Source organism: Amycolatopsis granulosa, assembly GCF_011758745.1.
GTDB classification, from domain to species: Bacteria; Actinomycetota; Actinomycetes; order Mycobacteriales; family Pseudonocardiaceae; genus Amycolatopsis_E; species Amycolatopsis_E granulosa.
The window spans coordinates 1517938-1739616 of sequence record NZ_JAANOV010000001.1; the positions used below are offsets into that span (position 1 = coordinate 1517938).

232 protein-coding genes, 6 tRNA genes, 2 pseudogenes and 3 riboswitches (2 of these 243 cut by a window edge) are annotated in these 221679 nt (G+C 71.0%); of the genes and pseudogenes, 95 read left to right on the forward strand and 145 right to left on the reverse strand.

What is annotated here, in order from left to right; translation table 11 throughout:
- Positions 1–12 carry the final stretch of a sensor histidine kinase gene (locus FHX45_RS07200; RefSeq protein ID WP_167097824.1) on the forward strand. 1071 nt of this gene lie to the left of the window's left edge, so only the last 12 of its 1083 coding nucleotides appear in the window; the start codon falls outside the window, past its left edge; its stop codon occupies positions 10–12.
- On the forward strand, positions 5–676 hold the full coding sequence (locus FHX45_RS07205; RefSeq protein ID WP_279588848.1) for a response regulator: 672 nt from the start codon (positions 5–7) through the stop codon (positions 674–676). Before FHX45_RS07200 ends, FHX45_RS07205 begins: the two co-directional genes overlap by 8 nt.
- 31 nt (positions 677–707) lie before the next feature.
- Here FHX45_RS07205 and FHX45_RS07210 read toward each other — a convergent pair whose 3' ends face one another.
- From FHX45_RS07210 to FHX45_RS07230, 5 genes are all read right to left on the reverse strand, one after another.
- The gene (locus FHX45_RS07210) at positions 708–1820 is read right to left on the reverse strand and encodes an alpha/beta hydrolase family protein (RefSeq protein WP_208405836.1); all 1113 of its coding nucleotides are present in this window, start codon (positions 1818–1820) and stop codon (positions 708–710) included.
- 65 nt (positions 1821–1885) lie between these two features.
- Positions 1886–2299: a tautomerase gene (locus FHX45_RS07215; RefSeq protein ID WP_167097828.1), complete on the reverse strand. Its 414-nt coding sequence runs from the start codon at positions 2297–2299 to the stop codon at positions 1886–1888.
- 39 nt (positions 2300–2338) lie between these two features.
- Positions 2339–3688 carry an amidase gene (locus tag FHX45_RS07220; RefSeq protein WP_167097830.1) on the reverse strand — a complete coding sequence of 450 codons (1350 nt, stop codon included), beginning with the start codon at positions 3686–3688 and terminating at the stop codon, positions 2339–2341.
- Complete coding sequence (locus FHX45_RS07225) at positions 3685–4869, reverse strand: hypothetical protein (protein WP_167097832.1); 1185 nt, start codon at positions 4867–4869, stop codon at positions 3685–3687. The genes FHX45_RS07220 and FHX45_RS07225 overlap by 4 nt, the downstream gene beginning before the upstream one ends.
- Positions 4870–4873: 4 nt before the next feature.
- Positions 4874–5785, reverse strand: a complete 912-nt coding sequence (locus FHX45_RS07230) for a nitrilase family protein (protein ID WP_167097834.1) — start codon at positions 5783–5785, stop codon at positions 4874–4876.
- Positions 5786–5913: 128 nt separating this feature from the next.
- On the opposite strand from FHX45_RS07230, the gene FHX45_RS07235 reads away from it, so the two are divergent.
- Positions 5914–6381 carry a winged helix-turn-helix transcriptional regulator gene (locus FHX45_RS07235; RefSeq protein WP_167097835.1) on the forward strand — a complete coding sequence of 156 codons (468 nt, stop codon included), beginning with the start codon at positions 5914–5916 and terminating at the stop codon, positions 6379–6381.
- 15 nt (positions 6382–6396) lie between these two features.
- On the opposite strand, the gene FHX45_RS07240 is transcribed toward FHX45_RS07235, so the two are convergent.
- From FHX45_RS07240 to FHX45_RS07250, 3 genes are all read right to left on the reverse strand, one after another.
- Entirely contained in the window at positions 6397–7014 is a 618-nt protein-coding gene (locus FHX45_RS07240; RefSeq protein ID WP_167097837.1) for an SDR family NAD(P)-dependent oxidoreductase, read from the reverse strand.
- Positions 7015–7090: 76 nt separating this feature from the next.
- Positions 7091–7519 carry a PPOX class F420-dependent oxidoreductase gene (locus FHX45_RS07245; RefSeq protein ID WP_167097839.1) on the reverse strand — a complete coding sequence of 143 codons (429 nt, stop codon included), beginning with the start codon at positions 7517–7519 and terminating at the stop codon, positions 7091–7093.
- Positions 7516–8376 carry an NAD(P)-dependent oxidoreductase gene (locus FHX45_RS07250; RefSeq protein ID WP_167097841.1) on the reverse strand — a complete coding sequence of 287 codons (861 nt, stop codon included), beginning with the start codon at positions 8374–8376 and terminating at the stop codon, positions 7516–7518. The genes FHX45_RS07245 and FHX45_RS07250 overlap by 4 nt, the downstream gene beginning before the upstream one ends.
- A 51-nt stretch (positions 8377–8427) precedes the next feature.
- Between FHX45_RS07250 and FHX45_RS07255 the strand changes: the two genes are divergently transcribed.
- Together FHX45_RS07255 and FHX45_RS07260 are read left to right on the forward strand one after the other, a co-directional pair.
- The gene (locus FHX45_RS07255) at positions 8428–8808 is read left to right on the forward strand and encodes a MerR family transcriptional regulator (protein ID WP_167108568.1); all 381 of its coding nucleotides are present in this window, start codon (positions 8428–8430) and stop codon (positions 8806–8808) included.
- Positions 8809–8906: 98 nt separating this feature from the next.
- Positions 8907–9149 (forward strand): antitoxin, encoded by a 243-nt coding sequence (locus FHX45_RS07260; RefSeq protein ID WP_167097843.1) that lies wholly within the window; start codon positions 8907–8909, stop codon positions 9147–9149.
- Positions 9150–9252: 103 nt separating this feature from the next.
- Here the strand turns inward: FHX45_RS07260 and FHX45_RS07265 are convergent, their stop codons facing one another.
- The 5 genes from FHX45_RS07265 to FHX45_RS27975 form a co-directional block, all read right to left on the reverse strand.
- On the reverse strand, positions 9253–9939 hold the full coding sequence (locus FHX45_RS07265; protein WP_167097845.1) for an alpha/beta fold hydrolase: 687 nt from the start codon (positions 9937–9939) through the stop codon (positions 9253–9255).
- A gap of 96 nt (positions 9940–10035) precedes the next feature.
- A complete protein-coding gene (locus FHX45_RS07270; RefSeq protein WP_167097847.1) occupies positions 10036–10443 on the reverse strand; it encodes a hypothetical protein in 408 nt (135 codons plus the stop codon).
- Between the two features lie 611 nt (positions 10444–11054).
- Complete coding sequence (locus FHX45_RS07275; RefSeq protein ID WP_167097849.1) at positions 11055–11261, reverse strand: hypothetical protein; 207 nt, start codon at positions 11259–11261, stop codon at positions 11055–11057.
- A 53-nt stretch (positions 11262–11314) separates the two neighbouring features.
- The gene (locus FHX45_RS07280) at positions 11315–11908 is read right to left on the reverse strand and encodes a TetR/AcrR family transcriptional regulator (protein ID WP_167097851.1); all 594 of its coding nucleotides are present in this window, start codon (positions 11906–11908) and stop codon (positions 11315–11317) included.
- Positions 11909–12104: 196 nt separating this feature from the next.
- Positions 12105–12317, reverse strand: coding sequence for a LuxR C-terminal-related transcriptional regulator (locus FHX45_RS27975; RefSeq protein WP_341771385.1), 213 nt, complete (start codon positions 12315–12317; stop codon positions 12105–12107).
- 85 nt (positions 12318–12402) lie between these two features.
- Between FHX45_RS27975 and FHX45_RS07290 the strand changes: the two genes are divergently transcribed.
- Positions 12403–12795 carry a hypothetical protein gene (locus FHX45_RS07290; protein WP_167097854.1) on the forward strand — a complete coding sequence of 131 codons (393 nt, stop codon included), beginning with the start codon at positions 12403–12405 and terminating at the stop codon, positions 12793–12795.
- Between the two features lie 58 nt (positions 12796–12853).
- On the opposite strand, the gene FHX45_RS07295 is transcribed toward FHX45_RS07290, so the two are convergent.
- The 5 genes from FHX45_RS07295 to FHX45_RS07315 all read right to left on the reverse strand — a co-directional run bounded on the left by FHX45_RS07295 (position 12854) and on the right by FHX45_RS07315 (position 20280).
- Positions 12854–13759: a sugar phosphate isomerase/epimerase family protein gene (locus tag FHX45_RS07295; RefSeq protein ID WP_167097856.1), complete on the reverse strand. Its 906-nt coding sequence runs from the start codon at positions 13757–13759 to the stop codon at positions 12854–12856.
- Between the two features lie 17 nt (positions 13760–13776).
- On the reverse strand, positions 13777–14715 hold the full coding sequence (locus tag FHX45_RS07300; protein WP_167097858.1) for a multicopper oxidase domain-containing protein: 939 nt from the start codon (positions 14713–14715) through the stop codon (positions 13777–13779).
- Between the two features lie 24 nt (positions 14716–14739).
- On the reverse strand, positions 14740–16362 hold the full coding sequence (locus tag FHX45_RS07305) for an OmpL47-type beta-barrel domain-containing protein (protein WP_208405838.1): 1623 nt from the start codon (positions 16360–16362) through the stop codon (positions 14740–14742).
- 71 nt (positions 16363–16433) lie between these two features.
- Positions 16434–19997: a ThuA domain-containing protein gene (locus FHX45_RS07310; protein WP_167097860.1), complete on the reverse strand. Its 3564-nt coding sequence runs from the start codon at positions 19995–19997 to the stop codon at positions 16434–16436.
- 58 nt (positions 19998–20055) lie between these two features.
- Positions 20056–20280, reverse strand: a complete 225-nt coding sequence (locus FHX45_RS07315) for a helix-turn-helix domain-containing protein (RefSeq protein WP_167097862.1) — start codon at positions 20278–20280, stop codon at positions 20056–20058.
- Positions 20281–20663: 383 nt separating this feature from the next.
- Between FHX45_RS07315 and FHX45_RS07320 the strand changes: the two genes are divergently transcribed.
- Entirely contained in the window at positions 20664–21260 is a 597-nt protein-coding gene (locus FHX45_RS07320; RefSeq protein WP_167097864.1) for a hypothetical protein, read from the forward strand.
- A 29-nt stretch (positions 21261–21289) separates the two neighbouring features.
- Here the strand turns inward: FHX45_RS07320 and FHX45_RS07325 are convergent, their stop codons facing one another.
- The gene (locus FHX45_RS07325) at positions 21290–21532 is read right to left on the reverse strand and encodes a hypothetical protein (protein WP_167097866.1); all 243 of its coding nucleotides are present in this window, start codon (positions 21530–21532) and stop codon (positions 21290–21292) included.
- A gap of 142 nt (positions 21533–21674) precedes the next feature.
- Between FHX45_RS07325 and FHX45_RS07330 the strand changes: the two genes are divergently transcribed.
- Positions 21675–21747: transfer RNA gene (locus FHX45_RS07330), tRNA-Asn, on the forward strand.
- Between the two features lie 57 nt (positions 21748–21804).
- On the opposite strand, the gene FHX45_RS07335 is transcribed toward FHX45_RS07330, so the two are convergent.
- The 7 genes from FHX45_RS07335 to FHX45_RS07365 form a co-directional block, all read right to left on the reverse strand.
- Entirely contained in the window at positions 21805–22965 is a 1161-nt protein-coding gene (locus FHX45_RS07335; RefSeq protein ID WP_167097868.1) for a tyrosine-type recombinase/integrase, read from the reverse strand.
- Positions 22965–23144, reverse strand: a complete 180-nt coding sequence (locus tag FHX45_RS07340; protein ID WP_167097870.1) for a helix-turn-helix domain-containing protein — start codon at positions 23142–23144, stop codon at positions 22965–22967. The genes FHX45_RS07335 and FHX45_RS07340 overlap by 1 nt, the downstream gene beginning before the upstream one ends.
- 11 nt (positions 23145–23155) lie before the next feature.
- On the reverse strand, positions 23156–24643 hold the full coding sequence (locus FHX45_RS07345) for a replication initiator (RefSeq protein ID WP_243868945.1): 1488 nt from the start codon (positions 24641–24643) through the stop codon (positions 23156–23158).
- 12 nt (positions 24644–24655) lie between these two features.
- Complete coding sequence (locus FHX45_RS07350) at positions 24656–24907, reverse strand: hypothetical protein (protein WP_243868948.1); 252 nt, start codon at positions 24905–24907, stop codon at positions 24656–24658.
- Positions 24908–24946: 39 nt separating this feature from the next.
- Positions 24947–25753 carry an FtsK/SpoIIIE domain-containing protein gene (locus FHX45_RS07355; RefSeq protein WP_167097872.1) on the reverse strand — a complete coding sequence of 269 codons (807 nt, stop codon included), beginning with the start codon at positions 25751–25753 and terminating at the stop codon, positions 24947–24949.
- A gap of 9 nt (positions 25754–25762) precedes the next feature.
- Entirely contained in the window at positions 25763–26488 is a 726-nt protein-coding gene (locus tag FHX45_RS07360) for a hypothetical protein (RefSeq protein ID WP_341771386.1), read from the reverse strand.
- A 166-nt stretch (positions 26489–26654) separates the two neighbouring features.
- Positions 26655–26990, reverse strand: a complete 336-nt coding sequence (locus FHX45_RS07365; RefSeq protein ID WP_167097873.1) for a hypothetical protein — start codon at positions 26988–26990, stop codon at positions 26655–26657.
- A gap of 165 nt (positions 26991–27155) precedes the next feature.
- Here FHX45_RS07365 and FHX45_RS07370 point away from each other — a divergent pair, with 165 nt between their 5' ends.
- Complete coding sequence (locus tag FHX45_RS07370; protein ID WP_167097875.1) at positions 27156–27905, forward strand: helix-turn-helix domain-containing protein; 750 nt, start codon at positions 27156–27158, stop codon at positions 27903–27905.
- 5 nt (positions 27906–27910) lie between these two features.
- Positions 27911–28381, forward strand: coding sequence for an NUDIX domain-containing protein (locus FHX45_RS07375; protein WP_167097877.1), 471 nt, complete (start codon positions 27911–27913; stop codon positions 28379–28381).
- Here the strand turns inward: FHX45_RS07375 and FHX45_RS07380 are convergent.
- Both FHX45_RS07380 and FHX45_RS07385 read right to left on the reverse strand, forming a co-directional pair.
- Complete coding sequence (locus FHX45_RS07380; protein WP_167097879.1) at positions 28350–28928, reverse strand: HD domain-containing protein; 579 nt, start codon at positions 28926–28928, stop codon at positions 28350–28352. The two genes, FHX45_RS07375 and FHX45_RS07380, sit on opposite strands and share 32 nt — an antisense overlap.
- A gap of 15 nt (positions 28929–28943) precedes the next feature.
- Positions 28944–29243 carry a winged helix-turn-helix domain-containing protein gene (locus FHX45_RS07385; RefSeq protein ID WP_208405839.1) on the reverse strand — a complete coding sequence of 100 codons (300 nt, stop codon included), beginning with the start codon at positions 29241–29243 and terminating at the stop codon, positions 28944–28946.
- Positions 29244–29373: 130 nt separating this feature from the next.
- On the opposite strand from FHX45_RS07385, the gene FHX45_RS07390 reads away from it, so the two are divergent.
- Positions 29374–29613, forward strand: coding sequence for a helix-turn-helix domain-containing protein (locus FHX45_RS07390; RefSeq protein ID WP_167097881.1), 240 nt, complete (start codon positions 29374–29376; stop codon positions 29611–29613).
- A gap of 33 nt (positions 29614–29646) precedes the next feature.
- Here the strand turns inward: FHX45_RS07390 and FHX45_RS07395 are convergent, their stop codons facing one another.
- The 7 genes from FHX45_RS07395 to dnaG all read right to left on the reverse strand — a co-directional run bounded on the left by FHX45_RS07395 (position 29647) and on the right by dnaG (position 38095).
- Positions 29647–31608: a DUF3732 domain-containing protein gene (locus tag FHX45_RS07395; protein ID WP_167097883.1), complete on the reverse strand. Its 1962-nt coding sequence runs from the start codon at positions 31606–31608 to the stop codon at positions 29647–29649.
- Positions 31609–31610: 2 nt separating this feature from the next.
- A complete protein-coding gene (locus tag FHX45_RS28705) occupies positions 31611–32093 on the reverse strand; it encodes a three component ABC system middle component (RefSeq protein WP_424923793.1) in 483 nt (160 codons plus the stop codon).
- Positions 32080–33282 carry an ABC-three component system protein gene (locus FHX45_RS07400; RefSeq protein ID WP_167097885.1) on the reverse strand — a complete coding sequence of 401 codons (1203 nt, stop codon included), beginning with the start codon at positions 33280–33282 and terminating at the stop codon, positions 32080–32082. Before FHX45_RS07400 ends, FHX45_RS28705 begins: the two co-directional genes overlap by 14 nt.
- Positions 33283–34235: 953 nt before the next feature.
- Positions 34236–34895: a transcriptional repressor LexA gene (gene lexA / locus FHX45_RS07405; protein ID WP_167108583.1), complete on the reverse strand. Its 660-nt coding sequence runs from the start codon at positions 34893–34895 to the stop codon at positions 34236–34238.
- 17 nt (positions 34896–34912) lie between these two features.
- Positions 34913–35668 (reverse strand): trans-aconitate 2-methyltransferase, encoded by a 756-nt coding sequence (locus FHX45_RS07410; RefSeq protein WP_167097887.1) that lies wholly within the window; start codon positions 35666–35668, stop codon positions 34913–34915.
- Positions 35669–35683: 15 nt separating this feature from the next.
- Positions 35684–36205 (reverse strand): hypothetical protein, encoded by a 522-nt coding sequence (locus FHX45_RS07415; protein ID WP_167097889.1) that lies wholly within the window; start codon positions 36203–36205, stop codon positions 35684–35686.
- Between the two features lie 3 nt (positions 36206–36208).
- Positions 36209–38095, reverse strand: a complete 1887-nt coding sequence (dnaG, locus tag FHX45_RS07420) for a DNA primase (protein WP_167097891.1) — start codon at positions 38093–38095, stop codon at positions 36209–36211.
- 51 nt (positions 38096–38146) lie between these two features.
- On the opposite strand from dnaG, the gene FHX45_RS07425 reads away from it, so the two are divergent.
- A complete protein-coding gene (locus FHX45_RS07425; protein WP_167097892.1) occupies positions 38147–39091 on the forward strand; it encodes an RNA polymerase sigma factor SigJ in 945 nt (314 codons plus the stop codon).
- Here the strand turns inward: FHX45_RS07425 and FHX45_RS07430 are convergent.
- A complete protein-coding gene (locus FHX45_RS07430; protein ID WP_167097894.1) occupies positions 39051–39620 on the reverse strand; it encodes a carboxymuconolactone decarboxylase family protein in 570 nt (189 codons plus the stop codon). The two genes, FHX45_RS07425 and FHX45_RS07430, sit on opposite strands and share 41 nt — an antisense overlap.
- Positions 39621–39727: 107 nt before the next feature.
- Between FHX45_RS07430 and FHX45_RS28575 the strand changes: the two genes are divergently transcribed.
- The gene (locus FHX45_RS28575; protein ID WP_341771387.1) at positions 39728–40114 is read left to right on the forward strand and encodes an imine reductase family protein; all 387 of its coding nucleotides are present in this window, start codon (positions 39728–39730) and stop codon (positions 40112–40114) included.
- On the opposite strand, the gene FHX45_RS07440 is transcribed toward FHX45_RS28575, so the two are convergent.
- The 8 genes from FHX45_RS07440 to FHX45_RS07475 all read right to left on the reverse strand — a co-directional run bounded on the left by FHX45_RS07440 (position 40111) and on the right by FHX45_RS07475 (position 48962).
- Positions 40111–41895 (reverse strand): YfhO family protein, encoded by a 1785-nt coding sequence (locus FHX45_RS07440; RefSeq protein WP_167097896.1) that lies wholly within the window; start codon positions 41893–41895, stop codon positions 40111–40113. The two genes, FHX45_RS28575 and FHX45_RS07440, sit on opposite strands and share 4 nt — an antisense overlap.
- A gap of 11 nt (positions 41896–41906) precedes the next feature.
- Entirely contained in the window at positions 41907–43022 is a 1116-nt protein-coding gene (locus FHX45_RS07445; protein WP_167097898.1) for a serpin family protein, read from the reverse strand.
- A 508-nt stretch (positions 43023–43530) separates the two neighbouring features.
- A complete protein-coding gene (locus tag FHX45_RS07450) occupies positions 43531–44781 on the reverse strand; it encodes a deoxyguanosinetriphosphate triphosphohydrolase (protein ID WP_167097900.1) in 1251 nt (416 codons plus the stop codon).
- Between the two features lie 143 nt (positions 44782–44924).
- Positions 44925–45557: a YdcF family protein gene (locus FHX45_RS07455; protein ID WP_167097902.1), complete on the reverse strand. Its 633-nt coding sequence runs from the start codon at positions 45555–45557 to the stop codon at positions 44925–44927.
- Between the two features lie 24 nt (positions 45558–45581).
- A complete protein-coding gene (locus tag FHX45_RS07460; protein ID WP_167097904.1) occupies positions 45582–46187 on the reverse strand; it encodes a response regulator in 606 nt (201 codons plus the stop codon).
- Entirely contained in the window at positions 46184–47320 is a 1137-nt protein-coding gene (locus tag FHX45_RS07465; RefSeq protein WP_167097907.1) for a sensor histidine kinase, read from the reverse strand. Before FHX45_RS07465 ends, FHX45_RS07460 begins: the two co-directional genes overlap by 4 nt.
- Complete coding sequence (locus FHX45_RS07470) at positions 47320–48048, reverse strand: ABC transporter permease (protein ID WP_167097909.1); 729 nt, start codon at positions 48046–48048, stop codon at positions 47320–47322. Before FHX45_RS07470 ends, FHX45_RS07465 begins: the two co-directional genes overlap by 1 nt.
- Positions 48048–48962: an ABC transporter ATP-binding protein gene (locus FHX45_RS07475; RefSeq protein WP_167097910.1), complete on the reverse strand. Its 915-nt coding sequence runs from the start codon at positions 48960–48962 to the stop codon at positions 48048–48050. Before FHX45_RS07475 ends, FHX45_RS07470 begins: the two co-directional genes overlap by 1 nt.
- 109 nt (positions 48963–49071) lie before the next feature.
- Between FHX45_RS07475 and FHX45_RS07480 the strand changes: the two genes are divergently transcribed.
- Both FHX45_RS07480 and FHX45_RS07485 read left to right on the forward strand, forming a co-directional pair.
- Entirely contained in the window at positions 49072–49629 is a 558-nt protein-coding gene (locus tag FHX45_RS07480) for a helix-turn-helix domain-containing protein (protein WP_243868951.1), read from the forward strand.
- Complete coding sequence (locus FHX45_RS07485) at positions 49626–50150, forward strand: GNAT family N-acetyltransferase (protein ID WP_167097912.1); 525 nt, start codon at positions 49626–49628, stop codon at positions 50148–50150. The genes FHX45_RS07480 and FHX45_RS07485 overlap by 4 nt, the downstream gene beginning before the upstream one ends.
- 23 nt (positions 50151–50173) lie before the next feature.
- On the opposite strand, the gene FHX45_RS07490 is transcribed toward FHX45_RS07485, so the two are convergent.
- Complete coding sequence (locus tag FHX45_RS07490; protein ID WP_167097914.1) at positions 50174–51559, reverse strand: glycine--tRNA ligase; 1386 nt, start codon at positions 51557–51559, stop codon at positions 50174–50176.
- 175 nt (positions 51560–51734) lie between these two features.
- Here FHX45_RS07490 and FHX45_RS07495 point away from each other — a divergent pair, with 175 nt between their 5' ends.
- Both FHX45_RS07495 and FHX45_RS07500 read left to right on the forward strand, forming a co-directional pair.
- Positions 51735–52118, forward strand: coding sequence for an ArsR/SmtB family transcription factor (locus tag FHX45_RS07495; protein ID WP_167097916.1), 384 nt, complete (start codon positions 51735–51737; stop codon positions 52116–52118).
- On the forward strand, positions 52115–52552 hold the full coding sequence (locus tag FHX45_RS07500; protein ID WP_167097918.1) for a Fur family transcriptional regulator: 438 nt from the start codon (positions 52115–52117) through the stop codon (positions 52550–52552). The genes FHX45_RS07495 and FHX45_RS07500 overlap by 4 nt, the downstream gene beginning before the upstream one ends.
- 154 nt (positions 52553–52706) lie before the next feature.
- Here the strand turns inward: FHX45_RS07500 and FHX45_RS07505 are convergent, their stop codons facing one another.
- The 19 genes from FHX45_RS07505 to FHX45_RS07595 form a co-directional block, all read right to left on the reverse strand.
- On the reverse strand, positions 52707–53426 hold the full coding sequence (locus FHX45_RS07505; RefSeq protein WP_167097920.1) for a TIGR03943 family putative permease subunit: 720 nt from the start codon (positions 53424–53426) through the stop codon (positions 52707–52709).
- Between the two features lie 9 nt (positions 53427–53435).
- Positions 53436–53798 (reverse strand): hypothetical protein, encoded by a 363-nt coding sequence (locus FHX45_RS07510; RefSeq protein ID WP_167097922.1) that lies wholly within the window; start codon positions 53796–53798, stop codon positions 53436–53438.
- Positions 53795–54805: a permease gene (locus FHX45_RS07515; protein ID WP_167097924.1), complete on the reverse strand. Its 1011-nt coding sequence runs from the start codon at positions 54803–54805 to the stop codon at positions 53795–53797. The genes FHX45_RS07510 and FHX45_RS07515 overlap by 4 nt, the downstream gene beginning before the upstream one ends.
- Before the next feature lie 243 nt (positions 54806–55048).
- Entirely contained in the window at positions 55049–55453 is a 405-nt protein-coding gene (locus tag FHX45_RS07520) for a hypothetical protein (protein ID WP_167097926.1), read from the reverse strand.
- The gene (locus FHX45_RS07525; protein WP_167097928.1) at positions 55450–56268 is read right to left on the reverse strand and encodes an isoprenyl transferase; all 819 of its coding nucleotides are present in this window, start codon (positions 56266–56268) and stop codon (positions 55450–55452) included. Before FHX45_RS07525 ends, FHX45_RS07520 begins: the two co-directional genes overlap by 4 nt.
- A 37-nt stretch (positions 56269–56305) precedes the next feature.
- Entirely contained in the window at positions 56306–57061 is a 756-nt protein-coding gene (gene recO, locus FHX45_RS07530; RefSeq protein WP_167097930.1) for a DNA repair protein RecO, read from the reverse strand.
- Positions 57062–57073: 12 nt separating this feature from the next.
- Positions 57074–57496: a DUF2752 domain-containing protein gene (locus FHX45_RS07535; protein WP_167097932.1), complete on the reverse strand. Its 423-nt coding sequence runs from the start codon at positions 57494–57496 to the stop codon at positions 57074–57076.
- 4 nt (positions 57497–57500) lie between these two features.
- Positions 57501–58244: an RDD family protein gene (locus FHX45_RS28580; RefSeq protein WP_167097933.1), complete on the reverse strand. Its 744-nt coding sequence runs from the start codon at positions 58242–58244 to the stop codon at positions 57501–57503.
- Between the two features lie 71 nt (positions 58245–58315).
- A complete protein-coding gene (gene era / locus FHX45_RS07545) occupies positions 58316–59209 on the reverse strand; it encodes a GTPase Era (RefSeq protein ID WP_167097935.1) in 894 nt (297 codons plus the stop codon).
- The gene (locus tag FHX45_RS07550; RefSeq protein WP_167097937.1) at positions 59206–59538 is read right to left on the reverse strand and encodes a cytidine deaminase; all 333 of its coding nucleotides are present in this window, start codon (positions 59536–59538) and stop codon (positions 59206–59208) included. The genes era and FHX45_RS07550 overlap by 4 nt, the downstream gene beginning before the upstream one ends.
- Positions 59531–60868, reverse strand: coding sequence for a hemolysin family protein (locus FHX45_RS07555; protein ID WP_167097939.1), 1338 nt, complete (start codon positions 60866–60868; stop codon positions 59531–59533). The genes FHX45_RS07550 and FHX45_RS07555 overlap by 8 nt, the downstream gene beginning before the upstream one ends.
- An 11-nt stretch (positions 60869–60879) precedes the next feature.
- Positions 60880–61428 carry an rRNA maturation RNase YbeY gene (ybeY, locus tag FHX45_RS07560; protein WP_167097941.1) on the reverse strand — a complete coding sequence of 183 codons (549 nt, stop codon included), beginning with the start codon at positions 61426–61428 and terminating at the stop codon, positions 60880–60882.
- A gap of 2 nt (positions 61429–61430) precedes the next feature.
- Complete coding sequence (locus FHX45_RS07565; RefSeq protein WP_167097943.1) at positions 61431–62525, reverse strand: PhoH family protein; 1095 nt, start codon at positions 62523–62525, stop codon at positions 61431–61433.
- Positions 62526–62615: 90 nt separating this feature from the next.
- Complete coding sequence (locus FHX45_RS07570; RefSeq protein ID WP_167097945.1) at positions 62616–62975, reverse strand: histidine triad nucleotide-binding protein; 360 nt, start codon at positions 62973–62975, stop codon at positions 62616–62618.
- A gap of 479 nt (positions 62976–63454) precedes the next feature.
- Entirely contained in the window at positions 63455–64207 is a 753-nt protein-coding gene (locus FHX45_RS07575; RefSeq protein WP_167097947.1) for a 16S rRNA (uracil(1498)-N(3))-methyltransferase, read from the reverse strand.
- Positions 64207–65367 carry a molecular chaperone DnaJ gene (gene dnaJ / locus FHX45_RS07580; RefSeq protein WP_167097949.1) on the reverse strand — a complete coding sequence of 387 codons (1161 nt, stop codon included), beginning with the start codon at positions 65365–65367 and terminating at the stop codon, positions 64207–64209. Before dnaJ ends, FHX45_RS07575 begins: the two co-directional genes overlap by 1 nt.
- Positions 65368–65403: 36 nt before the next feature.
- Positions 65404–66429 (reverse strand): heat-inducible transcriptional repressor HrcA, encoded by a 1026-nt coding sequence (gene hrcA / locus FHX45_RS07585; RefSeq protein ID WP_167097951.1) that lies wholly within the window; start codon positions 66427–66429, stop codon positions 65404–65406.
- Between the two features lie 115 nt (positions 66430–66544).
- Positions 66545–68035 carry a CoA-acylating methylmalonate-semialdehyde dehydrogenase gene (locus FHX45_RS07590; protein WP_167097953.1) on the reverse strand — a complete coding sequence of 497 codons (1491 nt, stop codon included), beginning with the start codon at positions 68033–68035 and terminating at the stop codon, positions 66545–66547.
- Complete coding sequence (locus tag FHX45_RS07595; protein ID WP_167097955.1) at positions 68032–69330, reverse strand: aspartate aminotransferase family protein; 1299 nt, start codon at positions 69328–69330, stop codon at positions 68032–68034. The genes FHX45_RS07590 and FHX45_RS07595 overlap by 4 nt, the downstream gene beginning before the upstream one ends.
- 102 nt (positions 69331–69432) lie before the next feature.
- Here FHX45_RS07595 and FHX45_RS07600 point away from each other — a divergent pair, with 102 nt between their 5' ends.
- From FHX45_RS07600 to FHX45_RS07625, 6 genes and pseudogenes are all read left to right on the forward strand, one after another.
- Positions 69433–71049 (forward strand): PucR family transcriptional regulator, encoded by a 1617-nt coding sequence (locus FHX45_RS07600; protein WP_167097957.1) that lies wholly within the window; start codon positions 69433–69435, stop codon positions 71047–71049.
- Positions 71050–71084: 35 nt separating this feature from the next.
- Positions 71085–71453 (forward strand): SSI family serine proteinase inhibitor, encoded by a 369-nt coding sequence (locus FHX45_RS07605; RefSeq protein WP_167097959.1) that lies wholly within the window; start codon positions 71085–71087, stop codon positions 71451–71453.
- Between the two features lie 162 nt (positions 71454–71615).
- Positions 71616–73181: an NCS1 family nucleobase:cation symporter-1 gene (locus FHX45_RS07610; RefSeq protein ID WP_167097961.1), complete on the forward strand. Its 1566-nt coding sequence runs from the start codon at positions 71616–71618 to the stop codon at positions 73179–73181.
- Positions 73132–73974, forward strand: coding sequence for a nitrilase-related carbon-nitrogen hydrolase (locus FHX45_RS07615; protein ID WP_167097963.1), 843 nt, complete (start codon positions 73132–73134; stop codon positions 73972–73974). Before FHX45_RS07610 ends, FHX45_RS07615 begins: the two co-directional genes overlap by 50 nt.
- A gap of 9 nt (positions 73975–73983) precedes the next feature.
- Positions 73984–75369, forward strand: coding sequence for a dihydropyrimidinase (hydA, locus tag FHX45_RS07620; RefSeq protein ID WP_167097965.1), 1386 nt, complete (start codon positions 73984–73986; stop codon positions 75367–75369).
- Positions 75370–75379: 10 nt separating this feature from the next.
- Positions 75380–76378: pseudogene (locus tag FHX45_RS07625) on the forward strand (TIGR03842 family LLM class F420-dependent oxidoreductase).
- Positions 76379–76404: 26 nt separating this feature from the next.
- On the opposite strand, the gene FHX45_RS07630 reads toward FHX45_RS07625, so the two are convergent.
- From FHX45_RS07630 to FHX45_RS07640, 3 genes are all read right to left on the reverse strand, one after another.
- The gene (locus FHX45_RS07630; protein WP_167097967.1) at positions 76405–77637 is read right to left on the reverse strand and encodes a serine hydrolase domain-containing protein; all 1233 of its coding nucleotides are present in this window, start codon (positions 77635–77637) and stop codon (positions 76405–76407) included.
- Positions 77638–77690: 53 nt separating this feature from the next.
- Positions 77691–77765 (reverse strand) — tRNA-Val (locus tag FHX45_RS07635).
- A 1-nt stretch (position 77766) separates the two neighbouring features.
- Positions 77767–77842: transfer RNA gene (locus FHX45_RS07640), tRNA-Gly, on the reverse strand.
- Between the two features lie 299 nt (positions 77843–78141).
- Between FHX45_RS07640 and FHX45_RS07645 the strand changes: the two genes are divergently transcribed.
- Positions 78142–78426, forward strand: coding sequence for a hypothetical protein (locus FHX45_RS07645; protein WP_167097969.1), 285 nt, complete (start codon positions 78142–78144; stop codon positions 78424–78426).
- Between the two features lie 34 nt (positions 78427–78460).
- On the opposite strand, the gene FHX45_RS07650 is transcribed toward FHX45_RS07645, so the two are convergent.
- From FHX45_RS07650 to hemW, 5 genes are all read right to left on the reverse strand, one after another.
- On the reverse strand, positions 78461–79300 hold the full coding sequence (locus tag FHX45_RS07650) for a siderophore-interacting protein (protein WP_167097971.1): 840 nt from the start codon (positions 79298–79300) through the stop codon (positions 78461–78463).
- Positions 79301–79376: 76 nt separating this feature from the next.
- Positions 79377–80240: a hypothetical protein gene (locus tag FHX45_RS07655; protein ID WP_167095803.1), complete on the reverse strand. Its 864-nt coding sequence runs from the start codon at positions 80238–80240 to the stop codon at positions 79377–79379.
- A 2-nt stretch (positions 80241–80242) separates the two neighbouring features.
- Complete coding sequence (locus FHX45_RS07660) at positions 80243–80737, reverse strand: SigE family RNA polymerase sigma factor (RefSeq protein WP_167097973.1); 495 nt, start codon at positions 80735–80737, stop codon at positions 80243–80245.
- A gap of 71 nt (positions 80738–80808) precedes the next feature.
- Positions 80809–81300 (reverse strand): GNAT family N-acetyltransferase, encoded by a 492-nt coding sequence (locus tag FHX45_RS07665; RefSeq protein ID WP_243868953.1) that lies wholly within the window; start codon positions 81298–81300, stop codon positions 80809–80811.
- Positions 81301–81430: 130 nt separating this feature from the next.
- Positions 81431–82636 carry a radical SAM family heme chaperone HemW gene (hemW, locus tag FHX45_RS07670; RefSeq protein WP_424923794.1) on the reverse strand — a complete coding sequence of 402 codons (1206 nt, stop codon included), beginning with the start codon at positions 82634–82636 and terminating at the stop codon, positions 81431–81433.
- Positions 82637–82773: 137 nt separating this feature from the next.
- Between hemW and FHX45_RS28710 the strand changes: the two genes are divergently transcribed.
- The 11 genes from FHX45_RS28710 (at position 82774) to FHX45_RS07720 (ending at position 92170) form a co-directional block, all read left to right on the forward strand.
- Positions 82774–82845 carry a putative leader peptide gene (locus FHX45_RS28710; protein WP_354708697.1) on the forward strand — a complete coding sequence of 24 codons (72 nt, stop codon included), beginning with the start codon at positions 82774–82776 and terminating at the stop codon, positions 82843–82845.
- A gap of 133 nt (positions 82846–82978) precedes the next feature.
- The gene (locus FHX45_RS07675; RefSeq protein ID WP_167097975.1) at positions 82979–84679 is read left to right on the forward strand and encodes a nitrite/sulfite reductase; all 1701 of its coding nucleotides are present in this window, start codon (positions 82979–82981) and stop codon (positions 84677–84679) included.
- Entirely contained in the window at positions 84676–84837 is a 162-nt protein-coding gene (locus FHX45_RS07680) for an Insertion element protein (RefSeq protein WP_167097977.1), read from the forward strand. The genes FHX45_RS07675 and FHX45_RS07680 overlap by 4 nt, the downstream gene beginning before the upstream one ends.
- Positions 84834–85538 carry a phosphoadenylyl-sulfate reductase gene (locus tag FHX45_RS07685; protein WP_167097979.1) on the forward strand — a complete coding sequence of 235 codons (705 nt, stop codon included), beginning with the start codon at positions 84834–84836 and terminating at the stop codon, positions 85536–85538. Before FHX45_RS07680 ends, FHX45_RS07685 begins: the two co-directional genes overlap by 4 nt.
- A gap of 10 nt (positions 85539–85548) precedes the next feature.
- Complete coding sequence (gene cysD, locus FHX45_RS07690; RefSeq protein ID WP_208405842.1) at positions 85549–86478, forward strand: sulfate adenylyltransferase subunit CysD; 930 nt, start codon at positions 85549–85551, stop codon at positions 86476–86478.
- Entirely contained in the window at positions 86478–87779 is a 1302-nt protein-coding gene (locus FHX45_RS07695; protein WP_167097981.1) for a sulfate adenylyltransferase subunit 1, read from the forward strand. Before cysD ends, FHX45_RS07695 begins: the two co-directional genes overlap by 1 nt.
- A gap of 38 nt (positions 87780–87817) precedes the next feature.
- On the forward strand, positions 87818–88879 hold the full coding sequence (locus FHX45_RS07700) for an ABC transporter substrate-binding protein (protein ID WP_208405843.1): 1062 nt from the start codon (positions 87818–87820) through the stop codon (positions 88877–88879).
- Between the two features lie 10 nt (positions 88880–88889).
- Positions 88890–89690 carry an ABC transporter ATP-binding protein gene (locus tag FHX45_RS07705; RefSeq protein WP_167097983.1) on the forward strand — a complete coding sequence of 267 codons (801 nt, stop codon included), beginning with the start codon at positions 88890–88892 and terminating at the stop codon, positions 89688–89690.
- Complete coding sequence (locus FHX45_RS07710) at positions 89677–90567, forward strand: ABC transporter permease (RefSeq protein ID WP_167097985.1); 891 nt, start codon at positions 89677–89679, stop codon at positions 90565–90567. Before FHX45_RS07705 ends, FHX45_RS07710 begins: the two co-directional genes overlap by 14 nt.
- A complete protein-coding gene (locus tag FHX45_RS07715) occupies positions 90564–91277 on the forward strand; it encodes a CbiX/SirB N-terminal domain-containing protein (protein WP_167097988.1) in 714 nt (237 codons plus the stop codon). The genes FHX45_RS07710 and FHX45_RS07715 overlap by 4 nt, the downstream gene beginning before the upstream one ends.
- 17 nt (positions 91278–91294) lie before the next feature.
- The gene (locus FHX45_RS07720; protein WP_167097990.1) at positions 91295–92170 is read left to right on the forward strand and encodes a TIGR03854 family LLM class F420-dependent oxidoreductase; all 876 of its coding nucleotides are present in this window, start codon (positions 91295–91297) and stop codon (positions 92168–92170) included.
- Positions 92171–92173: 3 nt separating this feature from the next.
- Here the strand turns inward: FHX45_RS07720 and FHX45_RS07725 are convergent, their stop codons facing one another.
- The 6 genes from FHX45_RS07725 to FHX45_RS07750 form a co-directional block, all read right to left on the reverse strand.
- Entirely contained in the window at positions 92174–92560 is a 387-nt protein-coding gene (locus tag FHX45_RS07725) for a DUF3558 domain-containing protein (RefSeq protein WP_167097992.1), read from the reverse strand.
- A 128-nt stretch (positions 92561–92688) separates the two neighbouring features.
- Entirely contained in the window at positions 92689–93129 is a 441-nt protein-coding gene (locus FHX45_RS07730; RefSeq protein WP_167097994.1) for a hypothetical protein, read from the reverse strand.
- Between the two features lie 199 nt (positions 93130–93328).
- On the reverse strand, positions 93329–93553 hold the full coding sequence (locus tag FHX45_RS27755; protein ID WP_208405844.1) for a hypothetical protein: 225 nt from the start codon (positions 93551–93553) through the stop codon (positions 93329–93331).
- 306 nt (positions 93554–93859) lie between these two features.
- Positions 93860–94378: a DUF3558 family protein gene (locus tag FHX45_RS07740; protein WP_167097996.1), complete on the reverse strand. Its 519-nt coding sequence runs from the start codon at positions 94376–94378 to the stop codon at positions 93860–93862.
- 35 nt (positions 94379–94413) lie between these two features.
- Positions 94414–94815 carry a DUF3558 domain-containing protein gene (locus tag FHX45_RS07745; RefSeq protein ID WP_341771388.1) on the reverse strand — a complete coding sequence of 134 codons (402 nt, stop codon included), beginning with the start codon at positions 94813–94815 and terminating at the stop codon, positions 94414–94416.
- A gap of 110 nt (positions 94816–94925) precedes the next feature.
- The gene (locus FHX45_RS07750) at positions 94926–95369 is read right to left on the reverse strand and encodes a hypothetical protein (RefSeq protein ID WP_167098000.1); all 444 of its coding nucleotides are present in this window, start codon (positions 95367–95369) and stop codon (positions 94926–94928) included.
- Between the two features lie 120 nt (positions 95370–95489).
- Between FHX45_RS07750 and FHX45_RS07755 the strand changes: the two genes are divergently transcribed.
- A complete protein-coding gene (locus tag FHX45_RS07755; RefSeq protein ID WP_167098001.1) occupies positions 95490–96263 on the forward strand; it encodes an enoyl-CoA hydratase-related protein in 774 nt (257 codons plus the stop codon).
- On the opposite strand, the gene FHX45_RS07760 is transcribed toward FHX45_RS07755, so the two are convergent.
- Genes FHX45_RS07760 through FHX45_RS07770 form a run of 3 tightly spaced genes read right to left on the reverse strand, consistent with a single transcriptional unit; the run spans position 96260 to position 97228 of the window.
- Positions 96260–96622 carry a barstar family protein gene (locus tag FHX45_RS07760; RefSeq protein ID WP_167098003.1) on the reverse strand — a complete coding sequence of 121 codons (363 nt, stop codon included), beginning with the start codon at positions 96620–96622 and terminating at the stop codon, positions 96260–96262. The two genes, FHX45_RS07755 and FHX45_RS07760, sit on opposite strands and share 4 nt — an antisense overlap.
- A gap of 11 nt (positions 96623–96633) precedes the next feature.
- A complete protein-coding gene (locus FHX45_RS07765) occupies positions 96634–97017 on the reverse strand; it encodes a guanyl-specific ribonuclease (RefSeq protein WP_313886207.1) in 384 nt (127 codons plus the stop codon).
- Positions 97018–97027: 10 nt separating this feature from the next.
- On the reverse strand, positions 97028–97228 hold the full coding sequence (locus tag FHX45_RS07770; protein ID WP_167098009.1) for a hypothetical protein: 201 nt from the start codon (positions 97226–97228) through the stop codon (positions 97028–97030).
- Positions 97229–97272: 44 nt separating this feature from the next.
- Here FHX45_RS07770 and FHX45_RS07775 point away from each other — a divergent pair, with 44 nt between their 5' ends.
- The 4 genes from FHX45_RS07775 to FHX45_RS07790 all read left to right on the forward strand — a co-directional run bounded on the left by FHX45_RS07775 (position 97273) and on the right by FHX45_RS07790 (position 101363).
- Positions 97273–98247, forward strand: a complete 975-nt coding sequence (locus tag FHX45_RS07775) for a quinone oxidoreductase family protein (protein ID WP_167098012.1) — start codon at positions 97273–97275, stop codon at positions 98245–98247.
- A 93-nt stretch (positions 98248–98340) separates the two neighbouring features.
- The gene (locus tag FHX45_RS07780; protein ID WP_167098015.1) at positions 98341–99309 is read left to right on the forward strand and encodes an alpha/beta fold hydrolase; all 969 of its coding nucleotides are present in this window, start codon (positions 98341–98343) and stop codon (positions 99307–99309) included.
- A gap of 65 nt (positions 99310–99374) precedes the next feature.
- The gene (locus FHX45_RS07785) at positions 99375–99848 is read left to right on the forward strand and encodes a carboxymuconolactone decarboxylase family protein (protein ID WP_167098018.1); all 474 of its coding nucleotides are present in this window, start codon (positions 99375–99377) and stop codon (positions 99846–99848) included.
- A gap of 96 nt (positions 99849–99944) precedes the next feature.
- Positions 99945–101363: an amino acid permease gene (locus FHX45_RS07790; protein ID WP_167098021.1), complete on the forward strand. Its 1419-nt coding sequence runs from the start codon at positions 99945–99947 to the stop codon at positions 101361–101363.
- Here the strand turns inward: FHX45_RS07790 and FHX45_RS07795 are convergent.
- On the reverse strand, positions 101348–101968 hold the full coding sequence (locus FHX45_RS07795; RefSeq protein WP_167098024.1) for a glycine-rich domain-containing protein: 621 nt from the start codon (positions 101966–101968) through the stop codon (positions 101348–101350). The genes FHX45_RS07790 and FHX45_RS07795 overlap by 16 nt on opposite strands.
- Before the next feature lie 96 nt (positions 101969–102064).
- Positions 102065–102640, reverse strand: a complete 576-nt coding sequence (locus tag FHX45_RS07800; RefSeq protein WP_167098027.1) for a YceI family protein — start codon at positions 102638–102640, stop codon at positions 102065–102067.
- A gap of 82 nt (positions 102641–102722) precedes the next feature.
- Between FHX45_RS07800 and FHX45_RS07805 the strand changes: the two genes are divergently transcribed.
- From FHX45_RS07805 to FHX45_RS07820, 4 genes are read left to right on the forward strand one after another with little or no spacing between them, the layout of a single operon-like run.
- Positions 102723–103214, forward strand: coding sequence for a MarR family winged helix-turn-helix transcriptional regulator (locus FHX45_RS07805; RefSeq protein WP_167098030.1), 492 nt, complete (start codon positions 102723–102725; stop codon positions 103212–103214).
- The gene (locus FHX45_RS07810; protein WP_167098033.1) at positions 103214–103936 is read left to right on the forward strand and encodes a DsbA family oxidoreductase; all 723 of its coding nucleotides are present in this window, start codon (positions 103214–103216) and stop codon (positions 103934–103936) included. The genes FHX45_RS07805 and FHX45_RS07810 overlap by 1 nt, the downstream gene beginning before the upstream one ends.
- Complete coding sequence (locus FHX45_RS07815; RefSeq protein ID WP_167098035.1) at positions 103933–104409, forward strand: TIGR03618 family F420-dependent PPOX class oxidoreductase; 477 nt, start codon at positions 103933–103935, stop codon at positions 104407–104409. Before FHX45_RS07810 ends, FHX45_RS07815 begins: the two co-directional genes overlap by 4 nt.
- Complete coding sequence (locus FHX45_RS07820; protein WP_167098038.1) at positions 104406–105107, forward strand: DsbA family oxidoreductase; 702 nt, start codon at positions 104406–104408, stop codon at positions 105105–105107. The genes FHX45_RS07815 and FHX45_RS07820 overlap by 4 nt, the downstream gene beginning before the upstream one ends.
- Positions 105108–105161: 54 nt before the next feature.
- Here FHX45_RS07820 and FHX45_RS07825 read toward each other — a convergent pair whose 3' ends face one another.
- Genes FHX45_RS07825 through gcvH form a run of 3 tightly spaced genes read right to left on the reverse strand, consistent with a single transcriptional unit; the run spans position 105162 to position 108179 of the window.
- The gene (locus tag FHX45_RS07825; protein ID WP_341771389.1) at positions 105162–106517 is read right to left on the reverse strand and encodes an L-serine ammonia-lyase; all 1356 of its coding nucleotides are present in this window, start codon (positions 106515–106517) and stop codon (positions 105162–105164) included.
- Between the two features lie 10 nt (positions 106518–106527).
- Positions 106528–107799 carry a serine hydroxymethyltransferase gene (gene glyA / locus FHX45_RS07830; RefSeq protein ID WP_167098044.1) on the reverse strand — a complete coding sequence of 424 codons (1272 nt, stop codon included), beginning with the start codon at positions 107797–107799 and terminating at the stop codon, positions 106528–106530.
- Positions 107799–108179: a glycine cleavage system protein GcvH gene (gene gcvH / locus FHX45_RS07835; RefSeq protein WP_167108600.1), complete on the reverse strand. Its 381-nt coding sequence runs from the start codon at positions 108177–108179 to the stop codon at positions 107799–107801. Before gcvH ends, glyA begins: the two co-directional genes overlap by 1 nt.
- A gap of 177 nt (positions 108180–108356) precedes the next feature.
- A riboswitch (glycine riboswitch) is annotated at positions 108357–108448 on the reverse strand.
- A gap of 1 nt (position 108449) precedes the next feature.
- Positions 108450–108541, reverse strand: a riboswitch (glycine riboswitch).
- A 160-nt stretch (positions 108542–108701) separates the two neighbouring features.
- On the opposite strand from gcvH, the gene FHX45_RS07840 reads away from it, so the two are divergent.
- From FHX45_RS07840 to FHX45_RS07870, 7 genes are read left to right on the forward strand one after another with little or no spacing between them, the layout of a single operon-like run.
- Positions 108702–110780: a hydantoinase/oxoprolinase family protein gene (locus tag FHX45_RS07840; protein WP_341771390.1), complete on the forward strand. Its 2079-nt coding sequence runs from the start codon at positions 108702–108704 to the stop codon at positions 110778–110780.
- The gene (locus FHX45_RS07845; protein ID WP_167098050.1) at positions 110777–112489 is read left to right on the forward strand and encodes a hydantoinase B/oxoprolinase family protein; all 1713 of its coding nucleotides are present in this window, start codon (positions 110777–110779) and stop codon (positions 112487–112489) included. The genes FHX45_RS07840 and FHX45_RS07845 overlap by 4 nt, the downstream gene beginning before the upstream one ends.
- 58 nt (positions 112490–112547) lie before the next feature.
- Entirely contained in the window at positions 112548–113876 is a 1329-nt protein-coding gene (locus tag FHX45_RS07850) for an MFS transporter (RefSeq protein ID WP_167098053.1), read from the forward strand.
- The gene (locus FHX45_RS07855) at positions 113873–114430 is read left to right on the forward strand and encodes an isochorismatase family protein (protein WP_167098056.1); all 558 of its coding nucleotides are present in this window, start codon (positions 113873–113875) and stop codon (positions 114428–114430) included. Before FHX45_RS07850 ends, FHX45_RS07855 begins: the two co-directional genes overlap by 4 nt.
- Positions 114427–115611 carry a glycine C-acetyltransferase gene (locus FHX45_RS07860; RefSeq protein ID WP_167098059.1) on the forward strand — a complete coding sequence of 395 codons (1185 nt, stop codon included), beginning with the start codon at positions 114427–114429 and terminating at the stop codon, positions 115609–115611. The genes FHX45_RS07855 and FHX45_RS07860 overlap by 4 nt, the downstream gene beginning before the upstream one ends.
- Entirely contained in the window at positions 115608–116402 is a 795-nt protein-coding gene (locus FHX45_RS07865; RefSeq protein WP_167098062.1) for an SDR family NAD(P)-dependent oxidoreductase, read from the forward strand. Before FHX45_RS07860 ends, FHX45_RS07865 begins: the two co-directional genes overlap by 4 nt.
- 50 nt (positions 116403–116452) lie before the next feature.
- Positions 116453–117949: a CoA-acylating methylmalonate-semialdehyde dehydrogenase gene (locus FHX45_RS07870; RefSeq protein WP_167098065.1), complete on the forward strand. Its 1497-nt coding sequence runs from the start codon at positions 116453–116455 to the stop codon at positions 117947–117949.
- Between the two features lie 23 nt (positions 117950–117972).
- Here FHX45_RS07870 and FHX45_RS07875 read toward each other — a convergent pair whose 3' ends face one another.
- Positions 117973–118746 carry a GntR family transcriptional regulator gene (locus tag FHX45_RS07875; protein ID WP_167098067.1) on the reverse strand — a complete coding sequence of 258 codons (774 nt, stop codon included), beginning with the start codon at positions 118744–118746 and terminating at the stop codon, positions 117973–117975.
- 143 nt (positions 118747–118889) lie between these two features.
- Between FHX45_RS07875 and FHX45_RS07880 the strand changes: the two genes are divergently transcribed.
- Positions 118890–119999, forward strand: a complete 1110-nt coding sequence (locus FHX45_RS07880; RefSeq protein WP_208405845.1) for a pyridoxal phosphate-dependent aminotransferase — start codon at positions 118890–118892, stop codon at positions 119997–119999.
- Positions 120000–120023: 24 nt separating this feature from the next.
- On the opposite strand, the gene FHX45_RS07885 is transcribed toward FHX45_RS07880, so the two are convergent.
- Complete coding sequence (locus tag FHX45_RS07885; RefSeq protein WP_167098073.1) at positions 120024–123470, reverse strand: indolepyruvate ferredoxin oxidoreductase family protein; 3447 nt, start codon at positions 123468–123470, stop codon at positions 120024–120026.
- Positions 123471–123644: 174 nt separating this feature from the next.
- Between FHX45_RS07885 and FHX45_RS07890 the strand changes: the two genes are divergently transcribed.
- Positions 123645–124115: an Lrp/AsnC family transcriptional regulator gene (locus FHX45_RS07890; protein ID WP_167098076.1), complete on the forward strand. Its 471-nt coding sequence runs from the start codon at positions 123645–123647 to the stop codon at positions 124113–124115.
- A 12-nt stretch (positions 124116–124127) separates the two neighbouring features.
- On the opposite strand, the gene FHX45_RS07895 is transcribed toward FHX45_RS07890, so the two are convergent.
- On the reverse strand, positions 124128–124790 hold the full coding sequence (locus FHX45_RS07895; RefSeq protein ID WP_167098078.1) for an IclR family transcriptional regulator: 663 nt from the start codon (positions 124788–124790) through the stop codon (positions 124128–124130).
- Positions 124791–124942: 152 nt separating this feature from the next.
- On the opposite strand from FHX45_RS07895, the gene FHX45_RS07900 reads away from it, so the two are divergent.
- Both FHX45_RS07900 and FHX45_RS07905 read left to right on the forward strand, forming a co-directional pair.
- Complete coding sequence (locus tag FHX45_RS07900; protein ID WP_167098081.1) at positions 124943–127255, forward strand: cytochrome P450/oxidoreductase; 2313 nt, start codon at positions 124943–124945, stop codon at positions 127253–127255.
- A gap of 38 nt (positions 127256–127293) precedes the next feature.
- The gene (locus FHX45_RS07905; protein ID WP_167098084.1) at positions 127294–128610 is read left to right on the forward strand and encodes an MFS transporter; all 1317 of its coding nucleotides are present in this window, start codon (positions 127294–127296) and stop codon (positions 128608–128610) included.
- Positions 128611–129065: 455 nt separating this feature from the next.
- On the opposite strand, the gene FHX45_RS07910 is transcribed toward FHX45_RS07905, so the two are convergent.
- Positions 129066–129830 carry a methyltransferase domain-containing protein gene (locus tag FHX45_RS07910; RefSeq protein ID WP_167098087.1) on the reverse strand — a complete coding sequence of 255 codons (765 nt, stop codon included), beginning with the start codon at positions 129828–129830 and terminating at the stop codon, positions 129066–129068.
- A 28-nt stretch (positions 129831–129858) separates the two neighbouring features.
- On the opposite strand from FHX45_RS07910, the gene FHX45_RS07915 reads away from it, so the two are divergent.
- The 3 genes from FHX45_RS07915 to FHX45_RS07930 all read left to right on the forward strand — a co-directional run bounded on the left by FHX45_RS07915 (position 129859) and on the right by FHX45_RS07930 (position 132570).
- Positions 129859–130278: a MerR family transcriptional regulator gene (locus FHX45_RS07915; RefSeq protein WP_167098090.1), complete on the forward strand. Its 420-nt coding sequence runs from the start codon at positions 129859–129861 to the stop codon at positions 130276–130278.
- 1207 nt (positions 130279–131485) lie between these two features.
- Entirely contained in the window at positions 131486–131953 is a 468-nt protein-coding gene (locus FHX45_RS07925) for a hypothetical protein (RefSeq protein ID WP_167098093.1), read from the forward strand.
- A 125-nt stretch (positions 131954–132078) separates the two neighbouring features.
- Positions 132079–132570, forward strand: coding sequence for a hypothetical protein (locus FHX45_RS07930; RefSeq protein WP_167098096.1), 492 nt, complete (start codon positions 132079–132081; stop codon positions 132568–132570).
- 560 nt (positions 132571–133130) lie between these two features.
- Here FHX45_RS07930 and FHX45_RS07935 read toward each other — a convergent pair.
- Positions 133131–134054: a hypothetical protein gene (locus FHX45_RS07935; protein WP_167098099.1), complete on the reverse strand. Its 924-nt coding sequence runs from the start codon at positions 134052–134054 to the stop codon at positions 133131–133133.
- 320 nt (positions 134055–134374) lie between these two features.
- Positions 134375–134575, reverse strand: coding sequence for a hypothetical protein (locus FHX45_RS07940; protein ID WP_167098102.1), 201 nt, complete (start codon positions 134573–134575; stop codon positions 134375–134377).
- 867 nt (positions 134576–135442) lie between these two features.
- Here FHX45_RS07940 and FHX45_RS28715 point away from each other — a divergent pair.
- The 4 genes and pseudogenes from FHX45_RS28715 to FHX45_RS28720 form a co-directional block, all read left to right on the forward strand.
- Positions 135443–135523 (forward strand): annotated as a pseudogene (locus tag FHX45_RS28715) (ATP-binding cassette domain-containing protein); the annotation flags it as partial.
- Between the two features lie 378 nt (positions 135524–135901).
- Positions 135902–136285: a hypothetical protein gene (locus FHX45_RS27980; RefSeq protein WP_243868956.1), complete on the forward strand. Its 384-nt coding sequence runs from the start codon at positions 135902–135904 to the stop codon at positions 136283–136285.
- Positions 136242–136835 (forward strand): hypothetical protein, encoded by a 594-nt coding sequence (locus FHX45_RS07950; protein ID WP_167098109.1) that lies wholly within the window; start codon positions 136242–136244, stop codon positions 136833–136835. Before FHX45_RS27980 ends, FHX45_RS07950 begins: the two co-directional genes overlap by 44 nt.
- A 700-nt stretch (positions 136836–137535) precedes the next feature.
- A complete protein-coding gene (locus tag FHX45_RS28720) occupies positions 137536–138021 on the forward strand; it encodes a tyrosine-type recombinase/integrase (protein WP_424923832.1) in 486 nt (161 codons plus the stop codon).
- A gap of 17 nt (positions 138022–138038) precedes the next feature.
- On the opposite strand, the gene FHX45_RS07960 is transcribed toward FHX45_RS28720, so the two are convergent.
- Both FHX45_RS07960 and FHX45_RS07965 read right to left on the reverse strand, forming a co-directional pair.
- A tRNA-Val gene (locus tag FHX45_RS07960) sits at positions 138039–138110 on the reverse strand.
- A 44-nt stretch (positions 138111–138154) separates the two neighbouring features.
- Positions 138155–139207: a nitronate monooxygenase gene (locus FHX45_RS07965; protein WP_167098112.1), complete on the reverse strand. Its 1053-nt coding sequence runs from the start codon at positions 139205–139207 to the stop codon at positions 138155–138157.
- Between the two features lie 57 nt (positions 139208–139264).
- Between FHX45_RS07965 and FHX45_RS07970 the strand changes: the two genes are divergently transcribed.
- Complete coding sequence (locus tag FHX45_RS07970; RefSeq protein ID WP_167098115.1) at positions 139265–139708, forward strand: pyridoxamine 5'-phosphate oxidase family protein; 444 nt, start codon at positions 139265–139267, stop codon at positions 139706–139708.
- Between the two features lie 6 nt (positions 139709–139714).
- On the opposite strand, the gene lepA is transcribed toward FHX45_RS07970, so the two are convergent.
- Positions 139715–141565 carry a translation elongation factor 4 gene (lepA, locus tag FHX45_RS07975; RefSeq protein WP_167098117.1) on the reverse strand — a complete coding sequence of 617 codons (1851 nt, stop codon included), beginning with the start codon at positions 141563–141565 and terminating at the stop codon, positions 139715–139717.
- Between the two features lie 102 nt (positions 141566–141667).
- Between lepA and FHX45_RS07980 the strand changes: the two genes are divergently transcribed.
- The gene (locus tag FHX45_RS07980) at positions 141668–142267 is read left to right on the forward strand and encodes a class I SAM-dependent methyltransferase (protein ID WP_167098120.1); all 600 of its coding nucleotides are present in this window, start codon (positions 141668–141670) and stop codon (positions 142265–142267) included.
- A gap of 239 nt (positions 142268–142506) precedes the next feature.
- Here FHX45_RS07980 and FHX45_RS07985 read toward each other — a convergent pair whose 3' ends face one another.
- Together FHX45_RS07985 and FHX45_RS07990 are read right to left on the reverse strand one after the other, a co-directional pair.
- The gene (locus FHX45_RS07985) at positions 142507–142887 is read right to left on the reverse strand and encodes a VOC family protein (protein WP_167098123.1); all 381 of its coding nucleotides are present in this window, start codon (positions 142885–142887) and stop codon (positions 142507–142509) included.
- 22 nt (positions 142888–142909) lie between these two features.
- Positions 142910–143773: an EamA family transporter gene (locus FHX45_RS07990; RefSeq protein ID WP_167098126.1), complete on the reverse strand. Its 864-nt coding sequence runs from the start codon at positions 143771–143773 to the stop codon at positions 142910–142912.
- 153 nt (positions 143774–143926) lie between these two features.
- Here FHX45_RS07990 and rpsT point away from each other — a divergent pair, with 153 nt between their 5' ends.
- On the forward strand, positions 143927–144187 hold the full coding sequence (gene rpsT, locus FHX45_RS07995; protein WP_167098129.1) for a 30S ribosomal protein S20: 261 nt from the start codon (positions 143927–143929) through the stop codon (positions 144185–144187).
- Positions 144188–144718: 531 nt separating this feature from the next.
- Here the strand turns inward: rpsT and holA are convergent.
- Positions 144719–145699: a DNA polymerase III subunit delta gene (gene holA, locus FHX45_RS08000; RefSeq protein WP_167098132.1), complete on the reverse strand. Its 981-nt coding sequence runs from the start codon at positions 145697–145699 to the stop codon at positions 144719–144721.
- Between the two features lie 136 nt (positions 145700–145835).
- Positions 145836–145968, forward strand: a riboswitch (SAM riboswitch).
- 13 nt (positions 145969–145981) lie between these two features.
- Here holA and thrC point away from each other — a divergent pair.
- Entirely contained in the window at positions 145982–147247 is a 1266-nt protein-coding gene (thrC, locus tag FHX45_RS08005; protein WP_167098135.1) for a threonine synthase, read from the forward strand.
- A gap of 12 nt (positions 147248–147259) precedes the next feature.
- Here the strand turns inward: thrC and FHX45_RS08010 are convergent, their stop codons facing one another.
- From FHX45_RS08010 to nadD, 7 genes are all read right to left on the reverse strand, one after another.
- Positions 147260–149611 (reverse strand): ComEC/Rec2 family competence protein, encoded by a 2352-nt coding sequence (locus FHX45_RS08010; protein WP_167098138.1) that lies wholly within the window; start codon positions 149609–149611, stop codon positions 147260–147262.
- Complete coding sequence (locus tag FHX45_RS08015) at positions 149608–150357, reverse strand: helix-hairpin-helix domain-containing protein (RefSeq protein WP_167098141.1); 750 nt, start codon at positions 150355–150357, stop codon at positions 149608–149610. Before FHX45_RS08015 ends, FHX45_RS08010 begins: the two co-directional genes overlap by 4 nt.
- Positions 150358–150539: 182 nt before the next feature.
- On the reverse strand, positions 150540–151394 hold the full coding sequence (locus FHX45_RS08020) for a DegV family protein (protein WP_167098144.1): 855 nt from the start codon (positions 151392–151394) through the stop codon (positions 150540–150542).
- Between the two features lie 10 nt (positions 151395–151404).
- Positions 151405–152139, reverse strand: a complete 735-nt coding sequence (octT, locus tag FHX45_RS08025) for a diglucosylglycerate octanoyltransferase (protein ID WP_167098146.1) — start codon at positions 152137–152139, stop codon at positions 151405–151407.
- Position 152140: 1 nt separating this feature from the next.
- Positions 152141–152752, reverse strand: a complete 612-nt coding sequence (locus FHX45_RS08030; protein ID WP_167098148.1) for a histidine phosphatase family protein — start codon at positions 152750–152752, stop codon at positions 152141–152143.
- Positions 152749–153138 carry a ribosome silencing factor gene (gene rsfS / locus FHX45_RS08035; protein ID WP_167098150.1) on the reverse strand — a complete coding sequence of 130 codons (390 nt, stop codon included), beginning with the start codon at positions 153136–153138 and terminating at the stop codon, positions 152749–152751. The genes FHX45_RS08030 and rsfS overlap by 4 nt, the downstream gene beginning before the upstream one ends.
- 70 nt (positions 153139–153208) lie before the next feature.
- The gene (gene nadD / locus FHX45_RS08040; protein ID WP_167098152.1) at positions 153209–153802 is read right to left on the reverse strand and encodes a nicotinate-nucleotide adenylyltransferase; all 594 of its coding nucleotides are present in this window, start codon (positions 153800–153802) and stop codon (positions 153209–153211) included.
- 264 nt (positions 153803–154066) lie between these two features.
- Between nadD and FHX45_RS08045 the strand changes: the two genes are divergently transcribed.
- Both FHX45_RS08045 and FHX45_RS08050 read left to right on the forward strand, forming a co-directional pair.
- A complete protein-coding gene (locus tag FHX45_RS08045) occupies positions 154067–156172 on the forward strand; it encodes a RecQ family ATP-dependent DNA helicase (RefSeq protein ID WP_167098154.1) in 2106 nt (701 codons plus the stop codon).
- 1033 nt (positions 156173–157205) lie between these two features.
- Positions 157206–158495 (forward strand): MFS transporter, encoded by a 1290-nt coding sequence (locus FHX45_RS08050; protein ID WP_167098156.1) that lies wholly within the window; start codon positions 157206–157208, stop codon positions 158493–158495.
- Here FHX45_RS08050 and proB read toward each other — a convergent pair.
- The 5 genes from proB to FHX45_RS08075 all read right to left on the reverse strand — a co-directional run bounded on the left by proB (position 158492) and on the right by FHX45_RS08075 (position 165236).
- Complete coding sequence (gene proB, locus FHX45_RS08055; RefSeq protein WP_167098158.1) at positions 158492–159601, reverse strand: glutamate 5-kinase; 1110 nt, start codon at positions 159599–159601, stop codon at positions 158492–158494. The two genes, FHX45_RS08050 and proB, sit on opposite strands and share 4 nt — an antisense overlap.
- Positions 159598–161049: a GTPase ObgE gene (obgE, locus tag FHX45_RS08060; RefSeq protein ID WP_167098161.1), complete on the reverse strand. Its 1452-nt coding sequence runs from the start codon at positions 161047–161049 to the stop codon at positions 159598–159600. The genes proB and obgE overlap by 4 nt, the downstream gene beginning before the upstream one ends.
- A gap of 120 nt (positions 161050–161169) precedes the next feature.
- Complete coding sequence (gene rpmA / locus FHX45_RS08065; RefSeq protein ID WP_094007727.1) at positions 161170–161427, reverse strand: 50S ribosomal protein L27; 258 nt, start codon at positions 161425–161427, stop codon at positions 161170–161172.
- A gap of 15 nt (positions 161428–161442) precedes the next feature.
- Positions 161443–161757: a 50S ribosomal protein L21 gene (gene rplU / locus FHX45_RS08070; RefSeq protein ID WP_094007728.1), complete on the reverse strand. Its 315-nt coding sequence runs from the start codon at positions 161755–161757 to the stop codon at positions 161443–161445.
- A 155-nt stretch (positions 161758–161912) separates the two neighbouring features.
- On the reverse strand, positions 161913–165236 hold the full coding sequence (locus FHX45_RS08075) for an Rne/Rng family ribonuclease (RefSeq protein WP_167098163.1): 3324 nt from the start codon (positions 165234–165236) through the stop codon (positions 161913–161915).
- A gap of 497 nt (positions 165237–165733) precedes the next feature.
- Between FHX45_RS08075 and FHX45_RS08080 the strand changes: the two genes are divergently transcribed.
- Positions 165734–167059: a S8 family serine peptidase gene (locus FHX45_RS08080; protein ID WP_167098166.1), complete on the forward strand. Its 1326-nt coding sequence runs from the start codon at positions 165734–165736 to the stop codon at positions 167057–167059.
- A 176-nt stretch (positions 167060–167235) separates the two neighbouring features.
- Here FHX45_RS08080 and ndk read toward each other — a convergent pair whose 3' ends face one another.
- From ndk to folC, 5 genes are all read right to left on the reverse strand, one after another.
- Entirely contained in the window at positions 167236–167646 is a 411-nt protein-coding gene (gene ndk, locus FHX45_RS08090; RefSeq protein ID WP_017987723.1) for a nucleoside-diphosphate kinase, read from the reverse strand.
- Between the two features lie 57 nt (positions 167647–167703).
- Complete coding sequence (locus FHX45_RS08095; protein ID WP_167098169.1) at positions 167704–169242, reverse strand: alkaline phosphatase D family protein; 1539 nt, start codon at positions 169240–169242, stop codon at positions 167704–167706.
- Between the two features lie 61 nt (positions 169243–169303).
- Positions 169304–169669 carry a DUF4260 family protein gene (locus tag FHX45_RS08100; protein WP_167098172.1) on the reverse strand — a complete coding sequence of 122 codons (366 nt, stop codon included), beginning with the start codon at positions 169667–169669 and terminating at the stop codon, positions 169304–169306.
- Positions 169670–169779: 110 nt separating this feature from the next.
- Complete coding sequence (locus FHX45_RS08105) at positions 169780–170181, reverse strand: DUF4233 domain-containing protein (RefSeq protein ID WP_167098175.1); 402 nt, start codon at positions 170179–170181, stop codon at positions 169780–169782.
- On the reverse strand, positions 170178–171650 hold the full coding sequence (gene folC, locus FHX45_RS08110; RefSeq protein WP_167098178.1) for a bifunctional tetrahydrofolate synthase/dihydrofolate synthase: 1473 nt from the start codon (positions 171648–171650) through the stop codon (positions 170178–170180). The genes FHX45_RS08105 and folC overlap by 4 nt, the downstream gene beginning before the upstream one ends.
- 72 nt (positions 171651–171722) lie before the next feature.
- On the opposite strand from folC, the gene FHX45_RS08115 reads away from it, so the two are divergent.
- Positions 171723–172319, forward strand: a complete 597-nt coding sequence (locus tag FHX45_RS08115; RefSeq protein ID WP_167098181.1) for a class I SAM-dependent methyltransferase — start codon at positions 171723–171725, stop codon at positions 172317–172319.
- Positions 172320–172321: 2 nt separating this feature from the next.
- Here the strand turns inward: FHX45_RS08115 and FHX45_RS08120 are convergent, their stop codons facing one another.
- Positions 172322–172597, reverse strand: a complete 276-nt coding sequence (locus FHX45_RS08120; protein ID WP_167098185.1) for a DUF2277 domain-containing protein — start codon at positions 172595–172597, stop codon at positions 172322–172324.
- A gap of 62 nt (positions 172598–172659) precedes the next feature.
- Between FHX45_RS08120 and FHX45_RS08125 the strand changes: the two genes are divergently transcribed.
- The 3 genes from FHX45_RS08125 (at position 172660) to FHX45_RS08135 (ending at position 176040) form a co-directional block, all read left to right on the forward strand.
- Entirely contained in the window at positions 172660–173892 is a 1233-nt protein-coding gene (locus tag FHX45_RS08125; protein WP_167098188.1) for an amidase family protein, read from the forward strand.
- Positions 173889–175055 (forward strand): acyl-CoA dehydrogenase family protein, encoded by a 1167-nt coding sequence (locus tag FHX45_RS08130; RefSeq protein ID WP_167098191.1) that lies wholly within the window; start codon positions 173889–173891, stop codon positions 175053–175055. The genes FHX45_RS08125 and FHX45_RS08130 overlap by 4 nt, the downstream gene beginning before the upstream one ends.
- A 109-nt stretch (positions 175056–175164) precedes the next feature.
- Positions 175165–176040, forward strand: coding sequence for an SGNH/GDSL hydrolase family protein (locus FHX45_RS08135; protein ID WP_167098194.1), 876 nt, complete (start codon positions 175165–175167; stop codon positions 176038–176040).
- Here FHX45_RS08135 and FHX45_RS08140 read toward each other — a convergent pair.
- Positions 176029–176511: an ATP-binding protein gene (locus FHX45_RS08140; protein WP_341771391.1), complete on the reverse strand. Its 483-nt coding sequence runs from the start codon at positions 176509–176511 to the stop codon at positions 176029–176031. The two genes, FHX45_RS08135 and FHX45_RS08140, sit on opposite strands and share 12 nt — an antisense overlap.
- A gap of 6 nt (positions 176512–176517) precedes the next feature.
- Positions 176518–178047 (reverse strand): long-chain-fatty-acid--CoA ligase, encoded by a 1530-nt coding sequence (locus tag FHX45_RS08145; protein WP_167098197.1) that lies wholly within the window; start codon positions 178045–178047, stop codon positions 176518–176520.
- A gap of 114 nt (positions 178048–178161) precedes the next feature.
- Here FHX45_RS08145 and FHX45_RS28585 point away from each other — a divergent pair, with 114 nt between their 5' ends.
- On the forward strand, positions 178162–179376 hold the full coding sequence (locus FHX45_RS28585; protein ID WP_208405846.1) for an RsbRD N-terminal domain-containing protein: 1215 nt from the start codon (positions 178162–178164) through the stop codon (positions 179374–179376).
- Positions 179360–179857, forward strand: coding sequence for a DinB family protein (locus FHX45_RS08155; protein WP_167098203.1), 498 nt, complete (start codon positions 179360–179362; stop codon positions 179855–179857). Before FHX45_RS28585 ends, FHX45_RS08155 begins: the two co-directional genes overlap by 17 nt.
- Before the next feature lie 60 nt (positions 179858–179917).
- On the opposite strand, the gene FHX45_RS08160 is transcribed toward FHX45_RS08155, so the two are convergent.
- Complete coding sequence (locus FHX45_RS08160) at positions 179918–182542, reverse strand: valine--tRNA ligase (RefSeq protein ID WP_167098206.1); 2625 nt, start codon at positions 182540–182542, stop codon at positions 179918–179920.
- 228 nt (positions 182543–182770) lie between these two features.
- Here FHX45_RS08160 and FHX45_RS08165 point away from each other — a divergent pair, with 228 nt between their 5' ends.
- Together FHX45_RS08165 and FHX45_RS08170 are read left to right on the forward strand one after the other, a co-directional pair.
- Positions 182771–183208: a MarR family winged helix-turn-helix transcriptional regulator gene (locus tag FHX45_RS08165; protein WP_167098209.1), complete on the forward strand. Its 438-nt coding sequence runs from the start codon at positions 182771–182773 to the stop codon at positions 183206–183208.
- Positions 183209–183212: 4 nt separating this feature from the next.
- A complete protein-coding gene (locus FHX45_RS08170) occupies positions 183213–184622 on the forward strand; it encodes an MFS transporter (RefSeq protein ID WP_341771392.1) in 1410 nt (469 codons plus the stop codon).
- Positions 184623–184649: 27 nt separating this feature from the next.
- Here the strand turns inward: FHX45_RS08170 and FHX45_RS08175 are convergent, their stop codons facing one another.
- Both FHX45_RS08175 and FHX45_RS08180 read right to left on the reverse strand, forming a co-directional pair.
- Positions 184650–185147, reverse strand: coding sequence for a VOC family protein (locus FHX45_RS08175; protein ID WP_167098216.1), 498 nt, complete (start codon positions 185145–185147; stop codon positions 184650–184652).
- Positions 185148–185214: 67 nt separating this feature from the next.
- Positions 185215–185772, reverse strand: coding sequence for a YceI family protein (locus FHX45_RS08180; RefSeq protein ID WP_167098219.1), 558 nt, complete (start codon positions 185770–185772; stop codon positions 185215–185217).
- 86 nt (positions 185773–185858) lie between these two features.
- Here FHX45_RS08180 and FHX45_RS08185 point away from each other — a divergent pair, with 86 nt between their 5' ends.
- Positions 185859–186332 carry a MarR family winged helix-turn-helix transcriptional regulator gene (locus FHX45_RS08185; RefSeq protein ID WP_167098222.1) on the forward strand — a complete coding sequence of 158 codons (474 nt, stop codon included), beginning with the start codon at positions 185859–185861 and terminating at the stop codon, positions 186330–186332.
- On the opposite strand, the gene FHX45_RS08190 is transcribed toward FHX45_RS08185, so the two are convergent.
- Together FHX45_RS08190 and FHX45_RS08195 are read right to left on the reverse strand one after the other, a co-directional pair.
- Positions 186317–187072, reverse strand: coding sequence for an SDR family NAD(P)-dependent oxidoreductase (locus FHX45_RS08190; protein WP_167098225.1), 756 nt, complete (start codon positions 187070–187072; stop codon positions 186317–186319). The two genes, FHX45_RS08185 and FHX45_RS08190, sit on opposite strands and share 16 nt — an antisense overlap.
- Positions 187069–187488, reverse strand: a complete 420-nt coding sequence (locus FHX45_RS08195; RefSeq protein WP_167098227.1) for a VOC family protein — start codon at positions 187486–187488, stop codon at positions 187069–187071. Before FHX45_RS08195 ends, FHX45_RS08190 begins: the two co-directional genes overlap by 4 nt.
- Positions 187489–187556: 68 nt before the next feature.
- Here FHX45_RS08195 and FHX45_RS08200 point away from each other — a divergent pair, with 68 nt between their 5' ends.
- Together FHX45_RS08200 and fdhD are read left to right on the forward strand one after the other, a co-directional pair.
- Positions 187557–188216, forward strand: a complete 660-nt coding sequence (locus tag FHX45_RS08200) for a GntR family transcriptional regulator (protein ID WP_167098230.1) — start codon at positions 187557–187559, stop codon at positions 188214–188216.
- Between the two features lie 83 nt (positions 188217–188299).
- A complete protein-coding gene (gene fdhD / locus FHX45_RS08205; RefSeq protein WP_167098233.1) occupies positions 188300–189136 on the forward strand; it encodes a formate dehydrogenase accessory sulfurtransferase FdhD in 837 nt (278 codons plus the stop codon).
- 3 nt (positions 189137–189139) lie between these two features.
- On the opposite strand, the gene FHX45_RS08210 is transcribed toward fdhD, so the two are convergent.
- Positions 189140–190042: an LLM class flavin-dependent oxidoreductase gene (locus FHX45_RS08210; protein ID WP_167098236.1), complete on the reverse strand. Its 903-nt coding sequence runs from the start codon at positions 190040–190042 to the stop codon at positions 189140–189142.
- A gap of 74 nt (positions 190043–190116) precedes the next feature.
- On the opposite strand from FHX45_RS08210, the gene FHX45_RS08215 reads away from it, so the two are divergent.
- The gene (locus tag FHX45_RS08215; protein WP_167098240.1) at positions 190117–191049 is read left to right on the forward strand and encodes an alpha/beta hydrolase-fold protein; all 933 of its coding nucleotides are present in this window, start codon (positions 190117–190119) and stop codon (positions 191047–191049) included.
- A gap of 94 nt (positions 191050–191143) precedes the next feature.
- Here FHX45_RS08215 and FHX45_RS08220 read toward each other — a convergent pair whose 3' ends face one another.
- The 5 genes from FHX45_RS08220 to tig all read right to left on the reverse strand — a co-directional run bounded on the left by FHX45_RS08220 (position 191144) and on the right by tig (position 195902).
- Positions 191144–191548, reverse strand: coding sequence for a hypothetical protein (locus FHX45_RS08220; RefSeq protein ID WP_167098243.1), 405 nt, complete (start codon positions 191546–191548; stop codon positions 191144–191146).
- 42 nt (positions 191549–191590) lie between these two features.
- Positions 191591–192886, reverse strand: a complete 1296-nt coding sequence (clpX, locus tag FHX45_RS08225) for an ATP-dependent Clp protease ATP-binding subunit ClpX (RefSeq protein WP_167098246.1) — start codon at positions 192884–192886, stop codon at positions 191591–191593.
- A gap of 217 nt (positions 192887–193103) precedes the next feature.
- Positions 193104–193733, reverse strand: coding sequence for an ATP-dependent Clp protease proteolytic subunit (locus FHX45_RS08230; protein ID WP_167098248.1), 630 nt, complete (start codon positions 193731–193733; stop codon positions 193104–193106).
- 26 nt (positions 193734–193759) lie between these two features.
- On the reverse strand, positions 193760–194374 hold the full coding sequence (locus FHX45_RS08235; protein WP_167098251.1) for an ATP-dependent Clp protease proteolytic subunit: 615 nt from the start codon (positions 194372–194374) through the stop codon (positions 193760–193762).
- A gap of 139 nt (positions 194375–194513) precedes the next feature.
- The gene (tig, locus tag FHX45_RS08240; protein ID WP_167098254.1) at positions 194514–195902 is read right to left on the reverse strand and encodes a trigger factor; all 1389 of its coding nucleotides are present in this window, start codon (positions 195900–195902) and stop codon (positions 194514–194516) included.
- 227 nt (positions 195903–196129) lie between these two features.
- On the opposite strand from tig, the gene FHX45_RS08245 reads away from it, so the two are divergent.
- Positions 196130–197671 carry an FAD-binding oxidoreductase gene (locus tag FHX45_RS08245; RefSeq protein ID WP_167098257.1) on the forward strand — a complete coding sequence of 514 codons (1542 nt, stop codon included), beginning with the start codon at positions 196130–196132 and terminating at the stop codon, positions 197669–197671.
- Between the two features lie 107 nt (positions 197672–197778).
- Here the strand turns inward: FHX45_RS08245 and FHX45_RS08250 are convergent, their stop codons facing one another.
- The gene (locus FHX45_RS08250) at positions 197779–198663 is read right to left on the reverse strand and encodes an NAD(P)/FAD-dependent oxidoreductase (RefSeq protein ID WP_167098260.1); all 885 of its coding nucleotides are present in this window, start codon (positions 198661–198663) and stop codon (positions 197779–197781) included.
- Positions 198664–198740: 77 nt separating this feature from the next.
- Between FHX45_RS08250 and FHX45_RS08255 the strand changes: the two genes are divergently transcribed.
- The 6 genes from FHX45_RS08255 to FHX45_RS08275 all read left to right on the forward strand — a co-directional run bounded on the left by FHX45_RS08255 (position 198741) and on the right by FHX45_RS08275 (position 204143).
- A complete protein-coding gene (locus tag FHX45_RS08255; protein WP_167098263.1) occupies positions 198741–199319 on the forward strand; it encodes a helix-turn-helix domain-containing protein in 579 nt (192 codons plus the stop codon).
- Between the two features lie 178 nt (positions 199320–199497).
- Positions 199498–201015: a sensor histidine kinase gene (locus tag FHX45_RS08260; protein WP_167098266.1), complete on the forward strand. Its 1518-nt coding sequence runs from the start codon at positions 199498–199500 to the stop codon at positions 201013–201015.
- A complete protein-coding gene (locus FHX45_RS08265) occupies positions 201012–202880 on the forward strand; it encodes an ArnT family glycosyltransferase (protein ID WP_167098269.1) in 1869 nt (622 codons plus the stop codon). Before FHX45_RS08260 ends, FHX45_RS08265 begins: the two co-directional genes overlap by 4 nt.
- 91 nt (positions 202881–202971) lie before the next feature.
- Complete coding sequence (locus tag FHX45_RS08270) at positions 202972–203706, forward strand: PP2C family protein-serine/threonine phosphatase (RefSeq protein ID WP_167098272.1); 735 nt, start codon at positions 202972–202974, stop codon at positions 203704–203706.
- Positions 203703–203828, forward strand: coding sequence for a hypothetical protein (locus FHX45_RS28365; protein ID WP_279588851.1), 126 nt, complete (start codon positions 203703–203705; stop codon positions 203826–203828). Before FHX45_RS08270 ends, FHX45_RS28365 begins: the two co-directional genes overlap by 4 nt.
- A 3-nt stretch (positions 203829–203831) precedes the next feature.
- A complete protein-coding gene (locus FHX45_RS08275) occupies positions 203832–204143 on the forward strand; it encodes a YbjN domain-containing protein (protein WP_208405847.1) in 312 nt (103 codons plus the stop codon).
- A gap of 5 nt (positions 204144–204148) precedes the next feature.
- Here the strand turns inward: FHX45_RS08275 and FHX45_RS08280 are convergent, their stop codons facing one another.
- Genes FHX45_RS08280 through FHX45_RS08295 form a run of 4 tightly spaced genes read right to left on the reverse strand, consistent with a single transcriptional unit; the run spans position 204149 to position 208689 of the window.
- Complete coding sequence (locus tag FHX45_RS08280; protein ID WP_424923795.1) at positions 204149–205561, reverse strand: GH1 family beta-glucosidase; 1413 nt, start codon at positions 205559–205561, stop codon at positions 204149–204151.
- On the reverse strand, positions 205558–206400 hold the full coding sequence (locus FHX45_RS08285; RefSeq protein WP_167098275.1) for a carbohydrate ABC transporter permease: 843 nt from the start codon (positions 206398–206400) through the stop codon (positions 205558–205560). Before FHX45_RS08285 ends, FHX45_RS08280 begins: the two co-directional genes overlap by 4 nt.
- Complete coding sequence (locus FHX45_RS08290) at positions 206397–207377, reverse strand: carbohydrate ABC transporter permease (protein WP_167098278.1); 981 nt, start codon at positions 207375–207377, stop codon at positions 206397–206399. The genes FHX45_RS08285 and FHX45_RS08290 overlap by 4 nt, the downstream gene beginning before the upstream one ends.
- Positions 207378–207396: 19 nt before the next feature.
- Positions 207397–208689 (reverse strand): extracellular solute-binding protein, encoded by a 1293-nt coding sequence (locus FHX45_RS08295; RefSeq protein WP_167098281.1) that lies wholly within the window; start codon positions 208687–208689, stop codon positions 207397–207399.
- A 179-nt stretch (positions 208690–208868) separates the two neighbouring features.
- Here FHX45_RS08295 and FHX45_RS08300 point away from each other — a divergent pair, with 179 nt between their 5' ends.
- Complete coding sequence (locus tag FHX45_RS08300) at positions 208869–209864, forward strand: LacI family DNA-binding transcriptional regulator (RefSeq protein WP_167108611.1); 996 nt, start codon at positions 208869–208871, stop codon at positions 209862–209864.
- A 37-nt stretch (positions 209865–209901) separates the two neighbouring features.
- Here FHX45_RS08300 and FHX45_RS08305 read toward each other — a convergent pair whose 3' ends face one another.
- Positions 209902–211290: an aldehyde dehydrogenase family protein gene (locus tag FHX45_RS08305; RefSeq protein ID WP_167098284.1), complete on the reverse strand. Its 1389-nt coding sequence runs from the start codon at positions 211288–211290 to the stop codon at positions 209902–209904.
- 56 nt (positions 211291–211346) lie between these two features.
- Complete coding sequence (locus FHX45_RS08310; protein WP_167098287.1) at positions 211347–211880, reverse strand: DUF1360 domain-containing protein; 534 nt, start codon at positions 211878–211880, stop codon at positions 211347–211349.
- A gap of 86 nt (positions 211881–211966) precedes the next feature.
- Between FHX45_RS08310 and FHX45_RS08315 the strand changes: the two genes are divergently transcribed.
- A complete protein-coding gene (locus tag FHX45_RS08315) occupies positions 211967–212425 on the forward strand; it encodes a GNAT family N-acetyltransferase (protein ID WP_167098290.1) in 459 nt (152 codons plus the stop codon).
- 3 nt (positions 212426–212428) lie between these two features.
- On the opposite strand, the gene FHX45_RS08320 is transcribed toward FHX45_RS08315, so the two are convergent.
- The gene (locus tag FHX45_RS08320) at positions 212429–213535 is read right to left on the reverse strand and encodes a protein kinase domain-containing protein (protein ID WP_167098293.1); all 1107 of its coding nucleotides are present in this window, start codon (positions 213533–213535) and stop codon (positions 212429–212431) included.
- 77 nt (positions 213536–213612) lie between these two features.
- On the opposite strand from FHX45_RS08320, the gene FHX45_RS08325 reads away from it, so the two are divergent.
- On the forward strand, positions 213613–214572 hold the full coding sequence (locus FHX45_RS08325) for a DNA polymerase domain-containing protein (protein ID WP_167098296.1): 960 nt from the start codon (positions 213613–213615) through the stop codon (positions 214570–214572).
- A gap of 79 nt (positions 214573–214651) precedes the next feature.
- Here the strand turns inward: FHX45_RS08325 and FHX45_RS08330 are convergent.
- Positions 214652–214728: transfer RNA gene (locus FHX45_RS08330), tRNA-Pro, on the reverse strand.
- 82 nt (positions 214729–214810) lie between these two features.
- Here FHX45_RS08330 and FHX45_RS08335 point away from each other — a divergent pair.
- Positions 214811–214881: transfer RNA gene (locus tag FHX45_RS08335), tRNA-Gly, on the forward strand.
- 177 nt (positions 214882–215058) lie between these two features.
- Here the strand turns inward: FHX45_RS08335 and FHX45_RS08340 are convergent.
- A complete protein-coding gene (locus FHX45_RS08340; protein WP_167098298.1) occupies positions 215059–215226 on the reverse strand; it encodes a hypothetical protein in 168 nt (55 codons plus the stop codon).
- A 103-nt stretch (positions 215227–215329) separates the two neighbouring features.
- Here FHX45_RS08340 and FHX45_RS08345 point away from each other — a divergent pair, with 103 nt between their 5' ends.
- Positions 215330–215872 (forward strand): AAA family ATPase, encoded by a 543-nt coding sequence (locus FHX45_RS08345; protein WP_167098301.1) that lies wholly within the window; start codon positions 215330–215332, stop codon positions 215870–215872.
- A 3-nt stretch (positions 215873–215875) separates the two neighbouring features.
- Here the strand turns inward: FHX45_RS08345 and FHX45_RS08350 are convergent, their stop codons facing one another.
- From FHX45_RS08350 to FHX45_RS08360, 3 genes are read right to left on the reverse strand one after another with little or no spacing between them, the layout of a single operon-like run.
- On the reverse strand, positions 215876–216322 hold the full coding sequence (locus tag FHX45_RS08350) for a nuclear transport factor 2 family protein (RefSeq protein WP_167098304.1): 447 nt from the start codon (positions 216320–216322) through the stop codon (positions 215876–215878).
- A gap of 14 nt (positions 216323–216336) precedes the next feature.
- The gene (locus tag FHX45_RS08355; protein ID WP_167098307.1) at positions 216337–217206 is read right to left on the reverse strand and encodes an LLM class F420-dependent oxidoreductase; all 870 of its coding nucleotides are present in this window, start codon (positions 217204–217206) and stop codon (positions 216337–216339) included.
- A gap of 21 nt (positions 217207–217227) precedes the next feature.
- Positions 217228–217974, reverse strand: a complete 747-nt coding sequence (locus FHX45_RS08360) for a dienelactone hydrolase family protein (RefSeq protein WP_167098310.1) — start codon at positions 217972–217974, stop codon at positions 217228–217230.
- A 125-nt stretch (positions 217975–218099) separates the two neighbouring features.
- Between FHX45_RS08360 and FHX45_RS08365 the strand changes: the two genes are divergently transcribed.
- Positions 218100–218912 (forward strand): hypothetical protein, encoded by an 813-nt coding sequence (locus FHX45_RS08365; protein ID WP_167098313.1) that lies wholly within the window; start codon positions 218100–218102, stop codon positions 218910–218912.
- Between the two features lie 45 nt (positions 218913–218957).
- On the opposite strand, the gene FHX45_RS08370 is transcribed toward FHX45_RS08365, so the two are convergent.
- Positions 218958–219767, reverse strand: coding sequence for an Fpg/Nei family DNA glycosylase (locus FHX45_RS08370; RefSeq protein WP_167098316.1), 810 nt, complete (start codon positions 219765–219767; stop codon positions 218958–218960).
- Positions 219767–220237 carry a ribose-5-phosphate isomerase gene (locus FHX45_RS08375; protein WP_341771393.1) on the reverse strand — a complete coding sequence of 157 codons (471 nt, stop codon included), beginning with the start codon at positions 220235–220237 and terminating at the stop codon, positions 219767–219769. Before FHX45_RS08375 ends, FHX45_RS08370 begins: the two co-directional genes overlap by 1 nt.
- 116 nt (positions 220238–220353) lie before the next feature.
- Here FHX45_RS08375 and FHX45_RS08380 point away from each other — a divergent pair, with 116 nt between their 5' ends.
- On the forward strand, positions 220354–221118 hold the full coding sequence (locus tag FHX45_RS08380) for an MBL fold metallo-hydrolase (protein WP_243868959.1): 765 nt from the start codon (positions 220354–220356) through the stop codon (positions 221116–221118).
- Here the strand turns inward: FHX45_RS08380 and FHX45_RS08385 are convergent.
- Positions 221105–221679 carry the 3' portion of a mycothiol-dependent nitroreductase Rv2466c family protein gene (locus FHX45_RS08385; RefSeq protein WP_167098322.1) on the reverse strand. 34 nt of this gene lie beyond the right edge of the window, so 575 of the gene's 609 nt are visible here — the last part of the coding sequence; the start codon falls outside the window, past its right edge; the stop codon is at positions 221105–221107. The two genes, FHX45_RS08380 and FHX45_RS08385, sit on opposite strands and share 14 nt — an antisense overlap.

Consider the following 221679-nt stretch of genomic DNA (forward strand, 5'->3'; position numbering starts at 1 on the left):
CCCCTTGGCTGAGCCGCTGCGCCTGGTGATCGCCGACGACCAGGCCCTGCTGCGGGGAAGTTTCCGGATGCTGGTGGACAACGAAGAGGACATGACGGTGGTCGGCGAGGCCGCGACCGGGGCGGAAGCGGTCGAAGTGGTCCAATCCACCCGCCCCGACGTCGTGCTGATGGACGTGCGGATGCCCACGATGGACGGCATCGAGGCGACCCGGCTGATCACCGAGCGGGCACCCTCGGTGCGCGTGCTGATCCTCACGATGTTCGACCTGGACTCGCACGTGTTCGGCGCGCTCCGCGCCGGCGCGGCGGGTTTCCTGCTCAAGGACACCCGCCCGGCCGACCTGTGCGCGGCCATCCGGGTGGTCGCGGACGGGGAGGCGCTGCTGGCCCCGGCCGTCACGCGCCGGCTGATCGCCGAGTTCGCCCGGACGGCCGAGCCCCGGCCGCCGCTCGGCCGGGAACTGGACGTCCTCACACCACGCGAGGCCGAGGTGCTGACGCTCATTGCGCACGGCCTGTCGAACACCGAGCTGGCCGGCCGCCTGCACCTGTCCCCGGCGACGGTGAAGACCTACATCGGGCGGCTGCTCACCAAGCTGGGGGCCCGCGACCGGGCCCAGCTGGTGATCATCGCCTACGAGTCCGGTCTGGTCACCGCATCCCGCGGGAGGTAAGCCCCGGTGTGGCGCGGTGTGGCGCGGTGCCTCAGTGGACGAACACCATCTGCGGGTACCGGGGCGACGGGCCGTCCAGCAGGTGGTCGTCCCGGCCGCGCAGCCACCGGTCGAAGAACGACGCGACGTAGGCCCGCTGCGTGCGCACCGCCGTCACCGGGTCGATCGTGCCCAGCGGCACGCCCAGCTGGGGCAGCAGTGTGGCCGCGTCGGTGAAGGTGGCGTGCTCGGAGCCGGCCAGTTCCAGCTGCCGCGCCCAGCCCCGGGTCGCGGCGAGGAAGGCGTCCCAGCCGGGCCCGGTGTCGGTCTCCCCGTCCTTGCCGACCAGCAGGAACGGCCGGTCCAGGCCGTGTGCCGCGGGCGGCGTCAGGCTGCCGTCGAACCAGGTCAGGTTCCCGTCCAGGTTTACCCCGGCGATCACGCGCGGGTCGGCGGCCATCGTCATCGCCGCGGCCGTGCCGCCCATCGAGTGGCCGATCATCCCGACCCGCCGCACGTCCAGCCGGGACGCGAGCGCGTCCAGCACGAAGCGCGTGTCCGCCACCCGCACGCCGAGTGCCTTGCGCAGGAACGGATCGGGGGCGCCCGGGTCGGTCATCGTCCGCACGGAGCCGTCCGGGAACTGCACTTCCGGCGCCTCCCAGGTGTGGTCGATGCTCACCACGACGTACCCGCGGCTCGCGAGGTCCTCGGTCGTCGCGGTCCCCCACGTGCGGGGCTCGCCCAGGCCGGGCGAGTACACGATCACCGGCCACCGCCCCGGCACCGGCACGGCGTCCCGGCGGGACCGCGTCGTCACGCCCGCCCAGTTCGTGCCGGCCGGCACGCCGAGCCCGAGTATCCCGTTGACGGTGACCGCATCGAAGTGCGCCGCCGCGCCGGGCAGCATGTACGGCGCCGGCGCTGCCGGGCCCGGCAGCGCCGGGTAGTGCACGGTCACCATCAGCTCCCGCGCGCCGCCCCGCCACGGGTCCGGCCGGGCCGGGTCGACCAGGTGCAGCTCGGTCTCCCCGACCCGGTGCGGACCCGTGAGCGCGGGCAGTGCGAGCCCCGGTACGGCCGGAGCCGGGGCGGCGGAAGCCGGGACGGCCGTCGCGGCGAGCAGGCCAGCCATGAGGGCGAGCAGGAACGATCTCCGCATCATGGCGATCAGGCTGCCCCAGCGTGCCCGCCGCGACATCCGGGAACATCCCGGACGCGACCCGGGAATCAACCCCGGTGCGCGGTGGCGCCTCGTTCGTCCCCGGTCCAGTCGGTGTTGAAGCCGTCCAGGTGCGGGTGGTACATCTCGTCGCCGGAGTGCTGCGTGAATTCCACCTTCACCCACAACGCGTCCAGGCCGAACATCTCCACGCAGGCGTCGATCAGCGCCTGGGCGAGACGAGCCCGGGTCTGCACCGGACGGCCGCTCCGGACGTCGCACATGATGAGCGCCGACGGGGTCGGGGGGCCGTCGTCGTGGCACCGCCACACCCCGCCTTCACCGAGGTCGTGCACGGACACGGTGAGGAGGTCCTTGCCCACTTGCATGATCTCGCCGTAGATCTCGCCGAACCGTTGCGCAAGCGCTTGCTTCGCGGCGACCGGGGTGGTCAGGGGCAGATCGATCTGGATGGATGGCACGGGTTGTCCCTTTCTGCGTGGATGGGCGCGGCGGTCGCGTCAGCGGCCGTCACGCGCGGCCGCCTCCACTGCCCGCGCGGCAGCGAAGAGGAGGTGCTCGTGGCCCGGCGCGGCGACGAGCTGCACGGCGGCCGGCAGCCCGTCGTGCAGCCCCGCCGGGACGCTGATCGCCGGCGTGCCGGTCATGTTCCACGGGCTGGTGAGGGAAAGCAGGGCCGAGCGCACTTCGAGTTCGGTTCCGTCGACGAGCGTGCTGCGGGCCCCGATCGGGGGCGCCACGAACGGGACCGTGGGGAGCGCGAGGAGGTCGTGGGTCCGCAGCAGCTCCTGGACGAGGCTGCCCAGTTCCCGGCGCGCCGCGTCCGCCCGCTCGTAGTCCGCGGCAGAGATGTTCCGGCCCTTGTCGAGCCGCGCGAAGACCTCGGCGTCGATCCGGTCGCGATCGGCGTCCAGGTGGTGCCGGTGCACCTCGAAGGCTTCGCGGCTCTGGAGCGCGGTGAACACGTCGAACAGGTCGTCGGCGCGGTCCCAGCCGGGGAACCCGGGGACCTTCTCGCAGGCCAGTCCGGCACGCGTCACCAGCTCGTGGGTCAGTTCCTCGATGCCCGGGTCGCACCGGGCGATGTCACCGGCCCGGATCCAGCCGACCGCGATCGACCGCGCGTCGTCGGGAAGGGGCCGCACGGGCTGGTCGGTGAGTGCCTGGTAGCCGAGCAGGGCGTCGTCGACGGAATCGGTGAACAGGCCGACGTGATCGAGGGTGGGCGCCAGCGGGTGCACGCCCGTGCTGGGAATGGCGTCGTAGGCCGGCTTGAACCCAACGGTCCCGCACAGCGCCGCCGGCACCCGGACCGAGCCCGCGGTGTCGGTGCCCAGTGAGAGGGGAACCATGCCCGCGGCCACGGCCACCGCGCTGCCTCCGCTGCTGCCACCCGAGATCCGGCCCGGATCGCGGGGGTTGCGCGAGGGGCCGTGCACGGAGCGGTCGCCGGTCGCGCCGTAGGCGAACTCGTGCAGGGTGGTCTTGCCGACGATGACCGCACCGCGCTCCCGCAGCCGGGTCACGACCGCCGCGTCACTCGTCGCCGGGGCGCCGGACGACGTCGCCGAACCGCAGGTGGTGGGCAGCCCGGCCATGTCGATGAGGTCCTTGACGGCGACCGGGATGCCGTGCAGGGGGCCGCGGTCGAGACCCGAAGCCAGTTCCTGATCCGCCCGCCGCGCCGCCTCAGCGGCCCCGGCCTCGTCCACCAGGACGAAGGCGTTGACGGTCGCGTTGCGGTCCCGCACCGCCCGCACCGCGTCGGCGGCCAGCTGCGCGGCGGAGATCTCCCCGCGGCGCAGCGCCCGCCCGAGGTCGGTGATGGAGGTTCCCGGTGTCTGTGTCATGAGGAAATCCCTGGTACGAGGTGGAGGAGCGGCACGATCGCCGCGGTGGAGAAGCTCATCGAGGCCACGTTCCCGATGAACGGGTGGAAGCTGCCCGGCAAGCGGCGTGAGATCGCCGCCGCGAGCGGGGGCCCGACGAGTGCCCCCGCGAGGGCGCCCGCGACGACGGACCCGACGGTGCCGCCCAGAGCCAGCACGGTCGCCGGTGCCACGGACACCACCGGCACGAACGTCGGGTAGAAACCCAGCGCCCGCCACTTCTTCCGCCACATCAGGACGCCGGCGAGCGCGGTGAGGGCCTGGCTCGCCAGCACGGCCAGGAACAGCCCGGTGCTGTAGGCGAGCGCCGACGGGCTGACCAGGTAGGCGAGGACGGCGGCGGCCAGCATGGCGCCGCTGGCCCACTCGTTGCCGAAGAACTGCGCCTCGCTGAAGTCGGCGAGCGCCCGGCGGAGGACCCACCACGGTGACGTCGACGGAGCGGACGGGGTCACCGCCGCCGCCGGCACGGACCGCCACTGTCCGGGCGGCGGCATCCAGGGCAGGAACCGGCACGCCCCGAACGCCACGAGGGCCCCGAGCCACATCCCCGCCGTGGCCCCGACGACCGGGGGCAGGTGCGCCGGCCCGCAGACGTACTCGACCACGAGGATCGACGCCGGCGGGGTCACCAGCGCCCCGGACACGGCGGCCGTCACGCAGACCCGGAGCGCGGGCCCGTAGAGGACGACCATGGCCGGTGCGGTGGCGACCAGCGGCACGAAGAGGGGCTGCCACAGTCCCGGTCGCAGCGTCCACCCCCAGGCCAGGAGGCCCAGGGCCAGGCTGACCACGGCGGTGCCGACCACCGGGGGCCAGATCCCGGTGCCGCAGGCCTGCACGAACCCCGCCCACCGCCGGGAGGTCCGCTGCGCGAGGTGCGCGAACAGACCGCCGAGGAACAACCCGAGGCCGGCGGCGGCCACGGCGTAGAACTGCGGTTCGCTCATCGCGGTGACCAGCCAGGAGGCCAGACCCCGGACATCGGTGTAGTCGCCGGCCCATTGCCGGCCGTCGGAGCGACTGGTCGTGGCGGCTACCACGACCACGAAGACCACGAAAATGGCACAACCGGCCGCAGCGGTGACGCGCGCGGCGCTGCGCGAGACGGGAACGCCCCCGTTGGCGTTCGAGGCCGTCATGTCGTCACCGGGGCAGCGGCGCGCTGCCGCGGTAGCCGAGCATCTGGTCGTAGAGATCCGTGCGGCGATCGCGGTGCAGGTCGTTCAGCTGGTTCCAGATCGGGGCGGTGCGGGCCGCCGTGAGGTCGACGTCGGCGTAGATGATGGTGTCCTCGTCGGGCCCGGCGATGCGGTCGATGGGCCAGCCGTTCGTGCCCGCGATGAGCGAGTTGCCCATGAAGCCGGCGCCGCGTTCCTGGCCGATCCGGTCGGCGGTGGCGATGAAGACGTTGTTCGCGTGCGCGGCCGTCATCGTGAGGTACGCGGCCATGCACACGCCGCTCGCGTCGTACAGCGGCGGTGGCGTCCAGACCCAGCCGGTGGGGATGCAGATGATGTCGGCGCCCATCTGCGACACGATCCGGGCCGTCTCCGGGAACCAGATGTCCCAGCACACCAGCAGCCCGATCCGGCCGATGCGGGTGTCGAAGACCTGGAAGCCTTCGTTGCCGGGGGTGAACCACAGCTTCTCGGTGTTCCACAGATGGGTCTTGCGGTAGCGCCCGACGTACCCGTCGGGGCCGACCAGGACCGCGGTGTCGAACAGCTGGTGGCCGTCCTGCTCGACCACGCACCCCACGATGTACACGTCCCGCTCGGCCGCGATGCGGGCGAACGACTGCACGCTGGGGCCGTCCGGGACCGCCTCGGCGTGTGCGAAGGCCTCATCGCGGGTCTCGAAGACGTAACCGGTGGTGGCCAGCTCGGGCAGGACGATGAGGTCGGCGCCGCCGTCCGCGGCGGCGATCAGGCGCTCCTCGACCGCCGCCGCGTTGGCCTTCAGGTTCTCCACGCCCACCCGGGGCTCGAACTGTGCGACCGCGACCCGGACCGGGCTGACCCGGGTGTCCTGGCCGGCCTGCGTCTCTTCCGTCATGGCGTCTCCTCGGCTGCCCAAAGTGGTTTCACTTTGAAACCATGAGTGGCAACCCTAGAGCACTGTGGTTTAAACTTGCAACCACTCCGGAGCAGATTTCCGGCGCACGACGAACAAGGGGGACACCGATGGGAGCGCGGGGCGTGAGCCACCGGCAGGCGGAATGCCCGGTCGCCAGGACCGTGGACGTGATCGGCGACCGGTGGTCGCTGCTCATCATCCGCGACGCCTTCGACGGCATCCGCCGGTTCAGCGAGCTGCAGCGGAACCTCGGGCTCGCCAAGAACATCCTCGCGACCCGCCTGCGCGAACTCGTGGCCCAGGGCATCCTGGAGGTCGTCCCGGCGGCCGACGGGTCCGCCTACCACGAGTACGCGCTGACCGACCGGGGCCGCGAGCTGTTCGGCGTCATCGTGGCGCTCCGCAAGTGGGGCGAGGCGCACCTGTTCGACGAGGACGAGCCGCGCTCGGCGCTGCTGGACGTCGAGACCGGGCGTCCCGTCGAACTCCAGGTCACGAACGCGGCCGGTCAGCCCATCAGCGCCGGCGACGCGTTCGTGCGCAAGGTGGCCGCGACCCCGGCCCGAGCCGGCTGACCACGCCGCCGCCGGCTACTGCCCGGTGTGCACGACCTCGGCCGCCCAGGGGCGCTCCTGCGTGTGCAGGGCCCAGTAGTGCTCGGCGATGTCGTCGGGATCGAAGGGGGTGCCGGGCGCGACCGGGCCGTCCACCGTCACCGACGCGACATGCACGCCGGACGGCCCGTACTGCGCGTCCAGGAGCGACACGAGCGTGCGCACGCCGGCCTTGCCCAGCGAGAGGCTGACGTAGCGCGGGTCCGGCTCCGGCATGCCGCCGGTGATCAGGATCGTGCCACTCCCCCGCTCCGCCATGGCCGGGGCGACGTGCGCCGCCGCGGTCAGCGCGCCCACCACGTTCACCGCCCACGCGTCCAGGTGCCCCCGGGCGGACAGGTCACCCGGCCCGTCCGGCTGGATGATCGCCGCGTTGTACACCAGCACGTCGGGCGTGCCGAGCTCGCCGGCCGCGACGTTCAGGGCACCCCGCAGCGCGTCCTCGTCCGTCGCGTCGGCGACCAGCGCACGGGCGCCCGGCACCGCCCGCTCCGATCGCGCGATGGTCACCACCGGCAGCCCTTCCCGCACGAATCGCCGTGCCACGGCCTGTCCGATGCCCGGTCCCGCTCCGATGATCACTACTCCGCTCATGGCACCGACGGTAGAACCCTGACACGGTGACAGGGTCAAGACCGCGGCTGGGCCGGCCGGCCGCGTGCGCCGCGCGTCAGCGGATCTTTTCGCCGTAGACGCGGTCGACCTTCAGCGTCATCAGCACCCGGCGGTCGGCGACCATCACCTGCCGGTACTCGTCCCAGTCCGGGTGCTCGCCCGCGGCGCGGCGGTAGTAGTCGACCAGCGCGCCGACCTCCGGGCCGTGCGGATCGGTGCCCGGTCCGGTGAGCGTCACCGTGCCCTCGGCGGTCGCCCACGCCCACCCGTCGGAGCTGGTGACCTCCAGCGCGGCCCGCGGGTCGCGGCGCAGGTTGCGCGTCTTGGCCCGGCCCTCGGTCATCGACACCAGCACCACCCCGGCCTCGCGGTCGTAGTAGGGCGTGACCGGCGAGAGGTGGGGCAGGCCGTTCGCCTTGATCGTGGCGAGGACGGCGATCCTGCTCTCGGCGAGCAACTGGTGCGGGTCGAAGGACGTACTCATGATCGCTCCTTGTCGGGTGCCTGGAACTGCTCGATCACCGAAACGTAGCTGTCGCCGCCGTGTCCCGCCGCCACCGCGCGCCGCGCCAGCTCACGGGCGAACGCCGGTGGCCCGGAATCAACCCCGGCGGCCACGCTCTCCTGGACGACCTGGTCGATGGCGGCCAGGTGGGTGTCGAGGGTGGCGTCGACGGGCGGGTACCGGCCCTCGTCGATCTGGCGCGCATATCCGGGCAACCATGCGGCGACCGTCTCGATTCCCGCACCGGCGAACGGGACGAACGACTCCGCCGGCACCCCCGCGGCCCGCAGCAGGGCGGCGCTGTGCAGGAACCCGTTCAGGATGCCGTACATCAGGCCCAGCACGGCGGTCTCGTGCAGTGCGGCCAGGCCGGGGTCGTCGCCGAGGAAGGTCGCGGCGCCGAGGTCGCGCAGGAGGTGCTCGTGCTCGTCGAAGGCCGCGCGGTTTCCACTGTAGACGATCGCGGATGCGGGGGTGCCGATGTCGGACGGGGCCGCCATGATGGCGCCGTCCAGGTAGCGGCTGTGGCGCGCGGCCGTCTCCCGCGCCTCCCGCGAAGCACCCGAGCTCAGGTTCACCACGACCCGGCCGTCCAGGTCCCCGGCGGCGTCGAGGACCTCCCGCACAGCCGCGGAGCCGGTGACGCACACGATCACGACCGGGCTCGCCGCAACCGCCTCCCGCACGGATCCGGCCACGACTGCCCCGGGGAGCGCGTCCGCCTTGCCGGGCGAACGGTTCCACACGGTGGTGGTGTGCCCGGCGCGCAGCAGCGCACCGGCGAGGGCCCGGCCCATCAGTCCCAGACCGAGAACGGTCACGGCGTGTTTGGTCATGGCACGATGGTGGACGTTCAGACCGGTGTGAAGGTCAAGGGAGGAACCAGGGTGCTGATCGGCGAACTCGGCAGGCGGACGGGTGTCAACGCCCACCAGCTGCGCTACTACGAGGCCCAGGGCCTGCTGAAACCCACCCGGGGCGGCAACGGTTACCGCGAGTACGACGAGGACGCGGTGGTGACCGTCACCCAGATCCGGCACCTGCTCGATGCGGGCCTGTCCACCGAGGAGATCGCGGTGCTGCTGCCGTGCGCCAGCGGAGCGGAACCGGAGCTGGAGCCGTGCGACGAGCTGGTGACCGTGCTGCGCGGACGGCTCGACGGGCTCGACGGGCACATCAGCGCGCTGCTGCGCGCCCGCCAGACCCTGCACGGTTACCTGGAGGCCACGGAACGCCGGTGGGACGCGCGGCGGACCGCGGCGGTCTAGCCGTGCCGGCACCCGGACGCGCGGGATCCCGCGTCCGGGGGACCCCACCGTTTCCGCCCGGGCGTCCCGGGTACGCGAACGGTGAGGAGGTAAGCGCCATGAACATGTTCGACAAGGCCAAGGACGCACTGAGCAAGAACCCGGACAAGGCCGACCAGGGCATCGACAAGGCCGCCGAGGCCGCGAAGGGCCGGTTCGGCGAGCACGGGGACCAGATCGACCAGGCGTCGGAGAAGGCCAAGGAGTACGTGCGCGGACAGGGGCAGGAGCAACCGCCGGGGCAGGAGCAACCACCGCAACCGCCGGGGCAGGAGCAACCGCCGCAACCGCCGCCGCAGTGACGCACGACCCCACCCGGCCGTCGAACGGGCCGGCCCCGCCTTCCCGGCGGAGCCGGCCCGTCGCCGTACCGCGCCCGATGTGTGCGAAGCACCGCGGCCCTGGTCAGGCCGCGTCGGCCACCGCCGCGATAAGCCTGGCGAGTTCGGCCGGCTTGGTCTGCATGGGCCAGTGGCCCGAGTCGATGTCCACGAAGCCCAGGTGCTTGACGTTCGCGAGCTCGGCCACGTCACCGGCCTTGATCCACTCCCGCGCCTGGGCCGGGGTGAACTCGGGGCACACCACCACGACCGGCACGTCGAAGCGCCGCTCGTCGGTCAGCCGCACCACGCCCCTGGCGACCCCCTCGGGAACGGGGATCGCGGCGGCGGCGAAGGCGCGCCTGGCCTCCTCGTCCAGGTCGGCCGAGTCCGGCCCCTCGAACGCGGCCCAGCCGGGGAACGGCAGGACGCCGTCCCGCAGCTCGAAGAATCTCGCGTAGCGCTGTCCGTCGGCGGCTGGGAACCCGCCGACGAAGACGGCCCCGGAGATCTGGTCCGGCCGTGCGTCGGTGGCCAGCCACGCCAGGCTGCAGGCGGCCGAGTGCCCGACCACCAGCGGCTTGCCCGCGGCGGAGTCCACGGCGGCGAGCACGACCGCCACCTGGTCGTCGAGCGTGGCGGAAGCGGATCCGTCGCCCTGGCCGGGCAGGGTGACCGGCACGGGACGATGGCCGAGCAACCGGAGTTCGGAGGCGACCACGTCCCACGCCGATCCGTCGAGCCACAGACCGGCGATGAGCACGATGTCCATGCGCCGCACCCTAGAGCCGACCCCCGACAATCTGTGTCAGGCTGAGGATGCACCTGGATTCTTCGCCGGGTCGAGCTGGGGCTCGGAGCGCGCAGATCAGTGATCGTTCGTGAACGGCCACGCGCCGCAGCCCCAGGCGCAACCCGTGACGGTGTACCGCTTCCCCTCGGTCAGGTTGTACTTGGCGCCGTCCGAGGCGCGCTTCGTGTTACACGCGAACTTTCCACCCGGCGCCGTGAACGTGTACTGCGTGGTTTTCCCGTTTCCGAGGCCCACCCAAACTCGCGGGGTCTTACCGTCCGCTTTCGTGTCGCAGATCGAGACGACGTCGCCGTATTCCTTCACGTAGATGGTGAAGTCTCCGGACGAACCCTTCCAGACGTGGTCCCAGCTGCCCCCATCCGGCGGCGCCGGCGCGGCTGAGGCGGTGCCGTCGAAGGCCAGAACCCCTAGAGCAGCAGCTGCCAAGGCCACTGCGGCACGCGCGCCCTTGCGAGACTTCATCGGTTTTCCTTTCCGGTTGGAAGCGATGGCATACGGTAGCGCCTGATGATCAAGACAACAAGGGGATCGTTCAACAATCCACTCGTGCGGCGAGGGCGTCATCCCAGGGGCCGGAGGGCGGTCCGCGTGAACACATGCTTCGGCCGGGGCGGTCACCCGTCACCTGAGTCGTGCCGGCAACGCGGGTGAGCAGGGTGTTCAGGTCAATCAGGCCGCGGTGCGAGGTAGCGGATTCGCCGGGGCGCGCGGCGACCGCGACGGTGCCGTCGTGGCCACGCTCACGCGAGGCGATGTGGATGAACGGCCGATGGCCTGTTCACCTGGCCCGCTGCACCCGCCGGACGATCCGCTCGCCCCTGAGGTGGGGCCGGGCTCGTCCGGGCGAGCGCCGGCGGCGTGCTGACAAGCACGCAGGATGCCGGAATCGGCCGGCAGCTCACGGTCTCGCTGTCACCGTGCGGGCCCGGCCGGCGGCGAGACCCATGACGCGGTCCGGGCCGGCCGGGCCGGACTCGCGAGACCGCGGATCAGCGATCGTTCTTGAACTTCCACTTACCGCAGACCATGTTGGCGCAGGCGTCGATCGTGATCATCTTCCCCTCGGGAAGGTTTCATTCTCCGCCCTGCGAAGCAGACCTGGAATCGCAGGTACCGTTGCCGTATTTCGCCCAGAACTCGTACCTCTGGATCTTCGAGTCCTCGGTGAACACCCGCAGGTGCGGCTTGAAGCCGTCCGCCTTCGTGTCGCAGATCGAGATGATGTCCTCGTGCACCTTCACGTAGACCTTGAAGTCGCCGGCCTTGCCCAAGACGGTCAAGTCACGCCGGAGGTGGGCGCCGGCGGAACCGGGCCCGGCCTCGGCGACAGCGATCACGAGGTCGGGTAGAGGCGCCCCATCAGTTCCAGCACCTCGTCGATCATCGCGCGGGCCTTCGCCTTCGACGGCGCCGCCGCCACCTCACGCCCGGCTTCGGTGGCCATCGCCGTCAGGCTCAGCACCAGCATGTCGCTCAGCGGCCGGGTGTGGCCGTTGACCAGCGTCGAGTTCGCGTGCAGCCATTCCCGGAACCGCTGCCGGGTGAGCAGCCCGAACCCGGCGGGCCCGCTGCCGGACAGGAAGACCCGCGCCAGTTGCCGTTCCTCCCAGCACCCGTCGAGGTAGGCCCGGGTGCCCGCGATGAACAGCCGCAGCGCGTCCTCCTCCCCTGCCGCCAGCGCGGTCCGGAACGCCCGCGCCGACCGGTGCTGCTGCCGCCGCGTGTACTCGTCGTACAGCGTGATCCACAGGTCCGCCTTGGCGGTGAAGTGGTGGTAGAGGCTGCCGATGCTCGCGCCCGCCCGCTCGGCGATGTCGACCAGCTTGGCGTCCTCGTAACCGGAGGCGACGAACACCTCGCGGGCGGCGTCGAGCAGCGCGGCCCGCGTGATCTGGGCTCGCGTGCTGCCGGTGGTGGCCTCGGTCATACCCCGATTGTGCCGGACGGCGCGCTGCGCGCCGGTCCCGGCGTGGGATCAGCCCCGCCCGGACACCGGCGGGCCTGCCCGGCTGGGTGCCGGTGGATGGCGGGCTCCGACCGACGCAACCGGCTCCACCCGGTCTACTGTGGACAATCCGGGAGGCGGTATGGCGCGCCGCCGCGCGGGACTCGGCCCGGCCGGGCTAGATCATCTCCTGCCGGACGGCCCACACCACGGCCTGGATGGGGGTCGCCACGCCGAGGCGGTCGCAGATCCCCCGCACGCGGCGCCGCACCGTGCGCCCGGACAACCCCATCCGGCAGGCCACCTCGTCGGGCGACAGCCCCTCGGCCAGCAGGCGCAGCAGGAGCAGGTCACGGCGTGGCAGCTCGATCACCTCCGGCTCCTCTCCCACACCGGAATCGTGATCGCCGGGCCACGGCCGGTCAAGGACGGAACGGGGTTGACCTTCGAGCAGGTCGAGGTCCCAGGCTGGCGTCATGAGCCGAGAAGAACTGACCCGGGCGTTGCAGGCGGACCCGGCGGAGGCGCGGCGGATCCTGGCGCGGGTGTGGGAGACGGGTTCCCCGGTGGACCGGTGCGCGGCGGCACACTGGCTCGCCGACCGGCAGGACTGCGCGCGGGACGAGCTGGCGTGGGATCTGCGCGCACTGGAGGCGGCCCGGGCCGCGGAGCCGGCGGAGGTGCGCGGGTTCTTCCCGTCGCTGCACCTCAACCTCGGTGACGTGTACCGCAGGCTGGGCGATCTGCCCCGCGCACGCGAGCACCTGGCCGCGGCGCAGGCCGTGCTGGACACCCTCGCCGACGACGACTACGGGCGGATGATCCGTGGCGGCGTGGCCCGGCTGGCGGACCGGCTCGGACAGGGGTGACGGGCGCGAAGCCACGTGGAGGTCCGGCCCGGCGTGCCCGCCGGGCCGGACCCGTCCCTCACCCCAGCCGGAGCGCCGCCAGGTAGTCGTGCATCCGGCCGGCCCGGGAATCGGTCAGCGGGTTGCTCTGGTCGTCGTTTTCGATGATGAACTCCCGCACGCCCAGCCGCGTCGCCGCACCGAGGATCGTGCGGTAGTCGATCACGCCGGTGCCGAGGTCGGCGAGGTTGCCGTGCGCGTCCAGGTCCTTCACGTGGGCCAGCAGCATCCGGTCCCGGTTCGCCCGCATCAGCTCGACGTTGTCCTGCGCGCTCAGGCCCGCCGCGGACGACCAGCCCATGTCCAGCTCCAGGTACAGCAGCGACGGATCGGAACCGTCGAGCAGGATCTGGTAGAACGTGCGGCCGTCCGGACCGCGCCCGAGGAACTCGCCGGTGTGGTTGTGGTACCCCAGCTTCATCCCCGCGCGCCGGATCTTCTCCCCCGCCCGGTTGAACGCCGGACCGGCCGCGGCGAACCCCTCGGCGGTGTCCGGCACGCCGCCCGGGCACACGAGGTAGCGCTGGCCGAGGATCCGCCCCATCTCGATCAGCTGGTCCAGCCGCTCCGGGTCGGTGAACTCGGCATACCCGTGGTGGCTGGACACCGCGCGCAGCCCGTAGGAGTCCAGCAGGGGCCGGATCTGCCGCGCGTGCGCGGGGTCGGTGCCGCCGGGGAAACCGGCGAACTCCAGGTTGCGGTACCCGGCCCGCGCCAGCGCCCGCAGCACCGCCTCCGGCTGGGCCATGAACGCGTCCCGCACCGAGTACATCTGCAGCCCGATCTTGGTGTTCGGGATGCGACCTCCACCGGCGGCGGCCGCGGACCCGGCCCCGATCCCGGCCGCCGCGACCCCGGCCGCCGTCGCCGCCACCCCGCGCAGGAACCGCCGCCGGTCCACGACGACGGGCGTTCCACCACACATCTCGCTCCTCCTCCCGCTCAGTGCTCGTGCACGCCGTCCGGCATGGTGCCGTCGGCGTTGCGGACCAGGAACATGCCGGCCATGCCCATGTCCGAGTGGTTCTGGACGTGGCAGTGGTACATCCACATGCCCGGTCCGACGCCCTCCCCGGCGATCACCTGGAACCCGAACGACACACCGGGGTTGAGGTCCTTGATGTCGATCAGCGGGCTGTTGTCGTACTCGGAGAGCCGCGTGCCGGTCCGGTTGTCCAGCCAGCGGTGCCCGTGCAGGTGGAAGGTGTGGAAGTTGCTGCCGTGCCCGATCGCGATCCACTCGACCCGTTCGCCGAGGTTCGCCTCGAACGTCGGCACGGCGTCGCGGGAGCGGTTGTTGATCATCATGTCGTTGAACACCACGACGAACTGGCGCCTGGGCAGCAGATCACCCCGCCGCCGCACCACCAGCGCACCGTAGAGTCCTTTGAGGATGCCCTCGGTGCCGTGCTCGGTGCCCATCGCGTGGTCGTGGTAGTGCCAGTACCCGGCGCTGCCCTCGGCCCACGACCCGTCCGCCCGCCGGTAGGAGGTGTGGCTGCGCCAGGTGTAGTGGCGGGTCTGGCCGGGCATCACCGCGGAGTCGTTCATCAGGGTGCCGTCGGAGTGGACGTCGTAGTCGACGCCGTGCGGGTGCAGCGACAGCACCCGGTCGGTGGTGTTGACCAGATCGATCTCGAGGGTGTCGCCCTCCCACATCTCCAGCACCGGACCGGGCACGGTCGCCGCGCCCGGCGCCAGCCCGTACCCGTACAGCTGGTCGGAGATCTTCTCGGCGTACACCGTCAGGCGCCGGGTCTCACCCTGCGGGCGGGCCGGCGCGGCGGTCGCCACCCCGGGCACGGACACGGACACGGCCAGCCCGGCGGCCGCGCTGCCGAGCACGGCGCGGCGGGACAAACCGCGGGACTTGGGAAACATGAAGAATCCTTTCGCCGGAGGAAGTCACGCCATGCGCCGGTCGGCCGGCTGCTGCTCCTGCCGGGACGGACCGGTGGAGGACACGACGGTGAAGGTGACGGTGCCGGTCGCGCTGGTGTTGCCGGCCAGGTCGGTGGCCCGGTAGCGGACGGTGTGGGTGCCGAGGTGGTCGATGACGAACGGTTTGTGGTAGCGGGTGAACACGGAACCGTCCACAGAGTACTGGACGCGTGCCACTCCGGACGCCTCGTCGGTCGCCATCAGGGTGACTGTCACCGGACCGAGGTAGTCCCACGACCAGTTCTGCGCACCGGACAACTGCGCGGTGACGACCGGCGGGGTCACGTCGCCGGCGGCGGCGATCGTGAACGAGGCCGTCTGCGCCGCGCTGGTGTTGCCGGCCCGGTCGGTCGCCCGGTAGTGCACCGTGTGCGGGCCGACCGCGGTGATGGTCACCGGCTGGCCGTAGCGGACGTATCCGGCGCCGTCGAGGTCGTACTCGACCGACGCGATGCCCGATTCGGTGTCGGTGGCCGTCAGCACGAGGGTGGCCGTGCCGAGGTAGCCGCCCTCGGTGTTCTGCTCGCCGTCCAGCCGGGCGGTGACGAAGGGCGCGACCACGTCGCCGAGCGGGTCCACCCGGACCGTCAGCGTCTTCGGCTCACTGGTGTTGCCCGCCTTGTCGGCGGCCCGGTAGATCAGCGTGTGCGTGCCGGCCTGCAGGACGATCGGCTGGCGGTAGGTGAGGTACGCGCCACCGTCCACAGTGTACTCTACCGCCGCCACACCGGATCCGGTGTCGGTGGCGATGAGGGTCACCGTGGCACTGCCGGCGTAGTTCCCGGCGTCGTTGCGCTGACCCGCGACGCTCGCGGTCACCTGGGGCGGCGTGGTGTCCTCCGCGGGCTGCACGACATTGATCACCACGGTCTTCGGCTCGCTCGCGTTGCCCGCCTCGTCCGTGGCCCGGTAGTGCACGGTGTGCGCGCCGGGGGTGGTGATGGTGACCGGCGCGGTGTAGGGGCGGTAGGTGTCGTCGTCGAGTGTGTACTCGACGGTGGCGACGCCGGAACGGTCGTCGGTCGCGGTCAGGGTGACGGTGGCGCTGCCGACGTAGTTGCCGTCGCCGTCGGTCCTGCCCGCGACGGTCGCGGTCACCTCGGGCGGTGTGGTGTCCTGCTGGCCGCCACCGGTGGTGACGACCAGCTCGCCGCTCATCGTGTGCCCGGGCATCGCGCAGTAGTAGCGGTACTTTCCCGGAGTCAGGGTGACCGGCACCTGGTGCAGCCCGTGTTCGGCGTCCAGCGGGCTCGCGGTGATGTTGACGGCGACGTCGTGGTTGTAGCCGGGAGTCGACGTGTCGAACGTCAGCGTGTGGGTCATGCCGGTCGTGTTGCCGGTGGCGGTGCTGTTTTCGAACACGATGGTCGCCGCGCCCGCCACGGCACTCGCCGGTGCCGAGGCGTAGGCGGTCATGCTGTCGTTCGCGGTCCAGGTGAGGACCTGCTCGGCGGCGGGGGTGACGTCGCCGGCCGTGACGGGCGCCGGACCGGCGATCGCGGTGGCCGCCGTTGTCGCCGTGGCACCGGTGAGCAGGCACAGTCCCGCGATCCCGGTCACGAGCAGGCGGCGTGGGAAGACACGCATGGTTTTCCTTCTCCTCGCAGGGTGGGATCCGGTGGCGCCACCACGGCGGCGCCACCGGAAAGCGGGTGTCGCTACAGCTGCCGCACCCGGATGTTGCGGAACTCGATCACGTCGCGGTCGCTGTGGTTCTGCAACCCGATGAACCCGCTGAAGAACTGCCGCAGGTCCGTCGGCGGGTCACCGGCGCGCGAGGACTGCTTGCCGGGCGTGTTGTCGAACTCGTTGATCACCACGCCGTTGCGGATGATGGTGTAGTGCTGGCCGGTCACCCGCACCTCGTAGTCGTTCCACACACCCTTCGGCGTCGGCATCGCCCGGTCCAGGCCCAGCTGGGAGAAGTTGTAGACCGAGCCGGTCTTCTGCGCGTCGCCCGCCGGGTTGTCGTTGATCTGGATTTCCTGTCCACAGTAGATCGCGACCCACGCCTGCGAGGTCCGCGCGGAGCCGACCGTGCCGCAACTGCCCGGCGGACGCTGCTCCAGCGGCGTGCGCGGATCGGGGAACCGGGTGAACACCCCGCTGTTCGCGCGGTCACCGGCCGGTGCGACATCCCGGAACTGGAGCCGCACCGAGAAGTCGGCGAACGACTTGCCCGAGTACCACAGCATTCCCATGCCGCCGGCGCTGTGCAGGGTGCCGTCGGATTGCAGGTCGAACCGGCCGGCCGGCGCCTGGCTCCAGCCCGCCGTGGAGGTGCCGTCGAAGATCCACTCGTAGCCCGTCGCGCCGGCCTTGCCCACCGCCGACGACGCCGCCGCCCGGTTCAGCTGGTTGACCTCCTTGTCCGACAACAGGTTCACGCCGCGCAGCTGCGTGGCCAGCCCGGACACGTACGCGGTGAACGCGTCGTGACCCGGCCAGGGCCGCTCGTCGTCGAGCAGGTCGTTGATGGTGCAGCCGAGTCCGAGGTTGCGGTTGGGCACCGCGGTCTCGCCGTCCAGGATCCACACCCGCTGGCGGGCGTCCGGGGCCGGGCAGCTCACGGTCACCGGCAGGTGCCCGGTGGCCTTCGCACCGTCGGCGTAGGTGACCTCCAGCGTGGCGTAGTAGGTGCCGCCACGCAGGTAGGTGTGCTTCGGGTTGGCCTCGGTGGACGTGGCGCCGTCACCGAAGTCCCACCGCCACGCGACACCGCCCGCCCGGGTGCCGGTGAACGCCATGGTCATCGGGCCGGCCTGCGTGGTGGCCCCCACCGTCGCCGCGTCCGGCGCCGGGGTGGCCGCCCCGCCGTGGTAGGTGATGCGCAGCAGCTTCTGGTTGGGGTCGAGGCTGAAGAACCCGCCGGCGTAGTCCAGCAGGTACAGCGCGCCGTCCGGGCCGAACTTGGCGTCCATCCAGCTCTGCAGGCCGGTGTCACCACCGCCGCCCTTGATGATCTGCCGCAGGTCCTCGGCGAACGCCGGTGCGCCCTGCGCGGGCACCCGGGCCGGGTCCAGTGTCACCGCGATCCGGTTGTTGCCGTTGGACTCGTCACCGATGAACCACTTGTCCTCCCAGTACGCCGGCCACGCGACACCACTGCCGGTGTTCGCCTCGGCGCGGTGGAAGGTCGGGCCGGACATCACGGCCTGGCCGCCGCCCTTGAGGTAGGGCTCGGTGTAGGTCGCGTCGGACTGGACGTAGGTCGGCACGCCGCTGCCGTCGGCGCGCGCCGGGTAGACCGGGCCACCGCCCTGCGGCGAGTACCAGATGGCGTTGTCCCGGGCCGGCGGGATGTCCACCAGGCCGGTGTTGCGTGGCGAGGTGTTCTTCAGGCCGGTGCAGTCGTACCAGCCGGTGAGGACGCTCGCGTCGGTGTCGCTCCGGTCCCGGTAGGGCTGCCGGTTGCCCATGCAGTAGGGCCAGCCCTGGTTGCCCGCCGACGTGATGACCGTGGCCGTCTCGTACTTCGCGGGCCCCAGGTCGGGGTTGGGGGCGCCGGCGTCCGGGCCGACCCAGCCCGCGGTCAGCCAGTCGTGCTGCTTGTCGATGGCCAGCCGGGCGATGTTGCGCACGCCCATCACGTAGATCTCCGGCCGGGTCTTGCCGCCGCCCTGCTCGGCTCCGGTGAACAAGTTGCCCGGCGGGATCGTGTAGGTGCCGTCCGACTCCGGGTGGATGCGCAGGATCTTGCCGTTGAGGTCGTTGGTGTTGCCCGACGTGCGGCGCGCGTCCTGGAACGAGGTGCCCTGGTACTCGGCCGTCCAGTTGTTGCCGGAGTAGCCGCCGGAACCGCCGGAGGAGTTGTTGTCGCCGACGCCGACGTAGAGGTTCCCGGCCCGGTCGAACGCCATGCCGCCACCGGCGTGGCAGCAGCTGTGGATCTGGGCGTTCCAGTGCAGCAGGTCCTTGCGGGTGGACTGGTCGATGGTCTGCCGCGCGGCGTCGTAGGTGAACCGGGACACCGTGCGCTGGCCGATCCGCTTCTCCCGGTCGATCGAGTCGTGCGGCATCCAGTAGACGTAGATCCAGCCGGTGCGGGCGAAGTCCGGGTCGAGGGTGATCCCGACCAGGCCCTCCTCGTTCTTGACCAGCTCGTCACCACTGCCGCGGTTGCCCATCACCGCGAGCGTGGTGAGGAGCTTGACCTGCTTGGTCCTCGGATCCCACTGGTGGATCGTGCCGCAGCCCAGCCCCACGTTCGGGTCGGCCCAGTCCACGACCGGGCCGGACGGGCAGGCGGCCTTGCCGATGTAGAACACCGTGCCGTCGGGGGCGATGGTCAAGCCGTGCGGCTCGCCGATCTGGTCCAGCTGGCCGGGCTGGTTCTTCCCGGTGAGCCGTTCCACGGTGTAGTTCGAGGCGATCGTGGCCTTGCAGTCGCCGCGCACCATGCCGGTGGTCCACCGGATCGCACCCAGCAGGTGGCCGCGGAAGAGCTGGTCGGTGGTGTAGCTCTCGGTGGTGCGGCCCATGCCGGTGTAGAAGGAGCGTCCGCCGGAGTAGTCCCGGCACCACGACACCGGGTGGAAGGCGCCGTTGGCACCCTGTCCCGCCTGGTACTTCCACTCCTCCACCTGCGCGATGGTGTGCACCTGGCCGAGCGGGTTCGGGCTCCAGTTCAGCCACTGGTCGGAGCGGGTCCAGTTCAGCGGCAGCCCGGCGTTGGCGGGATGCTGCCGGTCGGTGACATCGACCACGGCCTGCTGGACGGTGTCCGGGCCGGCGGCCGGCCGGGTGCCGATCAGCCCCGTGAACCAGTCCGATGTGGACTGTGCGCGGGCCGCGTCGTGGACGCCGACGAACCCGTTGCCCGCGGCGACGAACGCCTTGAGCGCGTCCTCCTGCGCGGCGCTGAGCGTCACCGAGTCGGCGGACAGGAACACCACACCCCGGTAGCGGGCCAGGTTGGCGGGGGTGAACGCGGCGGGATCCGCCGACACGTCGGCCTGGAACCCGCCGGTGCGGCCGAGGTCCTGGATCGCCGCGGCGGCCGTGTTCACCGGGTCGGCCTGCCGGTCGGACGGGCCGTGGAAGACCAGGACCCGCACCGGTTCCGGAGTCTGCGCGGCCGGTTGCGGTGCGGGCCCGGGTGCCGGAGCCGCGAGCGCGGGCGCCACGGGCACGGCGGTCAGCAGGACCAGTCCGCACAACTGGGCCAGTACCCGCCGGAGTCTCGAAGTTCTGGATCGGTTCGGTTCACGTCTGTGCCGCATACCATCCCTCGCCTGGAGTTCGGTGTTTCCTGGGCTCGCGGGGGTTCTCCCGCTCGGATCAGATGAGCCTGCGCCGCGCGGCCCAGACCACGGCCTGGATCGGGGCGTGCACGGCCAGCCGGTCGCAGATCCGCCGGATCCGGCGCTGCACCGTGCGGTTGGACAGGTTGAGCCGCCGGGCGACCGCGTCGATCGGCAGGCCGTCGGCGAGCAGGGCGAGCACCGCGAGTTCCTCGGCCGCGAGATCGGGCGCTCTGAGGGGTTGGTCGAGCGTGGCGGTCACTTCCCGCCTGCCCTAAGGCCGGCCGGCAGCGTGATTCGGGATCGGATCAGCATTGATCTCTGCCCTCCCAGCAGCGGGCGATTGATGCTCTGGGGAAACTAACCACTTCTGCGCACGGTAGGAAGATGTTTGTCGCGAACTGGCCACTGGAACGCCGCGTGCAGGAAGAAGTGACTCCGTTCGGACCACAACGTTCGGCGGATGCCGCTGACTCACCCGGCGAGGGCCAGCTCCAGCCGGGCAAGCCGGCCGGGATCCGCGATCAGCCGGTAGCCGGTGATCCGCGGAAACGGTCACCTTCGTCGAACGGGCGCCGCGGCTCGTGGTGGGCGACAGGGAGGACCGGTAACCTGACGGCGAGCCCGGCGATCTGGGGGGAAGCCATGGGGGCGCGGCACTACTTGCGGAACGAGCGCCGCACCTTCGCCGCGATCGGACTCGCACTGCGCGGCCGGAAAGCGCTCGACGACGACGCCGTCGCGCTGCCGTACTCGGCCGCGCAGCGGTCGTTCCTGGTCGTGTTCGCGGTGGTGACGGTGGTCGAGGGGCTGCTGTTCGCGCTGGTGAGGTTCGGTCCGGCGGTGCACGTCGTGCTCGCCGTCCTCGAGGTGTACTCGCTGCTACTGGTGGTCGGCCTGCTGTGCTCGGCGACGGTGTACCCGCACTCCGCGTCCCCGCGCGAGGTGCGCGTGCGGCACGGCGCGCACCTCGACGTACCGGTCCCGGTGACGGCCATCGCCGCGGTCCGCGCCCGCAGCGAGGACCACTCCGGGAAGCGGGCACTCACTCTCCAGGACGGCACGTTCACCGTGGCGCAGTCCTGGCAGACGAACGTCGTCCTCGAACTGCGGCACCCCGTCACCGTCACCCGCCCGCTCGGCCGCACCGGCGAGGCCCGGGTGATCAAGTTCTACGCCACCGATCCGCGGGCCGCCGTGGCCGCGATCGAGGAGGTCGCGCAGCGCCGGCGGGCGCGGTGAGCGATCCCCGCCGGCGCCTTCCGGGTCCGCTACGCCTGGGTCACCTTCGGTTCGCGGGCCCGGTACCCGTCCGGCCCGCTGTGCGAGCGCGTGAACGGCAGACGTCCGCCCACCTTCTCGCCGACCTTGGCGCGGACGAACCCGGCCGCGCCCTGGACGGCCGGGTGGTCGGCGACCGCGCGGTAGGTCCGCACGATCTGCTCGTACCGCGCACGACCGGCCCGAGCGCCGAGCACGTACCCGACGCCCGCGCCGAGCAGGAAAGTCTTCATGCGCGCCTCCTGGTGTCTCCGCCTCGATCACCATTGTCCCCCAATCCCCGGACCGGTGCCGGGGGGTGCTTGCAGAGCGCGATCGCCGATGAGCTAAAGTTCTGTCCCGTCAGCCCGGAGCGATCCGGGCGCGGCAGAGCATTCCCCTGTAGCTCAATTGGCAGAGCATTCGGCTGTTAACCGAAGGGTTGTTGGTTCGAGTCCAACCGGGGGAGCTGCACAAACAGGGCCTCGGAGATCATCCGGGGCCTGTGTTGCATCCAGGGGTGACATCAGTTCCCCGAGGCCAGCTGGTTCATCCGCTCGGCCATCTGCCGCTTCGCCTGGTCCAGCACGTGACCGTAGATGTTGGCTGTGGTCGTGATCGAGGCGTGGCCCAGCTGCTCCATCACCTCGCGGATGGTGGCCCCGTCTTCGAGGAGAAGCGTCGCGCCAGTGTGTCTTAGGTCATGCACTCGGCTGCGATCGATGCTCGCTCTCCGTAGCACCCGGTCGAGCATGGTGTTGACGTTCCGCGGCTCGACCACCCTCCCCGTTCGGGTGATGAACACGAGGTCGTCCGGCTGCCCCGGTGCCGGGTTGAGGGGCTCGGTCAGCCGCTCGGCGGTGTCCCGGCGGTGCGTCTTGAGGGCCGCGAGGCAGACGGGCGGCAGGTAGAGCACGCGCCGGGACTTCTTGGTCTTGGGCTCCCCGAACATCAACTGGCCGCGCACCCGCTGGACCGTCCGCCGGACGTGGAACTCCCCCGTCGTCAGGTTGATGTCCGACCAGGCCAGCCCCAGAACTTCGCCTTTCCGGAGTCCGGTGGTGATCAGCACGAGCCACAGCGCCTGCAACCAGTGCTCCGAGGCGTGCCGGATGAACCGCCGCGCGTCGGCCGCCGACACGGGCTCGACCTCGAAGTGATCCCGCGACGGCGCCTTGACCAGGGTGGTCACGTTGCGTCCGATCAGCTCTTCCCGCACGGCGTTGTTAAGCGCACTCCGCAACACCTCGAACACGTTCTGCACGTAGCGCGCAGACAGCGTCCGGCCGTGGATCGTCTCCATCTTCCGGAGCTTCGCGAGCATCTTCCGGACATCGGCCGGCGTCAGAGCGTTCAGCTTCCGCGACCCGAGCAGCGGCTTGAGGTACCGCCGGACGACGACCTCGTACCCCGAGTAGGTCGACGCCCCACGCTCGACCCGCACGATTTCGTCCAGCCAGTAGTCGAGGTAGTCCCCCAGCTTCATGGACGAGGAGATCGACGGCACGCCCTTGCGGTTGTTGTCGAGCAGCTCGATGCGCTTGTTGTTCACCTCCTCCCAGGTCTTGCCGTAGACGTACTTCCGCTGCCGGGTTCCGTGCACCGTGAGCACGTAGACCGCCGCCTGGTAGCGCCCGTCCTTGCGCTGCACGATGGTGCCCATCCCGTTCGCCGCGCGCTTCGCCATCACGCCGCCTGTGCCGTCAAGGATCGGACGTACTCCTCGATCGCGTCCCGGGGAATCCGGCGCGAGCCGAACACCTTGACGGACCGCAACTGTCCTAACCGGATCAAGTCGTAGACCCGCGTCCGGCCGATGCCGAGCAGGTGCGCGGCTTCGTCGACGCGGAGCAGGATCGGTTCCATTGCTTCTCCCTTCAGTGGCTTTCGATCTCTTCTCGCGCAACATGTTTGCGCTCCCGCGCCTTGGCCGCGGCCGTGTTCGCCAAGGCGGCGTCGCCGATGGTCAACCACCCGACGCCATCGAAGATCCAGTTGAGAGTGACCGCCGACTGTTCGCCGTCTTCATCCGCATCGACCGGTAGTGCTTCTTCGGGGTGTTCGCCGCGCTGGAATGCCTTACGGACAGCCCTCAGCGCTGTGAGGGTGGTGGAGTAACGGCGGCTCTTGGTGGAGAAGTGCCCGCCGAAGCCGAGCATGTGCGCCCACTTCTGGAGCTTGCCCCAGCCTTCAGCCCAGTCGGTGCGTTGTTGTGTGCTGGTGTAGTAGAAGGGCCGCTGTCCGAGTCGCCAGCAGGCGACGAGCTGCCGTGATTGGTGGTTGTCGCGGTCCGCGTGCATGTTCGCGTCGAGCTGTGTCAGGCGTCGGGAGACGTGCCCGGCCTCTTCAGTGGCTTTGGTGGCGTATTTGGCGAGGTAGGCCGCCACTGCCGTAGTCGTCAGCGCCCCGCGGTCGTCCTGGTCGCTCACGTTGAGGTGGACGGGGCGAATGTCGCGCTGCTTGCCCCAGGTCAAAGTCCAGCCAGTGCGTTGCCGGGGGTGGGGTGCCGTGGTGAAGCGCGTGACGGTCGCAGCGGTGTCGATGAGGCTGCTCAGCAGCTCCGGCGTGATACTCGGGTCCGGCGTCACGATGGTATCCGGATCAGCCGGGTTGAGCCCGTCGAGCCTGATCAGGGCGTGGAAGTGCACAACGCCGCGCCGCTGGTACTCGGCCACTTTGACGTAGGAGAGCCGGACCTTGACGCCCCGGTCCTTGGCGGCGGTTTTGAGGTAGCGGCTCAGGGTGATCGTGGTGCGCCGCCACAACTCCCCGGCGTGGAAGTTCCAGACCGCCTGGGCTTCGTAGTCGTAGCAGTCCCGGCAGATCGGCTCCCCCACGCACGAGTCGTCCTCGCCATGCCGGACCCGGCACTCAGTCGAGCGACCATGCGGGCAGAGCGGGGCGTACCGCCGGGGTCGACAGGGCTTGACCTGCCCGTTGCTGACCACGCGAGTGTGCACGGCCCCGAAGGCCGGCGCGGTGAGCGTGACGAAGAAACACGGGTGCTCGGTGACGCTCTCCGGCACGCCCTTGCCGCCGACGAGCCCGGCCTTCACGAGTTGGTAGGTGTCGGCCCGGTAGGTCTCGGCGCAGGCGGGACAGACCGAGGCGCGGCGGTTCTTGCAGGCGACGTAGAGCAGGCCGTCGGGCATGTCGTCGGTGACCCGTTCGACCTCACCGCCGCCCCAGTCGGCTTCGACTCGGAGGCGTACTGGTCGGGAGCAGGGGGCCGCGGGCATGACGTGGGCGAGCCACCAGCGGTAGTCGGGGCTGGTCGCGCGGCGGAGGATGTCCGGCTCGGCGACGGCTCCCAGCCCCACCACGGTCTTGGTGGTGGGGCTGAGGGTCATGGTCGAGACGGTCAAGGGTGCTCCGGGTCAGGCGAACAGATGCGCGTAGGTCTCCACGTCCCGGGTGGTGGCCCAGCGCCAGCCCTCCAGGAGTTCGCCGGTTGGCGAGTAGGCGGGCAGCAGCGCGTAAGGGTCGAACGCGGAAATCGGCAAGGCGACGAAGCCGCCGATTTCGGGGGCGTGGGCCAGGCGGGCGACGTCGACGGCGTTGTTGTCGCCGGTGACGAAGACCCATAGCTGCTCGGGGGTGAGGGCCATGGGTTTGGTTGCGGTCAGCATGAGGGCAGTCCTCTCCTGCGAGTCGAATTGCGAATGGGATTAAGCGGTCTTGCGAGTGCGGAGTTGGCGCGCGTATTCGACGAGGGAATGGATGTGCTCGTCGGTGAGATAGGCGGTCTTCATCCGCCGTGGGGTGCCACCTTCGGCGAGCAGCAGGGCGACGCCGCGTTCCTCCGGCGCGATGTTGGAGGCGTCGAATCCCTGCGCGGCCCAGCCCCGGCCGAGAATGATGTCCGAGCTGGAATCAGTAGTGCAGCGATAAGCCATGCGATACCCGAACAGGTCCCGCAGCGAAGTGGGGATGATGTCGGCCGAGGGCCGTTGAGTGGCAGCGACGACGATGATCCCGGCAGCCCGGCCCCGGGCCACGAGGTCGCGCAGCAGGCGGACGAACTGTTCTTGCTGGTCCTTGGTGCCCATCGTGGCCGAGAACAGGGCCAGTTCATCGATCACAAGCATGATCACGTCGAACGGGTCGTGACGATCGATCTTGCGCCGCCGCACCCGGTCCAGCTCGACATACCGGCGGTCCATCTCCGCCTGCAACCGCTCCAGCGCGGTCAGAGCGCGTTCGATATCGGGGCCGACGAACAGGTCGGCCACCTCGCGCCACAGGCCCAACTCGACCTGCTTGCCGTCGAACAGCCACAACGACAGGTCCGGGCACAGTGCCCCATGAGCAACGATGTTGTTCAGCCCGACCGACTTTCCGGCACCGGGCTCACCAGCGAGCAGAATGTTGCGCCAGATCAGCTCGATGTCGACGCCGTAGCCGTCTTCGTAGATACCGAGGTGGACAGGGTCATAGATCGAAAGCCCAGCCACCGGAATCGTGTTCTTCCGCATGACCAGCCCTCAGTCGATGTAGTCGGACAGGTCGTCAGCGACCACCGCAGCCGGCCGCGGCGCGGGCTTGTCCTGCACCGGCAGCGACGTGACCGTGGCGGCCGCGATGGGCTCGGTCCCCTCACCACGGGTCTTGCGAACAAGAGACGCCACCTTCGCCAGGGGCGAGTCGATCGGCGTCGAGCGGTCCAGCGGGTCACGACGGATGACCTCGACCGCGAACAGAGTGGACAGCTTGCGCACCCGGTGCACCCGCGCGTCACGGGCGTAGCAGGCAGGCGCGATGTACTCGAGGACCGCTTCCAGGTCCCCGGCGGAGGAGCCCGCGCGGCTCCACAGCCAGATGCGCTCCCCGGTCTTCGTCGGCCGCGCCCACAGCATGAACGGCAGCGCGCCGTCCAGGTTCATCGTCCGAGCGCGCGCCTGCCGCAGGCAGGTCCGCAGCCGATGCCGGTCGACCAGGCACCAGAACCGGGAGGACACGAACCAGCGGGTCTGCGGCACCAGCACCACAACGACCACGGTCCCGGTGAAGATCAGCCAGGCGTAACCCTCGCCGACCTGGTGGTACAGCCACGCCATGCTCACGAGGAACACGGCGGTCAGAAAGATCTCCGCGCGCCAGCGCAGCAGCACGCCCAGGCCGACCACGAACCAGTGCCGCTTCGGGGCGTGCCAGAACTCCATGACATCGATGCGGCGCGCGCCACGCGCCCGGCGGATAGACTTCGCCACGACTCCTCCAAGGTGGAGACGAAAGAGGCACGGGTCCGGACAGGAACCGCCAAGAACCAGGCCGGTCCCGTGCTTCTCTTCGAGGGAATGACTAGCGGCCGGCGGTGTTCCGCTCAGCCAGATTCCGGCTGTTGTGCCGGGTGAGCACTTCAGACGTTCGTCACGGTCAGGAAGCGGAGTTCGCCGACGTCTTCGAACCGGAGACAGCCTTGATGTCGATCGCACGGAAAGCCACGCCGTTGCGGCCGTTCTGTGCCCACGGAATCGCCTGCAGCTCAACGGGCGTCACGACGGTGCCAGTGGTGACCTTGGGGGCCTGCGCGGCCGCGACAGTCACACTGATCACCTCCGCACCCGAGCGGTCCATGGCAACCAGCTGCACAGTCCACATCGGAACATTCGTGCTGCGCTCGACCCGCTGAATCCCGTTCTGATCAGTCTTCGGCTGAGCCTCCCGGCCCACCGTGAACGTCACCTGCGAAGTGTCGATGACCAGACGCATAACCTGTCCTCCAAGGGTGATCAGTTCCGCACCGCTCCATAGCGCTCTTCGGTGCGTCCCTGACGATGCCGCCGAGGACGGGGACGGCTTCACCTCACGGAAGGACATCTAGGGACGTCTCTGGTAGCGTGAAGACGTCCCTAGGCGTACTTGGGGGGAGGGTCGATGGCCAATGAGCGTTTGCGTGACGCCCTGCTGTCGCGGGGCCTCACCCCGGACGAGCTCGCCGAGCGTATCGCAGTGGACCCGAAGACGGTCGAGCGCTGGATCACCAAGGGCCGCACGCCCTACGCGAAGTCGCGACACAAGATCGCCGCAATCTTGCAGGAGAGCGAGAGCTACCTGTGGCCGGACGCGCTGTCCGAGGTCAAGGCCAGCGAGGTCAGCAACTCCGAAATCGTGAAGGTCTACGCCCACCGCAACTCGGTGCCGGCCGACCTGTGGGACAAGCTGCTGGCGCAAGCCACGACGTACGTGGACATGCTGGTCTACGTCGGCATGTTCATGACCGAGAAACCCGGCCTGCTGGAGCTGCTGCGAAGCAAGGCCAAGGCAGGGGCGCGAATCCGGCTGCTGTTCGGCGACCGGGACGCCCCGGCTGTGATCCAGCGCAGCACCGACGAGGGCATCGGACCGCACACGATCTCGGCGAAGATCGACCACGCGCTGGCCTACTTCCGCAAGCTCGACGGCGTGTCCGGGATCGAGATCCGCACCCACGGAACGGTGCTCTACAACAGCATCTTCCGGTTCGACGACGAGATGATCGTCAACCCGCACGTCTACGGCAAGATGGCCGCCCACGCCCCCGCGCTGCACCTGCGGCGGTTGTCGGCGGGCGACCTGTTCACCACCTACGCGGACAGCTTCACCGCCGTGTGGGAGCACGCTCAACCGCACAAGTGGGAGGACTGAGGCTCGTGCCGAAGAAGGACTACTACGACGACCCCGACGCCCCGGCCGCCAACAGCATCGTGACCGCGGTCGCCGCGATCGTGCGCAACGAGGCTGGCGAAATCCTGATGATCGAGCGCACCGACAACGGCCTGTGGGCGCTCCCCGGCGGGGCCCAGGACCTCGGCGAGTCGGTGGTGGACGCGGTGCGGCGCGAGGTCGAGGAGGAAACCGGGCTGACGGTCGAGGTCACCGGGATCAGTGGCATCTACTCCGACCCTAAGCACGTGATCGCCTACGACGATGGCGAGGTCCGGCAGGAGTTCTCGATCTGCTTCCATGCTCGGCCGTTGGCGGGTTCGTTGCGGCCCAGCTCGGAGTCACGGCAGGTGTATTGGGTCGCGCCGGAGCGCCTGGACGAGCTGGACATTCACCCGTCCATGCGGCTGCGCATCGACCACGCGGTCAAGAACCCCGCGGACGTCCATTTGGGTTAGCCGCCGAGACGGCGGAGAGACGGCCCTTCGTGCGCTCGACGGCTGCCAGCAGTTCAGGAGTGGCACCGGTAATGAACCGAGTCACGAGGTGGTCATGGCCGTAGCGCCGCTTGATCTCCGCGATGCGATCTTCGGCGTCGACGGTCTCGCCGTCCGGCGAGGTGGTGAGGTCGCAGTACCAGAGCGCGTCGCGGATCGAGCCGCGCTCATCGTGGAAGTCGGCCAGCTCGTCGGTCAGCCCCCGCAGTTCGGCTTCATAGACGGCGTAGGAGTGGTGTGCGACGAGGTGCACGAGCCGTTCGGGGGCATCGACCTTGGCGAGGTAGGTAGCGCCGTCGATGGGATGGAAGCCGGTGTCGACCAGATCGGGGGCATACCCGATGTCGTGAAGGATGGCCGCGGCTTCGAGGAGTTCGGCGTCCGATCCGGCGACCGGCGCGAGGGTGCGCGCCTGCCGGGCTACGCCCTGGACGTGGGCCCATCGTCGAGGCAGCGCGTCACGCAGCTTCGCCTCGGAGAGGTCGTATGCCCACGAGATCAGCGACATCCGCCCACCGTAACGTCAAGATTCAGCGGACGCACGAGGCCCGCGAACGAAGGTGCCCTTAGAGCGGACGGTCACGACCAGGCCCAATTCGCGGAGGATGCTGGTCGCATGTCGGGCCGTGCCCAGCGAGACGCCGTACTCGGCGGCCAGCCGACGCTCGGCCGGCAACGGGGTGTTGGGGGCAAGCTTGCCCGCGGCAATGAGCCTGGCCAGGTGATCGGCCAGCTGCTCGTAGATGTACTTGTCCGGATTGCTGTCCGGATCAAAGACGATGCGTTCGTCGACGGCATGGCTGCCGTCGAGGTCACCGCTCATGCTCCCTCCTGCCTGTCGGCAATACCGGTTCCGCACCCCGCCGCACGACGGCGCCGCTCGTCGCGACAGGGCACGACCGCCAGGATATCCGATTTTGGGATATCCGTCGGCTCTCCGGTCGCCTTGACAGGTGGAGAAGTCGATCTACTCGGCCGAGTACCAGCAACTCTGCCGCCTCCTGCGCGAGCTACGCCAGGAGGCTGGCCTCACGCAGGTACAGGTAGCAGAGCGGCTGGGTGTCCCACAGTCGTTCGTCAGCAAGTACGAAACCGGCGAGAGGCGGCTCGACGTGGTCGAATTGCGTCATATCTCAGCGGCACTCAATGTCAAGTTCACAGATTTACTATCACAATTGGACCTAGATTTGTAGGATATCGCGACCGAAGCGCCGCTTCTCATCGATTCATTCCGCGGCGATCCAATCGACCGGAATCAAGGCGACACCTCGTCGCCAGTTATCCACGACGGCGTTCTGAAACCAGTCGTCTGTCAGATTTGCATGGTCGCACACAATCACCTGTAATTCACCTTCAAGCTCATTAACCACATCGTTCATCAACTTGAACTGACGTCGTACAGCTTGCCAGTCGGCGTCCTCGATTTCCGCTGCATCGGCAACCTCCTCGGGAAAGAACGCCTGAGTAGGTTGGTCAAACATGACGAAGCGCGGAACCGGCCTACCATTAGATACGAACCATTTATGAAGCGCAAGATGGACCGCCAGATGATATCCGATCCAGTTTTCGGCGCTGCCTACGCGCGTAAGAGGGCGAACACCACCCGGAGTTACGGCCGAGACGGTGAGACGATCAGGATCAAGACGAATGTAATGTTCCGAGTTCTCCAGTTGCAGGTATCGGGAATAGTTCGTCAGGTCCGCCCCAATCTGACGCAAGATCTCGTCCATACGCGCATCGACACTATCGTCATCGATCAACGCTTGAAGCGATTCCACTCGCAGTCGGGCAGCCTCCTCAGCTTGAGTTAGCGTCGCAATTCGATCGTCGCCAAAAATCCCCCTATCTAGCTCCTGTGCGATTCGTCCTTGCAGAAACGCTCGCCTCACCGAAATATCATCAGCGTCAGAAGCTGCATTACCAGCGGAAACTAATGCGTTTAACTGCGCCAAGTTCACACGAATCTCGTCGCGTAATTGATCACGACGTTCATAGAGGCTTCTAAGCTCAGCCTCCCGTCGCGGACGAATATTACCCGAGGTTGCTAAACTACGACCGATCTCCTCACGCAAGGAATTGAGGAGATCTATGCTCGGGTCCGGATTCTCGATCTCTTGTAGACACAGCGGACAAATATCTTCCCGATGTGCTCCCTCGGATTTCGTTCTAGGCATGAGTTCCAATGCCTGTAAGCGGTCGGATTGGTACCGCAACTCATCGTCGAAATCTTCTTGCTCCGAGCGAAGACCTCGCAGAAGGTCGATACTATCAGACAGATCGCGATACTCCGCGCGTAGACGACGACGCTCGTCGAGCAATGCTCGCCGCCTACTAACACTTCCATCAACTCCAGGAAGTCTTTCACCTTGACGATTGTCAACTTGAGACTGAGGCGAATTCAATGCAAGTTCTAGTAAACCCCGGACATTCTCAAGGGGGCCCTGGGAGTAGTTGGCAGGTATCAGACCGAGGTCTGCCGCATCTCGAATCAAAGCGACGTGTCTTGAATCCTGCTCATCCATCAAAGCGCGAGCGTCTTCTAATTCTCTCCTAGTTCGACGAAGAATTCGGCGCGCCTGCAAAAATTGCTGACGCAGTACCACGCGTTCTGGATCGATAGCGCCAAGAAAATACGGAAGGGTTTCTCGGATGGTTGCCGCGATTCCCTCTTCGCCTTGCCTATGGAACAAGAACTGTTGACTCGCGATCTCTGTCTGCTTCTGGAAACTGTAGAAAAGTGCCTGACGAACCGAAACGTCGAAGCTGCTTCTTAGGGAAGTTCTTTGCTCTACTCGGAACGATTCAATTCCAAGTCGCTCGCTCAGTTGTTCGCGGAGCACAGTGGTGTCTGCGTTGACTCTCAATGCAGAGTAATCCGGTAGATCCAGCCTACTGTCCCCAATCAACATCATGGCGCGACTTGTTGTGGCGGTCTCAGGATTGGGACGAGCTAAAAGCAAACGAGCAGAGCCGATCTGCACAAGCGTGGCATACCAACTCACCGCCTCCGAAATAATTCCCAGAGGGAGCGTAACTTCGTCACGACCAAGGCAAAACTCAACAAGGTCGAGGACGGCCGATTTACCAGTTTTCGAACGTCCTGTCAGGATGTTTAGACGTCCCGGCATCAGGCGAAGATCGCGTCTTTTCCCCTCATGACTGTAAACAGAAACTGCCAGTATCTGCATCGTTAAGGTCTAACCCCTAGGAGTGAAAATGCCGTGGTGACGTCAGTTGCTGCAAACCATTTGCCACAGGTGCGCGCTCCCGCCACAACCGCCCGAAGTTCTTGAGAGTGACTCCGACGCACTCTCTTGGGCCGTCGGCGGACATAGAGAATCCCGTTTCGCATCTCTAAAAGCTCACACCTCAGGCTATGACGGACAGCATGTCTGGTTGTAGGTACAAGAATCCTAGCAATCTGGGGAAACTGCGCATGCAGCGTTGGATTTGATACACACCAGGAGGCTAGCGTCTTGCGTCTACTTTGAGTGACCGAAGCACGCAGCTGCGGATTCAACGTCAGAGGCATCACGAGGAATGAACAATAAAACGGAAAACCTTCAGAGTTCTCCTCAGAATAGGACTCGACGGCAAAGGTTAGCGCTACGGATGTAATCGCAGGATTGAACAGAGCCAGAGCTTCGGGAGAATGGGCTTCAGACACTGACATCAACAAGAAGACTCTCGAGTTTCAACTGAAAATCAGGGTGCCATCCGATCCTGTAACCAGCATATCCGTCAGCGATAGCGTGGATCATTCCTCTTGTAAACCATGGCTGATCGAAGCGGTCGCGCAGGCGTGCGCGTGCGTCGCGCGCTAAGAGAGAAAGAACCTCCCGGCCAGCATGCTTCTCCTCAATTTCTCCCCTTGCTACTTGCTCGACCTTCTCGTCAAAAATTTGCTCCCATTCATCGTGCAGAGCACAGGCGAACCGATCCAACTCCACTTCGGCAACCAAATTATTCCTCAGCCACTCAGAGCGCTGGGCATACGATCTGTGATAGTCACGTATCGCTTTCCAGAGTCTTCTGTTATCGAGGGCTATCCAGAAGAGTTGCTGCACGAATTCGCGGTCGTGGAATGCCCGCGAATCCTCTTCAACGAAGGGAGAGTTTTGAATCGCTAAAGAAACTGGAAGCGTATCCGATCTGAATTGATCCACAAGGTCTTCCACGTAGCTTTGCAGATCGTGGCCCGTTATCGCTGGCAGGGAACCGTCCAGTAGGCGGACCGCGATACCCGCCCACCACCCCTTAATCTGCTGCAGAAAGCTGTCCTCATTGCCTCGTGCGATAGCGTATCGAAGAATACTAAGCAGTGGTGCGTCGATCTCACGCGCAATTGTTGAACCGTCTTCTACTACAATGCATTCGACTAGACTCAAACGGTCATGTACTTGGAGGTCGAGAAATTTTTTACGCCAGTCAGCTGTTTTCTTGCTCTTGGATTCCTCTGCAGCCGTAACGAGAGCCTGTAGTGCAGCCTGTACGTCTCGTCCCGAATCTGAGCGAAGGCACGCAAGCGGGCTGCCCACCGGCGCAGTTGCTGTGGTGACTAGCCGGAGGATCGGACTACTACCTTCCCAGCTTCTCCTCATGTCCATCCAGACATTCAGACTTCGCCACACGTCCGCGTTGTAGGCTGTGAGGTCGGATGCAGGTTGTACCTGATGTTTCGTTTGCAGCAACTCGGAAGGAGTGCCGTCGATCCCGAACTCGATATCGTCCAGCGCTTCCAGCCTAAGCTGACACGCCGGATCATCACTCGCTCGCTTCGCCAACTCGACTAGCGCCCACATGCACTGATGAAAGTAGCCGAGCGCGTTGCCTGCTGCACCGTGCGAGCTATCGGGCGACATGGCAATAGAACTTACGGTGATCGATGTTCAACGGCAAGACGGCAATCGGGCGGCGCCTCAGCACCCTCACTCACCTCCGCGTAGGTTTCCTGTAGTTGAGAAGTTTCTGTACGTCTTCAAGCCGCCCTGCCGGGCGGGCGCGCGGGCCGAACTGGCGCGCGGCCGAGCTGTCCCGCTCCGCTCTGCACGGCCGCGCTCAACGCCGTCGGCCGGCGCGCGCAGGGCGGGGGAAGGCGCACGAGAAAGACACGGAGCACCCGAGACAGGCGGCTGACGGTAGGCGCCACCTTTCCGCGATCGCCGGATGGTCAAAGCCGGGCCGGGTGCCGTCAACCCCGCTTCGCGCCGATCACGCCTCCGGTGGTCGGCTCGTGCACGCACAGTCACGTCTCGTAGTTCGGCTGTGCGGCGTGATCGGTTACAAGGGTTGACGGCACCCGGCCCGGCTGTAGACGGCTTTGGATCGCGGAAAGGTGACGAGCGGCCAGTCAGCAGCCCGTTGAACAGCGTTGTTGCGCCCGCGCGGCCCGCCGTGGCTGACATCCAATTGTGACATCAACAGGGGCGGTGGGGAAATCCGAAGGACGAGGACGAGCCGAAGCAGCGAAAGCCCAGGTCGCCAGCAGCCACCATGTAGCTGTTAACCGAAGGGTTGTTGGTTCGAGTCCAACCGGGGGAGCTTCCACCCCAGGTCAGCGACCTGGGGTTTTGTCATTCCAGGAACTCGGCGGGCCCGACCCGCCAGAAACCCGCCACTTTCACTCGGCGAACACAACCCAAAGGGCCGCCTGGACGAGCTGGACACTCGCGCTGCGCATCGACGGGATCGAGAACCCTGGGAACGTCCGGTTGGCGGCCGGGCGGCGGAAACGGGATTCCCGTCCACGCAGGGTCAAATGCGGTTCGGTCGCCAGCACGGCGAAGGAGTGACCGGCGCCGTCGACCGGCAGAGCTCACACGCTGCGCAGCACCGACACCACGGCACCCAGGATCACGGCCCGGTCCCCGTCGATGACCTCGTAGGCCGGGTTGCGGGGTTCGAGGTAGACGTGCCCGTTGCGGCGCCGGTAGACCTTCACGGTGGCCTCGTCGTCGATCATCGCGGCGACGATCTGTCCCGAGTGGGCCTCCGACTGCTGGCGCACCACCACGATGTCGCCGTCACAGATCGCGGCGTCGATCATCGAGTCGCCGCGCACTCGCAGGCCGAAGACCGTGCCGCGGCCGGTCAGCTCGCGCGGCAGGGTCAGGGTGTCGTCCTGGTGCTCGATCGCCGAGATCGGCGTGCCGGCCGCGATGTCGCCCACCACGGGCACCGGCACCGAATCTCCCGGCGTGGAACGACCGGGCGACGCCAGGAAGGCCCGCACGTCGATCGGGCGGGACATCGTCGCGCTGCGGCGCAGGAAACCCTTGTCCTCCAAGGCCGCCAGGTGCTTCGACACCGACGACGAGGACCGCAGCCCCACCGCCTCCCCGATCTCCCGCGTGTTCGGCGCGTACCCGTAACGGTTCACCCAATCGCGGATCGCGACGAGGATGCGCTGCTGCCGCTCCGGCAGCGCCGACGGGTCCAGGTGCTCGAACAGGTCAAGATCGTCGTAGGAGGCCACCCGCAGAGGGTAGAGGCTCACACCCGCGCCACCGCGAACACCCGCCGGAACGGGAACCACGTCGTCCCGTCCGCACGCGGCGGGTACGCCTCGGTCAGCAGCGGCGCCAGCTGCGCCCGGAACCGCTGCCACTCGTCGTCGTCCAGCACGGCCCGCACCGGGCGCAACGCCGTCCCGGTGATCCACTCCAGCACCGCGTCCGGCCCGCTCAGCCGCTGGAGGTAGGTCGTCTCCCAGACATCCACCGCGCACCCCGCGTCGGCGAGCAGGTTCGCGTACTCGGCGGGCGAGGAGACCGCATCCTCGCCGCGCAGCACCCCGTGCAACGCCGGCCACTCCGGACGGGAAGCCAGCTCACGGGTCAGCACGTGCGACGGCGACCCCATGTTGCCCGGCACCTGCATCGCGAACCAAGCGCCGGACGGCAGCGCCGCCACCCACCGGCGCAGCAGAGCGCGGTGCTCCGACACCCACTGCAGCACCGCGTTCGTCACCACGACATCGGTGTCCGGCGCCGGCATCCACTCACGCACGTCCGCCACCCGGGCGTCGATCCCCGCCGCGCGAGCCTGCGCCACCATCTCGGGCGAGCTGTCCAGCGCCTCCAACACCGCGTCCGGCCACCGCTTCGCCAGCGACACGGTGAGGTTGCCGGGCCCGCAGCCCAGATCGACCACGCGGCGCGGCGCGGCGGCGTCGATCCGCCCGATCAGGTCGTAGAACGGGCGTCCCCGCAGGTCCGCGTAGTCGAGGTACTTCGCCGGATCCCACACAGTACGATCGTACTGCTATGCCGGGGGTGGCGCCAGCTTCTCCACGGCCTCCCGCGCGATCGCGGCGACCACCTCGAGATCCACCCCGGGATCCGGCCGCGCCTGCAGCACCACGCCGTCCCGCCCGGGCAGCTTCCGCTGGACGAACCACACCCCGCCGCTGGCCAGCTCAGCGCGGTGCCGTGCCCGGATCGACCCGTCCACGCGCTGCCGGACCAGCCACGGCACCTTGCCCGGCCGAGGCAGCTCGAACCGCACCGCCACCCGGTCGCGCAGCACCACGGCCGGCCCGGCGGTGCCGGTCTCGTCGGCTTCGGTGACCGCCAGCGTCCCGTCGCCCCAGATCGCCTTGCTGATCAGGTGCCAGCCGATCCGCCGCGCGCCCGCCCCGTCCGGGACCCACAACCCCAGCTCGGTGACCACGAGATACCCGCCGCCGCGCACCGGCGCCGAACCGATCGCGTTCTCCGACTCCACCAGCCGGCCGGGGAAGTCCTCCGGCAGCGGGTCGCCGATGAGCCGCCGCAGCCACCGCACGCGCTAGTCCATCCCGCCGATCGCCTGGACCTTGAGCGCCTTGCGGTACTCCTCCAGCGCGACGAGGTCCCCGAACAGGGCCCGGTAGTCGTCCGCGGCCTCGATCGGCGACAGCCGCTGCAGCCGTGACTTGATCTCCGCGATCTGCCGTCCCACCAGGTTCTCCTGCACCGCCGCGATCATGCTGCCGATGTAGCGCCCATCGGCCTCGCCCTTGGCGCGCAACGGTTCCACCGCCAGCTCCGACAGCAGCGACCGCACCGGGCCCTCCGGCGTGTACGGGCTCGCGGCGTCGATCAGTCCCGGGCCGGCCAGCCCGCTGCTCGTGCCCCCCGCCTTGAGCACCGCCCGGTGCACGGCCACATACGCCGGATGGGTGAACGCCTCCTCGGGCAGCGCGTCGTACTCCGGGCCCGCATACGCCGGTTCCTGCAGCGCCGCCTTGAGCACCTCGCGCTGCGCCATCAGCCGCGGGTCGTGCGGATCCGGCCGCGGCACGTCCGCCACCGCGGTGCCGTTGACCCGCTGCGCGGGCCTGCGCCCGTTGCCGCGCACCGCCCCGCCCGCGCTCTCCCGCACCCGGCGCACCACCATGGCTTCGTCCTGCCAGCCCACCCACCAGGACAGCTTGGTGGCGTAGCCGTCCCGCTTCGCGCGGTCCTTGATCTGCGCGACCAGCGGCACGGTGCGCTGCAACGCGGCGACCTGACCGTCGACGGAGTCCAGGTCGTACTCCTTGAGGATGCTGCGGATCGCGAACTCGAACAGCGGCGTCCGGCGGGCCACCAGGTCCCGCACCGACGCCTCGCCCTTGGCCAGCCGCAGGTCGCACGGGTCCATGTCGTCCGGGGCGACCGCGATGTAGGTCTGCCCGGCGAAGGTCTGCTCCCCCTCGAACGCCTTCAGGGCCGCCTTCTGGCCCGCCTCGTCGCCGTCGAACGTGAAGATGATCTCGCCGCGGAACGCGTCGTCGTCCATCAGCAGCCGGCGCAGCACCTTCATGTGCTCCTCGCCGAACGCCGTGCCGCAGGACGCGACCGCCGTGGGAACCCCGGAGGCGTGCATGGCCATCACGTCCGTGTAGCCCTCGACGACGACCACCTGATGCCGCTTGGCGATCTCCCGCTTGGCCAGGTCGAGCCCGAACAGCACCTGGGACTTCTTGTAGATCGGGCTCTCGCTGGTGTTGAGGTACTTGGCCTGGATCGGGTCGTCGTCGAACAGCCGCCGCGCGCCGAACCCGACGACGTCGCCGCCGAGGTCGCGGATCGGCCACACCAGCCGCCGGTGGAACCGGTCGATGGGGCCCTGACGGCCCTCCTTGACCAGCTGGGCCTTGAGCAGCTCGGTGAGCTCGAAGCCGCGGTTGAGCAGGTACTTCGTCAGCTTGTCCCAGCCGGCCGGGGCGTAGCCGCAGCTGAACGTGCGGGCGGCGGTCTCGTCGAAGCCACGCTCGGCGAGGAACTCGCGGGCCTTCTGCGCTTCCGGGGTGCGCAGCTGCTCGGCGTAGAACTCGGCGGCCGCCTTGTGCGCCTCGACCATGCGGGTGCGGGTGCCGCGGTCACGCTGGACGCTGCCCCCGCCACCTTCGTAGGTGAGGCGGAACCCGACGCGGTCGGCCAGCCGCTCGACCGACTCGACGAAACCGAGGTGGTCGATCTTCATCAGGAACTTGATGACGTCGCCGCCCTCGCCGCAGCCGAAGCAGTGGAAGGTGCCGTGCGTGGGGCGGACGTTGAACGACGGGGTCTTCTCGTCGTGGAACGGGCACAACCCCTTGAGCGCTCCCCCGCCCGCGTTGCGCAGGGCCACGTAGTCGCCCACGACCTCGTCGATCCGGTTGCGCTGGCGAACCTCCGCGATGTCACTGTCCCGGATCCGGCCTGCCACGACGACCAGTCTAGTGACCACGGGCCGCGCCTCGTGCGGCACACTCGATCCGTGAGCACGCTCGACGGGGTGGCCGAGGAGTTCGCGGCGCTGCGCCCCCACCTGACGGCCGTGGCCTACCGGCTGACCGGCTCGGTGAGCGACGCCGAGGACGCGGTCCAGGAGTCGTGGCTGCGGCTGTCCGCGCTGGACGAGGCGAAGCGCACCCGGATCGTGGACCTGGGCGCCTGGCTGACGACGGTCGTCGGGCGGATCTGCCTCGACCGGTTGCGGTCGGCCGCGGTGCGGCGCGAGAAGTACGTCGGGCAGTGGCTGCCCGAGCCGATCGTCACCCCGCTGGGCGCGCCGGCCGGGGACGACCCGCTGGAGGCCGCCGTCCGTGACGAAGGGGTGCGGATGGCGGCGATGGTCGTGCTGGACCGGCTCACCCCGGAGCAGCGGGTGGCGTTCGTGCTGCACGACGCCTTCGCGGTGCCGTTCGACGAGATCGCGGACATCCTGGGTGTCACCACCGCGACGGCGCGTCAGCACGCCTCCCGGGGGCGCCGCGCGCTGGAGGACGCGCAGCCGCCACCGCGGGCGGACCTGGCCGAGCAGCAGGAGGTGCTCGACCGGTTCATGCGGGCACTCGCCAGCGGGGACGTGCGGGCGGTGGCGGAGGTGCTGCACCCCGAGGTGGTGCTCATCGGCGACAGCGGCGGCAAGGCCAAGACCGCCGTGCAGGTCGTCGCCGGCGCGGACAAGGTCGCCCGCTTCTTCTTCGGGCTGCTGCGGCTCTACCGCCCCAGCGCGCTCACCGCGGGCCGTCCGGTGCTGGTCAACGGCGACCTGGGCGCGTACACCCCGCCCGATCCCGGCGGCGACGGCTACCGGCGGCTGGACGCGCGCCTGCAAACGTTCACCGTGCGGGACGGGCGGATCGCCGCGATCTACGACCAGGCCAACCCGGACAAGCTCACCCGGGTAGCGGAACCCGGCACGCCTCCCCGGACGTGAACCCCTGGTCGGTGATGCCGAGCGCGCTGTTGGTGCGGCCGCGCTGGTTCTCCAGGGCGATCAGGTAGGTGAGCTCGACCAGGCCCGCACGGCCGAACTCGCGTTCGAGCTCGGCGACCTGCTCGTCGGTGACCGCGACCGGGGTCTCCGACATCGCGTCGGCGTAGGCCAGGGCGAGGCGTTCCGGGCGGGTGTAGAGGTCGGAGGTGGCGTAGTCGTCGATGTGCTTCAGGCGCTCGATGTCCAGGCCCGCGTGCTTCTGCAGCATGGTGCCGAAGTCGACGCACCACGAGCAGCCCAGCCGCACGGCCGTCCGGTACTGGGCGAGCTCGCGCACGCTCACCGGCAGGTGCTTGACCGCCCGCTCGACGAGCAGCTCGTGGATCCCGCTCGCGCGCATCAGGGCCGGCTGGTGCGCCGAGACGGCGAACGGCTCGGGCACGGCGCCGAACCGCCTCTTCGCGTAGCGGTACAGGAGCTTGGTGAGCGGTCCGGCGTCCTTCGCGGACACCGCGGGAATGCGGGGCATGGCGTCCTCCTTCGTGGTCCTACCGAGGGGACGAGACGGTGTGGCGAGACGTGACACGTCGGCTCAGGACACCTGCCGCACCCGCCGGTCGCGGACCGCCGAGGCCGATGAGCTCCGCGCCGGGCTACGCCGCGCCGGCAGTCTATTCGCATGACGAACGACCAATCAGCAAGCGCGCGACAGGCGCCCGTCACCGTCGTCGGCCTCGGTCCCATGGGCCTCGCCCTCGCCGGAACGCTGCTGGACCACGGCGCTGGGCCCGATGCTCGCCCAGGCGGCTCCCGTCCTGGACAGGGTGCTACCCAGGCGATCTCGGCACCTTGGAGATGAACCTGAACGCACTGGACCACATCACCCGCACCGCCCAGGAGCAGGGCGTGCACACGGGCCAGCCGCGCCTGATGCGGGAGATCGCGGCACGGGCGATCGCGGACGGCCACGGCGGCAAGAGCTACCTGGCCGTGTCCGAGGTTTTCAAGAACACGGCACGCTAGCCACGCAGGGCGCGGACGTCCCAGACCCAGACGCCGTCGACGTAGCGGGCCGAGGCGCCGATGAGCTGGTCCACCGCCTGGTGCAGCGCGTTGCCGTTGGCGATCGGCGCGAGCACCACCGCATCGGCCTTCCAGTACTTCAGGTCCTCGATCGCCTGGGCGCGCTGCGCACCCGTCACGTCCGGGACGTCGCCGCTGGACCGGACCTGGGCCAGCAGCTCCGCGGTCGGCCGGTTCGCCGCGCCGTACCGGCCGCGCCGGTCGTCCGGTCCGATCGGCCCGACGAAGTACCCGCCGGGCACCGGGAAACCGAGCCCCGCCTGCACCTGCCAGTTCAGCGCCCTGGCGTCACCATCGCTGGGCAGCGGCACCGTGACCAGCGAACCGGACCCGACGTACTGCCGCCACGCCCCGTCGGTGAAGAACGCGGGCGTGTCCGGCCGGAGCTCGGTCTTCAGCGGCGTCGGCGCGACCGGGATCAGCACCGCGGCGAGGGCTCCCAGCCACAGGAACCGCACCGGCAGGTCCCGGTCGCGGAAGTTCGGGGCCGCCCGGAAGACGCGCTCGGTGGCGATCGCCAGCAGCGCGGCGATCGCCGGGATGCAGCCGATCGCCAGCCGTGACTCGAGCAGCGAGTCGAACAGCGGCTGCTCGAACAGCAGCTTCCACGGGCCCGGGATACCGGTCTCCCGGTGGTTGACGATGATCTGGACACCCAGCGACAGCCACGCCATCAGGAACATCGAGATCGCTGCGGCGCGCGCCAGGACGTTGCGCCACAACCACACGGTCAGCACCACCATCAGGATGATGAGCGGCCAGCCGAAGAACGCGTTCTCCTCGGTGCGGTTCATCGACACGTCCGCGGCGGCCTGCGGCGCGCCCGCGATCGACTCCGTCGCGAACCGGGTGAGGGCCGCGGTGTCGTTGCCGACCGGGCCGTGCTCGATCGTGCGGTAGCTCTGCGACCCGAAGAACTGCCACCACAGCGGGTAGATCGTGATCGCGACGGCGATGATCGCGGCGATGGCCAGTCCCCCGGCCATCGGCTTGACCATGCGCAGCGCCTCGCGTGGCCGCGACACCGCGTAACCCGCGGCGAACAGCACGAACGCCATCATCATGATCAGCAACGGTTCCTCGCCCAGGAACACCTGGTAGGCGAGCATCAGACCGAGGATGATGCCGTCGCGCACCGGCCGCCGGCCCTGCGCGAGCCGGATCAGCCGCAGCACGATGAACGGGATCAGGAACAGCACCACGAAGTTCGGGTGCGCGTTGCCGTGCGAGACCATCGCCGGCGCGTACCCGCAGAAGGCGCCACCGATCGCGGCGGCCGTGCGGGAACCGACCAGGTGCCGGGAGAACACCCAGTACCAGGCGGTCGCGGTGCCGGCGAGGCCACCGGTGAGCGCGATCGCCCAGGTGACGGTGGGGCCGAACAGCTGGGTGACCGGCGACAGCGGGATACCGAGGCCGAACATCGCCGTGTTGGCCATCAGGTTGACGCCGACCGGGTAGTTCTGCAGGTCGCTGAAGAGCGGGTTCTCCCAGTGGAAGACCGCGTGCGCGGTGACCGCGAAGAACCACTCCCACATGTTCTGGTCCTGGAAGCTGTTGGCCATGTAGCCGCCGCGGCCCAGGTTGGTCCACAAACCCGCGTAGAGCACGAACGCGGCGACGACGTAGCAGCCGATCACCAGCGCATCCGCGCGGGTGAACCGGCGACGTTCTCCTCCGGCCTCGGGCACGTTTTCGGGCGCCTCCAGCAAAGCGGTCACTTTCTCAACCCTCAAGGTTCGACAACGCGGGCGAAAAAGTAGAACACACCTGTCGCGGCATGCCGTACGAGGAGCAGGAAAGGCCGGTCCACACGCACCTCGACCGGGTCGGCCGGTTTCACCAGCGACAGGGTGCGGATCATGACCGCGGTGGCCGCGGCGCCCTCCAGGCCCTGCTCGTCGAGCCTGAGCACGGACTGGTGCTGCACGGCCGAGACGTGCGCGCGCGGGTCCGCGGTGAGACGGCTCAGCGGGGCTGCACCCGCCGCGAAGAGCGCGCGCACACCGAGCTGCCGAAGCGCTCCGGTGAGGTCCGACGGGCGGTTCAGGTCGATCTTCGGCAGGCGCAGGTCGACCTGGACCGGCCGGGGCGCGGCGAGCAGGGTGGTGAGCTGGTCGGTGCCCAGGCCGGGCTCCTGGTCCGCGAGGTCGCCGTCGGGCAGCAGGACGGTCGCGGTGACGCCGCCGGCGCCGGGCAGCTCGACGACCTGCCAGCCGTCCCGGTGCGCGTAGCCGAGGCGCTCGGACTGGCGCATCATGCGTACCCGGCGAGGGCCGCCCGGGCTGTGGAACTGCTCGTCGCGGGTGGTCGCGGCGCGGAACGGGTGCTGCCAGGCGACCTTGAGGTAGAGGGCGTTGACCAGGCTGGCGACGGTGTCCGCGTCGACCGATCCCGGCGGCAGCAGCTCCGGGATGAGACCGCGAGTGGTCTCGGCGACGTCGGCGTTGATGGCGCGGCGGGCGGCGTCGGGGTCGGCGACGAACGGTGCGGTGCGGGTGGCCGCCCCCGGCCACCCGGCGAGGTCGGTGCGGAAGCCGTCGTGGACGGGCAGCCGGTCCCAGACCCAGAGCGTGTTCGCGACGGCGAGGAGCGGGTCCTCCTGGCGCGTGCGGTTGTGGAGGACGGCGGCGGCGCGGAGCAGGTCGGCCTGCTTGGCGATGTCCGGGTCGCCGCCGGTGAGCAGCTGGAGCAGCTCGTCGGCGGCCGGTCCCCCGGCGGCCTGCGTGGCCAGCCCCAGCGCGCTGGCGATCGAGTAGGGCGAGACGACCGAGTCGCCCCCGCCTCCGGCGACGACCCGGTGCACCGCGAGGCTGAAGCGCAGATGCTCACGTTCCGGCGTGGTCACGTCCCCGACGCTACCCGACCGGTGGTGAGCTTTTCGTGGAGCGCCGCCCGGCCCCACCGGGTGGGGGCGGGCGGAAGTGGCACCAGCGGGCAGCACTCGCGCCGCAACCACGGACGTGACCGGGCAGCCGGTGCTGCCGGTTCCGGTCCGCCGGCACCCCGCCGCACCGTCTGCTGTGGACCGTCCACGTCGGTCACCTGAACCGGATCGCCGACCATGCAGGCCCTTGCCGGTCCACAGCTCGCACGGCGCATCGAGGCACGCGTGGTGCGCTGAGCGCCACCGGCACGAGGGCCGCGCAGCCACCACGGGATCAGCGGCACCATCGCGCCATCACCACCCCGCACCGGCCGCCGGCGTCGAACCCGGGCCTCCCGTCCCCGTCACAGCCGGCACCGCACACCGAGGCACGCGTGGCACGCGTGGCACGCCGGAGCTCACCAGGCACGCGCGGCCCGTGCCGGGGTAACCACGCGAACGGGCCGGGCGGCGCCCCGAGGCCGCCAGTTCAGGGGCGGCCGGTGTGCCAGCGGTGCCACGCGTGCGCCTGCGCATCCGTGAGCGAGGCGACCTGGTCGATCACCACCCGCAACCGCGCGGCGTCGTCGGGGGCGGCGTGCCACGCCGGGTGGAAGGCGGCCTCCAGCGGGTCCGGTGCGCGGGCCGCCAGGACCGTGACCAGCTCGGCCAGCAACTCCCGCTGGCCCTCCAGCACGGCCAGCCGCTGTGGGTCGCTCATCACGTAACGCAGCGCCAGCGCCTTGAGCAGCGCGACCTCGGCCGCCACGCGGTCCGGCACCACCAGGGCCGCGTCGTAGCGGGTGAGCGGGCCCTCGCCGTACTCGGCGCGGGTGCCGGTGACCGCCGCGGAGGCGAACCGGCCGACCAGCTCGCTCGTCATCCGTTTCACCGCGATCTGCGCCCGCGGCGTCGCGTCGAACCCAGCGCGCGCCAGACCGGCGACGACCGGCAGGTCGAGCAGGTCACGGGCGGCGCCCTCCAGCGCGGACACCGACAGGTGCGAGAAGTGCTTGGCCGCCAGCTCCGCGACCGCGGCGCGCTCCCCCGGATCGGCGAGCACGGCCAGCGACAACCGGCCGGCCAGCACGCCGTCCTCGACGTCGTGCACCGAGTACGCCACGTCGTCGGCCCAGTCCATGATCTGCGCCTCCAGGCAGGTGCGATCCTCCGGCGCACCCGCCCGCATCCAGTCGAACACCTCCCGGTCGTCGTCGTACACGCCGAACTTCACCGTGCCGGCCCGCCGCGGCCACGGGTACTTCGTGGCCGCGTCCAGGCACGCGCGGGTCAGGTTCAACCCCGCGTGCTCGACCTTGGGCTCGAGCCGGGTCAGGATGCGCAACGTCTGCGCGTTGGCCTCGAACCCGCCGCACGCCTGCCCCACCTCGTCGAGCGCCCGCTCACCGTTGTGGCCGAACGGCGGGTGCCCGATGTCGTGCGCCAGCCCCGCCGTGTCCGCCAGGTCCGGATCGGCCCCCAGCTCCTCGGCGATTCCGCGCCCGATCTGCGCGACCTCCAGCGAATGCGTCAACCGCGTGCGGGGCACACCGCTGATCTCGGTGCCCTCCCCCGGCCCGACCACCTGGGTCTTGCCCGCCAGCCGGCGCAGCGCGGCGGAGTGCAGCACGCGGGCGCGGTCCCGCGCGAAGGCGCTCCGGCCGTCCGGCCGCGACCCGGGAAGCGCCGCCCGCTTCGGCGCCTCGCCGAGCCACCGTTGTCGATCGTGCTCGCTGTACACCCCGCAACTCTACGGGCGGGAACCGACGGTTTCGGTGCCCGCACGCCCGGATCGCACGAGATGCCCGGTCGTGCGGGTGCGGGATGCGGCAGGCGGAGCGGTCGCGCCGTCGCACACCTGGATCGAGAGGCGCCGGAGGAGGGTCAGCGGAGCCCCGTGCCCCCGATGTCGTCGGCCGGGGTCTTGGTCAGGCGGTAGAACAACAGGGCGCCCGTTTCGCGGTAGATGTAGGCGAACTGGGTCTGCCGGGTCATCACGATGGGTCCGCTGTGGGTCGGCGAGGTCCAGGTGCTCAGGCCCGAGTCGTCGGCCATCGTGCGCGCCCGCAGCGAGTGCCACGGGTCGCTGACCAGCACCGCCGTCCGCAACCCCCGTGAGGTGAGGGCAGTGGCCACCGCACGCAGGCTGCCGAGCGTGTCGCTCCCCTCGCCGACCGCCAGCGTTGCGGTGCGCGGCACCCCGTTCTCGACCAGCCAGTTCGCCCCGGCCGAGGCCTCGGTGTAGGCGTCGCCCGCCCGGTTGCCCCCCGCGGTGACGATCCGGTCGGCCACCCCGGCCTCGTACAACTGGATCGCGTGCCGCAGCCGTGCCTGGAAGATCGGCGACGGCTTGCCGTTGTACTGCGCCGCGCCGAGGACCACGATCGCGTCGGCATGGCTGCGATCGTCGTCCCGCGCGACCTGCCACACGCGGAACGCCGTCCCGCCCACCACCATCGCCAGCACCAGCACCGTGCCCAGCACGGCCCGGCGCACCCAGCTCACCCGATCACCCATCCCGGTCATCCTCCCAGATGGGTTTCACAGCCAGCCGCGCTCCTCCGCCAACCGGATCGCCTCGGCACGCGTGCGGGCACCCGTCTTGCCGATCGCGGCCGACAGGTGGTTGCGCACGGTCCCGTCGGACAGTTGCAGCCGCCGCGCCACATCGGACACCGTGCCGCCGTCGCTGGCCGCCCGCAGCACCTCGTGCTCGCGCGGCGTGAGCGGGCTCGCCCCCGTCACCAGCGACTCGGCGGCCAGCGCCGGATCCACCACCCGGAGTCCGCTGTGGACCCGTCGCACGGCGTCGACCAGCTGTTCCGGCGGCGAGTCCTTCACCACGAACCCGGCCGCGCCCGCCGCCATCGCCCGCGCCAGGTACCCGGGCCTGCCGAAGGTCGTGCACACGATGATCCGGCACGACGGCAGCGCCACGTGCAGCTCGGCCGCCGCGGTCAGGCCGTCCTTGCCCGGCATCTGCACGTCGAGCAGCGCGACGTCCGGCGCGCTCCGCGTCGCCGCGGCCACCACCTCGTCCCCTGCCCCGACCTGGCCGACCACCTCGATGTCCGGCTCCAGTCCGAGCACGGTCGCCAGCGCGCCCCGCACCATCGCCTGGTCGTCGGCCAGCAGCACCCGGATCACGGCGCCTCCACCTGATCGCGCACGGGCACCTCGGCCCGCAACCCGAACCCCTCCCCGGGCCGCGCCCGGACCTGCAACGTCCCGCCGAGCTCGGCCAGCCGCTCCCGCAGCCCGCGCAACCCGTTGCCCGCCCGGCCCGGTTCCGTCCCCCGGCCGTTGTCGGAGATCTCCATCCAGGTGCGGCCCAGCCGCACCTTGACGCGGCTCGCCCCGGAATGCCGCAGCACGTTGGTCACCGCCTCCCGCAGCACGTACCCGAAGGCGCTCTGCAGCTCCGGCCGCACGTTGTCGACCGCGCTCGGCAGGTCCGCGTCGACCTCCGCGGCCCGCAGCGCCGCCCGCGCCCCCGCCAGCTCCGCCGACAGCGACACCTCGCGGTACTCCGACACGGTGGCCCGCACGTCGGTCAGCGCGCTGCGCGCCAGGCCCTCCACCTCACGGATCTCGGCGATCGCCCGTTCCGGGTCCGCGGCGGTCTCGATCAGGCGTCGCGCCAGCCCGGCCTTGACGGCGATGGTGGTGAGGCTGTGGCCGAGGATGTCGTGCAGGTCCCGCGCCAGCCGCTCGCGTTCGGCGCTCACCGCGAGGGCGGCGATCTCCTCGTTCGCCCGGCGCAGCCGCCGCACCGTCTGCGCGAGCCGGCCCATGAAGAACATCGCGGTGGTGATGCCTACGACCGTGCCGATGTCGGAGGCGTTCCCGTGCACGTCGTTGTGGACGAGCAGGAGCACGCCGCACCCGGACGTCGCGATGCCGTCGAGCACCAGCACCCAGCCGGGCGGCAGGCTCATCGCGATCGCGATCGTGGCGTAGAGGAGCATGTAGACGCTGGTGCCCTGCAGCAGTACCGCCCAGCCGAGCACCAGCATCACCAGAGCGAACGGCAGGCGGACCCGCATCCGCCGGTGCGAGAGCAGGAAGAACGGGAAGGTCACGTAGCACAGGCCGTAGGCGGCGAGCAGCAGCACGAGCAGCGGGTCCAGGTGCCGGCCGACCGGCACCGCGGTGACGAGGTAGAAGACCGCCCCGAAGAACGGCCAGCGCAGCACGAACGTCGGACGGGGCCGTCCGGCCGCGTGCTCGTCCCACCAGTGCGCCCTGTCGTCGGCGTCGGCCACCGTGCTGCTCCCCATCACACCCGTGCGGAGTCCTTACGGTAACGGCGGATCACCACGAATCCGACCGCGACCGTCCACCCCGCGAGCCACAGCACGTCCTGTCCCAGGCCGGCGCTCAGGTCGGCGGTCACCGCACCACGCCCGACCTGCGCCATCCAGTAGCTGGGCAGCACGTGCGACACCTGCAGCAGCCAGTGCGGCATCGCGTCGATGGGGATGAAGATGCCGCCCAGCAGGGCCATCGGCAGCATCACCAGCTGGGTCATCGGCTGCACCGAGTCGGCCGTGGCGACCTGCCCGATGAGCAACCCGATCAGGGCGAACGGGATGGCGGCGAGCCACACCCCCAGCGTGACTCGCAGCCAGCTCCCCGCGTCGAGGGACACGCCCTCGGCGACCGCGCCGACCAGCGGCACGAGGACCACCGGTGCCAGCGCGAGCGTCAGTCCCGTCGCGGCTTTCGCGGTGAGGTAACCGGCGCCGGAGAGCGGGGTCAGCCGCAGCTGGCGCTGCCAGCCGGCTTTCCGGTCCATCGCCACCCGCGCCCCGACGAACAGCGCCGACGCCATCGCCCCGAACGAGGTCATGCTGACCATGAGCGCGGCGACCACGCCGTTGTCCCCCTTGGCGAAAATCCCCACGTACAGCAGGAACAGCAGCACCGGGAAGGCCACGGTGAAGATCAGGAACCGCGGCGAGCGCAGCACCCGGCGGATCTCCAGCAGCACGTACTTCAGGCTCATCAATCGTTCTCCTCGTCGGCGGTGAGGGTCAGGAAGGCACCTTCCAGCCTGATTGCGGTGATTTCGATGTCGTGCGCGTCCGGGAACCGGGCCAGCAGCGCGCGCAGGGTCGCGTCGGAGTCCGAACTGGACACCGCGACCCGGCCGCCGCGCACCTCGTACTCGGTGACGCCGGGCAGCTCGACGACGGCCGTGACGGTGGCTCCCGGGACCGCGGCACGCAGGGTGCGGCCGCCGGCCAGCGCCCGGACCTGGGCGACGGAACCGTCCGCGGCGATCCGCCCGGCGCGCATCAGCACGACCCGGTCGGCGAACTCCTCGGCTTCCTCCAGGTAGTGCGTCGCGAACAGCACGGTGCGGCCGGTGTTGGTGAACGCGTGCATCGACTTCCAGAACTCCCGGCGGCTGCTGACGTCCATCGCGGCCGTGGGCTCGTCAAGCACCAGCAGGTCCGGGTCGCTCACCAGGGCGATCGCGAACCGCACCCGCTGCTTCTGGCCGCCGGAGAGCTTGGTGCCCCGCCGGTTCGCCAGGTCCTCGATGCCCGCGCGCCGCAGGGCCGCGGTGACCGGCATCGGGTTGCGGTGCAGCGAGGCGACCATGCCGACCATCTCCCCGACGGTCGCGTCGTCCAGGAGCGCCGCGCCCTGGAGCATCGCGCCGATCGCGCCCCGCGCCACGGCCTCGGCCGGCGTCGCACCGAAGATCGATACCTCGCCGGAATCGGGCCTGGTCAGGCCCAGCATCATGTCGACCGTCGTGGACTTGCCCGCGCCGTTGGGGCCGAGCAGCGCGACCACCTCGCCGGGCGCGATCGTGAGGTCGACGCCATCGACAGCACGCACGTCGCCGTAGTGTTTGCGCAACCCGGTCAGCCGCACCGCGGCCCGGGTCATCGTCTCTGTTCCCGCCATGCCTTCAGCGTGCCGCCGCGGGGGCAGGGGGCCACAGGCCGAGCGTCACGACCTGACCATGACAAGTGTCAGGGTTCGATTTTCCCACATATGAGATAGTGTCCCTGATATGAGAACCATGGAGGATCGCCTGGCGGCCCGCCTCGCCCAACTGCGGGCGGACCGGGGGTGGTCGCTGGACGACCTCGCGGACCGGGCCGGCGTGAGCCGGTCGACGCTGTCGCGGGTGGAACGGGGCGAAATCAGCCCCACCGCGACACTGCTGGGCAAGCTGTGCACCGTCTACGAACGACCGATGTCCCGGCTGCTGACCGAGGTCGAAGCGGACGGGCCGCAGCTGGTCCGCGCACCGGAGCAGACCGTGTGGACGGACGACGACAGCGGCTTCACCCGGCGGTCGGTGTCGCCACCGCACCCGGCGTTCCGGGCGGAGGTGGTCGAGGGCACGCTCCGGCCCGGCGCCGACATCCACTACGACGCACCGTCCGTGCCCGGGCTCGAGCAGCACCTGTGGGTGCTGGCGGGCAGCGTCGAGGTGACGGCCGACGGCGAAACCCACCTGCTCGGGCAGGGCGACTGCCTGCGGTTCCGGCTGTGGGGACCGACGCGGTTCCGCTGCCCGGGGCCGACGGCGGCGCGGTACCTGCTGGTCCTGGTGATGCCGTGATCACGCGACTGTCCGCAGCCGGGTTCGCGGCCGCCGTGCCCGCCCTGGGCGAGGTGCTCGCCGACTGCACGAACGGCGGTGCGTCCGTGGGCTTCCTGGCGCCGCTCGACCCGGCCGAGTCCGCCGCCTGGTGGGCGGGACTGGCCGGCGACGTGGCCGAAGGCCGGGTGCTGGTGTGGGCGGCCTGGGACGGTGCCCGGCTGGTCGGAACCGTCCAGCTCCGGCCCGCGCCGCTGCCCAACGCACCGCACCGGGCCGAACTGGCGAAACTCCTGGTCCACCGGGACGCGCGGGGGCACGGACTGGGGCGCGCGCTGCTCGCGGAAGCCGAACACGCGGCCCGCGCGGCGGGCATCACGCTGCTGGTGCTCGACACCGAAACCGGCAGCCCGGCCGAACGCCTGTACCGGTCGGCGGGCTGGACCGAGGCCGGAACCGTGCCGGGTTACGCCGCCGATCCGGGCGGCACGCTGAAGCCGACAACGTTCTTCTACAAGAACGCCCTGCTCACCGCGCGGTGAGCAGGGCGTTCTCGGGTGTCCCGTCAGCAGCCGGGCAGGCGGGCGGCGAGGTAGGACTCGACCTTGTCGAGCGCCACGCGCTCCTGCTGCATGCTGTCGCGCTCCCGCACCGTCACGGCCTGGTCCTCGAGGGTGTCGAAGTCGACCGTGACGCAGAACGGGGTGCCGACCTCCTCCTGCCGGCGGTAGCGCTTGCCGATCGAGCCGGCGTCGTCGAAGTCGACGTTCCAGTTGCGGCGCAGCTGGGCCGCCAGGTCCTTCGCCTTCGGCGTCAGGTCGGCGTTGCGGGACAGCGGCAGCACCGCGGCCTTGAACGGCGCCAGCCGCGGGTCGAGCCGGAGCACGGTCCGCTTGTCGACCCCGCCCTTGGCGTTGGGCACCTCGTCCTCGTGGTAGGCGTCCAGCAGGAACGCCATCATCGGGCGGCCGACACCGGCCGCCGGCTCGATGACGAACGGCCGGTAGCGCTGCTTCGTGGTCTGGTCGAAGTACGCCAGGTCCACACCGGAGTGGTTGGAGTGCGTGGTGAGGTCGAAGTCGGTGCGGTTCGCGATGCCCTCGAGCTCACCCCATTCCTGGCCGGCGGAGAAACCGAAGCGGTACTCGATGTCGACGGTGCGCTTCGAGTAGTGCGACAGCTTCTCCTTCGGGTGCTCGTAGTGCCGCAGGTTCTCGCGGTTGATGCCGAGGTCGGTGTACCAGTCGGTGCGCAGGTCGATCCAGTACTGGTGCCAGCGCTCGTCCTCACCCGGCTCGACGAAGAACTCCATCTCCATCTGCTCGAACTCGCGGGTGCGGAAGATGAAGTTGCCCGGGGTGATCTCGTTGCGGAACGACTTGCCGATCTGGCCGATGCCGAACGGCGGCTTCTTCCGCGACGTGGTGAGCACGTTGAGGAAGTTCACGAAGATGCCCTGCGCGGTCTCGGGGCGCAGGTAGTGCAGCCCTTCCTCGGTCTCCACCGGGCCGAGGTGGGTCTTGAGCATCATGTTGAACTCGCGCGGCGCCGTGTACTGCCCCCGTGTGCCGCAGTTCGGGCAGGGGACGTCGGACAGGTCGTCCTCCGAGGTCTCCTTGCCGGTGCGCGCGCTGTACTCCTCGGCCAGCTGGTCGGACCGGAAGCGGCGGTGGCACGAAGTGCACTCGACCAGCGGGTCGTTGAAAGCGTTGACGTGGCCGGAGGCCACCCACACCTGGCGCGGCAGGATCACGGAGGAGTCGAGGCCGACGACGTCGTCACGGCTCTGCACCATCGTGCGCCACCACTGGCGCTTGATGTTCTCCTTGAGCTCGACGCCGAGCGGTCCGTAGTCCCACGCCGACCGGGTTCCGCCGTAGATCTCCCCGCTCGGGAAGACGAAGCCACGACGCTTGCACAAGCTGACGACGGTCTCAATGTTGGCGGGCACTCCACGCTCTCCATCAGATGCGGGGACGGTTAACAGTTGTTGACAAGCGTATCCGGCGGTGCTGCCGAGGCCCGGCGCGGGGCTTGACACGGTCCGGGCGAGGCGATAACGGCAACCACTACCGGAAGAACACTAGGATGGAGGGACACCGACCGACGCGAGGCTGGAGATGGCTATGCCGATGGTTCGCCCGGACGCCGCGTTGCCCGGACTGCCCGACGAGGCCGAGCAGGTGCACGCCGCCGACGAGCTGAACCCGCGGACGCCACCGCAGCCGGCCACGACGCTGTCCGAGGCCGGTGAGCTGCTGCGGGCCTTGTCGGCGCCGGTGCGCATCGCGATCGTGCTCCAGCTGCGCGACGCCGACCGGTGCGTGCACGAACTGGTGGATGCGCTGGACGTCGCGCAGCCGTTGATCAGCCAGCACCTGCGGGTGCTCAAGGCGGCCGGGGTGGTGCGGGGTGAGCGCCGGGGCCGCGAAGTGGTCTACCGGCTCGTCGACGATCATCTTGCGCACATCGTGATGGACGCGGTGGCCCACGTCCAGGAGGGTTCATGACGAGTAGCGAGGTCCGCCGCGCACCGGTACCCGGTCGCCGGTCCACCAAGCAGCGGGCGGCCGTGGTCGACCTGCTGGCCGAGGTCGACGACTTCCGGTCCGCGCAGGAGCTGCACGACGAGCTGCGCAAGCGCGGCGACGGCATCGGGCTGACCACCGTGTACCGGACGCTGCAATCGCTGTCCGAGGCCGGCGAGATCGACGTGCTGCGCACCGAGTCCGGCGAGGCGGTTTACCGCCGCTGCTCGACGCACCACCATCACCACCTCGTGTGCCGGCACTGCGGGTTCACCGTCGAGGTCGAGGGCCCCGCGGTGGAGCGCTGGGCCGAGAAGGTGGCGACCGGCAACGGGTTCTCCGAGATCCGCCACACGGTGGAGATCGTCGGCACCTGCGCCGAGTGCACCCAGCGCCGGGAGAGCCGGGTGTCCTGACGCTGTCGTCGTGCCCGGCGTGCGGCCGAGCGGCGACCCACCGCCGGGCTTGTGCCTGTCGGCGTGCGTGCCGAAGGCGAGCGGGTACCCGTCCTGGCTTCCGCGGCGATCCCGGTTGGTGTGCTGGTGACGCCCTCACGCGAGGAAACAGAACCTAGTACTCGTACGGATCGTGCGGCGCCGGGATCGGCCGCAGCGAGTCGACCGTGAGGTCCGGCGTGTAGCCGTTCCCGGCGACGGCCGTGCCGGGGACGACCTGGCCGGTGACCACGAGCCAGCTGTCGTCGCGGAAGCGGGCCGCCGCGGGGCCGGTGAGGCGGACGGTCACCGGCGCGGCGTCGGCCGCGCAGCAGCGGATCACCATCCGTGCCAGCAGCACCCCGTCCCTGCCGTGCACGACGAACCCCGTGAGCTCGACGGTGCGACCGGTGAGGGAGCCGCGCGCGTCCCAGCCCGCGCGGGTGACGAACTCGGTCAGGGTCAGCGGCACCACGCTCCCGCCCGGCAGCGGCGGGAACGCGGCCGCGTCCTGCGTGGCGGCCCGGGGTGCGGCCGGGGCGCGCAGCACCGAGTCGGAGCCGAGCGCGGGCGGGGCCACGAGGAACACCGCGAGGACGGGCACGGCCAGCAGCCACGCCGAGCGCGCCGCGTGGTGGTGGCCGTGCACGGCCGGGACAGCGGCCCGGGCCTGCCGCGCGGCCAGCACGTCCCGCACGATCGCCACCACGCCGAGCAGCAGGATCACCGCTCCCCCGGCGATCACCCACGGGTGCTGCGCCGGCTTGACGTAGCGCAGGTAGTCGCCGTTGATCCCGATCTTGAGCAGCGCCCCGCCCAGGAGCACCAGCAGGACGTTCTGCGTTTCGCGCCGCATCGGGCTCCCCTACCGTTGCCGTGGGACGACGACGAGCCAGTCGGTGGCGGTGACCAGGAACGCGACGGCCCCGGCCAGCGCGAGCAACGCGGCGACCGCGCCGAACGCCGCTCCGGCCCGGGCCGGTCCCACCGCAGCGCGCCGGCCGAGGACGCCGAACAGCACGGCCAGCACCGCCATCACCAGGATCAGCACCCACAGCGCGCCGAGCACCAGCATCAGCACCACGGCGGCCGGTGACGGCAGCGCGTCCCCGGCCCGCGGGTGCACGAACGCCCAGGTCACCCACGTCGACACGGCCATCACGACCGCGACGGCACCCAGTGCGGCCGACGCCACGGCCAGCCCGGCTCGCGGCTGCTGCGCGCTCATCCCGCACCGCCGAGGACGAGGATCCCGGTGATCACCGCGCACGCCGCGGCGACGACGAACGTCACCGGCGCGAACCGCAGCGCGAACGACCGGCCGAAGGTGCCGGCCTGGAGGGCGAACAGCTTGACGTCGATGGCCGGGCCGACCACCAGGAACACGAGCCGTGGCAGAAGCGGGAGGCCGGTGAGGGAGGCAGCCACGAACGCATCGGCCTCGCTGCACAGGGCGAGCACCACCGCCAGCACGGCCATGACCGCGACACCGAGCGCGATCTGGTGACCGAGGACCTCGAACCAGGCGGCCGGCACGAGGATGTTCATCGCGGCGGCGATGAGCGCGCCGAGCACCAGGAACCCGGCCGACTCGACCAGATCGGCGCGTGCGGTCTCGGTGAAGGTGCGCCACCGGTCACCGCCCTCGGGCAGCCGCTCCAGCGCGCGCCGCACGATCCAGTCGAGCTTGCCCCACCGCGCCCAGAGCAGGCCCATCACCACGGCGGTGGCGAAGGAGCCGAGGAACCGGGCGAGCACCATCTCGGGCCGCCCCGGGAACGCGACCGCGGTGGCGACGAGCACCACCGGGTTCACCGCCGGGGCTGCCAGCAGGAAGGTCAGCGCCGCGGCCGGCGCCACCCCCTGCCCGATCAGCCGGCGCGCCACCGGCACCGACGCGCATTCACAGCCCGGCAGGGCGACCCCGGCGAGCCCCGCGACGCCCACCGCGCCCACCCGGTTGCGCGGGATCACGCGGCGCAGCGCTCGCGCCGGGACGAACGCCGCGATCGCGCCGCTGATCAGCACGCCGAGCACCAGGAACGGCAGGGCCTGCACGCACACCGCGACGAACACCGTGGAGCCGGTGCGCAGAGCCGGCACCCCGAGCACCTCACGCAGCCAGCCCTGCCCCAGCACGGCGACGATCAGCAGCGCGCAGAGCACCTCGAGGGAGGTGATCCGGCCACGCCGCCGCGTGCGCCCGGGCTCGGTCCGGTCCAGTGCTTCGCTCACCGGGCCGATACTGCCAGGCAGGACCGACAGGAGTCGCGGAACGGGTGCACGAGTGGACCCCTCGTGCACTTTCCGGCACGAGATGACCATCTCGTGCGCGGCCCGCGGCACTGCGGCCGAGGCGAACCCGCGCGCGCTCGCAGCAAGCCGGGGCAGCCCGGTTCGGTTTCACCAGCGGCGCGCCGCCTGCGGTGGGGGGCCAACCGGCACCGCCGCAGGATCCGCCACCCGCACCACCGCGCCCTACGTCAGCTCCGACCGCAGTTGCGACGCCGTCGACACCACGAGCATCAACAGCGTCCCCAGGGCGGGGATCTCCAGCCCCTGCGCCGGGAACGCGTAGCGCAGCGTCAGGTCCAGCCCGCGCTCCGCGTGCTGCACCCCGAGCGTCCCGAACAGGCCCTGCCCCGCCCGCTCGGCCGCCTTCGCCGCGAAGGCCGGGTCGTCGGGCAGGTCCCACCCCACCACGCAGGTCAGGCTGAGTACCGTCAGCCCCTCCGCGAGCTGCGTCGACTGCACCACGCACGGCACCCCGTTGTGCGAGAACGTGAGCGCACCGTCGTCGTCGACGTGGACCTCGAGGTAGGTCTCCAGCGCCGACCGCGCCCGGTTCAGCAGCTCCGCCGTGTCGGCCGCCTCCGTGTTCACGATGCCCCCTTCGCCGCGTCCACCGCGGCACCGAACCGGCGATCCCGGCGCGCGTACTCCTCGCACGCCGCCCACAGCTGACGCCGGTCGAAGTCCGGGAACAGCGTGTCCTGGAAGACGAACTCCGCGTAGGCCGACTGCCAGAGCAGGAAGTTCGAGGTGCGCAGCTCCCCGGACGGGCGCAGGAACAGGTCCACGTCCGGCATGTCCGGCTGGTACAGGTACTTCGCGAGCATCCGCTCGTCCACCTTGTCCGGGTTGATCTTGCCCTCGGCGGCCAGCTGCGCCACGCGGCGGGCGGCGTCGGCGATCTCCGCGCGGCCACCGTAGTTCACGCACATCGTCATGTTCAGCAGCGTGTTGTGCCGGGTCTTCTCCTCCGCGGCCTGCAGCTCCTTGATCACGCTGCGCCACAGCCGCGGCGCCCGCCCGGCCCACCGGATCCGCACACCGATCGAGCCCAGGTAGTCGACCTGCCGCCGGATGGTGTCGCGGTTGAAGCCCATCAGGAACCGCACCTCGTCCGGGCTGCGCTTCCAGTTCTCCGTGGAGAACGCGTACACCGACAGCCACTTGACACCCAGCTCGACCGCGCCGCTGGCGACGTCGATCATCACCGCCTCACCGCGCTTGTGCCCCTCGATCCGCGGCAGGCCGCGCTGGTTCGCCCAGCGGCCGTTGCCGTCCATCACCAGGGCGACGTGCTTCGGCACCAGTTCGGCGGGGATCACCGGCGGGCGCGCGCCGGAGGGGTGCGGGTCCGGTGCCCGCAGTTCCACCGCCGCCGACCGCGCCGCACGTGCCTTGAGCCGCACCAGATCCTCCCACTGCTTCGGGTTGCGGCCTCCGACCCTACTTGCCCGCCTGGAGCTCCCTGGCACGCCTCTCGACGAGCGGCAGCGACTTCAGCTGCCGCTCGAGGTGCCACTGCAGGTGGGCTGCGACGATTCCGCTCGCGTCCCGGCGGATCGGCGGTACCGAAGCCTCCGCCACGTCCCAGTCGCCGTGCAGCAGCGACTCCAGCAGCACCAGCACCTCGGGCGCGGGATGCACCGAACCGGGCGCCCGGCAGTCGCCGCACAGCGAACCGCCGGCCTGCACGTTGAACGCCGCGTGCGGACCGGGCAGGCCGCACCGCGCGCACTCGGTGATCGCCGGCGCCCAGCCGGCGAACACCATCGCCCGCAGCAGGAACGCGTCCAGCACCAGGGAGGCGTCCCGCCGGCCGTCGGCCAGCGCCCGCAGCGCCCCGACCACCAGCAGGTACAGCCGCATCGCCGGCTCACCCTCTTCGGCGGTGAGCCGGTCGGCGGTCTCGGCGATCGCGCTGGCCGCGGTGTACCGCTGGTAGTCGCCCACCAGGGGCAGCGCGAACGCGTCGACCGTCTGGACCTGGGTGATCACGTCCAGCGAGCGCCCGGTGTAGAACTGCACGTCGACGTGCCCGAACGGCTCCAGCCGCGCCCCGAACCGCGACGTCGTGCGGCGCACGCCCTTCGCGACGGCCCGGACCTTGCCGTACCGCCGCGTCAGGAACGTGATGATGCGGTCCGCCTCACCCAGCTTGTGGACCCGCAGCACCACGCCGGTGTCGCGATAAAGACTCACGTCCCCATCGTCTCACGCGTACGCGGACAGGTCCGTGAACGGCGCGAACGGCAGGTTCCGCACCAGCCACCAGATGATCGCGAGCCCGGCGAGGGCCACGGTCAGCCGCGTCCCCCCGGCGCCCTCGGGCCACCACCGGCGGGCCCGGCCGGCCTCCCAGCGCACCGCCGCGACCAGGGTCACCACCGTGAGCGGCAGCAGCACCACCAGCGCGAACGCGTTGTACGACAGTGCGGCGGGCAGGTCGCCGTGCAGGAGCGCACCCAGCATCCGGCTGCCGCCGCAGAACGGGCAGTCCAGGCCGGTCAGCGCGTGGAACCAGCACGGGATGCGGAGCGTGCCGGTAGCCAGCGCCGCGCCCGCGCCGAGCACACCGGCGGCCACGGCGGGCGTCACCCGCACGCTCCGCCAGGACCGCTCAGCCCGCGTCGTCACGGGTTCAGTACAGCGCCTTCGTGGAAATCGCGTAAGTCTTCGCGGCCTTGTCGTGCCAGCCCTGCCGTGCCTGCTCGTCGAAGAACGGCGAGAGGACGACCAGCAGCTCGACCAGGCCGCCGAGGCACGGGATCAGGCCGGGCAGGACCATCGTGGCCAGGCGGGTGAACGCGGGGCCGCCACCGATACCGGCTCCCGGCACTCCCGCCGACTGCTCGGTGACCAGCCGGACACCGGCGACGTCCTTGCCGACCGTCGCGCCCCGGGTGGCGAGCATCGTGCCTTCGTAGACCAGCATCGAGATCGACGCGAGCGGCATGATCAGGAAGAGCAGCCACCACGAGTCCGGATCGCCCGCGACCACCGCGACCTGCAGGATCACGAACAGGATGCCCAGCGGCACGCCGATGATGAGCCCGTCCACGATCCGGGCCAGGAACCGGCTGCCCATGGTGGCCAGCACCAGCGGCGGGGTGTGCGGGAACTGGATCTGCGAGCCCGGCACCACGATGTGCGCCTGCCCCGGCATCGGCGGGCGGAAGCCCGGACCGCCGTACCCCGGCTGCCCCGGGTAGCCCTGCGGCACGCCGTACCCCGGGCTCTGCGGATACCCGGGCTGGCCGTACGGCTGCTGCGCCGGGAACCCGCCGGACGGCTGCCCGTAAGGCTGGCCGTACTGCCCCGGCTGTCCGTACGGGACCTGCCCGTAGGGCTGCTGACCCGGCTGCTGGCCGTAGGGATTGGTCACTGAACTCCCCCTCCGATGGATCATCGTCGGGCGGCAGCGTAACCGGTGGTGCCGACAGGGGCGCGCGGAGCCTAGAAACCGAGACGGCGCAACTGCTTCGGGTCGCGCTGCCAGTCCTTGGCGACCTTCACGTGCAGGCTCAGGTACACCTTCGTGCCCAGCAGCTTCTGGATCTGCTGCCGCGCCTGCGCGCCGACCGCCTTCATCCGCTCGCCCTGGTGCCCCAGGATGATCCCCTTCTGACTGGGCCGCTCCACGTAGACCGTCGCGTAGATGTCGAGCAGGTCTCGCTTGTCCTCGCGGGGCAGCATCTCCTCGACCGTCACCGCGATCGAGTGCGGCAGCTCGTCGCGCACGCCCTCCAGCGCCGCCTCCCGGATCAGCTCCGCCACCAGCGTCTGCTCGGGCTCGTCGGTCAGGTCACCGTCCGGGTAGAGCTGCGGTCCCTCCGGCAGCCGCGCGACCAGCAGGTCCTCCAGCTGCCTGACCTGGAACCCGTCCACGGCGGAGACCGGGATCAGCTCCTCGAAGTCCAGCACGTCCTGCAGCGCCACCAGCTGCTCGGCGATCTGCTCCGGCTTGGCCAGGTCGGTCTTGGTCACGATGCCGATCACCGGGGTGCGCTGCGCGACCTTGCGCAGCTCGCTCGCGATGTAGCGGTCACCGGGGCCGACCTTCTCGTTCGCCGGCACACAGAATCCGACGACGTCCACTTCGGACCAGGTTTCGCGCACCACGTCGTTGAGCCGCTGCCCGAGCAGCGTGCGCGGCTTGTGCACGCCGGGGGTGTCCACGATGACCAGCTGCGCGTCCTCGCGGTGCACGATGCCGCGGATGGCGTGCCGGGTGGTCTGCGGCTTGCTCGAGGTGATCGCGACCTTGGTGCCGACCAGCGCGTTGGTCAGGGTCGACTTGCCGGCGTTGGGACGGCCGACGAAGCAGGCGAAACCGGACCGGTGGCTCACAGGACTTCCTGGACCGCGCCGGACGGGTCGGCCCGCAGGATCGGCGCCGTCTCCGCCAGGTCCCGCACGGCCTGCACGGACGCCTCCGCGACGAACGGCTCGGCGGTGACGACCGCGGCCGCCTCCAGCCCCTCCGCACCGCTGGAGACCGCGGCGGCGATGGCCGCCTGCAACGCGGTGATCTGGAACGAGGGCAGGTCGACCGTGGTGGCCGCGTACGTGCGGCCGTCGGTGTCGCGCACCGCGGCGCCCTCGGCGGCCTGGGTGCGCGCCCGTGCGGTTCGGGCGAGGATGACGATCTTCTCGTCCTCCGGGTCCAGCTCAGGCATGGTCCACACTCCTGTCGGCCTCGTCGTGGTCACCGTTTCCGGTACGCACCCTACGTCCGGCCAGCTCGTCGCTCTCCGCCTGCACCACCACCGTCGTGATGCGCATCCGGCCGCGACGGTCCTTGCCGCCCTCGGCGTGCAGCCGCAGGCCGTCCACCTCGGCTTCCGCGCCGGGCAGCGGTACGCGGCCGAGCCGCTGCGCGAGCAGGCCGCCGACCGTCTCCACGTCGTGGCCGGTCAGGTCCAGGCCGAACAGCTCGCCCAGGTCACCGACGCCCAGTCGGGCGGACACCCGCACCGTGCGCTCGTCCACGTGCTCGACCGGCGGACGTTCCTCCAGATCGGACTCGTCGGTGATCTCGCCGACGATCTCCTCGAGGATGTCCTCGATGGTCAGCAGGCCCGCGGTGCCGCCGTACTCGTCGACGGCGATCGCCAGGTGGTTGTGCGACACCTGCATCTCGCGCAGCAGGTCGTCCAGCCGCTTGGAGTCCGGCACGAAGCTCGCCGGGTACATCAGCTCCGACACCGGCCGGGCCTCACCACCGTCGAGCTGCGCGCGCACCAGGTCCTTGATGTTCACCACGCCGACGACGTCGTCCACGGACTCGCCGATCGCCGGCAGCCGGGTGTAGCCCGTGCGCAGCGACAGGGCCAGCGCCTGGCGGACGCTCTTGGTCTGCTCGATCCAGATGATCTCGGTGCGCGGCACCATCACCTCCCGCGCGACCGTGTCGCCCAGCTCGAACACCGAGTGGATCATCTCCCGCTCGCCGGGCTCCACCACCCCGCGCTCCTCGGCCAGGTCGACCAGCTCGCGCAGTTCGATTTCGGTGGTGAACGGGCCTTCCCGGAAGCCCTGGCCGGGGGTGATCGCGTTACCGATGATGATCAGCAGCCGGGACAGCGGCCCCAGGACCGACCCGAGCACGCGGACGGGCCAGGCCACGACCGTGCCGACCCGGTACGGGTGCTGCCGGCCGATGGTGCGCGGCCCGACACCGATGAGGACGTAGCTGACCAGCAGCATCACCAGTGCCGCCACCAGCAGCGCGAGCCCCTCGGGGCGGATCCAGCGCAGGAACACGACGGTGACCAGCACCGTCGCGGTCAGCTCACACCCGAGTCGCAGCAGCACCAGCAGGTTGATGTGCCGCCGCCGCTCGTCGATCACCGCGGCCAGCTGGCGCGCGCCCGGCCGGCCCATCCGGACCAGCCCGTCGGCGCGGGCCTTGGACACGCTGCTGACCGCCGCGTCGGCGGCCGCGAGCACGCCGCCCAGCAGGACCAGCGCCACGGCGATCACCAGCAGAGCGGCCGAACTCGCCATCTCCGGCGGCCTCAGCTCTCGGCGTCGGCGGGGCCGTCCAGGCCCGCGGCACCCAGCAGCCGGTCGTCGGTGGTGCGCTGCGCGTCCTGCCGCTTCGCCTCGGCCACCGCGGCCTTGAAGTCGGCGAGGATCCGCTTCTGCAGCCCGAACATCTCGCGCTCCTCGGCGGGTTCGGCGTGGTCGTAGCCGAGCAGGTGCAGCACGCCGTGCACGGTCAGCAGGTGCAGTTCGTCGAGCAGCGAGTGGCCGGCCGTCCGGGCCTGGTCCCTGGCGAACGCCGGGCACAGCACGATGTCGCCCAGCAGCGCCGGTGACGGGTCGCCCGCGTCGGGGCGGCGGGCGGCGTCCAGCTCGTCCATCGGGAAGGCCATGACGTCCGTGGGACCGGGCAGGTCCATCCACCGTTCGTGCAGGTCCGACATGACGTCCAGGGTCACCAGCACCACCGACAGCTCGGCGAGCGGGCTGACCTCCATGCGGTCCAGCGCGAAGCGGGCGGCGGAGACGATCGACGTCTCGTCCACCGCGACACCGGACTCGTTCGCGATTTCGATGGTCATGCTCAGTGACGGCCCCGCCAGCCCGAACCGACACCGCCCGGGCCTCGTTCCGCGTCCTGCTCGGCCTGCCACCGCTCGTAGGCGTCCACGATGTCCCCGACCAGCCGGTGGCGGACCACGTCGGAGCTGGTCAGCGTGGCGAAGTGCAAATCTTCCACGCCTTCCAGGATCTCACGCACCACCCGCAGGCCGGACTTCTGCCCGCTCGGCAGGTCCACCTGCGTGATGTCCCCGGTCACCACGATCTTCGAGCCGAAGCCGAGCCGGGTGAGGAACATCTTCATCTGCTCGGGCGTGGTGTTCTGGGCCTCGTCGAGGATGATGAACGCGTCGTTGAGGGTGCGGCCGCGCATGTAGGCCAGCGGCGCGATCTCGATCGTGCCCGCCTGGATCAGGCGGGGGATCGAGTCCGGGTCGACCATGTCGTGCAGCGCGTCGTAGAGCGGCCGCAGGTACGGGTCGATCTTCTCGGACAACGTGCCCGGCAGGAACCCCAGCCGCTCCCCCGCCTCGACCGCGGGGCGGGTGAGGATGATCCGGGTGATCTGCTTGGCCTGCAGCGCCTGCACGGCCTTGGCCATCGCCAGGTACGTCTTGCCGGTGCCGGCCGGGCCGACACCGAAGACGATCGTGTGCTTGTCGATGGCGTCGACGTAGCGCTTCTGGTTCAGCGTCTTGGGTCGGATGGTGCGGCCGCGCCGGGACAGGATGTCCATGCTCAGCACGTCGGCGGGCGACTCCGCGCCACCCGCCGAGAGCATGCCGACGGTGCGGCGCACGGTGTCCGGGCCGACCTGCTGGCCGCGCCCGGCCAGGGCGACCAGCTCGGCGAACACGCGCTCGCCGAACGCGACGTCCGCGGGCTCCCCGGTGAGGGTGACCTCGTTGCCCCGGACGTGCACGTCCGCCGTCAGCAGTTCCTCGGCGACCCGCAGGTTCTCGTCGCGGGATCCGAGCAGCGTCAGCACGGCGCCGTCCGGGATGGGGAACCTCGACTGCGCGCTGCGCGTGCTCCGTGCGGTTCCGGTGGTCTCAGCGACGCCCCCGGTGTCGGGGACGTCCGATCGGGCGGCTCCACCCTGTGCGGTTCCGGCCAAGTGTCCTCGGGCCTGCCTTCTGCGTGTCCGCTGCTCGCTTCCTGCCTACCCCGTCGATGCTAGCGGGCCGGGCACGGGAGGCGCAGGCGGTTACTTGGCGAGTCGCCCGAAGAACCCGAGCTGTTCCCCGCCGAGGACGTGCGCGTGCACGTGGAAGACGGTCTGCCCGGCGTCACTGTCCGTGTTGAAGACCACGCGGTAGCCGGACTCGGCGATGCCCTCCAGTTCCGCGACCTTGGCGGCCGTGGTCAGCATGTCGGCGAGCAGTTGCGGATCGCCCGCGGCCAGCTCGGCGACATTGCGGTAGCGCTTCTTCGGAACCACGAGTACGTGTACGCGCGCCTGCGGCTGGATATCGCGAAATGCGAAAGTCGTTTCAGTTTCGTACACCTTGTCGCTGGGAATCTCGCCCGCGATGATCCGCTCGAACAAGGTCTCGGCATCACTCATGCGGCGAACCCTATCGCGCGGCGGGATACCCGGCGCCACAACGGAAGCAATGAGTCACGGGAGACGCCGCGGGGCGGTGGAGCCTGGGGGTCGCTCCACCGCCTCCGCGGCTCCGCCGGACCGAGGGGGGAGGTGTCCGGCGGGGCTTCGGGGCACCCGGGGACGGCCCCAGGTGGTGTGGTGGTCAGGGTAATGGCTGGGTCGCCGCGCGCGCCACAGTCGACACCCAATTTTTTCCAGTTTCGAAGACGATGGGTATGCGAGGGCATGCGAATGGTCCGGACGGCTGCTTGCGATTCCGTTTCGGATGTGCTGTGGCAGGCCGGTTCCGTCCCGTTGCGGTGACGACAGCGCGTGACGGAACCACCGGCGGCCGGGGTCCCCCGCACGAAAGAGCCAACACGCTGCCCAGGACGGCGAACACGGCGGCCGTGACGGCGAACACGATGCCCGGAGCGGCGAACACGACGACGGGGGTGTCAGGTCCAGCGGGACGTGAGCGCGCCCAGGGCGCCCAGCGCGACCGCCGCCGCGGTCGAGGTGCGCAGCACGGTGGTGCCCAGCCGGACTCCCGTGGCGCCCGCGTCGGTCAGGGCGGTCAGCTCGCCGTCGGTGATGCCGCCCTCCGGGCCCACCACCAGCAGCAGGTCGCCGGACGCGGGCAGCCGCAGATCGGTCAGCCGGGAACCCGCACCGCCCTCCAGCACGAGCGCGCAGGCGGCCCGGGTGGCGAGGGCCGCGAGCTGCTTCGTGCTCACCGGTTCCCGCACCGGCGGCACCCACGCGCGGCGGGCCTGCTTGGCCGCCGCCCGCACGGTGCTCTGCCACCGGGCCAGCGCCTTCGCCCCGCGCGGGCCCTCCTCCCAGCGAACCACACTGCGCTCGGCCCGCCACGGCACGATCTCGTCGGCGCCGGCCTCGGTCGCCAGTTCGACCGCCAGCTCGCCGCGGTCGCCCTTGGCCAGCGCCTGCGCCACCACGACGCGCAGCGCGGGCGCCTCCTCGGCCCAGCGGCGCGCCACCGCCAGCTCCAGCACGGGATCCCGGCCCGGGCGGACCTGCGTGATCACGCACTCCGCGGCCGAGCCACGCCCGTCCGAGACGACCAGCCGCTCCCCCGCGCGCATGCGCCGCACGGTCGCCGCGTGCCGGGCCTCCTCGCCGTCCAGCACCAGATCATCCGATGCGGGCAGCGCCTCGACGAGGAAGACCGGCGGGGTGGTGGCCGGCATTACTTGTGGCTCTTGGCACGCAGCTTCGAGAACAGCCCGCCCTGGTGCCGCCCGTTCGCCGTCACACCGGACTCCTCGCCGCGCAGCTGAGCCAGCTGCTGCAGCAGCTCCCGCTGGGCCTCGTCCAGCTTCGTGGGCACCGTGACGTCCACGTGGACGTGCAGGTCACCCCGCCCGTCGACACGCCCGGACGACCGCAACCGCGGCATGCCCATCCCGGCCAGCACCAGTTCGGTGCCCGCCTGCGTGCCGGGGTCGACGGTCAGCTCGTACTCGCCGTCGACCAGTGTCTCCAGCGGCACGGTGGCGCCGAGCGCGGCCGCGGTCATCGGGATGCGCAGGTTGCAGTGCAGGTCGTGACCCTCGCGGACGAACACCTCGTGCGGTTCCTCGTCGACCTCGATGTAGAGGTCGCCGGCCGGGCCGCCGCCGGGACCGACCTCGCCCTGCGCGGACAGCCGGATCCGCATCCCGTCCCCGACGCCGGCCGGGATCTTGGCCGTCACGGCGCGCCGGGCACGCACGCGGCCGTCACCACCGCACTGGCGGCACGGGTCGGTGATGACCTCGCCGAAGCCACGGCACACCGGGCACGGCCGGGACGTGACGACCTGGCCGAGGAACGACCGCTGCACCGACTGGATCTCGCCCTGTCCGTGACAGGTGTCGCAGGTCTTGACCGTGCCACCGGGCGCGGTGCCGTTGCCGTGGCACTGGTCGCACAGCACCGCGGTGTCGACCGTGATCTCCTTGTCGACCCCGGTCGCGCACTCCTCGAGGCTCAGGCTGATGCGGATCAGCGCGTCCGAGCCCGGCTGGACACGGCTGCGCGGGCCACGCCCGCGGCCACCGCCGGTGGCCGCCCCGAAGAAGGCGTCCATGATGTCGCCGAGACCACCGAAGCCGCCGAACGGGTCGCCGGCACCGGCACCGCGGGCGCCGTTGTCCAGCGGGTCGCCGCCGAGGTCCACGATCTTGCGCTTCTGCGGATCCGACAGGACCTCGTAGGCCGTGGTGACCTCGCCGAACCTGTGCTGGGCGTCCTCGGACGGGTTGACGTCGGGGTGCAGCTCGCGGGCGAGCTTGCGGTAGGCGCGCTTGATCTCCTGATCACTCGCGTTCTTGGGCACCCCGAGGATGCCGTAGTAGTCCCTGGCCACCTTCTGAACCGTCCTCCTAGACAAGCATCGTCCTGGCTAGCCGCCGGCCAGGATCTGCCCCACGTAGTTGGCCACCGCGCGCACCGCGGCGATCGTGCCGGGGTAGTCCATCCGGGTCGGGCCGACCACCCCCATGCCGCCCAGCAGCATGTCGTTGCGGCCGTAGCCGATCGACACCACCGAGGTGCTGCGCATCTGCTCGTCCTCATTCTCTTCACCGATGCGAACGGTGACCGCACCGGGGTTGCGCGCCGCGGCGAGCAGCTTGAGCACCACGACCTGCTCCTCCAGCGCCTCCAGCACCTGGCGCAGCGATCCGGGGAAGTCCGCGACGCTGCGGGTGAGGTTCGCGGTGCCGCCCAGGACCAGGCGTTCCTCCGGGTGCTCGACCAGGTGCTCGACCAGCGTCGTGCAGATCCGCACGAGCGCGTCGCGCAGCTCGGCCGGCGCCTGGTCGGGCAGCTCGGTGACCCGGGAGGCGGCGTCGGTGAGACGGCGGCCGGCCAGCGCGGAGTTGAGCATGTCGCGGATGCGGGCGACGTTCTCCGCTGTCATCACGTCGCCGAGGTCGACGGTGCGCTGGTCGACCCGGCCGGCGTCGGTGATGATCACCAGCATCAGGCGCGCCGGTGTGAGCGGAACCACTTCCAGGTGCCGCAGCGTGGAGTTCGACATCGTCGGGTACTGGATGACCGCGACCTGGCGGGTCAGCTGGGCGAGCAGCCGCACCGAGCGGCGCAGTACGTCGTCCAGGTCGAGCGCCCCGTCCAGGAAACTGGTGATGGCCCGCCGCTCCGCCGTGCTCAGTGGTTTGACCTCGGACAACTTGTCGACGAAGAGCCGGTACCCCTTGTCCGTCGGGATGCGGCCCGCGCTGGTGTGCGGCTGGGTGATGTACCCCTCCTCCTCCAGCACGGCCATGTCGTTGCGCACCGTCGCGCTGGACACGCCGAGACTGTGCCGGTCCACGAGGGCCTTGGAGCCGACCGGTTCGTGGGTCGACACGTAGTCCGCGACGATGGCGCGCAGGACCTCGAAGCGACGCTCCTCCGAGCTGGGCACGCCTCACCTCCGAACTCCTCCGGGTATCTCACCCCGAGTTTACGGAAAGCGAACGCGCGGCGCCCTGGCCTGTGACCGGGCCGCCGCTGGTGACGGCCCGGTCACGAGCGGGAGTTCAGGAGTTGCGCGGGAAGCCCAGGTTGACCCCGCCCTGGGAGGGGTCGGGCCAGCGCGAGGTGACGACCTTGGTCCGGGTGAAGAAGTGGAAGCCCTCCGGCCCGTAGGCGTGGCTGTCGCCGAACAGCGAGTCCTTCCAGCCGCCGAACGAGTAGTACCCGACGGGCACCGGGATGGGCACGTTGAGCCCGACCATCCCGACCTCGACCTCGTTCTGGAACCGCCGGGCCGCCCGGCCGTCGTTGGTGAACAGGGCCGTGCCGTTGCCGTAGGGGCTCGCGTTCACCAGCGCGAGCGCGTCGTCGTAGCCGGCCGCCCGGACCACCGACAGCACCGGGCCGAAGATCTCGTCGGTGTAGATCGACATGTCGGCGCGGACGTGGTCGAACAGCGTCGGCCCGAGCCAGAACCCGCCGCCGTCCACCGCCAGCGACCGGCCGTCCACCACCAGCGACGCCCCTGCGGACACGCCGTCCTCCACATAGGACCGCACGCGGTCCCGGTGGGCCGCGGTGACCAGCGGACCCATCTCCGAGTCCGGGGAGCGCCCGTCGCCGACCCGGAGGCCGCCCATCCGGGCGGCGATCTTGTCCACCAGCTCGTCGCCGACCGGGTCGACGGCGACCACCACGGACACCGCCATGCACCGCTCCCCCGCCGACCCGAACCCGGCGGACACCGCCGCGTCGGCGGCCAGGTCGAGGTCGGCGTCCGGCAGCACGACCATGTGGTTCTTCGCCCCGCCGAGCGCCTGCACCCGCTTGCCGTGCGCCGTGCCCGTCTCGTACACGTACCGCGCGACGGGCGTCGACCCGACGAACGAGATCGCCTTGACCACCGGGTGCGCGAGCAACCCGTCGACCGCGACCTTGTCCCCGTGCAGCACGTTCAGCGCGCCGTCGGGCAGCCCGGCCTCGGCGAACAGCTCGGCGATGAACAGCGACGCCGACGGGTCCTTCTCGCTCGGCTTGAGCACGACCGTGTTGCCGCAGGCGAGCGCGTTGGGCACGAACCACAGCGGCACCATGGCGGGGAAGTTGAACGGCGAGATCACGCCGACCACGCCCAGCGGCTGGGCGATCGAGTACACGTCCACGTTGGTGGAGGCGTTCTCGGAGAACCCGCCCTTGAGCATCTGCGGCGCGCCGCAGGCGTACTCGACGTTCTCGATGGCGCGGGCGATTTCGCCCGCCGCGTCGGAGAGCACCTTGCCGTGCTCGGCGGTGATGATCGCGACCAGCTCGTCCTTGCGCTGGGCCAGCAGGTCGCGGAAGCGGAACAGCACCCGCGACCGCGCCGCGAGGGAGGTGTCCCGCCAGCCGGGGAACGCGCGTGCGGCCGCCGCGACGGCCTCGTCCACCTGCCCGTCACCGGCGAAGTCCACGCGGGCGCGGACCTCGCCGGTGGCGGGGTCGAACACCTCCCCGGTCCGCTCCGGCACCCCGGCCCACGTCTTGCCGTCGATCCAGTGGCTGATCCGCTGTGTCATGCCCGGGCCTCCTGTGCCGCGGCGACCGATGCGCGCAGGATCTCCAGCGCCTCACCGGTCTCGTCGTCCGTGAGAGTCATCGGCGGCGCGAGCCGGATGACGTTGCCGTGCAGCCCGCCCTTGCCGACCAGCAGCCCGCGGGCGCGCGTCTCCTCCAGCACCCGCCGCGCGGCGTCCGGGCTGGGCTCGCCGCCGGGCCCGACCAGTTCGACACCGATCATCAGGCCCTTGCCGCGCACGTCGCCGACGACGTCGTGGTGCTCGGCGATGTCGCGCAGCCCGGTCAGCAGCCGGGCGCCCTGCTTCGCCGCGTTGCCCTGCAGGTCGTGGCTGAGCAGGTAGTCCAGCGTCGCCTTGGCGCCCGCGGTGGACACCGGGTTGCCGCCGAAGGTCGAGATCGAGTTGGCCGTGATCGAGTCCATCAGCTCACCGCGCGCCACCACACCCCCGATCGCCAGGCCGTTGCCCAGGCCCTTGGCGAACGTCATCGCGTCCGGCGTCACGCCGTGTGCCTGGATGCCCCAGAAGTGCTCGCCGGTGCGGCCCCAGCCGGTCTGCACCTCGTCCGAGATCAGCAGGATCCCGTACTCGCCGAGGACCTCCTGGAACGCGGCGAACAACCCGTCCGGCGGGACGTTGAACCCGCCGACGCCCTGGATCGGCTCGGCGATCAGCGCGGCGACGTCCCCGGAGGTGGTCGTCTCCAGGACGTCGCGGAGGTCGTCGGTGCACGCCTTGACGTAGTCCGCGTCCGACAGGCCCCGGAACGCGTCCCGGTAGCGGTAGCCGCCGTGGACGTAGCTGACCTTGACCGGGGACAGCGAGCTGGCCGACCAGCCGCGGTTGCCGGTGATGCCGACGGTGGCGAACGCCCGGCCGTGGTAGCTGTTGCGCAGCGCGAGCACCTGGTTGGACCGGCGGTACTGGGTCGCGAGCATCAGCGCGGTCTCGTTGGCCTCGGTGCCGGAGTTGGTGAAGAACACCTTGGCGCCGGGGATCCCGGACAGCTCGGCGATCTGCTCGGCCAGCTCGACCTGCTTGCGGATCAGGTACAGCGTCGAGGTGTGCAGCACCCCGGAGTCGACCTGGGCGCGGATCGCGTCGGAGATCTCGGCGATGTCGTAGCCGATGGCGTTGGTGAGGATGCCGGCGAAGAAGTCCAGGTAGGTGGTGCCGGCGGAATCGGTGACCCGTCTCCCCTGCGCCCGCACGATCTCGATCGGTTCGTCGTAGTAGAGGGCCAGCCAGTTCGGCAGGACCGCCCGGTGCCGGGCCAGCAGCTCCGATTCGCTCATGCCCGCCAGTCTCGGTGCCCGTCTCCCCCGCCCACCACACACAACATGTACCCAATGGCCGGATCGGCCGTACAGTCTGCTTTCTGCGGGAGGTGGTGGCGCTTGTACCCGACGGTCGCGGACGTCCTGGCACTGCCGGTGCTGCGGCACGGCCGTCCGAAGGTGGTCGCCGGCGGGAGCGGACTGGACACCCGGGTGCGGTGGGCGCACGTCGCCGAGCTCGCCGACATCGGGCACCTGCTCAAGGGCGGCGAACTGGTCCTGACTACCGGGATCGCGCTGCCGGACGACGCCGAGCAGCTGTCGAAGTACGTGGACGGGCTCGCCGAGGCCGGGGCCGCCGGGCTGGTGGTGGAGCTGGTCCGGCACTGGAACGACGTGCTGCCGCGGGCGCTGGTGGACGCCGCGGCGCGGCACGAACTGCCGCTGATCACCCTGTCCCGGGAGACGCGCTACGTCGCGGTCACCGAGGCGGTGAACGGGCTGATCGTGGACGCCCAGGTCGCCGAGCTCCGGGCGGCCGAGCACGTGCACCAGGTGTTCACCCGGCTCACCGTCGCCGGTGCGGAACCGGCGGAGGTGCTGCGCGAGGTCGCGCGCATGACCGAGCAGCCGGTCGTGCTGGAGACCCTGGCGCACGAGGTGCTCGCCTACGACGCCGCCGGCACCGATCCGGCCGAACTGCTCACCGGCTGGCCGGCCCGCTCCCGCACCGTGCACCTCGGCGAGCGCACCGGCTACCACGCCGAGGCCGGCTGGCTCGTCACGGTCGTCGGGGCGCGCGGGCACGACTGGGGGCGCCTGGTGATCGTGTGCGACGAGCCGCCGCCGGACCGGCACGTCGTGGTCGCCGAGCGGGCCGCGTCGGCACTGGCGGTGCACCGCCTGGTGGCCCGGGAGGCCGACAGCCTGGAGCGGCAGGCCCACCGCGCGGTGCTCGCCGAGCTGATGACCTCACCCGCGCCGTCGCGGGAACTCCTGGCCAGGGCGGCCGCCCTGGGCGCGGCGTTGTCCGGGCGGCTGATCGGCGTCGCCGTCCGGCCGCGGATGACCGCGTCGCCGCGGCAGGCCGCCTCCGCGCCGGTCGTGCTGCGCGACCTGGCGGACACGGTCTCCCTCGCCACGCGCCGGGCCAAGGTGTCCGCGCTGGTGGCGGTCGTCGACGACGTGAGTGTGCGGGCGCTGCTGTCGGTGTCGCGGCAGGCGAACGTGGACGCGGTGCTGCACCGCCTGTCCGCCGAGCTGCGGGCGCGGCCCACGTCGGTGCCGGTCGTGCTGGCGGCCGGCACGGTCGTGGAGAGCGCGGCCGAGGCACGCCGCAGCCTGGTCGAGGCCGCACACGTCGCCGCGGCGGCGCTGCGGTCGGGCGCGGACCGGGAGGTGCACCACCTGCGGGACGTGCGCCTGCGCGGGCTGCTGCACCTGCTCGCCGACGACGAACGGATCCGGGCCTTCGCCGAGCGCGAGCTGGGCCCGCTGTTGTCCCGCGACGCGGCGTCGGGCACCCGCCTGCTCCAGGCCCTGCGGCACTACTGCGAGCACGGGGGCAACAAATCGGCGGCCGCCGCGGCGGCGCACACCTCGCGCACCGCCTACTACCAGCAACTGGCGCGCATCGAAGGAGTACTCGGGGTGCCGCTGGAGGACCCTGAATCGATGCTGTCGCTCTACCTCGCGCTGCTGGCCCACGATCTCACCGAGGATCACCCGGACCGGTAGCACAGTTCCGGTGCCGGAGGGCCGATAACTCCGGTATGCCCTTGTCCGCTCTGGTCCCGGTGGCGGTGTCGGTCCTGGCACTGGCCGCGCCGCCGGCGCACCCGCCCGCCGCCGGCCTGGTGCTCTCCCTCACCGACGCCGGGGGCCGGGTCAGCACCGTCCGCCTCGAGTGCCACCCGGACGGCGGGGACCATCCGGACCCGGCCGGGGCGTGCGCCACCCTGACCACTGTGGACGGCGACTTCGACCGCATCCGGGATGCGGGCGCCGTGTGCCCGATGATCTACAGCCCGGTCACGGCCCGCGCCGGCGGCCACTGGCGCGGCAGGCCGGTGGTCTACGCCCGCACCTACGACAACAAGTGCGCGGCGGGCGCCCGATCCGGTGGGGTCTTCCAATTCTGATTCCGTGTTTCCGCGTTATTGACACGCGGTCACCGGCGGATTGCCCGGGTGCCTGATGCACCGGCCCGCGCCGGGCGCAATCGACACACTGCGTTTCGACGCGGGCAACGGTGAACACTCTGACAGTGCCTCCGCCGCACCGGGGGCGCGCAGGATTCCGCAATGGAACCCACCTCGCAGATCACGCGACCCGACGGCCGGGTGGATCTCCGCGACACCGCGCCGATCCGGGGCAGCCGGTTCTTCAACGACGAGCTGGCTCCGGTACCGGTGGAAAAACGCACCTGGAGCACCTACAACTATTTCGCCCTGTGGATGGGAATGGCGCACAACATTCCCAGCTACGCGCTCGCCGCGTCGTTGATCGCACTGGGGATGAACTGGCTCCAGGCGCTGATCACGATCACCCTGGGCAACCTGATCGTGCTGGTGCCGATGCTGCTCAACAGCCACGCCGGCACCAAGTACGGAATCCCGTTCCCGGTGTTCGCCCGCGCGTTCTACGGCATCCGGGGCGCCAACCTGGCGGCGCTGCTGCGCGCGTTCATCGCGTGCGGGTGGTTCGGCATCCAGACCTGGGTCGGCGGCGAGGCGATCTACATCCTGGTGGGCAAGCTGGCCGGCAACGGCTGGCGGCACGCGGCTGAGGTGGGCGGCCAGCCGTGGACGCTGTGGCTGTCGTTCGGCGTGTTCTGGGTGGTCCAGATGCTGATCATCTGGCGCGGGATGGAGGCCGTGCGGCGGTTCGAGAACTGGACCGCGCCGCTGGTGTCGGCCGGGTTCCTGATCCTGCTCGCCTACGTGCTGATCAAGGCGGGCGGGCTGGGCCCGATCCTCGCCGAGCCGGCGAAGCTGGGCTGGGGCAGCGGGTTCTGGAAGATCTTCGCGCCGTCGCTGATGGCGATGATCGCGTTCTGGTCGACGCTGTCGCTGAACATGCCGGACTTCACCCGGTTCGGCGGCAGCCAGCGCAAGCAGGCCCGCGGCCAGGTGCTCGGCCTGCCGACGACGATGACGTTCATCGCGGTCGTGGCGATCCTGACCACCTCGGGCGGGCAGGTGCTCTACGGCGAGGCGATCTGGGACCCGGCGAGGCTCGCCGACCGGTTCTCCAGCCCGGCGCTGGTCGTGGTGGCGCTGGTCGCGCTGGTGCTCGCGACGATCTCGGCGAACCTGGCCGCGAACGTGGTGAGCCCGTCCTACGACTTCTCCAACGCCTTCCCCAAGCGCATCACCTTCGCCATCGGCGGGCTGCTCACCGGCGTGATCGGCGTGGTGATCATGCCGTGGAAGCTGTACTCCGACCCGAGCATCTACATCTTCGCCTGGCTCGGCTTCTACGGCGGCATCCTCGGCGCGGTCGCCGGGGTGCTGGCGGCCGGCTACTGGGCGATCAAACGCACCAGGCTGGACCTGGCCGCGCTCTACACCGAACACGGGCGGTACTGGTTCCGTGCGGGATGGAACTGGCGGGCGCTGGTGGCCAGCGTCGCGGGTGGGCTGCTGGCGGTCGGCGGCGCCTACACCGCACCGGGTTCGCAGGGCCCGTTCCCCGCCGACGGGCTGATCCCCGTGCTCAAGCCCCTCTACGACTACAGCTGGGTGGCCGGCCTGGCCGGTGCTTTCGTCGTCTACACCGCGCTGTCGTGGGCGCAGCGTCAACCGAAGGAGGAAATCCGTGAGCAATCTGGTCCGAGCCGCGTTGGTACAGCAGCGGTGGACGGGTGACAAGGACTCGATGACCGCGGCCGCCGTCGAGGCGATCGCGTCGGCGGCGTCGCAGGGCGCGCAGGTGGTGTGCCTGCAGGAGCTGTTCTACGGCCCGTACTTCTGCCAGGTGCAGGACGCCGACTACTACTCCTACACCGAGGGCATCCCGGACGGTCCGACGACGAAGCTGCTGCAGGAGGTCGCGGAGCGGCACGGCATCGTGATCGTCGCGCCGATGTACGAGGAGGAGCAGGCCGGCGTCTACTACAACACCGCCGCGGTGATCGACGCCGACGGCCGGTACCTGGGCAAGTACCGGAAGAACCACATCCCGCAGGTCAAGGGGTTCTGGGAGAAGTTCTACTTCCGGCCCGGCAACACCGGCTACCCGGTGTTCGACAGCGCGGTCGGCCGCATCGGTGTCTACATCTGCTACGACCGGCACTTCCCGGAGGGCTGGCGCGCGCTCGGCCTGGCCGGCGCGAAGATCGTGTTCAACCCGTCGGCGACCAGCCGTGGCCTGTCGCAGTACCTGTGGCGGCTGGAGCAGCCGGCGGCGGCCGTGGCCAACGAGTACTACGTCGGCGCGATCAACCGCGTCGGGGTAGAGCCGTTGGGCGACAACGACTTCTACGGCCAGAGCTACTTCGCCGACCCGCGCGGCGAACTCGTCGGCGACGCGGCCGCCGACGACAAGGACGAGGTCGTCGTGCGCGACCTGGACATGGACAAGCTGAGCGAGGTCCGCGACCTCTGGCAGTTCTACCGCGACCGCCGGCCGGACTCCTACGACCCGATCGTGGCACCGTAAGGGGGATCGATGCGCACGCTGATCCAGGGCGGCACCGTGCTGTCCACCACCGGGGCGAGCCGCGCGGACGTGCTCGTCGAGGGCGAGACGATCGCCGCGGTCGCCGCGCCCGGGCTGTTCGGCACCGCCGACGAGGTGATCGACGCGACCGGGAAGTACGTGCTGCCCGGCGGGATCGACGCCCACACGCACATGGAGATGCCGTTCGGCGGCACGTTCTCCCACGACACGTTCGAGACCGGGACGATCGCCGCGGCGTGGGGCGGCACCACCACGATCATCGATTTCGCGGTGCAGCCCAAGGGATCGACGCTGCAACCGACGCTGGACAAGTGGCACGAGAAGGCCGACGGCAACTGCGCCGTGGACTACGGGTTCCACATGATCCTGTCCGATGTCAACGACACGACCCTGAAGGAGATGCAGGCCTGCATCGACGCCGGGGTGTCCAGCTTCAAGATGTTCATGGCCTATCCGGGCGTGTTCTACTCCACCGACGGCGAGATCCTGCGCGCGATGCAGCAGGCGAGGCAGACCGGCGCCACGATCATGATGCACGCGGAGAACGGCATCGCGATCGACCAGCTGGTGGCGCAGGCGCTGGCCGCCGGCAAGGGCGATCCGGTGCAGCACGGGCTGACCCGGCCGCCGGAGCTGGAGGGCGAGGCGACCTCGCGCGCGATCCGGCTCGCGGAGGTCACCGGCGCACCGCTGTACATCGTGCACCTGTCGGCGTCGCAGGCGCTGGCCGCGGTCGCCCAGGCGCGCGACAGCGGGCAGAACGTGTTCGCCGAGACGTGCCCGCAGTACCTGTACCTGTCCATCGAGGACCTGGCGAAGCCGGGCTTCGAGGGCGCGAAGTACGTCGCTTCCCCGCCGCTGCGGGAGAAGTGGCACCAGGGCGACCTGTGGCGCGGGCTGCGCACCAACGACCTGTCGGTGGTGTCGACCGACCACTGCCCGTTCTGCTTCAAGGACCAGAAGGAGCTCGGCCGCGGGGACTTCAGCAAGATCCCCAACGGCATGCCGGGTGTGGAGCACCGGATGGACCTGTTGCACCAGGGCGTGGTGGCGGGCGAGATCTCGCTCGGCCGCTGGGTCGAGGCGTGCTCCACGACGCCGGCGCGCATGTTCGGGCTGTACCCGCGCAAGGGCGTGATCGCCCCGGGTTCGGACGCCGACATCGTGGTCTACGACCCGGCGGCGAAGCAGACCCTCTCGGCGCGGACGCACCACATGAACGTGGACTACTCGGCGTACGAGGGGTTCGAGATCACCGGCAAGGTGGAGACGGTGCTCTCGCGCGGCAGGGTGGTCGTGTCGCCGTCCGGGTTCAGCGGCAGCACCGGGCACGGGAAGTTCCTGTCCCGCGATCTGTGCCAGTACCTGAACTAGGGAGCGCGTGATGGACTTCGGTGTGGTGCTGCAGACCGACCCGCCCGCACGGGAGGTGGTCCGGCTGATGAAGGCCGCGGAGGACTGCGGGTTCGGCTACGGCTGGACCTTCGACTCCGTGGTGCTGTGGCAGGAGCCGTTCGTCATCTACTCCCAGATCCTCGCCGCCACCTCGGCGATGACGGTCGGGCCGATGGTCACCAGCCCCGGCACGCGGGACTGGTCGGTGCTCGCGTCGCTGTTCGCCACGCTCAACGACATGTTCGGCAACCGCACGGTGTGCGGGATCGGGCGCGGTGACTCGGCGCACCGGGTGATCGGCAAACGTCCGTCCACTTTGGCCACCGTGCGGGACGCGATGCACGTGGTCAAGGAGCTGGCCGAGGGCCGGGAGGTCGTGCTCGGCGACGCGCCGGTGCGCATCCCGTGGGTGCGGGGCGGGCGGCTGGAGATGTGGATGGCGGGCTACGGGCCGAAGGCGCTGCAGCTGGCCGGTGAGCACGCCGACGGGTTCATCCTGCAGTGCGCCGACCCGGCGATCGCCGAGTAGACCATCGGGTCGGTACGGGAGGCGGCGCGGGCGGCCGGGCGGGACCCCGCGGGCATCACGATCTGCGTCGCCGCACCCGCCTACGTCGGCGACGACCTGCCGCACCAGCGCGACCAGCTGCGGTGGTTCGGCGGGATGGTCGGCAACCACGTCGCCGACCTGGTGGCGCGCTACGGCGAGTCCGGCCCGGTGCCGCACGAGCTGACCGATTACATCCGTGAGCGGCACGGCTACGACTACAGCCACCACGGCAAGGCGGGCAACCCGTCGACGGAGTTCGTCCCGGACGAGATCGTCGACCGGTTCTGCCTGACCGGGCCGGCGGGGGCGCACCTCACCCGGTTACAGGAACTGGCCGCGCTGGGGGTCGACCAGTTCGCCGTGTACCTGATGCACGACCAGCGGGAACGGACCCTGCACGCCTACGGCGCGGACATCATCGGCGAGCTCGCCCGGTGACCGGGCGCCGCGGTCGCGGCGCCCGGTCAGTCCACGACCGCCTGGTACACGAGCTGCCGCAGGTACTGCCGGATCGGGTGGGTGCTGGAGGGCAGCAGCTGGGTGAAGAACAGTGCGGTGATCCCCTGCGCCGGGTCGACCCAGAACGCCGTGCTCGCCGCGCCACCCCAGGCGTACTCCCCCTTGCTGGACAGGGTTTTCGCCGCGACCGGGTCCGTCAGCACGGAGAACCCGAGGCCGAAGCCGAAGCCGTGGAAGGGCATTTCGGCGAACAAGGGCCGCCCGTAGGCCTCCAGGTCGGCACCGCCCGGCAGGTGGTTGCTCGCCATCAGGTCGACGGTGCGCGGCCCGAGCAGGCGGACACCGTCGAGCTCGCCGCGGCCGAGCAGGAACTGGGTGAACCGGTGGTAGTCGGCGGCGGTGGAGACCAGGCCGCCGCCGCCGGACAGGCAGGCCGGTTTCTCCTGCCCGGTCCGGCCGAACGCGTCGTTGCGGACGGCCTTGCCGGTGGACGGGTCGGGCACGTACAGCGCGGCGAGCTTGTCCACCGAGTCGGTGGCGAACCCGGTGCCGTTCATGCCCAGCGGCTCGAAGATGCGCCGGGCGAAGAACTCGTCGAGCGGCCGGCCGGACACGACCTCGACGAGCCGGCCGAGCACGTCGGTGGCGACGGAGTAGTTCCACTCCGCGCCCGGCTGGAAGACCAGCGGCAGCCCGGCCCACCGCCGGGTGCACTCGGCGAGATCGGCGCCGGGCGGCGTGCCCCATTCGAAACCGTGCGCGCGGTAGATCGCATCGACCGGGTGGGCGTGGTGGAAGCCGTAGGTGAGCCCGGCGGTGTGGGTGAGCAGGTGCCACACGCGGATCGGCTCGGTGGCCGGTTCGGTCACCGGTTTGAGGGCCGAGCCCTTGACGAACACGCGCGGTTCGGCGAACTCCGGGAGCCAGCGCGCGATCGGGTCGGTGAGCTCGAAGGCGCCCTCCTCGTACAACATCATCGCCGCGACGGAGGTGATCGGCTTGGTCATGGAGAAGATGCGCCAGCGGGTGTCCACCTCGACGGGGAGACCCGCCTCGACGTCCCGGTGGCCCCGCTGTGCGACGTAGGCGATCTTCCCGTGCCGCGCGACCACGGCGAGCCAGCCGGGCAGCAGCCCGTCATCGACGTAGCGGGCGAAATGCCGCTCGATCCGCTCCAGCCGCCGCGCGTCGAATCCCGCTTCCGCGGGATCGGTGTCCACCTTCAGCTCCGTCGCCATGCAGCCGTTGTACCCGAGTAGGGGTGACCGGGACCAGCCGCGAAGCCGGTGAATGGTGCGCGATACTGGGATTGAACCAGTGACCTCTACCGTGTCAAGGTAGCGCTCTCCCGCTGAGCTAATCGCGCGTGGAGCGGACGACGGGATTCGAACCCGCGACCCTCACCTTGGCAAGGTGATGCGCTACCAGCTGCGCTACGTCCGCGTGACGGGCCGGAACCCGCCGGGGAAGACAATAGCCGATGCCCGGGACGGCCCGCGCAACCACCCGGGGTGATCAACCGAGTCCGCGCGTGGGATCCCCACGAGGTGGATCAGCAGCTTGGGCGGGTCCGGCCGAATGGGTGACGTGGACCGGATCGATCGAAGTAACTGTTTCCCGGCAAGCCGCCGCAAACCCGGCAATGCGGTAGTGATGGGACAGGCCGCGCCGCGGCAGGCAGTGCGGGGACACGACCGAGGGGATGAGCACTCGTGGGCAGAACCGGCAGGACCTTGTTCGCCGTGGCTTCGGTCGCGGTGGCCGTCGCGACCGGCACCACCACCGCGCACGCCGACCCCGCCTCGACGATGCCGCTGGGGCCGGCACCGAACTGCGTGGAAACCGATCTGACGGACGGCAAGCTCGATGACTACGTGTGGGTGACCAACAAGTGCCCGTACCGGTTGCGGCTCAAGGTCGTCCTCGCGTTCGCGACCGACAAGCCGTGCGACAGTTACGAGCCGAACACCGGCAGGCTCTACTACTGGCCCTACCCGGGCCGTTTCGACGGCGTGGTCACCTGCTAGCCGCTCACCATCTGGGGCGGAAGCCGGGCCGTCCCTACGCCTGGGACCGCGGGAGGGATCCAGCCGTCCCCGCGGCGGCCTCGGCGGCACGCTCCGCCGCCTTCTCCGCGCGCCACTCCTCGTCGGTCCGGCCGCGCCGCCAGTAGCCCGAGATCGACAGCAGGTCCTTGCGCACCCCGCGCTCGTTGAGCAGGTACCGGCGCAGCTCCCGCACGAACCCGGCCTCGCCGTGGACGAACGCCTGCACCGTGCCCGCGGGGAAGTCCAGGGCGCGCACCGCGGCCACCAGGTCATCCCCTGCGGAGCGGTGCAGCCACCGGATCTGCGCGTCACCCTTGGTGGCCAGCGGCTGCTCCTCGGCCGGATCGGCCACCTCGACGAACACCCGGACCGGAACCCCGGCCGGCATCATCTCCAGCGCGACCGCGATCGCCGGCAGGGCGCTCTCGTCGCCGGCCAGCAGGTGCCAGTCCGCCTCGTCGCCCGGCGCGTACGCCCCGCCCGGACCGGTCAGCAGCAACTCGTCGCCCGGCTGGGCGGCCGCGGCCCACGGCCCGCCCAGCCCCTGGTCGCCGTGGTGCACGAAGTCCAGCGCCAGCTCACCGGCATCGGGGTCGAAGTAACGCACGGTGTAGGTCCGCATGACCGGCCACTGCTCGCGCGGCAGCTCGGCGCGGACGGCCTCCAGGTCGAACGGTTCCGGGTACGCCACGCCCGGGCGCGGGAACAGCACCTTCACGTACGCGTCGGCGAACCCGTTCGGCTGGAAGCCGGCCAGCCCCGGCCCGCCGGCGACGATGCGGATCATGTGCGGGGTCAGCCGCTGGGTGCGCAGCACCCGCAACCGGACCGCCGGCCGGGACCTGCCTGCCATACCGCGCTCCTCACTCGCCTTCGGGATCTGGGTGGTTAGGCTACCCTAATCCGGACGAGAGAAACCCGGGCGCCCGCTAACGCGCGGCGGCGGAGGCGGCGATCGCGTCCACCACCGCCTGGCTGCCGCTTTCCGTCTCCACGGTGAGCTCCGTGTCCTGGTCGAGCTGGCGACGCACCGATTTGACCGGCACGGGAGGCAGCGACGTGAACGTCGGCGCCGGAACGCTCGCCGGCTCAGCTGCCGTCACGAAGTAGCACCGGCCGTCCCCATGTCCTGATGAAGGGGCGGGAACCTCGGCCGGGCACAGCGTCAGTGACTCCCTGTGACTGCTTCCCAATCGTTCCCGGACGGTGAACCCCGCAGGCACGCGCAGGGCGCGCAGCGGCGTCGGCAAGATCGACGGCACCCACCGGACGGAATCGGCTATCGCCTGCCTCTGCTCGGGCGGTAACCCACTCGTGGACCACACGCTGACCACCTGACCAGACTCCAGCCGCCGCTCCACCTTGCCTCTGCTATTGCCCTCCAGTTGAGCGTCCGGTCCCGCGGCGACGACCCTGACCTCCACTTGCTCGAGCTCCCGTCCACCGCGCCACTCGTAATACGCGGTCGCCCAGGCACCGAAGGTAGACCAGTTGGTCAACGTGAACCCCGGTGGCACGTCGACGGTGAACGGCAGCACCGGCGCCGGGAGCGGCACGTCGGCCGTCCCGGCGGCGGCCTCGATCGACTCCGGCTCGGCACCGGGGCGCAGCAGGCTCATCCCGGCGCCCACGCCGGCGATCACGACCGCCACCGCGGCCACCGCCCCGGCCACGCGCCGCCGGGTGCGGCGCCGCCGGATGCGGCCGTGTGCCCCGGCGAGCATCGCGTCGGGGTCGGGCGCGAGCGCTTCCCGCGTCCGCAGCGCTTCCCGCAGTCCCCGCAGGTCGGACATGATCAGGCCACCTCCATCTCGGCGCCGAGGCGAACCCGCAGCACGGACAGGCCGCGAGAGATGTGACTGCGCACGGTGCCCACCGCGCAGCCGAGGACCGAGGCGATCTCGTGATCGTCCCGGTCCTCGTAGAACCGCAGCACGATGGCGGCCTGCTGGGAGCGGCTCAGCCCCGCCAGCAGCTCCTTCAACTGCGCGCCGTCGGCGATGCGCCCGGCCGGGTCGGCGGTGCGCGGTTCGCGGAACCAGGTCGGGTCGGCCACCGACCGCACGGCCCGCTGGTACCAGCGGCGCCGCCACGACAGGTGCCCGTTGACGACCATCTTCCGCAGGTACAGGTCCGGGCGATCGGCGCCGGTGATGCGGGCCCACTGGGTGTGGGCCCGCACCAGCGCCTCCTGCACCAGGTCCTGGGCCAGCTCCGGGTCCCCGGTCAGGACCGCCGCGAACCGCACCAGCCCCGGCAGCTGCTCGCGGGCGAAGTCGTCGAAGTGCACGCTCAGCAGATGCCGGCACCCGGGCCACCGGTTGCAGTCGGTCAGCCGTTCGGGCCGAGATGAGACCTAGATCACTCCAGGGCGGCTGCGTGGTTCGCGGGACTGGTGAAGCGCAGCACGTCGCCGTCGTCGGCGACGCACGTGAAGCCGGCCGCTTCGAGCACCCGCACCGAGGCCGGGTTGCTCCGCTCGACCTGCGCGGACACGCTGCGCACCTGCGGCGAGCCGAGCGCGAACCGGGTCAGGGCGACGGTGGCCTCGGCGGCGTAGCGGCGGCCGCGGCGGCTCGGCACGATGCCGTAGCCGATCTCCACGGTGCCGTCCTCGGGCGGCCAGAACAGGCCGATCGAACCGACCACCTCACCGGTGGCCCGCTCGACCACGAGGTGGTGCCCGAATTCGGTGAGCCAGTCCGGCCGCTCGGCGAGCAACCCGGCGATCACGACATCCCCTTCCGCGGGGAAGTCGGGCGCCCAGCCCTGGTGGCGCTCACCGGCGCGGACGGCGGCGGCCTCCGCCTCGGTCCACGGACGCAGCAGCAGACGATCAGTAATCAGGGACAAGGAGAACTCCTGGTGAGAGAAAATGGGCAGGCGAAAGACGGCCGCTGACAGGCATATTCCCGACCTCCCGAAGTCACCAGGTTGTCCCGGGAAGGTAGCAGGGCCGGCAGCGGCCGGGCGACCGAATTGATCAGGCCGCCAGCCGCCGCACCAGGCCGTCGGCCAGCAGGCGCCCGCGGAAGGTCAGCACGCACCGCCCGTTGTCCGCGAACGCGGCCGCGTCCAGCAGACCTTCGGCCACCGCCGCCTCGGCCTCGCGCAACCCCGGCGCGTCCAGCGCCGACACCGGCAGCCCCTCGGCCAGCCGCAGCTCCAGCATGATCCGCTCGAACGCCTGTTCCCCGGCGGTCAGCACCTCGCGGCCGGCCTCGGGTGCCGCACCGTCCGCCAGCACGGACGCGTACCGCGCCGGGTGCTTCACGTTCCACCAGCGCACGCCGCCGACGTGGCTGTGCGCGCCCGGCCCCGCACCCCACCAGTCGCCGCCCCGCCAGTAGCCCAGGTTGTGCCGGCAGGCGGCGGCTTCCGACGCCGCCCAGTTCGACACCTCGTACCAGCTCAGCCCGGCTCCGGACAGCACCGAGTCGATCAGTTCGTAGTCCGCGGCCAGCACGTCCTCGTCCGGCGCGGGCAGCTCGCCCCGCCGCACCCGCCGGGCCAGCGCGGTGCCGTCCTCGACGATCAGCGAGTACGCCGACACGTGGTCGACCCCGGCTTCGAGCACCGCGTCGAGCGAGGCACGCAGGTCCGAAGCCCGCTCCCCCGGCGTGCCGTAGATCAGGTCGAGGTTCACGTGCTCGAACCCGGCCGCCGTGGCCTCCTTGGCGGCGGCGACCGCCCGGCCGGGCGTGTGCGTGCGGTCCAGCACCCGCAGCACGTGCGGCGCGGCCGACTGCATGCCCAGCGAGACGCGGGTGTACCCGGCCGCGCGGATCGCCGTGAAGAACTCCGGCGACGTCGACTCCGGGTTCGACTCCGTGGTCACCTCGGCGCCGGGCGCCAGGCCGAACGCATCCCGCACCGCGTCCAGCACGGCCGCCAGCCCGTGGGCCCCCAGCAGTGACGGGGTGCCGCCGCCGACGAACACGGTCTCGGCGGCCGGGGCGGTGCCCAGCGCCCGCGCGCCCAGGTCCAGCTCGCGCCGCAGCCCCTCCAGCCACGACTCCGGCGAGGCGCTCGTGCCCAGCTCACCCGCGGTGTAGGTGTTGAAGTCGCAGTACCCGCAGCGGGTCGCGCAGAAGGGTACGTGCACGTACACGCCGAAGGGTCGCGTCCCCAGTCCGGCCAGCGCGTGCTCCGGCAGCGTGAACGCCGCCGGCGCGGAAGTCTCACTCACGTCGTCCAGTGTCCCTGATCCGGTCCGCCGACCGGCTGGGCGGAGATATTTTCAGCGTGACGCGTATCCCAGCATGCGGTGCGGGCTGGACCACATCCTCAGCAGCGTGGCACGCTGAGGCGGTGACTTCTGCCGGAGTGCTCCTCGTGGTGCGTCGCCACGTCGACTTCCGGCGTGTCGCGAGCGCCCTGTGCCGCGAGACGAACTGACGCCGCCACCCGCCACCCCAGCTAGGACGAGCGGGCGCCGTCACGCCGCGGACTGCCGACTCCCCACCACGGGTTCGACCAGGGCTTTTCCGTGCGCACGGCGCCTTCGCGAGAGCCCCGGAAGGACTCGAACATGGCTTCGCCGACGCGCGACAACCCGGCCGCCGCCCGGACCCCGCGAGCCCGGCAGCGTCGTGGTGAGGGCCAGTGGGCCCTCGGCTACCGCGAACCGCTGAACCCGAACGAGCGCTCCAAGAAGGACGACCATCCGCTCAACGTTCGATCGCGGATCGAAAACATCTACGCCAACGGCGGCTTCGCCTCGATCGACCCGGGCGACCTGCGTGGCCGCTTCCGCTGGTACGGCCTCTACACCCAGCGCAAGCCCGGGATCGACGGTGGCCGCACCGCGACGCTGGAGCCGGAGGAGCTGGACGACGAGTACTTCATGCTCCGCGTCCGCATCGACGGCGGTGTCCTGACCACCGAGCAGCTCGCGGTGATCGGCGAGGTCTCGCAGACCTACGCCCGCGACACCGCCGACATCACCGACCGGCAGAACATCCAGTACCACTGGATCCGGATCGAGGACATGCCCACGATCTGGGAGAAGCTCGAGGGCGTCGGCCTCACCACGATGACGGCCTGTGGCGACAGCCCGCGCGTCATGCTCGGCTCCCCGGTGGCCGGGATCGCCGAGGACGAGATCGTCGACGGCACCCCGGCATTGGACGAGATCAAGCGCCGCTACCTGGGCAAGCCCGAATACGCGAACCTGCCGCGCAAGTTCAAGACCGCGGTGTCCGGTTTGCCGGACGTGGCCCACGAGATCCACGACGTCGCGTTCGTCGGCGTGCGCCACCCCGAGCACGGCCCCGGCTTCGACGTGTGGGTCGGCGGCGGCCTGTCCACCAACCCGATGATCGGCCAGCGGCTCGGCGCGTGGGTGCCCTCCGACGAGGTGCCCGAGGTGTGGGAAGGCGTCATCGGCATCTTCCGCGACTACGGCTACCGCCGCCTGCGGTCCCGCGCCCGGTTGAAGTTCCTGGTCAAGGACTGGGGCGCCGCGAAGTTCCGTGAGGTTCTCGAATCCGAGTACCTCAAGCGGAAGCTGATCGACGGCCCGGCGCCCGAGGTGCCCGCGGTGCAGCGCGACCACGTCGGTGTGCACAAGCAGAAGGACGGCAAGTTCTACGTCGGCGCCGCCCCCATCGCCGGCCGGGTGTCCGGCTCGACCCTGATCAACGTCGCCAAGGCGGCCGAGCGCGCCGGCTCCAGCCGGGTGCGGCTGACGCCGCTGCAGAAACTGCTCGTCCTCGACGTCGCCGCCGAGGACGTCGCGGGGCTGCGGTCCGAGCTCGCCGAGCTGGGCCTGCCGACCGACGCGAGCCCGTGGCGGCGGGGTGTGATGGCCTGCACCGGGATCGAGTTCTGCAAGCTCGCGATCGTGGAGACCAAGGTCCGCGCCAAGGAGCTGGTGGCCGCGCTGGAGGAACGCCTGGCCGGCATCCAGGACCAGGTGGACAACCCGGTCAGCGTGCACATCAACGGCTGCCCGAACTCGTGCGCCCGCATCCAGACCGCGGACATCGGCCTCAAGGGCCAGATCGTGACCGACGACGACGGCAACCAGGTCGAGGGCTTCCAGGTGCACCTGGGCGGCGGGCTCGGGCTGGACGCCGGGTTCGGCCGGAAGCTGCGCGGCCACAAGGTGACCGGCGACGAGCTGATCGACTACGTCGAGCGGGTCGTGCGCAACTACCTGAGCCAGCGCGACGAGGGCGAGCGCTTCCCGCAGTGGGTGGCCCGCGCCGACGAGGCCGACCTGCGATGACGGCACCGTCCGAACGGGCGACGCCGTTCCACTGCCCGTACTGCGGGGACGAGGACCTGCGTCCGGAGGAAGGCGGGGCCTGGCTGTGCGGCGCGTGCCGCCGCGTGTTCACCGTCAAGTTCATCGGGCTGCGCTTGGGAGAAGGAGCGAACGAGTGACCACCGCGACGAGGACCGGGGAACTGAAAGCACTGGCGGAGAAGGCGTCCGCCGAGCTGGCCGGCGCGACCGCCCTGGAGGCGCTGCGCTGGACCGCGGAGACCTTCGGCGACGACTTCATCGTCGCCTCCAACATGCAGGACGCGGTGCTCATCGACCTCGCCACCCAGGTGAAGTCCGATGTGGACATCCTGTTCCTGGAGACCGGCTACCACTTCGCCGAGACGATCGGCACCCGGGACGCGGTGGCGACCGTCTACCCGGACGTGCGGATCGTCAACGCCGCCGCCGAGCAGACCGTGGCGCAGCAGGACGCCGAGCACGGCCCGAAACTGCACGAGCGGGACCCGAACCTGTGCTGTCACCTGCGCAAGGTGGTGCCGCTGCGCACGACACTGGCGAACTACTCGGCGTGGGTCACCGGGGTGCGCCGGGTGGACGCGCCGACCCGGGCGAACACCCCGATCGTGACCTGGGACGAGCGCAACGGCCTGGTCAAGGTGAACCCGATCGCGCCGTGGACCGACGAGGAGTTCAACGCCTACATCGACGAGCACGGCATCCTGCAGAACCCACTGGTGGGTGAGGGATACCTGTCGATCGGCTGCGCGCCGTGCACCGCCAAGGTGGCGCCGGGGGCCGATCCCCGCAGCGGCCGGTGGGCCGGCAAGTCCAAGACCGAGTGCGGCCTGCACGCGTAGGGAGAGGGAATTGACGACTACGGCGCACGTGAACTCGGCGGCGGTGCCCGACCTGGACAACCTGGCCGCGCTGGAATCCGAAGCCATCCACATCTTCCGTGAAGTGGCGGGTGAGTTCGACCGGCCGGTGATCCTGTTCTCCGGCGGCAAGGACTCGACGTTGCTGCTGCACCTGGCGATCAAGGCGTTCTGGCCGGCACCGGTGCCGTTCCCGCTGCTGCACGTCGACACCGGGCACAATTTCGACGAGGTCATCGCGTTCCGCGACCACGTCGTGGAGAAGCACGGCCTGCGGCTGATCGTCGCGAAGGTCCAGGACTGGATCGACGACGGGCGCCTGGCGGAACGGCCCGACGGCACCCGGAACCCGTTGCAGACGCAGCCATTGCTGGACACGATCGCGGAGCACAAGTTCGACGCGGTGTTCGGCGGCGGGCGCCGCGACGAGGAGCGGGCGCGCGCCAAGGAGCGGATCTTCAGCCTGCGCAACGCCTTCGGGCAGTGGGACCCGCGCCGCCAGCGTCCCGAATTGTGGAACCTCTACAACGGCAGGCACCGTCCGGGGGAACATGTGCGGGTGTTCCCGCTCTCCAACTGGACCGAAGCCGATGTGTGGAACTACATCGCCCGTGAACAGGTGGAGCTGCCCTCGATCTACTACGCGCACCGGCGCAGGGTCTTCAAGCGCGACGGCATGTGGCTGACCGAGGGGCCGTGGGGCGGTCCGCGCGACGGTGAGGAGGTGACGGAGCTGACGGTGCGCTACCGCACGGTCGGTGACGGCTCCTGCACCGGCGCGGTCGAGTCGACGGCGTCCACCGTCGACGAGGTGATCGCCGAGGTGCTGGCGAGCCGGCTCACCGAGCGCGGCGCCACCCGGGCCGACGACCGCCTGTCGGAGGCCGCCATGGAGGACCGCAAGCGGGAGGGTTACTTCTGATGAGCTCGTTGCTGCGCCTGGCCACGGCCGGGAGCGTGGACGACGGCAAGTCCACTCTGGTCGGCCGTCTGCTCTACGACACCAAGTCGGTCCTGGCCGACCAGCTGGACGCGGTCACCCGCGCCAGCGTCGACCGTGGTCTGTCCACTCCGGACCTCTCGCTGCTCGTCGACGGGCTGCGCTCGGAACGCGAGCAGGGCATCACGATCGACGTCGCCTACCGCTACTTCGCCACCCCGAAGCGCTCGTTCGTGCTCGCCGACACCCCGGGGCACGTGCAGTACACCCGCAACACGGTCACCGGGGCTTCCACGGCGCAGCTGGCGGTACTGCTGGTCGACGCGCGCAAGGGCGTGATCGAGCAGACCCGCCGGCACGCCGCGGTGCTCGCGCTGCTCGGCGTGCCGCGCCTGGTACTGGCGGTGAACAAGATCGACCTGGTCGACCACGACGAGGAGACCTTCCGGGTCATCGCGAAGGAGTTCACCGACCACGCCACGTCCCTGGGTTACGCCGACGGATCGGTGCTGACGATCCCGGTGTCCGCCCTGGCGGGGGACAACGTGGTCGAGCGCTCGGCGCGCACCCCCTGGTACAGCGGCCCCACCCTGCTGGAGCACCTGGAGACCGTGCCGGTCGCGCCGGACCCGCACGACGCGCCGTTCCGCTTCCCGGTGCAGTACGTGATCCGGCCGCGCACGCCCGAGTACCCGGACTACCGCGGCTACGCCGGTCAGGTCGCGGCGGGCACCGTGCGGCCCGGGGACGAGGTGGTCGTGCTGCCCGCGGGCCTGCGCACCACGGTCGAGCGGATCGACACGCCGGACGGCGAGCTGGCCGAGGCCGGCGCCGGCCGGTCGGTGACGCTGGTGCTGGCCGACGACCTGGACATCGCGCGTGGTGACGTGATCGCGGTGGCGGGTTCGGCCCCGGTGCCCGCCGACGAGCTGGACGCGACGCTCGCCTGGCTGTCGGAGAAGCCGCTGCGCCCGGGCGCGCGCGTGCTGGTCAAGCACGGTGCGCGCACGGTGCAGGCGTTCGTGGAGGAGTTGTCCTCCCGCTTCGACGAGCAGAAGCTGTCCACTGTGGAGTCCCCGGAGACGTTGCAGCTCAACGAGATCGGCCGCGCCAGGGTCCGCCTCGCGGAGCCGTTGCCGGTCGACGAGTACGAGGTGAGCCGGCGCACCGGCGCCTTCCTGGTGATCGACCCGGCCGACGGCACCACGCTGGCGGCCGGGATGGTCGGTGCGCCGCTTCCCGTGCTGCGCAGCGACCGGGACGTGGTTTCCCCCGGCCCGTGACTCCCCATCCCCAACCGAAAGGTCCGCCCGTGAAAACCATGCGACGCAGCATTCGTGTCGTGGCTCTGGCAGCAGCAGCGTTGTCCACGCTGGCCGTGGTCACCGGATGTTCGCGGGCGGACCGTTCGGAGGGGACCGCGGCGGCGGCCGATCAGGGCCCCGCCGGTGAGGTCCGGCTGGGGTACTTCCCCAACGTCACCCACGCCTCCGCGCTGATCGGGCTGGACCAGAACCTGTTCGCCCAGCACCTCGGGAACACCAAGCTGGTGCCGACCAAGTTCAACGCCGGCCCGGAAGAGGTGAACGCGCTGCTCGGCGGCTCGCTGGACATCGGCTTCATCGGCTCCGGCCCGGCCATCAACGCCTACGCCCAGTCCGGCGGCGAGGCGGTGCGGCTCATCGCGGGCGCCACCTCCGGCGGCGCGCAGCTGGTGGTGAAGCCGGAGATCAACACCCCGCAGGACCTGCAGGGCAAGACCGTGGCCTCACCGCAGCTGGGCAACACGCAGGACGTCTCGCTCAAGAAGTGGGTTGCCGACCAGAAACTGACCGGCGTGAACGTGCAGAACATCGACAACGCGCTGACGCTGGACCAGTTCAAATCCGGCGCCATCCAGGGCGCGTGGCTGCCCGAGCCGTGGGCGTCCCGCCTGGTGCTCGAGGCCGGTGCGAAGGTCCTGGTCGACGAGAAGAGCCTGTGGCCGGGCGGGCAGTTCCCCACCACGGTGCTGATCGTGCGCACCCAGTTCCTGCAGCAGCACCCCGCCACCGTCACCGCGGTCCTGCAGGGCCTGCTGGACGCGAACACGCTGGCAGGGACCGATCCGGCAAAGGCGAAGGCCGCGGTGAACACCCAGTTGCAGCAGCTCACCGGCAAGGCGCTCACCGCACCGGTGCTCGACCGCGCCTGGCAGGGCATCCAGCTCACCACCGACCCGCTGGCGGCGCAGTTCCCGCAGCTGGCCCAGGACCAGGTGACCGCCGGGGTGAAGAACAAGGCGCCCGCACTCGGCGGGTTCGCCGACCTGGCCCTGCTCGACGCCGTGCTCGCCCAGGCCGGCAAGCCGCCCGTCAGCGCCGCCGGCCTGGACAAGAAGTAGGAGGTTGCTCATGACCGCCACGCTGGGGCGTCCACCGGTGGAACCCGCCACCGGGCACGCCGTGCGGCTGTCCGGGGTGCACAAGAGCTTCGGGCAGGGACGCGACGCGGTGACCGCGCTCGCCGGCGTCGACCTCGACGTGGCGCCGGGCGAGTTCGTCTGCCTGCTCGGCGCGTCCGGTTGCGGCAAGACCACCCTGCTGAACCTGATCGCGAACCTCGACCGGCCGACCGCCGGTGCGATCGAGCTGACCACGTCCCGGCCGGCGGTCATGTTCCAGGAGGCGGCGCTCATGCCGTGGCTGACCGCCGCGGCGAACGTCGAGCTGCCGCTGAAACTGGCCGGGATGGGCCGCGCCGAGCGCCGGACCCGCACCGGCGAACTGCTGGAACTGGTGCGGTTGTCCGGTGTCGGCGGCAAGCGACCGCACGAGCTGTCCGGCGGCATGCGGCAGCGGGTGGCGCTGGCGCGCGCGCTCGCCTCGGCCACCCACACCGACGACGGTGAGCAGCGCCCGTCGCTGCTGCTGATGGACGAACCGTTCTCCGCGCTGGACGCCATCACCCGGGACGTGCTGCAGGCCGAGCTGGTGCGCATCTGGGAGGCGACCGGCACCGCGGTGGTGTTCGTGACGCACGACGTGCGCGAGGCGGTCCGGCTGGGTCAACGGGTCGTGCTGCTGTCGTCGCGACCGGGCAAGGTCGTGCAGCAGTGGCGGGTCGACGGGCTGACCGGGCAGGACGAGGTCACCGCCGTGGACGTGATCAACCGCCGCTTGCGTGAGGTGATCAGCAGCCATGCCGCCGCTTGAGGGTCCGGCCGCGGAACCGGACGCCGCGGCGGTCGAAGCCGGCCTCGACGCGCTGGACACCCCGGCCCGGCCGGTGGAGAAGGCGGGTGGCTGGCGCCGGTTCGCCCGCTCCGTGCTGCCGCCGGTGGCGTTCCTGGTGCTGGTGATCGTGCTCTGGCAGGCGTTGTGGGCCGCCGCGTTCTGGCCGGAGTACCAGCTGCCCGCGCCGCTCGCGGTGTGGGACGAGCTGTGGTCGCAGTTCAGCAGCGCCCGCGCGTTCGGGTTCGTGTGGACCTCGGTGCACCGCGCGGTGCTGGGGTTCCTCATCGCGATCGTGATCGCCACCCCGCTCGGGCTGCTGGTCGCCAAGGTGCGGCTGGTGCGCGCCGGGATCGGCCCGTTCCTGTCCGGCCTGCAGAGCCTGCCGTCGGTGGCGTGGGTGCCGGCCGCGGTGCTGTGGTTCGGGGTCGAGCCGGCCGCGATGTACGTCGTGCTGCTGCTGGGCAGCGTGCCCTCGATCGCGAACGGCCTGGTGGCCGGCATCGACCAGATCCCGCCGATCCTGCCGCGGGTGGGCAAGGTGCTCGGCGCGGGGCGGCTGGCGTCGGCGCGGCACATCCTGCTGCCCGCGGCCCTGCCGGGCTATCTGGCCGGGTTGAAGCAGGGGTGGGCGTTCTCCTGGCGGTCGCTGATGGCGGCGGAGATCATCGCCACGTCCCCGTTGCTGGGCAAGGGGCTGGGCGCCTACCTCGACGACGGCCGGTTCCTCAACGACATGTCGACGGTGATCGCCGCGATCGTGTTGATCCTGCTCGTCGGTGTCGGCATCGAGCTGCTCGTGTTCCGGCCGGTGGAGCGGTCCGTGCTGCGGGCCCGCGGACTGAACGGGTCGTTGTGATCCCGCTCGTCGCCGTCGCGCACGGCAGCCGGGATCCACGGTCGGCGGCGACCGTGCGGGCGCTCGTGCGCCGGGTCGCGGCGCCCGGGCTCGACGTGCGGGTGTCGTTCCTCGACCTGTCCGCCCCGTTGGTGACCGACGTGCTGCGGGACCTCGTGCGCGCGGGGCACCGCGAGGCCGTGGTGGTGCCGTTGCTGCTCGGCAGCGCCTTCCACGCGCGGGTCGACCTGCCCGCGCTGGTGGCCGAGGTGCCCGAGCTGCGCGTGACGATCGCCGACGTGCTCGGCGCGGACCTGGAGGCGGTCGCGTTCGACCGGCTCGCCGCGGTGGCGGACGTGTCGGATCCGGAGCTGGGTGTGGTGCTGGCCGCGGTCGGTTCGTCCCGGCCGGCGGCGAACGAGGCGGTCGCCGCGCTGGCCCGCCGGTGGCAGTCGCGGCACGGGTTCCCCGCGGTGGCGGCGTTCGCCAGCGCCGCGAAGCCGGACGTGCCGGCGGCGATCGCGAAGCTGCGCGCCCGCGGTGCGCGACGGATCGCCGTCGCGTCCTGGTTCCTCGCGCCCGGGTTGCTGCCCGACCGTATCGCGGAGCAGGCACGCGCCGCCGACCCGTCCGTCGTCCTCGCCGGCCCGCTGGCGGATGATCGCCGCGTGGCGGAGCTGGTGCTCGCGCGGTACACCACCGGCTTGGCCGCTGCGCGGTGGTCGGCCTGAGCCGTACGGTGGGTGGGGTGAAGATCCGGATCGGGGTCGGGCTGGGCGCGGAGACGCCGCCCGCGGAGCTCCCGGGACTCGTGGACCGTCTGGAGGCCGCCGGGGTGGACTCGGTGTGGTTCTCCGAGCAGGTGTACTCCGACGCGGTCGACCCGTTCATCGGGATGGCGCATGCGCTTGCGCGGACGTCGCGGCTGAAGGCGGGCACGTCGGTGGCGGTCCTGCCCGGGCGCCACCCGGTGCTGGTGGCCAAGCAGATCGCCGCGCTGGCGGCGCTGGCGCCCAAGCGCGTGCTGCCGGTGTTCGGCCTGCGCCCGGCGCGGCGCGGCGAGCGGGACCTGTTCGAGGTTCCGGCCGGTTCACGAGCCGCGGTGTTCGACGAGTCGCTGCGGTTGCTGCGCGCGGCGTTGTCGGGTGCCGGGGACTTCGCCGGCGAGTTCTGGAAGCTGGACGGAATTTCCGTCGGGCCGCTGCCGCCCCGGCCGGTGGACATCTGGCTCGGCGGCAGTGCGCCCGCGGCGTTCCGGCGGATCGGCCGGTACGGCGACGGATGGCTGGGCAGTTTCCTCTCCCCCGCCGAAGCGCGGCGGGGGCGCGCGGAGATCGAGGCCGCCGCGGCCGCGGCGGGCCGCGAGATCGAACCGGACCACTACGGGATGAGCCTGCTGCTCAGCGAGGACGGCATCCCACCCGAACTGGCCGCCGCGACGCGGCAACGCCGCCCGGACACCGACCCGGCCGACGTGATCGCCACGAGCTGGCCCGCGCTCCACCGTCTCCTCGACGCCCACCTCGAAGCCGGCCTGACGAAGTTCGTGATCTACCACCGGGGCGGGTCGTCCGAGGAGTTCCTGGACCGCTTCGCCGAGGAACTGCTGCCCCGGCAGAACTGACGCCTACCGCACCTTCGGCAGCAGCGGCTCCAGCCGCTCCGCCAGCGCCTGGGCGTCCACGCACGCCTGCGGATCGCGTGGGCCGGTGGCGAGTGTCATCAGCACGAGAGCGCGCGCATGCTCACCCACCTCGACCGCAATGGCACAGCCGCCCAGCGGCATGGCAGCCTGCATGGCGCGACGTCCGTTGATCGAGGTCTGCACAGCCGCGACGTTCCGTTGCGCGAACTCATTGAGTCCCTGAACAGGATCAAGGGCCAGACTGTCGGTAGCGGCACCCGGTTTCGTCGCCGTGCATTCGTTTCGCCTGGTCTTGTTCTCCCCTGGAGCGTAACCCTGACCGGCGTTGAGCCGGTCCAGAACCTGACAAGCATTCAAGGTCGCGAACACGTTCGCGGTCGGAGTGGCATTCGCCCCAGACGCTGGCGATGGCGTCCCCGCCACTGTGGCAGTGCAAGCGGCTGTAGTAAGCCCCAGGGCAATGACCGCCACCGCCTGGAGGATACGCAAGCTGATGGTCACTGGGATTCCCGTTTGAATGTCGTTAAGGCCTGGGTCGCCGCCTCGTCCGAGGTGTCGTATTTGCTGATCGCGATCTCGATCGCCTGACGCAGGGTCTCGAGCATTTCCTGTGCGGCTCGGAAAACCGGAACCAGCGATCGATCATCGGCGGTCATCGCTGCCAAGAAGTGCTTTGCAGCTTGCTTCGCGTACTGGTCGTCGCCGAACTTGGGCGCCTGCTCGAGCCGGAAGACCCTCTGACCAACGTCCCTCAGGCGGTCCTGCATCTGCGTCACCGCGCGCAGCAAGTGTGATCCGGTCTCCTCGTTCACCGCCCAGCTGCCGGCCTTCGCCTCCGCCAGCATGCGCTTCGCGTCCGCGTTCATCGTGTTCAGGTTGTCCTCACCGCCGAACACGGCCGCGATCCGACCCGCAGCCGTCGTGCTGTCCTCGGTCACAGCCCACCCCCTCCGGCCTGCACCGTATCGCGAGCCTGACCCACTGTCACCAACTCGCCCCGGTACGCGAACACAGCGGAGCACCCCGCGCTCGATGTCGGTGCCGGTGCCGCTGTACCCGCCACCGTGGCTGTACAGCCGGCTGTGGCGAACGCGAGGGCAGTAAGCGCGATGCCTTCGCGGACACTCCTGTTGATGTTCACCTGATTTCACGGTCGTTGACGGACAGAGCGAGGGGCGTGGTATCGGTTAGCAACCGGGTCGTTACCTGGACCATGGCACGTGCGTGTTCGCCCACCTCGATCACGACGGCACACCCGCCCAGGCGGATCGGCGCCTGCAACGCGTCGCGACCGTTCACCGAGGTCTCCACGACGCTATCGTTCGCTGCTGCGTACTCTCGAAGCCCCTGCAGGGGATCCAACGCCAAACCATAGGGAATTCGTGCTTGATCGCACCGCACTCGTTCCGACGGCTCTTGTTCTCTCCCGGATAGAACCCTTGGCCCGCGAGAAGCTGGTCGAGAATCTGACATGCATTCAGACCGGCGAACACATCCGCGTTCGCAGTGGCCGAGGTCGGTACCGGCCACGCCGTCCCGGGCACCATGCTGTTGCATCCAGACGTGGCGAATCCGATGGCTGCAATTGCCACAGCCTGGCAGACTGGACTGTTGATGATCACCTGTCTCCCGAGCGCGACGCCTGGCCAGTGAAGGCCAACGGCAAGTTCACTGCGCCTTGGGCAACAGCGGCTCGAGTCGTTCCGCCAGGGCCTTGGCGTCCACACAAGCCTGCGGATCGTCCGGCCCAGTGGACAGTGTCATCAGCACCAGTGCCCGCGCATGGTCCGTGACCTCAACCGCGATCGCGCAACCACCTGTGGGGATGGGCGCTTGCATGGCGGCGCGTCCGTTGATGGAAATGCTCACCACGTCCTTGTTCCTGCTCGCGAACTCGTCGAGCCCTTGCACAGGGTCGAGTGCGAGGCTGTTCCCCGAGACGCCCGATTTCGTGGCATTGCACTGATTCCGCCTGCTCTTGTTCTCCCCGGGCTCATAGCCCTGTCCAGCGTTGAGCTGGTCGAGCACCCGGCAAGCGTCGAGGCCTGCGAACACATCAGGGCGCTGCTGGGAACTCGTTTCGGACGCCCGTGATGCTGTTCCCGCCACCGTGGCGGTACACCCAGCCGCAGCGAAGACGACGGCAGTAAGAGCAACAGCCTCGCGGACTCTACTGTTGATGGTCACCTGAATTCCCGGTCCCCTTGAGTGCCTTAGCCGGGTCACTGCACCTTGGGCAGCAGCGGCTCGAGCTTCTCGGCAAGAGAGTGCGCGTCCACGCACGCCTGCGGATCACGGGGGCCGGTAACCAGGGTAGCCAGCACCAGCGCACGAGCGTGCTCACCCACCTCCACTGCGATCGCGCACCCACCGGTGGGGATGTCGGCCTGCAGCGCGTCGCGCCCGTTAACCGAGGTGCTCCTCACGGCCGCGTTCGCCTGGGCGAACTCACTCAGGCCCTGCTTGGGATCCAACGCGACACCGAGGGTTCCGAAGTCGTGCTTGGTCGCACCGCACTGGTTGCGGTGGCTCTTGTTCTCCCCGGGATCGAACCCTTGCCCCGCGACAAGTCGATCGAGTATCTGACATGCATTCAGACCGGCGAACACATCGGACTCAACCACACCTGAATTTGGTGCCGGCGATGCCGTGCCCGGCACCGTAGTGGTACAGGCCGCACTCGCCAACACCAGGCACGCCCAACCTATGATAGGCGTAATCCGAAACTTGATTCTCAACGAAATTCCTGGTCCTTGAAGATGGTGAGAGCTCGAGTGGAAGCCTCTTCGGAGGCGTCATACTTGCTGATCGCGATCTCGATAGCCTGTCTGAGGCTGGCAAGCATCTCCTGAGTCGCATAGAACACGCGGACGAGAGAGCGGTCATCCGAGTCCATAGCCACGAGGAAATGTACCGCTGCTCTCTTTGCATATTCATCGATACCAAACTTCGGCACCTGCTGGAGCAGATAGATCCTCTGGCTCACAGCGGACATCCGCTCCTGCATCTGCGTCACCGCGCGCAGCAGGTGTGATCCGGTCTCCTCGTCCACCGCCCAGTGACCGGCCTTCGCTTCCGCCAGCATCCGCTTCGCGTCGGCGTTCATCGTGTTCAGGTTGCCCTCCCCGCCGAACACGGCCGCGATCCGACCCGCGGCCGTCGTGCTGTCCTCCGCCACAGCCCACCCCCTCCGGCCTGCACCGTATCGCGAGCCTGACTCACTGTCACCAACTCGCCCCGGTGCGCAGCCGCTCACCACGCACCGCCCGGGGCGGCCCCGCCCAACTATGGTGAGGCCGTGACTGATGAACTGGTGCATTACTCGGTGCGGAGTGGTGTCGCGACGATCACCCTGGACTCGCCGCACAACCGGAACGCCCTGTCCGCTCAGCTGCGCCGTGAGCTGTCCGGCGCGCTCACCCAGGCCGTGGGCGACGACGCCGTCCGCGTGATCGTGCTCACCCACACCGGCACGGTGTTCTGCGCCGGCATGGACCTGAAGGAGGCGCGCGGGGCCGGGGCCGGGGACCAGGGCGTCAACGAGTTCCCGCGCATCCTCGAGCAGATCTGGACCAGCCCCAAACCGGTCGTCGCGAAGCTGTCCGGGGTCGCCCGGGCCGGTGGGGTGGGCATGATCGCCGCCGCGGACATCGTGGTCGCCACCACGGCGGTCACCTTCGCGTTCTCCGAGGTCCGCATCGGCGTCGTGCCGGCGGTGATCTCGCTGACCGTGCTGCCGCGCGTCCACCCGCGCGCCGCCCAGGAGCTGTTCCTCACCGGCGAGGTGTTCGACGCCGAGCGGGCCGCCGAGATCGGGCTGATCACCAAGGCCGTCGACGCCGACCGGCTGGACGCCGAAACCGAGCGCTACGTCAAGTCCCTCGCGCTCGGCGGCCCGGCCGCGCTGGCCGCGACCAAGGAGCTGCTGGCGAGCCCGCGCCCGGCCACCCCGGCGGAGGGCTTCCCGGAGATGCTCAAGCTGTCCGCGCAGTTCTTCGCCAGCGAGGAAGGTCAGGAGGGCATCCGCGCGTTCGCCGAGAAGCGCAAGCCGAACTGGGTCCCGCAGGACTAGCCGTCGGTGAGGGCGACCGTGAGCCGGCGGCTGTCGGCGCGGTCGCCGCCCGGTGCGAGGGCCCGCTCGGCGTCCGAGAGCACGCCGCGGATCGCCAGGTACGCCTTCGGGTCGGCCTGCTTCAGCAGGTCCGACCCCTCCCACACCAGCACGTGTTCGCCGTAGGGCAGCCACGACAGGTCGGTGAGGCAGTCGTAGAGCGCGTCCAGGTTGCGGCCGAACCAGTCCGGAAAGGACAGGGCGGACGCGATGGCGTCGAGCGCGGACATCTTGTCGGTGGGCCGGCTGCCGATGAGGTGCGAGTAGGCACCGCGTGCGCGGGCCTGCTCGACGATCTTCTGCGAAGACGTCTGGGACATGGGAGTTCTCATTACTTCGACGGGTCGACCTGGACGAAGGAAGCGTAGTGATCGCCGGTGTAGTACAGCTCCGCCGGCGATCCGGTGATCAACCGGCGGGCCCCGCGGTCCGGGCTTCCGGGCGTGGGCACGGTGTACTCGTGGTAGTAACCGCTCGCCTTGACGGGGAGCCGCTTCTCCCGGTTGTCGAACACCGTTCCGTCGCTGCGGTACGGGAACGGCCCGCCCGCCTGGATGAGGCGCCAGGTCTGGGCGGCTTCCGGGGGCAGGCTGGACAGCGCCGTCAGCCCGGGCGCCGGGTCCGTCGACGTGGTGGTCTCGCGCACGATCCACCCACCGAACACGAGCACGATGAGCCCGACCAGCGCGACGGTGATCCGCCTCCTGCTTGACACCAGCGACACCTTAGGACCGACTCGAAACGTCCTCGCCGCGGCCCGGTCGCAACCACGCGGCCACCCGGTCGACGATCCGGTCGATCAGCCACGCCGCACCGACGCACAGGGGCGCCAGCACCACGATGACCAGCAGGAACTGCAACGGGAACCATCGCTGCGCGAGCCACAGCTCCGCGTTGTCCCACCAGGTGGCCAGGCCGTCGAACACCTGACCAGGGTACGCCAGCGGCCACGGCGAGGTACGTTGCAGGCATGTTCGCCGTCTACGCCCGAGAACCGAACCCCGAAAACCCGCTCGACGCGCTCACCGTCGGCGAGCGGCCGGACCCGGAGGTGCCGTCCGGCTGGGTGAAGGTCGCCGTCAAGGCCGCCAGCCTGAACATGCACGACATCTGGACCCTGCGCGGGGTCGGGATCAAGCCGGACCAGTTCCCGATGATCCTCGGCTGCGACGGGGCCGGTGTGCTGGAGGACGGCACGGAGGTCGTGCTGCATTCGGTGATCAACGCCCCGGGCTGGCAGGGTGACGACACCCTCGACCCGAAACGCACCCTGCTCACCGAGAAGTACCAGGGCACGTTCGCCGACTACGTGGTCGTGCCGGCCCGCAACGCGGTGCCGAAGCCGGCCGGGTTGTCCTTCGCCGAGGCCGCGACGATGGGGACCGCGTGGCTGACGGCCTACCGGATGCTGTTCGTCAAGTCCGGGCTGCGCCCCGGGCAGACGATGCTGGTGCAGGGCGCCTCCGGTGGCGTCTCCACCGCGCTGGTCCAGCTCGGCCGCGCCGCCGGCCTGCGGGTCTGGGTGACCGGCCGGTCGGAGGAGAAGCGCGCGCTGGCCGAGCAGCTGGGTGCGCACCAGACGTTCGAGACCGGCGCGCGGCTGCCGGAGCAGGTGGACGGTGTGTTCGAGACCGTCGGGAAGGCGACCTGGGCTCACTCGCTCAAGTCGCTCAAGCCCGGCGGTGTCCTCGTGGTGTCCGGTTCGACCAGCGGCCCGGACCCGAGCGCGGACCTGCAGCGGGTGTTCTTCCTGCAGCTGCGCGTGGTGGGCTCCACCATGGGCACCCGCGACGAGCTGGAGGACATGCTGCGCTACCTCGACCTCAGCGGCATCCGGCCGCAGATCGGCAAGGAGCTGCCGCTGTCGGAGGCCGCCGAGGGCTTCCGGCTGATGCAGGAGGGCGCGACCGCGGGCAAGATCGTGTTCACCACGGAAGCGCGTTGAGCTGCGCAGACGCCTTGTTGACATCACGCCGACACCAGTTTGTGATCAACCTTTCCTGAGCGGAACCCGAGATTTCCTCGCTAATCTGGGTATATGACCGCAGTGCAGCGGGAAATCGAGGCGGCGCCGGGCTCCCGGACCGCCGGCCCGGAGGACATCCGGGCCGGCCACCGGAGTTTCGCGGGCGTGCGCACCAGGGTGCTCGAGGTCGGTCCGAAGCCGAAGCGGGGCACCGGAAGACTCGTCCTGCTGCACGGCTACTGCGACAGCGCCGACACCTGGCGCCCGGCGCTGGCCGAACTGGCCGCCGCCGGCATGCCCGCGGTCGCGGTCGACCTGCCCGGCTTCGGTGCGGCTGATCCCCTGCGACCGGGCGCGATCCTCGCCCAGCTCGACGCGTTCGTCGCCGAGGTCACCCGCTGCTACGCCGACCGCGGCAAGGTCGTGCTGGGTGGTAACTCCCTGGGCGGCACGATGAGCCTCCGCGCGGCCTGCCGCGAGCAGCTGCCGATCGCCGGCGTGGTGTCGATCGCCGCTCCCGGGTTCGTGGACTCCTGGCTGGTCCGGACCGTCGGGAAGTACCCGCTGCCGCTGCGGCTGGCCGCGTCGCTGCCGGTGCCGGTGCCCGGGTTCGTCGTGCGGACCATCGCCGGTCTCGTGGTGCCGTGGCTGCTCTACGCCGACCGCTCGGCCGCCGACATCGCGCACGTCTCCCGGTTCACCGGGCTGTTCCCCGACTTCCGGTCGACCACCACTCGCCTGGACCAGGCGCGCCGGCTGGTCGCCGAGCTGGCCGGCGCCTACGACGGGCTGGAGTCGATCAAGGTCCCGCTGCTGGTCGTCGCGTGCGGCAAGGACCGGCTGGTGACCGCGGCCGCCGGGCGGCGCTTGCACACCCTGGTGCCGCACAGCCAGCTGATGCTGCGCGAGGAGTGGGGCCACTGCCCGCAGCTGGACGACCCGGTCGCGATCGCCGAGCTGCTGAGCTACTTCCGGGCCGGCGCCCTGCACAAGAAGCCGCGGCGGCGGGCGCCCGGCCTCGCCCAGCAAGCCGCCGGCTGATCCCGTCACATCCGGCCGCGCTGTTCCGTCAGGGAGGTGTAACCCCAACGGAACAGGAGTTCATCGTGGACGCTCGTCTGAACCTCTTCGCCAGCCCGACCGCGGGAAAGTTCGTGAAGTACATCCTGTCGGCAGGAAAGGTGCTCGAGAACTCGACGCTGCCGATGACCACACAGGCGCTGGTGACGCTGCGCGCCAGCCAGATCAACGGCTGCGGCTACTGCACGGACATGCACTTCAAGGACGCGCTGGCGGCCGGTGAGGACCCGCTGCGGCTCAACCTGGTCGCGGCCTGGCGCGAGGCGACCGTGTTCACCGAGGCCGAGCGCGCGGCCCTGGAGCTGACCGAGGAGGGCACCCGGATCGCCGACGCGGCCGGCGGGGTCAGCGACGAGGTGTGGGCCAACGCGGCCAAGCACTACGACGAGGATCAGCTCGCCGCCCTGGTCGGCGCCATCGCGCTCATCAACACGTGGAACCGGCTCAACGTGATCACCCGTAACCCGGCCGGGGACTACCAGCCGGGCCAGTTCGGCTGACCGGGTGAGCTCCGGGACCGTCAACCGGTCCCGGAGCGCCACCGTCCCTAGTAACGTAGTCCGGTCTTTACCCGGACGAGTGATTGGGGACGATCAGTGGCCGTACGCGAGCTGTTCCGGCGCAAACCCGTCGAGCAGATCGAGGCCGAGGACGGCGGCGGGCTCCAGCGAACCCTGGGCCTGTGGCAGCTGACCGCGATCGGCGTGGGCGGGATCATCGGGGCGGGCATCTTCTCGCTCGCCGGCGCGGTGGCGAACGAGACCGCGGGACCCGCGGTGCTCATCTCGTTCCTGGTGGCCGGCGTCGCCAGTGCAGCCGCAGCCTTCTCCTACGCCGAGTTCGCCGGCCTGATCCCGCGGGCCGGCTCCGCCTACACCTACGGATACGCGGTGCTCGGCGAGCTGGTCGGCTGGTTCATCGGCTGGGACCTGCTGCTGGAGTACACCGCGATCGTCGCCGTGGTGGCGATCGGCATCTCGGGCTACTTCAACGATTTGCTGGGTTTCCTGCACATCCACCTGCCGCTGTGGATGTCCGGCGCGCCGGGCACCGAACCGGCGGGCGTGGCATCGGGTTCGTACAAGGTGAACCTGTTTGCCGCACTGCTGTGCCTGCTGATCGCGTTCATCCTCAACCAGGGCATGCGGTCGGCCGCGCGGTTCGAGACGCTGCTGGTGTACCTCAAGGTCGCGGTCGTGGTCCTGGTGATCGTTGTCGGCGCGTTCCACGTCAAGACCGGCAACTGGTCGAACTTCTTCCCGTTCGGGATCAGCGGGGCGTTCACCGGCGCGGCGACGGTGTTCTTCGCGGTGTTCGGCTACGACGCGATGTCCACCGCCGCCGAGGAGTCGACCGATTCGCAGAAACACATGCCCAAGGCGATCCTGTACTCGCTCGGGATCTCCATGGTGCTGTACGTGCTGGCCTGCCTCGTGCTGACGGGCATGGTGCCCTTCACCGACATCAACCCGGAAGCGGCGTTCTCCAGCGCCTTCGAGTCCGTCGGGTTGCGGTGGCTGGGCGCGGTCATCGCGGTCGGCGCGATCGTCGGCATCCTGACGGTGTTGTTCACGTTCCTGCTCGGTGCGACGCGCGTCGGGTACGCGATGAGCCGCGACGGTCTGCTGCCCAGGTGGTTCTCCGGCACGCACCCGGTGCGGAAGGTGCCCAGCCGGATGACGTGGATCCTGGGCGTGGCGGCGGCGGTGATCGCCGGGTTGCTGCCGATCGGCGAGGCAGCCGAGCTGACCAACATCGGGATCCTGCTGGCGTTCGTGGTGGTGTGCGTCGCCGTCGTGGTGCTGCGGTACCGCCGGCCGGACCTGCCGCGCACGTTCCGCTGTCCCGGGGTGCCGGTGGTGCCGGCGATCGGGGTCGCGTTCTCGCTCTGGCTGATCACGTTCCTCAAGCCGGAGACGTGGCTGCGGTTCGTGATCTGGTTCGTGATCGGGATGGTGGTGTACTTCTCTTACGGGCGGCGGCATTCGCTCCTGGCGCGTCACCACCAGAGGTAGACGTACCCGGGTGCGCCGGGCGCGCCGGCGGCGCCGCCGGAGCCGATCCCGCCGGGCGGCTCGCCCGGGATCACTCCCGCTGTCCCGGGCTGGTCGGCGGTGCCGTCGCTGCCGGCGGCCACCAGCCCGGGCGAGGTTCCGCAGTCCGCGGTGCCGCCGCGCCCGTACGCCCCGGGCGTCCCGGCTTGCCCGCCGTGGGCCACGACGAGCGGTGGGCTGCCGGTGACGCCCAGGCTCGAGTCGCCGCCCGGTGCCCCGGGGACGCCGCCCACGCCGACGGTCACGATGTACTCGGTGGCCGGCGTGACCGCGACCGAACACCAGGCGGCACCCCCGCCACCACCGGTCGTGCCCGGCGCGTTGGGCGGCTGTTGTGCCGGGGTTTCCGGGGGTTTGGGCGCGGCGGCCGGCGGCGCCGTCACCCCGCCCCCGCCGCCGGCGCCCCACAGCGCGATGAACACCGAGCTGACACCCTCGGGCGCGGTGAAGGTTCCGCCCGTGGTGAAGGCCCGGTCCCCGTGGGCGGGTTCGGCCCCGGCCACCGGCGCGGTGGCCGTGATCAGGACGGCCACCGCGCCGGTGGCCACGGCCTTTCCGAACACCATGCTCGACAGGGTGCGCCGTCCGGCGGGCTCACGCACTTCTTTCAGCCGATGGGGTGAGCCCGCCGGCCGGGACCGGCGGGCTTCCCCGGCCGCCGGTCAGCCGGCGTGGATCAGCTCGACCTCGAGCTCCAGGTCGATCTCCCGCGACACCAGCAGGCCGCCCTTGGCCAGCGGCATGTTCCAGGTCAGCCCCCAGTCTTCGCGGTTGATCCGGCCGCGGGCGGAGAACACCGCGCGGTGGTTGTCCCACGGGTCCTGCGCGTAGCCGAGGTAGTCGACCGTCAGGGTGACCGGCTTCGTCACGCCCTTGATCGTCAGGTCGCCGGTCATCGAGCCGCCGTTGCCCTCCCAGTGGACGCCGGTGGACACGAAGGTGGCGACCGGGTTGCTCTCCACGTCGAAGAAGTCGGCCGAGCGCAGGTGGTCGTCCCGGGCCTGGTCGCCGCTGTTCACCGACGCCATCTCGATGGTCACGGAGATTCTGCTGTCCGCGGGGTCTTCCGCGACCTCCACCGCGCCGTCCACGGCGGTGAACCGGCCGCGGACCTTGGTGAGCATGAAGTGCCGGCCGACGAAGGCGACCTCGGCGTGCCCCGGGTCGATCCGCCACGTGCCGGCGGCCGGCAGCTCCACGCCGTCCACGACACGGGTGGGGATCAGTGATTCGGTCATTGGGAACTCGCCCCTTTCTGGGTGTCTCGTACTCCTCGACCATATATGTGCGTGCGCACGCACGCAATGCTATGCTCCGGTCATGGGCACGAAAGACGAGAGCGGCCTGCAAGCCTGGCGGGCCATGCTGCTGGCGTCCAATGCCGCGCTGCGCGCCATCGACGCGGACCTGACCAGGAGCGGCACCATCCCGCTCACCTGGTACGACGTGTTGCTGGAGCTGAACGCGGGCCCCGAGCGACGGCTGCGGATGAACGACCTGGCCGAACGGGTCGTGCTCAGCCGGACCCGGGTGAGCCGGCTGGTGGACGAGATGGTGCTGGCCGGGCTGGTGACCAAGGTCCGCGACGAGGCGGACCGCCGGGTCGTGCGGGCGGCCATGACCGATGAGGGCGTGCGGGCCTTCCGCGCCACCGCCCCGCAGTACCTGCGCGGCATCGAACAGCACTTCTCGCAGTACCTCACCGACGAGGAGAAGAAGGTCATGGCAACCGCGCTGCAGCGGGTCCGGGAGGCACACGGGTGCGTGATCGCCACGCCGGATTCCCTGCGGCGCAACGGAAGGAACAACTGATGATCCAGTCGGTCGACGTCGCCCCGGGTGATCCCCGGCTACCCGCAGCGCCGAACGTGATCGTGGTCTATTCGGACCTCAACTGCTCGTTCGCCCACGTCGCCGTGCACCGGCTGCACGAGACGCGGGCACGGCTCGGGCTCACCCGCACGGTGCACTTCGACCACCGCGCCTTCCCGCTCGAACTGTTCAACCTCGGGGTCAACGAGCGGCCCGGGGTCGACTCCGAGGTCGCCGTGCTCGGTGCGCTGGAGCCGGACGCCGGATGGCAGCTGTGGCAGGAGAAGGACTGGCGGTATCCGGTGACCATGCTCCCGGCGCTGGAGGCCGTGCAGGCCGCCAAGCACCAGGGCCTGCCCGTCGCGGAACGGCTCGACCGCGCGCTGCGGAAGGCGTTCTGGGCGCAGAGCCGGTGCATCTCGCTGCGCAACGTGATCCTGGACGTGGCGGCCGAGACCGGCGTGGTGGACGTGACCGACCTCGCCCGGCGGCTCGACCGCGGCGAGGCCCGCGCGGCGGTGCTCGATCAGTTCGAGTCGGCACGCGACGACCGGGTCGTCTGCAGCCCCCACCTGTTCCTGGCCGACGGCACGAACGTGGCCAATCCCGGTGTCACGGCGCGCTGGGTGAACGGTGAGTTCGGCGTCGGCTTCCCGGTGATCGACTCGGACGAGCCGGACATCTACCCGACGCTGCTGGAGAAGGCGGCGAGCCTGGCATGACCACGACCGCTGACGGCCTCCGGCTGGTGGCCGAACTCGCCGCGCCGGAGCGGTGGCTCGCCGTGCTGGTGACCGCCCGGCCCAGCGGCCGGCCGGCCGTCTCCGTGGTGAACGCGGGAATCCTGCCCCACCCGGTGACCGGTGAGACCGTGGTCGCGTTCGTCTCGCGCGGCCGCACCAGAAAGCTCGCCAACCTGCGCGAGCGTCCACACGCGACGCTCGTGTTCCGGTCCGGCTGGGAGTGGGTATCGGTGTCCGGCCCGGTGGAGCTGGCCGGACCCGACGACGACCTGCCCGGCCTGCCGGACCTGCGCACCCTGCTCCGCGACATCTACGCCGCCGCCGGCGGGGTGCACCCGGACCTGGACGAATACGACCGGGCGATGGCCGAGGACCGCCGCACCGCGGTGCTCCTGCGGCCGGAGCGCTTCACCACCAACCCACCTGGCACCGAACACAAGGAACCGGAATGACCAACGCACCGTCCACCGTCCACCGTCCCGCGGCCGCCCCGGGCACCATCCAGGTCTGGTCGGACCTGCTCTGCCCGTTCGCGCACGTCGCCCTGCACCGCCTCCGGGTGGCCCGCGACCGGCTGGGCCTGCAGGACCAGGTCCGGATCGACCACCACGCGTTCCCGCTGGAGCTGTTCAACGGTCCGCACCCGCGGCCGGGTACCGACAGCGAGGCCGTGGGTCTCGGCGCGATCGAACCGGCGGCCGGGTTCCGCCTGTGGACCGCGGCGGACTGGCTGTACCCGAACACCGTGCTGCTCGCCAACGAGGCGGTGGCCGCGGCCAAGGCGCAGGGCCTGGGCCCGGCCGAGGACCTGGACCGCGCGCTGCGCCGGGCGTTCTGGGTGGACAACCGCACGATCGGCCACCGCACGGTGATCCTGGAGATCGCCGCCGAGACCGGCACGGTCGACGTCGGCGCGCTCACCGAGGCGCTCGACACGGGCCGGCACCGCGCGGACGTGATGGCGGACTACGCGGTCGCGCAGACCGACGAGGTGAACGGCAGTCCGCACCTGTTCACCGCGGACGGCACCGGGGTGCACAACCCGGGCATCGCGGTGCACTGGGAAGGCCCGTGGGCCTCCGGTTTCCCGGTGGTGGACGCCCACGACGCGGACTGGGCCGACGCCCTGCTGAAGAAGGCGGCGGAGTAGCCCTGATGGCCGCGCGGCCTGCCGGCGAACACGGCAGGCAGGCCGCCGGTCCGGTCAGCACTCGATCACGTTCACCGCCAGTCCGCCGCGCGCGGTTTCCTTGTACTTGACGTGCATGTCGCGCCCGGTGTCGCGCATGGTCTTGATCGCCTTGTCCAGGCTCACCACGTGGCTGCCGGTGCCGCGCAGCGCGATCCGGGCGGCGCTGATCGCCTTCACCGAGGCGATCGCGTTGCGCTCGATGCACGGGATCTGCACGAGACCACCCACCGGATCGCAGGTGAGGCCCAGGTTGTGCTCGATGCCGATCTCGGCCGCGTTCTCCACCTGCCGGGGGCTGCCGCCGAGGACTTCGCACAGGCCCGCCGCGGCCATCGCGCACGCGGATCCGACCTCGCCCTGGCAGCCGACCTCCGCGCCGGAGATCGACGCGTTCTGCTTGACCAGGATGCCGACCGCCGCCGCGGTGAGCAGGAACCGCACGATGCCGTCGTCGCCGGCGCCCGCCACGAAACGCGTGTAGTAGTGCAGGACCGCGGGGATGATGCCCGCCGCACCGTTCGTCGGCGCGGTGACGACGCGGCCGCCCGCGGCGTTCTCCTCGTTGACGGCGAGGGCGAACAGGGTGACCCAGTCCATCACGTCCAGCGGATCCCGCGCGCCCTGCCCGGAGGTGAGTTCGCGGAACAGTCCGGGCGCCCGGCGCGGCACCCGCAGACCTCCCGGCAGCACCCCTTCCCCATGACAGCCCGCCCGCACACAGCCGGCCATGACACGCCAGATGTGCAGCAGCCCGTCCCGCACCTGGCGTTCGGTCCGCCACGCCAGTTCGTTGGCGAGCATGACGTCGCTGATCCGCAGCCCGCGCTCGGCGCAGATCCGGAGCAGGTCGGCGGCCGTGGCGAACGGGTACCGCACGGGCGTGGTGTCGGCCACGATGCGATCCGCCCCGGCCGCGTGCTCGTCCACCACGAAACCGCCGCCCACCGAGTAGTAGGTGCGCTCCCGCAGGACCTCGCCGCCGGCTCCGCGGGCGGTGAACGTCATGCCGTTGGGGTGGACGGGCAGGGACTTCCGGCGGTGCAGCACCACCTCGACACCGGCGTCGTGCACCCCGTTGAGCGTCACGGCGCCCCGCTCCCGCACACGCGCGGCCCGGGCTTCCGCGGTGCGCGTGTCCACGGTGGCGGGATCTTCGCCCAGCAGACCGAGCAGGACCGCTTTCTCCGACCCGTGGCCGTGCCCGGTCGCCCCCAGCGACCCGAACAGTTCCACCCGCACCAGCTCGGGCAGCAGCCCCTCCCCCGTCAGACCGTCCGCGAACCGCTTGGCCGCCCGCATCGGTCCCACCGTGTGCGAGGACGACGGGCCGATTCCGCGGGTGTAGAGGTCGAACGCACTCAGTGCCACCGCGCGGCCCTCACATCTCCGGGTAGAGCGGGAACTTCGCCGCCAGCGCCGCCACCCGGGCACGCAACCCGGGCAGCACATCCTCCGGCGCGGACGTGACGAGCGCCGTCGCGATGACGTCGGCGACCTCGGCGAACTCCGGCGCGCCGAAGCCGCGCGTGGCGAGCGCGGGCGTGCCGATCCGCACTCCCGACGACACCATCGGCGGACGCGGGTCGAAGGGCACCGCGTTGCGGTTCACGGTGATGCCGGCCGCGTGCAGCCGGTCCTCGGCCTGGCGCCCGTCGAGCGCCGAGTGCCGCAGGTCCACCACCACGAGGTGGACCTGTGTGCCGCCGGTGAGGACCGAGATCCCGGCCTGCCGGACGTCGTCGGCGAGCAGCCGGCGGGCGATGAGGCGGGCACCCTCGAGGGTGCGGCGCTGCCGGTCGCGGAACTCTTCGGTCCCGGCCAGTCTGAACGCCACCGCCTTCGCCGCGATCACGTGCTCGAGCGGACCGCCCTGCTGCCCCGGGAAGACCGCCGAGTCGATGCGTTTGGCCAGCGCCGCGTCGTCGGTGAGGATCACGCCGCCGCGCGGGCCGCCGAGGGTCTTGTGGGTCGTGGTGGTGACGACGTCGGCGTGCGGCACCGGGCTGGGGTGCAGGCCGGCCGCCACGAGCCCGGCGAAGTGCGCCATGTCCACCATCAGGCGGGCGCCGACGTCGTCGGCGATGCGGCGGAACGCGGCGAAGTCCAGGTGCAGCGGGTAGGCCGACCAGCCGGCCACGATGAGCTTCGGGCGGTGCTCGGCCGCCAGCCGCTCGACCTCGGCCAGGTCCAGCCGGAAATCGGTGTCGCGAACGTGGTAGGCCACGACCCGGTAGAGCCGGCCGCTGAAGTTCGCCCGCATCCCGTGCGTCAGGTGCCCGCCGTGCGCCAGGTCGAGGCCGAGCACGGTGTCACCGGGTTCGAGCATCGCGAACATGGCCGCCGCGTTGGCCTGTGCCCCGGAATGCGGCTGGACGTTGGCGAAACGGGATCCGAACAGTTGCTTCACCCGGTCGATGGCCAGGCGTTCCACGGTGTCGACGTGCTCGCAGCCGCCGTAGTAGCGACGGCCGGGATAACCCTCGGCGTACTTGTTGGTCAGGACCGAGCCCTGCGCCTGCATCACCGCCACCGGCGCGAAGTTCTCGCTCGCGATCAGCTCGAGGGTGTGCCGCTGACGGTCGAGCTCGGACGTCACCGCGGCGTGCACCTCGGGGTCCACTTCGGACAGCGGGAGGTCGTGTGTGCCCATCAGGCACCGCCGGTGCGCGCCAGGTAGGCGGCCGCATCGAGCAGGTCGCCCACCGCGGTGACCTTCATCCGGAACAGCCAGCCCTCGCCGAACGGGTCGGTGTTGAGCAGACCGGGGTCGGCGGTGACCTTCGCGTTGACCTCGACGACCTCGCCGTCCACCGGCGCGTAGAGCTCGCTGACCGATTTGGTGCTCTCGATCTCACCGCACGGACGGCCCGCCGTGACGGTGCTGCCGGCGGCGGGGAGATCCAGGTACACCACGTCGCCGAGGGCGTCCGCGGCGAACGCGGTGATCCCGACGGTGGCGGTGTCCCCGTCGAGGTCGAGCCACTCGTGCTCGGCGGTGTACTTCAGCTCGGCCGGAACGGACACGGGCATCTCCTCGGCTGATCGGGCCCGCACGGCGGCGGGCGGCATCGGGTCCGGAGTGGACCGTGTGGTGAGCGGGCCGGCGGATCGCGCGGCGGTCCCGGCACGGGACGTGGAAACGGAGTTCACGGCCAAGAGGCTCCCGGTGTCCGGCACCGCACCGACGCGGCACCACGGCTGGGTGGGCCTCCCCGCTCTGTCATCGATACCTGAGAGCTTCACCGCCGGAGCGGTTTGCACCGTGGGCGCAGGACCGGGTCCTGGCTTTCCAGAGTTCGCCTCGCCGGAGCGGTGGGGGTGCCTGAGAGATTCTGGGGAGTGTTGCTCCTTCGGCGTCCCGCCCGCGGCGGGAGCTCTCCCGCTCCGGTTCGAATGGCGCGATATGCAGTTTGACGGATGCCGAACCTAACGGGACCGGTCCGGGCCGGTCAAGAGGCCGGGCCCGTGGATCAAAAACACCAATTGACCCTTGCTGATATCTCAACCCGAGATTACTGTGATCCCACTTACTCGTTCAGAGAAGGAGATCCCGTGGCTTCCCGTCCCGATCCCCGACCGGCCGGCTGGCGAGTCGGCGCCGACATCGGCGGCACCTTCACCGACGTCATCGCGCTGGGTCCGGCCGGTGACGTCGTCCCGATGAAGGTCCCCTCCACCCCGCCGGACTACGGCGCGGGGGTGGTGTCGGCGACCACCGGCGTGCTGGCCGCGGCCGGGGCGCAACCGGAAGCCGTCACCGCCATGCTGCACGGCACCACCGTGGCCACCAACGCGATCCTGGAGATGACCGGTGTCCGCACCGCGGTCGTCACCACCCGCGGCTTCCGTGACGTGCTGGAGCTCGGCCGGCTGCGGCGGCCGGTGCTCTACGACCTGTCCTGGTCCAAGCCGGTGCCCCTCGCCCGGCGCCGGCACCGGTACGAACTCGACCAGCGCATCACCGCCGACGGGCGGCTCGATCCGCCGGCCGACGACGACGAGGTCCGCGCCCTGGCCGCGCGCCTGCGGGCGGCGGAGATCCGGGCGGTGGCCGTGTGCCTGATCAACTCCTACGTCCGGCCCGACGAGGAACGCCGGGTCGCAGAGCTGCTGCGGGCCGAGCTGCCCGGCGTCTACGTCACCGCGTCGGTCGACGTGTCGCCTCAGCCGCACGAATTCGAGCGCACGAGCACCGCGACCGTCAACGCCTACGTCGGCCCGGCCGTGCACGGCTACCTCACCCGGCTGGAGGCCGGGCTGCGGGCGGCCGAGGTGACCGCACCGCTGCTGGTCATGCAGTCCAGCGGCGGGCTGCTGGACGCGGCCTCCGTCGCACAGCGGCCGGTGCAGATCATCGAATCCGGTCCCGCGGCCGGGGTGACCGCGGTGCAGAAGCTGGCCCAGCTGATCGGACTGTCCACAGTGGTCGCCTTCGACATGGGCGGGACCACGGCGAAGGCCTCCCTGATCGAGGACGGCGAACCGTTCGTCTCCGCCGACTACGAGGTCGGCGGCGGGATGAACGTCGCCCGCGGCCTCAGCTCCGGCGCCGGGTACCCGGTGCGCGCGCCCTCGATCGACATCGCCGAGGTCGGATCCGGTGGTGGCAGCATCATCTCCGTCGACCCGGCCGGCGCGCTGCACGTGGGTCCCGCCAGCGCCGGTTCGCGGCCCGGCCCGGCCTGCTACGGGCAGGGCGGTGAGCTGCCGACGCTGACCGACGCCAACGTGACGCTCGGGTACCTCAGCCCGCACGCCCTGGCCGGTGGCCGCGTGCCGGTCCACCCCGACCTGGCCGTGAAGGCGCTGAGCCCGGTCGCCGAGCAGCTCGGCGACGACGTGGCGGGCACCGCGCGGGGTGCCTACCAGGTGGCGGTGTCGAGTATGACGACCGCGGTCAAGGCGGTGACCAGCGAACGCGGCCGCGACCCGCGCGAGGCCACCATGGTCGCCTTCGGCGGCGCCGGTCCGCTCTACGCCGCCGCGCTGGCCCGCGAACTGGGCATCTCCACCGTGATCGTGCCCGTGTACCCGGGCCTGTTCAGCAGCCTGGGCCTGCTCGTCGCCGACACCGAACGGCACGAGCTCACCCCCTACCGGGACGAGTTCGCGCAGACCAGCGCGCTCGCCGCGGAGTTCGGCCGCCTCGCCGCGAAGGTGACCGACGAGCTGGGGCCGGACGCCGTGGTGGACCGGCTGCTGGACATGCGCTACCGCGGGCAGCGGTTCGAACTGCGCATCCGGGTGCCCGACGGTGACCTCACCGGCGACCTGCTCGCCGAGGTGCGGTCGCGGTTCCACGCCGAGCACAAGCGCACCTACGGCCGGGCCGGCACCGACGAACTGGTCGAGCTGGTCAACCTCCGGGTCCGCGGCCGGGTGCCCACCCCGGTGTCCATCGCCGACGTGCTGAGCCTGCCCGCCGCCGCCGACCGCGAACCCACCACCCGCGACTGCCGGTTCGCCGAGACCGTGCCGACCCCGGTCGTGGGACGGTCCGCCCTCGGCACCGAACCGGTGGCGGGACCGATGGTCATCGAGGACATGGACGCCACCACCCTCGTCCCGCCCGGTGCGCGGGTGCACCGCGACCGGTTCAACAACATCGTGATCACCTGGAGTGCCGCATGATCCGCGACGCCGTGACCTTCGAGGTCTTCCGCAACGCCGTCACCGGGATCGCCGACGAAATGGCGATCACGATCCTGCGCACCGCGCACTCGCAGCTCGTCGCGTCCAGCATGGACTTCTCCGCGGCGCTGTGCGACGCCCACGGCCGCGTCATCGCCCAGGCCAACACCCTGCCGGTGCACCTGGGGTCCATTCCGGACGCGATGGAGGAGATCTTCGCCGAGTTCGGCGACCGGATCCAGCCCGGTGACGTCTACCTGCTCAACGACCCGTCCCGCGGCGGCATGCACCTGCCCGACATCTTCGCGGTTGCCCCGGTGTTCGCCGGCACCGCGCTCCTGGGGTTCGCGGTCACCGTCGTCAACCACACCGACGTGGGCGGCTGGGCCGCCGGTTCTATGGCCGTGCAGTCGACGAGCATCTTCGCCGAAGGCATCCAGATCCCGCCGTCGCGCCTGATCGAGGCCGGCACCACGAACGAGACCTTCCTGCAGCTCATCCTGCGCAACGTCCGCGAACCCGACCTGCTGCGCGGCGACCTCGAATCCCAGCTGGCGGCCTGCCACACCGGGGCCGAGGGGCTGCGTGCCCTCGCGGCGCGGCACGGTGTCGAACGGCTCGCCACCCTCAACGACGAACTGCTCGACTACTCCGAGACCCTGCTGCGCGCCGCGCTGGCCGAAGCGGTGCCGGGAACCTACGAGTTCACCGACCACATCGACGACGACGGGCTCGGCTCCGGGCCGATCCCGATCGCGGTGAAGGCGACGCTGTCCGGGTCCGGGATCGAGCTCGACTTCACCGGTTCGGCACCGCAGGTCGACTCCGCGCTCAACGCGACCGCATCGTTCACCCGCTCCGCCTCCTACGCGGCCCTGCAGGGTGTCCTCGCCGCCGACATCCCGGCCAACAGCGGCTTCTACCGGCCGTTCACCTTCGTCATCCCGGAGGCGTCGATCCTCAACGGACAACGCCCCGCCGCGCGCGGTGCCCGTGGCCTGGTGGGTTTCCGGATCATCGACGCGGTGCTCGGCGCGCTCGCCCCGGTGTTCCCCGCCCGGGTGCCCGCGGCCGGGGACGGCGGACCCGACGGGATCGCGATCGGCGTCGTCGGCGCGGACGGTGAATCCGCCGTGCTGTGGGATCCGCTGGCCGGCGCGTGGGGCGCCCGGCCGGACCGGGACGGGGTGGACGGGATCAGCTCGCTGGGCGCCAACCTGACCAACACCCCGGTCGAGGAACTGGAACGCTCCGGCCAGCTCCGCATCGACGGGTACGGCTACCTCCCGGACAGCGGCGGCGCGGGCCGGTGGCGCGGTGGTCTCGCGACCTTCCGCGACATGACGCTCCTGGCGCCCGAGGCCGCCGTGCAGATCAGGTCCGACCGGCGGAAGTTCCTGCCCTACGGACTGGCCGGCGGCGCGCCGGGAACACCCTCGCTCAACGTGCTCGACCCCGGTGGCCCCGGCGAACGGGTACTGGAGTCCAAACCGCACTTCGTCATGACCGCGGGCACCCGCCACCGCCACGTCACCGCCGGCGGCGGCGGCCACGGCCACCCGTTCGAACGTGCGCCGGAACGCGTCCTCGACGACGTCCTCGACGGCAAAGTGACCCGCGAGGGAGCCGAGCGGGACTACGGCGTCGTGATCACCGCGGATGGTGTGATCGACGCGGACGCCACCGCCCGGTTGCGCGGGCAGCGCTGAAATCCATGTCCACCAACACCACGGAGACACCAGCCCTTCTCACCGATTGGACCTCCCGATGGACTCCACCGCCGCTACCACCCAGGCCGTCGTCGCGCCACGCACGTGGCGCAAGGCCGGCTTCCGGATCATCCCGCTGGTCGGCCTGGCCTACGTGGCGAGCTACATCGACCGCGCCAACGTCGGCTACATCGCCGCGCCCATGTCCCGGGACCTGCACCTGACGAGCGGCCAGATCGGCCTCGCCGCGGGTCTGTTCTTCATCGGCTACATCCTCGTGGAAGTGCCGAGCAACATGATGCTCAGGCGGTTCGGCGCGCGGAAGTGGATCGCCCGCATCATGATCACCTGGGGTCTGGTCACGGCGGCGACCGCGGCGGTGAACTCGGCGGCGACGTTGTTCCTCGCGCGGTTGCTGCTCGGGCTCGCCGAAGCCGGCCTGGCCGCCGGGATCCTGCTCTACCTGACGTTGTGGTTCCCGCGCCGCCATCGCTCCTGGGCGTTGTCCGCCTTCTTCCTGATGACCCCGGTGTCCTCGGTCATCGGCTCCCCGCTGGCCGCCGCGCTGCTGGAGTGGGGTCAGAACCTGTTCGGCATCGCGGGCTGGCGGTCGCTGTTCCTCGTCGAGGGCGTCCTGACGATCGTGGTCAGCATCCTGATTTTCGCCTTCCTGCCGGACCGCCCGGGGAAAGCGCGCTGGCTCGACGACCGGGAGAAGGCCGCCATCGAGGCCACGCTGGCCGCCGAAGCCGACGAGCACCGCGCCCGCGGGGCGCTCACCGGGCTGCGCCAGGCGCTGACCAGCGGCCGGGTCTGGCTGATGGCCGTGACGTGGTTCGCGATCGCGTTCGGCCTGTACCCGCTGCAGTTCTTCCTGCCCACGATGATCCGGTCCATCACGCACAGCATCGGCAAGTCCGGTGACGTCAGCAGTGTGCTGCTGTCCGCCATCCCGTACGCGGTGGCCGTGCTCGCCCTGCTTCTCTGGGCCCGCTTCGCCGCCCGCCGCACGGCGGTCACCGCGACGGCCGTCCCGATGACCGTCGGGGTGGCCGGGCTGCTGCTGGCCACCTTCACCAGCAGCGGCACCCTGTTCGTGGTCGCGGTCTGCGTGAGCGTCGCCGGGATCATGACCGCGATGCCGCAGTTCTGGCGGATCCCGGCGATCGGCCTGACCGGCGCGGCGGCCGCGTCCGGGATCGCGCTGATCAACTCGGTCAGCAACGTCAGCGGGTTCGTCGGCCCCTACTTCACCGGGGCCATCGCGTCCGCGACCGGCAGCTTCACCTGGGCGTTGCTGGCCATCGCGATCATCATGACGGCCGGGCTGGCCGTCCTGCTCAGCGTGGGCCGCCGGATGGAACGGCTGGACGGGAGCCTGTCGTGAGCACCGCACTGATCATCGGCGACATCCAGCGGGGCATCACCGACGGCTACCCGTTCGCCAGGCAGGTCGTGCCCCCGCTGACCGAACTGCTCCCCCGCGCCCGCGCGGCCGGTGTCCTCGTGGTGTTCGTCCACTTCGGATTCCGCGCCAACGGGGCGGACGTGCCGCCGGACAACGCGATGTTCCGGACGTTCTTCGAGGCCGGGGACGCCTTCCACGAGGGTTCGGACGGCACGCAGATCGCGCTGCCGGTGTCCGGCGAGGACGTGGTCGTGCTCAAACGCCGCGCCAGCGCCTTCGCCGGCACCGACCTCGACCTCGTGCTGCGCGCCCGCGGTGTCCGCACGCTCGCGGTCGCCGGGGTCGCCACGAGCGCGATGGTGGCCGCGACCTGCTACGACGCCGCCGACCGGGGCTACGGGGTGACCGTGCTGCGGGACGGGTGCGCCGACGGGGACCCGGCGATGCACGACTTCTTCATGGACGCCGTCTTCCCCAGCCGGGGATTCGGCGTGGTGCCCTGCGCGGGCTGGACCCCGGGACGGGACGCGTGAACGCCGCATTGCTGCACCGGCTCCGGACGGAGCTGGACGATCGCCGCGCGAGGACCGGGTTGCGCCGCGACCTGGTGGTGTCCGGTCCGCAGGGGCCGGTGCTCGGCGTGGACGGCGAGACGCTGGTGAACCTCGCCGCCAACGACTACCTCGGGCTCGCCGGTGACCCCGAGGTCCTCGACGCGGCCCAGCGGGCGGTGCGGGAGCTGGGACTCGGGGTCACCGCGGGACGGGTGCTGTGCGGCACGCGGGAGGTCCACGGCCGGCTCGAGGCCGCCATCGCCGAGCTGGTCGGCACCGAGGACGCCGCGCTCCACGGCTCGTGCTTCGACGCGAACCTGGGCGTGTTCGACGCCCTGCTCGGCCGGGACGACGTCGTCTTCAGCGACGCGCTCAACCACGCCAGCCTGATCGACGGCATCCGGCTGGCACCGGCCCGGCGGCACGTGTTCCCGCACGCCGACCTCGACGAGCTCGAACGCGGCCTCGCCGGGGCCGCGGACGCGCGCCACCGGGTGATCGTCACCGACGGCGTGTTCAGCATGGACGGCGACATCGCCCCGCTGCCCCGGCTGTGTGAACTGGCGGAGCGCTACGACGCGGTGCTCGTGGTCGACGATTCGCACGCCACGGGCGTGCTGGGCGTGACCGGCGCGGGCACCGCCGAGCACTTCGGGCTCGCCGGTCGCGTCGACGTGCTGACCGGGACGCTGGGCAAGGCGCTGGGCGGTGGCGCCGGCGGTTTCGTCGCCGGTTCCCGTGCGGTCGTGGAGACCGTGCGCCAGGTCTCGCGTCCCTACGTCTTCACCAACGCGATGGCTCCGGCGCTGGCCGTCGCGGCGCTGACCGCGATCGGCATCGCGCGGCGGCGTCCCGATCTGCGGGAGCGGCTGGCCGCCAACACCGCGTGGCTGCGCGGGGCGTTGCGCGACCTCGGGTACGAGGTGCTGCCGGGCGAGCACCCGATCATCCCGGTGATGCTGCGGGGCGGTTCGCTGGCCCGTGACGTGTCGGCGGCGCTGCGGCGCGAAGGTGTCCTCGCCTTCGCGCTGGCCCACCCGGTCGTCCCGGCCGGTGCGGAACGGATCCGGGTGCAGGTCTCGGCGGCGCACACGCCGGCCCAGCTCGAACTCGCCGCTGCCGCCTTCGCCCGCGCTCGTGCCGTCCTGGCGGCCGCATGAGCACCGGACCGGGGCTCGGCGCCCCCACCAGCGCCGACAGCAGCGAACTCGCGGGCCGGGTCGCGGTCGTCACCGGCGGCGCGAGCGGCATGGGGCTGGCCACCGCGCACGCCCTCGCCCGCCGCGGGGCGACCGTCGCCGTGTTCGACCTCGCCGCACCCGGCCGCGCCGATCTGGCGGCCACGCTGGAGGTGGCACCCGGCAGGGTCTGTTCGACGGCGGTGGACATCACCGACGCCGACGCGGTCCACGACGCGTTCGACGCGCTGCTGGCCGGCCACTCGCGGCTCGACATCCTCGTCAACGCCGCGGGGATCGCGCCGCCGACCCCGTTCGACGACATCACCGAGAACGAGTGGAACCGGGTGCTCGCGGTGAACGTGCACGGCACGTTCCTGTGCTGCCGGCAAGCGCTGCCCGCGATGCGCGCCGGCCGGTGGGGGCGGATCGTCAACTTCTCCTCCACCGCGGGCAAGACGATCAGCACCGCGGGCGGGGCGCACTACACCACGGCCAAGCACGGGGTCCTCGGCCTGACCCGGCACCTGGCCAAGACCTGCGGACCCGACGGCGTCACCGTGAACGCCGTCTGCCCCGGCCTCATCGACACGCCGATGGCCCGCGCCCTGCTGCCCGACGAGACGCTGGAGCGCGTCACCCGGTCGTTCCCGGTGCCCCGCGTCGGGCAGGCGTGGGAAGTCGCGGAACTCGTGGCGTTCCTCGCCTCCGACCGGGCGGCCTACATCACCGGCGCGGCCGTGGACATCAACGGCGGCGACCTCATCATCTGACGCCGTCCGGCGCGACCGCGCGCGGACGACCCCACCAGAAAGCGAGCACCATGACAGTCCGGACCATCCTCCACCACATCGACGGCCGGGAGACCGCGGGCGCATCGAGCCGCACCGCACCGGTCTGGGACCCCGCGTCGGGCGAGCACCAGGCCGATGTGCTCCTGGCCGAAGCCGCCGACGTCGACGCCGCCGTGCAGGCCGCCCGGGCCGCACTGCCCGGCTGGGCCGACACGTCCGTGATGCGCCGGTCGCGGTTGATGTTCGCCTTCCGCAACCTCGTCGAGAAGCACCTGGACGAGATCGCCCGGCTGGTGTCCGCCGAGCACGGCAAGGTCCTCGACGACGCCAGGGGCGAGGTCGTGCGCGGCCTGGAGGTGATCGACTTCGCCTGCGGGATCCCGCAGCTGCTCAAGGGCGACTACTCCGACCAGGTTTCGACCGGTGTCGACCTCTTCTCGTTCCGCCAGCCGCTCGGCGTGTGCGCGGGAATCTCGCCGTTCAACTTCCCCGCCATGGTTCCGATGTGGATGCACCCGATCGCGATCGCGACCGGCAACACGTTCGTGCTCAAGCCCTCCGAGCGCGACCCGTCGGTGTCGAACTTCGTCGCCGGGCTGTACGCCGACGCCGGCCTGCCCGGCGGTGTGTTCAACGTGGTGCACGGCGACAAGGTCGCGGTCGACGCGATCCTGGACCACCCGGACGTCGCGGCGGTGTCGTTCGTCGGCTCGACCCCGATCGCGAAGTACGTGCACGACCGCGCGAGTTCGAACGGCAAGCGCGTGCAGGCGCTGGGCGGAGCCAAGAACCACGCCGTGGTGCTGCCCGACGCCGACCTCGACCAGGCCGCCGACCACCTGGTCTCGGCCGCGTACGGGTCGGCGGGCCAGCGCTGCATGGCGATCTCGGTCGCCGTCGCGGTCGGTGACGTGGCCGGACCGCTCGTCGATCTGCTGCGGAAGAAGGCAGAGGCGATCAAGGTCGGGCCGGGGCTGGCGGCCGGGTCCGAAATGGGCCCGGTCGTGTCGCGGGAAGCGCTTTCACGGGTCACCGGTGCCATCCGGTCCGGCGTCGACGCGGGCGCCGAGCTGGTGCTGGACGGGCGCGAGATCGACGTCCAGGGCGACGGGTTCTTCGTCGGCCCCACGTTGTTCGACCGTGTCACGCCGGAGATGGACGTCTACCGCGAGGAGATCTTCGGCCCGGTGCTCGTCGTCGTACGCGCCGGCTCGCTGGCGGAGGCCATCGACCTCGTCAACGCCAGCGACTGGGCCAACGGCACGGCGATCTTCACCTCCAGCGGCCAGGCGGCGCGCACCTTCCAGCGTTCGGTACAGGTCGGGATGATCGGGATCAACGTCCCGATCCCGGTGCCGATGGCGTTCTACTCCTTCGGCGGGTGGAAGCAGTCTCTGTTCGGCGCCCACCACATGCACGGGCCCGAGGGGGTGGCCTTCTACACCCGCGCGAAGGCGGTCACCAGCCGCTGGCCGGAGGACGGCGCGCACCAGCGCAGCGACCTGCACTTCCCGACCGCGGTCTGAGCGGACCCCGCAGCTCCCGCCGGCTAGGCCGGCGGGAGCGAGGGGGCCGGCATCTCGATGTGCGCCCTGCTCACGGAGGCGCTCCCGGCGAGGACCTGGATGACGTCGTGCCGCACGCGCTCGCACCGGTTGCGCATCGCCGCCTCGGCGCCGTCCGCGTCGCGTTCCCGCAGCCGCTCGAAGATGGCTTTCAGCTCGCCGGGCGGGCTCGCGGCGCTGGGCGCGATCAGCGCCGCCATCCGCAGGACCCGTTCCAGCTCGTCGACCACGTCGACGATCGCCTTCGCCAGGCGGTTGTTGCCGGCGCTGTTGGCGATGACGGCCTCGAACTCGACCGCGCCCCGCAGCGCCTCCTCCTGTTCCACCTCACCCGCCGCGAGTGCGAAATGGACCTCGGACAGCGCTTCCAGCCGCGCGAGCGCCGGCGCGGGCACACCGCGGCGCGCGGCCTGGGCGGCGGCCTCGCCGGACAGCAGTGTCCGCAAGGCGCAGAGGTCGTCGGTGTCCTGCAGCGTGATCGGGCTGACGACGTACCCCGCGCGCGGCAGTGCCGTCACGAGGCCGTCGCGCCGCAGCCGCGCGAGCGCCTCGCGCACCGGTGTCTTGCTGATGCCCCACTGCTGCGCCAGCGAGGCCTCGGTGAAGCTGCTGCCTGGCGGCAGCGTGAGGTCGATGATCTGGCGCCTGATCGCCCGGTACGCCTGGCCGGTGCGGTCGAGTCCGGCGTCCGCCCGGCCGACCAGCAGCAGGGCGGGGACGTGGGGCGTTCCCGTGATCACGGAATGGATGTCAGGCACTTGCTGAGTGTATCACCAGCGCAAAGCAAGATATTTTCTAGTAGATTCTAATATCTCACGATAGATAGGGTGATCCCATGCTGCGTTCCGCCTCGGAGTCCTGGTCCCTCCCCGCCGCGACGCTTCTCCCCACGATGGGGGCGATGGCCACGCGTGACCGGGCAGCCCGTGCCGCGCGCGACGGGGCAGCGGTCCTCCCGCTCGTGGGCGCCCCGGTCCTGCCGATGCCGGAGCACGTGCGGCAAGCGGTCCGGCGGGCGATGGACCAGCCCGACCCGCGCGACAGCCGCGGCCTGCCCGAGCTCCGCGCCGCGATCGCCGCCGAACTCGCGCGCGAGCACGGCCTGCACGTCGATCCCGAGCGCCGCCTGCTGATCACGCACGGGGCGATGCAGGGCCTGTCCCTCGTGCTGCGCACGGTGCTCGCCCCGGGCGAGGAGGTGATCGTGCCGTCCCCCACCTTCTTCTTCGACGGCCCGATCCGCGAGGCCGGCGCGACCGCCGTGCACGTCCCCGCGCACGAGCGCGACGGCTGGGCGCTCGACCTCGAAGCCCTGGAGGCCGCCGTGACACCCCGCAGCCGGGTTCTGCTCCTGTGCAACCCCAACAACCCGACCGGCTACCTCCCCGATGCCGCGACCGTCGCGGCGGTGGCCGACCTCGCCGCCCGCCACGGGCTCCTCGTCGTCTCCGACGACTCGTGGCAGCACTTCACCTTCGACGGCCGCCGCTACCAGCCGGTCGAGGCGTTCGCCGATCGCTGGCCGCACCTGGTCACCGTCACCAGCCTCAGCAAGTACTACGCGCTCGCGAGCTGGCGGGTCGGCTACGTCCTGGCACCACCGCCGCTCATCGAGGCGATCGAGTGCCGGTTCCAGTGGGAGGCGGTCTGTTGCGGCGCGGTACCGCAGCACGCCGCGATCGCCACCCTCACCGGGCCGCGCGACTGGCTCGACCAGGCGCTGTCCACCTACCAGGCCAAGCGCGACCGCGTGTGCGACGGCATCGCCGCGAGCGGCCTCCCCGAACCCGTGCGGCCCGCGGCGGGCGCGTTCCTCCTCGTCGACTGCGCGAGCCTCGGTGACACCCCGGACGACATCGACCGCGTGCTCCTCCGGCACGGCATCGCGAGCATCCGCGGCGGCGACCTGCACGCCCCCGGCACGCACGTCCGCCTCACGTTCGGCTCGCCGGAACCCGTGCTCGACGAGCTGGTCCACCGCCTCGCCGCGGCGCGCCGCGAAGCCCGCTGACCGCACCGCCTGGAGGTGCGCGGGTCAGGCGCTGGGCTGCCGCGGGCGGTCGTTCTCCGTCCGGGTGACCGCCGCGGTGAGCTCGGCCTGCCGCCGCCGGTAGCCGGCGACGGCGGCGAGCTTGATGTCCTCGTAGCCGCGCACCACGTCGGGCAGTCCGGCGAGCTCGAGCAGCGCCGCCTCGTCCATCCCCGCCGCCAGCGCGCTCGTGATCGCCTCGCGGTACTCGCCGATCAACTGCCGCTCGACACGCCGCACCCCGGCGTAGCCGAAGACGTCCCAGCGGGTGCCCCGCAGTCGTCGCCCCGCGCGCAGCAGCCGCAGCACCGGCCGGGCCCAGCGGCCGAGCGCGATCTTGCGGTCGAGACCGAGCGCGCGCAGCACGGGCGGGTGGAACTGGTGGGCGTAGCGCGCGCCGGCCCCGAACTGGGCCTCGATCTCCGCCTGGAGCGCAGGGTCGAGGGAGAGCCGGGCAACCTCGTACTCGTCCTTGTAGGCCATCAGCTTGTGCAGGCTGCGGGCGACGGCCTGGGTGACGGGACCGTCCCCGGCCCGCGCACGCACCTGCTCGACGAACTCGGCGTAGCCGCGTGCGTAGGCCTCGTCCTGGTAGGCGACGAGGTCGGGCACCCGCACGTCGAGCAACCGCGCCAGCTCACCACCCTCGGTGCGCACCAGTGACCGCACCCGGCGGACCGCGTCGGGGTCTGTGACGGGTCCGGGCGCCGGGCGGGGCGGGGCGAGCTCGGCGGCCAGTGCGTCCGGATCGGCGACGAGCTGACGGCCCCGGCGGAACGCCTGCAGGTTCGCCGGCACGGCGGTGCCGTTGACCTCGATGGCCCGCTCGATCGCGGCGGCGCTCACGTTCAGCGCGCCGGTCTGGCAGGCGGCGCCGAGCTGGAGGATGTTGGCGAACTGGTCGTCGCCGAACAGTGCCTCGGCCGCGGCCCGCGCGTCCAGGTAGTGACCGCGGGCGGTCGCACCGTCCAGGACGGACCGGATGCTCGTCTCGCCGGGGAAGGACACCGCGGGGTCGGCGATCATCCGCCCGGTGGGCACCTCCGATGTGGACACCACGGCGACCGTGCGGTCCGGGTCGGCCACGCCCAGGTGCACCGGATCGGCCGCCACCAGCGGGTCGCAGGCCAGGTACAGGTCGCACTCCCCCGCGGCGAGCTTGGCCGCCTGCTCCACCGGAGCGCGGGTGATCTTGACATCGGAAACCACGGCGCCGCCCTTCTGTGCGAGCCCGGTCTGGTCGAGGGTGCGCACGTGACGCCCGTCGAGCACGGCGGCGGTGGCGAGGATCTGCGCGACGGTCACCACGCCGGTGCCGCCGATGCCGGTGATCCGCACGGCGACATCTCCGGCCGCCACCGGCGGTTCCGGCAGCGCGGTCGCCGAAAGCGGCGGGACCGCCTTGCGCTGCCTGGCTTTCCCGGGCACCACGGTGAGGAAGGACGGGCAGTCGCCCTTCAGGCACGAGTAGTCCACATTGCACGACGCCTGGTGGATGCGGGTCTTGCGGCCGAACTCGGTCTCCACCGGCTGCACGGACAGGCAGTTGGACTTCACCCCGCAGTCACCACAGCCCTCGCAGACCCGTTCGTTGATGAACACCTTGGTGGCCGGGGTCTCCAGCTTGCCGCGCCGCCGCTTGCGCCGCTTCTCGGCGGCGCACTCCTGGTCGTGGATGATCACGGTGACCCCGGGGACCGCGGCCAGCTCCTCCTGCACCCGCAGCAGGTCCTCGCGCGAGCGGACCGCCACGCCGCGCGGGAACCGCAGGCGGCGCAGCCGGCGCGGCTGGTCGGAGGTGACCACCACCTTGGCGGCTCCCTCGGTGAGCAGCAGTGCGGCGAGCTTGTCCACCGGCAGGGCACCGACGGCGTCCTGACCGCCGGTCATCGCCACCGCCGAGTTGTGCAGCAGCTTGTAGGTGACGTTCACGCCCGCCGCGACCGCGGCCCGCACGGCGAGGCTGCCGGAGTGGGTGAAGGTGCCGTCGCCGATGTTCTGCACGAGGTGCCGGGCTTCGACGAACGGGGCCATCCCGATCCACTGGGCACCCTCGCCGCCCATCTGCGTGATGCCGATGACGTCCCCGACCTGACCGGGTTCCATGAACAACGCCATGGTGTGGCAGCCGATCCCGGCGCCCACCAGCGTGCCGTCGGGCACCTTGGTGGAGGAGTTGTGCGGGCAGCCCGAGCAGAAGTAGGGCGTGCGGGCCAGCAGCGGCACCGCGATCCGCTCCCGGCGTCGCCGTCCCCGCCACGCCTGCACCGGCTCGATGTCACCGAGCCGTGCGGCAAGGCCCCTGGCGATGACGTCCGGATCGAGCTCGCCCAGTTCGGTGAACAGCACCCGGCCGTCCGGGCCGGTCTTGCCGTGCACCCGCGGCGCGGCGCTGCGGCCGTAGAGGATCTCCTTGACCGCCGGTTCCACGAGCGCGCGTTTCTCCTCGACCACCACGATCTCGTCGAGCCCGTCGGCGAACTCGGTGACGATCGACGGTTCGACGGGGTGGATCACGCCCAGTTTGAGGATGCGGATGCCGTATCGGGCGAGCGCGGCCTCGTCGAGCCCGAGCGTCCGCAGCGCCTGCCGCAGGTCCAGATAGGACTTTCCGGCGGTGATGATCCCGATCCGGTCGGCCGGCCCGGACCGCACGATCCGGTTGACCCCGCTGACGCGGAGGTACTCCAGCGCGAGCGGCATCCGCACCCGGTGCAGGCTGTGCTCCACGGCGGCCAGCTCCGGGCCGACGAGACGGCTGCTCGGACGGTGGCCGTAAGCACCTTCGGACAGCACCGGCGCGGCCCACGACGGCTCGACCACGGCGGTACCGGCCGCGTCGGCGACATTGGCGACGATCTTCATCGCCGTCCACAGCCCGCTCGCCCGCGACAGCTCCACCGCGTGCCGTCCGTGCTCCAGGATGTCCTGCGAGTCCGCGGGGAAGAACACCGGAATCGCCAGATCGGCCAGCGCGTGCTCCGAGGCGCACGGCACCGTCGACGACTTGGCGTTCGGGTCGTCCCCGACCAGCGCGACGGCACCGCCGCGGGGATGCGTACCGGCCAGATTGGCGTGCCGCAGCGCGTCGGTGGCCCGGTCCAGGCCCGGCGCCTTGCCGTACCACCAGCCGGTCACCCCGTCCGCGCGCAACGAGCCCAGGCCCGCGGCCAGCTGGCTGCCCATCACCGAGGTCGCGGCGAGCTCCTCGTTCAGGCCCGGCCGGTGCACGATCGCGTGCTCGTCCAGCAGCGCCGCGCGCCGCGCCAGCTCGAGGTCGAACCCGGCCAGCGGGGAACCCTCGTAGCCGGACACGAAGGTGGCCGTGTCGCCGCCGCCGCGGCGGTCGTGACGGACGCGGTCGAGCATCACGCGGACCAGGGCCTGCACACCCGTGAGGTAGACCGTTCCCGCTTCGCGCACGTACCGCTCGTCCAGGGTGAAGGTGGTCATCGGCGACCCTTCCTGCGTCACTGCTGCGTCACTGCATCGCCTCGGTGAGACGTGGACCACTTCACCGGCGGCAGCGGGACCGCACAACAATGCCGGGACAACTACCACTGACTCCGCAAAGATCAGCAGCGAACCGGCGGTTTCACTGAGATCTGTTGCGTAGGATCCCGTGCCATGACCGCGGAGCCGCTCGACGCGACCGACCACGAGATCCTGGCCCTGCTGCGCGAGGACGGGCGCCGGACGCTGTCCGACATCGCCGGCCGGGTCACCCTGTCCACCGCCGCGGTGAAACGGCGCATCGACCGTCTGCAGGAGACCGGCGTCATCACCGGCTTCACCGTGCAGCTCGACCACGCCAAGCTCGGCTGGGGCGTCGAGGCGTTCGCGCAGTTGCGGTTCTTCGGCACCACCAACGTCGACGAGATCGTGCAGAGCACCACCCGGATGCCCGAGGCGCAGGCGGTGTTCACCATCGCCGGCGACCCGGACGCCCTGGTCTGGTTGCGGGTGCGCGACCTGCAGCACCTGCAGCGCACGATCGACGAGCTCCGCCGCAGCCACCGCATCACCAGCACGAAGACCCTGATCGTGCTCGACTCCTGGACGCGGGGTCAGCAATGGCCGTCCGCCGCGGCACCCTGACCGTCCGCGGCGTCAGGCGGTGATCAGGTGCTCGATCCGCCGCGCGGCGGCCATCACCTCGGTAGCCGCGAGGCCGGTGTCCAGCCCGTCGATGGCGACCACCCCGATGCTGCGCTCCAGGGTGCCCGCCCGGATCCCGGAGGCGAGACCGACCGCGCCGCGCTCCAGTTGTCCCCGGGTCAGGCTGTAGCCGTCCCGCCGCGCCTGCCGTACCGCCTCCGGCTCACCGGGTTCTTCCGGCCGCGCGGCCAGGATCGCGATCCCGGCCGCCCCGCGGGTCAGGGGGTGCCTGCTGCCGACCCGGTAGCCGACGGTCAGCACGGTGCCTTCGGGTTCGGCGACCATCGCCACCACGCACTCGTTGCCTTCCACCGCCGACAGGTACGCCGTCGCGCTGGTGCGGTTGGCCAGGTCCTGCAGCAACGGCAGCACGTCCTGGTTGAAGTGCGGCTCGAACTTCGCCGCGAGGTTCGCCAGACCGGACGCCAGCCGGACCCGTCCGTCGCCGGTGCGCGCCACGAGGCGGTGGCCTTCGAGGGTGGCCACGATGCGGTAGCAGATGGCCCGGTGCACGTCGAGTTCGCGCGCCAGGTCGGCCACCGAGATCCCCGCGGGTGATTCCGCGACCGCTTCCAACGCCCGCAGACCGCGGTCGAGCGTCTGCAAGGTGCTCATGCCACCCCTCCGCTCTCGATCTCGGCCGGACCCCGACTCTACCGACGGGCCTTGACGGCCCCCGCTACCCCACTTACGCTCACCCCGGTTCGCTCAACGCTACACATTGTGCGTTATCAGTAAAAGAGCCGGTCACTGGGAGGCGGAACAGCATGAGCACAGGGGCGTGCCCGATCGACCACGGAGCCGCGGCGGCCGGAAGGTGCCCGGTTTCGGCCCGGGCGAGCGCGTTCGACCCGTTCGGCGCCGAGTACCAGGCCGACCCGCCGGCCGCGGTGCGCTGGTCCCGGGACGAGGAGCCGGTGTTCTACAGCCCGTCGCTGGGCTACTGGGTCGTCACCCGGTACGACGACGTCAAGGCCGTTTTCCGCGACAACATCACGTTCTCGCCCTCGATCGCGCTCGAGAAGATCACGCCCGTCTCCGCGGAAGCCACCGCCACCCTCGCGAAGTACGGCTACGCGATGAACCGGACCCTGGTGAACGAGGACGAGCCCGAGCACATGCCGCGCCGCCGGGTCCTCATGGATCCGTTCACCCCGGAACAGCTCGTCCACCACGAGCCGGTGGTCCGGCGCCTCACACGGGAATACGTCGACCGCTTCATCGACGCCGGCAAGGCCGACCTCGTCGACGAGATGCTGTGGGAGGTCCCGCTCACCGTGGCGCTGCACTTCCTCGGCGTGCCCGAGGAGGACATGGCGACCCTGCGCAAGTACTCCATCGCGCACACCGTCAACACCTGGGGCAGGCCCTCACCGGAGGAGCAGGTCGCCGTCGCGGAGAACGTCGGCAAGTTCTGGCAGTACGCCGGTACGGTGCTGGACAAGCTGCGCAAGGACCCCTCCGGTCACGGCTGGATCCCGTACAGCATCCGCGCCCAGCGCGAGCACCCCGACGTCATCACCGACTCCTACCTGCACTCGATCATGATGGCCGGCATCGTCGCCGCCCACGAGACGACGGCGAACGCCGCCGCCAACGCCATCAAGCTCCTCCTGGAGAACCGCGAGGTGTGGGAGGAGATCTGCGCCGACCCGAGCCTGATCCCCAACGCCGTCGAGGAGTGCCTGCGGCACTCGGGTTCGGTCGCCGCGTGGCGCAGGCTGGTCACCCGGGACACCGTGGTCGGCGGGGTCCCGATCCCGCGCGGCGCCAAGCTGCTCATCGTGAACTCGTCGGCGAACCGCGACGAGCGGCACTTCGACAACGCCGACGAGGTCGACATCCGCCGGGACAACGCCACCGACCACCTGACCTTCGGCTACGGCAGCCACCAGTGCATGGGCAAGAACCTGGCGCGCATGGAACTCCAGGTGTTCCTCGAAGAGCTGACCCGCCGGCTCCCCCACCTGGACCTGGTGCCCGACCAGGAGTTCACCTACGTCCCCAACACCTCCTTCCGCGGCCCGGAACACCTGTGGGTGCAATGGGATCCGGCGGCCAACCCGGAGCGGGCCGACCCCTCGATCCGCGGGGCGCAGCGGCCGGTGCGCATCGGCGAGCCGTCGAAGCGGGGCGCCGGCCGTGCCGTGACCGTCGTGTCGGTCGGCCGCGCCGCCGACGAGGTCGTCGAGGTGACGTTGGCCGCGGCCAACGGCAAGCCCTTGCCGAAGTGGACACCGGGCGCGCACGTGGACCTCGAACTCGGCGACGTGTCCCGGCAGTACTCGCTGTGCGGCGACCCGGCCGACCTGAGCACCTACCGCATCGCGGTGCTGAAGGACCCGGACAGCCGCGGCGGTTCCCGATACGTGCACGAGAACCTGCGGCCGGGCAGCACCCTGCGGCTGCGTGGCCCGCGCAACCACTTCCGGCTCGACCCCGCCGCCCGCCACTACGTGTTCGTGGCCGGCGGGATCGGCATCACGCCGATCATCGCCATGGCCGACCACGTCAAGGCGTCCGGCGGCAGCTACGAACTGCACTACTGCGGCCGGAGCACCTCCGCGATGGCCCTGCTGGACCGGTGCCGGCGCGACCACGGCGACCGGCTGCACATCCACTGCACCGCGGCGGGGACCCGGCTCGACCTCGCGGCACTGCTCGCGAACCCGGCCGGGGACACCCAGATCTACGCCTGCGGCCCGGAACGGCTGCTCGACGCCCTCGCCGCGGCGAGCGCGCACTGGCCGGAGGACGCGCTGCACGTCGAACACTTCAGCACCACGCAGCAGGCCCTCGATCCCGCCGTCGAGCACTCCTTCGACGTCGACCTCGCCGACTCCGGCCTCACCGTGCGGGTCGCCGCGGACCAGACGGTGCTCGCCGCGTTGCGCGCCGCGGGCATCGACGTCCCCAGCGACTGCGAGGAGGGCTTGTGCGGCACGTGCGAGGCCGCGGTCCTCGACGGCGAGATCGACCACCGCGACGTGGTGCTGACCAGGTCCGAGCGGGCGGCGAACAGCAAGATGATGACCTGCTGCTCACGCGCCCGCGGCGACCGGATCAGCCTCCGGCTCTGACTCAACTCTCCCTTGTGGACATTCGAAAGGAACTGACAATGACGTCGACGGTGGATCACCGGGTCCGGTCCGCCACCAGCTTCCGGCGCGTGCTCGCCGGCGGCATGGCCGGGTCGGTGCTGGAGTGGTACGACTTCGCCATCTACGGCGTGCTCGCCGCGACGGTGCTCGGCCCGCTGTTCTTCCCCGGCAACAGCGGGGTCGTCCAGCTGCTCCTCGCCCTGGCCACCCAGGGTCTGGGCTTCGTCGCTCGCCCCCTCGGCGGTGTGGTGTTCGGGCACCTGGGCGACAAGTTCGGCCGCAAACCCATGCTGGTGGTGACGTTCCTCCTGCTCGGCACCTCGACCGCGGCGATCGGCGTGCTGCCGACCTACCACCAGGCCGGGCTCTGGGCGACCGTGCTGCTGGTGGTGCTGCGGATGACGCAGGGTTTCGCGCTGGGCGGCGAGTTCGGTGCGGCCGTGCTGATGGTGAGCGAGTACGGCGAACCGAAGCGGCGCGGTTTCTGGGCTTCCTGGCCGCAAGCCGGCGCGCCGCTGGGCACGGTGCTGGCGACCGTCGTGGTCACCGTCATCGGGCTGGCCTTCCCGGGTGACGCCTTCGACAGGTGGGGCTGGCGGGTGGCGTTCCTCGTCGCGATCCCGCTGCTGATCATCGGGTTCTGGATCCGGCGCAGCGTCGAGGAGTCGCCGGTGTTCCAGGCCGCCAAGGCCGGCGCGGAGCAGAAGGCCGCGGGGAAGAAGAAGTCCAGCGTGCTCGAAGCGCTGGCCCGGCCCCGTGCGGTCCTGCAGGGCCTGGGCATGCGGCTCGGCGAGAACATCGCGTTCTACATCTACACCGTTTTCGTCATCGCCTACGCCACGAGGTACTTCGGCTACGCGCGCGGCGACGTGGTGCTGGCCGTGACGTTCGCGTCGGTGTGCCAGTTCGCCGGGATGATCGGCGGCGGCGCCTGGTCCGACCGCGTCGGCCGCAAGATCGCGATGCTCGTGCCCGCCGTCGCGCTCGTGATCTGGGCGCCGGTGTTCTTCTGGATGGTGGGCACCTCCAGCGTGCCGATGCTGTGGCTCGGCGTGTGCGTGGGCGCGTTCTTCCACGGCATGCTCGCCGGTCCGGAGGCAGCGTGGATCACCGAGCTGTTCCCCACCCGCTACCGCTACGCGGGCTCGTCGCTGGTGTTCCAGGGTTCGTCGATCATCGCCGGTGCGCCCGCGCCGCTCATCGCGGTGTGGCTCATCGACAGCTTCGGCGTCGGCGCGGTGGTCGGCTACCTCGTGATCACGATGGCGATCACCGTGATCGCCCTGGTGACCAGCCGGGAAACCAAGGGCGTCGACCTCGACCGCGTCGGCTGAGCGGACCGGTGATGCCCGCGCCCGTGCTCACGGGGCGGGCATCACCGCAGGCTTCGAGGAGCAGTACCGGAACCGTACTGAATTCAGGTCCTCCTGATAGAGCGGGCCCATCGACGCGCGCTCCTCGCCAGCAGGCTGTGCCAGCCTGGGCACTCTCGCCCGTCACCCGGGGCGAAACCCACCCGAGGAACGTTGAGCGCGCTGTACGGCTACCGCGACCTGCGCACGGATGACAAGTGGTCCTTCTCGAACAACTGACATCGGGTCCCGATGAACAAGACCCCTGAGTCGCCTGCGCGACTCAGGGGTTTCCGTCCAGGCGATGGTGACATCGAGGTGGAGTACCGCTTCGCAAGTACTCTGGAGGCAGCAGGCCCGATCGAACTCGTTCCGGAGAACGAGCTCGGCGAGCGCCACGCTATTTCCCGCTCTCCGAACCCAAGCCCTGAGCGCGGTCAGGGGCGGGTTCCGGCGGCGAGGAACAAGGGAAGGGCCAGGAAGAGCCGCCCGCCCGCCGCGCGTCGCTGTTGTTCATCCAGCCACGCCGTGATCTCCTCCGGCGGGGCTGCCTCCGCCTGCAGTCCATGCTCAGCGAGGCCGGTCAGCACGGGGAGCATCGGTGCGTCGGTGAACACCGCGGTGTGGACTTCGACGGTGATCTGGGTGAACCCCTGGTCGAGCAGCAGGTTGCGGTAGCGCCGGGCCACTCTCGGGTTGGCGACGGACCGGGCACGGGACTGCACCAGGGTCCGGGTGAGATCAGGGTGGTCGGAGTCGATCACGAACGCTTCCCAGTCCTGGCCCAGCAAGACGATGCGCCCGCCGGGCGCGAGCACGCGCATCGCCTCGCGGAGTGCGGCGTCGGCGTCGGGCAGCTCGTGGAAGACCTTGTCGGCCCGGTACCCGGCGAACACGCCGTCGGGGAATGGCAACTCCCCGGCGGTCCCGGACACGAACTCCAGTCCCGGCCGGCGGTGCCGGGCCGCGGTCAGCATCGTCTCGCTGGGATCGACGCCAACGCACTCGGCGCCTCGCTCGGTCAGCTCGGCGACGGCGCGACCCGAGCCGCACCCGACGTCGACCATCCGGGCGCCGGGCGCGATGTGCAGCAGTTCGTAGGTGCGAGCCCGGAGTTCGGCTGCGCCGGGCAGGGCATCGGCCGCGTCGAGCACGGAGATCAGGCCGGCGATCGAGTCGGGATCGCTGGTGTGGGTGGACATGGCACCCAGGGTGCGACTAAATGCCGACATGAAGTCAAGCGCGACGACGATGAGCATCGGGGAGATCGCGGCCCGGTTCGGGTTGGCGGCACACGTGCTGCGCCACTGGGAGTCGATGGGCCTGGTCACGCCGGCCCGGCTGGGCGGTCGGCGTCGCTACGGCGCGAACGACCTCTACCGTGTCGCCGTGATCCTGCGCGCCAAGGAGGCCGGGCTCGGCCTGGACGAGATCCGGGAGATGATCACGACGTCCGATCCGGCGCAGCGCCGGGCCGTACTGCGGCGCCGGCGCGACGAACTCGCCGAACGCATCGCCCGCGCCCAGGCCTCGCTCGATCTGGTCGAGTGTGCCCTGGACTGCGAGCACGACGACTTCACCAGCTGCCGGCATTTCCAGGCCGTCGTGGCCGAACGCGGCACCCTGACGGCGACGACCGCCTCGGGCTAGACCTGGATCGCACATGATCAAACGGGGTTGCGCCGAGCTGGCCGAGGAGCATCCAGGATTCCGCACGACTCGGTTCACACCCCACGACTTCCGCCGGGTCTTCGCAACCGAGCGTGGTCAACAGCGGTCCGCCCATCCACATTGGTGCAGCCCTGCTCGGCCAGCTCAACATCCAAACCACCCGCGGCTACGTCCCCGTCTTCGACGAGGACATCGTCCGCGCCACATGGAGCTGGGATGGACCCCAGGCCAGGGGATGGAAGCGGCGTGACCTCTTCGGATTCGCGAGAGTGGTCAGGACGCCGTGCCCCCCATCTGCTCCCCGCAAATGCCGACGGCCCGCCGGCGAAGATCGTCGACAGGCCGTCTGAACAGCGAAAACAACCGGTGGGCGATACTGGGGTCGAACCAGTGACCTCTTCGGTGTGAACTATGTACGCCATACCGCGCTGACCTGCGGAAACATGGCTCCTGCAGGTCAGCGCGGCTCGTTCAGGTCCGTTGGGCCTCGTTCCGGCCGGTTCAGCGTGCAGTCCTGCTCCCATATTGCTCCCCATGGCGCTCCCCACTTGAGCATCTGACGCCACAACAACGTCGCCGGGACCGAAAAAGGCTTTCGACAGGGTCTCGCCGGCATCTCGACCCTCGGTGAGCAAGTTTCGAAAGCAGAACCGCTGCGCCACCACCCGCAACGCCTCGGGTCCCCTACCCATTGCCGCCCCACGGAGACAGCCGCAACGGTCCCAACCCAACCCCGCCCGGCTACCAATGCCTCAACCTGAACGGAGCACAAGAAGGCCCGCCACCGCATGCTTCAGCTACAGCCGATCCACCAGCGTGCCCGACGAGCTGGACAGAAATCAACCCAGTGCACTTGAGGTGCTGTGACTGGGGCCCGCCGCTACTCGAGCTCCTACGGGCTCACAGGACCGCACAACCCCATGGTGCGCTACCCCTTCTGACCTGCAGGTACGAAGGCATCCGGCTCCGGGCAGGTTCCCGTAATTGGGAATCAGGCGTCATGACGCAGGGGTAAGTCCTAGCGTGGATTGTCGACGCGGCAGAGAGCGCGCACGGGAGCGCAACAGCTTACGGCTTGAGAACCAGAGGGTGCATGTAACGCGAAGCTGTGTTCTGGAGACACACTTGATCAAGGCCCCATCAGTGATGGGAGCGCAACGCCACGGTTGAAGGAGCCTTCGCCTCGATGACCAACGAGCAAGGGCGCTGGAGGGTCGTGTCCAAAAAGACGGGGCACGTCCACTACGCCGACCTGTACCTGTCGCCGGAGCTCGACGGGTCCCCCATGGTTGACGACCACCATGAGCTCTCCGGTGCGGAGCAGCTCGACGAGTACGTGCGCTATGTCAAGGAGCGACACCTGGAGCAGTGGGAAGCCGATGCGGTGCCGATCTTCTGGGCGGTGCAGAGCAGGCAGAACAACGTCTTCGAGGCTGCGCCCAACCAGTCCTCGCGATACGGCACAAACAATCTGCTGACCTACTTCGAGTGGCCACATGACGATGAGGCCAACAAGGTTGACTGGTACAGCCTTCCCGTCGTCTTCGGGCGATTCCCTCGGTTCGCCGAGGAACTCGGCTGGGTTCCTGGCGCACTGCAGCCGACCGCACCTCTGCGCAGCATCATGGCCAGCAAACGAGGCGCGACCTCCTGAACGACCTAGTTCCATCAGGCGGACCCTCCTCCCACGCAGTCGTCAGCGGAGGGACGGGCCCCTGGCATCGTCATGTCCATCCGGACAAATCAACTGATCAGCACATCCGAAGGGTTAGAACCAAGATGCTCTACAGACTCAGACCTGCAGCAACGCTCGAGTGGGCCGACATACCGGCTCGCACGACGCTGGACCACGCTGCGGAGTTCAACAGTGACCTCGACGCTCTCACATGGGCACCAGCAGAAACGCGGGTCTTCAGTAACGATCTCCTTCGGATCGCAGTCCGTCATGGCGTCGCGACTGCCGCCGGCATCGTGCTCGACGCAGTGCACGCGGTCGACCTCGGACGAGGCGACGAGGTCCGGGTCACTCAACTGGCACTCGACGAGGCGAAAGAAAGGTTGCGGGAAACCACCGGGCCCCTGTTGGAGCGCGTCATGCCCGGATGGACCGAGAACGACAAGGCGCTCGACGATCGTCACCGAGAAAGCATGGAGAGCAGCATCGAAGAGTTTGAAGAGGACCTAGCCGAGGTCCTCGCCGCTCCCGTGCAGGAAGAGCTGCTCGACCATTGGCTTCAGCTAGGTGGGCGTCCGCCTGCTGAACCCCAGTAGTTAGACGTCGTTACTGAGATCACTTGGGGGCAGCGATGCCAACTCCTGCTGTCCCTGAGTAACGCTCGATAGAAGTCGCCGCCGACGACGCACAGGCCAGGCTTCCGCACCGCCGAGGCCAACCGCGAGGAGTAACGTCGGCTGGGTGCCTGCTGGCCGTGCTCTGCTCCGACGCTGAGTACCCGTGACACGACCGTCCGGGCGCGTCACGGCCTGACTTCTCGCCCCTACGGGCCCTACACCAGCCACGGTAGCGGGCGCTGCCGTTCCTCTGCACGGGGAGACCAGTCAGCCCTCGGGTGACGTTTCCGCGTCTGCGAGCAGTGCGCGCAGCACCTCCACCGACACGGGACCCTCCCACATGCCGATCCGGCCGTTGTGGTGGAGCAGCACGGGCGGGTGGTCGGGAGGTAGCTCGCAGACGACCCCGTTGTGGCGCTCGTTCAGCTCCGGAAACCGTGGGCGCCCGCGCAGGACGCGCCGCCGCAACGACAGTCGCAGCTGGCGCGATGTCGAACCACCGCCGCAACTAGTGATGTCGACACTTTGCCGCCTGTCGCCTACAACACCAGCTGCTGCCCAGCAGGATCGCCCTTGACCGCACGGTGGGCCTGCACCGCGATTTCCTTGACGAACCAGGACTCAAGTCGCAGTCCGTCGCTGTGCGCGAGCAGCCATTCGTCGGCGAAACGCTGACGCGCCAAGGCGGTGGACACCTGACGGAAGGCCGGGTCCGCCGCGAGCAGGGCGGCCAGCTCAGCCGTGCGCGGCTTGAGTGCCCCGATACAGGTGACGAGCTCGGTGCGCAGAAGTTCCTCGGCACGGCGCACGACGCTGCCTGCTTGCCAACCGGACTTCACGCTGAGCTCGGCCATCTCCGGCAGTTGCTCCGCGGCGGTGTTCCGGTCCGCCCTCCGGCCGGCGCGACGAAACTCGGGCAACGCCGCGACGCGCTGCGCCAGCGCCTCGCTGTCCTCCGGGCTGAGCCGGTCGGGATCCTGGTAGGACACGGGCGGCAGGTACCTGCCCGCGCCCTGCCCGGCGGTGGTGATGGCGTCCAGGAGGAAGTGCCACGGCGCGGCCGTTTCCCACACGTGCAGTACACCTTGGTGCGCGAAGCCGAGCTCGACCAGACTCGTCCAGCCCTCCGCACGCCGTAAGGCCTGCAGAAACTGGTCTCGCTCGGGGCACGTGTCCGGCAGGCCCGCCCCCTCTACCGCCGTCTCGACGGACTCGCGGTCAACCAGGTCCCGGTTCAGGTAAAGCAGTCCGGCCTTGACCGCGCCAGCAGCGGCGACCACGTCCTGTGCCGTCATCGCCTCGGCGTCGAAGGTCACCACGATGTCGCTGTCGACCCTGGCCGGCAGCGTACGCAGGCCAAGCTGGCTTGCGTTCTCCATGACCTGCGAGACCAACGTCTTCAGCGCGTCACCGTCAGACTTCCGCAGCGCCGCGGCCGCATCGGCAAGATCTTCAAGGTTCATGGCTGATGCATATAGCAGGCCCCACCGACAGAAATGTCGTCATCGTGCGACTGGCCCGGCCGACGTTCATCACATCGGGTCTAACAGGACGTGGCGGATGGGCTCAGCGGCGCGCCGCTGCCCCTATATCGCACCATCTGTCCCGGTGACGTACCCCGACCGATGGCCCAAAGCCCAGGGCCGACTTGACCGCGTTCTCAACAGCGCAGGAACGGCAGCCAGAACTCCTCGGACCTGAACGCGGGCAACACCACGAGCCTCCTTTCACCAAGCGGAGCCGGGGCCGGGAAAGGCCGTCGGCCTCGCTCCGACACGATCCACTAGTCAACGGTCACCTGGACCGGCTGCGGCCGCCGGCCGACCAGGGCCGTCGGGAACGCGATGACGGCGCACGCGACCAGCAGCACGACGACCCAGACCACCGAATCGGTCCCGGCCACGATGGACGCCGCAATCAGCGGAGTCAGGCCGGCCAGCACCTCGGCCAGGATGTAAGACAGGGGCGCCCGTGTAGCTAACATCGGCCGGGAAGAGGGTGGTCAGCACGTCCCCTCGGGAGGCCTCCATGCCGCCCGTGAAGATCAAGACGACTGTGAACCCGATCGGCGCGCCCACCCGGTGCCGGTGCCCAGCGGGGAACAGCGGGATGATGATCGGAACCTGCGTCAGCGCCAAACCGATCAGCACCCACCGCCGGCTCCGGTCGGTGAACCGCGCGACGAGCAGTTGCGCACAAACGGCGAGCACGTAGGCGATGTTGAGTGCGATCAATGCAGTCGTGCGCTTCATCCCGTCGGTGTTGATCGCTTAGTTAACGCCATAGAGCGAGCGGACGTAGTCCGTCGCGGCGGTGGTGAGCACGCACATCACCTCTGGACGATGCTGAGCGGGTGTTTGGTCCGGACCCGACCAGCGGCACCTTGACCGGCCGATGCTGATCACGAAGCGAATCCGCACCCCACGAGTCGAAGTGGTCAACAGTCAGGGTCGACAAGAGCGCGAAGGCGGGGCTGCCCAGACTTCGGTTGACACCGGGGTTGGCTGGTTTCAGGTCGCCGTTGTGAACGTGTAGCTGGTCTCAACTCGACGGGGGTGACGTCTTCACGTGCTCAGGCTCTAACGGCGGCACGAATCAGGCGAATGAACTACTATCATCTCGAAGGACAACCGTAATCGCCTGATAGTCAAGCTCGACACACCAGCCTTCTGTGACGTGAAATTGGTGACGCGAGGTGGCACAATATTGCGATGTGTATGAGTTGACGCGGGTCCGGTTGCGCTCAGTGGGACCATCGGGAGCACGATTCGACGACGTGATCATGGACCTATCCAAGCGTTGGGACGACGGGGCCGAGCCTGAGGGGCAGGTATCTGAGTCTGACGACGAGATGCGGACCGGCCCTGCCCGCTCAACGGTGATCTTAGGTGAGAACGGAGCGGGGAAGTCGACTCTGTTGCGCTTGATTTCAGCGGTCCTCGCACGGTCGCATCCCGAACGGGACACACCTGCGGTGCGGTCCGTCGCGACTCAGGATATAGGTCATATTGCACTGGAATGGCGACACGTCCAGACAGGGATCCCGCTCATTACGGGACGTGTAGTGCGTTCACATTCCGACGCAGCCCCAGGGATCTCCATTGGCTGGTACTCGTTTCAGCCGAGCGAAACGGTGGGGCTCGACACCTTGCCCTTCGATCACGGAGACTTGCCAGAAAAGGCCTTGTCGTTCCGTCAACGGCTACACGCCACACTTCAGTCATACACCGGCTTGACTTGGGCCCGTTCCCACACGGAGTGGGAGGAGCACCTACGCGGTCTCGGGTTCAACGTGCGTTGGTTGCAGTGGATGGCCGACCATCTGGTCCAGCAGCGCACACCACGAGATTGGACTGACGAACGGTTCTTCGCCTTTGTCCTTCGCGAGGCGGTCCCCGACGAACTCTTGGCGCGCCTGGACGTGCTCAGGGAAGACTACATGTACCTGCGAAACTCGCCGGAGGCCACAGACGCATTACTACAGTCTAGGAAGCAGCCAATGGTCGAGTTGCTCAACAGCATAATTGACGATGCATTGGCGGCCATAGGCGAGATGCAACGGTTATCTCGTTTGCCGGACACTATTCAGTACGGGCTCGGCGGACATGAGTTCCTCCAGATCACCTGTCGACGCCGCGACGGGGAGCAACATGCCGATCGACTGGCCACCGTCCTCGATGACGACCGTCCATGATGTCGCGAGTGACTCGCCGCTGGCACAGTTCCGCTGCTTCGCTGATGCCGACGTGAGGAACGTCATGCGGTCGTTGCACGAACGTCGCAACCAGAAGTCCCACCGGCGAGGCCCGGCCGCCCACGAAATGGACGACGCTGTCATGGAGACGCGAAAGCAACTAGAGGAGGTCCTCAGCCGCGTCGAATGGCTCGTCGACTATCCCCTCCGTCACATTGACTTCTGCCATTGGGACAGCTTCACCAAGACCTCGCAAATCGCCTACCGCGAGCTCATGGGGGACCACAACATTGTCTCTCCGACTGAGGAGCACGTTCCGAACATGTTGGAAACCGGAAGTGCGTACATCACGGATTCCTACGGTCACTACAGTCTTCTTCGCCCGTTCCTCCTCACCGAGCCCTGCCCGCAGTGCGGTCAACTGACCGTCTTCGTCATCGACCAGTGGAATGCAACAACACAGGAAGCCGACTACCTGGCTCTAGACCACACACACAAGATAACGGTCACCGGCGTGCAAGCCTCTTTGCGGCAGGTCGGGCTCTTGTAAACCGGTGGGCGGGCAAGTGTGTCGCAGGGAGTAACGGAGGGGCGGGCTGCGGACCTCAGGGCGTGAAGTCGGACCGACCTGATAATTACCCGTTGGGCCCCATCGACGGACTCTGCTCAATTGGCTGAGCCCCACGGCTGGCTCGTCTGTTTGCGCCCGAAGCACTAAGTGCTCGTGCTCTCTACGCACCTCCATCGCTCGGTTCACGGCTTCTGACCTGCGGTTTGCCGCCGTTGAGGTGCGTTGAGCACACTTGGAGGAACCCTTATGTGTGAAGAATGTACGCAATACCGCGTTGACCTGCAGATTTGTGACTTCTGCAGGTCAACGCGGGTTCTTTCAAGCTGGTTGGGGTCCGTTCAGCGCCGTTCAGCATGCAGTGCTGCTCCCACCATGCTCCCCATGGTGCTCCCCATTCGACGTTGGACGATGCGCCGCGTCCAGAACGGTCGCCCGGTCCGACTCTGCCAACCGGGTGGTTGATCATCGTTCTGGCCTCGGCAAGGGACTGATGAGCCAAACTGTGGCCCATGGTCGACCCCCGAGTCCAGGTAGTGCCCCTCGCACCCGACGACGAAGACGGCTACCAGGAGGTAGTCGATCTCGGTGACCGTTTCAGTGACCGCGGCTGGAACTCGGGCCGCCGAAGACCCCTGCCAGCGTCCGCACCATTCACCTGCCGCCATTCCTGGCCGGCCTGCTGAGGGACCACCGGGAACGCAACCCCGACGCACGGTTCGTGTTCACCGGAGCCAACGGCGGCCTCCACCGCCGGTCCAACTTCCGCCGACGCGTCTGGATGCCCGCCCTGGCCGGCGACGAGAGCCGCGGGTGGACGCCACTCAATCAGGGAATACACTTCCATGACCTACGTCACACCCACGAGACGTGGTTGATCGAAGACGGTGTCCCGCGCATCCTCCGGCTGGTGCGCCTGGGACACAAGCGCAAGGACACCGACGACCTGTACTCCCACGTGACTGACGTCATGGTCGAGTCGATGCTGGCCGCCTGCAGCGACGCTGGGAGCAGGACGGTGGATGGCGCTGGGACGAAAACCCAGCTCAGGAGCAGGCTGCGGCGTGACCTCTTCGGATTCGCGAAGGTGGTCGGGACGCCGTGCCCCCCATCTGCTCCCCGCAAATGCCGACGGCCTGCCGGCGAAGATCGTCGACAGGCCGTCTGAACAGCGAAAACAACCGGTGGGCGATACTGGGATCGAACCAGTGACCTCTTCGGTGTGAACGAAGCGCTCTCCCCCTGAGCTAATCGCCCGGTGTAGCCGCAATCGTACCGGATGCTCGCCGGGCGAGGTGCAGCTACCCCAGCCGCCGGTGCACGCGGTCGTGCGCGGCCTTCGCCTCCATCGCGAGCCGGGCCACGATCTCGGCCGCCGGGCCGGCTGTGGTGACCGAGTAGGTCTGCCCGCCCCACAGGTTCACGCCCTCCGGGTCGCCAGCCCGGTGCGCGGCCGCCCGCACCGGTTTCGTCAGGTGGTGCACCTCCGGGTAGGCCGACGGCGCATACGGCGAATGCTCGGTGAGGAACCGGTTGACCAGGCCCCGCGCGGGGCGGCCGCTGAAGGCGCGGGTGATCGCCGTGACGCGCCCGCCCTCAGCCAGGGCGCGGCGGTGCGCGGGCTGCGTGCCGGCTTCGTCGGCGCGCAGGAAGGCGGTGCCCAGCTGTGCCGCGTCGGCCCCGGCGGCCAGCACCGCGGCCACATCCGCCCCGTGCACGATCCCGCCTGCCGCGATCAGCGGCAGGTCCACCGCGGAACCGACGAGCCGCAGCAGCGCCAGCAGGCCGTAGACCTCTCCCCCGGCCGGGTTCGCCGGGTCGTCCGCGAACAGACCCCGGTGCGCGCCCGCCTCGAAACCCTGCACGCACAGCGCGTCGGCGCCGATCTCGGCCGCTCGCACGGCCTCCTCCGGGGTGGTCACGGTCGCGATCACCCGTGACCCGGCCTCGTGCAGGCGCTGGACGTCCGCTGTGGACGGCAGCCCGAAGGTGAACGACACGAACGGGATGTCCAGCCCCGCCACCAGATCGACCTTCGCCGGGTAGTCGTCGTCCTCCCAGCGCGGTTCACCCGGCTCGGACTCGTAGTGCCGGGCCTCCTCCTCGATCCGCCGCACGTAGGGCGCGAGATCCGCCTCGGATTCCCGCCCGGGCACGAACAGGTTGACCCCGAACGGCCGGCCGGTCAGCTCCCGGGTCTTCGCGATCCGGTCACCGAGCGCCTCCGCGCTCAAGTACCCGGCGGCGAGGAAGCCGGACCCGCCGGCGTCGGCCACCGCGGCGACGAGTTCGGGCGTGGTGGGACCTCCGGCCATAGGCGCTACGAGGACGGGGACGCGCAGCTCTTCGAACATGACCCCACTCTAGGTTTTCCGGCGGCACGTGACCTGGAGGGCGGCTAGGTTGACCTCATGACGAACCTCGACGCCGCCCGCTCGCTCGCCGCCCAGGAGACCGGCCTGGCCACGGTGGCGGTCGCACGCCCGGACGGCACGGTGCACGCCTCGGTGGTCAACGCCGGCTTCCTCGACGATCCGGTGTCCGGGCGTCCCGCCGTCGCCTTCGTGACCCCGGGCGGGACGAAGAAGCTGGAGCTGCTGCGTGCTCGCGGCACCGCGACGGTGCTGTTCCGGCGCGGCTGGAGCTGGGCGGCGGTGCAGGGCCCGGCCCGGCTCCTCGGCCCGGACGATGCGGACCCGGACTTCGATCCGGCCGGGCTGCCGAAGCTGCTGCGCGACATCTTCACCGCGGCCGGCGGCACCCACGACGACTGGGACACCTACGACCGCGTCATGGCGCGGGAACGGCGGTGCGCGGTGCTCGTCGAGGCGAAGCGGATCACCGGCAGCGCCTGAGCGCCGCTACTTCTTCTTGCCCTTGTCCCCCGACGGCTCGTCGGTGGACAACGCGGCCACGAAGGCTTCCTGCGGAACCTCGACCCGGCCGATGTTCTTCATCCGCTTCTTGCCTTCCTTCTGCTTCTCCAGCAGCTTCCGCTTGCGCGAGATGTCCCCGCCGTAGCACTTGGACAGCACGTCCTTGCGCATCGCGCGGATCGTTTCGCGGGCGATGATCCGCGAGCCGACGGCCGCCTGGATCGGCACCTCGAACTGCTGCCGCGGGATCAGCTCACGCAGCCGCCCGGCCATTTTGTTGCCGTAGGTGTAGGCCGCGTCCTTGTGCACGATCGCGGAGAAGGCGTCCACCGGCTCGCCCTGCAGGAGGATGTCGACCTTCACCAGGTCGGAGACCTGCGTGCCGGCCTCCTCGTAGTCCAGCGAGGCGTATCCGCGGGTGCGGGACTTCAGCGAGTCGAAGAAGTCGAAGATGATCTCCGCGAGCGGGATGTGGTAACGCAGCTCGACGCGCTCCTCGGACAGGTAGTCCATGCCGAGCAGGTTGCCCCGCTTGCTCTGGCACAGCTCCATGATCGCGCCGATGAACTCCGACGGCGCGATCACCGTGACCTTCGACAGCGGCTCGTGCACCTCGGCGATCTTCACGCCGGTCGGCCAGTCGGACGGGTTGGTGACGTGCACCTCGGTGCCGTCGTCCTGCACCACCCGGTACTCCACGTTCGGCGCGGTCGCGATCAGGTCCAGACCGAACTCGCGCTCGAGCCGGTCGCGGGTGATCTCCAGGTGCAGCAGGCCGAGGAAGCCGCAGCGGAACCCGAAGCCGAGCGCGACCGACGTCTCCGGCTCGAAAGTCAGGGCGGCGTCGTTGAGCTGAAGCTTCTCCAGTGCCTCGCGCAGCTCCGGGTAGTCCGAGCCGTCGACCGGGTAGAGACCGGAGAAGACCATCGGCTTCGGGTCGCGGTAACCGGCCAGCGGCTCGGTGGCGCCCTTGCGCTCGGAGGTGACGGTGTCCCCGACCCTGGACTGGCGGACGTCCTTCACACCGGTGATCAGGTAGCCCACCTCGCCCACGCCGAGGCCGGCGCTCGGCTTGGGCTCGGGCGAGATGATGCCGACCTCGAGCAGCTCGTGCGTCGCGCCGGTGGACATCATCCGGATCCGCTCGCGCGGGGTGATCCGGCCGTCCACGACGCGGATGTAGGTGACGACGCCGCGGTAGGTGTCGTAGACCGAGTCGAAGATCATCGCGCGGGCCGGTGCGTCCGCGGCACCCACCGGCGGCGGCACCTGCCGGACGACCTCGTCGAGCAGCTCGGTCACGCCGGCGCCCGTCTTCGCGGAGACGCGCAGCACCTCCGACGGGTCGCAGCCGATGATGTGCGCCAGCTCGGCGGCGTACTTGTCGGGGTCGGCCGCGGGCAGGTCGATCTTGTTCAGGACCGGGATGATGTGCAGGTCCTTCTCGAGCGCCAGGTACAGGTTGGCCAGGGTCTGGGCCTCGATGCCCTGGGCCGCGTCGACCAGCAGGATCGCGCCCTCGCACGCCTCCAGGGCCCGGGAGACCTCGTAGGTGAAGTCCACGTGGCCGGGCGTGTCGATGAGGTGCAGGACGTGGTCGCGGCCGTCGAGGCGCCACGGCAGCCGCACGTTCTGGGCCTTGATCGTGATGCCGCGCTCGCGCTCGATGTCCATCCGGTCGAGGTACTGCGCGCGCATGGCCCGCTCCTCGACCACGCCGGTGAGCTGCAGCATCCGGTCGGCCAGGGTCGACTTGCCGTGGTCGATGTGCGCGATGATGCAGAAGTTCCGGATCTGCTCCGGCGGCGTGAAGGTCTGGTCGGCGAACGTGCTCACTCGGGTCCTCGGCTCGTCGTGGGGTACGCCTCCATGTTCCCATGCCCGATTTCCGGGTCATCCCCGATGCCGGTGAGCGGTGCCGAGTGCTGACCTGGAGGTATGAGCACAACGATCGAAGAGATCCGCGACCGGGCCTTCGGCCACCCGCGGGGGCTGCTGGGCCGCCTGGGCGGGATGGTGATGGCGTACGGCAACGGCGCGACGGAACGCCACGTGGTGGATGTGGCCAGGCTCACGGCGGCGGAGACGGTGCTGGTGGTGGGGCCGGGACCGGGGGTCGGGCTGCAGCTGGCCGGTCAGCGTGCCCGCGTCGCGATCGGGGTGGACCCGTCGCCGGAGATGCGAGCGCTCGCCGAGGCCCGATGCGCGGCGGAGGTGTCCGCGGGGCGCGTGCGGCTGGCGGCCGGGTCGGCCGGGCGGACCGGCCTGGACCCGGCCGCCGTGGACGTCGTGCTGAGCGTGAACAACGTCGAGTTGTGGCCCGACCGCGCCGACGGGTTCGCCGAGCTGCTGCGGGTGCTGCGCCCCGGTGGCCGGCTGGTGCTCTCCGCGCACGAGAAGTGGCTGCCCGTGCCGCGGCACGCGCTCGCGGCGGAACTCACCGAGGCGGGCTTCACGGACCTGCAGACCTGGGTGTGGCAGCCCCCCGGCCTCACCGCGCCACTGGCAGCGCAGTTCCGCGCCCGCCGCCCGGAGTAGCGCCAACGCCCCCGCCCCGGCCTGACAACCACTTCCACACCGCACACGTCCTGCGACCTCGGATCCCGCGGTCACCGCCGCACATGCGACGCTCCGCGGCACGAGCCCGCGCCGCTCGTCCCCCAGCCGGCGGCCCGAGCCCCACGCCCCGCACGGAGGGACATCCACCCCCGCCGAGAACGAGGTTCCGGCCTCCGTGCCCATGTCCTCAGCGCCGCTTGCGCGGTGGGCGGCGAGGGTCACTGCGGGCGGATGTCCGTCCGCAGTGGATGATCCGGCGGGATCTCCACCAGCACGATCGTCGTCCCGTCCGGGTCGGAGATGTGAGCCTCGTCCAGGCCCCACGGCTCGCGGCGAGCCTCGCGGTCGGGCCGCACGCCCCGCTCGGCCAGCTCGGCCAGCGTGGCCTGGAGGTCGCGAACCTGGAACCACAGCTCGACGTCGGGACTGGTGCCCTTCTCGCCGCGGCCGACGACCTCCAGGTACCCCTGACCGGTGAAGAAGACGGTGCCTCCGGGGAACGTGCGGTAGATCGCCAGGCCGAGCACATCGCGATAGAACGCCGTGGTCTTCTCCGGGTCGCGGGGGTGGATCAGCACCCGGCTGCTCAGCACGTCCATGTCTCCTGCCTACCCCAGCCGCTCAGGACGCCGCAATCGCGGCGATCCCGGCCAGGACGACCACGGAGCCGATCAGCCGGCGCGCCGGGTGCGGCTCGCGCAGCACGAGCCAGCCGGCCAGGCCGCCCAGGACGATGCTGACCTCCCGGGCCGGCGCGACCAGGCTGACCGGGGCCAGGCGCATGGCGTAGAGCACGAGCACGTAGGCGACCGGCGACAGCACCCCGACGAGCACGACCTCCCGCCGGTGCGCCCGCCACAGCACGCCGGTCTCGCCGCGGGAACGCAGGGCGGTGGGTGCGAGCAGCACGCTCTGCAGCACCGCGCCGGACGCGAAGTAGATCAGTGGCGGGACGGCGAGGGCGGTGACGGCGTGGTCGTCCCAGAGCGTGTAGGCGGCGATGGTGACGCCGGTGAGCAGCCCGTAGAGGACGCCGGCACGCCGGGCCCGCGCATCCGCCGCCGAACGTGACCCCAGCCCGATCACCAGCACCCCGGCCACGACCAGGAACGCCCCGGCGAGCCCGAGCCACCCCGGCCGCTCCCCGAGCAGGATGACGGCGGCGAGCACCGACAGCAGCGGCCCGCTCCCCCGGGCCAGCGGGTAGACGACGGACAGGTCACCGACGCGGTAACCGCGCTGCAGCACCACACCGTAGGCGATGTGGAAGATCGCGGTGAGCAGCGCAGCCGGCAACCATGTCCACTGTGGACGTGTGCCTCCCACCACGAGCGCGAGGACGGCGAGCGGGGCGCACACGACCGCGGAGACCGTGTAGTAGAGGAAGACGAACGGGGCGCCGGCGTCGACCCGCTTGGCCGCGAGGTTCCACCCGGCGTGCACGACGGCGGCGGTGAGGACGAACCCCAGCGCGGTGCCGTTCACGTGCCTCCTGTCCGACCGGTGCGAATGCCACCCTAGCGCCCTGCTAACCTTGACGGTCGTTGCCGTGTGGCATTCCGCCAGGGAGGAAACCCGCACGCCGGGGCCGGTACAGCGCGGCAGCGAAGCCCACCGACAGATCGAAGGAGCGCCTTCATGGCCAACATCAAGTCCCAGATCAAGCGCATCAAGACCAACGAGAAGGCGCGCCAGCGCAACCAGTCGGTCAAGTCCTCGGTGAAGACCGCGATCCGGAAGTTCCGCGAGGCCGCCGAGTCGGGCGACAAGGCCAAGGCCGTCGAGCTGCAGCAGGTCGCTGCTCGCGCCCTGGACAAGGCCGCCGGCAAGGGCGTCATCCACGCGAACCAGGCCGCGAACAAGAAGTCGGCCATGGCCAAGCGCGTCAACGAGCTCTGAGCTTGATCTCCTCGTGACGGGGCGGGCATCCGGCAGGGTGCCCGCCCCGTTCACGTTTCGCCCGCGCACCGGCGCACCGCCCGCCCAGCTCCGGGAGCCCGCCGTGGCCCACGCTCGCCCGGCCGGCGATCCGCCGGCCGGCCCGACTTGCCTGCATCAGCAGCGCCCCGCCCTCCGGCGCCCGTGCGGGCGGCGCCAAGACCAACCACAGCGACCACCCGGCGCCGGTCCCAGCGGCTCCCCGGGAAGGACGCCGGCAGGCCTCCCTGGACACGACACGAGCAGCGCCCACCGGGGCGCACGTCAGCGCCAGCCCCCAGCGCTCGTCGCGAGCGGATCCCGGCAAGGCCCGCCCCTGCTACCTGCCCCAGCACACGACACCAGCGGCTCCCGCACGCCCGGCCACAGTGCCCGGCGCAAGCGCCGCCCTCGATGCGCACCGCAGCACCCCCAGCGCACGTCGCGAGCAACCTGCCCCGCAGGCCGGTCATGGGGTTGATTCCCCAGCGCCCGGCGCCACTGATCGTCTGATCAGCGCTTGTCGCGGGCCGAGGCGAGTTCCAGGACGGCCCGTTCGAGGGCGTACGAGGGGTCCGCGGCCTGGCCCTTGACCTCGGCGTTCACTCGCGCCACCACGGCCATCGCCTCAGCGAGGCCGGCCTGCGTCCAGCCGCGGGACTGCCCCTGGGCCTTGCGGATCTTCCACGGCGGCATGCCCAGCTCGCCGGCCATCTGGTTCGGGTTGCCGCGGCCTGCCGCGGACACTCGCGCGATGGTGCGCACCGCGTCGGCGAGGGCGTCGGCGATCAGGACGTGCGCGACGCCGATCTGCAGCGCCCACCGCATCGCCTCCAGGGCCGCGCCACGCTCCCCCGCGACGGCCTTCTCGGCAACGGCGAAGCCGGTCACGTCCGCCCGGCCCCGGTGGTACCGGCGCACCGCTTCCTCGTCGACCCGGCCCCCGGAGTCCGCCACCAGCTGCGACGCGGCCGCGGCCAGCTCGCGCAGGTCCGACCCCACGGCATCGATCAGGGCCGCGACACCCGCGGGGTCGATCTTGCCCCCGGCCTGCCGGACCTCGTTGCGGACGAACGACTCCCGGTCCGCCGGCCGGGTGATTTTCGGGCACTCGGTGACCTCGGCTCCCGCCTTGCGCAGGGCCGCCGGCAGGGCCTTGGCGGCCTTGCTGCGGCCGCCGCCGGTGTGGACGACGACGAGGACGACCCCGTCGGCCGGCATTTTCGCGTACGCGAGCACCGCGTCGGCCAGTTCCTGACCGATGTCCTGCGCACCGTCGAGCACGATCACCCGGCCTTCGCTGAACAGCGACGGGCTGACCAGCTCGGCCAGGGCGGGTGGCGTCACGTCGGGCGCGCGGACCTTCGTCAGCTCGGCCGTCGGGTCGTCCCGGCGGGCCTGCTCCAGCACGTTCCGGACGGCTCGCTCGACGAGCAGCTCCTCCTCGCCGAGGACGAGCTGCAGGGGGGCGGACGTGGTTGCCGACGCGGTCACGTCCCGAATCCTGCCACGAGCCACCGACAGCTCCGGAGCGTGATGAAACCCGCAGGGGCATGGCGTGGCCGGAGCGGCGTGCCGTATGTTGTGATCCAGGCATCGCCCGAGGGCGACAGCCACCACAACCGAATACCGCTCATCCAGAGGGGCAGAGGGAACGGCCCGACGAAGCCCCGGCAACCGGCGTCAGCCTGTCATCTCGATTCCGCGAGGTAGCTGGCGATCACGGTGCCAATTCCGGCCCGCGTCAGCGGGACAGATGAGGAAAGGAACCTCGCGATGACCGCAGCCCTCGATTCGACCACCACCCGCCGCACCGTCGACCTCGGCCCGGCCGTGGAACTGGTCTCCAAGGAAGAGGGCCACCGCCAGCCGCTCGCCCCGGAGTTCGTCTCCGCCGAGGACTTCTCGCCGCTCGAGGTTGCCTACGACTTCGGCCGTGTGCGCCGCGAGGACATCCAGGCCGGCCCGCGCAACATCTGGCGCTACAAGAAGCTGCTCCCGGTGCCCTCGAACGTCGAGGAGATCCCGAACACCGAGCCGGGCTGTACCAGGCTGGTGAAGGCCGACCGGCTCGCGAAGGCTCTCGGCGTGAAGAGCCTCTGGGTCAAGGACGACACCGGCAACCCCACCCACTCGTTCAAGGACCGGGTCGTCGCCGTCGCCCTCGCCGCCGCCCGCGAGTTCGGGTTCGACACCCTGGCCTGCCCGTCCACCGGCAACCTGGCCAACGCTGTCGCCGCGGCCGCGGCCCGCGCCGGATGGCAGTCCGTCGTGCTGATCCCGTCCTCGCTCGAGCGCGCGAAGGTCCTGACCACCGCGGTTTACGACGGCAACCTCGTCGCGGTCGACGGCAACTACGACGACGTCAACCGCCTGGCCACCGAGCTCGCTGCCGAGCACGAGAACTGGGCGTTCGTGAACGTCAACGTGCGCCCCTACTACTCCGAGGGCTCGAAGACGCTGGCCTACGAGGTCGCCGAGCAGCTCGGCTGGCGGATCCCGCAGCAGATCGTCGTGCCGATCGCCTCGGGCTCGCAGCTGACCAAGGTGGACAAGGGTTTCCGCGAGTTCGCCAAGCTCGGCCTGGTCGACGACACCCCGTACAAGGTTTTCGGTGCCCAGGCGGCCGGCTGCTCGCCGGTCTCCACGGCCTTCCGCAACGGTCACGACGTGGTCCAGCCGGTGAAGCCGGACACCATCGCCCGCTCCCTGGCGATCGGCAACCCGGCCGACGGCCCCTACGTGCTCGACACGGTCCGCCGCACCGGCGGCGCGATCGAGGACGTGACCGACGCCGAGGTCGTCGAGGGCATCCGCCTGCTGGCCCGCACCGAGGGCATCTTCACCGAGACCGCCGGTGGGGTCACCGTCGCGACGGCGAAGAAGCTCATCGAGGCCGGCAAGATCGACCCGGACGCCGAGACCGTCCTCCTGATTACCGGCGATGGCCTGAAGACCCTGGACGCGATCGAGAACGAGGTCGGGCCGAAGGCGACGGTCCCGCCGTCGGCGGCGGCCGTGCACGAGGCTCTCGGTCTCTGATCACGGTTCACCTCACTTTCCCCGGCGCACCACGGCGGGGCCGGACTGATCGGGGATCACCGCGGTGTCGCCGTCGGTGTCCGTACGGGCGACGAGCGCGCCGTCCGCGGTCAGGGTGTCGAGTGTCGTGCGGTTCGGGTGGCCGTAGCGGTTGCCCGAACCCACGCTGACCAGCGCCAGCCGCGCGGACACCGCGGCGAGGAACTGCGGCAGTGAAAACCTGCTGCCGTGGTGCGGGACCTTGATGACGTCGGCGCGCAAGTCCGCGCCCGAGGCGAGCAGGTCGGCCTGTGCGGCCAATTCCACGTCACCTGTCAGCAGCACACGGCCCGCCGGTGTGCCCGCGCGCAGTACGACCGAGCCGTTGTTGATCTGTGTTCCGTCGTCGTCCTCCTCTTCGGACACGTATCCGGGCCCCAGTACCTCCAGGGTCAGCGCGGGCCACTCCAGCCGCCGTCCCGGTTCCAGTTCGAGCAGGGGGACACGGTGGCGCATCGCGATCTGGCCGACTTGCCGCCACGCCCAGTCCGGCTGCCGGCCGGGCCCGACCGCGACCGCCCCCACCGTTCGGCCCTCGAACACCGAGTCCAGCCCGCCGATGTGGTCGGCGTGCAGGTGGCTCAACATCACCAGCGGCACCCGCTCGATCCCGAGCCGGTCCAGGCACCGGTCCACCGGGCCCGGTTCCGGACCGGCGTCCACCACGACCGCTCGTCCCGGTTCCCCGGTAGCCAGCACGAGCGCGTCCCCCTGACCGACGTCACACGCGACGACCGTCCAGCGCGCCGGCGGCCACCCGGGTGCGATGACCTTGCCCGGCACGACGATGAGCAGCGCGCCGACCAGGATCAACGCCAGCAGCACCCGCAGGCCCCGCCTACGCAGGGCCAGCACCACAGCGGTCGCGACCACCAAGGCCAGCAAGCCGCCCCACCAGCCGCCGGGCCACGGCAATACCGCTCCGGGCACCTCCGACGCCCGACGCGCGACGACGATCAGCCATCCCGCCTCCGGACCCGCCAGACGCGCAACCACCTCACCGCCGGAGGGCCACACGACGGCGGCGACCGTCGCGAGCACCCCGAACACGGTCGCGGGAGCGACCACGGGCGCGGCGAGCACGTTCGCCGCCACACTGACCACGCTCAGCTGCCCGGCCATGCCGGCCACCACCGGCGCGGTCACCACGAACGCCGCCGCCGGGATCGCGAGCCCTTCGGCGACGCCCGGCGGAACTCCCCGGCGCTGGAGGACTTCCGCCCACCACGGCGCCAGCAGCACGAGCCCGGCCGTCGCGATCACCGACAACGCGAAGCCGAAACTCACGGCCATCGCCGGATCCCAGGCCACGAGCGCCCCCGTGGCCGCGGCCAGCGCCGGCACGACCGACCGCTCCCGACCCAGCGCCAGTGCCAGGAGCGCGATCGCGCCCATTACCGCGGCACGCAGGACGCTCGGCTCCCCACCCGCCAGGACGACGAACCCGGCAAGAGCCACTCCGGCCAATCCGGCCGACAGCCGTGGCCCGGCCCGCAGCAGCCGCAACAGCAGCAGGACAGCGCCGCAGACGATCGCGACATTCGACCCGCTGACCGCCATCAGGTGGGTCAGCCCGGCGTCGGTGAACTCCCGGTCGAGTCGTTCGGACAACCCGCTCGTGTCGCCGACGACCAGCCCCGGCACCAACCCCGCCTGCTCCTCCGGCAGCACGTGGCAGGCTCGCCGGAGAGCTTCCCGCATCGCCTCCGCGCCCCGCTGCCACCACGGTGCCTCCGTCGGACCGGAAGGCGGCCCGCGGACGTAGACCGCGGCGACCGTCAGGTCCGCGTCGCGTGGAGGAGCGAGTTCCCCACGTGCGGTGATCTCCTGGCCGGGGAGGACCTGACGCCAGGAGTCGAAAGGCGCGAGGAGCGCCACCCGGCCCACCGACACCACCGGTTGAGCACCACGTTCCGCGTGCAGAACTTCGGCCGCGACGACCGCTGACCGTGGTCCCGCCTGCTGGTCGGCGTATCCGGCCGAGCGGATCGGCGCGGGACGTTCCCTGATCAGCACTCGCAGGGTCACCTCGGTGCCGTGCTCCGCGAGCCCGCGCAACGGATCGTGCTCCGCCCGGTTCAGGCGCAAGCTCAGCGGCCCCACCAGCAGGAGACCGGCCACGAGCAACGCCACGCCGCCCGACCACCAGGGTGACGCGGCCGGGCGCAGCTTGGCCAGGAGCGCCCCGGAGACCAGCACGGCCGCGACACCGCAAGCGAGGGCGGCCCACCACGTCCACAACAGCCCGAGCAACGCTCCGAGCCACAGCGCCACGGCCGCCGGGACCAGCCGGAAGTCGTGCCGGACCGCGGATTCGGCGATCACGAGACCGTCACCTGGTCCCGGAGGCGGGACAGCCGTGTCTCGCCGATGCCTTCGACCTCACGCAACTGGTCGACCGACCGGAACGCCCCGTGCTTGGTACGCCAGTCGACGATGCGTTGGGCGGTGACCTCGCCGACGCCGGGCAGCGCGTCGAGTTGCTCCGCGGTCGCCGTGTTCAGGTCGACGAGAGCCGGCGTGCCTCCCGCCGCGGCCGGCTGCTGCGCGCCGGGCGGCGGCGGGACTCCGACGTAGATCTGCTCGCCGTCGGTGAGCTTGCGGGCGAGGTTCAGCGCCGAGACGTCGGCACCCTCGGTCGCACCACCGGCGGCCCGAACCGCGTCCGCGACGCGTGCACCGCCGGGCACGGTGACCAGACCGGGAGTGCGCACCTTGCCGACCACGCTGATCACCAACGAGCTGTCGGCCACCCGGCTGGCGGACGCCGAGACCGGTGCGGGCCGGTCCGGCGCCGCGGGCAACACCGGCGCGCGTTCGACGGACGGGCTGCCGCCGAGGAGCACGATCGAGGTGCCGACGAGGACCAGGACCGCGACCACGGCGAGGAGGACCGTGGTGAGGCGACGGCGATGCGGGCTGCCGGTCAGCGCGGCCGGCACCCAGCGCTCGACCAGCCGCCCGACCGCGCCTGGTGGCCCGGTGTCACGGTCGGCGGCCTGACCGGCGAGCTGCTCGAGCCGGCGGTTGACGGGAACGCCCGGCGATTCCGGGCCTGATCGTTCGAACACGCATTCGACGCTAGGGGGAGCGGGGAGACGGGAGAAGCGGGAATCGTGGGGGCTGTGGACAAGTGGGGGTCTGTGGACAAGTGCCGCGTTCTGCCGCGGTGGCACCGCATCCTGTCGGCGCGATGTGGCAGGGTGAAAGGTTTCGGGCGCGGCTGCGGGAACCCTCGCGCTGCAAGGGAAATTCAGCGACCGAGCGGGTTCCGTTGCACCACGACACCGAGCACGCCGGGGCCGGTGTGCGCACCGACAACCGCGCCGAGTTCGGACACCACGCAGCCGTCCACGACGTTCAGCCGTTCCTCCAGGCGGTTGGCCAGTTCCACCGCGCGCTGCGGGGAGGCGAGGTGGTGCACAGCCACCTCCACCGGCTCCCCGCCGGCCGCCTGTTCGGCCAGTTCCACCAGGCGCGCCATGGCGCGGTTCATCGTCCGCACCTTCTCCAGCGGCTTGATCCGCCCGTCGTCCAGGTGCAGCACCGGTTTCATGGCCAGTGCGGTACCCAGCAGGGCGGCCGCGGCGCCGATGCGCCCCCCGCGACGCAGGTACTCCAGCGTCTCGACCACGAAGAGCGTCTCCGAGCAGTGCACCGCCGCCGTCGCCGCCGCTTCGACCTCCGCCGCTGACGCCCCGGCCGACGCCGCCCGCGCCGCGTGCAGCGCCGCGAACCCCAGGCCCATCGCCGTCCCGCGGGAGTCGACCACGCGGACCAGGTCCGGCCCCACCTCCTGCGCTGCCAGGACAGCCGACTCCCAGGTGCCCGAGATTTCGCTCGACAGGTGGATCGACACCACCGAATCAGCGCCCGCCTCCAGCGCTTCCCGGAACACCGCGGCGAACGCGCTCGGGGTCGGCCGGGACGTCGTGACGATCCGGCGCTGGCTGAGCGCCTCCGCGAGCGCCGCCGGCCCCACCTCCACGCCGTCCAGGGCCGCGACACCGTCGATCAGGACGTGCAGCGGGACGACGCGCAGCGCGTAGCGGTCGGCGAAGCCCTCGGGCAGATGGGCGGTGGAATCCGTGATGACGGCGACCGGCACGACCGTCAGCCTACGTGCCGGCCGGCGGCTCGACGGGAGCCAGGAGCGGCGCGACCAACGCGGCCATCGCCTTGCCCACCAGTGCGTGCCCCTCCCAGCCCCAGTGCATGCCGTCGGGGTTCCCGCGACCGCTCAGGACGTGCTCCCCCACCACTTCGGCGAGGTTCAGCACCGGCACCTCCACCCGCCGTGACCAGGACGCGATGGCCGCAGCGGTCTCCGCGCGCCCGGTGTGCACGTTGCCGTAGGACGACGCCCGGTGCACGCTCGGCAGGACGGCGACGATCGGCAGCTCCGGCCGCAGGATCCGCAACGCGTACACCGCCCGATCGAGGTAGTGCACCGTCAGCTTGGCCGGCAGCACCCGCGGCCGTCCGCGCAACGCGACCGCCAGCCGCGGCTGAGCCGCCAGATACGCGCTCCGGACCCTGCGACGGAGACCGGCCGGCCGCAGGTACCGCAGCCCGCCCCGCAGATAGGTCGGCAGCGGCGACGGCAGCGTGTCCATGCTCCCGACGGCCAGCACCACGACGTCGGCGTGTTTCAGGTCGGCCCACACCCGCGGGTCGCCGATCATCGCCCACCACGCGTCGCGCGCGGTCCAGCCCGCGGACGCGACGAGGTCCGCGGTGCCGCCGAGCGCCGCGGCAGCGACGTTCGGCCACAACCGCGGCTCGTCGGCCGCGCACGGACTCTCCGGGCCCTGGAAACTCAGCGAGTCCCCGAAGACCAGCAGCCTCGGCATCTCAGCCGAGCATTCCGGCGTTGTAGGCGTACAGCCGCCAGCGCCCGTCACGCAGGCCCAGCTCGACCCAGTGGCAGTTGCCGATGCCACCCAGCTGGGGCCACGCCTCCACGGGCAGTGCCAGCAGTTTGCCGGTCAGGGCCGTGATCAGCCCGCCGTGCGCGGCCAGCAGCACCGTCTCACCCGCAGCCGCATCGGCCAGCAGGTCGCCGACCACCTCCGCCGCGCGCTCCGCCACGTCCACCCGGGACTCCCCGCCGGGCGGGGCCCAGGTCGCATCGAGGCGCCAGAGCGCGCGGTCGCCGGGCCACCCCTGGTCGACCTCATCGCCGGTCAGCCCCTGCCAGTCACCCAGATGGGTTTCCCGCAGTCGCTTGTCGATCCGCAACGGCACCCCGATCGCCTCGGTGAGCACGGTCGCGGTGTCCATGGCGCGGTGCAGGTCCGACGAGATGACGAGGTCGGGCTCGAACCGCGCCAGCGCGGGCGCGGCGAACCGGGCTTGGTTCCAGCCCACCTCGGTCAGCGCCGAGTCCAGGTGGCCCTGCATGCGGCCCGCCGCGTTGTAGTCGGTCTCCCCGTGGCGCCACAGCACGAGGCGACGCAAACTCACGAGGCGTCCCCCGCCTCGACGGCCTCGGCCAGTCCGTCGATCTCGATCCGCGGGCAGTCCTTCCAGAGCCGCTCGATGCCGTAGAAGGAGCGCTCCTCGTCGTGCTGGACGTGCACCACGACGTCCACGAAGTCGAGCAGCACCCAGCGGCCCTCGCGGGCGCCCTCACGGCGGACCGGCTTGTACCCCGCCTCGCGCAGCTTCTCCTCGACGTTGTCGACGATGGCGCCCACCTGGCGCTCGTTGGGCGCCGAGGCGATGACGAACACGTCGGTGATCACCAGCTGTTCGGAGACGTCCAGCACCACCACGTCGGTGGCCTTCTTGTCCGCGGCGGCGTAAGCCGCCACGGTCGCGATGTCTCGTGCCTGGGACGTCGCTGCCACTCCTGTGCTCCCTCATCCTGTGACCAGTCGGTTCACCGAGGGTACCTGCCGCCACCGACGGCCCGGTGGCTCAGGCGGGCTTGCGGTACAGCCCGCGCTTGTCGATGTACCGGACCACGCCGTCGGGCACCAGGTACCAGATCGGTTCGTCGCGCTCGACCCGCTCCCGGCAGGTCGTCGACGAGATGGCCATCGCGGTCACCTCCACGAGGCTCACCTTGCCGCTGGGGAGGTGGTGGTCGTTGAGCCGGTAGCCGGGGCGGGTGACGCCGATGAAGTGCGCCAGGGTGAACAGCTCGTCGGCGTTGTGCCAGGTCAGGATCTGTTCCAGGGCGTCCGCGCCGGTGATGAAGAACAGCTCGTCCTCGGGGTACTCGGCTTTGAGGTCCCGCAGGGTGTCGACGGTGTAGGTCTCGCCGCCGCGGTCGATGTCCACCCTGCTCACCGAGAAGACCGGGTTGGAGGCGGTGGCGATGACCGTCATGAGGTAGCGGTCCTCGGCACGGGTGACTTCCCTGCTGGACTTCTGCCACGGCTGGCCCGTCGGCACGAAGATCACTTCGTCGAGGTCGAACCGGGACTGCACCTCACTGGCCGCGACGAGGTGGCCGTGGTGGACGGGGTCGAAAGTACCGCCCATGACCCCGATTCGGCGTGGTGACATGACTGGATCGTAGAAGCGCGAGTGCGCGGGTACTGCCCCGCTCCCCGGTAACAGCACCCGCGCGCCTCGCTCCGCCGGGGGTTCGAGGGGAACCTCCGGAGGCGCCGGCGAACCCGCAAGTGAACCCCGACGCGGGGGAAACCTCGCCGTCGAGCCGTCCTGATGCGACCATTTGCTGTGTCGTGCATCACATTACTCGACGACTGGTCCACTCGTGCGGCGCTCGGCTCGGTTTCGTCGGCGCCATCGGGTAGACGTGGACCCGTGGACCTTCACCTCCTGCGCGAACGAGCCGAAACGCTGCTCCAGGCATTGGCCGGCAGCGGCGCGACCCTGCGCGACGACCAGTGGACCGCGATCGAGGCGCTGGTCGCCCACCACAGGCGCGCCCTCGTCGTGCAGCGCACCGGGTGGGGCAAGTCGGCCGTGTACTTCCTCGCCACCGCACTGCTGCGCGAGCGCGGAGCCGGCCCGACGGTCATCATCTCGCCGCTGCTGGCCTTGATGCGCAACCAGATCGCGGCCGCCGGGCGCGCCGGCATCCACGCGGCGACGATGAACTCGGCGAACCCGCAGGAGTGGGACGACGTGCAGGCGCGCATCACCGCCGGTGAGATCGACGTGCTGCTGGTCAGCCCGGAGCGGCTGAACAACCCGGACTTTCGCGACAGCGTGCTGCCCAAGCTGACCGCCACGGCCGGCCTGCTGGTGGTCGACGAGGCGCACTGCATCTCCGACTGGGGGCACGACTTCCGGCCGGACTACCGGCGCCTGCGGACACTGCTCACCGGGTTGCCCGAAGGTGTCCCGGTGCTGGCGACCACCGCGACGGCCAACGACCGGGTGGTCACCGACGTCGCCGAGCAGCTCGGGCTCGGCCGGGGTGGCGACACGCTGGTCCTGCGCGGGCCGCTGGACCGGGAAAGCCTGCACCTGTCGGTGGCCGAACTGCCCACGCCACAGGCCCGGCTCGCCTGGCTCGCGGACCGCCTCGGCGAGCTGCCCGGGTCCGGCATCATCTACACGTTGACCGTCGCCGCGGCACACGACATCGCGGAGATGCTGCGGGAGCGCGGGTTTCCGGTCACGGCCTACACGGGCAAGACCGAGCCGGCCGAGCGGGAGGCGGCCGAGGACGATCTGCTCGCCAACCGGGTCAAGGCGCTGGTGGCGACCTCGGCCCTGGGAATGGGGTTCGACAAGCCCGACCTCGGGTTCGTCGTGCACGTCGGCGCGCCGTCCTCGCCGATCGCCTACTACCAGCAGGTCGGACGCGCCGGCCGCGGTGTGCGCAGGGCGGAGGTGATCCTCCTGCCCGGCGCGGAGGACGCCGAGATCTGGCGGTACTTCGGATCGCTGGCCTTCCCCGACGAGCAGCGCGTCACGCAGGTGCTCAACGCCCTCGCCTACGCCGACCGTCCATTGTCGACGGCGGCGCTCGAACCGATGGTCGAGCTGTCCCGGTCGCGACTGGAGATGGTGCTGAAGGTGCTGGATGTGGACGGTGCGGTGCGCCGCGTCAAGGGCGGCTGGGAGGCGACCGGGCAGGACTGGCACTACGAGCGCGAGCGCTACGAGCGCGTTGCCCAGGCACGGCAGGCCGAGCAGCGGGCGATGCTGGAGTACCAGTCCACCACCTCGTGCCGCATGGAGTTCCTGCGCCGACAGCTCGACGACCCCTACGCGGAGCCGTGCGGCCGATGCGACAACTGCACGGGTCTCCACCAGGACATCACCGTGTCGGCGGAAGCGGTCGAGAAGACCGACGAGCGACTCCGACGGCCCGGGGTCGAGGTGAGTCCACGCCGGCAGTGGCCAACCGGCATGGCCTCGCTCGACGTACCGCTGTCCGGGCGGATCGGGAAGGGCGAGCTCGCCGAGCCGGGCCGCACGCTCGGGCGGCTGACCGACGTCGGCTGGGGCAGCCGGCTGCGTGAGCTGGTCGGCGAGCGCGCCGCCGACGGTGAGGTACCCGAAGCGGTGTTCCAGGCATGCGTGCAGGTCCTGGCGGCCTGGGACTGGCAGCAGCGCCCGACGGCCGTGGTGGCACTGCCGTCGGCGACACGACCGCGACTGGTGCACGACCTCGCCACCAAGCTGGCCCGGGTCGGGCGGCTGCACTTCCTCGGAGCGATGGAGAGCCGTGGCGGGCGGCCCCGCCGCGCCAACAGCGCTCAGCGGGTGGCCGACCTGTGGCAATCGCTTGCCATACCGGGTGATCTCATCGCGACGCTTTCCGGCGTGGACGGTCCGGTGTTGCTTGTGGACGATCTCGTGGACACGGGCTGGACCATGACGCTGGCTGCCCGGCTGCTGCGTCAGGCCGGTGCACCAGCGGTGCTGCCCTTCGCCCTGGCGAGTACGAACTAAGGGGATCTATCGGCTGATGATGACGTTCGGCGCTGCGCAAGGTGGGAGGAACGGGGTGATGGATCGGTAGGAGGGATGCGGGCGGCGTGGCTTGCACCTGACAGACGGCGGTGATGGCCGCAGCGGACCGCGGACGGGCAGGCATGGCCCCGGCGCGCCACGGCGACCCGGCAGCTCAGCGGTCTCAGCAGTCTCAGCGGGTGCTGCGCCTCAGCGGCGCGACGGCCCAGCGGCCCGGCGGCTCAGCGGCCCGGCGGCTCAGCGGGTGCTGCGCCTCAGCGGCGCGGCGGCGCGACGGCTCAACGCCCGGCGGCTCAACGCCCGGCGGCTCAGCGGCGCGGCGGCTCAGCGGCGCAGCGGCGCGGCGGCGCGGCGGCTCCGGGCGTGGCGGCTCAGGGCCCAGCGGCTCAGGGCCCGGCGCTGGCGGCCTGGCGAACCAAAGACCTGACGGTCCAACGGCGCGACGGTCCAGCGGCACGGCGGGTCAGCGCACGGCTGCCCAGCGGCACGGCAGGCCAACGTCCCGCCCGCCGGCAGCTCGGCGATCCAAAGGCCCGACGGTCCAACTGCCCGACGGTCCAACTGCCCGACGGTCCAACTGCCCGACGGTCCGGCAGGCAGCGGCACGGCAGGCCAGCAGCACGGCGGCGGCCGGCACTTCTGGACGGGTGGGGGCTCGGGCTTCGGGCCGCTCGCCGGGAGTATCGGGCTCATGTCCGGGATCACGTGCTCGGTCGGGGCCGCCGAGCACGGGAGCAGGGCGGAAGCAGCACCTGCTCACCGTCGGGATCAGGCCGACCGGTCCGGACCCGCTCGTGGGCTCCGCGACGGGAGGCACGAGTGGCGCCTCAGCAGGTGGACGAGCGCGAAGCAGCGCCGACACCCGGCTGCCCAACATCCCCCCGGAGTCCCGGGCAGCACCCAGGAGCCCGGGAAGACGGCCGAGCGCACCCGGTTCAGGCGAAAAGTCACCTTTCCCTTCCCGCCGCGGTATGGCATTGTCCCACTCGATCGGGTGAACGTGGAGGCGTGCATGGTGGAGTCGCAGATCGGTGGCGGGGTTCGGCATCGGCTGCCGGTCCGGAAGTTGTTCGCGGCCAGCGTCGGCAACGCGCTGGAGTGGTTCGACTGGACGATCTACGCCACCTTCAGCATCTACTTCGCCACGGCGTTCTTCCCCGCGGGCAACGACCTGCTGGCCCAGATCAACACGTTCGCGACCTACGCGCTCGCCTTCTTCTTCCGGCCCCTGGGCGGGCTGCTCCTCGGCCGGTTCGCCGACGTCCGCGGCCGCAAACCCGCCATGCTCCTCACCATCAGCCTGATGGCAGGTGGCTCCGTGGTGATCGCCATCCTGCCGACCTTCCACCAAGTCGGATGGCTCGCCCCGGTCCTGCTGCTCCTCGCCCGCGTCGCGCAGGGATTGTCCCTCGGAGGCGAGGTGTCCAACGCCTCCGCCTACCTCGGTGAGATCGCCCCGCCCAGGTGGCGCGGCCGCTACTCCTCGTTCTTCTACATCTCCACCGGCTCCGCGGTCCTGCTCGCCTCGGTGCTCGGGTTCGTGCTCGCCCGCACCATGGACAAGCCCGACCTGAGCTCCTACGGCTGGCGCATCCCGTTCCTGCTCGGCGGCGTCCTCGGCATGATCGGGCTGTGGCTGCGGCGCAGCCTCTCCGAGACCGAGCAGTTCGAGCAGAACAAAAGCCGCGCCCAGCGCGTGCGCCGCCCGCTGCTGACGACCCTGCGCGAACACCCCAAGGCCGTCGTCCAGCTCGTCGGCATCACCATGCTGTCGACGCTGTGCTACTACACGTTCTTCAGCGCCCTCACGCCGTTCGCGGTCAAAACCCGCCACGCGAACGACGTCGACGTCTTCCTCGCCCTGTCCATCGGCACCGCGCTGTTCGTCGCGCTGCAATACCCCTACGGTGCGCTCTCCGACCGCATCGGCCGTAAACCCCAGCTGTTCGCCTGGTCCGCGGCCACGGCGATCCTCATCGTGCCGCTGTCCACGCTCGTCAAACCCGGACTGGGCAACCTGATCGTCGTCTTCTGCGTCGGCCTCGGGCTCTACGCGGCCCTGTCCAGCCTCGCCCCCGCGATCATGAGCGAGCTGTTCCCCACCGAACTGCGCGGGCTGGGCATCGGCGCCTGGTACAACCTCACCGTCGCCCTGTTCGGCGGCACCGCACCGCTCGTCATCAGCGCACTGTCCGCCGCCGGGGCCTCGATCCTGTTCTTCTGGTACGTCGCCGCCGGCGCGGCCATCGCGTTCCTGGTGCTGCTCACCCTGCCCGAAACCAAGGGCAGCGAACTGCGCTAACGGCGGAACGGCACCAGATCGTCGGCGTGCACGACCTCCCGGCGATGCTCCTCCGGCAGCTCATGGCTCGACCGGCCGATCAGCTCCGGCAACTCCCCCGCGTCGAACGCCACCACCCCGCGCGCCACCACGCGCTGCGCCGCGTCGACCAGCTCGACGACGTCGCCGGCCTCGAAATCACCGTCCACACCGGTGATCCCGGCCGCCAGCAGGGACCGGCGCCGGCGCACCACGGCGGCCACCGCGCCGTCGTCGAGGTGCAGCCGGCCCCGCGTGCCGGCCGCGTAACCGAGCCAGAACCGGCGCGCGGACAAGCGGGACTCGGCGGCGTGGAAGGCGGTGCCGACCTCCGCGGTGGACAACGCTCGGGCAGCCTCGGACGCCGCAGCCAGCAGCACCGGGATCCCCGCCGAGGCGGCAGTGCGCGCCGCGGCCAGTTTGGACACCATGCCGCCGGTACCGAGCCCGGAGCTGGACATGCCCACCGCAATGCCCTCGACGTCCGCGGGCCCGGTCACCTCGGCGATCCGCCGCGTCGAGCCCGAGCGCGGGTCCCCGTCGTACAGGCCGTCCACATCGGACAACAGAACCAGCGCATCCGCGCCGATCAGGTGCGCCACCAGCGCCGCCAGCCGGTCGTTGTCGCCGAACTTGATCTCCTCCGTGGCCACGGTGTCGTTCTCGTTGACCACCGGCACCGCGCCCAGCGTGAGCAACCGGGAGAACGTTCGCTGCGCGTTGCGGTAATGCGCGCGCCGCACCACGTCGTCGGAGGTCAGCAGCACCTGGCCGACGGTCAGCGAATACCGCCCGAACGACTCGGCGTAGGCGTGCGCGAGCTGCAACTGACCGACGCTCGCCGCGGCCTGCTGGGTCGCGAGGTCGCGTGGCCGCTTGCCCAGGGCCAGCGGCGCCAGCCCGGCGCCGATCGCGCCCGAGGAAACCAGCACGATCTGGCTGCCCCGCGCGATCCGCGACGCGATGGCGTCGACCAGCGCGTTCAGCCGCGTCACATCGAGCCCGTCGCCGGCGGTGGTCAGTGCCGAGGAACCGACCTTGACGACCAGTCGATCCGCCGCCGCGACGGCTTCGCGGGCCACGCTCATTGTCCTGCCGAGTCCTCGGGCTCGTCCGGGCCGTCGCGCCGGATGCGCCGGGCCTCCTTGCGTTCCGCGGCCGAGACGCGGTTGTTCTTCTCCAGCCGCGGGTCGGTGCCCCGGCCGGTCAGGTGCGCCGCCACACCCGGCGTCGACGGCTCCCACTCGAACGTGATGTCGCCGATCGTCACCGGGCAGCCGGGCTCGGCCCCGCGCTTGGCCAGAGCGTCCTCCACACCGAGCCGGTTGAGCCGGTCGGCGAGGTAGCCCACGGCCTCGTCGTTGCCGAAGTCGGTCTGCCGGATCCACCGCTCGGGACGGGCGCCCCGCACGATGAAGCCGCCCGGCTCCTCGGGGTCCTCCTCGATGGTGAAGCCCGAATCGTCCACCGCGGCCGGACGCAGCACGATCCGCGTCGGCTCCGCCTCGGGCTGCGCCGCCCGGTACTTCTCGACCTCCCGGGCCAGCGCGTAGGTCAGCTCCCGCAGACCCTGCCGCGTCACGGTGGAAACCTCGAACACCGGCAGGCCGCGCGCCTCGAACTCGGGCCGCACCATCTCGGCCAGCTCGGCCGCGTCCGGCACGTCGGTCTTGTTGAGCACCACCACCCGCGGCCGCTCGTCCAGGTCGCCACCGAGCGCAGGCGTGTAGCGGGCCAGCTCGGATTCCAGGGCGTCCACGTCGGACACCGGGTCGCGGCCCGGCTCGAAGGTGGCGCAGTCGACGACGTGCACCAGCACGGCGCAGCGCTCGATGTGGCGGAGGAAGTCCAGGCCGAGCCCCTTGCCCTCGCTGGCGCCCGGGATCAGGCCGGGCACGTCGGCCATCGTGAACACGGTGTCGCCCGCGTTGACCACGCCGAGGTTCGGCACCAGCGTGGTGAAGGGGTAGTCGGCGATCTTCGGCTTCGCCGCGGACAGCACCGAGATCAGCGACGACTTGCCGGCCGACGGGAACCCGAGCAGGCCCGCGTCGGCGACCGAACGCAGCTCCAGCACCAGGCTGCGCTGCTCACCGGGCTCGCCGAGCAGCGCGAACCCGGGCGCCTTGCGCGCCTTGGACGCCAGCGCCGCGTTGCCGAGGCCCCCGCGCCCGCCCTGCGCGGCGACGAACGTCGTGCCCGGGCCGACCAGGTCCGCCAGGACCTCACCGTCCTCGGACAGCACGACGGTGCCGTCGGGCACCTTCAGCTCCAGGGTCTCGCCCGCCGCGCCGGCGCGGTTGCTGCCCTGGCCCTGGCGGCCGTTGGTGGCCTTGGCGTGCGGGTGGAAGTGGAAGTCGAGCAGCGTGTGCACGTTCGGGTCGACGACCAGGAGCACATCGCCGCCGTTGCCGCCGTTGCCCCCGTCGGGACCGCCGAGCGGCTTGAACTTCTCGCGGTGGATCGAGGCACAGCCGTGCCCGCCGTCGCCCGCGGCGACGTGGATCACCGCGCGGTCAACGAACCGGGACGCCATCGTGAAGCCTCTTCTCGTTCTTCGAATGGGATGTTCAGCCACCCTCAGCAACAAGGGGCGGGACCGGATCTGTTCCGGGCCCGCCCCTCGCTGAAGGTGCTGGGTTGTCTAGCCGGACCCTCAGGCCTCGGCCGGGACGATGTTGACCGTCTTGCGGCCACGCTTCGAGCCGAACTCCACGGTGCCCGCCGACAGGGCGAACAGCGTGTCGTCGCCGCCGCGGCCGACGTTCAGGCCGGGGTGGAACTTGGTGCCGCGCTGGCGGACCAGGATCTCACCGGCGTTCACGAGCTGACCACCGTAGCGCTTGACGCCGAGGTACTGGGGGTTGGAGTCGCGCCCGTTGCGGGAGCTGGACGCACCCTTCTTGTGTGCCATGGCTCCTGCAGCTCCTTACTTCGTGATTCCGGTGACCTCGACGCGGGTCAGCTGCTGACGGTGACCCTGCCGCTTGTGGTACCCGGTCTTGTTCTTGAACTTGTGGATGCGGATCTTGGGACCCTTGGTCTGCTCGACGACCTTGCCGGTGACCGAGATCTTCGCGAGCGCTTCGGCATCCGCCGTGACATCGCTGCCGTCGACGTACAGCACGGCGGGGAAAGAGTGCTCGGTGCCCGGCTTGCCCTCGAGCTTCTCGACCTCGACGACGTCGCCGACGGCCACCTTGTACTGCTTGCCGCCGGTCTTGACGATCGCGTACGCCGACACGGAAGTCTCCTGCTAACTCGACAATGGGTGAGGGCTTGCGCCACGTCCCGCGGGATGCGGTCCAGTGATCGCGCCATAGCCCGTCCGGGGACGGGCCGTCTTACAGGTTACGTGACGCCCCGGCGCCTGCCGACACCGGGGCTCACGAAGGTGGATCAGCTCTGCTCCGAGGCGTGCACCGGCGGACCGGCCGGGCGGGACGCCGCGCGACGCGGGCGCCGGCGGGCCGTCCGGGTGGCCGGCGTGGGCACGCTGACGTCCGCAGCGGACTGTTCCTGGGCCGCCTCGGCGGGGGTCTCCGCGGCTTCCGCCGGCTCGTCCGTCACGGGCTTCTGCGGTGCGTCCGCCCGGCCGGCCGGACCGGCCGTCACGGGCACCTGCGCAGCCGGCGACGGCTCGCTGGGCTCCGGCGGCGCGGCCGGCCTGCGGGCCACGCGGCGGGCCCGGGAGCTCACCGGGCGCTCCGAACGCTCCGGCCCGGCCTGCTCCGGTTCGGCCTGCTCCGGTTCGGCTGCCGCCGCGGACCGGGCAGTGGCGGGCGTCTCCGCCGCCGCGGAGGGACCGGAAGCGTCAGCTGACGCATCGGCCTCGCCGGTGGCGGCCTCGACCGCCGCGCCGGGCCTGGCCGGGGCATCGGCAGACGGAATCCGGCGAGCGGACGCCGGAGCCTCGGTGGCCTTCTCGTCCGGGGCCGGGGTGTCCACGGACCGCGCCGTCCCGGAGTGGTCCACGGCGACGTCCCCGGACCCTGCCTCGTCGGGACCCGCCGAGATCGTCCCGGCCCTGCCGCGCCGGGCAGCGGACCGCTCACCGGCCTTCGCCCCGCCCCGGGTCCGGCCGGGCTTCTCCCCGCGCTCCGCGCCGTGCGCGGCACCGCCGTCGGCCGGCTTGTCACCCTCGGTTTTCGTCGAGGCGATCTTCGCGGCCTTCGCCATCGCCTCGACCGCCGACAACGTGCTCTCACGCTGCACCGGCGAGGGCTCCGGGCTCTTCGGCTCCGCCTGCGGCTCCTCGGCCTTGCCCCGGCCGCGGGACCGGCGCGAACCACCACCGCCGCCACCGCCGCCGTGCTGGTGCCCGCCGTTGCCGCCGTTACCCGACTTGACCGGTTCGGTCGACACGACGACCCCGCGGCCCTTGCAGTGCTCGCACGTGGTGGAGAACGCCTCGAGCAGACCGGTGCCGATCTTCTTGCGGGTCATCTGCACCAGGCCCAGCGAGGTGACCTCGGCGACCTGGTGCCGGGTGCGGTCCCGGCCGAGGCACTCCGTCAGCCGCTTGAGCACCAGTTCGCGGTTGGACTCCAGCACCATGTCGATGAAGTCGATCACGATGATGCCGCCGATGTCGCGCAGCCGCAGCTGGCGCACGATCTCCTCGGCCGACTCCAGGTTGTTGCGGGTGACCGTCTCCTCGAGGTTGCCACCCGACCCGGTGAACTTGCCGGTGTTGACGTCGATCACCGTCATCGCCTCGGTGCGGTCGATGACGAGGTAACCGCCGGAGGGCAGCCAGACCTTGCGGTCCAGCGCCTTGGTCAGCTGCTCGTCGATGCGGTGGTCGGCGAGGACGTCACCGGTGCCGACGTAGCGCTTGACCCGCGACGTGAGGTCGGGAGCGACGTGGTCTACGTAGGCGCGGATGGTCTCCCAGGCCGTGTCGCCCTGGACCTCGAGCGAGACGAAGTCCTCGGTGAACAGGTCGCGAACGACCTTGACCAGCAGGTCCGGCTCCTCGTAGAGCATGACCGGGGCGGACGACTTCTTGCTGCCGGACGCCGCGTCGGCCTTCTCCTTGACGACCTCCCACTGCGCCTTCAGCCGGCGGACGTCGCGTTCCAGCTCCTCCTCGCTGATGCCCTCCGAGGCAGTGCGGATGATCACGCCGGCGTCCTCGGGGACGATCCGCTTGAGGATGTCCTTGAGCCGCCGCCGCTCGTTCTCCGGCAGCTTGCGGGAGATGCCGGTGGCGCCACCGGAGGGCATGTAGACCAGGAAGCGGCCGGGCAGCGAGATCTGGGTGGTCAGCCGGGCGCCCTTGTGCCCGACCGGGTCCTTGGTGACCTGGACCAGCACGTTGTCGCCGGTCGACAGGGCCTGCTCGATCTTGCGGGACTTGCCCTCCAGGCCGGCGGCGTCCCAGTCGACCTCGCCGGCGTAGAGCACGGCGTTGCGGCCGCGGCCGATGTCGACGAACGCGGCCTCCATCGAGGGCAGCACGTTCTGCACGCGCCCGAGGTAGACGTTGCCGACGATCGAGCCGCTGCCCTGCGAGGTCACGAAGTGCTCGACCAGGACACCGTCCTCGAGCACCGCGATCTGGGTGTGCTCGCCGCGCTCGGCGACCACCATGGTGCGCTCCACCGACTCGCGGCGGGCGAGGAACTCGGCCTCGGACAGGATCGGCGCGCGGCGGCGGCCGGCCTCGCGGCCGTCCCGGCGGCGCTGGCGCTTGGCCTCGAGGCGGGTCGAACCGCGCACGCTGCGCACGCCGTCCGAGCTGCTGGTGCTCTTGTCCTCGGCCTTGGTCTCCCGGACGTGGACGACGGTGTTCGGCGGGTCGTCGCCGGTGGACTCGGCGGCGTCGGAGTCGGTGCCCTTGCGGCGGCGGCGGCGACGGCGGCGACGGCTCGAGCCGTCGGCCTCGTCGGTGTCGTCCGTGGACTCGCCCTCGTCCGCGGTGTCCTCGTCGTCGGCCTTGCCGGCGTCCTCGGCCGGCCGGGTCTCGCCGGATGGCCGGGAATCGGCGTCCGCAGCCTCACCGGTGTCGGTGCTGTCGGTGGCGTTCTCGTCGCCGCCCTTGCCGCGGCCACGGCCACGGCGGCCGCGGCGGCGCCGACGGCGGCCGGCGCCGTCCTCACCGTCGTCGCCGTCCTCGTCCGGACCGGCTTCCTCGACCGGGGCCGGCCGGGCGGCCGTCGCCTCGGCGGCGGTGGCCTCCGGCGGGAGGAACACCGGCGACGGCGCGGCGAACACCGGCATGTGCGGCGCGCGCTTCGGCTCCCGCACGCGCTTCGGCTCCGGGGTGGGCTCCGGCTCGGCCGTGACCTCGGGAGTGGTCTCACGCTTGCGAGCGGTTGCCGGCGCGGCCGCGGCCGGGGCGGCCTGGGCGGCCGGCTCCGGGGCAGGCGTCTCGGCGACCGGCTCCGGCGCGCTCTCCGCAACCGGGCCGGGCGCGGCCGCCGTGTTCTCGGCGGGGACGACCGCCTCGGGGGCGGACGCCTCCTCGGCGGCCTGCTCGTCGGCCGGGGCGAGCGCCTCGGCAACCCGCACCGCGACCTCCCGCGGCACGCTCGACTGGGCGCTACGTGCGGTCTCCCCCAGTTCGCTGAGCTTCGCCAGCACGACCCGGCTGTTGGAGCCGAGCAGCTTCGCCAGGGCGTGCACCCGGACGCGGGGCGGCAGTTCGCCCAGCGGGCCGGTTGCGGGTACGGCGGTGTTCCCGCCGGTGTTCTCGGCGGGTGTGTCCGCGTTCGACATACATCTCCTCCGCCCCCGGGCGCGTCCCAGCCGCTCGGGCTGGCGGACGCGGCCGCACAGGGGCCCTTCCTGTCTGGTCCGCCGGGGTGGTCACCGCCGGCGGGAATCCTGTGCCTCGTCTCACCCCGACGGCGCCGGGGTCCGGCTCCCGCCGATGGCAGGTCCACTCGGTGACGAGCCGTCCAAGCCGGCGGTTCCCGTCCGCCTGCCGCTCGTCGAGCCACCCAGGTGGGTCCTGGCGGCGACGACCTGGCGCTCTTCCAGCCTGTCTCCGGGCCACCACCCCCGACGGACCGCAGGTCGCGGGCGTATCGGCGGAAGCAGCCAACCCGAGTATCCCACACGGTGCCTCCGGTGCGGTGTAGTCGGTGCCGACAGTGGCCTGACCACGGCCGGGCGAACTTGCGCGTCGCGCTTGTCGCTGCCGGGCGGGGTGGCTTAGCGTGCGGCAGAACGATCTCGGCTTCCGCCGCTGTTCGCCCTGTTGGAGGTCCCCGGTGCGCGCCCTCGGACGATCACTCGTCGCGGTGGCGTGCGCCACCCTGGTGATCACGCCGGCCCGCGCCACGGCGGCGGAACCGGAGCGAACGTGCGATGACGGCGCGCCGACCGTGCCCTACCTGGTGGTCTTCGACGGCGACACGCCGCGGGCGGCGGCCCGGGACCAGGTACGGGACGCGTGCGGGGAACTGACCGGGTACTACCCGCAGATCGGCGTGGGCGTCGCGGACGCCGACGCCGGCTTCGCGACTCGGCTGGGAGCGGGCCGCGCCTACAGCGCGCAGAACGAACGGCGTGCCGCGCAGCGGCCGGTGCGGCGCGCGGTGGAGGCGACCGTTCCGGCGCAGGTGCCCACGGCCGACCGGTCCGCCGAGCAGTGGAACCTCACCGCGGTGGGCGGGCCCGGCACGGGCAGCCCGGACGTCGTGGTCGGCGTGCTGGACTCCGGCATCGACCCCGACCACCCCGACCTGGCCGCGGCGCTGGACCGCGACGACTCGGCGAGCTGCGTCGGCGGCACCGCCGATCCCGCCGAGGACGCGTGGCGCGCCACCACCTCCGGGCACGGCACCCACGTGGCCGGCATCATCGCCGCGGCCGACGACGGCCGCGGCACTACCGGGGTCGCACCCGGGACGCGTGTGGCCTCGGTGAAGGTCGTCGACGACCGCGGGATCGTCACACCCGAGGCCGTGGTGTGCGGGCTGATGTGGGCGGCCGAACACCGGATGGCGGTCACCAACAGCAGCGTCGCGATCAACACGTGGGGCGCGTTCTGCACCTGGTCGCCCGGGCGCGAGGTGGTTCGCGAAGCCATCGGGCGGGCCGCGGCCTACTCGGCCGCGCGGGGGACCCTGAACGTGGCCGCCGCGACGAACGAAGCCACCGACCTGAGCCGGCCCGCCGGCGCGTGCGCGGCGCTGCCCGCAACCGCGCGGGACGTGCTGGCGGTGTCCGCGGTGGGGCGGGACGGGACGAAGACGCGCTACAGCTCGTACGGACTCGGCATGGTGGACCTGACCGCGCCGGGTGGCGACGGTGACGACTGCGTGCTCTCGACCGTGCCGGGCGGCTACGGGAAGCTGTGCGGCACGTCGATGGCGGCACCGCACGTGGCGGGAGCCGCGGCGGTGGAGGCCGCGGCCCGGCCGGGAGCGACATCCGCGGACCTGAAGCAGGCGCTGGAAGCGCGTGCGCGGCCGGTGCCGTGCCCGGCGAAGTCCGACCTCACCGGCGACGGACGGCCGGCGGCGTTCTGCGCCGGGTACACCCGGTACAACAGCTTCTACGGGCACGGGCTGGTGCAGACCGGGGCGGGCTGATCGGACGGGTCAGCGGAGGAGCGGCCCGCCGCGCCGGCGGGCCGCGCCCCGGACGCCGAGCACCGTGAGTGCCACCAGGCAGGCGATGCGACCGATCATGCCGGGGTGCGGCGAGCCGACGGCCGACATGGCAGAGGGGGCTCCCGCGGCCCCGGAAGCCCCCTCCACCAGTTCCGTCACAGGTCGGGGAACCAGAGCTTCAGCTCGCGCTCGGCCGACTCGGGCGAGTCCGAGCCGTGCACCAGGTTGAACTGCGTCTCCAGGCCGTAGTCCCCGCGCAGGGTGCCGGGGGTGGCCTTCTCCACCGGGTCGGTGCCGCCGGCGAGCTGCCGGAAGGCCGCGATCGCCCGCACGCCCTCGACCGCGATCGCCACGACCGGGCCGGAGGTGATGAACTCCAGCAGGTCGCCGAAGAACGGCTTGTCCTTGTGCTCGGCGTAGTGCTCCTCGGCAACCGAACGCTCGACGGTGCGCAGCTCGAGCGCGGCCAGCTTCAGCCCCTTGCGTTCGATGCGCGAAATGACCTCGCCGACGAGGCCGCGCTGTACGCCGTCGGGCTTGACCAGGACCAGCGTGCGTTCACTCACGACTGCGTTTCTCCTTCAGAACACGTGCATGGAATGACCGGAAGCCTACTGGCCTGGTCAGCGCTGCGGTTCCAGGGTCGTCGACCACAGCGCGGCACCCGCGCCGTCGCGGAGATCGACCCGCAGTTCACCGGTGCGCCCGTCGATGTTGATTTCGCCGAAATGCTGGAAACCGACCATCGGCGACGCGTTCGCCGTGGGCGGGGCGTGCACGAAAACCGCCTCCGGGCCGAACGTCGGGTCGAGTGTGTTCGGGCCGAACGCCCCGGCGTGCAGCGGGCCGGAAACGAATTCCCAGAACGGGTCGAAATCGCCCACCGCGGCCCGGTCGGGCGAATAGTGGTGGGCCGCGGTGTAGTGCACGTCCGCGGTCAGCCACACCACGTTGCGCACCTTCCGCTTCGCCAGTTCCCGCAGCACCCACGCGATTTCGCTTTCCCGGCCGGCCGGGGCGCCGGGCCGGTTGTTCGCCACGCCCTCGATGCCGGAGCCGTCGAGCACCGCGAGGCCGATCGGCAGGTCGGCCTGCACGATCTTCCACGTGGCGCGGCTGCGGCTGAGCCCGTCCACCAGCCACTGCGCCTGCTTCTCGCCGAGGATGTGCCCGGGCTCGGTCTGGTCGGCGGTGTTGGCGTCCTTGTAACTGCGCATGTCGAGGACGAACACCTCGAGCCGCGAGCCGTAGGGGAAGCTGCGGTACACCCGGCCGTCGACCGCGCGCCGCGGGTCGATCGGCTGCCACTCGTGGAACGCCTGGAACGCCCGGGCGGCGAGAACGTCGACGCGCTTCTCGGTGTACTGCGGCAGGTCCAGGATTTCGCCGGGATACCAGTTGTTGGTCACCTCGTGGTCGTCCCATTGCACGTAGCTGGGCACGGCGGCGGTGAAGGCGCGGACGTTGGCGTCCAGCATGTTGTAGGCGAACTGCCCGCGGTACTCGTCGAGGGTCTCCGCGACCTTGCTCTTCTCCGGGGTGACGACGTTGCGCCACACCCGGCCGTCGGGCAGCGTGACCTTCTCGCTGAGCGGGCCGTCGGCGTACACGGTGTCCCCGCTGTGCAGGAACAAGTCGGGGCGGCGGGCGAGCATCGCGGAGTAGGCGGTCATCCCGCCGATGTCGGGGTTGATGCCCCAGCCCTGCCCGGCGACGTCACCGGACCAGGTGAGCCGCACGTCGCTGCGGCCGGCGGGGGCGGTCTTGAAGGTGCCGGTCAACGGCTCGCTGGCCGCGCGGCCGTCGAGCGATTCGGCGGTAACCCGGTAGTGCACCTCGGTGCCCGGCGCGAGCGCGGGGATCCGCAGCTTGCCGGTGCCGCCGGTGTCCGGGGTGAGCAGCGGGCCCCGGACGGTGCGCGCGTGCCGGAACGACGGGTCGCGCGAGACCTCCACGATCATCCGGGACGGCCGGTCGGCGCGCGTCCACACCAGCGCCGAGTTCGTGGTCACGTCACCGGACTGGATGCCGTGGCTGAGGACCGGGCGGTCCGGGCGGACGAGGGCGGCGCCCGCGGCGGGGCTGCCGAGGGCACCGGCGGCGAGGACACCGGCACCGACGAGGCCGGTTCTGAGGGCGGAACGGCGGGTCTGTTCGGTCATGCCGGAGTTCTATGCGGGCTCGGGGGCGACCGGGCCAACTCCGGCTGTCCGGGCGGTGAAATCACGCGGCCGTCCGCGGACGGCCGTCGGCCGTGCGCATGCCGAAGCCGAAGACCCGGTCCACCGCGATGTGCGCGAGCCACGCGAGACCGAGGGTGAACGCGGCCGGGCTGGTGACGATGGTGAAGACCAGGAGCAGGACCGCGGGGCCCGCCCAGTGGTGGGCGGCGTTGTAGAAGGGCACGGCCCGCCGCGGCAGGACTCCGCGTTCGACGGCTGGTGCGCCGATCCCGGCCAGGAACGTCAGGTCCGGCCCCGCGAGTCCGAGCAGCAGCGCGCCGGCGGTCCAGCCGCCGTGCTCGACCACCTCGAACACGGCGAACGCGAGCAGGAAGACGGCAGCCACGGCCCACCAGATACGGTTCACGGGATCCTCCGAGATCGGTTCTCCATTTCGAGAGCACTGCTCTCATCAACGGAAAGTTAGCCTCCCGCGAGTGCTCTTGTCAAGAGCACTGCTCTCGGTTCGGATCGACGCTACTCGCTGGGTTGCTGCTGGCTCGGCAGCCGTCCCTCGGCCATGCGGCGGGCGACGTCGTTGCGCAGCCACAGCGCCCACAGCCAGAAGGCCAGGAACAGCAGGCCGATGATGCCGATCGCGACCTGCTCGACGAAGTACACGACCAGCGCGACCTGCAGCACCAGGATCACCGGCACCGCCCAGCGCCGCTTGAGGACGCCGCACAGCAGCACGTGCAACACCGCGATCACGATGATCCCCCAGCCGGCGAGGGTGCCGATCCCGCCACCCAGGTTGGCGATCACCGGCAGCGCGAGGCCGACCGTGATCGCCTCGCAGATCAGCGTGCCAGCCATCACGCCGCGGAAGGACTTCATCGGGTCCTTCGCCGGCGGCCGCACCGTCTTCTCCTCGCTCACGCCGGCTCCCTCCCGAACAACGTCCGCGCGTCCCCCACCGTGACCACCGAACCGGTGATCAGCACACCACCCCCGGCCAGCGGCTCGTCCGGGTCGTCGCTCTCCTCGACCAGCGTCACCGCGGTCTCCACCGCCGCGTCCAAACTGGACTCGGCGACCACGCGGTCCTCGCCGAAGACCGCCAGTGCCAGCTCGTTCAGCTCGTCCAGCGGCATCGCCCGCGGCGAGCTGTTCTTGGTGACCACGACGTCGGAGACCACCGGCTCGAGCGCCTCCAGGACACCACGCACGTCCTTGTCCGCCAGCACGCCGATCACCGCGGTGAGCTTGCGGAACGCGAACTCCTCCTCGATCGCGGCGGCCAGCGCCCGCGCGCCGTGCGGGTTGTGCGCCGCGTCGAGCAGCACCGTCGGCGCGGCACGCACGCGCTCCAGACGGCCCGGGAGCTCCACCGCGGCGAACGCCTCACGCACCGCGTCGATGTCGAGCCGGCGGTCCTTGCCCGCGCCGAAGAACGCCTCGACCGCGGCCAGCGCCAGCAGTGCGTTGTTCGCCTGGTGCGCGCCGTGCAGGGGCAGGAAGATCTCGTCGTAGACCCCGCCGAGGCCCTGCAGGGTCAGCATCTGCCCGCCGACCGCGATCTCCCGCCGCAGCACGCCGAACTCGCTGCCCGCGCGGGCGACGGTGGCGTCCACCTCGACCGCCCGCTCCAGCAGCACGCGCTGCGCCTCGGGCTCCTGCTCCGCCAGGATCGCGACGCTGCCCGGCTTGATGATCCCGGCCTTCTCCCCCGCGATCTGGCCGAGCTCGCTGCCCAGGTACTCGGTGTGGTCGAGGCCGACCGGGGTGACGACGGCGACCTGCCCGTCGGCGACGTTCGTGGCGTCCCAGGTGCCGCCCATGCCCGTCTCGATCACCGCCGCGTCGACCGGGGCGTCCGCGAACGCGGCGAAGGCCATGCCGGTGAGCACCTCGAACTTGCTCATCCTCGGGCCACCGGCGGTGTCCACCATGCCGATGTAGGGCTCGATGTCGCGGTAGATGTCGACGTACTTCGACGCGGGAATCGGGGCACCGTCCACGGCGATGCGCTCGGTGACCAGTTGCAGGTGCGGGCTGGTGTAGCGGCCAACCCGCAGCCCGAGCCGGGACAGCAACGCGTCGATCATGCGGGTGACCGAGCCCTTGCCGTTCGTGCCGGCCACGTGCAGCACCGGGTAGGTCTTCTGCGGATCGCCCAGCACGGTCATCAGCGCGGCGATCCGGTCGAGCGACGGCTCGATCTTCGTCTCCGGCCACCGCTGGTTCAGCTCCGCCTCCACCCGCATCAGCTCGCGGCGGGCCTGGCGCTCGATCTCCTCGAGGTCGACCGGGTCGGCCTCGGCCGGGTCGTCGGGGAGGGGACCGGCCACGAAGTTGCCCCCGCTGGACAGCTCCGCCGGGTACTCCTCGTCCTCGCCCGATGTCACGCGTTCTCCCTACTCGGCCCGGCCTGGGTACCCCGCCGAGTCTACTTTCGCGGGTACTGACAGGCTGACCGCATGCCGTTCGACCACAACCACGCCTACCACCGGCTGCTGCTGCGGCAGGTGCCCACCGGGGCCCGCACCGCGCTGGACGTCGGCTGCGGCGGCGGCCGGTTCGCCCGCCGCCTCGCCGCGGCCGGCCTGGAAGTGGACGGCCTCGACCCGTCCGGGGAGATGATCCGGATCGCGCGGGCGCTCGGGCCGGCCACCATCACCTACCGGCACGGCGACGTCACCACCGCCGAGCTGGGGCGGTACGACTTCATCTCGTGTCTGGCGTCGCTGCACCACGTCCCGTTCGAGACGGTGACGAAGCTGCGCGCGGCGCTCAACCCGGGCGGGGTGCTGGCGGTGCTGGGACTGGCGAAGCCGCGCTCGATCGCGGACTGGGTGAAGTGGGGCCTGCTGGCGCCGCCGGTCAACCTCGCGGCCCGGCTCGTCGTGGCGGCCGGGGACCAGCTCAACGGCGGCCCCGATCCGGTAGCGACCGCCCCGGTGCGGGACTGGGACACGACGATGACCCAGGTGCGGCGCGAGTCCGCGCGACTGCTGCCCGGGAGCACCGTGCGGTCGTTGTTGTTCTTCCGCTACCTGCTGCTCTACCGGGCCTGACTCTACCGGGCCTGACGCGCCGCGATCCGCGCCTGGACCTCGGGGCGGCGCAGCGGCGGGACGGTCGCCGGGGGCTGCCGGCGCGGGGGGAGCTCGGCGAGCAGCCGGGTGGTGATCGCGGCGACCTCGGCCACCGCTTGCTCGAACGGGCCGCGCGTCGCCTCGGAGAGGGTCTGCACGCCGGTCACCTTGCGGACGTACTGGCGCGCGGCGGCCTCGATCTCCTCGGCCGTCGCCGACGGTTCCAGGCCCCGCAGCACCGTGATGTTTCGGCACATGTGCGGAAGACTACGCGTGCCCCGCCCCCGGCGGGGTCACACTGATCGGGCAAGCTGCCCCCGTGCACGAGGAGGTGTACGCGCTGACTTCCGACTTCGGCGCCTACGTCGAGCGCTTCCCCCATCCGGAGACCGGAACTCCCTTGGCCGTCAAGGACTTCCTCGACGTGGCCGGCCAGACGACGCGCAACGGCACGCCCGGCCTGGGTCACCACGTCGCGGCCGAGGACTCCGACGCCGTCGCCCGGCTGCGTGCGGCGGGTTACGTGCCCGTCGCGCGGACCACCGTGCCCGAGCTGGCATGGTCGTCGCGGACGCCGGGGTGCCGCAACCCGTGGGCCCCCGACCGCGACGCCGGCGGGTCCAGCGGCGGCTCGGCCGTCGCCGTCGCCCTCGGGGACGTGCCGGTCGCGCTGGGCACCGACACCGGCGGCTCGATCCGCATCCCGGCCGCGCTCTGCGGCGTCGCCGGGCTGCGGCCGACGCACGGCACCGTGCCGATGCGCGGGGTCACGCCGCTGACGCCGTCGATGGACACGGTCGGCCCGATCGCCGCCACCGCCGCGGACTGCCTGGCGGTGCACCGCATCCTGACGGGGACCGCGGAACCCGCGGCGGACACCGTGGCGAACACCGTCGCCGGCCTGCGGCTCGGCTGGCCCGAGCACCTGTGGGGCACCAAGATCGATCCCGAGGTGCTGCGGATCGTCGAGTCGGCGGCGGGCACGCTGCGCGCGGCCGGCGCCGAGATCGTGCCGGTCGAACTGCCGCTGGGCCACCGGTACGCCCGCTCCGCGGGGTTCACGACCATGCTGTTCGAGTCCGCGCGGCAGTGGTGGCCGGCCTACAACGAGGACCCGTCTGGCCTGCGCGGACGGGCGATCGGGCAGCTCAAGGCCGGTACCGAGGTCACCCAGGAGGACTACGACGCCGCCCGCGCCCGCGCCGGTGAGATCGCTGCCGAGGTGGACGCGGCCTTCACCGAGGTCGACGCCCTGCTCATGCCCACACTGCCCGTTACCGCCGCGCCCGCGGACACCGAGACGGTCGACGTGGGCGGGCGGGAGGAGCCGCTGGAAAACGCCTACTACCGGCTCACCGCACTAGCCTCGGTGAGCGGGCATCCCGCACTGACGGTTCCGGCGGGGCTGACCGAAGCCGGTCTCCCGGTCGGCGCCCAGCTCGTCGGGCCACGACGGCGGGAGGCCCTGCTCTGCCTGCTCGGCGGAGTGATCGAAGCCGGTCCACCCGCCCGTGCCCTGGCCCGGGCCCGCACAGGAAGAACGCGCCCATGACGAAGCCCGACCCCCGCGACCTGCTCGGCATCCGCGACCTGCTGACCGACGAGGAGCGCGAGATCGCGGACACGGTGCGGTCCTTCGTGCGCAAGGAGGTCACCGACCACGCCGGCCAGTGGTTCGAGGACGCGACCTTCCCGAAGCACCTGGTCCCCCAGCTCGGCGAGATGGGGCTGCTCGGCATGCACCTGACCGGCTACGGCTGCGCCGGTACCAGCGCCACCGCCTACGGCCTGGCCTGCCTGGAGCTGGAGGCCGGTGACAGCGGGCTGCGCAGCTTCGTGTCGGTGCAGGGATCGCTCGCGATGTTCCCGATCTGGAAGTACGGCTCGGACGAGCAGAAGGACCGCTGGCTGCCGCCGATGGCGCGCGGTGAGGCCATCGGCTGCTTCGGCCTGACCGAGCCCGACCGCGGCTCCGACCCGGGCGACATGCGCACCTTCGCCAAGCGGGACGGCGGCGACTGGATCCTCAACGGCGCCAAGATGTGGATCACCAACGGCACGCTCGCCGACGTCGCGGTGGTGTGGGCGCGCACGGACGAGGGTGTACGCGGGTTCGTGGTGCCCACGGACACGCCGGGCTTCACCGCTCGCGAGATCAAGCACAAGCTGTCCCTGCGGATGTCGGCCACGGCCGAGCTGTCCTTCGACGACCTGCGGCTGCCCGGCGACGCCGTGCTGCCCGGCGTGACGGGTCTGAAGGGGCCGCTGTCCTGCCTGTCCGAGGCCCGGTTCGGCATCCTGTTCGGTGCGCTGGGCGCGGCCCGGGCCTGCTACGAGAGCGCGCTCGACTACGCGACGACGCGGGAGCAGTTCGGGCGCCCGATCGGCGGGTTCCAGCTCACCCAGCAGAAGCTCGTCGGGATGGCACTGGAGCTGAACAAGGGCCTGCTGCTCGCGGTGCACCTGGGCCGGCGCAAGGACGGCGGCGAGCTGCCGCCCGAGCTGGTCAGCTTCGGCAAGCTGAACAACGTCCGCACCGCGATCGACATCGCCCGCACCGCGCGCACCATCCTCGCGGCGAACGGGATCAGCCTCGAGTACCCGGTGCTGCGGCACGCGAACAACCTGGAGAGCGTGCTGACCTACGAGGGCACCGAAGAGATCCACACGCTGGTGCTCGGCCAGCTGCTGACCGGGCAGAGCGCCTACCGCTGACCCACCCGGGTGGCGGCCACACCGGTGCCCGCCACCCGGGCGGTGAGGAACGGGCCGACCCACCCGAATGGCGGCGGCGGAGGCGGGCCGCAGGGATTAAGAAGAAGTCATGCGCCGCACGCTGCTCGTCCTCGTGGTCGCCGTCTGCACGGTGCTCGCCACCACGGTCACCGCCTCCGCCGCGCCCCAGGTCCGGCACTACCAGCACTACACAGCCCTCGGCGACTCCTACACGGCCGGTCCGCTGATCCCGTTGCAGCGCGTGGACCCGGTCGGCTGCCTGCGCTCCACCAGCAACTACCCGTCGCTGCTGGCGATCGCGCTGCGCGTCGGCTCGTTCACCGACGTGTCGTGCAGCGGCGCGGACACCCACGACATGCTCGCTCCGCAGGACGTGGTCCTCGGCCCGAACCCGCCCCAGCTCGACGCCCTGCGGCCGGACACCGACCTGGTCACGCTCGGCATCGGCGGCAACGACTACAGCGTGTTCGGCACGATCGTCGGCACCTGCCCCGGCCTGCGGGACTCGGACCCGGCCGGCAACCCGTGCGAGCGGCATTTCACGGTGGACGGCGTGGACACCATCAAGGCCCGGCTGCCGCGGACGCGGGCGAACGTCACCGCCGTGCTCGGCGAGATCCACGACCGGGCGCCGGATGCCGACGTGCTGGTGATCGGGTACCCGCGCATCGCGCCCCCGTCGGGCACCTGCCCGGCCGTCCTGCCCTTCGCCGACGGCGACTACGCGTGGCTCAACAGCGTGGAGGAGGAGCTGAACGCGGCACTGGCGAAGGCGGCCGCCGACGACGGGCGCGCGTCCTATGTGGACACGTTCACCCCGTCACTCGGTCACGACGCGTGCGCCCCGCCGGGGCGGGCGTGGATCAACGGCAAGGACCTCAAGCCGTGGGCGGCGAACTACCACCCGTTCTTCACCGGGATGCAGGGCGTCGCCGCGGTGACCTACGCGCACCTACGCGATTGACCGCGCGTCTCCGCCGTCGTGCGGCAGCTGCCAGGTCATCGACACCGTGGTGCCCTCGTCGGTCGCCGTGACCTCGACGTGCCCGGCCAGCCCGCGAATGAGCCGCAGGCCGTGCCCGTCGAACATCGAGCGGCCCGGCGGGGGTGGCTGCCAGCGGCCGCGGTCGAGGACGGTGACCGCGATCAGGTCGTGGTCGCGGCTGGCGTGCAGCTCCACCGGGCCGTCCGTGCCCTCGGGGTAGGCGTGGGTGGCCGAGTTCGTCAGCGCCTCGTAGCCGGCGAGGCCGATCGCGTGCGCGAGGTGACCCGGGAGGTCGAGGTCCTGCGCCCACCGCACCAGCTCGTCCCGCAGCGCGGTGACGGTCCGCCGCGAGGCGGGCCAGCGGCAGTGCAGGCTGGTTTCGGTGCACCCTGATGGACTGCGCGTCGTGTCCATCGACGGCCCCCACTCGAACACGGACAGGTGGTCCACCCATGGTCACACCCGTGGTGGACGGGCTGAAGGGTCCTTCGGCCCCTTCTCCGGCCGTGTGGCGATCTCCCGCTTGAGGATCTTGCCGGTCGGCCCCTTCGGCAGCTCCGGCACCAGCCACACCTGGCGCGGGTACTTGTAGGCGGCGACCCGTTCCTTGACGTGGTCGCGCAGGTCGTCCGCGGTGGCGGTGGCCCCGGGCTTGAGCGCGACCGCGGCCGCGACCTCCTGACCGTGCGTGGGGTGCGGCACGCCGATCACCGCGGCTTCGGCCACGTCCGGGTGCTCGTAGAGGACCTCTTCGACCTCTCGCGGGTACACGTTGTAGCCACCGCGGATGATCAGGTCCTTCTTCCGGTCGACGATGTAGTAGTAGCCGTCCTCGTCCTGCCGGGCCAGGTCGCCGGTGCGCAGCCAGCCGTCCGGGATCGCCTCGGCCGTGGCCTCCGGCAGGTTCCAGTAGCCGCGCATCACGTTCGGCCCGCGCACCGCGATCTCCCCGACCTCGCCCGGCTCGACCTCGGCACCGTCGGGATCGAGCAGGCGCACCTCGACCCCGTCGATCGGCGTGCCGATCGAGCCGGCCTTGCGCGGCCGGTCCGGATGGTTGAACGTGACGAGGGGCGAGGTCTCGGACAGGCCGTAGCCCTCCAGGATCGGGCACCCGAAGGTGTCCTCGAACCCGCGCAGGACCTCGACGGGCAGGGCCGCACCGCCAGAGGTGCACATCCGCAGGGCACTCGCGTCGATCCCGGCCGCCCGGGGGTGCTGGAGCAAGGCGCCGTACATGGTGGGCACGCCCTGGAAGACGGTGACCCCGAACCGGTCAATCGCGTCCAGTACGGCCTCCGGCTCGAACCGTGGCACCAGGACCAGGCAGGCGCCGCGGTGGACCGACGCGTTCAGCGCGCACGCCTGGCCGAACGTGTGGAACAGCGGCAGGCACCCCATGACGACATCGGAGGGCCGCAGGTCGAACATCCGCTCGGCGATGGTGGTGACGTTGCTGCGGAGGTTGGCGTGGGTGAGGACGGCGCCCTTGGGGCGGCCGGTGGTTCCCGAGGTGTAGAGGATGACTGCCGGGTCGCCGTCGTCGCGGGCAGCGATGTCGTGCTCCGCCGCCGCGGTGAGGCCGGTCAGGAAGGTGGCCGGGTCGACGACCGTGCAAGGCACCCCGGCCGCGGCGGCGGCGTTGCCCACCTCGTCGGCGGCTCCGGCGAACACGAACAGCCGCGCCGCTCCGGAGTCGGTCAGGTGGTGCTTCACCTCGCGCGCCTTGAGCAGCGGGTTCATCGGCACGACGACACCGCCGGCACGCAGGATGCCGTAGTAGAGGGCGGCGAACGGCAGGACGTTCGGCAGCATCAGGCAGACCCGGTCGCCGGCCTCCAGCCCCTCGGCGTGCAACCGGGCGGCGACGCGGGCGCTGGCCTCGTCGAGGGCGGCGTAACTCAGCACGGCGTCGCCCAGGCGCAGAGCGGGCGCGTCCGGCTGCCGCCGCGCGGTGCCGGTCAGGATGTGCGCGAGATTCGTCATTGAATGTCCTCCGCTTGCTCGTGCGGACCATGGTGCGGGCCGACGGGCGCGGCAGCCCATGTTCCGGCGGACAACCGCCACCCGGTCCTGGTTGTCGTGGGGAACAATGGCGTCGTGTCGCACACCGCTCCCGGGTTGCCGGCCGTGGCGGAAACGCTGCTGGCCCGGCTGGATCCGCTCACCGCCGGAGTGACCGCCCGGATCCGCGCCGAGGTCGGCTTCTACGTCGTCAGCGACGACGTCCCGGACGCCTCGCTGGCGGAGTCGGTGCGGGACAACCTGAGGCTGATCCTGCGCGCCCTGATCGCCGGCGAGCCGCCGGACCTGGCCGCGGCGCACGCCACCGGGCGCGAACGGGCCGTCCAGTCCGCACCGCTGCCCGAGGTGCTGGCGGCGTTCCGGATCGGCTTCGGCGGCCTGTGGGCCGCGATCGCCGCCGAAGCCCGTGCGACGGGAGCCATCGGCGATGCCACCCTGGTGGACATGGTGGCCGGTGTGTGGCAGCTGGCCGGGGACGTGGCGGATGCGATGACCGCGGCCTACCGGGACGCCGTCGCGGAGATGATGCTGCGCGACGAACACCGGCGGTCGGTGCTCGTCGAGGCGCTGCTGTCCGGGGAGATCGACCAGCGGTCCCTGTGGGAGACGGCGCACGCACTGCGGCTGCCGGTCGAGGGCCGCTTCGTCGTGGTGGCCGCGGCGACCCCGGAGCCCGGCGGGGAGGCGCTGCCGGGGATCGCCTCCCGGCTCGCCGCGTCCGACATCCGGTCGGCGTGGCGGTTGCAGCCGCACCAGCAGGTCGGGGTGCTGGCCCTGCCCGCACCGGCCACTGTGGACGGTGTGCTCACCGTGCTGCGACGGGCGAACGCGCGGGCCGGTGTCAGCCCGGTGTACCGCACGTTGCGGGAGACGCCGCAGGCGCTCCAGTTCGCCCGGCTGGCGCTGCGGAGTCTCGGGGACGGCGAGGTCGCGCAGTTCGCCGACACCCCGCTCGCGGTGCTGCTGGCCGCGGCGCCCGCCGAGGCCGGGCAGGTCGCCGCGCGCGTGCTCGGGCCGGTGCTGGCGCTGGAAGACCGGGCACGCTTGCTGGACACGCTGGAGTGCTGGTTCGGCGCGGGCGGTTCGGCGGCGGAGGCGGCACGGCGGCTGTTCTGCCATCCCAACACGGTGCGGTACCGGCTGCGGCGGGTCGAGGAGCTGACCGGCCGGAAGCTGACGGACCCGGCCGCGGTCGCGGAACTGTCGGCGGCCCTCCAGGCACTCCGGATGCTCCCCGGGCCGCTGCCGGACCGCGACCGCATAAGGTGGCGGCATGACGAGCCGCGGTGACGTGCGTCCGCCCAGCGGGAACGCGGACGAGAAGACCACGCTGGTGACCTTCCTGGACTACCTCAGGGAGGCGATCATCGCGAAGGTCGCCGGCGTGCCGGACACTGCCGCACGCACGGCGGGAGTGCCGTCGGGCACCAGCCTGCTGTGGCTGCTCAAGCACCTGATCGCGGTCGAGCACAACTGGTTCGTCTGGGCCTACCGAGGCGAGGACTCGCTCTTGGACCACGGCGCCCTGCCCGCGGACGGCGACACCAACGACACGCTGATCGCCGAATACCGCGAGACCGTGCGGCGCGGCAACGAGATCATCGCCGCGTGCGACGACCTCGACCGGCCCGGGGCGCGATCGCTGCGGGAAACGGACTCCTGCCCGCCGTCGATGCGCTGGCTGCTCGTCCACATGATCGAGGAGACCGCCCGGCACGCCGGGCACGCCGACATCCTGCGCGAGCAGATCGACGGCTCCACCGGCCGCTGACCCCTCCGCCGCCGGGAACGGGGGCCGTCCGCGGGAAACCCCGCGAACGGCCCACCCACCTCACGCCGTGGGCAGGGAACCCAGCCGCGCGGTCAGGCGCTCGATGTCCGCCGCCGCCGCATCGCGCCGCACCTTGATCTTGTCCACGACCTCCGCCGGAGCCTTGTCCAGGAACGCCTGGTTCCCGAGCTTGCCCTCGGTCTGCTTCAGCTCCTTCTGAGCCGCCGCCAGGTCCTTCTCCAGCCGCTTGCGCTCGGCCGCCACATCGACCGCGCCCGACAGGTCCAGCTCGACGTGCACGTTTCCACCGGACAGGCTCACCTCGACCGACGCCGAGGCGGTGAACCCGTCCCCGGGTTCGGTCAGGCGCGCGAGCGCGCGGACCGCTTCCTCGTGCCGGGCGACGTCGGCGAAGCCCGCACCGTCGACCCGCGCCGCGACGCGCTGCCCCGGCTTGAGGCCCTGGTCGGAGCGGAACCGGCGGATCTCGGTGATCAGCTTCTGCAGGTCGGCGATCCGCGCCTCGGCCGCGGCATCCGCGTAGGAGTCGTCGGCCGCGGGCCAGGAGGCGATCACGATCGACTCGCCGCCGGTCAGCGCCTGCCACAGCTTCTCGGTGATGAACGGGATCACCGGGTGCAGCAGCCGCAGCACCGTGTCGAACACGTGCCCCAGCACCGCACGGGTGCCCTCGGCGTGCGCACCGGCGATCTGGACCTTCGCCAGTTCCAGGTACCAGTCGCACAGCTCGTCCCAGGTGAAGTGGTAGAGCCGGTCGACGGCCTTGGCGAACTGGAAGTCCTCCAGCAGGCTATCCACTTCGGACACCGTGGTGGCGAGCCTGCCGAGGATCCAGCGGTCGGCCTCGGTCAGGTCCGCCGCGGCGGGCAGCGGCCGCGCCACGGTCGCGCCGTTCATCAACGCGAACTTCGTTGCGTTCCACAGCTTCGTGCAGAAGTTGCGCGAGCCGGCCGCCCACTCCTCCGCCAGCGCCATGTCCGTGCCGGGATTGGCGCCGCGGGCGAGGGTGAAGCGGGTGGCGTCGGCGCCGTAGCTGTCCATCCAGTCCAGCGGGTCGATGACGTTGCCGCGGGACTTCGACATCTTCTTGCCCTGCGCGTCCCGGATGAGTCCGTGCAGGTAGACGTGGTCGAACGGCTGGACACCGTCACCGGCGTAGAGGCCGAACATCATCATCCGGGCGACCCAGAAGAACAGGATGTCGTAGCCGGTGGACAGCACGGTGGTCGGGTAGAACTTGGCCAGGTCCGCCGTCCGCTCCGGCCAGCCCAGCGTGGACAGCGGCCACAGGCCCGAGGAGAACCAGGTGTCCAGGACGTCCGGGTCCTGGGTCCAGCCGTCACCCGACGGCGGCTGCTCGTCCGGCCCGACGCACACCGTCTCACCGTCCGGCCCGTACCAGACCGGGATGCGGTGGCCCCACCACAACTGGCGCGAAATGGTCCAGTCGTGCATGTTGTCGACCCAGTCGAAGTAGCGCTTCGCCAGCTCCGGCGGGTGGATCTGGGTGCGCCCGTCGCGCACCGCGTCCCCGGCCGCGCGAGCCAGCGGCTCCACGTTGACCCACCACTGCAGCGACAGCCGCGGCTCCACCACCGTGTCGCACCGCGAGCAGTGGCCGACCGCGTGCAGGTACGGCCGCTTCTCGGCGACGATCCGGCCCTGCTCGCGCAGCACGGCGACGATCGCCGGACGGGCCTCGAACCGGTCGAGCCCCTGGAACGGGCCGGCCACGGTGATGGTGGCGCGCTCGTCCATGATCGTCGGCATCGGCAGGTCGTGCCTGCGCCCGATCTCGAAGTCGTTCGGGTCGTGCGCCGGGGTGACCTTGACCGCGCCGGTGCCGAACTCCGGGTCGACGTGCTCGTCGGCGATGATCGGGATGCGGCGGCCGGTCAGCGGCAGCTCCACCTCGGTGCCGACCAGGTGCCGGTACCGTTCGTCGTCCGGGTGCACGGCCACCGCGGTGTCGCCCAGCATGGTCTCGGCGCGGGTGGTGGCCACCACGATCGCGTTGTCACCGTCGCCGTAGCGGATCGAGACGAGCTCGCCCTCGTCCTCGGAGTGCTCGACCTCGATGTCGGACAGCGCGGTGAGGCACCGCGGGCACCAGTTGATGATGCGTTCGGCGCGGTAGATCAGGCCGTCGTCGAACAGCCGCTTGAACATGGTCTGCACGGCGCGGGACAGGCCCTCGTCCATGGTGAACCGCTCGCGCGACCAGTCGACACCGTCACCGAGGCGCCGCATCTGGCCGAGGATCTTGCCGCCGTACTCGGCCTTCCACTCCCAGACCCGCTCGACGAACTTCTCGCGGCCCAGGTCGTGGCGGGACTTGCCCTGCTGGGCCAGCTCGCGCTCGACGACGTTCTGGGTGGCGATCCCGGCGTGGTCCATGCCCGGCAGCCACAGGACCTCGTAGCCCTGCATGCGGCGGCGGCGCGTCATCACGTCCATCAGGGTGTGGTTGAGCGCGTGCCCCATGTGCAGGCTGCCGGTCACGTTCGGCGGCGGCAGCACGATGGTGAACGGAGGCTTGTCCGACCCGGCATCGGCCGTGAAGTAGCCCGCGTCTACCCACCGCTGGTAGAGGGCGGCTTCTTCATCGGCCGGGTTCCATGCGGCCGGGAGGGCGGGCTGCTGGTCAGGGGCGTTCTCCGTCACAACCGGTAAGTGTACGAACCGGGTAATCCGCGCTGCATCCGCATCGCCTCCGCGACCGGTGATGATCTCCACCCGCTCGACGTCCGGCTCCGCGGGTCCGAAGTGGACGGCCAGCCCGACGTCCGGCTTCGACGAGACCGCGGCGAACGACGTCACCGAGCCGCTGCCCGAGGTCACCGGTGGCGGCCGCAGTTCGACAGTTCAGGCTCATCAGTCTAGCCTGTGGATATGACCCGGGTGCCGAACGACGTCGCGCGACTGGCGGGATCCGTGCGGGCGGTGGTCGGGCAGTTGCACCGCAGGTTGCGGCAGGTCGACAACGCGGGGGTGCTCACGCCGTCCCAGTCGGCGGTGCTCGCCCGGCTGGACCGGGACGGCCCGGCCACCCAGGCTCAGCTCGCGGCGGCCGAGCACGTCCGGCAGCAGTCCATGGCGGCCACGCTCGCCGTGCTGGACGAGCTCGGTTACCTCACCCGCACGCCCGACCCGCGGGACGGCCGCCGCATCGTGATCAGCCTGTCGGACCTGGGCGAGAAAACCGTGCGGGGCGTCCACCAGCACCGCGAGGAGTGGCTGGCCCGCGCCCTGGTCGACGAGCTCACCCCCGGCGAACGCCGCACGATCGACGACGCACTGCCGCTGCTGCGGCGGCTGGCGCAACGATGAGGAAGTGGTGACGACGGCTCAGCCCACGACGAGGCGATCCTCCACCGCCTATCCCCCGCGCCTGGTCCTCCCACTGGTGGCCAGCGCGGTCCTCAACCCCATCAACTCCACCCTGATCGCCGTCGCGCTGGTGCCGATCGGCCGGGCGTTCGGCGCCGGGCCGGAGCAGACCGCGTGGCTGATCACCTCGCTGTACCTGGCCACGGCCGTGGGGCAGCCGGTGGTCGGGCTGTTCGTCGACCGGTTCGGGGCACGGCGCGTGCTGCTGGCCGGTGCGGTCACCGTGATGCTCGCGGGCATCGGCGGGCTGCTCGCCTTCTCGCTGGGCTGGCTCGTCGCCGTGCGGGTCGTGCTCGGAGTCGGCACCTGCGCCGGGTTCCCGGCCGCGATGGCGGTGCTGCGCCGCCGCGCGGACACCACCGGCGGCGGCGTACCGAGCCGGATCCTGTCGGTCCTCGCGATGTCGGCGCAGACCGTCATGGTGATCGGGCCGACGCTCGGCGGCGCGCTGATCGGCCTGGCCGGGTGGCCGGCGATCTTCGCGGTCAACATCCCGCTGGCCGCCGTCGCGATCGTGCTCGCCCTCCTCTGGGTGCCCAAGGACCCGGTGCCCAGCGGCCCCCGGGAGCCGATCGACGTCGCCGGCATCGCGTTGTTCTCGGCGACCCTGCTCGCGGTGCTCCTCTACGTGATGGAGCCCGCGGTGTCCGACCTGTACCTGCTCGGCGTCGCGGTGCTGCTGGGCGCGCTGTTCACCCGTGTCGAGCTGCGTGCCCACCGACCGTTCCTCGACCTGCGCATGCTCGCCGGCAACGGCCCGCTGCTGCGCACCTACCTGCGCCAGGCGCTGGCGTTCCTCATCGTGTACGCGGTCATGTTCGGTTACGTCCAGTGGCTGGAGTCGGCGCGCGAGCTGTCCGAGTCGGCGGCCGGCGCGCTGCTGATGCCGATGTCGGTCGCCGCCGTGGTCGCCGCGGCTTCGGCGGGCAAACCGACGCGGCTCAAGGGCCGGCTGATCGTCAACTCGGTGGCCCTGCTCGCCGGGGCGGTGCTGCTGCTGTTCGTGGGCGACGGGACGTGGCTCGGCACGCTGGTGGTGCTGGCCGCGATCTTCGGGCTGGGCCAGGGGCTGACGAGCGTGACCAACCAGACCGTCCTGTACGGACAGGCGCCGCCGGAGGTGATCGGCACCGCGAGCGGGCTGTTCCGCACCGCCCAGTACCTCGGCGCGATCGCGGCGTCGACGCTGATCGCGTTGTGCTTCGGCGACCGGGCCAGCTCGGGCGGCCTGCACGGGCTGGCGGTCGCGCTCATCGCGATCGGCGTCGTGCTGTTCGTCGTGACGGCCGCCGACCGGGCACTGCGGAACTCCGGTACTCGTGCCGACGCGACCGCGCCCGGCCACCGGCCGTGACCGGCGGCCGGGCGCGTCCGCCGGCTTCTAGAGCACCTGGTGGCCGTACATCTCACCCAGCGGGTCGGCGATGAGCTCGATGCGGGCGCCGTCCGGATCGCGGAAGTAGATCGAGACGTCGCTGTGCACCGCGTGCTCGACACCGGCGTCGGCCAGCTTGCCCGCGAGCCGCTGCCACCGCTGCGGGTCGACCGAGATGGCGACGTGGTGCAGCCCGCCGAGCACCTCGGCGTAGGGGCCGACGTCCAGGCCGGGGAAGTCGAAGAAGGCCAGCAGGTTGCCGTTGCCGATGTCGAAGAAGAAGTGCGACGAGCCGGGGTAGTCGCGGTTCTCGATCAGCTCGGTGAGCGGGAACTCCAGCAGGTCCTGGTAGAAGCGGATGGTCCGCTCGACGTCACTGCTGATCAGCGCCGTGTGGTGCAGGCCGCGGGCGGACGAGGCCGGCCGTTGCCCGGCGGGCTCGAGGTGGGCGTCGCGGATGCGGTCGCGCTCCGCGCGCACCGCGTCGAGGTCGACGGAGCTCATGGCGTTCCTTTCTCCGGTGCGGAGGTGGTGTGCCCGGCTTACCCGCCGGGCACCACCGGCATCCGCGTCAGGCGGACTTGATCGCGGAGACCTCGAACTCCAGGGTGACCTTGTCGCTGACCAGGACACCGCCGGTCTCGAGCGCGGCGTTCCAGGTGACGCCGAAGTCCTTGCGGTTGATGGTGGTCGAGCCCTCGAAGCCGATCCGGGCGTTGCCGAACGGGTCCTGCGCGGTGCCCTCGAACTCGAACGGGATCGTGACCGGCTTGGTGATGCCCCGGATCGTCAGGTCGCCGGTCACGTCGAAGCTCGCCTCACCGGTCTGCTCGATGGCGGTGGAGACGAAGGTGATCTCCGGGTACTCGTCCATCGACAGGAAGTCGTTGCTGCGCAGGTGCGCGTCGCGGTCGGCGTTGCGGGTGTCGATGCTGTCGGCCTTGATGGCGACGGTGACCGACGACTTCGCCGGGTTCTCGCCGTCGATCCGCGCGGTGCCGCTGAACTCGTTGAACGAACCGCGCACCTTGGTCACCATCGCGTGGCGGGCGACGAAACCGATGCGGGTGTGGGTCGGGTCCAGGGTGTATTCGCCGGTCAGGGTCGCGTAGCTGGTCTGGGCGGTCATTCCGGGTTCCTCCATTGGTTGATGCGTCATCCTCACCGTGCCACAACTTGGATGACACGTCAACTATTCCCGCTATACTCGGGAACATGACCCGATGGCTCGACGAGTCCGAACAGCAGGCGTGGCGCGCGTACGTGACCATGCAGGGCCACCTGAACGCCGCACTGGGCCGGCGGATGCAGGCCGACTCGAAGCTGTCGCTGCCCGATTTCGAGGTCCTGGTGCAGCTCACCGAGACCCGCGAGGGACGGGTCCGGGTGTTCGAGCTGGCACGGGCGCTCGACTGGGAGAAGAGCCGGCTGTCCCACCACCTGCGCCGCATGCAGAAGCGCGGCCTGGTGGCGCGCGAGGAATGCCCGGACGACGCGCGCGGCGCCTTCATCGCGGTGACGCGCGAGGGCCGGGAGGCGATCGAGCAGGCCGCCCCGCACCACGTGGACACCGTGCGCGAGCTGGTGTTCGACGCGCTGACCCCGGATCAGGTGGACGCCCTGCGGGCGATCTCCGAGCGTATCCTCGCCGCGGTCCGCCCGCAGGACTGGCCTCAGGACCGCAAGTAGGAGGCGCCGTTGAGGTCGAGGATGGCACCGGCGGCCCACTCGGCCCCGGCCGAGGCGAGGTAGACGACCGCGGCGGCGATCTCACCCGGTTCGGCGACCCGGCCGAACGGGGACTGCGCCCGCAACGCCGCGCCCCGCTCCCCCGTCAGCCAGTCCGCGACCCGCTCGGTGGCGATGAACCCCGGCGCCACGGCGCTGACCGCGATGCCGTGCGGCGCGAGGTGCACCGCGAGCGACTGGCCCAGCGAGTGCAACGCGGCCTTGGTCGCCCCGTACGCCGGGTGGTCCGGTTCGCCGCGGAAGGCGCCACGCGAACCGACGTTGACCACCCGCCCGCCGGCGCCCCGGGCGATCATGTGCCGGGCGACGCAGAACGTGAGGTCGGCCGCGCCGAGCAGGTTGACCTCGACCGACTGCCGCCACACCGCGCGCCAGTGCTCGAACGTGGTCTCCGCCAGCGGATGCGCCGTCTCGGTGGTGGTCACCACGGCGGCGTTGTTGACCAGCACGTCGACGCCGCCGAGCGCCTCCTCGGCGGCGTCGGCGATGGTCCGCGCGTCCCGGACGTCGCCCTGGACGAGCGCGTGGCCGTCGCCGGGCAGGGCGGTGAGCGTGGCCTGCGCGGCCGCCCGGTTGGCGTTGAAGTGCACCGCGACGCGGTCACCGCGCTCGGCGAACGCCGTCGCGATCGCGCGGCCCAGGCCGGCCGAGGCGCCGGTGACGAGGACCCCGCGGCTCATCGGGCGAACAACTGGGACTCGTCGCGGAACGCCTTGAACTCCAGGGCGTTACCGGCCGGATCGTGCAGGAACATCGTCCACTGCTCCCCCTTCTCCCCCGCGAAGCGCTGGTAGGGCTCGATGACGAACCGCGTGCCGGCGGCCCGGAGCCGGTCGGCCAGCTCGTGGAACGCGTCCACGGTCAGCACCAGCCCGAAGTGCGGCACCGGGACGTCGTGGCCGTCCACCGGGTTGCGCCCGGCCTCCGCCCGCGCGCCGTCGACGACGTGGGTGACCACCTGGTGGCCGTGGAAGTTCCAGTCGACCCACTTCGTGTCGGAGCGGCCCTCGGGCAGGCCGAGCACCCCGCCGTAGAACTCCCGGGCTCGGCCGAGGTCGTCGACCGGGATCGCGAGGTGGAATGCGGGACGGGTCATCGAGCGGTCCTCCTTGTCGTCGGTGGACCCAGCTTGACCGAGTCGGGAAACAATGTCAACATTCGAACATGCAGCCCGCCCGGCGGCGCGGCCTGGCCGAGGAGGCCGCCGACCGCATCCGTGACGAGATCCTCACCGGCCGGTTCGCGCCCGGCAGTGCCCTGCGGGAGGTCGAGCTGGCCGCGTCCCTGCGGGTCAGCCGCGGGTCGGTACGGGAGGGCCTGGCGATCCTGGAGCGGGAGGGCCTGGTGCACAGCGAGTGGCACCGGGGCACGCGGATCATCGGGCTGACCGAGACCGACATCGTCGAGGTGTACGCGGTCCGCGCGGCGCTCGACCGGCTCGCGACGCTGACCGCGGCGCGGCGCGGACGGCCGGAGCAGTTCGACGAGCTGGACCGGCTGGTCGCGGCGATGGACCGGGAGGCCCGGGGCGCCGCCGACGGCGGCCGGCTGGTGGCGCTCGACATCGAGTTCCACGACTGCGTGTACGCGATCGCCGGCAACGCCCGGCTGATCAGCGCGTGGGAGGCCGTGCGGTCGCAGGTGCACCTCTTCCAGGCCAACCGGGTACGGCTGTCGCACGAGCACTACCGGACCCGGGTGGTCGGCGAGCACCGGGAACTGGCGGCCCTGTTGCGCGCCGGGCGCGTCGAGGGGCTCGGCGACCTGGCGGAGGAGCACGTGCAGTCGGCGTGCCGCGGACTGCTCGACAGCCTCCACGCCTGACGGCCCCGGCCCGCTCGCCTACGCTGGTCCTCGCGGCCGCACTACCCAGCCGTGGTCGCCGAGACGGGGAACGAGGGGTCGCCATGGGCCGCGTGACGGTGCGACGTCCGGTGCGGAAGCTGACCGGCGACGGGCAGCGGCGCCGGGCCGATCTGCTGGCCGCCGAAGAGCCGCTGGAGCTGCGGGTCGGCGGTGCGGCGCTGGCCGTCACCATGCGCACCCCCGGGCACGACGTGGAGCTGGCGCACGGGTTCCTGCTGTCCGAGGGCGTCATCGGCGCGCGCGACGACGTGTTCGCCGCCCGCTACTGCGACGGCGTGGACGACCAGGGGCGCAACACCTACAACGTCCTCGACCTGACCCTGGCCGACGGTGTCGCGCCGCCGGAGACCGGCGTGGAACGCAACTTCTACACCACGTCCTCGTGCGGGGTGTGCGGCAAGGCGGCACTCGACGCGGTGAAGCTCAAGACCCGGTTCCCGCCCGGCGAGTCGGCGTTCGCCGTGTCCACCGAGGTGCTCGCCGGGCTGCCGGACGCGCTGCGGGCCCAGCAGCGCGTGTTCGCCAGCACCGGCGGCCTGCACGCCGCCGGGTTGTTCCGCGCCGACGGATCGCTGCTCGCCGTGCGGGAGGACGTGGGACGGCACAACGCGGTCGACAAGGTGCTCGGCTGGGCGTTGCTGGAGGGCCGGGTACCGCTGACCGACTGCGGGCTGCTCGTGTCCGGACGGGCGTCGTTCGAACTCGTGCAGAAGGCCGCGATGGCGGGCATCCCGTTCCTCGCCGCGGTGTCCGCGCCGTCCTCGCTGGCGGTCGAGCTGGCCGAGGAGAACGGCATGACCCTGGTCGGGTTCCTGCGCGGGGCGAGCATGAACCTCTACACCGGCGACCAGCGCGTGCTGGAGCCGGCGCGGGCGTGACGGTCAGATCCGGGGCATGACCTCGGCGGCGAGACGTTCCATCTGCTCGAACTGATCGGCGAACGGGGTGAACAGGATCAGCCCGGCACCCGCCTCGGCCACCTCGCGCACCCCGGCCACGCACTCCTCCGGCGTGCCGGCCACCGCTACCGCCTCGAGCCCGCGCTTGCCGTAGATGGAGGCGAGCCCATCGGCCGCGTGGCGGCGCGCGGCGTCGCCGTCGTCGTCGATCGCGATGTAGACCCGCTTGGCGACCTGGAAGTCGTCGCGCCCGGCCTCGGCGAGCAGCTCGCGCAACGTCCGGACCTGGCCGGCGAAAGCCGCCGTGGTCGAGGAGCCCGCGCCGAAGAAGCCGTGACCGAACCGGACGGCACGCTTGAGGGCATTGGGGTGGCTGCCGCCGAACCACAACGGCGGCCCTGGTTTCTGGAACGGTTTGGGTTCCATCGCCGCGCCCTCCAGCTGCCAGAAGCGCCCGCCGAAGTCGACCGTCTCCTCCGCCCACAGGGCTTTGACCAGGCGGATGCCCTCGGTGAACCGGGCGACGTGGGCGTCGCCGTCGAGGCCGAACGCCCCGAAAGGCCGGTTGCGGCCGCCGCTGCCGACACCGACCTCCAGGCGGCCGCGGCTGAGCTGGTCCAGCGTCGCGAGGCTCTTGGCCAGGTGCACCGGGCTGTGCAGCGGGGTGACGTAGACGGCGCAGCCCAGGCGCAGCCGCTCCGTGCAGGCGAACGCGTAGGCCATCGTCTCGTTGGGCGCGAGGTGCGGGAACCGGCCGAGCGTCTGCTCCTGGGTCCAGCCGCTGTCGAACCCCAGTTCCTCGGCCCGGCGGACGTAGGCGCGGAAGGCGCCGGGGTCGAACGTGCCGTCGGCGACGAACTGTGGAATGGAAATCGCGAACCGCATGACAACGACACTAGCGGTGCCGGGTGTATCACCGAGGGCATTTCGCACGACAAGAGAGTCGAGACTGATGTTGAATGGCCCGGGAGGCCCAGGTGACCGAGGACGAAGCGACCGAGCCGCGCAGGCGGCCCAGCCGCCGTTCGGTGCTGATCGCAGGGGCCTCGGGCCTGGGTATCGCCGCGTTCGCCACCGGTACCGCCACCGGGGTGCTACCGGTGAGCGAGGCCGTGCAGCGGGTGCTGGGTGTGACGTCGTCCTCGCCCGCGACGCAGATCGGCGTGGCGAAGGTCGAACGGGTGTGGTCGCGCTACCGCAACCGGATGGTCGACCTGGTGATGCTGCTGCCGTCGAAGTCGCCACCGCCGAACCTGCCGATGTCGCTGCTGCTCCACGGCCTGCACGGGCGGGCACGGACGGCGGCGCCGACCGGGACGCTCGCCGAGCTGGCCAGCCAGGTCGCGCGCAAGCGGATTCCGCCGTACGGGTTCGTCGCCGTGGACGGCGGTGACAGCTACTGGCACGAGAACGTCCCTGGCGACGATCCGATGGGGATGCTGCTCGAAGAGGTCCCGCAGTGGCTTCGGGAACGCGGCCTGGGTGGCGCCGACGGTCTGCCGTTCGCCTGCACCGGCATGTCGATGGGCGGTTTCGGCACGCTGCTGTACGCGCGCCGGCGCGCGGAGCGCCGGGAACCGGCCGGGGCGCTGGCATTGCTGGCGCCGGCGCTCATCCTGTCGTGGCCGGAGATGAGCAAGCGGAACGCCTTCCACGACGAGACCGACTGGGCGTCGATGGACCCGCTGAAACACCTCGACGCGACGGCCGGCACGCCGACCGCCGTCTGGTGCGGCACGGAGGACTCGTTCGTCGCCGGCGCCCGGCGCTTCATCGCCGCCACGAAGCCGGAGATCGGCTACACCGCGAAGGGCAAACACGGCGACTCCTTCAACCGCACCGTGGTTCCCAGCATGATCAGCTTCCTGGGCAGGCACCACCCCATGGCATGACAGGCAGTGAGCTGGCTGGTCATCCCGGAGCCCACCAGTCCGGTGCGGACTCTGGTGATTTCGGGCTCCGGCCCGCGTCGCCGGCTGGTGCTCGTCAGCCGAGCGAGCGGCCCAGCACCGAGATCAGCCACAGGCCGAAGAGCGTCGCCGTGAAGAGCAGGCTGGTCCAGGTCAGCAGGGGGCGGAACTCGGTGCCCGCCCGGCGCACGCGGCGCAACGCGTAGAACCCGAAGCCGAGCACCGGGAGCGGGATCGCGGGCAGCACCGACAACCGCACGGGGGCGGCGACCACGCACGCGAGTGTCATCAGGCTCAGCAGCCCCAGCATGACGCGGTACAGCGCCACACTGCTGAGATACGGCGCGATGATCCGGAAAGTGAGATCACTGATGCCGCGCACATCGTCCCGCCCCTCCGGAACGACGTTGTCCCCGGCCGTCAGGACCGGAGCGGCGCCGTCACCGGCACCCGAACGGGGACCAGCCCCCTCCACGCTCATTCGGCTAGCTTAGCGAGCGCGGAGCGGGCTGTTGCACACAGATCAGGCAGTTTTCTCGCCGCGTTCGCTGCTGCGACGCCGGGACGGCTGACGCGACACGATCGTGGGATTGACGTTCTCCCGCACCGTCTGCTCGGTGATCACGACCTTGGCGACATCCGTGCGGCTCGGGATGTCGTACATCACCGGCTGCAGCACCTCTTCCATAATCGCGCGCAAGCCACGTGCACCGGTGCCGCGCAGCACGGCCTGGTCGGCGATGGCCTCGAGCGCGGTCTTGGTGAACTCGAGTTCGACGTTGTCCATCTCGAACAACTTCTTGTACTGCTTCACCAGGGCGTTGCGCGGCTCGGTCAGGATCTGCACCAGCGAGTGCTTGTCCAGGTGCGTCACGTTCGCGACCACCGGCAGACGGCCGATGAACTCCGGGATCAGACCGAACTTGATCAAGTCCTCGGGCATGGTCTCGGAGAACACGTCGCTCTCCTCGATCTCGGACTTCGTGCGGATCTCGGCACCGAAACCCAGCCCGCGCTTGCCGACCCGCTCGTTGATGATCTTCTCCAGGCCCGCGAACGCGCCCGCCACGATGAACAACACGTTCGTGGTGTCGATCTGGATGAACTCCTGGTGCGGGTGCTTGCGCCCGCCCTGCGGCGGCACCGAGGCCGTCGTGCCCTCCAGGATCTTCAGCAGCGCCTGCTGCACACCCTCACCGGACACGTCCCGTGTGATCGACGGGTTCTCCGACTTGCGGGCGATCTTGTCGACCTCGTCGATGTAGATGATGCCCGTCTCAGCGCGCTTGACGTCGTAGTCGGCCGCCTGGATCAGCTTGAGGAGGATGTTCTCGACGTCCTCGCCGACGTACCCGGCCTCGGTGAGCGCCGTGGCGTCCGCGATCGCGAACGGCACGTTCAGCATCTTCGCCAGGGTCTGCGCCAGGTAGGTCTTGCCGCACCCGGTGGGCCCGAGCAGCAGGATGTTCGACTTGGCGAGCTCGACCGGCTCGTCCTTGGCGTCCTTCGGACCGGACTTGTCCTCGGACTGGATGCGCTTGTAGTGGTTGTACACCGCCACGGCGAGCGTCCGCTTCGCGTCGCTCTGGCCGATGATGTACTGGTCGAGGAACTCGTGGATGTCGAGCGGCTTCGGCAGCTCGTCGAGCTTGACGTCGCCGGCCTCGGCCAGCTCCTCCTCGATGATCTCGTTGCACAGGTCGATGCACTCATCGCAGATGTAGACGCCAGGTCCGGCGATGAGCTTCTTCACCTGTTTCTGGCTCTTCCCGCAGAAAGAACACTTCAGCAGGTCCCCGCCGTCGCCGATCCGTGCCATGACCGTTGACCTGTTCCCCTCCGGTGCGCCTGCCGGCACACCTGATCGTGTTCCTGCCCTCGCCGCCGAGCCAGCGGGAAAAACGTGGCCGCTGCCCTTAGACGGTACCCGCCCGGAGCGCCCCGCGGGAGGACCTGCGGGCGCCGGGCGCCCCGAGACCCTAAACCGGGGGCCGGGGCGCACCGGGTAGGACACGCACCGGCCCCGCGGGCAGGATTCAGCCGATCTGCGACGCCTTGCGGTACGGCAGCACCTCGTCGATAATGCCGTACTCCTTGGCCTGCTCGGCAGTCAGGATCTTGTCGCGCTCGATGTCCGCGCGGACCTCTTCGGCGCTCTTGTTCGTGTGCTTGGCCAGCGTGGTCTCCATCAGACGGCGGACCCGCTGGATCTCGTTGGCCTGGATCTCCAGGTCCGAGACCTGCCCGTAGGTGCCCTCGGTGGCCGGCTGGTGGATCAGCACGCGGGCGTTGGGCAGCGCGAGCCGCTTGCCCTTCGTGCCGGCCGCCAGCAGGACCGCGGCCGCCGAGGCGGCCTGGCCCAGTGCGACGGTCTGGATGTCCGGCCGCACGAACTGCATCGTGTCGTAGATCGCCATCAGCGAGGTGAACGAGCCGCCCGGCGAGTTGATGTAGATCGTGATGTCGCGGTCCGGGTCCTCGTGCTCGAGGTGCAGCAGCTGGGCCATCACGTCGTTGGCCGACGCGTCGTCCACCTGCACGCCGAGGAAGATGACCCGCTCCTCGTACAGCTTGTTGTACGGGTTGGACTCCTTGACGCCGTAGCTGGTGCGCTCCACGTACGACGGCAGGATGTACCGGGACTGCGGAAGCTGGAAGTTGTTCATGAGAGCTTTCTCCTCGTCAGGCCCGGTCAGCGGCTGCCGTTGCTGGACGGGAGCTGGTTCTCCCGGGTGAGGACGTGGTCGACGAAGCCGTACTCCCGCGCCTCCTCGGCGGTGAACCAGCGGTCCCGGTCGCCGTCGGCGATGATCTGCTCGACCGTCTGGCCGGTCTGCTCGGCGGTGATCCGCGCCAGCTCCTGCTTCCACTTGCCGAAGACCTCGGCCTGGATCGCGATGTCGGACGCGGTACCGCCGACACCGGCCGACGGCTGGTGCATCAGGATGCGCGCGTGCGGGAGCGAGTAGCGCTTGCCGGGAGCACCCGAGGACAGCAGGAACTGCCCCATCGAGGCGGCCAGGCCCATCGCGTAGGTCGCCACGTCCGGCTCGATGAGCTGCATCGTGTCGTAGATGGCGAAACCGGCCGTCACCGAGCCGCCGGGCGAGTTGATGTAGAAGCGGATGTCGGACTCGGAGTCCTCCGCGGACAGCAGCAGGAGCTGCGCGGTGATCCGGTTCGCCACCTCGTCGTTGACCTCGGAGCCGAGGACGACGATGCGCTCCTGGAGCAGCCGCTCGTACACCGAGTCGGTCAGATTGAGGCCCGCGGTCGAGCTGCGTGCCTCTGCCTTGTGCTGCGTCACGTCTGCCTGCCTTTTCACCGCTGTGGCTCTCCGCCAGGAGATCCACTGTGCACTGTCGAAGATGCTGAGATCTTGTAATCGACCCTAACGAACTCGGGCGGCCCGGCATGCCCGGTACCGCCCAAGTTCGCTGACAGCTTTATTTCTCGGAAGCAGCCGCGGGTTCCTCGGTGACCTCGGTCTCAGTGGCGGCCGCGGTGGCCTCCTCCTCCTCGCCGAAGAGGTCGCTCAGGTCGAGCTCGGCGCCGGAGGCGTCGGTGACCGTCGCCTTGCGCACGACCGAGGCCAGCGCCTTGCCGCGGCGCACGTCGGCGAAGATCGCGGACAGCTGGCCGGACTGCTGGGCGCGCTGCACGTACTCGTCCGGGCTGATGCCGAAGCGCTGGGCCTGGTAGATGATCCGCTCGGTCAGCTCGGCGTCACCCACCTGGACCTGCTCGGCGTCGGCGACGCTGTCCAGCAGCAGCTGGGTGCGCACCGCCTTCTCGGCCTCGGTCCGCAGCTCGGCGTGGAACTCCTCGAGGGTCTTGCCCTGGGTCTCCAGCACCTTCGCGAGGTTCTCCTCGCTGTGGTCCAGGTCGTGGATCGCGTCGTGCTTGCGGTTCTCGACCTCGGCCTCGAGGACCTTCTCCGGCAGCGGGACCTCGACCGACTCCAGCAGCTCGTCCAGGATCTTGTCCCGGGCCTGCACGCCCTGCTGGACCTTCTTCATCTTGGCCAGGCGCTCGCGCAGGTCGGCCTTGAGCTCGTCGATGGTGTCGAACTCGCTCGCCAGCTGGGCGAACTCGTCGTCGGCCTCGGGGAGCTCGCGCTCCTTGACGCTCTGCACCGTCACCGACACCTCGGCGTCGCGGCCCGCGTGCTCACCGGCCACCAGCTTGGTGGTGAAGGTCTTCGTCTCGCCCTCGCTGGCACCGATGATGGCCTCGTCGATGCCGTCCACCAGCTGGCCCGAGCCGATCTCGTAGGACAGGCCGGTGGTGGCGGCCTCCTCGACCTCCTTGCCGTCGACCGTCGCGGACAGGTCGATCGACACGAAGTCGCCGTCCTGGGCGGGACGCTCGGCGCTCTTGAGGGTGCCGAAGCGGGCGCGCAGGTTGTCCAGCTCGGCGTCCACCTCCTCGTCGGTCACCTCGACGTCGTCGACGCTGACCGACAGCCCGTCGAAGTCCGGCAGGGTGATCTCCGGGCGGATGTCGACCTCCGCGGTGAACTCCAGCACCTCACGGTCCTCGAGCTTGGTCACCTCGAAGTCGGGCTGGCCGAGGGTGCGCACCTCGCCGGCGCGGACGGCCTCCAGGTACTTCGCCGGGATGGCCTCGTTGACGACCTCATCGAGCACCGGCGCGCGGCCGATCCGGCTCTCCAGGACGCGAGCGGGCACCTTGCCGGGGCGGAAGCCCGGGATGCGCACCTGCTGGGCGATCTTGGAGTAGGCGCGGTCGAAGTTCGGTTTGAGTTCGTCGAACGGCACCTCGACATTGATCTTGACTCGCGTCGGGCTGAGCTGCTCGACGGTGCTCTTCAACGTGTTCTCCTCGAGCCGTGAAAACCTGGTTTTCGGGTGGTAGCCGACAAGCGGGCACGGCGGTGCCCAAAGGCCGAGTCTAGGCCAGCGACTTGACAGCACCGGCCCGGCCCTGCTTGCCACGCGGCGCGGCCGCGGCGGGGACTCTCCGTTTACATTCTCCCACGCATTGTCTACCGTCGTGATCCGCAGTCCCGCAGTCCCGCCGTCCCCAGGAGCGCCGGTCCGTGACAGCCGATGCCCAGGTCCAGGGTCGTTCCCCGGAACTGGCGGAGACCCCGACGCGGCTGCCGGCGATCGTCGTGCCGACCATCGCACTGCTGGTGGGCGGGCTCGGCGTGTGGGGGTGCGCGCTCTGGCTCGCGCTGGTCGTGCACGCACCGGCCGCGGTGACGATCCCCCTGCACACGGTGGCGGTGCTCGCCCTGTTCACCGTCCTGCACGAGGCCGCGCACCACGCGGCGGGCGGTCTGACCTGGGTGAACGGGGCGCTGGGGCGGGTGGCGCTGCCGTTCGTGTCGCCCTTCGGCGGCTTCCCCGCGGCCCGCTACGTGCACCTGGCCCAGCACCGCTCCGGCTCACCGGCGCACCTCACGCCGTGGAACACGCGCGGGCCGGCGTGGACGCTGCCGCTGCGCTGGGCCAGCGTCGACCTCTGGCACGTGTGGCGCTACCTCAGCACAGCCCGGCGGCCGACCGCGGAGAGCGCCGAGATGCTCGGCATGCTAGTGTTCCTGCCGTGCGTGCTCGCCGCGGTGATCGGGACCGGGCACGGGCAGGAACTGGCCGTGGTGTACCTGGTGCCGCAGCGGCTCGCGCTCGCGCTGGCTTCGTGGTGCCACGACTGGCGGCCCCGCCGGCGGCCGAGCGGCTACCACCGGGTGCACGCGGAGCGGCCCGGACGGCCGTTGTTCCACCACGCCCCCACGATCCCGTCGCCGCGCGCGCCCGAGCCGGACCCGCCCGCGCCGCCGACATTCCACCCGCTGACCGTCACCGGGGTGCAGTGGCTCACCGGCGAGGCGATCGCGGTGACGCTCGCGGTGCCGCCCGGGCTGCGCGAGGTGTTCCGGTTCACGCCCGGACAGCACCTGGTGCTGCGGGCCGAGATCGACGGTGAACCGGTGGACCGCGGTTACGCGATCTGCGCCTGTCCCGCCGAACCGGAGCTGCGGGTGGCGATCAAGCGGGTGCCCGGCGGCCGGTTCTCCGAGCGGGCGATGGGGTTGCGGCCCGGCGAGAAGATCCTGGCCCGGCCGCCGTCGGGGACCTTCACCCTGCGGGCCGCGCCACGGCACCTGGTGGCCGTCGCCGCCGGGTCCGGCATCGCGCCGGTGCTGCCGGTCGTGGTGCACCTGCTCGGAACCTCGCCACGCAGCCGGGTGACGTTGCTGTACGTGAACCGATCGGGGGACGACACCCTGTTCGCCGCGGAGCTGTCCGAGTACGCGCGCCGCTTCGAGGGGCGGCTGCGGGTGACGCACTACCGCACCGACGAGCGCGACCCGTGGCTGCGGCACTCGCGCGGCGCCCGACCGTTCGAGAGCATCGGGCAGGCGCTGGCGATCTCCTACGAACGGTACGTGCGGGGCGGTCTGGACGCCGGGCGCATCCGCGACCTGCTGGAGGCCCGGTTGCACCCGGCGAAGGTGGACGAGTGGCTGGTGTGCGCGCCGCCCACGGTCTCCGGTCCGGTGCGCGAGGCGCTGGCGGCGCACGGGGTGCCCGCCGCCGCCGTCCACGTCGAACACTTCCACCGGCCGGCCTAGCCGCGCGGCACGGACCCGATCAGCACCGGGTGGTGCCGGTGCGCGGCTGGAACACCGGCTCCCGGCCACCGCGATCGGCCTGGTGACCCCGGCGGGGGTCACCGTCCCTAGTGGCCGGCTCCGGCCAGCTCGTGCTCCAGCAGCCACGCACACAGGCCGATGCCGGCGGTGCAGCCCGCACCCGCCGCGGCGACGACCTGGGCGCGCGGGCTGACGACGTTCCCGGCCGCCCAGAGCCCGGGGACGGACGTGGCGCCGCGGGCGTCCACGGCGACGAGCCCGGTACCCGGGTCCCGGGTCGCGCCCAGTGCGGTCAGGATCGCGTCGCGCGGCACCGGGGTGGGCGCCACGAAGATCGCGTCACACGGGATGGTCTCGCCGTTGTCGAGTTCGACGTCCCCCGTCGCGCGGGTGACGCGGGCGTCGACCACGCGCACGCCGTACGCGGTGAGCCGCTGCCGCTCGGCGTCACCGAGTTCGGCGCCGCAGAGCGTCACCGAGGAGCTCTGCCGGCGCAGCAGCCCGGCGACGTGCGCGTTGCCGATCACCACGATGGCCTGGTCGCGCACCTCGTAGCCGTGGCAGTGCGGGCAGTGGTGCACGTCGCGCCCCCACCGCTGCGCCAGCCCCGGGATGTCCGGCAGCTCGTCGGTCAGGCCGGTCGCGACCAGCACCGACCGGGCACGCAGCACCCGGTCGTCGCCCAGGCGGAGCTCGAACGTGCCGTCCGCGGCCCGGTGCGCCCGCACCACCGAGGCGTGCTCGAGGAAGCCGCCGTAGCGGGCGAACTCCTCCTGCCCGGTCGCGAGGAACTCCTTGGGCGCCATGCCGTCCCGGGTGAGGTAGCCGTGCATGTGCGCGGCCGGCCCGTTGCGCGGGTCGCCCGAGTCCACCACAAGGGTGGCGAACCGCGCCCGCGCGAGTGCCACACCCGCCGACAGGCCGGCGGCCCCACCGCCCACGATCACGCTGTCCCACAGTGTTGTCTCCATACCCGCACCATCCGCGCGCCGGCACGGTTCTGACAAACAACGTTGCCGAAACCGGGACGAATTGCTTTCCTGTGCGGGTGGACGCAGAACCAACGGTGGGTGCCGTGATCGAGCAGATCGGCCCCCGGCTGCGGCGCGCGCGGGAACGGAAGAGCGTCAGCCTGGCCGAGCTGGCGCGCCGCACCGGCATTTCGACCAGCACGTTGTCGCGGCTGGAGTCCGGTCAGCGGAAGCCGGGACTGGAACTGCTGCTGCCGATCACCGCCGCGCTGGGCATCCCGCTCGACGAGATCGTGGCCGCGCCGCGCATCGTCGACCCGCGAGTACCGCAGGAACCGACGCGCAAGGACGGGCGGGTGGTGGTCCCGCTGTCCCGGCACCAGGGCGAGCCGCGTGCGTACAAGCTGATCATCCCCGCGCACGACGAGGAGCCGCACCTGCGGGCCCACGCCGGTTACGAGTGGGTCTACGTGCTGCGCGGGCGGCTGCGCGTCCGGCTCGGCGAGCACGACTTCGTGATGGGCGCGGGCGAGGCCGCCGAGTTCGACTGCCAGATCCCGCACTGGTTCGGCGCGGCGGGCCGGGGCGCGGTCGAGGTGCTCAGCCTGTTCGGCAAACAGGGTGAACGCATCCACCTCCGCACCGCGCGGCGCTGAGCCGGCGCACCTCCGGTCAGCGGCGCGGCCGCCCGCGTCGCGCGGGTCGCGGAGGTCCGATGTGGACCGTGCCGGCCCGGAACCGGACGCGGCGGACCGGGTGCCGTGCCACGGTGGACACAGCTCGTGCACAGCGGCCGCACAACGACCGCACACGATCCGGACGGATCGTCGTGACATGACCCCGCGCCACCCTGCCCACCGGCGGGGACCACGGCGCGCCCGGCCGCTGCGCACGAGGCTGATCGCGGCGCTCGTCGCGCTGCCGGCCGTGGTGTGCCTGGTGGTCGGGGTGATCAGCGAGTTCGCGCTGAGCAGGTTCCTCACCCAGCAGGTCGACGCGCAGGTGCGCGACGCGGTCGAGCGGACCCGGCACCTCGACGATCCCCGGGACGGTGACCCGCTGCGCCTCCCGGGTACCGCCACCGGCACGCTCTACGCGCGGCTGTCCGGCGGCCAGGTCCGCGAAGCCGCCACGCTCGGCCAGGTACCGGGCTCCCCGGAGAACGAGGCCCGGGCGCTGCCGGCCGCCGACGCGGCGGTGCTGCCGACCGTCCCGGTGGACGGGCACCCGCACACGATCTCGCTGTCCGGCGGCGACTACCGGGTGAGCGCCACCGTCGACGGCGGCACGGTGCTGATCGTCGGCCTGCCGATGCACCAGGCCGAGGAGACGCTGGTGACCGTCGGCGTCAGCCTCGGCGCGGTGGCCGCGGTCGCCGTGCTCGGCGCGGGGTTGCTGGGCGCGGTGGTGGTGCGCCGCACCCTGCGCCCGCTCGACCGCGTGGCCGCCGCGGCGGCGCAGGTCACCGAGCTGCCGCTGGACCGCCGGGACGTCGCCCTGCCGGTGCGGGTCCCGCTGACCGGCACCGACCCGGCCACCGAGGTCGGCCAGGTCGGGCACGCGCTCAACCAGATGCTCGTGCACATCGACCACGCGCTGGACGCGCGCGCCAACAGCGAGCGGCGGGTGCGCCAGTTCGTCGCCGACGCCAGCCACGAGCTACGGACGCCACTGGCCGCGATCCGCGGCTACGCCGAGCTGACGCGGCGGAGCAACGGCCGGGTGCCGCCGGAGATCGCGCACGCGATGCGCCAGGTCGAGTCCGCGGCGGACCGGATGACAGCACTGGTCGACGACCTGCTGCTGCTCGCCCGCCTGGACGCCGGCCGGCCGCTGGAGACCGCCGAGGTCGACCTGACCCGGCTGGCGGCGGACGCGGTGGGCGACGCCCAGATCGCCGGGCCGCGGCACCGGTGGCGGCTCGACCTGCCGCCGGACCCGGTCGTGGTCACCGGCGACGCCCAGCGGCTGCGCCAGGTGCTGGCCAACCTGCTCGCGGGCGGCCGCACCCACACCCCGCCCGGCACGACCGTGACCACCCGGCTGGTGGCGCTCGCCGGTGACGCCGTGGCCGTGCTGACCGTCACCGACGACGGTCCCGGCATCCCGGCCGACCTGCTGCCGCACGTGTTCGAACGCTTCGCGCGTGGGGAGGCGTCCCGGTCCAACCCGGGCGGGAGCACCGGTCTCGGCATGGCGATCGTCGCCGCCGTCGTGCACGCCCACCACGGCACGGTCGAGGTGCGCAGCAGGCCCGGCCGCACCGAGTTCGAGGTGCGCCTGCCGCGCACAGGGTCCGCACAGCACCACCACAACGACGGCCAAGCTCGCCCGGTCAAGGTGAGCTCATGACGGCCCTCGCCGAGCGTGACTCCGCGCCTTCGACCCCCGAACCCGCCGATCCGCGCCCGTCCCGGCCGGTGTGGGTGCGCGCGGCGCCGGCCGGGCTGCTGATCGCCACCGCGGTGCTCTACCTGTGGGGGCTGGGTGCGTCCGGCTGGGCCAACGCGTTCTACTCGGCCGCCGCGCAGGCCGGTGGCGCCAGCTGGAGGGCGTGGTTCTTCGGCGCCAGCGACGCCGCCGGCTCGATCACGGTCGACAAGACGCCCGCGGCGCTGTGGGTGATGGGCCTGTCGGTGCGGTTGTTCGGGCTCGGCTCGTGGAGCGTCCTGGTGCCGCAGGCGCTGATGGGTGTCGGCTCGGTGGGTGCGCTGTTCGCGACCGTCCGGCGCGTGTCCGGCGCGGGCGCCGGGCTGATCGCGGGCGGCGTGCTCGCGCTGACACCGGTGGCCGCGCTGATGTTCCGGTTCAACAACCCGGACGCGTTGCTGGTCCTGCTGCTCATAGCCGGCGCGTACTGCACGGTGCGCGCGATCGAGACGGCGAGCCCGCGGTGGCTGGCCCTGGCCGGTGCCGCCGGATTCGGGTTCCTGGCCAAGATGCTGCAGGCGTTCCTGGTGCTGCCGGCGTTCGCGCTCGCCTACCTGGTCGCCGCGCCCACCTCACCCGGCCGGCGCCTGCTGCACCTGCTCGGTGCCCTGGGCGCCCTCGTCGTCTCCGCCGGGTGGTACCTCGCGGTGGTCGAGCTGTGGCCGGCGTCCGCCCGGCCGTACGTGGGCGGGTCGCAGACCAACAGCATCCTCGAACTGACCCTCGGCTACAACGGGTTCGGCCGGATCACCGGGGACGAGGTCGGCAGCCTCGGCGGCGCCCAGAGCGGCGGCAGCTGGGCGCGGCTGCTCGGCGGTGAGATGGCCGGCGGGATCGCCTGGCTGCTGCCGGCCGCCGTGATCGCGATCGGCGCGCTGGCCTGGCTGACCTGGCGCGCGCCGCGGACCGACCGCACCCGCGCCGCGACCGTCCTGTGGGGCGGCTGGCTCGTCGTGAGCGGCGGCGTGTTCAGCCTCATGAGCGGGATCATCCACCCCTACTACACGGTCGCGCTGGCCCCCGCGGTCGCGGCGCTGGTGGGCACCGCGGCGGTCCGGTTGTGGCGGGCGCGGGCACACCCGATCGCGGCCGGGCTGCTCTCCGGTGGCGTCGCACTCAGCGCGCTGACCGCGTACCTGGTGCTGACGGGTGACCCGGAGTGGTTGCCGTGGCTGAAGTACGTGGTGTTGCTGCTCGGGCTCGCCGCCGCAGTGCTGGTGCTGGTGTCCGACCGGCTGCCACGGGCCGGTGCCCGCGGGGTGGCGGTGCTGGCCCTGGTCGCCGCGCTCGCCGGGTCCGGCGCCTACGCCCTGGCGACGGCGGCCACCCCGCACACCGGTGCCCTCCCCTCGGCCGGACCGGTCGGCGGCGGGTTCGGCGGCCGGGGCGGGGCCCGTGGCGGGATGCCGGGCGGGACCGGCAGCCTGCTCGGCACCACCACGCCCGGCGCGGAGGTCACCGCGCTGCTCCAGGCCGGCACCGGGAACTACACCTGGGTCGCGGCGACCGTCGGGTCCAGCCCCGCCGCGGCGTACCAGCTCGCGTCCGGCTACCCGGTGATGGCGGTCGGCGGTTTCAACGGCACCGACCCGGCACCGACGCTGGAGCAGTTCCAGCAGGACGTGGCCGCCGGGCGCATCCACTACTTCATCGGCGAGCCCACGCCGATCCGCAGCACCGGCGGCAGCGACACCGCGGAACGGATCGCGCAGTGGGTCGCCGCCGGCCACCCGGCGACCACAGTGGACGGTGTGACGGTGTACGACCTGACGGCAAAGTCGTCGTAGGGGCGTTCACAGGCGGGCTTCACCGCGGTCTCAGGCCGCCCACAGGCGCGGCGCGGACAGTGGAAGGCAGGACAGCAGGAAGGAGGCCGCCATGCACCGCCTCGCCACCGGCCCCCGGTGGGGCGCCGCCACCGCCCGCGGACCCCGCTCGGTGAACGCCGACGCCACTGCCGCATACACCGACCCCAGCACCGGCGAAGTCGTGTTCGCGCTGGCCGACGGCGTCGGCGACGACAGGACCGCGGCCCGGGCCGCGCGGATCGCCGTGTCGACCGCCGTCCGGGTGCCCGCCTCACAGGGGCCGGCCGCCGCGCTGGCGGCCGCGCAACGGGCGGTCCGGGCCGAGCCGGGTGGTGACTGCGTGCTGGTGGTCGCGATGCCGGTGGACGGTGGCTACCGGGCCGGGTGGGTCGGGGACGTGCGGGCCTACGCCTGGGACGGCGACTCGCTGCGGCAGCTCACCCGGGACCACACGCTGGCGCAGTACTTCCGCGAGCGCGGCCAGGTCACCACCCCCAGGATGGAGCACCTGGTCACCACCAGCGTGCGGACGGCACGCCCGGCCGAGTTCGGTGCCGCGGAGGCGCTCGTCCCCGCCGGTTTGCTGCTGACCAGCGACGGCGTGCACAAGACCCTGACCCGCGCCGCGATGGCCGAGCTGCTGCGCCTGCCGGAGAACGGTGCGCACGACCTCGTGACCGCCGCACTGGCCGCGGGGAGCCAGGACAACGCGACCGCCCTGATGGCCGATCTGGCGCCGCGCCTGCCCGGGGCGGCCACCCCGCTGCCCACTGTCGCCCCCGGCCTGACAGGATTTGCGGGATGACCACGGAGATCGTCGTTCCCGATCAGGCCCTCGTCGAGAAGCTGCTGAACAACCTGGAGCTGGAGTACGCCCTCGACGAGGACGGTGATCTCGGCGTCCCGTTCGAGCACTTCCGGATGTAGTTCATGCTCCGCGGTCCGGACGAGGGACATTCGTTCGCCGTCCGCACCTTCTACGACCGCCGCCACGCGATCGAGGCCAAGCCGCACCTGCTGGAACTCGTCGACGACTGGAACCGCCGGAGCCTGTGGCCGAAGGTCTACAGCTACACCGGCGACGACGGCGCGGTCACGCTGATCGGTGAGGCGGTGATGCTGATCGGCGCCGGCGTCACCCTCGAGCACTTCGTCACCAGCACCGCGGCCTGGATCCGCGCGTCCGTCGCGTTCGACGGGTGGCTCGTCGAACAGCACCGCCTGCTGGCCGACGACACGTAGCACCGTCACCCGCGCACCGGCGGCACCGCGTTGTCCCGGATCACCTGCGCGTAGAAGCGGGCGCTCCGCTTCGGGGTGCGGACCTGTGTGCGGTAGTCGACGTGCACCAGCCCGAACCGCTTCGCGTAGCCCTCGGCCCATTCGAAGTTGTCCAGCAGCGACCAGTACGAGAACCCGCGCAGGTCCACGCCCTGGGCGAGCGCCGCGTGCGCGGCCCGCAGGTGGGCGGCCAGGAACTCGACCCGGTCGGTGTCGTCGATCCACCCGTCCGGCCGCACCGCATCGTCGTACGCCGCGCCGTTCTCGGTGACGTACAACGGAACCGCCGGGTACTCCCGGTGCACCCGCACCAGCGTCTCGGTCAGCCCGTCCGGCTGCACGGACCATCCCGAGTGGGTCACCGAGGCAGCGGCGTCGGGCACGAACCCGATCCCGTCCGCGCCGACCCACTCCAGCCCGCCCGGCTCCACCCCCGGCCGCAGCGAGCCGGTGACCTCGTAGCCGCGGTAGTAGTTGACGCCCATCTGGTCGATGGGCGCACCGATCAGCGCCAGGTCGCCGTCGCGGATGGACGAGCCGAGGCCGAACGGCTCCAGGTCCGCCAGCAGGTCCGCCGGGTACCGCCCGCGCAGCACCGGGTCCAGGAACAGCCGGTTCTGCAGCCCGTCCACCCGCCGCGCGGCGTCGGCGTCCGCGGCCGAGCCGGAAGCCGCCCGCACCGGGTACAGGTTCAGGGTGATCCCGGCCTGGACGTCCGCCGCGCGCCGGATCTCGGCGAGCCCGAGGCCGTGCGCGAGCAGCAGGTGGTGCGCCGCGGCAACGGCGGCCCGCGGCTCCTGCCGTCCGGGCGCGTGCAGACCGCGGGCGTACCCGAGAAACGCCGAGCACCACGGCTCGTTCAGGGTGGACCAGAACGGAACCCGGTCGCCGAGCCGGCCGGCGGCGGTCGCCGCGAACTCGGCGAAGCGGTACGCGGTGTCCCGCGACGCCCAGCCGCCGCGCTCCTCCAGCGCCTGCGGCAGGTCGAAGTGGTACAGCGTCGCCCACGGGGTGATCCCCCGCTCGAGCAACGCGTCCACCAGCCGCTCGTAGAAGTCCAGCCCCTTCGGGTTCGGCGCTCCCCCGTCCGGCCGGACCCGGGACCAGGCCAGTGAGAACCGGTACACCCCGAGGCCCAGCTCGGCCATCAGCGCGACGTCCGCGCGGAACCGGTGGTAGTGGTCGGCCGCCGGTTCCCCGGTGTCGCCTCCCGCGACCGCGCCGGGACGGCGGCAGAACGCGTCCCAGATCGAGTCGGTGCGACCGTCCACAGTGGTCGCTCCCTCGATCTGGAAGGCCGCGGTGCTGGCTCCCCACGCGAACCCGGGCGGGAACTGCAGCCCCGCGGTGACCTCTTCGCCCACAACCGACATGCTCACCCTTTCACCGCGCCCTGCATGATCCCGGCCACGATATGGCGGCCGAGCAGCAGGAAGACGATCAGAACCGGAATGGTCGCCAGCGTGGTCCCGGCCAGCACCAGCGAATAGTCGACGTAGTGGCCGCTCTGCAGCTTCTCCAGCGCCACCTGCACGGTGGGGTTGCCGGCGTCGAGCACGATCAGCGGCCACAGGAAGTCGTTCCACGACATCATGAACGTGAACATCGCGAGGACCGCGGCCGCCGGGCGGATCGCGGGCAGGCAGACGTGCACGAAGGTACCGAACACGCTGCACCCGTCCACGCGCGCGGCCTCGATCAGCTCGTACGGCACGGCGTCCACGATGTACTGGCGCATCCAGAACACCCCGAACGCGGTGACCAGGTTCGGCACGATCACCGCCTGGACGTGCCCGGCCCAGCCCAGCTCGGACATCATGATGAACAGCGGGATCACCCCGAGCTGCGTGGGCACGGCGAGCGTCACCACGATGAACGCGAACAACCCGTTCGAGCCGCGGAAGCGCATCTTGGCGAACGCGAACCCGGCCAGTGCCGAGAACAGCACCGTCGTCACCGTGACCGTGCCGGAGACGATGACGCTGTTGCCCAGCGCCTTCCAGAACGGCACCGAGTCGAACACCCGGCTCGCGTTGGACCAGAAGTTCCCGCCCGGCAGCACCGGTGGCAGGTGGTCCGACAGCATCCCGGTGTCGCGGCTGGCCACCAGGAACGACCAGTAGAACGGGAACAGCGAGCCGAGGACGAACGCGACCAGCGTGGCGTAGACGAACAAGCGCGAACCGCCGCGACGCGAGCGCAGTCCCAGTGCGGTCATCGTTTGGGTCCCGTCGTCGTGGCGATCCGCCGGGTGATCAGGAAGTTGGCCAGCGCGATGAGCACGATCAGCAGGAACAGCAGCCACGCGATGGCCGACGCGTACCCGAGGTCGAAGCCCTCGAACGCGGACTGGTACAGGTAGAGCGTCAGGGTCTGGAACTGGTGCTGCGAACCGCCGTTGTTCGACCCCGGCATGGCGTCGAACAGCTTGGGCTCGGTGAAGATCTGCAGCCCGCCGATCGTCGAGGTGACCACCACGAAGATCAGCGTGGGCCGCAGCATCGGCAGGGTGATCGAGAAGAACCGGCGGACCGCGCCGGCGCCGTCGACCACCGCCGCCTCGTACACGTCCCGCGGCAGCGCCTGCATCGCCGCGAGCACGATCAGGGCGTTGTAACCGGTCCAGCGCCAGTTCACCATCGTGGCGATGGCCAGGTGGCTGGCGAACCGGTTGGCCTGCCATTCCACGCGGTCGAGCCCCACCGCCTCCAGCATCGCGTTCACCAGGCCGTAGCGGGGGCCGAACAGGTTGGCGAAGATGATGCCGAGCGCGACCAGGCTGGCCGAGTACGGCAGCAGGATCCCGACCCGCCAGCCGGCCGGGAACCGCAGTCGCAGCGACAGCAGTGCCGCCAGCAGGACCGCGATGATCACCTGCGGCACGCTGGAGAGCAGGAAGATCGAGACCGTGTTGACGACCGCGTTCCAGAACTGCGGGTCGCCGAGCAGGGCCGTGAAGTTCGCCAGCCCGATGAACTTCGGGTCGTCGTCGCCGACCTCCCAGTCGAACAACGACACGTAGCCGGTGTAGAGCAGGGGGAACAGGCCGGTGAGGCCGAACACCACGAAGAACGGCGCGATGTAGAGGTACGGCGAGAACGTCACGTCCCAGCGCGACAACCGGTGCCGCAGCGACGGTTTCGCCGGTTCCCGCGGCGAATCCTGCCGCGGGAGCTGGTCGGCCACGGTGGTCATCGGCCCGCTCCCCCTCGGCTCATTTCACGATCCGCTTGGCGCCGTCGACCACCTGCTGCCACGCCTGGTCCGGCGGCGTCCCCTGCTCCACCGCCTGCAACGCCGGGCTGGTGACGTTCTCCTGGATATGGCCGTCCCCGGGTCCCTTGTACTGCGCCCGCGTCACCTTCTTGGCCTGATCGGCGTAGAGCTGGCCGACCTTGACGTCGCCGAAGTAGGGCTCGGTCCGCTGCAGCAGTTGCGGTGAGGTCAGCGCCTGCACCTGGCTGGGGAAGTTGCCGCGTGCCTGGAACGCCTTGAGCTGCTGCTCCGGCGCGGTCAGCCACGCCGCCAGCTCCGCCGCCTCCTTCGGGTGCTTGCTCTGCTTGGGCACGGTCAGGTACGAACCGCCCCAGTTGCCGCCGCCGTTGGGGAAGGCATCGGTCACCGCCCACTTGCCGGCGTTGCCCGGTCCGGCGTTCTCCTCGACCACCCCGAGCATCCACGATGGACAGACGGTGGTGGCGAAGGTGCCCTGCTGGAACCCGGTCTTCCACTCGTTGCCGAACGCGATGAGCTTCGCGGACTGCCCGCGCCGGATGGCGCCGGTGATGCGGTCCCAGGCCGCCTTGATGCCCGGGTTGGTCTCGATCGTCAGCTTGTCGCCGCGGTCGAGGTATCCCGTGTCGAGCTGGTTGACCATGGAGTTGTACAGCTGTGAGGACGCGTCGAACCACGCCTTGCCGCCGGTGCGCGCCACGTACTCATCACCCGCCGCGAAGTAGGAGTCCCAGCTGGCGAACAGCGTCTTGACGCCCTCGGGGTCCGCGGGCAGCCCGGCCGCCTGCAGCAGGTCCTTGCGGTAGCACAGGGCGAGCGGGCCGATGTCGGTTCCGTAGCCGATGAGCCGGCCGTCGCGGTCCTTGCCGGCCTCGTACTTCCAGGTCAGCCACCGGTCCGGGGTCACGTTCCCGGGCCCGATCTCGGTGAGGTCGTTGAACTTGGACGACTTGTCGATGATGTCGGAGAAGTGGCCCTCCTCGACCGCGACCACGTCCTCCAGCCCGTTGCCCGCGGCCAGCTTGGTGATCAGGTTCTGGTGGTAGGGCCCGCCCTCGCCGGTCTTGTGGTGGGTGATCTTGATGCCGGGGTGGAGGCGTTCGTACTCCGGGATCAGGTCCTCGTAGCCGAACTCGGTGAAGGTGCCGATGGACAGCTCGATCGGGCCGTTGCCGGCGGATCCGGCGGTCCCGCCGCCACCGCAGGCGGCCAGGCTCGCGCCCAGCACCGCGAGTCCGATCGCGAGGCTCACGCCCTTGTGAAGGTGTCGCACGTCGATTCCCTTGCTCGTGGGGTTCGAGGGAGAAGGGTTTTGGGAGCGCTCCCAGAACGAGCTTGAGTGTGTCCCCAGTCACGAGCCCATGTCAAGATGCGCTATTCTTGGAAGCGCTCCCAGGTTTGGCGGAAGGTGACCCGGTGACCGCACACGGCAACCACGACGGCCGTCCGACGCTGGAGGACGTGGCCGCCTTCGCCGGGGTCTCCCGATCCACGGCCTCGCGGGTCCTCAACGACGACCCGAACGTGAGCGCCCGCGCGCGCGAGGCGGTGCGCGCGGCGGTCCGCGACCTGGGCTACTCGCCGAACCAGGCGGCGCGGTCACTGGTGACGCGCCGCACCGGCGCGGTGGCGGTGGTGCTGTCGGAACCGGAAGAGGTCCTGCTCGGCGACCCGTACCGGACGGCGGTCATGCGCTCCGCGTACCGGGAACTGGCCGCGTCGGGGATCCAGATGGTGCTGATGTTCTGCGACGGGCGCGAGGACCTGACGCGGACGTTGCGGTTCCTGGAGGGCGGCCACGTCGACGGCGCGCTGGTGTTCGCCCCGCACCAGTCGGACCCGCTCCCCCGCGCGCTGCGGCTGCTGCGGCTGCCGGTGGTGTTCGGCGGTCCCGCGGGCGGGGTGGCGCGCGGGGTCCACGTGATCGACTTCGACAACGAGTCCGGCGCCCGGCTCGCGGTGGAGCACCTGGTGAGCCTGGGCCGCCGCCGGATCGCGACGGTCGCCGGGCCGCAGGACCAGACGGCGGCGGTGCACCGGCTGGCCGGCTGGCGCCGGACGCTCGCCGACGCCGGCCTGGACACCTCCGGCCTGGCCGAGGAGGCGGACTTCACCCTCGACGGCGGCCGGGAGGCGATGGACCGGCTGCTGGCCCGGCAGCCCGGCCTGGACGCGGTGTTCGTGGCGAGCGACGTGATGGCGGCCGGGGTGCTGCGCTCGCTGGGCGCGGCCGGGCGGCGGGTCCCCGGGGACGTGGCCGTGGTGGGGTTCGACGACCACCCGGCGCTGGCCGCGGCGATGAACCCGCCCCTGACCACGGTCCACCAGGACCCGGCCGCCCAGGTTCGCCGGATGGTGGCGACCCTGACGGCCCTGCTGGCCGGGGAGACGCTGCGGCCGCGCCGCCAGGTGCTCCCGGTGTCGCTGACCCGCCGGGAGTCCGCGTAGGCGTGCGGGGGGCGCGACGGCTCCCCGCACACCGCCATCATCCGCCGGCCAGTCCGATGTGGACGACCTTCGTCACGGTCATCTCGTCCAGCAGCTCGGGCCCGTACCCGAAACCCTCGCCGCTGGCGTTGCGCGGCTGGGCCGCTCCCGCGGGCGCGCCACCGAAGACGTCGTTCACCTTCACCGTCCCGACCGGCAGCTCGCGCCACGCGCGCTGGGCGTGCGCCATCGAGTTCGTCAGCACGGTCGCGGTCAGGCCGTAGCGGTCGTCGGCCGCCTCCGTCAGCGCTTCGTCGAAGTCACCGACCACCTGCACCGGCGCGACCGGCCCGAACGTCTCCTCCGTCATGACCCGCATCTGCCGGGTGCAGCCGGCCAGCACGGTCGCCGGGTAGTACGCGCCGGGTCCGTCCGGCATCGTGCCGCCGGCCAGCGCCTCCGCGCCCCGCTCGACGGCATCGCGGACGTGGTCGTGCACGTGCGCGCGCTGGCGCTCGTCCACCAGCGGGCCCATCGGGACCTCGGTGGGCCGCTTGCGGGCCTCCTCGGCCAGCGCGGCCAGGAACTCGCGCGCGATCTCGCGGTGCACGTAGATCCGTTCGACCGACACGCAGATCTGCCCGGCGTTGGCGAAGGCCCCGAGCGCGGCCTGCGACGCCGCCCACCGCGGATCGACGTCGGCGTCCACGATCAACGCGTCGTTCCCGCCGTTCTCCAGCAGCACCTTCGCCCCGGTCCGCGCCGCCGCGGTCGCCACCGACCGCCCGGTCGCGGTGCTGCCCACGTGGGCTATCACGTCCACGCCGTCACACTCCGCGAGCCACGCACCCACGGAACCGTCACCGTCCAGGCACTGCAGGACGTCGGGCGGCAGGTGGCGGGCGATCAGCTCGCTGAGCATCCGCCCGACGTGCGGGCACCGCTCGCTCGGCTTGTGCACGACGACGTTCCCGGTTGCCAGCGCCGCACCCAGCAGCCCGCAGGCGACCGCGACCGGATCGTTCCACGGGGTCAGGGCCACCACCACGCCGCGCGGTCCGGGCACCATCAGGTCCGTCGCGCCCCAGCCGCCCTGCAGGCTGCGCCCGCGGTGGGCCGGCCCGAGCTCCGCGTACTGCTCCAGCGTGCCGGCCCCGGCGAGCACTCCGCCGCGCGCGTCGTCCGGCAGTTTGCCGGTCTCCCGCGTGTTCATCTCCGCCAGCTCGTCCGCTCGCTCGCGCAGCTCCTTCGCCGCGGCCTTGAGCGCCTCCGCGCGCTCCGCCGCCGGCGTGCGCGCCCACGCCGCGAACGCCTCACGGGCCGCGCGCACCGCACCGGCCACCTCCTGCTCGGTGGCGGCGGTGACACGTCCCACCAGCTCACCGCTGGCCGGGTCGTGCACCTCGAGGGTGCCCGGGGCGTCCGCACGGCTCATCAGCTCAGTCATCGCACCTCCTGTCCGCGGTGCGAGTACCCCTGCTGCTGCGCCCCGACACCCGGGACTCAGCCCTCCGCGATCTGCTGCGCCTTCGCGTACGCCAGCTGCAGGAAGTCGGCACCGGTCAGGGCGGACAGTGCGGCCGTGACCAGCCGGGTGAGCCGGGGCACGAAGACGTGGCCGATCGTGAACGCGGTCACCACCCACATGTCCAGGCAGAACGGGCAGGTCAGCAGTTCGCCGATGCTGTGCCGGAGGCCGGAGGGCTTGCGCACCTCTTCCATCACCTCGGCCGGGCCGCCGGTGTCAGCGTATCGGGTGAACGGGGCGCGCAGGGGGCTGGTGACGGCGTCCTTGCTGAGGGTGCGGGCCAGCTTGTGGGTAGCCATCGCGGTCAGGACGATGTCGGAAACACGCAGGTCCCGCGGCAGTCTGCGGCCGGTGACGGCCGCCGCGACCGCCGCCGCCGCGACGAGCGAGGTGTAGACGAGCATGACGGCCAGATAGCCGCCCAGCGGGCGGTCGTTGGATCCCCGGTAGGTATCCGCCTCGGCACGCCCCGCGGCCGCGAGGTTCCGGATCCCGGCGTGCTGCGCCATTCGTTCTCCCGATGCTCGGCTGTTCGTGCGAGCACCGGGTACCCCCCGAGGTCGGCGGGCAACCACCAGGCCGCGAAGGAGGAGAAATGCCGGGCCACAAGTACCTCTTCCGCCGCGCGACACCCGATGACGCCGACGCGATCCGCGATCTGGTCCACGCCGCCTATGCCAAGTGGGTGGACCTGATCCGGCGGGAACCCCTCCCGATGCGGGCCGACTACCGGCAGGCCGTGACCGCCCACCAGATCGACCTGCTCTACGACGACGACGAACTGGTCGCGTTGATCGAGATGATCCCCGCGGTGGACCACCTGCTCATCGAGAACGTGGCGGTGCGGCCGTCGGCGCAGGGGACGGGCTACGGGCGGCTGCTGATGCGGCACGCCGACCTGGTGGCGCAAACGATGGGCCTGCCCGGCGTGCAGCTCTACACCAACGCCCTGTTCACCGAGAACATCCGCTTCTACCGTCGGCTGGGCTATCGGGTGGACCGCCAGGAGCCGTTCCACGACGGCGCTCTCGTGCACATGACCAAGACGCTGTGAGCCTCACTTGTCCTTGCGCGGCTTCTTGTGCAGCCCCTTCGCCTTGCCATTGCCGTTGCCGTTGCCGTTGCCCGGGTTGTCCTTGACCTGGGTGTCCTGCGGCGCCACGTGCGCCGCCTCGGTGCGCGCCGGTGCGGTGTCCACGACCGGCGCCGGGGCGTCGCTCGTCATCGGCGGCGCGACCACCGGCGCGGCCACGGCCGGGGCCGGTGCGGAGGCCGGAGCTTCGGCGGTGGCGCCGCCGAGGAGGACCAGCGAGCACGCGGCCGCCGCGGCCGTCGACGCGAACCCGGCCGCCGCCCGCAGGCGCCTCCGGGGCCGGATACGGGGCAGCGGGCGCGTCACCCCGCTCAGCACGGCCGCGACCTCGTGCGCCTGCGGCCGCGCCTGCGGATCGCGATCTCCCATGCGGCGCAGCAGATCCGCGACGTGCGCGGGCAGCCCGTCCGGCACGACCGGTGGCCGGAGCAGCCGCGCCACCGCGGACTCGGTCAGCGACCCGGGGTACTCGCGCCGCCCGGACAGGCATTCGAGCAGGACCAGCGCGAGCGAATAGACGTCCGCGGCGGGACCGACCGGTTCCCCCCGCACCTGCTCGGGCGCCATGTACGCGGCGGTACCCACCACCGTTCCCGTCGTGGTGAAGCGCGTGCTGTCGTGGCCCTGCGCGATGCCGAAGTCACCGAGCACCGCGCCGTCCGGGGAGAGCAGCACGTTCGCGGGCTTGACGTCCCGGTGCGTGATGCCGGCCCGGTGCACGTAGGCGAGCGCGTCCGCGAGCCGCGCCCCCAGCTCGATCGTCTCGTCCACGGTCAGGGGGCCCTCGGCGATCCGTTCCGCCAGGGTCGGGCCGTCGACGAGCCGCATCACGAAAAACGGGCGCCCGTCCCGCACGCCGGAGTCGTACAACGGCACCAGAGCGGGGTGCCGCAGCCGGTCCAGGATGCGGAACTCCTGCGCCTGCCGCTTCTGCTGGGTGCGGGTGGCGCCGGCGGGGAAGAGCTTGATCGCGACCTCGCGCCCGGCCACGCTGTCCCAGGCGCGGTGCACATCGGCACTGCCTCCGCCGCCGATCCGCTCCTCCAGCCGGTACCGCTCTCCCGTTTCCACACCGGAGCGCTACCCCGGTGCGGGTTCCGGCAAACCAGGAGTGGCCCCAGCGCCGTGCTTCCGCGAGAGTGGTGGCCATGAGCAGCGCTGAGGTGCGGGACGGGGTGTCGTTGACCAACCTCGATCAGTCACTGTTCGCCGATGCGGGCGCCACGAAACGCGACCTGGTCGACTACCTGGACGCGGTCGCCGGGCGGATCCTGCCGGCGCTGCGGGACCGGCCGCTGTCGGTGATCCGGTTGCTGCGCGGCCAGGACGCGTTCATGCAGAAGAACCTGCCGAAGTACACGCCGGAGTGGGTGCCGCGGGTGGGCCTGTGGGCGGAGAGCTCCCACCGGCAGGTCACCTACGGGTTGTGCAACGACCGCCGCACGCTGCTGTGGTTCGCCAACCAGCGGGCGATCGAGTACCACCCCACGCTGGCCGTCGCGGGGCAGCTGGACCGGCCCACACACCTGGTACTGGACCTCGACCCGCCCGAGGGTTCGGCGGCGTTCGGCCTGGCCGTGCGGGCGGCGTTGCTGGTCCGCCAGGCGCTGGCCGACTGCGGTCTGGCGGGCGCGGTGAAGACGAGCGGTGCGAAGGGGGTGCACGTCGTGGTGCCGGTGCGCGGTGCGGACGCCGAGCAAGCCGCGGCGGCGACCCGGGCGCTGGCGGCGCGGGCCGAGAAGCTGGACCCCGACCTGGCGACGACGGCGTTCATCCGGGAGGACCGCGGCGGGAAGGTGTTCCTCGACTCGACGCGTGCCGGCGGGGCGACGGTCGTCGCGGTCTACAGCCCGCGGGTGCGGCCGGGCCTGCCGGTGTCGTTCCCGGTGCCGTGGAGCGACCTGACGAACGTCACCCCGGGCGATTTCGTGCTGCGCGAGGCGTTGCGGTTGCTGGACGGGCAGGACCCGTGGGCCGCGTCGCTGCCCGCGCCGCAGGAGCTGCCCGCGAACCTGATCGAGCACGGCCGCACGATCCCCGTCGCCCGCGTGCAGGCCATGCACGAGGGCAAACGACGAGCCCGAGCCCGTCGCGAACACGGCGGCTGACACCCGGCGCGTGAGCACGTTGCTCAGGGTGTGCCACACGCCGGGTGCGAACCGCTTCGGCCCGGACGGCAATCCGTACTGGTCGGGATGACAGGATTTGAACCTGCGACCCTCCGCTCCCAAAGCGGATGCGCTACCAAGCTGCGCCACATCCCGGTCGCCCCAGAGGCCGGGGCGGTGCGATCACTCTAGCGCGGGCCGCTAGACTCGCAGACGCGCCCGTGCGATGCGGGTGCATGCGGGCGTAGCTCAATGGTAGAGCCCCAGTCTTCCAAACTGGTGGTGCGGGTTCGATTCCCGTCGCCCGCTCTCACTGTCTCCGCAGGTCAAAGCACACAACGAGCGGCGGTCCCCGGTTCTGAGGGCCGCCGCTCGTCGCTGTCGTGCCATTACCGTGCCACTAGCTCCCCATGCTCTGCCGGTAGCGCTCCACACGCGTTCAGCTCGTCGGCGATCTGCCGGTCGCGGGCGCTCGTCGCTGGTAGATCAGCGTCGCGCGGTGCTCTGCCCCATCCGCGGCATCAGCTCCCGCGTGGTCGCGCCGGCGGGTGTGGCGGAGATCATGGAAGTGGGAGCCCTCGAGTCCACAAAGGACTTGCCCCGCATGTCCCAGACCAGCAGGCGGCCCCCGCCGTAGCGCGACGCCGCGGGCATGGTCCCCCCAAGCTACGCGGGTTCGATTCCCGTCGCCCGCTCTCTTCTGCCCCGCGCGTGTCGGTGCCCGCCCGGCATCGAGCAAGGTTGGTACGGTCGGGACGTGCCGGCGTTGATCCTGCTCAACGGCCCGCCCGCGTGTGGTAAGTCGACCCTCGCCCGGCGGTACGTCGACGATCACCCGCTGGCGCTGAACCTGGATGTCGACCGGGTGCGGAGCTTGATCGGGGGGTGGCGCGACGAGCCGCACGCCGCCGGCCGGCTCGCGCGCGGGATCGCGCTCGCCGCGGCACGCGCTCACCTGACCTCCGGGCACGATGTGGTGATCCCGCAGTTCCTGGGCCGCACGACGTTCATCGAACAACTCGAGCGCCTCGTTGCCGAGGTGGGCGCCACGTTCCACGAGGTCGTGCTGCTCGACAGCAAGGAGAACACGGTGCGCCGCTTCGCCGACCGCGCCCGCGCCGCCGCCGATCCACTGCACGTCGAAGCCCAGGAGATGATCGGGCGCGGGTTCGACGACGTGCCGGCGATGTACGACCGGCTGCTGGACGTGATATCGGCGCGGCCCGGAGCGCGGATCGTCCACGTCGAGGACGGCCACGTGGAGCGGACCTACCAAGCCCTGCTGCGCCACCTGACCTGACGGCTACCCGCTCACCTGCCGTGCCGTCGCCATGGCGCGGTCGGTCTCCCAGAACGCGCGCATCGACAACACCAGCCCCTCGCCGTTCACGCGGTAGACGAACACGCCGTCGGTGTCGACGCGGTACCCGCCGGGCAGGTACGTCGTGATCGTGCCGACGTTCGCCACCTCGTCGCCCGCCGCGAAGGAGTCCTTGATCACGAACTCGAACCGCTCGACCTTCGCGATCGTCAGGTCCCAGAACGCCGAGATCCCGTCGTGGCCGTGGTGCCCGCGGCCCTCCTCGTCGAACATCGACGGCCCCACCGGGTCCTCGACCACCGCGTCCGGCGCGAACAACGCCAGCCACTCGTCCTTCGCGCCGCGGCAGGTCGCGTTCATCGATCGCCACGACGCGGCCCGCGCCGGCGGCTGCTCCGCCTCGACATCCCAGCAGACCGAAACACCCATGATCGCGAACCCCCTCAGAACCGGGAAATGATCTCGTCGGCGAACCTGCGGATGGCGTCCTTCTTGGGTCCGGCCGGATCGCCGAACCCGATGCCCTCGAAGACCCACGGCTGCGTGATGATGTCGGTGACCCCGATCTCGCCCTGCTCGCGGTACCCGTCCAGCCCGAACCTGTCGACGCACACCGCCTGGATCTCGAACGGTTCCCGCTCCCGCCCGTACTCCGCGCGCAACTCCGACAGCCGCGCGATCGTGGTGCGCAGGTCGTCGAACTTCATCATCGCCGAGGACCAGCCGTCACCGGCGCGCGCCGCACGCTGCAACGCCACCTCGGTGTGGCCGCCGATGTAGAACGGGACGCGCTTCGACGGCGCGGGGCTCATCTGCAGCTTGTCGAAGTCGAAGAACTTCCCGTGGTATTCGACCATCCCGCCGCCGAGGATGAGCCGCAGCACCTCGATGGCCTCGTCCACGCGCTTGCCCCGGTTCGCGTACGGCGCACCGCACCATTCGAACTCCTCGGGTGACCAGCCGACACCCAGCCCCAGCCCGAACCGGTTGCCGGACAGCACCGCGACCGACCCGACCTGCCGCGCGAGCAGCACCGGGTTGCGGGACCCGAGCTTGAGCACCGACGTGTAGAACTCGATCCGCTCGGTCACCGCGGCCATCGTCGCCACCGCCACGAGCGGGTCCGCCCACGGCGTGTCCGCGGTCCAGAACCGGCTGCCGTCCGGGGTATACGGATACTCCGCGGACACGTGTTCGGAGTAGAACAACGAGTCCGGCAGCGCGATCGCGGAGAAGCCGCATTCCTCCGCGGTGCGCGCGAGCTCGGTGAACTGGTCGAGGGGGTTCATCGCGACCGAGAGCGTGAACTTCATCCCCCGAGACTATAACGTGTTCTAGTTTTCGTCGAGTTCGGTGGATCGCTCCGTGACCGGCAGGCACTCGGCGAGCACGTCCAGGACGTCGCGCCAGGCTCGCTGCGCGTGCCGCGGGTGGTGGCCGACGCCGGGGACCACCGGCTGGTCGACGGGCGGGTGGTGGAAGGCGTGCAGAGCGCCGCCATAGGTGACCAGACGCCAGTCGACGCCGGCGTCCTGCATCTCGGCGGCGAACGCCTCGCGCTGCGCCGGCGCCATGATCGGGTCTTCCGAGCCGACCCCGGCCCACACCGGGCAGCGAATGCGCGCCGCCTCGCCCGGCCGCCCCGTGGTCGTCGCGTTGACCGTCGCGATCGCCCGCAGGTCGACGCCGTCGCGCCCGAGTTCCAGCCCGATGGCGCCGCCGGTGCCGTAGCCGATGGCGGCGACCCGGCCGGGGTCGGTCCGTGGTTCGGCGCACAGCACCTTCAGCGCCGCATGACCGATGTCGCGCATCCGCTCCGGGTCCGCGAGCAGCGGCATGCACCGGGCCAGCATCTCCTCCGGGTCGGCCAGATAGCGCCCGCCGTGGATGTCGAAGGCCAGCGCCACGTATCCCAGCTCGGCGAGCGCATCGGCGCGGCGGCGCTCGACGTCGCTGAGCCCCGGTCCCTCCGGCCCGACCAGGACCGCGGGCCTGCGACCGGTACCGGCCGGGAGCGCGAGGTGCCCGATCATCGTCAGGCCGTCGGCCGGGTACTCGACCGTGCGGGTGGCAATCGTCATGAGTCCCGACGGTAGTGATCGCCGGGCACGGCAGGGCGGGTGTTCGCCGCGGGCGGAACGCCGGGAACCATCGCGACGGCGTCCGCGTTGTCCGGTTCAAGGAACCGAACTACCAGGAGTGAGCCATGGGCACCGCGATCACCGTGATCGTGCTCCTCGTCCTCGTCGTCGGCGGCATCGCCTACTTCGCCAAGGGCCAGGCCAAGACGCGGCAGCGTCAGCTCGACGACGCCAAGGCCGACGCCCGGCGCCTGGTGGAGCGCCTGGGCGGCCAGGTGCTCAACCTCGTGGGGTCGAACGAGCCGGCGAAGCAGGCGCTGGCGGACGCGTCCGAGCGGTACAACGCGGCGGGCTCACAGCTGGAGCAGGCGCGGACGGCCGAGCAGGCCAAACTGGTCAAGGAGACCGCGCTGGAGGGCCTCTACTACGTGCGCGCGGCGCGTGAGGCGATGGGCATGGACCCGGGGCCCAAGCTGCCCGAGGAGGTCGAGCGCGAGCGCGCCGGCAAGGTCACCGAGGAACGCAGCGTCGACGTCGAAGGGCGCCGCCTGCACGCCTCGCCCCAGCCGGGCGACGAGACGCCCTACTACTACCCGGGCGGACGCGTGGCCGGGCGGCCGGTGCCACAGGGGTGGTACAGCGAGCCGTGGTGGAAGCCGGCGCTGGTCGCGGGCGCCTGGGGGCTGGGCTCGGCGCTGCTGTTCAGCGCGATGTTCAGTGGCATGTCGGGTATCGCGAGCGCCGCGGCCTGGGAGTCCGGTTACGACGCCGGCCAGGAGGACGCGGGCGGCGACTTCGGCGACGGCGGTGACCCGGGTGATCAGGGCTTCGACGGCGGCGGGGACTTCGCCGGGTACGACGGCGGCGGCTTCGACGGAGGCGGGGACTTCGGCGGGTTCGACGGCGGCGGGGATTTCGGCGGCGGCTTCGACATCTGACGCGTCAGCGAACAGCGGGCCGGGCACCCCGCCCGGCCCGCCGCGTCACGCCGCCTGGCAGACGGGGCACCAGTAGAGGTTCCGCCCGGCCAGCTCGCTGTGGGCGATCGGCGTGCCGCACACCAGGCAGGGCTGTCCGGTGCGCCGGTAGACGTAGACCTCGCCGCCGTGCCGGTCCTGCCGCGGCGCACGGCCGGTGACCTCGGGCAGGTGCTCGTCGTCGACGGTGTCGATGCGGCCGATCCGCACGCCCTTGCGCATCAGGGCGACGAGATCCGCCCACATCGCCTTCCACTGCACGGAGTCCACCGCACGGCCGGGCACCATCGGGTGGATCCGGTGCCGGAACAGGACTTCCGCGCGGTACACGTTGCCCACCCCCGAGATCACCGACTGGTTCATCAGCAGCGCGGCGATCGAGGTGCGGGACGCGGAGATCCGTTGCCACGCCTCGTCCGGGCGGGCGTCGCGGCGCAGCGGGTCCGGCCCGAGCCGCGCCGCGATGGCCTCGACCTCGCCCGGGGTCAGCAGCTCGCAGCGGGTGGGGCCGCGCAGGTCCGTCCAATGTGTCCGGCCGGAGAACCGCAGCCGGACCTGCCCGACCGGCGGCGTTTCCGGCAGCTTCGCCTCGGTGAACGTGCCGTACAGTCCCAAGTGGACGTGTACGGATCCGATCGCGCCGAAGTCGTGGAACAGGTGCTTGCCGTACGCCTCGGCGCGGAGCATGACCTGACCGTCCAGAAGGGCCGCTTCGCGTGCGAAGCGGCCCTGCGGACTCGATACGCCGACCGGCGCGCCCGCGTAGCGCCGCTGGTGCAGGCGGGCGAGCCGGTGGAGGGTATGCCCTTCGGGCATCAGCGGGGCAGCGGCGGCGGGGTGCCGGTGCGCTCGTAGTCGAGCATCTGCTGGATCCGGCGGACGTGCCGCTCGTCCTCGGACGGCGGGGTCGACAGGAACGCGTCGACGATCGCGGTGGCCTCGTCGACGGTGTGCATGCGGGCGCCGATGCCGATCAGCTGCGCGTGGTTGTGCTGGCGGGCCAGCTCGGCGATCTCCGGCTTCCAGGCCAGCGCGGCCCGGGCGCCCGCCACCTTGTTCGCGGCGATCTGTTCACCGTTGCCCGAACCGCCGATGACGATGCCCAGGCTGCCCTCGTCGGCCACCACGCGGCGGGCGGTCTCGATGCAGAAGGCCGGGTAGTCGTCGGCGGCGTCGTAGACGGCCGGGCCGATGTCGGTGACCTCGTGGCCCTGGCCCTTCAAGTACTCGACCAGGTGGTTCTTCAGCTCGAAACCGGCGTGGTCTGATCCCAAGTAGACGCGCACGGGTTGGAGTCTCGCATCCGGGCCGGGCCCCGGCATGCTGGGGGTGGACACACCTTCGCCCACGCCGGTGTCGCCATCACTGACGCCGGCGCGGACATGCGGGCGGCACTGCGAGAATGTCCGTCGGTCGCGCACTGACCGCCAACGGCCACGAGCGCGACGTGGAACTGGTCGGCGACCTGCTGGAGGGCGGCATGACCTGGCTCGAACTCGCCGACGGGGTGCACGCCCGCCGCTACGAGCACCTCGACCAGACGCTCGGCCTGGTCGTCGGCGCGCAGCGGTGCCTGGTGATCGACACCGGGGGCGACGAGGTGCAGGGCGCGGAATTCGCGGCGGAGGTCCGGGAGATCACCCCGCTGCCGTGGACCGTCGTGATCACCCACGCCCACTTCGACCACTACTTCGGCAACGCGGCCTTCCTGCCCTGCCCGATCTGGGCGCACGAGCGTTGCCGGGACGCGCTGGTGCGCGAGGGTGCGGCCGACCGGGAGGCGTGGAAGCGCCGCTTCCACGACGAAGGTCAACCGGAACTCGCCCGACGGCTGGCCGCCGCGCGCCTGGTCCTGCCGGACCACCTGCTCACCGATCGTGCCGAACTCGACCTCGGTGGCCGGACGGTCGAGCTGATCCACCCCGGTCCCGCGCACACCGACCACGACGTGGCCGTGCACGTACCGGATGCCGGGGTGCTCTTCGCCGGTGACCTCGTCGAGCAGGGCGCGCCGCCGTCGATCGGGCCCGACGCCCATCCGCGGGGCTGGCCCGCCGCGCTGGACCGCCTGCTCGCCCTGGGCCCCGGCACGGTCGTGCCGGGGCACGGGGACCCGGTCGGACGCGAGTTCGTCGCGGCCCAGCGGGACGAGCTCAGTCGAAGTTGAGCTCGCCGCTGCGGGTGCGCTTGAGCTCGTAGAAGTCGGAATAGCCGGCGAGCAGGCGGGCGCCGTCGAACACCTTGACGGCGTCCTCGCCACGCGGGATCGAGCTCAGCACCGGGCCGAAGAACGCCACACCGTCGATGTGGATGGTCGGGGTGCCGACGTCCATGCCGACCGGGTCCATGCCCTCGTGGTGGCTCTTCTTCAGGGCCTCGTCGTACTCGGTCGAACCGGCCGCCGCGGCCAGGTCGGCGGACGCGCCGACGGCCTCCAGCGCCTGCTTGGTGACCGACGGGATGTCCTTGTCGCCCTGCTTGTGATAGCGGGTGCCGAACTCGGTGTAGAAGTCCCGCAGGATCGCCTCGCCCTTCTCCTGCGCGAGCGCGGTCGCCACGCGCACCGGGCCCCAAGCCTTCTCCAGCAGCTCCCGGTAGTCCGCCGGCAGGTCGCGGCCCTCGTTGAGGACGGCGAGGCTCATGACGCGGAAGTTGAGGTCGAGGTCGCGCTGCTTCTCGACCTCGAGGATCCAGCGCGAGCTGATCCAGGCGAACGGGCAGACCGGGT

Bases quoted from the DNA above. Each gene is read 5' to 3' on its own strand.
- FHX45_RS08350 (WP_167098304.1), bottom strand. From the start codon at position 216,322: ATGGGTGTTTCGGTCTGCTGGGATGTCGAGGCGGAGCAGCCGCCGGCG.
- FHX45_RS08050 (WP_167098156.1), top strand. From the start codon at position 157,206: ATGGTGGAGTCGCAGATCGGTGGCGGGGTTCGGCATCGGCTGCCGGTC.
- FHX45_RS07905 (WP_167098084.1), top strand. From the start codon at position 127,294: ATGACGTCGACGGTGGATCACCGGGTCCGGTCCGCCACCAGCTTCCGG.
- FHX45_RS07675 (WP_167097975.1), top strand. From the start codon at position 82,979: ATGGCTTCGCCGACGCGCGACAACCCGGCCGCCGCCCGGACCCCGCGA.
- FHX45_RS08210 (WP_167098236.1), bottom strand. From the start codon at position 190,042: ATGCGGTTCGCGATTTCCATTCCACAGTTCGTCGCCGACGGCACGTTC.
- FHX45_RS07865 (WP_167098062.1), top strand. From the start codon at position 115,608: ATGAGCACCGGACCGGGGCTCGGCGCCCCCACCAGCGCCGACAGCAGC.
- FHX45_RS07705 (WP_167097983.1), top strand. From the start codon at position 88,890: ATGACCGCCACGCTGGGGCGTCCACCGGTGGAACCCGCCACCGGGCAC.
- FHX45_RS08285 (WP_167098275.1), bottom strand. From the start codon at position 206,400: ATGACCGCACTGGGACTGCGCTCGCGTCGCGGCGGTTCGCGCTTGTTC.
- FHX45_RS08130 (WP_167098191.1), top strand. From the start codon at position 173,889: ATGACGAAGCCCGACCCCCGCGACCTGCTCGGCATCCGCGACCTGCTG.
- FHX45_RS08215 (WP_167098240.1), top strand. From the start codon at position 190,117: ATGGCCCGGGAGGCCCAGGTGACCGAGGACGAAGCGACCGAGCCGCGC.
- hydA (WP_167097965.1), top strand. From the start codon at position 73,984: ATGCGCACGCTGATCCAGGGCGGCACCGTGCTGTCCACCACCGGGGCG.
- FHX45_RS07655 (WP_167095803.1), bottom strand. From the start codon at position 80,240: ATGTCCGACCTGCGGGGACTGCGGGAAGCGCTGCGGACGCGGGAAGCG.
- FHX45_RS28705 (WP_424923793.1), bottom strand. From the start codon at position 32,093: ATGTCAGTGTCTGAAGCCCATTCTCCCGAAGCTCTGGCTCTGTTCAAT.
- FHX45_RS07850 (WP_167098053.1), top strand. From the start codon at position 112,548: ATGGACTCCACCGCCGCTACCACCCAGGCCGTCGTCGCGCCACGCACG.
- FHX45_RS07815 (WP_167098035.1), top strand. From the start codon at position 103,933: ATGACCACGACCGCTGACGGCCTCCGGCTGGTGGCCGAACTCGCCGCG.
- FHX45_RS07495 (WP_167097916.1), top strand. From the start codon at position 51,735: ATGCCGATGGTTCGCCCGGACGCCGCGTTGCCCGGACTGCCCGACGAG.
- FHX45_RS07505 (WP_167097920.1), bottom strand. From the start codon at position 53,426: ATGCGGCGCGAAACGCAGAACGTCCTGCTGGTGCTCCTGGGCGGGGCG.
- FHX45_RS07230 (WP_167097834.1), bottom strand. From the start codon at position 5,785: ATGACGGAAGAGACGCAGGCCGGCCAGGACACCCGGGTCAGCCCGGTC.
- FHX45_RS28365 (WP_279588851.1), top strand. From the start codon at position 203,703: ATGACCACGGAGATCGTCGTTCCCGATCAGGCCCTCGTCGAGAAGCTG.
- FHX45_RS08290 (WP_167098278.1), bottom strand. From the start codon at position 207,377: ATGACCACCGTGGCCGACCAGCTCCCGCGGCAGGATTCGCCGCGGGAA.
- FHX45_RS07400 (WP_167097885.1), bottom strand. From the start codon at position 33,282: ATGTCGCCCGATAGCTCGCACGGTGCAGCAGGCAACGCGCTCGGCTAC.
- FHX45_RS07805 (WP_167098030.1), top strand. From the start codon at position 102,723: ATGGGCACGAAAGACGAGAGCGGCCTGCAAGCCTGGCGGGCCATGCTG.
- fdhD (WP_167098233.1), top strand. From the start codon at position 188,300: ATGGGCCGCGTGACGGTGCGACGTCCGGTGCGGAAGCTGACCGGCGAC.
- FHX45_RS07870 (WP_167098065.1), top strand. From the start codon at position 116,453: ATGACAGTCCGGACCATCCTCCACCACATCGACGGCCGGGAGACCGCG.
- FHX45_RS07380 (WP_167097879.1), bottom strand. From the start codon at position 28,928: ATGTCGCTGATCTCGTGGGCATACGACCTCTCCGAGGCGAAGCTGCGT.
- FHX45_RS07305 (WP_208405838.1), bottom strand. From the start codon at position 16,362: ATGCGTGTCTTCCCACGCCGCCTGCTCGTGACCGGGATCGCGGGACTG.
- FHX45_RS08115 (WP_167098181.1), top strand. From the start codon at position 171,723: ATGCCGTTCGACCACAACCACGCCTACCACCGGCTGCTGCTGCGGCAG.
- FHX45_RS08380 (WP_243868959.1), top strand. From the start codon at position 220,354: ATGTCCGTCGGTCGCGCACTGACCGCCAACGGCCACGAGCGCGACGTG.
- FHX45_RS07235 (WP_167097835.1), top strand. From the start codon at position 5,914: ATGGGAGCGCGGGGCGTGAGCCACCGGCAGGCGGAATGCCCGGTCGCC.
- FHX45_RS07350 (WP_243868948.1), bottom strand. From the start codon at position 24,907: ATGCTGACCGCAACCAAACCCATGGCCCTCACCCCCGAGCAGCTATGG.
- FHX45_RS08270 (WP_167098272.1), top strand. From the start codon at position 202,972: ATGCACCGCCTCGCCACCGGCCCCCGGTGGGGCGCCGCCACCGCCCGC.
- FHX45_RS08220 (WP_167098243.1), bottom strand. From the start codon at position 191,548: ATGAGCGTGGAGGGGGCTGGTCCCCGTTCGGGTGCCGGTGACGGCGCC.
- FHX45_RS07630 (WP_167097967.1), bottom strand. From the start codon at position 77,637: ATGGCGACGGAGCTGAAGGTGGACACCGATCCCGCGGAAGCGGGATTC.
- FHX45_RS07885 (WP_167098073.1), bottom strand. From the start codon at position 123,470: ATGACCACCTTCACCCTGGACGAGCGGTACGTGCGCGAAGCGGGAACG.
- FHX45_RS07795 (WP_167098024.1), bottom strand. From the start codon at position 101,968: ATGGTGTTCGGAAAGGCCGTGGCCACCGGCGCGGTGGCCGTCCTGATC.
- FHX45_RS08190 (WP_167098225.1), bottom strand. From the start codon at position 187,072: ATGAGCCGCGGGGTCCTCGTCACCGGCGCCTCGGCCGGCCTGGGCCGC.
- rpmA (WP_094007727.1), bottom strand. From the start codon at position 161,427: ATGGCACACAAGAAGGGTGCGTCCAGCTCCCGCAACGGGCGCGACTCC.
- FHX45_RS07935 (WP_167098099.1), bottom strand. From the start codon at position 134,054: ATGAACCTTGAAGATCTTGCCGATGCGGCCGCGGCGCTGCGGAAGTCT.
- FHX45_RS08365 (WP_167098313.1), top strand. From the start codon at position 218,100: ATGGGCACCGCGATCACCGTGATCGTGCTCCTCGTCCTCGTCGTCGGC.
- FHX45_RS07295 (WP_167097856.1), bottom strand. From the start codon at position 13,759: ATGTGTGGTGGAACGCCCGTCGTCGTGGACCGGCGGCGGTTCCTGCGC.
- FHX45_RS07650 (WP_167097971.1), bottom strand. From the start codon at position 79,300: ATGGCAGGCAGGTCCCGGCCGGCGGTCCGGTTGCGGGTGCTGCGCACC.
- FHX45_RS08265 (WP_167098269.1), top strand. From the start codon at position 201,012: ATGACGGCCCTCGCCGAGCGTGACTCCGCGCCTTCGACCCCCGAACCC.
- FHX45_RS08370 (WP_167098316.1), bottom strand. From the start codon at position 219,767: ATGCCCGAAGGGCATACCCTCCACCGGCTCGCCCGCCTGCACCAGCGG.
- FHX45_RS07265 (WP_167097845.1), bottom strand. From the start codon at position 9,939: ATGGACATCGTGCTCATCGCCGGTCTGTGGCTCGACGGATCGGCGTGG.
- FHX45_RS08305 (WP_167098284.1), bottom strand. From the start codon at position 211,290: ATGACTGAGCTGATGAGCCGTGCGGACGCCCCGGGCACCCTCGAGGTG.
- FHX45_RS07940 (WP_167098102.1), bottom strand. From the start codon at position 134,575: ATGTTAGCTACACGGGCGCCCCTGTCTTACATCCTGGCCGAGGTGCTG.
- FHX45_RS07810 (WP_167098033.1), top strand. From the start codon at position 103,214: ATGATCCAGTCGGTCGACGTCGCCCCGGGTGATCCCCGGCTACCCGCA.
- FHX45_RS07780 (WP_167098015.1), top strand. From the start codon at position 98,341: ATGACCGCAGTGCAGCGGGAAATCGAGGCGGCGCCGGGCTCCCGGACC.
- nadD (WP_167098152.1), bottom strand. From the start codon at position 153,802: ATGTCACCACGCCGAATCGGGGTCATGGGCGGTACTTTCGACCCCGTC.
- FHX45_RS08355 (WP_167098307.1), bottom strand. From the start codon at position 217,206: ATGAAGTTCACGCTCTCGGTCGCGATGAACCCCCTCGACCAGTTCACC.
- FHX45_RS07280 (WP_167097851.1), bottom strand. From the start codon at position 11,908: ATGACCGAGGCCACCACCGGCAGCACGCGAGCCCAGATCACGCGGGCC.
- thrC (WP_167098135.1), top strand. From the start codon at position 145,982: ATGACCGCAGCCCTCGATTCGACCACCACCCGCCGCACCGTCGACCTC.
- FHX45_RS07900 (WP_167098081.1), top strand. From the start codon at position 124,943: ATGAGCACAGGGGCGTGCCCGATCGACCACGGAGCCGCGGCGGCCGGA.
- FHX45_RS07570 (WP_167097945.1), bottom strand. From the start codon at position 62,975: ATGAGTGATGCCGAGACCTTGTTCGAGCGGATCATCGCGGGCGAGATT.
- FHX45_RS08340 (WP_167098298.1), bottom strand. From the start codon at position 215,226: ATGCCCGCGGCGTCGCGCTACGGCGGGGGCCGCCTGCTGGTCTGGGAC.
- FHX45_RS07680 (WP_167097977.1), top strand. From the start codon at position 84,676: ATGACGGCACCGTCCGAACGGGCGACGCCGTTCCACTGCCCGTACTGC.
- FHX45_RS07510 (WP_167097922.1), bottom strand. From the start codon at position 53,798: ATGAGCGCGCAGCAGCCGCGAGCCGGGCTGGCCGTGGCGTCGGCCGCA.
- FHX45_RS07455 (WP_167097902.1), bottom strand. From the start codon at position 45,557: ATGGGTGATCGGGTGAGCTGGGTGCGCCGGGCCGTGCTGGGCACGGTG.
- FHX45_RS08360 (WP_167098310.1), bottom strand. From the start codon at position 217,974: ATGACGATTGCCACCCGCACGGTCGAGTACCCGGCCGACGGCCTGACG.
- FHX45_RS07430 (WP_167097894.1), bottom strand. From the start codon at position 39,620: ATGCCCCGCATTCCCGCGGTGTCCGCGAAGGACGCCGGACCGCTCACC.
- FHX45_RS07470 (WP_167097909.1), bottom strand. From the start codon at position 48,048: ATGAGCCTGAAGTACGTGCTGCTGGAGATCCGCCGGGTGCTGCGCTCG.
- FHX45_RS07970 (WP_167098115.1), top strand. From the start codon at position 139,265: ATGACGAACCTCGACGCCGCCCGCTCGCTCGCCGCCCAGGAGACCGGC.
- FHX45_RS07340 (WP_167097870.1), bottom strand. From the start codon at position 23,144: ATGGAACCGATCCTGCTCCGCGTCGACGAAGCCGCGCACCTGCTCGGC.
- FHX45_RS08145 (WP_167098197.1), bottom strand. From the start codon at position 178,047: ATGACGAATCTCGCGCACATCCTGACCGGCACCGCGCGGCGGCAGCCG.
- FHX45_RS07355 (WP_167097872.1), bottom strand. From the start codon at position 25,753: ATGCGGAAGAACACGATTCCGGTGGCTGGGCTTTCGATCTATGACCCT.
- FHX45_RS07465 (WP_167097907.1), bottom strand. From the start codon at position 47,320: ATGGGGAGCAGCACGGTGGCCGACGCCGACGACAGGGCGCACTGGTGG.
- FHX45_RS07695 (WP_167097981.1), top strand. From the start codon at position 86,478: ATGAGCTCGTTGCTGCGCCTGGCCACGGCCGGGAGCGTGGACGACGGC.
- rpsT (WP_167098129.1), top strand. From the start codon at position 143,927: ATGGCCAACATCAAGTCCCAGATCAAGCGCATCAAGACCAACGAGAAG.
- obgE (WP_167098161.1), bottom strand. From the start codon at position 161,049: ATGGCGTCCCGGTTCGTTGACCGCGCGGTGATCCACGTCGCCGCGGGC.
- FHX45_RS08095 (WP_167098169.1), bottom strand. From the start codon at position 169,242: ATGACCGAACAGACCCGCCGTTCCGCCCTCAGAACCGGCCTCGTCGGT.
- FHX45_RS08195 (WP_167098227.1), bottom strand. From the start codon at position 187,488: ATGACCCGTCCCGCATTCCACCTCGCGATCCCGGTCGACGACCTCGGC.
- FHX45_RS07915 (WP_167098090.1), top strand. From the start codon at position 129,859: ATGAAGTCAAGCGCGACGACGATGAGCATCGGGGAGATCGCGGCCCGG.
- FHX45_RS08120 (WP_167098185.1), bottom strand. From the start codon at position 172,597: ATGTGCCGAAACATCACGGTGCTGCGGGGCCTGGAACCGTCGGCGACG.
- FHX45_RS07370 (WP_167097875.1), top strand. From the start codon at position 27,156: ATGGCCAATGAGCGTTTGCGTGACGCCCTGCTGTCGCGGGGCCTCACC.
- FHX45_RS07300 (WP_167097858.1), bottom strand. From the start codon at position 14,715: ATGTTTCCCAAGTCCCGCGGTTTGTCCCGCCGCGCCGTGCTCGGCAGC.
- FHX45_RS07325 (WP_167097866.1), bottom strand. From the start codon at position 21,532: ATGAAGACTTTCCTGCTCGGCGCGGGCGTCGGGTACGTGCTCGGCGCT.
- FHX45_RS07880 (WP_208405845.1), top strand. From the start codon at position 118,890: ATGGCCACGCGTGACCGGGCAGCCCGTGCCGCGCGCGACGGGGCAGCG.
- FHX45_RS08165 (WP_167098209.1), top strand. From the start codon at position 182,771: ATGACCCGGGTGCCGAACGACGTCGCGCGACTGGCGGGATCCGTGCGG.
- FHX45_RS07210 (WP_208405836.1), bottom strand. From the start codon at position 1,820: ATGATGCGGAGATCGTTCCTGCTCGCCCTCATGGCTGGCCTGCTCGCC.
- FHX45_RS07260 (WP_167097843.1), top strand. From the start codon at position 8,907: ATGAACATGTTCGACAAGGCCAAGGACGCACTGAGCAAGAACCCGGAC.
- FHX45_RS08175 (WP_167098216.1), bottom strand. From the start codon at position 185,147: ATGAGCTCCGTCGACCTCGACGCGGTGCGCGCGGAGCGCGACCGCATC.
- FHX45_RS07335 (WP_167097868.1), bottom strand. From the start codon at position 22,965: ATGGCGAAGCGCGCGGCGAACGGGATGGGCACCATCGTGCAGCGCAAG.
- octT (WP_167098146.1), bottom strand. From the start codon at position 152,139: ATGCCGAGGCTGCTGGTCTTCGGGGACTCGCTGAGTTTCCAGGGCCCG.
- clpX (WP_167098246.1), bottom strand. From the start codon at position 192,886: ATGGCACGGATCGGCGACGGCGGGGACCTGCTGAAGTGTTCTTTCTGC.
- FHX45_RS07550 (WP_167097937.1), bottom strand. From the start codon at position 59,538: ATGCCTGAGCTGGACCCGGAGGACGAGAAGATCGTCATCCTCGCCCGA.
- FHX45_RS07950 (WP_167098109.1), top strand. From the start codon at position 136,242: ATGCCGATCGACTGGCCACCGTCCTCGATGACGACCGTCCATGATGTC.
- FHX45_RS07365 (WP_167097873.1), bottom strand. From the start codon at position 26,990: ATGCGTCTGGTCATCGACACTTCGCAGGTGACGTTCACGGTGGGCCGG.
- FHX45_RS07965 (WP_167098112.1), bottom strand. From the start codon at position 139,207: ATGTTCGAAGAGCTGCGCGTCCCCGTCCTCGTAGCGCCTATGGCCGGA.
- FHX45_RS07895 (WP_167098078.1), bottom strand. From the start codon at position 124,790: ATGAGCACCTTGCAGACGCTCGACCGCGGTCTGCGGGCGTTGGAAGCG.
- FHX45_RS07290 (WP_167097854.1), top strand. From the start codon at position 12,403: ATGAGCCGAGAAGAACTGACCCGGGCGTTGCAGGCGGACCCGGCGGAG.
- FHX45_RS07270 (WP_167097847.1), bottom strand. From the start codon at position 10,443: ATGAAGTCTCGCAAGGGCGCGCGTGCCGCAGTGGCCTTGGCAGCTGCT.
- FHX45_RS08155 (WP_167098203.1), top strand. From the start codon at position 179,360: ATGACGAGCCGCGGTGACGTGCGTCCGCCCAGCGGGAACGCGGACGAG.
- FHX45_RS07575 (WP_167097947.1), bottom strand. From the start codon at position 64,207: ATGCCGGCCACCACCCCGCCGGTCTTCCTCGTCGAGGCGCTGCCCGCA.
- FHX45_RS08310 (WP_167098287.1), bottom strand. From the start codon at position 211,880: ATGGCGCAGCACGCCGGGATCCGGAACCTCGCGGCCGCGGGGCGTGCC.
- FHX45_RS07555 (WP_167097939.1), bottom strand. From the start codon at position 60,868: ATGGCGAGTTCGGCCGCTCTGCTGGTGATCGCCGTGGCGCTGGTCCTG.
- FHX45_RS07480 (WP_243868951.1), top strand. From the start codon at position 49,072: ATGAGAACCATGGAGGATCGCCTGGCGGCCCGCCTCGCCCAACTGCGG.
- FHX45_RS07700 (WP_208405843.1), top strand. From the start codon at position 87,818: ATGCGACGCAGCATTCGTGTCGTGGCTCTGGCAGCAGCAGCGTTGTCC.
- FHX45_RS07775 (WP_167098012.1), top strand. From the start codon at position 97,273: ATGTTCGCCGTCTACGCCCGAGAACCGAACCCCGAAAACCCGCTCGAC.
- FHX45_RS28575 (WP_341771387.1), top strand. From the start codon at position 39,728: ATGAGCTCCGCGCCGGGCTACGCCGCGCCGGCAGTCTATTCGCATGAC.
- FHX45_RS08185 (WP_167098222.1), top strand. From the start codon at position 185,859: ATGACCCGATGGCTCGACGAGTCCGAACAGCAGGCGTGGCGCGCGTAC.
- FHX45_RS07985 (WP_167098123.1), bottom strand. From the start codon at position 142,887: ATGGACGTGCTGAGCAGCCGGGTGCTGATCCACCCCCGCGACCCGGAG.
- FHX45_RS08275 (WP_208405847.1), top strand. From the start codon at position 203,832: ATGCTCCGCGGTCCGGACGAGGGACATTCGTTCGCCGTCCGCACCTTC.
- FHX45_RS08200 (WP_167098230.1), top strand. From the start codon at position 187,557: ATGCAGCCCGCCCGGCGGCGCGGCCTGGCCGAGGAGGCCGCCGACCGC.
- FHX45_RS07910 (WP_167098087.1), bottom strand. From the start codon at position 129,830: ATGTCCACCCACACCAGCGATCCCGACTCGATCGCCGGCCTGATCTCC.
- FHX45_RS07245 (WP_167097839.1), bottom strand. From the start codon at position 7,519: ATGAGTACGTCCTTCGACCCGCACCAGTTGCTCGCCGAGAGCAGGATC.
- FHX45_RS07845 (WP_167098050.1), top strand. From the start codon at position 110,777: ATGATCCGCGACGCCGTGACCTTCGAGGTCTTCCGCAACGCCGTCACC.
- FHX45_RS07930 (WP_167098096.1), top strand. From the start codon at position 132,079: ATGCTCTACAGACTCAGACCTGCAGCAACGCTCGAGTGGGCCGACATA.
- FHX45_RS07890 (WP_167098076.1), top strand. From the start codon at position 123,645: ATGACCGCGGAGCCGCTCGACGCGACCGACCACGAGATCCTGGCCCTG.
- FHX45_RS08260 (WP_167098266.1), top strand. From the start codon at position 199,498: ATGACCCCGCGCCACCCTGCCCACCGGCGGGGACCACGGCGCGCCCGG.
- FHX45_RS27980 (WP_243868956.1), top strand. From the start codon at position 135,902: ATGGCCGACCATCTGGTCCAGCAGCGCACACCACGAGATTGGACTGAC.
- FHX45_RS07385 (WP_208405839.1), bottom strand. From the start codon at position 29,243: ATGAGCGGTGACCTCGACGGCAGCCATGCCGTCGACGAACGCATCGTC.
- FHX45_RS07250 (WP_167097841.1), bottom strand. From the start codon at position 8,376: ATGACCAAACACGCCGTGACCGTTCTCGGTCTGGGACTGATGGGCCGG.
- FHX45_RS07395 (WP_167097883.1), bottom strand. From the start codon at position 31,608: ATGCAGATACTGGCAGTTTCTGTTTACAGTCATGAGGGGAAAAGACGC.
- ybeY (WP_167097941.1), bottom strand. From the start codon at position 61,428: ATGACCATCGAAATCGCGAACGAGTCCGGTGTCGCGGTGGACGAGACG.
- FHX45_RS07925 (WP_167098093.1), top strand. From the start codon at position 131,486: ATGACCAACGAGCAAGGGCGCTGGAGGGTCGTGTCCAAAAAGACGGGG.
- FHX45_RS07475 (WP_167097910.1), bottom strand. From the start codon at position 48,962: ATGGCGGGAACAGAGACGATGACCCGGGCCGCGGTGCGGCTGACCGGG.
- FHX45_RS08135 (WP_167098194.1), top strand. From the start codon at position 175,165: ATGCGCCGCACGCTGCTCGTCCTCGTGGTCGCCGTCTGCACGGTGCTC.
- gcvH (WP_167108600.1), bottom strand. From the start codon at position 108,179: ATGCCCGTGTCCGTTCCGGCCGAGCTGAAGTACACCGCCGAGCACGAG.
- FHX45_RS07610 (WP_167097961.1), top strand. From the start codon at position 71,616: ATGGAACCCACCTCGCAGATCACGCGACCCGACGGCCGGGTGGATCTC.
- FHX45_RS07220 (WP_167097830.1), bottom strand. From the start codon at position 3,688: ATGACACAGACACCGGGAACCTCCATCACCGACCTCGGGCGGGCGCTG.
- FHX45_RS07595 (WP_167097955.1), bottom strand. From the start codon at position 69,330: ATGAGCGAATCGGAGCTGCTGGCCCGGCACCGGGCGGTCCTGCCGAAC.
- FHX45_RS07605 (WP_167097959.1), top strand. From the start codon at position 71,085: ATGCCCTTGTCCGCTCTGGTCCCGGTGGCGGTGTCGGTCCTGGCACTG.
- FHX45_RS07500 (WP_167097918.1), top strand. From the start codon at position 52,115: ATGACGAGTAGCGAGGTCCGCCGCGCACCGGTACCCGGTCGCCGGTCC.
- FHX45_RS07310 (WP_167097860.1), bottom strand. From the start codon at position 19,997: ATGCGGCACAGACGTGAACCGAACCGATCCAGAACTTCGAGACTCCGG.
- FHX45_RS08250 (WP_167098260.1), bottom strand. From the start codon at position 198,663: ATGGAGACAACACTGTGGGACAGCGTGATCGTGGGCGGTGGGGCCGCC.
- FHX45_RS08325 (WP_167098296.1), top strand. From the start codon at position 213,613: ATGAGCAGCGCTGAGGTGCGGGACGGGGTGTCGTTGACCAACCTCGAT.
- FHX45_RS07820 (WP_167098038.1), top strand. From the start codon at position 104,406: ATGACCAACGCACCGTCCACCGTCCACCGTCCCGCGGCCGCCCCGGGC.
- FHX45_RS08075 (WP_167098163.1), bottom strand. From the start codon at position 165,236: ATGTCGAACGCGGACACACCCGCCGAGAACACCGGCGGGAACACCGCC.
- FHX45_RS08230 (WP_167098248.1), bottom strand. From the start codon at position 193,733: ATGAACAACTTCCAGCTTCCGCAGTCCCGGTACATCCTGCCGTCGTAC.
- FHX45_RS07710 (WP_167097985.1), top strand. From the start codon at position 89,677: ATGCCGCCGCTTGAGGGTCCGGCCGCGGAACCGGACGCCGCGGCGGTC.
- FHX45_RS07225 (WP_167097832.1), bottom strand. From the start codon at position 4,869: ATGACGGCCTCGAACGCCAACGGGGGCGTTCCCGTCTCGCGCAGCGCC.
- glyA (WP_167098044.1), bottom strand. From the start codon at position 107,799: ATGGGCACACACGACCTCCCGCTGTCCGAAGTGGACCCCGAGGTGCAC.
- FHX45_RS07800 (WP_167098027.1), bottom strand. From the start codon at position 102,640: ATGACCGAATCACTGATCCCCACCCGTGTCGTGGACGGCGTGGAGCTG.
- FHX45_RS08180 (WP_167098219.1), bottom strand. From the start codon at position 185,772: ATGACCGCCCAGACCAGCTACGCGACCCTGACCGGCGAATACACCCTG.
- FHX45_RS07760 (WP_167098003.1), bottom strand. From the start codon at position 96,622: ATGTCCCAGACGTCTTCGCAGAAGATCGTCGAGCAGGCCCGCGCACGC.
- FHX45_RS07980 (WP_167098120.1), top strand. From the start codon at position 141,668: ATGAGCACAACGATCGAAGAGATCCGCGACCGGGCCTTCGGCCACCCG.
- proB (WP_167098158.1), bottom strand. From the start codon at position 159,601: ATGAGCGTGGCCCGCGAAGCCGTCGCGGCGGCGGATCGACTGGTCGTC.
- FHX45_RS07240 (WP_167097837.1), bottom strand. From the start codon at position 7,014: ATGAGCGGAGTAGTGATCATCGGAGCGGGACCGGGCATCGGACAGGCC.
- FHX45_RS07590 (WP_167097953.1), bottom strand. From the start codon at position 68,035: ATGACACAGCGGATCAGCCACTGGATCGACGGCAAGACGTGGGCCGGG.
- FHX45_RS07320 (WP_167097864.1), top strand. From the start codon at position 20,664: ATGGGGGCGCGGCACTACTTGCGGAACGAGCGCCGCACCTTCGCCGCG.
- FHX45_RS08315 (WP_167098290.1), top strand. From the start codon at position 211,967: ATGCCGGGCCACAAGTACCTCTTCCGCCGCGCGACACCCGATGACGCC.